The organism is Bradyrhizobium sp. S3.7.6, from assembly GCF_054061875.1.
In genome coordinates this window covers 4,552,725-4,776,724 of the sequence record NZ_JBSSEQ010000001.1, presented here as the reverse complement: position 1 = coordinate 4,776,724, position 224,000 = coordinate 4,552,725, and the positions used below count along the sequence as shown (strand labels likewise).

The 224,000-nt window shown below is 63.6% G+C and carries 209 protein-coding genes, 3 tRNA genes and 6 pseudogenes (1 of these 218 only partly in view); 85 read left to right on the top strand and 133 right to left on the bottom strand.

What is annotated here, in order from left to right:
* Nucleotides 1-945 carry the 3' portion of an MFS transporter gene (locus ACVJ5M_RS23080; protein WP_354100055.1) on the top strand. 312 nt of this gene lie to the left of the window's left edge, so only the last 945 of its 1,257 coding nucleotides appear in the window; its start codon lies beyond the left edge, outside the window; the stop codon is at nt 943-945.
* Here ACVJ5M_RS23080 and ACVJ5M_RS23075 read toward each other — a convergent pair.
* Nucleotides 926-1,090 (bottom strand): Flp family type IVb pilin, encoded by a 165-nt coding sequence (locus tag ACVJ5M_RS23075; protein ID WP_028149628.1) that lies wholly within the window; start codon nt 1,088-1,090, stop codon nt 926-928. The genes ACVJ5M_RS23080 and ACVJ5M_RS23075 overlap by 20 nt on opposite strands.
* Nucleotides 1,091-1,401: 311 nt before the next feature.
* On the opposite strand from ACVJ5M_RS23075, the gene ACVJ5M_RS23070 reads away from it, so the two are divergent.
* Entirely contained in the window at nt 1,402-4,134 is a 2,733-nt protein-coding gene (locus ACVJ5M_RS23070; protein WP_354100142.1) for a bifunctional diguanylate cyclase/phosphodiesterase, read from the top strand.
* A 12-nt stretch (nt 4,135-4,146) separates the two neighbouring features.
* Here ACVJ5M_RS23070 and ACVJ5M_RS23065 read toward each other — a convergent pair.
* Nucleotides 4,147-5,086 (bottom strand): IS630 family transposase gene (locus ACVJ5M_RS23065; RefSeq protein ID WP_425364243.1). Its coding sequence is split into 2 segments (ribosomal slippage): nt 4,147-4,749 and nt 4,751-5,086, totalling 939 coding nucleotides; the frame shifts between segments, so codons are not numbered across the junction.
* A gap of 185 nt (nt 5,087-5,271) precedes the next feature.
* Nucleotides 5,272-6,609, bottom strand: coding sequence for a S41 family peptidase (locus ACVJ5M_RS23060; protein WP_085404589.1), 1,338 nt, complete (start codon nt 6,607-6,609; stop codon nt 5,272-5,274).
* Nucleotides 6,610-6,916: 307 nt separating this feature from the next.
* Here ACVJ5M_RS23060 and ACVJ5M_RS23055 point away from each other — a divergent pair, with 307 nt between their 5' ends.
* From ACVJ5M_RS23055 to ACVJ5M_RS23020, 8 genes are all read left to right on the top strand, one after another.
* Nucleotides 6,917-8,050, top strand: coding sequence for an alpha-hydroxy acid oxidase (locus ACVJ5M_RS23055; protein WP_456679391.1), 1,134 nt, complete (start codon nt 6,917-6,919; stop codon nt 8,048-8,050).
* A gap of 13 nt (nt 8,051-8,063) precedes the next feature.
* Nucleotides 8,064-8,690, top strand: a complete 627-nt coding sequence (locus tag ACVJ5M_RS23050) for an HAD family hydrolase (RefSeq protein WP_208087075.1) — start codon at nt 8,064-8,066, stop codon at nt 8,688-8,690.
* Between the two features lie 155 nt (nt 8,691-8,845).
* Complete coding sequence (locus tag ACVJ5M_RS23045) at nt 8,846-9,040, top strand: hypothetical protein (protein ID WP_354097626.1); 195 nt, start codon at nt 8,846-8,848, stop codon at nt 9,038-9,040.
* Nucleotides 9,041-9,271: 231 nt separating this feature from the next.
* Complete coding sequence (locus tag ACVJ5M_RS23040; RefSeq protein WP_354097627.1) at nt 9,272-10,483, top strand: molybdopterin molybdotransferase MoeA; 1,212 nt, start codon at nt 9,272-9,274, stop codon at nt 10,481-10,483.
* 176 nt (nt 10,484-10,659) lie between these two features.
* Entirely contained in the window at nt 10,660-11,361 is a 702-nt protein-coding gene (lexA, locus tag ACVJ5M_RS23035; RefSeq protein WP_354100171.1) for a transcriptional repressor LexA, read from the top strand.
* A gap of 207 nt (nt 11,362-11,568) precedes the next feature.
* Nucleotides 11,569-11,787 (top strand): hypothetical protein, encoded by a 219-nt coding sequence (locus ACVJ5M_RS23030; RefSeq protein ID WP_354097628.1) that lies wholly within the window; start codon nt 11,569-11,571, stop codon nt 11,785-11,787.
* Nucleotides 11,788-11,979: 192 nt separating this feature from the next.
* Nucleotides 11,980-12,414 carry a hypothetical protein gene (locus ACVJ5M_RS23025; RefSeq protein WP_063983046.1) on the top strand — a complete coding sequence of 145 codons (435 nt, stop codon included), beginning with the start codon at nt 11,980-11,982 and terminating at the stop codon, nt 12,412-12,414.
* A gap of 223 nt (nt 12,415-12,637) precedes the next feature.
* Nucleotides 12,638-13,579 (top strand): GAF domain-containing protein, encoded by a 942-nt coding sequence (locus ACVJ5M_RS23020; RefSeq protein WP_354097629.1) that lies wholly within the window; start codon nt 12,638-12,640, stop codon nt 13,577-13,579.
* A gap of 9 nt (nt 13,580-13,588) precedes the next feature.
* On the opposite strand, the gene ACVJ5M_RS23015 is transcribed toward ACVJ5M_RS23020, so the two are convergent.
* The 4 genes from ACVJ5M_RS23015 to ACVJ5M_RS23000 all read right to left on the bottom strand — a co-directional run bounded on the left by ACVJ5M_RS23015 (nt 13,589) and on the right by ACVJ5M_RS23000 (nt 18,468).
* Nucleotides 13,589-15,883 carry a ComEC/Rec2 family competence protein gene (locus ACVJ5M_RS23015; RefSeq protein ID WP_354266282.1) on the bottom strand — a complete coding sequence of 765 codons (2,295 nt, stop codon included), beginning with the start codon at nt 15,881-15,883 and terminating at the stop codon, nt 13,589-13,591.
* 95 nt (nt 15,884-15,978) lie between these two features.
* The gene (locus tag ACVJ5M_RS23010) at nt 15,979-16,212 is read right to left on the bottom strand and encodes a DUF2171 domain-containing protein (protein WP_028149639.1); all 234 of its coding nucleotides are present in this window, start codon (nt 16,210-16,212) and stop codon (nt 15,979-15,981) included.
* Nucleotides 16,213-16,391: 179 nt separating this feature from the next.
* Nucleotides 16,392-16,778: a nuclear transport factor 2 family protein gene (locus ACVJ5M_RS23005; protein ID WP_354097655.1), complete on the bottom strand. Its 387-nt coding sequence runs from the start codon at nt 16,776-16,778 to the stop codon at nt 16,392-16,394.
* A 13-nt stretch (nt 16,779-16,791) separates the two neighbouring features.
* Entirely contained in the window at nt 16,792-18,468 is a 1,677-nt protein-coding gene (locus tag ACVJ5M_RS23000; RefSeq protein ID WP_354097656.1) for a glutamine--tRNA ligase/YqeY domain fusion protein, read from the bottom strand.
* A gap of 143 nt (nt 18,469-18,611) precedes the next feature.
* On the opposite strand from ACVJ5M_RS23000, the gene gltX reads away from it, so the two are divergent.
* From gltX to ACVJ5M_RS22955, 9 genes are all read left to right on the top strand, one after another.
* Complete coding sequence (gene gltX, locus ACVJ5M_RS22995; protein WP_354097657.1) at nt 18,612-20,039, top strand: glutamate--tRNA ligase; 1,428 nt, start codon at nt 18,612-18,614, stop codon at nt 20,037-20,039.
* A gap of 169 nt (nt 20,040-20,208) precedes the next feature.
* Entirely contained in the window at nt 20,209-21,513 is a 1,305-nt protein-coding gene (gene gltA / locus ACVJ5M_RS22990) for a citrate synthase (protein WP_071913479.1), read from the top strand.
* A 169-nt stretch (nt 21,514-21,682) separates the two neighbouring features.
* Nucleotides 21,683-22,087: a GFA family protein gene (locus ACVJ5M_RS22985; RefSeq protein WP_354097658.1), complete on the top strand. Its 405-nt coding sequence runs from the start codon at nt 21,683-21,685 to the stop codon at nt 22,085-22,087.
* A 123-nt stretch (nt 22,088-22,210) separates the two neighbouring features.
* Nucleotides 22,211-23,389 (top strand): ROK family transcriptional regulator, encoded by a 1,179-nt coding sequence (locus tag ACVJ5M_RS22980; protein ID WP_354097724.1) that lies wholly within the window; start codon nt 22,211-22,213, stop codon nt 23,387-23,389.
* A 58-nt stretch (nt 23,390-23,447) separates the two neighbouring features.
* On the top strand, nt 23,448-24,734 hold the full coding sequence (locus tag ACVJ5M_RS22975; RefSeq protein WP_014494953.1) for an ABC transporter substrate-binding protein: 1,287 nt from the start codon (nt 23,448-23,450) through the stop codon (nt 24,732-24,734).
* On the top strand, nt 24,731-25,651 hold the full coding sequence (locus ACVJ5M_RS22970; protein WP_071913477.1) for a carbohydrate ABC transporter permease: 921 nt from the start codon (nt 24,731-24,733) through the stop codon (nt 25,649-25,651). The genes ACVJ5M_RS22975 and ACVJ5M_RS22970 overlap by 4 nt, the downstream gene beginning before the upstream one ends.
* A complete protein-coding gene (locus tag ACVJ5M_RS22965) occupies nt 25,644-26,501 on the top strand; it encodes a carbohydrate ABC transporter permease (protein ID WP_354097660.1) in 858 nt (285 codons plus the stop codon). Before ACVJ5M_RS22970 ends, ACVJ5M_RS22965 begins: the two co-directional genes overlap by 8 nt.
* Before the next feature lie 10 nt (nt 26,502-26,511).
* Nucleotides 26,512-27,621, top strand: a complete 1,110-nt coding sequence (locus ACVJ5M_RS22960) for an ABC transporter ATP-binding protein (RefSeq protein WP_354097661.1) — start codon at nt 26,512-26,514, stop codon at nt 27,619-27,621.
* Nucleotides 27,618-28,385: an SDR family NAD(P)-dependent oxidoreductase gene (locus tag ACVJ5M_RS22955; protein ID WP_354097662.1), complete on the top strand. Its 768-nt coding sequence runs from the start codon at nt 27,618-27,620 to the stop codon at nt 28,383-28,385. The genes ACVJ5M_RS22960 and ACVJ5M_RS22955 overlap by 4 nt, the downstream gene beginning before the upstream one ends.
* A 101-nt stretch (nt 28,386-28,486) precedes the next feature.
* Here the strand turns inward: ACVJ5M_RS22955 and lpxB are convergent, their stop codons facing one another.
* From lpxB to lpxA, 3 genes are read right to left on the bottom strand one after another with little or no spacing between them, the layout of a single operon-like run.
* The gene (gene lpxB, locus ACVJ5M_RS22950) at nt 28,487-29,665 is read right to left on the bottom strand and encodes a lipid-A-disaccharide synthase (protein WP_354097663.1); all 1,179 of its coding nucleotides are present in this window, start codon (nt 29,663-29,665) and stop codon (nt 28,487-28,489) included.
* Nucleotides 29,662-30,519 (bottom strand): LpxI family protein, encoded by an 858-nt coding sequence (locus tag ACVJ5M_RS22945; RefSeq protein WP_085404739.1) that lies wholly within the window; start codon nt 30,517-30,519, stop codon nt 29,662-29,664. Before ACVJ5M_RS22945 ends, lpxB begins: the two co-directional genes overlap by 4 nt.
* 19 nt (nt 30,520-30,538) lie before the next feature.
* Nucleotides 30,539-31,333: an acyl-ACP--UDP-N-acetylglucosamine O-acyltransferase gene (lpxA, locus tag ACVJ5M_RS22940; RefSeq protein ID WP_354097664.1), complete on the bottom strand. Its 795-nt coding sequence runs from the start codon at nt 31,331-31,333 to the stop codon at nt 30,539-30,541.
* Between the two features lie 277 nt (nt 31,334-31,610).
* Here lpxA and ACVJ5M_RS22935 point away from each other — a divergent pair.
* Nucleotides 31,611-31,933, top strand: a pseudogene (locus ACVJ5M_RS22935) (KTSC domain-containing protein).
* A gap of 24 nt (nt 31,934-31,957) precedes the next feature.
* Here ACVJ5M_RS22935 and fabZ read toward each other — a convergent pair.
* From fabZ to ACVJ5M_RS22860, 15 genes and pseudogenes are all read right to left on the bottom strand, one after another.
* A complete protein-coding gene (gene fabZ / locus ACVJ5M_RS22930; RefSeq protein ID WP_028151691.1) occupies nt 31,958-32,419 on the bottom strand; it encodes a 3-hydroxyacyl-ACP dehydratase FabZ in 462 nt (153 codons plus the stop codon).
* A complete protein-coding gene (gene lpxD, locus ACVJ5M_RS22925; protein ID WP_085404573.1) occupies nt 32,416-33,483 on the bottom strand; it encodes a UDP-3-O-(3-hydroxymyristoyl)glucosamine N-acyltransferase in 1,068 nt (355 codons plus the stop codon). The genes fabZ and lpxD overlap by 4 nt, the downstream gene beginning before the upstream one ends.
* 128 nt (nt 33,484-33,611) lie before the next feature.
* Nucleotides 33,612-36,152, bottom strand: a complete 2,541-nt coding sequence (bamA, locus tag ACVJ5M_RS22920) for an outer membrane protein assembly factor BamA (protein WP_135213814.1) — start codon at nt 36,150-36,152, stop codon at nt 33,612-33,614.
* 174 nt (nt 36,153-36,326) lie between these two features.
* Entirely contained in the window at nt 36,327-37,478 is a 1,152-nt protein-coding gene (rseP, locus tag ACVJ5M_RS22915) for an RIP metalloprotease RseP (RefSeq protein WP_028151694.1), read from the bottom strand.
* Nucleotides 37,479-37,522: 44 nt separating this feature from the next.
* Nucleotides 37,523-38,747: pseudogene (dxr, locus tag ACVJ5M_RS22910) on the bottom strand (1-deoxy-D-xylulose-5-phosphate reductoisomerase).
* Between the two features lie 4 nt (nt 38,748-38,751).
* Nucleotides 38,752-39,594 carry a phosphatidate cytidylyltransferase gene (locus ACVJ5M_RS22905; protein WP_135213815.1) on the bottom strand — a complete coding sequence of 281 codons (843 nt, stop codon included), beginning with the start codon at nt 39,592-39,594 and terminating at the stop codon, nt 38,752-38,754.
* Nucleotides 39,591-40,349 carry an isoprenyl transferase gene (locus tag ACVJ5M_RS22900; protein WP_014494938.1) on the bottom strand — a complete coding sequence of 253 codons (759 nt, stop codon included), beginning with the start codon at nt 40,347-40,349 and terminating at the stop codon, nt 39,591-39,593. Before ACVJ5M_RS22900 ends, ACVJ5M_RS22905 begins: the two co-directional genes overlap by 4 nt.
* Nucleotides 40,350-40,441: 92 nt before the next feature.
* The gene (frr, locus tag ACVJ5M_RS22895; protein ID WP_014494937.1) at nt 40,442-41,005 is read right to left on the bottom strand and encodes a ribosome recycling factor; all 564 of its coding nucleotides are present in this window, start codon (nt 41,003-41,005) and stop codon (nt 40,442-40,444) included.
* A 63-nt stretch (nt 41,006-41,068) separates the two neighbouring features.
* Nucleotides 41,069-41,785, bottom strand: a complete 717-nt coding sequence (gene pyrH / locus ACVJ5M_RS22890; RefSeq protein WP_028151698.1) for a UMP kinase — start codon at nt 41,783-41,785, stop codon at nt 41,069-41,071.
* A gap of 60 nt (nt 41,786-41,845) precedes the next feature.
* Nucleotides 41,846-42,769, bottom strand: coding sequence for a translation elongation factor Ts (gene tsf / locus ACVJ5M_RS22885; protein WP_028169462.1), 924 nt, complete (start codon nt 42,767-42,769; stop codon nt 41,846-41,848).
* Between the two features lie 134 nt (nt 42,770-42,903).
* Complete coding sequence (locus ACVJ5M_RS22880) at nt 42,904-43,899, bottom strand: 30S ribosomal protein S2 (RefSeq protein WP_028151700.1); 996 nt, start codon at nt 43,897-43,899, stop codon at nt 42,904-42,906.
* A 219-nt stretch (nt 43,900-44,118) separates the two neighbouring features.
* Nucleotides 44,119-46,572, bottom strand: a complete 2,454-nt coding sequence (locus tag ACVJ5M_RS22875; protein WP_283016658.1) for a caspase family protein — start codon at nt 46,570-46,572, stop codon at nt 44,119-44,121.
* 174 nt (nt 46,573-46,746) lie between these two features.
* Nucleotides 46,747-47,517, bottom strand: coding sequence for a carbonic anhydrase (locus ACVJ5M_RS22870; RefSeq protein ID WP_283016659.1), 771 nt, complete (start codon nt 47,515-47,517; stop codon nt 46,747-46,749).
* A 325-nt stretch (nt 47,518-47,842) separates the two neighbouring features.
* Nucleotides 47,843-51,346: a DNA polymerase III subunit alpha gene (dnaE, locus tag ACVJ5M_RS22865; protein ID WP_354097668.1), complete on the bottom strand. Its 3,504-nt coding sequence runs from the start codon at nt 51,344-51,346 to the stop codon at nt 47,843-47,845.
* Nucleotides 51,347-51,818: 472 nt separating this feature from the next.
* Nucleotides 51,819-52,538, bottom strand: a complete 720-nt coding sequence (locus tag ACVJ5M_RS22860) for an outer membrane protein (protein ID WP_071913456.1) — start codon at nt 52,536-52,538, stop codon at nt 51,819-51,821.
* Between the two features lie 254 nt (nt 52,539-52,792).
* Here ACVJ5M_RS22860 and ACVJ5M_RS22855 point away from each other — a divergent pair, with 254 nt between their 5' ends.
* Both ACVJ5M_RS22855 and ACVJ5M_RS22850 read left to right on the top strand, forming a co-directional pair.
* Nucleotides 52,793-53,113, top strand: coding sequence for a DUF3551 domain-containing protein (locus ACVJ5M_RS22855; protein ID WP_063986338.1), 321 nt, complete (start codon nt 52,793-52,795; stop codon nt 53,111-53,113).
* 1 nt (nt 53,114) lies between these two features.
* Nucleotides 53,115-53,369, top strand: a complete 255-nt coding sequence (locus ACVJ5M_RS22850; RefSeq protein WP_354097669.1) for a DUF3551 domain-containing protein — start codon at nt 53,115-53,117, stop codon at nt 53,367-53,369.
* Between the two features lie 89 nt (nt 53,370-53,458).
* Here ACVJ5M_RS22850 and ACVJ5M_RS22845 read toward each other — a convergent pair whose 3' ends face one another.
* The 4 genes from ACVJ5M_RS22845 to ACVJ5M_RS22830 all read right to left on the bottom strand — a co-directional run bounded on the left by ACVJ5M_RS22845 (nt 53,459) and on the right by ACVJ5M_RS22830 (nt 57,579).
* Nucleotides 53,459-54,109, bottom strand: coding sequence for a hypothetical protein (locus tag ACVJ5M_RS22845; RefSeq protein WP_354100168.1), 651 nt, complete (start codon nt 54,107-54,109; stop codon nt 53,459-53,461).
* A gap of 29 nt (nt 54,110-54,138) precedes the next feature.
* A complete protein-coding gene (locus ACVJ5M_RS22840; protein WP_071913450.1) occupies nt 54,139-54,699 on the bottom strand; it encodes a papain-like cysteine protease family protein in 561 nt (186 codons plus the stop codon).
* A 113-nt stretch (nt 54,700-54,812) separates the two neighbouring features.
* On the bottom strand, nt 54,813-55,652 hold the full coding sequence (locus ACVJ5M_RS22835; protein ID WP_354100167.1) for a phosphatase PAP2 family protein: 840 nt from the start codon (nt 55,650-55,652) through the stop codon (nt 54,813-54,815).
* Nucleotides 55,653-55,701: 49 nt separating this feature from the next.
* Nucleotides 55,702-57,579: an adenylate/guanylate cyclase domain-containing protein gene (locus ACVJ5M_RS22830; protein ID WP_084795119.1), complete on the bottom strand. Its 1,878-nt coding sequence runs from the start codon at nt 57,577-57,579 to the stop codon at nt 55,702-55,704.
* 665 nt (nt 57,580-58,244) lie between these two features.
* Here ACVJ5M_RS22830 and ACVJ5M_RS22825 point away from each other — a divergent pair.
* Nucleotides 58,245-59,552 carry an MFS transporter gene (locus tag ACVJ5M_RS22825; protein WP_354100166.1) on the top strand — a complete coding sequence of 436 codons (1,308 nt, stop codon included), beginning with the start codon at nt 58,245-58,247 and terminating at the stop codon, nt 59,550-59,552.
* 7 nt (nt 59,553-59,559) lie between these two features.
* Here ACVJ5M_RS22825 and ACVJ5M_RS22820 read toward each other — a convergent pair whose 3' ends face one another.
* Together ACVJ5M_RS22820 and ACVJ5M_RS22815 are read right to left on the bottom strand one after the other, a co-directional pair.
* The gene (locus ACVJ5M_RS22820; protein ID WP_354097674.1) at nt 59,560-60,198 is read right to left on the bottom strand and encodes an HD domain-containing protein; all 639 of its coding nucleotides are present in this window, start codon (nt 60,196-60,198) and stop codon (nt 59,560-59,562) included.
* 50 nt (nt 60,199-60,248) lie between these two features.
* Nucleotides 60,249-60,710 (bottom strand): carboxymuconolactone decarboxylase family protein, encoded by a 462-nt coding sequence (locus ACVJ5M_RS22815; protein ID WP_354100165.1) that lies wholly within the window; start codon nt 60,708-60,710, stop codon nt 60,249-60,251.
* A 109-nt stretch (nt 60,711-60,819) separates the two neighbouring features.
* Here ACVJ5M_RS22815 and pdxR point away from each other — a divergent pair, with 109 nt between their 5' ends.
* Both pdxR and ACVJ5M_RS22805 read left to right on the top strand, forming a co-directional pair.
* Nucleotides 60,820-62,229 carry a MocR-like pyridoxine biosynthesis transcription factor PdxR gene (pdxR, locus tag ACVJ5M_RS22810; RefSeq protein ID WP_354097676.1) on the top strand — a complete coding sequence of 470 codons (1,410 nt, stop codon included), beginning with the start codon at nt 60,820-60,822 and terminating at the stop codon, nt 62,227-62,229.
* A 138-nt stretch (nt 62,230-62,367) separates the two neighbouring features.
* Nucleotides 62,368-63,639 (top strand): hypothetical protein, encoded by a 1,272-nt coding sequence (locus tag ACVJ5M_RS22805; RefSeq protein WP_354097677.1) that lies wholly within the window; start codon nt 62,368-62,370, stop codon nt 63,637-63,639.
* Nucleotides 63,640-63,690: 51 nt separating this feature from the next.
* On the opposite strand, the gene ACVJ5M_RS22800 is transcribed toward ACVJ5M_RS22805, so the two are convergent.
* Nucleotides 63,691-65,307: a winged helix-turn-helix domain-containing tetratricopeptide repeat protein gene (locus ACVJ5M_RS22800; protein WP_354100164.1), complete on the bottom strand. Its 1,617-nt coding sequence runs from the start codon at nt 65,305-65,307 to the stop codon at nt 63,691-63,693.
* A gap of 287 nt (nt 65,308-65,594) precedes the next feature.
* Here ACVJ5M_RS22800 and ACVJ5M_RS22795 point away from each other — a divergent pair, with 287 nt between their 5' ends.
* On the top strand, nt 65,595-66,596 hold the full coding sequence (locus ACVJ5M_RS22795) for a Bug family tripartite tricarboxylate transporter substrate binding protein (protein WP_354097679.1): 1,002 nt from the start codon (nt 65,595-65,597) through the stop codon (nt 66,594-66,596).
* A 329-nt stretch (nt 66,597-66,925) separates the two neighbouring features.
* Here ACVJ5M_RS22795 and ACVJ5M_RS22790 read toward each other — a convergent pair whose 3' ends face one another.
* The 4 genes from ACVJ5M_RS22790 to ACVJ5M_RS22775 all read right to left on the bottom strand — a co-directional run bounded on the left by ACVJ5M_RS22790 (nt 66,926) and on the right by ACVJ5M_RS22775 (nt 69,836).
* Nucleotides 66,926-67,519 carry a DUF6647 family protein gene (locus ACVJ5M_RS22790; protein WP_166096961.1) on the bottom strand — a complete coding sequence of 198 codons (594 nt, stop codon included), beginning with the start codon at nt 67,517-67,519 and terminating at the stop codon, nt 66,926-66,928.
* Nucleotides 67,520-67,859: 340 nt separating this feature from the next.
* Nucleotides 67,860-68,375 (bottom strand): hypothetical protein, encoded by a 516-nt coding sequence (locus tag ACVJ5M_RS22785; protein ID WP_354097681.1) that lies wholly within the window; start codon nt 68,373-68,375, stop codon nt 67,860-67,862.
* A 61-nt stretch (nt 68,376-68,436) separates the two neighbouring features.
* Nucleotides 68,437-69,096, bottom strand: a complete 660-nt coding sequence (locus tag ACVJ5M_RS22780; RefSeq protein ID WP_354097682.1) for a YybH family protein — start codon at nt 69,094-69,096, stop codon at nt 68,437-68,439.
* Nucleotides 69,093-69,836, bottom strand: coding sequence for a hypothetical protein (locus ACVJ5M_RS22775; RefSeq protein ID WP_354097683.1), 744 nt, complete (start codon nt 69,834-69,836; stop codon nt 69,093-69,095). The genes ACVJ5M_RS22780 and ACVJ5M_RS22775 overlap by 4 nt, the downstream gene beginning before the upstream one ends.
* A gap of 869 nt (nt 69,837-70,705) precedes the next feature.
* Here ACVJ5M_RS22775 and ACVJ5M_RS22770 point away from each other — a divergent pair.
* Entirely contained in the window at nt 70,706-72,139 is a 1,434-nt protein-coding gene (locus ACVJ5M_RS22770; RefSeq protein ID WP_354097684.1) for a DUF1254 domain-containing protein, read from the top strand.
* A 206-nt stretch (nt 72,140-72,345) separates the two neighbouring features.
* Complete coding sequence (locus ACVJ5M_RS22765; protein ID WP_354097685.1) at nt 72,346-72,645, top strand: hypothetical protein; 300 nt, start codon at nt 72,346-72,348, stop codon at nt 72,643-72,645.
* 83 nt (nt 72,646-72,728) lie between these two features.
* Here ACVJ5M_RS22765 and ACVJ5M_RS22760 read toward each other — a convergent pair whose 3' ends face one another.
* Entirely contained in the window at nt 72,729-73,508 is a 780-nt protein-coding gene (locus ACVJ5M_RS22760) for a helix-turn-helix transcriptional regulator (protein WP_354097686.1), read from the bottom strand.
* A 109-nt stretch (nt 73,509-73,617) separates the two neighbouring features.
* On the opposite strand from ACVJ5M_RS22760, the gene ACVJ5M_RS22755 reads away from it, so the two are divergent.
* Nucleotides 73,618-74,697, top strand: a complete 1,080-nt coding sequence (locus tag ACVJ5M_RS22755) for a zinc-binding alcohol dehydrogenase family protein (protein ID WP_354097687.1) — start codon at nt 73,618-73,620, stop codon at nt 74,695-74,697.
* 130 nt (nt 74,698-74,827) lie between these two features.
* Here the strand turns inward: ACVJ5M_RS22755 and ACVJ5M_RS22750 are convergent, their stop codons facing one another.
* The 12 genes from ACVJ5M_RS22750 to ACVJ5M_RS22695 form a co-directional block, all read right to left on the bottom strand.
* Complete coding sequence (locus ACVJ5M_RS22750; protein WP_028153958.1) at nt 74,828-75,532, bottom strand: ABC transporter ATP-binding protein; 705 nt, start codon at nt 75,530-75,532, stop codon at nt 74,828-74,830.
* A gap of 7 nt (nt 75,533-75,539) precedes the next feature.
* Nucleotides 75,540-76,820, bottom strand: coding sequence for a lipoprotein-releasing ABC transporter permease subunit (locus tag ACVJ5M_RS22745; protein WP_014494909.1), 1,281 nt, complete (start codon nt 76,818-76,820; stop codon nt 75,540-75,542).
* A 73-nt stretch (nt 76,821-76,893) separates the two neighbouring features.
* Nucleotides 76,894-78,213 (bottom strand): proline--tRNA ligase, encoded by a 1,320-nt coding sequence (gene proS / locus ACVJ5M_RS22740; RefSeq protein WP_354097688.1) that lies wholly within the window; start codon nt 78,211-78,213, stop codon nt 76,894-76,896.
* A gap of 151 nt (nt 78,214-78,364) precedes the next feature.
* Nucleotides 78,365-79,927 carry a copper resistance CopC/CopD family protein gene (locus ACVJ5M_RS22735; RefSeq protein WP_354097689.1) on the bottom strand — a complete coding sequence of 521 codons (1,563 nt, stop codon included), beginning with the start codon at nt 79,925-79,927 and terminating at the stop codon, nt 78,365-78,367.
* Nucleotides 79,927-80,445, bottom strand: a complete 519-nt coding sequence (locus ACVJ5M_RS22730) for a YcnI family copper-binding membrane protein (protein WP_354097690.1) — start codon at nt 80,443-80,445, stop codon at nt 79,927-79,929. The genes ACVJ5M_RS22735 and ACVJ5M_RS22730 overlap by 1 nt, the downstream gene beginning before the upstream one ends.
* A 20-nt stretch (nt 80,446-80,465) precedes the next feature.
* Nucleotides 80,466-80,648, bottom strand: a complete 183-nt coding sequence (locus ACVJ5M_RS22725; protein ID WP_354097691.1) for a hypothetical protein — start codon at nt 80,646-80,648, stop codon at nt 80,466-80,468.
* Nucleotides 80,645-80,899 carry a hypothetical protein gene (locus tag ACVJ5M_RS22720; protein WP_354097692.1) on the bottom strand — a complete coding sequence of 85 codons (255 nt, stop codon included), beginning with the start codon at nt 80,897-80,899 and terminating at the stop codon, nt 80,645-80,647. Before ACVJ5M_RS22720 ends, ACVJ5M_RS22725 begins: the two co-directional genes overlap by 4 nt.
* Complete coding sequence (locus ACVJ5M_RS22715) at nt 80,899-81,420, bottom strand: copper chaperone PCu(A)C (RefSeq protein WP_063983006.1); 522 nt, start codon at nt 81,418-81,420, stop codon at nt 80,899-80,901. Before ACVJ5M_RS22715 ends, ACVJ5M_RS22720 begins: the two co-directional genes overlap by 1 nt.
* 28 nt (nt 81,421-81,448) lie before the next feature.
* Nucleotides 81,449-81,946: a TlpA family protein disulfide reductase gene (locus tag ACVJ5M_RS22710; protein WP_354097693.1), complete on the bottom strand. Its 498-nt coding sequence runs from the start codon at nt 81,944-81,946 to the stop codon at nt 81,449-81,451.
* The gene (locus tag ACVJ5M_RS22705; RefSeq protein ID WP_354097694.1) at nt 81,943-83,154 is read right to left on the bottom strand and encodes a sialidase family protein; all 1,212 of its coding nucleotides are present in this window, start codon (nt 83,152-83,154) and stop codon (nt 81,943-81,945) included. Before ACVJ5M_RS22705 ends, ACVJ5M_RS22710 begins: the two co-directional genes overlap by 4 nt.
* Nucleotides 83,155-83,180: 26 nt before the next feature.
* The gene (locus tag ACVJ5M_RS22700; protein ID WP_354100163.1) at nt 83,181-85,586 is read right to left on the bottom strand and encodes a TonB-dependent receptor family protein; all 2,406 of its coding nucleotides are present in this window, start codon (nt 85,584-85,586) and stop codon (nt 83,181-83,183) included.
* Nucleotides 85,587-85,670: 84 nt separating this feature from the next.
* Entirely contained in the window at nt 85,671-86,045 is a 375-nt protein-coding gene (locus ACVJ5M_RS22695) for a DUF2946 domain-containing protein (RefSeq protein WP_175618088.1), read from the bottom strand.
* A gap of 498 nt (nt 86,046-86,543) precedes the next feature.
* On the opposite strand from ACVJ5M_RS22695, the gene ACVJ5M_RS22690 reads away from it, so the two are divergent.
* From ACVJ5M_RS22690 to ACVJ5M_RS22675, 4 genes are all read left to right on the top strand, one after another.
* Nucleotides 86,544-86,948 (top strand): globin, encoded by a 405-nt coding sequence (locus ACVJ5M_RS22690; RefSeq protein ID WP_354100162.1) that lies wholly within the window; start codon nt 86,544-86,546, stop codon nt 86,946-86,948.
* A gap of 139 nt (nt 86,949-87,087) precedes the next feature.
* A complete protein-coding gene (locus ACVJ5M_RS22685) occupies nt 87,088-88,110 on the top strand; it encodes a sugar ABC transporter substrate-binding protein (protein WP_063983001.1) in 1,023 nt (340 codons plus the stop codon).
* A 6-nt stretch (nt 88,111-88,116) separates the two neighbouring features.
* On the top strand, nt 88,117-89,619 hold the full coding sequence (locus tag ACVJ5M_RS22680; protein ID WP_354097696.1) for a sugar ABC transporter ATP-binding protein: 1,503 nt from the start codon (nt 88,117-88,119) through the stop codon (nt 89,617-89,619).
* A gap of 12 nt (nt 89,620-89,631) precedes the next feature.
* Nucleotides 89,632-90,660, top strand: a complete 1,029-nt coding sequence (locus tag ACVJ5M_RS22675) for an ABC transporter permease (protein ID WP_354097697.1) — start codon at nt 89,632-89,634, stop codon at nt 90,658-90,660.
* 323 nt (nt 90,661-90,983) lie between these two features.
* On the opposite strand, the gene ACVJ5M_RS22670 is transcribed toward ACVJ5M_RS22675, so the two are convergent.
* The 3 genes from ACVJ5M_RS22670 to ACVJ5M_RS22660 are packed head-to-tail and all read right to left on the bottom strand — an operon-like array spanning nt 90,984 to nt 93,041.
* Nucleotides 90,984-91,688, bottom strand: a complete 705-nt coding sequence (locus ACVJ5M_RS22670) for an L-2-amino-thiazoline-4-carboxylic acid hydrolase (RefSeq protein ID WP_354097698.1) — start codon at nt 91,686-91,688, stop codon at nt 90,984-90,986.
* A 41-nt stretch (nt 91,689-91,729) separates the two neighbouring features.
* Complete coding sequence (locus ACVJ5M_RS22665) at nt 91,730-92,116, bottom strand: RidA family protein (protein WP_354097699.1); 387 nt, start codon at nt 92,114-92,116, stop codon at nt 91,730-91,732.
* A gap of 1 nt (nt 92,117) precedes the next feature.
* Complete coding sequence (locus tag ACVJ5M_RS22660) at nt 92,118-93,041, bottom strand: VOC family protein (protein WP_456679390.1); 924 nt, start codon at nt 93,039-93,041, stop codon at nt 92,118-92,120.
* 74 nt (nt 93,042-93,115) lie between these two features.
* Here ACVJ5M_RS22660 and ACVJ5M_RS22655 point away from each other — a divergent pair, with 74 nt between their 5' ends.
* Nucleotides 93,116-93,742: a LysR family transcriptional regulator gene (locus ACVJ5M_RS22655; protein ID WP_166096981.1), complete on the top strand. Its 627-nt coding sequence runs from the start codon at nt 93,116-93,118 to the stop codon at nt 93,740-93,742.
* 108 nt (nt 93,743-93,850) lie between these two features.
* Here the strand turns inward: ACVJ5M_RS22655 and ACVJ5M_RS22650 are convergent, their stop codons facing one another.
* The gene (locus ACVJ5M_RS22650; protein ID WP_354096081.1) at nt 93,851-94,126 is read right to left on the bottom strand and encodes a hypothetical protein; all 276 of its coding nucleotides are present in this window, start codon (nt 94,124-94,126) and stop codon (nt 93,851-93,853) included.
* A 258-nt stretch (nt 94,127-94,384) separates the two neighbouring features.
* On the opposite strand from ACVJ5M_RS22650, the gene ACVJ5M_RS22645 reads away from it, so the two are divergent.
* Nucleotides 94,385-94,891 (top strand): methyltransferase family protein, encoded by a 507-nt coding sequence (locus tag ACVJ5M_RS22645; RefSeq protein WP_456679389.1) that lies wholly within the window; start codon nt 94,385-94,387, stop codon nt 94,889-94,891.
* A 1,058-nt stretch (nt 94,892-95,949) separates the two neighbouring features.
* Here ACVJ5M_RS22645 and ACVJ5M_RS22640 read toward each other — a convergent pair.
* The 6 genes from ACVJ5M_RS22640 to ACVJ5M_RS22615 form a co-directional block, all read right to left on the bottom strand.
* On the bottom strand, nt 95,950-96,168 hold the full coding sequence (locus tag ACVJ5M_RS22640) for a hypothetical protein (RefSeq protein WP_063982993.1): 219 nt from the start codon (nt 96,166-96,168) through the stop codon (nt 95,950-95,952).
* Between the two features lie 207 nt (nt 96,169-96,375).
* Entirely contained in the window at nt 96,376-97,428 is a 1,053-nt protein-coding gene (locus ACVJ5M_RS22635) for an ABC transporter ATP-binding protein (RefSeq protein ID WP_354097701.1), read from the bottom strand.
* Nucleotides 97,421-98,401 carry an ABC transporter ATP-binding protein gene (locus ACVJ5M_RS22630; protein WP_354097702.1) on the bottom strand — a complete coding sequence of 327 codons (981 nt, stop codon included), beginning with the start codon at nt 98,399-98,401 and terminating at the stop codon, nt 97,421-97,423. Before ACVJ5M_RS22630 ends, ACVJ5M_RS22635 begins: the two co-directional genes overlap by 8 nt.
* Nucleotides 98,398-99,219: an ABC transporter permease gene (locus ACVJ5M_RS22625; protein ID WP_354097703.1), complete on the bottom strand. Its 822-nt coding sequence runs from the start codon at nt 99,217-99,219 to the stop codon at nt 98,398-98,400. The genes ACVJ5M_RS22630 and ACVJ5M_RS22625 overlap by 4 nt, the downstream gene beginning before the upstream one ends.
* On the bottom strand, nt 99,216-100,139 hold the full coding sequence (locus ACVJ5M_RS22620; RefSeq protein WP_063982990.1) for an ABC transporter permease: 924 nt from the start codon (nt 100,137-100,139) through the stop codon (nt 99,216-99,218). Before ACVJ5M_RS22620 ends, ACVJ5M_RS22625 begins: the two co-directional genes overlap by 4 nt.
* A 60-nt stretch (nt 100,140-100,199) precedes the next feature.
* Nucleotides 100,200-101,789 carry an ABC transporter substrate-binding protein gene (locus ACVJ5M_RS22615; RefSeq protein WP_354100160.1) on the bottom strand — a complete coding sequence of 530 codons (1,590 nt, stop codon included), beginning with the start codon at nt 101,787-101,789 and terminating at the stop codon, nt 100,200-100,202.
* 252 nt (nt 101,790-102,041) lie between these two features.
* Here ACVJ5M_RS22615 and ACVJ5M_RS22610 point away from each other — a divergent pair, with 252 nt between their 5' ends.
* Nucleotides 102,042-102,917, top strand: a complete 876-nt coding sequence (locus tag ACVJ5M_RS22610; protein ID WP_354100159.1) for a hypothetical protein — start codon at nt 102,042-102,044, stop codon at nt 102,915-102,917.
* A 13-nt stretch (nt 102,918-102,930) separates the two neighbouring features.
* Here ACVJ5M_RS22610 and mtnK read toward each other — a convergent pair whose 3' ends face one another.
* From mtnK to ACVJ5M_RS22480, 26 genes are all read right to left on the bottom strand, one after another.
* Nucleotides 102,931-104,217 (bottom strand): S-methyl-5-thioribose kinase, encoded by a 1,287-nt coding sequence (gene mtnK / locus ACVJ5M_RS22605; RefSeq protein ID WP_354097706.1) that lies wholly within the window; start codon nt 104,215-104,217, stop codon nt 102,931-102,933.
* Between the two features lie 89 nt (nt 104,218-104,306).
* On the bottom strand, nt 104,307-104,654 hold the full coding sequence (locus ACVJ5M_RS22600; protein WP_014494873.1) for a hypothetical protein: 348 nt from the start codon (nt 104,652-104,654) through the stop codon (nt 104,307-104,309).
* Between the two features lie 36 nt (nt 104,655-104,690).
* Complete coding sequence (locus ACVJ5M_RS22595) at nt 104,691-104,966, bottom strand: DUF1467 family protein (protein WP_038943027.1); 276 nt, start codon at nt 104,964-104,966, stop codon at nt 104,691-104,693.
* Nucleotides 104,967-104,977: 11 nt separating this feature from the next.
* Complete coding sequence (gene mce / locus ACVJ5M_RS22590; protein ID WP_028149063.1) at nt 104,978-105,382, bottom strand: methylmalonyl-CoA epimerase; 405 nt, start codon at nt 105,380-105,382, stop codon at nt 104,978-104,980.
* A 41-nt stretch (nt 105,383-105,423) separates the two neighbouring features.
* Nucleotides 105,424-107,094, bottom strand: a complete 1,671-nt coding sequence (locus ACVJ5M_RS22585) for a ribonuclease J (RefSeq protein ID WP_135216789.1) — start codon at nt 107,092-107,094, stop codon at nt 105,424-105,426.
* The gene (locus ACVJ5M_RS22580; RefSeq protein WP_354097707.1) at nt 107,094-107,900 is read right to left on the bottom strand and encodes a biotin--[acetyl-CoA-carboxylase] ligase; all 807 of its coding nucleotides are present in this window, start codon (nt 107,898-107,900) and stop codon (nt 107,094-107,096) included. The genes ACVJ5M_RS22585 and ACVJ5M_RS22580 overlap by 1 nt, the downstream gene beginning before the upstream one ends.
* A 1-nt stretch (nt 107,901) precedes the next feature.
* Nucleotides 107,902-109,338 (bottom strand): NADH-quinone oxidoreductase subunit NuoN, encoded by a 1,437-nt coding sequence (gene nuoN, locus ACVJ5M_RS22575; protein WP_085400356.1) that lies wholly within the window; start codon nt 109,336-109,338, stop codon nt 107,902-107,904.
* A gap of 22 nt (nt 109,339-109,360) precedes the next feature.
* Nucleotides 109,361-110,869 (bottom strand): NADH-quinone oxidoreductase subunit M, encoded by a 1,509-nt coding sequence (locus ACVJ5M_RS22570; protein WP_135216787.1) that lies wholly within the window; start codon nt 110,867-110,869, stop codon nt 109,361-109,363.
* Nucleotides 110,870-112,948 (bottom strand): NADH-quinone oxidoreductase subunit L, encoded by a 2,079-nt coding sequence (gene nuoL, locus ACVJ5M_RS22565; RefSeq protein WP_354097709.1) that lies wholly within the window; start codon nt 112,946-112,948, stop codon nt 110,870-110,872.
* Nucleotides 112,949-112,956: 8 nt separating this feature from the next.
* Nucleotides 112,957-113,265, bottom strand: a complete 309-nt coding sequence (gene nuoK / locus ACVJ5M_RS22560; RefSeq protein ID WP_008547737.1) for an NADH-quinone oxidoreductase subunit NuoK — start codon at nt 113,263-113,265, stop codon at nt 112,957-112,959.
* On the bottom strand, nt 113,262-113,900 hold the full coding sequence (locus tag ACVJ5M_RS22555; protein WP_028149057.1) for an NADH-quinone oxidoreductase subunit J: 639 nt from the start codon (nt 113,898-113,900) through the stop codon (nt 113,262-113,264). Before ACVJ5M_RS22555 ends, nuoK begins: the two co-directional genes overlap by 4 nt.
* A 9-nt stretch (nt 113,901-113,909) precedes the next feature.
* The gene (nuoI, locus tag ACVJ5M_RS22550; protein WP_027529879.1) at nt 113,910-114,398 is read right to left on the bottom strand and encodes an NADH-quinone oxidoreductase subunit NuoI; all 489 of its coding nucleotides are present in this window, start codon (nt 114,396-114,398) and stop codon (nt 113,910-113,912) included.
* Nucleotides 114,399-114,412: 14 nt separating this feature from the next.
* Nucleotides 114,413-115,480 carry an NADH-quinone oxidoreductase subunit NuoH gene (gene nuoH, locus ACVJ5M_RS22545; protein WP_063982981.1) on the bottom strand — a complete coding sequence of 356 codons (1,068 nt, stop codon included), beginning with the start codon at nt 115,478-115,480 and terminating at the stop codon, nt 114,413-114,415.
* A gap of 4 nt (nt 115,481-115,484) precedes the next feature.
* Nucleotides 115,485-117,560: an NADH-quinone oxidoreductase subunit NuoG gene (nuoG, locus tag ACVJ5M_RS22540; RefSeq protein ID WP_354100158.1), complete on the bottom strand. Its 2,076-nt coding sequence runs from the start codon at nt 117,558-117,560 to the stop codon at nt 115,485-115,487.
* 5 nt (nt 117,561-117,565) lie between these two features.
* Nucleotides 117,566-118,891: an NADH-quinone oxidoreductase subunit NuoF gene (gene nuoF / locus ACVJ5M_RS22535; RefSeq protein ID WP_014494861.1), complete on the bottom strand. Its 1,326-nt coding sequence runs from the start codon at nt 118,889-118,891 to the stop codon at nt 117,566-117,568.
* A gap of 15 nt (nt 118,892-118,906) precedes the next feature.
* Nucleotides 118,907-119,107, bottom strand: a complete 201-nt coding sequence (locus ACVJ5M_RS22530) for a hypothetical protein (RefSeq protein WP_028149053.1) — start codon at nt 119,105-119,107, stop codon at nt 118,907-118,909.
* Nucleotides 119,107-119,718, bottom strand: coding sequence for an NADH-quinone oxidoreductase subunit NuoE (nuoE, locus tag ACVJ5M_RS22525; protein ID WP_354097711.1), 612 nt, complete (start codon nt 119,716-119,718; stop codon nt 119,107-119,109). Before nuoE ends, ACVJ5M_RS22530 begins: the two co-directional genes overlap by 1 nt.
* A 10-nt stretch (nt 119,719-119,728) precedes the next feature.
* Nucleotides 119,729-120,691, bottom strand: a complete 963-nt coding sequence (locus ACVJ5M_RS22520; protein ID WP_028149051.1) for an FkbM family methyltransferase — start codon at nt 120,689-120,691, stop codon at nt 119,729-119,731.
* On the bottom strand, nt 120,691-121,887 hold the full coding sequence (locus tag ACVJ5M_RS22515; RefSeq protein ID WP_354097712.1) for an NADH-quinone oxidoreductase subunit D: 1,197 nt from the start codon (nt 121,885-121,887) through the stop codon (nt 120,691-120,693). Before ACVJ5M_RS22515 ends, ACVJ5M_RS22520 begins: the two co-directional genes overlap by 1 nt.
* Nucleotides 121,888-121,889: 2 nt before the next feature.
* On the bottom strand, nt 121,890-122,504 hold the full coding sequence (locus ACVJ5M_RS22510; protein WP_354097713.1) for an NADH-quinone oxidoreductase subunit C: 615 nt from the start codon (nt 122,502-122,504) through the stop codon (nt 121,890-121,892).
* Nucleotides 122,505-122,515: 11 nt separating this feature from the next.
* On the bottom strand, nt 122,516-123,103 hold the full coding sequence (locus ACVJ5M_RS22505; RefSeq protein ID WP_354097714.1) for a NuoB/complex I 20 kDa subunit family protein: 588 nt from the start codon (nt 123,101-123,103) through the stop codon (nt 122,516-122,518).
* Entirely contained in the window at nt 123,094-123,459 is a 366-nt protein-coding gene (locus ACVJ5M_RS22500; protein ID WP_007603535.1) for an NADH-quinone oxidoreductase subunit A, read from the bottom strand. Before ACVJ5M_RS22500 ends, ACVJ5M_RS22505 begins: the two co-directional genes overlap by 10 nt.
* A gap of 248 nt (nt 123,460-123,707) precedes the next feature.
* Nucleotides 123,708-123,938 carry a hypothetical protein gene (locus tag ACVJ5M_RS22495; RefSeq protein ID WP_208087133.1) on the bottom strand — a complete coding sequence of 77 codons (231 nt, stop codon included), beginning with the start codon at nt 123,936-123,938 and terminating at the stop codon, nt 123,708-123,710.
* Entirely contained in the window at nt 123,938-125,074 is a 1,137-nt protein-coding gene (locus tag ACVJ5M_RS22490) for a PepSY-associated TM helix domain-containing protein (protein WP_135216781.1), read from the bottom strand. The genes ACVJ5M_RS22495 and ACVJ5M_RS22490 overlap by 1 nt, the downstream gene beginning before the upstream one ends.
* A gap of 22 nt (nt 125,075-125,096) precedes the next feature.
* On the bottom strand, nt 125,097-127,349 hold the full coding sequence (locus tag ACVJ5M_RS22485) for a TonB-dependent siderophore receptor (protein WP_208089450.1): 2,253 nt from the start codon (nt 127,347-127,349) through the stop codon (nt 125,097-125,099).
* A 175-nt stretch (nt 127,350-127,524) separates the two neighbouring features.
* On the bottom strand, nt 127,525-128,040 hold the full coding sequence (locus tag ACVJ5M_RS22480; RefSeq protein WP_038943030.1) for a MarR family winged helix-turn-helix transcriptional regulator: 516 nt from the start codon (nt 128,038-128,040) through the stop codon (nt 127,525-127,527).
* Between the two features lie 183 nt (nt 128,041-128,223).
* Between ACVJ5M_RS22480 and ACVJ5M_RS22475 the strand changes: the two genes are divergently transcribed.
* The 6 genes from ACVJ5M_RS22475 to pepT all read left to right on the top strand — a co-directional run bounded on the left by ACVJ5M_RS22475 (nt 128,224) and on the right by pepT (nt 133,297).
* Nucleotides 128,224-129,414, top strand: coding sequence for an aromatic ring-hydroxylating dioxygenase subunit alpha (locus tag ACVJ5M_RS22475; protein ID WP_354100157.1), 1,191 nt, complete (start codon nt 128,224-128,226; stop codon nt 129,412-129,414).
* A gap of 120 nt (nt 129,415-129,534) precedes the next feature.
* Entirely contained in the window at nt 129,535-130,830 is a 1,296-nt protein-coding gene (locus tag ACVJ5M_RS22470; RefSeq protein ID WP_354100156.1) for a spinster family MFS transporter, read from the top strand.
* A gap of 142 nt (nt 130,831-130,972) precedes the next feature.
* Nucleotides 130,973-131,176 (top strand): hypothetical protein, encoded by a 204-nt coding sequence (locus tag ACVJ5M_RS22465; RefSeq protein ID WP_166097000.1) that lies wholly within the window; start codon nt 130,973-130,975, stop codon nt 131,174-131,176.
* A 159-nt stretch (nt 131,177-131,335) separates the two neighbouring features.
* Nucleotides 131,336-131,412: transfer RNA gene (locus ACVJ5M_RS22460), tRNA-Asp, on the top strand.
* A gap of 185 nt (nt 131,413-131,597) precedes the next feature.
* Nucleotides 131,598-131,927, top strand: a complete 330-nt coding sequence (locus ACVJ5M_RS22455) for an HU family DNA-binding protein (protein WP_063982968.1) — start codon at nt 131,598-131,600, stop codon at nt 131,925-131,927.
* Nucleotides 131,928-132,046: 119 nt separating this feature from the next.
* Nucleotides 132,047-133,297 carry a peptidase T gene (gene pepT / locus ACVJ5M_RS22450; protein ID WP_014494845.1) on the top strand — a complete coding sequence of 417 codons (1,251 nt, stop codon included), beginning with the start codon at nt 132,047-132,049 and terminating at the stop codon, nt 133,295-133,297.
* 175 nt (nt 133,298-133,472) lie between these two features.
* Here pepT and ACVJ5M_RS22445 read toward each other — a convergent pair whose 3' ends face one another.
* Nucleotides 133,473-134,189, bottom strand: coding sequence for a cation transporter (locus ACVJ5M_RS22445; protein WP_354097716.1), 717 nt, complete (start codon nt 134,187-134,189; stop codon nt 133,473-133,475).
* A 186-nt stretch (nt 134,190-134,375) separates the two neighbouring features.
* Between ACVJ5M_RS22445 and ACVJ5M_RS22440 the strand changes: the two genes are divergently transcribed.
* From ACVJ5M_RS22440 to ACVJ5M_RS22420, 5 genes are read left to right on the top strand one after another with little or no spacing between them, the layout of a single operon-like run.
* Nucleotides 134,376-134,738, top strand: a complete 363-nt coding sequence (locus ACVJ5M_RS22440) for a hypothetical protein (protein ID WP_208087138.1) — start codon at nt 134,376-134,378, stop codon at nt 134,736-134,738.
* A 55-nt stretch (nt 134,739-134,793) separates the two neighbouring features.
* Nucleotides 134,794-136,068 (top strand): divalent metal ion exporter subunit IhpA, encoded by a 1,275-nt coding sequence (gene ihpA / locus ACVJ5M_RS22435; RefSeq protein ID WP_354097717.1) that lies wholly within the window; start codon nt 134,794-134,796, stop codon nt 136,066-136,068.
* Nucleotides 136,065-137,039, top strand: a complete 975-nt coding sequence (gene ihpB / locus ACVJ5M_RS22430) for a divalent metal ion exporter adaptor subunit IhpB (RefSeq protein WP_354097718.1) — start codon at nt 136,065-136,067, stop codon at nt 137,037-137,039. Before ihpA ends, ihpB begins: the two co-directional genes overlap by 4 nt.
* Nucleotides 137,032-140,244, top strand: coding sequence for an efflux RND transporter permease subunit (locus tag ACVJ5M_RS22425; protein WP_354097719.1), 3,213 nt, complete (start codon nt 137,032-137,034; stop codon nt 140,242-140,244). Before ihpB ends, ACVJ5M_RS22425 begins: the two co-directional genes overlap by 8 nt.
* Nucleotides 140,245-140,246: 2 nt before the next feature.
* Entirely contained in the window at nt 140,247-141,221 is a 975-nt protein-coding gene (locus ACVJ5M_RS22420; protein ID WP_354100155.1) for a cation diffusion facilitator family transporter, read from the top strand.
* Between the two features lie 123 nt (nt 141,222-141,344).
* Here ACVJ5M_RS22420 and ACVJ5M_RS22415 read toward each other — a convergent pair whose 3' ends face one another.
* Together ACVJ5M_RS22415 and ACVJ5M_RS22410 are read right to left on the bottom strand one after the other, a co-directional pair.
* Nucleotides 141,345-142,205 carry a class I SAM-dependent methyltransferase gene (locus ACVJ5M_RS22415; RefSeq protein ID WP_354097721.1) on the bottom strand — a complete coding sequence of 287 codons (861 nt, stop codon included), beginning with the start codon at nt 142,203-142,205 and terminating at the stop codon, nt 141,345-141,347.
* 179 nt (nt 142,206-142,384) lie between these two features.
* A complete protein-coding gene (locus ACVJ5M_RS22410) occupies nt 142,385-142,576 on the bottom strand; it encodes a hypothetical protein (protein WP_014494837.1) in 192 nt (63 codons plus the stop codon).
* Between the two features lie 433 nt (nt 142,577-143,009).
* On the opposite strand from ACVJ5M_RS22410, the gene ACVJ5M_RS22405 reads away from it, so the two are divergent.
* Nucleotides 143,010-143,086 (top strand) — tRNA-Val (locus ACVJ5M_RS22405).
* Nucleotides 143,087-143,178: 92 nt separating this feature from the next.
* Here the strand turns inward: ACVJ5M_RS22405 and ACVJ5M_RS22400 are convergent.
* From ACVJ5M_RS22400 to ACVJ5M_RS22375, 6 genes are all read right to left on the bottom strand, one after another.
* The gene (locus ACVJ5M_RS22400; RefSeq protein WP_354097722.1) at nt 143,179-143,583 is read right to left on the bottom strand and encodes a GFA family protein; all 405 of its coding nucleotides are present in this window, start codon (nt 143,581-143,583) and stop codon (nt 143,179-143,181) included.
* Nucleotides 143,584-143,653: 70 nt separating this feature from the next.
* Nucleotides 143,654-146,077 (bottom strand): endopeptidase La, encoded by a 2,424-nt coding sequence (gene lon / locus ACVJ5M_RS22395; RefSeq protein ID WP_028149034.1) that lies wholly within the window; start codon nt 146,075-146,077, stop codon nt 143,654-143,656.
* Between the two features lie 324 nt (nt 146,078-146,401).
* The gene (gene clpX / locus ACVJ5M_RS22390; protein WP_014494834.1) at nt 146,402-147,673 is read right to left on the bottom strand and encodes an ATP-dependent Clp protease ATP-binding subunit ClpX; all 1,272 of its coding nucleotides are present in this window, start codon (nt 147,671-147,673) and stop codon (nt 146,402-146,404) included.
* Nucleotides 147,674-148,134: 461 nt separating this feature from the next.
* On the bottom strand, nt 148,135-148,767 hold the full coding sequence (locus ACVJ5M_RS22385; RefSeq protein ID WP_063982958.1) for an ATP-dependent Clp protease proteolytic subunit: 633 nt from the start codon (nt 148,765-148,767) through the stop codon (nt 148,135-148,137).
* Between the two features lie 400 nt (nt 148,768-149,167).
* Complete coding sequence (gene tig / locus ACVJ5M_RS22380; RefSeq protein WP_085400716.1) at nt 149,168-150,529, bottom strand: trigger factor; 1,362 nt, start codon at nt 150,527-150,529, stop codon at nt 149,168-149,170.
* A gap of 174 nt (nt 150,530-150,703) precedes the next feature.
* Nucleotides 150,704-150,788: transfer RNA gene (locus tag ACVJ5M_RS22375), tRNA-Leu, on the bottom strand.
* A 154-nt stretch (nt 150,789-150,942) separates the two neighbouring features.
* Here ACVJ5M_RS22375 and ACVJ5M_RS22370 point away from each other — a divergent pair.
* Nucleotides 150,943-152,271: a multicopper oxidase family protein gene (locus ACVJ5M_RS22370; protein ID WP_354097723.1), complete on the top strand. Its 1,329-nt coding sequence runs from the start codon at nt 150,943-150,945 to the stop codon at nt 152,269-152,271.
* Nucleotides 152,272-152,275: 4 nt separating this feature from the next.
* Here ACVJ5M_RS22370 and ACVJ5M_RS22365 read toward each other — a convergent pair whose 3' ends face one another.
* The gene (locus ACVJ5M_RS22365) at nt 152,276-152,713 is read right to left on the bottom strand and encodes a GNAT family N-acetyltransferase (RefSeq protein WP_085400719.1); all 438 of its coding nucleotides are present in this window, start codon (nt 152,711-152,713) and stop codon (nt 152,276-152,278) included.
* Nucleotides 152,714-152,806: 93 nt separating this feature from the next.
* Between ACVJ5M_RS22365 and ACVJ5M_RS22360 the strand changes: the two genes are divergently transcribed.
* A protein-coding gene (locus ACVJ5M_RS22360; protein WP_425364243.1) for an IS630 family transposase occupies nt 152,807-153,746 on the top strand; the annotation gives its coding sequence in 2 pieces (ribosomal slippage) (nt 152,807-153,142 and nt 153,144-153,746; 939 coding nt in all).
* A gap of 12 nt (nt 153,747-153,758) precedes the next feature.
* Here the strand turns inward: ACVJ5M_RS22360 and ACVJ5M_RS22355 are convergent.
* Entirely contained in the window at nt 153,759-155,258 is a 1,500-nt protein-coding gene (locus ACVJ5M_RS22355; RefSeq protein WP_354098914.1) for an NAD(P)H-hydrate dehydratase, read from the bottom strand.
* A 383-nt stretch (nt 155,259-155,641) separates the two neighbouring features.
* Between ACVJ5M_RS22355 and ACVJ5M_RS22350 the strand changes: the two genes are divergently transcribed.
* Both ACVJ5M_RS22350 and glnA read left to right on the top strand, forming a co-directional pair.
* Entirely contained in the window at nt 155,642-155,980 is a 339-nt protein-coding gene (locus ACVJ5M_RS22350) for a P-II family nitrogen regulator (RefSeq protein ID WP_007603495.1), read from the top strand.
* A 152-nt stretch (nt 155,981-156,132) separates the two neighbouring features.
* Nucleotides 156,133-157,542 carry a type I glutamate--ammonia ligase gene (glnA, locus tag ACVJ5M_RS22345; protein ID WP_063982953.1) on the top strand — a complete coding sequence of 470 codons (1,410 nt, stop codon included), beginning with the start codon at nt 156,133-156,135 and terminating at the stop codon, nt 157,540-157,542.
* Between the two features lie 114 nt (nt 157,543-157,656).
* Here the strand turns inward: glnA and ACVJ5M_RS22340 are convergent, their stop codons facing one another.
* The 4 genes from ACVJ5M_RS22340 to ACVJ5M_RS22325 all read right to left on the bottom strand — a co-directional run bounded on the left by ACVJ5M_RS22340 (nt 157,657) and on the right by ACVJ5M_RS22325 (nt 161,471).
* Nucleotides 157,657-158,793 (bottom strand): asparaginase, encoded by a 1,137-nt coding sequence (locus ACVJ5M_RS22340; RefSeq protein ID WP_354100464.1) that lies wholly within the window; start codon nt 158,791-158,793, stop codon nt 157,657-157,659.
* Between the two features lie 81 nt (nt 158,794-158,874).
* The gene (locus tag ACVJ5M_RS22335) at nt 158,875-159,636 is read right to left on the bottom strand and encodes a slipin family protein (RefSeq protein ID WP_063982951.1); all 762 of its coding nucleotides are present in this window, start codon (nt 159,634-159,636) and stop codon (nt 158,875-158,877) included.
* Nucleotides 159,633-161,036 carry an NfeD family protein gene (locus ACVJ5M_RS22330; RefSeq protein ID WP_354098912.1) on the bottom strand — a complete coding sequence of 468 codons (1,404 nt, stop codon included), beginning with the start codon at nt 161,034-161,036 and terminating at the stop codon, nt 159,633-159,635. The genes ACVJ5M_RS22335 and ACVJ5M_RS22330 overlap by 4 nt, the downstream gene beginning before the upstream one ends.
* A gap of 177 nt (nt 161,037-161,213) precedes the next feature.
* A complete protein-coding gene (locus ACVJ5M_RS22325) occupies nt 161,214-161,471 on the bottom strand; it encodes a tautomerase family protein (protein WP_354098911.1) in 258 nt (85 codons plus the stop codon).
* A gap of 151 nt (nt 161,472-161,622) precedes the next feature.
* Between ACVJ5M_RS22325 and ACVJ5M_RS22320 the strand changes: the two genes are divergently transcribed.
* Nucleotides 161,623-162,600 carry a GlxA family transcriptional regulator gene (locus tag ACVJ5M_RS22320; protein ID WP_354098910.1) on the top strand — a complete coding sequence of 326 codons (978 nt, stop codon included), beginning with the start codon at nt 161,623-161,625 and terminating at the stop codon, nt 162,598-162,600.
* Nucleotides 162,601-162,650: 50 nt separating this feature from the next.
* Here the strand turns inward: ACVJ5M_RS22320 and ACVJ5M_RS22315 are convergent, their stop codons facing one another.
* Complete coding sequence (locus tag ACVJ5M_RS22315) at nt 162,651-163,424, bottom strand: gamma-glutamyl-gamma-aminobutyrate hydrolase family protein (protein ID WP_063982948.1); 774 nt, start codon at nt 163,422-163,424, stop codon at nt 162,651-162,653.
* A 90-nt stretch (nt 163,425-163,514) separates the two neighbouring features.
* Complete coding sequence (locus ACVJ5M_RS22310; RefSeq protein WP_354098909.1) at nt 163,515-164,231, bottom strand: hypothetical protein; 717 nt, start codon at nt 164,229-164,231, stop codon at nt 163,515-163,517.
* 137 nt (nt 164,232-164,368) lie between these two features.
* Here ACVJ5M_RS22310 and ACVJ5M_RS22305 point away from each other — a divergent pair, with 137 nt between their 5' ends.
* Nucleotides 164,369-165,502, top strand: coding sequence for an AI-2E family transporter (locus ACVJ5M_RS22305; RefSeq protein ID WP_354098908.1), 1,134 nt, complete (start codon nt 164,369-164,371; stop codon nt 165,500-165,502).
* A 66-nt stretch (nt 165,503-165,568) separates the two neighbouring features.
* Here ACVJ5M_RS22305 and ACVJ5M_RS22300 read toward each other — a convergent pair whose 3' ends face one another.
* The 6 genes and pseudogenes from ACVJ5M_RS22300 to ACVJ5M_RS22275 all read right to left on the bottom strand — a co-directional run bounded on the left by ACVJ5M_RS22300 (nt 165,569) and on the right by ACVJ5M_RS22275 (nt 169,256).
* Complete coding sequence (locus ACVJ5M_RS22300; protein ID WP_028155908.1) at nt 165,569-165,865, bottom strand: antibiotic biosynthesis monooxygenase family protein; 297 nt, start codon at nt 165,863-165,865, stop codon at nt 165,569-165,571.
* Nucleotides 165,866-165,964: 99 nt separating this feature from the next.
* Nucleotides 165,965-166,201: a hypothetical protein gene (locus ACVJ5M_RS22295; RefSeq protein ID WP_014494818.1), complete on the bottom strand. Its 237-nt coding sequence runs from the start codon at nt 166,199-166,201 to the stop codon at nt 165,965-165,967.
* Nucleotides 166,202-166,271: 70 nt separating this feature from the next.
* Nucleotides 166,272-167,493: pseudogene (locus tag ACVJ5M_RS22290) on the bottom strand (diguanylate cyclase).
* A 230-nt stretch (nt 167,494-167,723) separates the two neighbouring features.
* Nucleotides 167,724-168,203, bottom strand: coding sequence for a 30S ribosomal protein S9 (gene rpsI, locus ACVJ5M_RS22285; RefSeq protein WP_007611021.1), 480 nt, complete (start codon nt 168,201-168,203; stop codon nt 167,724-167,726).
* A 1-nt stretch (nt 168,204) separates the two neighbouring features.
* A complete protein-coding gene (gene rplM / locus ACVJ5M_RS22280) occupies nt 168,205-168,669 on the bottom strand; it encodes a 50S ribosomal protein L13 (protein WP_008137961.1) in 465 nt (154 codons plus the stop codon).
* A gap of 158 nt (nt 168,670-168,827) precedes the next feature.
* On the bottom strand, nt 168,828-169,256 hold the full coding sequence (locus ACVJ5M_RS22275) for a PaaI family thioesterase (RefSeq protein WP_039147848.1): 429 nt from the start codon (nt 169,254-169,256) through the stop codon (nt 168,828-168,830).
* 86 nt (nt 169,257-169,342) lie between these two features.
* Here ACVJ5M_RS22275 and ACVJ5M_RS22270 point away from each other — a divergent pair, with 86 nt between their 5' ends.
* The 4 genes from ACVJ5M_RS22270 to ACVJ5M_RS22255 all read left to right on the top strand — a co-directional run bounded on the left by ACVJ5M_RS22270 (nt 169,343) and on the right by ACVJ5M_RS22255 (nt 172,843).
* Nucleotides 169,343-170,167, top strand: coding sequence for an enoyl-CoA hydratase (locus ACVJ5M_RS22270; RefSeq protein WP_247301999.1), 825 nt, complete (start codon nt 169,343-169,345; stop codon nt 170,165-170,167).
* Between the two features lie 123 nt (nt 170,168-170,290).
* Entirely contained in the window at nt 170,291-170,875 is a 585-nt protein-coding gene (locus ACVJ5M_RS22265) for a CoA-binding protein (protein ID WP_028149016.1), read from the top strand.
* A gap of 139 nt (nt 170,876-171,014) precedes the next feature.
* Complete coding sequence (locus ACVJ5M_RS22260; protein WP_028155903.1) at nt 171,015-172,295, top strand: O-acetylhomoserine aminocarboxypropyltransferase; 1,281 nt, start codon at nt 171,015-171,017, stop codon at nt 172,293-172,295.
* 203 nt (nt 172,296-172,498) lie between these two features.
* On the top strand, nt 172,499-172,843 hold the full coding sequence (locus ACVJ5M_RS22255; protein ID WP_063982941.1) for a hypothetical protein: 345 nt from the start codon (nt 172,499-172,501) through the stop codon (nt 172,841-172,843).
* A gap of 5 nt (nt 172,844-172,848) precedes the next feature.
* On the opposite strand, the gene ACVJ5M_RS22250 is transcribed toward ACVJ5M_RS22255, so the two are convergent.
* A complete protein-coding gene (locus ACVJ5M_RS22250; protein ID WP_354098906.1) occupies nt 172,849-173,925 on the bottom strand; it encodes a COX15/CtaA family protein in 1,077 nt (358 codons plus the stop codon).
* Nucleotides 173,926-174,035: 110 nt separating this feature from the next.
* Here ACVJ5M_RS22250 and ACVJ5M_RS22245 point away from each other — a divergent pair, with 110 nt between their 5' ends.
* The gene (locus ACVJ5M_RS22245) at nt 174,036-174,257 is read left to right on the top strand and encodes a DUF2842 domain-containing protein (protein WP_208087159.1); all 222 of its coding nucleotides are present in this window, start codon (nt 174,036-174,038) and stop codon (nt 174,255-174,257) included.
* On the opposite strand, the gene ACVJ5M_RS22240 is transcribed toward ACVJ5M_RS22245, so the two are convergent.
* Nucleotides 174,247-175,290: a polysaccharide deacetylase family protein gene (locus ACVJ5M_RS22240; protein ID WP_354100462.1), complete on the bottom strand. Its 1,044-nt coding sequence runs from the start codon at nt 175,288-175,290 to the stop codon at nt 174,247-174,249. The two genes, ACVJ5M_RS22245 and ACVJ5M_RS22240, sit on opposite strands and share 11 nt — an antisense overlap.
* Nucleotides 175,291-175,402: 112 nt before the next feature.
* On the opposite strand from ACVJ5M_RS22240, the gene ACVJ5M_RS22235 reads away from it, so the two are divergent.
* Complete coding sequence (locus tag ACVJ5M_RS22235) at nt 175,403-176,584, top strand: GNAT family N-acetyltransferase (protein WP_354098904.1); 1,182 nt, start codon at nt 175,403-175,405, stop codon at nt 176,582-176,584.
* A gap of 183 nt (nt 176,585-176,767) precedes the next feature.
* Here ACVJ5M_RS22235 and ACVJ5M_RS22230 read toward each other — a convergent pair whose 3' ends face one another.
* On the bottom strand, nt 176,768-179,050 hold the full coding sequence (locus tag ACVJ5M_RS22230) for a GumC family protein (RefSeq protein WP_354098903.1): 2,283 nt from the start codon (nt 179,048-179,050) through the stop codon (nt 176,768-176,770).
* A 201-nt stretch (nt 179,051-179,251) separates the two neighbouring features.
* Between ACVJ5M_RS22230 and ACVJ5M_RS22225 the strand changes: the two genes are divergently transcribed.
* From ACVJ5M_RS22225 to ACVJ5M_RS22215, 3 genes are all read left to right on the top strand, one after another.
* The gene (locus ACVJ5M_RS22225; protein ID WP_354098902.1) at nt 179,252-180,385 is read left to right on the top strand and encodes a glycosyltransferase family 4 protein; all 1,134 of its coding nucleotides are present in this window, start codon (nt 179,252-179,254) and stop codon (nt 180,383-180,385) included.
* 121 nt (nt 180,386-180,506) lie between these two features.
* Nucleotides 180,507-182,057: an undecaprenyl-phosphate glucose phosphotransferase gene (locus ACVJ5M_RS22220; RefSeq protein ID WP_354098901.1), complete on the top strand. Its 1,551-nt coding sequence runs from the start codon at nt 180,507-180,509 to the stop codon at nt 182,055-182,057.
* A gap of 164 nt (nt 182,058-182,221) precedes the next feature.
* The gene (locus ACVJ5M_RS22215) at nt 182,222-183,478 is read left to right on the top strand and encodes an O-antigen ligase family protein (protein WP_354077596.1); all 1,257 of its coding nucleotides are present in this window, start codon (nt 182,222-182,224) and stop codon (nt 183,476-183,478) included.
* Here the strand turns inward: ACVJ5M_RS22215 and ACVJ5M_RS22210 are convergent.
* Nucleotides 183,447-183,923, bottom strand: coding sequence for a MarR family transcriptional regulator (locus tag ACVJ5M_RS22210; RefSeq protein WP_354077793.1), 477 nt, complete (start codon nt 183,921-183,923; stop codon nt 183,447-183,449). The two genes, ACVJ5M_RS22215 and ACVJ5M_RS22210, sit on opposite strands and share 32 nt — an antisense overlap.
* Before the next feature lie 147 nt (nt 183,924-184,070).
* On the opposite strand from ACVJ5M_RS22210, the gene ACVJ5M_RS22205 reads away from it, so the two are divergent.
* Nucleotides 184,071-185,267: an FAD-dependent monooxygenase gene (locus ACVJ5M_RS22205; protein WP_354100461.1), complete on the top strand. Its 1,197-nt coding sequence runs from the start codon at nt 184,071-184,073 to the stop codon at nt 185,265-185,267.
* 141 nt (nt 185,268-185,408) lie between these two features.
* On the opposite strand, the gene ACVJ5M_RS22200 is transcribed toward ACVJ5M_RS22205, so the two are convergent.
* From ACVJ5M_RS22200 to ACVJ5M_RS22185, 4 genes are read right to left on the bottom strand one after another with little or no spacing between them, the layout of a single operon-like run.
* The gene (locus tag ACVJ5M_RS22200) at nt 185,409-186,584 is read right to left on the bottom strand and encodes a saccharopine dehydrogenase family protein (RefSeq protein ID WP_354098900.1); all 1,176 of its coding nucleotides are present in this window, start codon (nt 186,582-186,584) and stop codon (nt 185,409-185,411) included.
* Between the two features lie 5 nt (nt 186,585-186,589).
* Complete coding sequence (locus ACVJ5M_RS22195) at nt 186,590-187,768, bottom strand: saccharopine dehydrogenase family protein (RefSeq protein WP_354098899.1); 1,179 nt, start codon at nt 187,766-187,768, stop codon at nt 186,590-186,592.
* Between the two features lie 9 nt (nt 187,769-187,777).
* Nucleotides 187,778-188,560 carry a DUF169 domain-containing protein gene (locus tag ACVJ5M_RS22190; RefSeq protein WP_166342045.1) on the bottom strand — a complete coding sequence of 261 codons (783 nt, stop codon included), beginning with the start codon at nt 188,558-188,560 and terminating at the stop codon, nt 187,778-187,780.
* A gap of 60 nt (nt 188,561-188,620) precedes the next feature.
* On the bottom strand, nt 188,621-189,337 hold the full coding sequence (locus ACVJ5M_RS22185) for a YdcF family protein (RefSeq protein ID WP_354098898.1): 717 nt from the start codon (nt 189,335-189,337) through the stop codon (nt 188,621-188,623).
* Between the two features lie 232 nt (nt 189,338-189,569).
* Between ACVJ5M_RS22185 and ACVJ5M_RS22180 the strand changes: the two genes are divergently transcribed.
* The 3 genes from ACVJ5M_RS22180 (at nt 189,570) to ACVJ5M_RS22170 (ending at nt 191,485) form a co-directional block, all read left to right on the top strand.
* Nucleotides 189,570-190,511 carry an acetamidase/formamidase family protein gene (locus tag ACVJ5M_RS22180; protein WP_354100460.1) on the top strand — a complete coding sequence of 314 codons (942 nt, stop codon included), beginning with the start codon at nt 189,570-189,572 and terminating at the stop codon, nt 190,509-190,511.
* Nucleotides 190,512-190,711: 200 nt separating this feature from the next.
* On the top strand, nt 190,712-190,909 hold the full coding sequence (locus tag ACVJ5M_RS22175) for a hypothetical protein (protein ID WP_007603456.1): 198 nt from the start codon (nt 190,712-190,714) through the stop codon (nt 190,907-190,909).
* Between the two features lie 72 nt (nt 190,910-190,981).
* A complete protein-coding gene (locus ACVJ5M_RS22170) occupies nt 190,982-191,485 on the top strand; it encodes a GcrA family cell cycle regulator (RefSeq protein WP_063982926.1) in 504 nt (167 codons plus the stop codon).
* Between the two features lie 268 nt (nt 191,486-191,753).
* Here the strand turns inward: ACVJ5M_RS22170 and ACVJ5M_RS22165 are convergent.
* Nucleotides 191,754-193,284 (bottom strand): annotated as a pseudogene (locus tag ACVJ5M_RS22165) (porin).
* A gap of 407 nt (nt 193,285-193,691) precedes the next feature.
* Here ACVJ5M_RS22165 and ACVJ5M_RS22160 point away from each other — a divergent pair.
* A complete protein-coding gene (locus tag ACVJ5M_RS22160; protein ID WP_028152624.1) occupies nt 193,692-194,198 on the top strand; it encodes a MarR family winged helix-turn-helix transcriptional regulator in 507 nt (168 codons plus the stop codon).
* A 116-nt stretch (nt 194,199-194,314) separates the two neighbouring features.
* Here ACVJ5M_RS22160 and ACVJ5M_RS22155 read toward each other — a convergent pair whose 3' ends face one another.
* The 3 genes from ACVJ5M_RS22155 to ACVJ5M_RS22145 all read right to left on the bottom strand — a co-directional run bounded on the left by ACVJ5M_RS22155 (nt 194,315) and on the right by ACVJ5M_RS22145 (nt 197,767).
* Nucleotides 194,315-195,433: an alpha/beta hydrolase family protein gene (locus tag ACVJ5M_RS22155; protein WP_028152625.1), complete on the bottom strand. Its 1,119-nt coding sequence runs from the start codon at nt 195,431-195,433 to the stop codon at nt 194,315-194,317.
* Between the two features lie 309 nt (nt 195,434-195,742).
* On the bottom strand, nt 195,743-196,714 hold the full coding sequence (locus ACVJ5M_RS22150; protein WP_071913278.1) for an SDR family NAD(P)-dependent oxidoreductase: 972 nt from the start codon (nt 196,712-196,714) through the stop codon (nt 195,743-195,745).
* Nucleotides 196,715-196,858: 144 nt separating this feature from the next.
* Nucleotides 196,859-197,767: a dihydrodipicolinate synthase family protein gene (locus ACVJ5M_RS22145; RefSeq protein ID WP_208070759.1), complete on the bottom strand. Its 909-nt coding sequence runs from the start codon at nt 197,765-197,767 to the stop codon at nt 196,859-196,861.
* A 342-nt stretch (nt 197,768-198,109) separates the two neighbouring features.
* Here ACVJ5M_RS22145 and ACVJ5M_RS22140 point away from each other — a divergent pair, with 342 nt between their 5' ends.
* A complete protein-coding gene (locus ACVJ5M_RS22140; RefSeq protein ID WP_028152628.1) occupies nt 198,110-198,349 on the top strand; it encodes a hypothetical protein in 240 nt (79 codons plus the stop codon).
* A 122-nt stretch (nt 198,350-198,471) separates the two neighbouring features.
* Here the strand turns inward: ACVJ5M_RS22140 and ACVJ5M_RS22135 are convergent, their stop codons facing one another.
* Nucleotides 198,472-199,446 carry an alpha/beta fold hydrolase gene (locus ACVJ5M_RS22135; protein ID WP_075019329.1) on the bottom strand — a complete coding sequence of 325 codons (975 nt, stop codon included), beginning with the start codon at nt 199,444-199,446 and terminating at the stop codon, nt 198,472-198,474.
* A gap of 164 nt (nt 199,447-199,610) precedes the next feature.
* On the opposite strand from ACVJ5M_RS22135, the gene ACVJ5M_RS22130 reads away from it, so the two are divergent.
* The 4 genes from ACVJ5M_RS22130 (at nt 199,611) to ACVJ5M_RS22115 (ending at nt 203,627) form a co-directional block, all read left to right on the top strand.
* Nucleotides 199,611-200,195: a TetR/AcrR family transcriptional regulator gene (locus ACVJ5M_RS22130; protein ID WP_223154007.1), complete on the top strand. Its 585-nt coding sequence runs from the start codon at nt 199,611-199,613 to the stop codon at nt 200,193-200,195.
* Nucleotides 200,196-200,350: 155 nt separating this feature from the next.
* Entirely contained in the window at nt 200,351-200,563 is a 213-nt protein-coding gene (locus ACVJ5M_RS22125) for a hypothetical protein (RefSeq protein ID WP_063986328.1), read from the top strand.
* A 1,570-nt stretch (nt 200,564-202,133) separates the two neighbouring features.
* A complete protein-coding gene (locus tag ACVJ5M_RS22120; protein ID WP_038953071.1) occupies nt 202,134-203,375 on the top strand; it encodes a tyrosine-type recombinase/integrase in 1,242 nt (413 codons plus the stop codon).
* 66 nt (nt 203,376-203,441) lie between these two features.
* Nucleotides 203,442-203,627, top strand: coding sequence for a hypothetical protein (locus ACVJ5M_RS22115; protein WP_028152632.1), 186 nt, complete (start codon nt 203,442-203,444; stop codon nt 203,625-203,627).
* A 98-nt stretch (nt 203,628-203,725) separates the two neighbouring features.
* Here ACVJ5M_RS22115 and ACVJ5M_RS22110 read toward each other — a convergent pair whose 3' ends face one another.
* The gene (locus ACVJ5M_RS22110) at nt 203,726-203,887 is read right to left on the bottom strand and encodes a hypothetical protein (protein WP_157790218.1); all 162 of its coding nucleotides are present in this window, start codon (nt 203,885-203,887) and stop codon (nt 203,726-203,728) included.
* A gap of 375 nt (nt 203,888-204,262) precedes the next feature.
* Complete coding sequence (locus ACVJ5M_RS22105) at nt 204,263-204,511, bottom strand: hypothetical protein (RefSeq protein ID WP_456679388.1); 249 nt, start codon at nt 204,509-204,511, stop codon at nt 204,263-204,265.
* A 1,352-nt stretch (nt 204,512-205,863) separates the two neighbouring features.
* Here ACVJ5M_RS22105 and ACVJ5M_RS22100 point away from each other — a divergent pair.
* The 3 genes from ACVJ5M_RS22100 to ACVJ5M_RS22090 all read left to right on the top strand — a co-directional run bounded on the left by ACVJ5M_RS22100 (nt 205,864) and on the right by ACVJ5M_RS22090 (nt 207,279).
* Nucleotides 205,864-206,055, top strand: coding sequence for a hypothetical protein (locus tag ACVJ5M_RS22100; RefSeq protein WP_354098895.1), 192 nt, complete (start codon nt 205,864-205,866; stop codon nt 206,053-206,055).
* Between the two features lie 650 nt (nt 206,056-206,705).
* Nucleotides 206,706-207,038, top strand: coding sequence for a hypothetical protein (locus tag ACVJ5M_RS22095; protein ID WP_354077578.1), 333 nt, complete (start codon nt 206,706-206,708; stop codon nt 207,036-207,038).
* 4 nt (nt 207,039-207,042) lie between these two features.
* On the top strand, nt 207,043-207,279 hold the full coding sequence (locus ACVJ5M_RS22090; RefSeq protein ID WP_354077576.1) for a hypothetical protein: 237 nt from the start codon (nt 207,043-207,045) through the stop codon (nt 207,277-207,279).
* Here the strand turns inward: ACVJ5M_RS22090 and ACVJ5M_RS22085 are convergent.
* Nucleotides 207,269-207,508, bottom strand: coding sequence for a hypothetical protein (locus ACVJ5M_RS22085; protein ID WP_354098894.1), 240 nt, complete (start codon nt 207,506-207,508; stop codon nt 207,269-207,271). The genes ACVJ5M_RS22090 and ACVJ5M_RS22085 overlap by 11 nt on opposite strands.
* A 125-nt stretch (nt 207,509-207,633) precedes the next feature.
* On the opposite strand from ACVJ5M_RS22085, the gene ACVJ5M_RS22080 reads away from it, so the two are divergent.
* The 5 genes and pseudogenes from ACVJ5M_RS22080 (at nt 207,634) to ACVJ5M_RS22060 (ending at nt 212,737) form a co-directional block, all read left to right on the top strand.
* Complete coding sequence (locus ACVJ5M_RS22080) at nt 207,634-207,996, top strand: hypothetical protein (protein WP_354077572.1); 363 nt, start codon at nt 207,634-207,636, stop codon at nt 207,994-207,996.
* Nucleotides 207,997-208,123: 127 nt separating this feature from the next.
* Nucleotides 208,124-210,484, top strand: a complete 2,361-nt coding sequence (locus ACVJ5M_RS22075) for a DUF4238 domain-containing protein (protein ID WP_354100738.1) — start codon at nt 208,124-208,126, stop codon at nt 210,482-210,484.
* A 32-nt stretch (nt 210,485-210,516) separates the two neighbouring features.
* A pseudogene (locus ACVJ5M_RS22070) lies at nt 210,517-210,669 on the top strand (transposase); the annotation flags it as partial.
* On the top strand, nt 210,636-211,703 hold the full coding sequence (locus ACVJ5M_RS22065; protein ID WP_231142186.1) for an IS3 family transposase: 1,068 nt from the start codon (nt 210,636-210,638) through the stop codon (nt 211,701-211,703). The pseudogene ACVJ5M_RS22070 and the gene ACVJ5M_RS22065, both read left to right, overlap by 34 nt.
* An 857-nt stretch (nt 211,704-212,560) precedes the next feature.
* Nucleotides 212,561-212,737 carry a hypothetical protein gene (locus ACVJ5M_RS22060; RefSeq protein WP_187387677.1) on the top strand — a complete coding sequence of 59 codons (177 nt, stop codon included), beginning with the start codon at nt 212,561-212,563 and terminating at the stop codon, nt 212,735-212,737.
* A 696-nt stretch (nt 212,738-213,433) separates the two neighbouring features.
* Here the strand turns inward: ACVJ5M_RS22060 and ACVJ5M_RS22055 are convergent.
* The 4 genes from ACVJ5M_RS22055 to ACVJ5M_RS22040 all read right to left on the bottom strand — a co-directional run bounded on the left by ACVJ5M_RS22055 (nt 213,434) and on the right by ACVJ5M_RS22040 (nt 217,133).
* Nucleotides 213,434-213,928 (bottom strand): DUF4142 domain-containing protein, encoded by a 495-nt coding sequence (locus ACVJ5M_RS22055; RefSeq protein ID WP_063983357.1) that lies wholly within the window; start codon nt 213,926-213,928, stop codon nt 213,434-213,436.
* A gap of 1,853 nt (nt 213,929-215,781) precedes the next feature.
* Nucleotides 215,782-216,018, bottom strand: a complete 237-nt coding sequence (locus ACVJ5M_RS22050; protein WP_085398194.1) for a hypothetical protein — start codon at nt 216,016-216,018, stop codon at nt 215,782-215,784.
* Between the two features lie 139 nt (nt 216,019-216,157).
* The gene (locus ACVJ5M_RS22045; RefSeq protein WP_231141875.1) at nt 216,158-216,433 is read right to left on the bottom strand and encodes a hypothetical protein; all 276 of its coding nucleotides are present in this window, start codon (nt 216,431-216,433) and stop codon (nt 216,158-216,160) included.
* 136 nt (nt 216,434-216,569) lie between these two features.
* The gene (locus ACVJ5M_RS22040; RefSeq protein ID WP_063983360.1) at nt 216,570-217,133 is read right to left on the bottom strand and encodes a hemerythrin domain-containing protein; all 564 of its coding nucleotides are present in this window, start codon (nt 217,131-217,133) and stop codon (nt 216,570-216,572) included.
* Nucleotides 217,134-217,315: 182 nt separating this feature from the next.
* Between ACVJ5M_RS22040 and ACVJ5M_RS22035 the strand changes: the two genes are divergently transcribed.
* Nucleotides 217,316-218,551 (top strand): IS256 family transposase, encoded by a 1,236-nt coding sequence (locus tag ACVJ5M_RS22035; protein ID WP_456679629.1) that lies wholly within the window; start codon nt 217,316-217,318, stop codon nt 218,549-218,551.
* An 860-nt stretch (nt 218,552-219,411) separates the two neighbouring features.
* Here ACVJ5M_RS22035 and ACVJ5M_RS22030 read toward each other — a convergent pair.
* On the bottom strand, nt 219,412-219,846 hold the full coding sequence (locus ACVJ5M_RS22030) for a hypothetical protein (protein ID WP_187387703.1): 435 nt from the start codon (nt 219,844-219,846) through the stop codon (nt 219,412-219,414).
* A gap of 323 nt (nt 219,847-220,169) precedes the next feature.
* Here ACVJ5M_RS22030 and ACVJ5M_RS22025 point away from each other — a divergent pair.
* The 3 genes and pseudogenes from ACVJ5M_RS22025 (at nt 220,170) to ACVJ5M_RS22015 (ending at nt 221,694) form a co-directional block, all read left to right on the top strand.
* Nucleotides 220,170-220,519 (top strand): annotated as a pseudogene (locus ACVJ5M_RS22025) (PRC-barrel domain-containing protein).
* 444 nt (nt 220,520-220,963) lie between these two features.
* Entirely contained in the window at nt 220,964-221,428 is a 465-nt protein-coding gene (locus ACVJ5M_RS22020) for a hypothetical protein (protein ID WP_354100723.1), read from the top strand.
* Entirely contained in the window at nt 221,425-221,694 is a 270-nt protein-coding gene (locus ACVJ5M_RS22015) for a hypothetical protein (RefSeq protein ID WP_085398671.1), read from the top strand. Before ACVJ5M_RS22020 ends, ACVJ5M_RS22015 begins: the two co-directional genes overlap by 4 nt.
* A gap of 9 nt (nt 221,695-221,703) precedes the next feature.
* Here ACVJ5M_RS22015 and ACVJ5M_RS22010 read toward each other — a convergent pair whose 3' ends face one another.
* The 4 genes from ACVJ5M_RS22010 to ACVJ5M_RS21995 all read right to left on the bottom strand — a co-directional run bounded on the left by ACVJ5M_RS22010 (nt 221,704) and on the right by ACVJ5M_RS21995 (nt 223,400).
* Nucleotides 221,704-221,934, bottom strand: coding sequence for a DUF6894 family protein (locus ACVJ5M_RS22010; protein ID WP_456679387.1), 231 nt, complete (start codon nt 221,932-221,934; stop codon nt 221,704-221,706).
* A gap of 48 nt (nt 221,935-221,982) precedes the next feature.
* Complete coding sequence (locus ACVJ5M_RS22005; RefSeq protein WP_231141863.1) at nt 221,983-222,183, bottom strand: hypothetical protein; 201 nt, start codon at nt 222,181-222,183, stop codon at nt 221,983-221,985.
* 353 nt (nt 222,184-222,536) lie between these two features.
* Nucleotides 222,537-222,785: a hypothetical protein gene (locus ACVJ5M_RS22000; protein WP_014494430.1), complete on the bottom strand. Its 249-nt coding sequence runs from the start codon at nt 222,783-222,785 to the stop codon at nt 222,537-222,539.
* Between the two features lie 372 nt (nt 222,786-223,157).
* Nucleotides 223,158-223,400: a DUF6894 family protein gene (locus ACVJ5M_RS21995; protein ID WP_014494428.1), complete on the bottom strand. Its 243-nt coding sequence runs from the start codon at nt 223,398-223,400 to the stop codon at nt 223,158-223,160.
* Nucleotides 223,401-224,000 lie beyond the last annotated feature (600 nt).

Here is a 224,000-nt window from a genome sequence, read left to right as displayed (position 1 = left end):
CTTGTCGAGGTCTATCTCGCCTACGGGCTGGGCGTCGGCCTCGGCCTCGGCTGCGCCTATGTTCCCGCGATCGGCGCGGTGCAACGCTGGTTCGTCAAGCGCCGCGGCTTCGCCTCCGGGCTCGCGGTGAGTGGCATCGGGCTCGGTACGCTGGCGATGCCGCCGCTGGCCTCATTGTTGATCGCATCGGTGGGCTGGCGCGGCGCCTATCTGGTGCTGGGCGCGATCGCGCTGGTGCTGGGCGGCGGAGCGTCGCTGCTGATCGAGAACGATCCGAAGCATCGCGGCCTCGGACCCGACGGCGATCCGCCTCGCGAGGCCGCGGGCGCAAGCAATGCCGGCGGCGCTTCGGTGCGAGAGGCGGTCCGGTCGACGCGATTTGTCGCCCTCTACGTATCGTGTCTGGTCTGCTCGTTCGGCGCCTTCGTCCCGTTCGTCCATCTGGTGCCTTACGCGCGCGACCACGGGGTCGCGGCGTCCTCAGCGGTGCTGCTGCTCGGCGTGATCGGGGCCGGCAGCACCGCAGGCCGCTTCTTTCTCGGCGCGCTCGCCGACCGGATGGGCCGCGACCGCTCGCTCATCATGGTCCTGGTCGGAATGGCGTTCGCGATGGCGATCTGGGCCATCGCCGCCGATGTCTGGACCCTCGCCGCTTTTGCCTTCGTCTACGGCGTGTTCTACGGCGGCTGGGTCGCGGTACTGCCCGCTGTGATCATGGATTATTTTGGCGGACGCAACGTCAGCGGAATCATCGGTATTCTCTACACCAGCGTGGCGTTCGGCACGCTGGTTGGCCCGAGTGCGGCCGGCTTCGCCTATGACGTCAACCACAGCTATACGTTGCCGATCTTGATCAGCGCCGCCGCGAACGTCGTCGCGGCGCTGATCGTGGCGGCGATATTAGCGCGCAGCGGAGCCCACGCGATCAGCGCAGCGAAGAGCTGATCGACCCGAATTTGGCGTTAAGCTTGGAGCCCATGCCGTTCACGACGGAAATGATGGCCAGCGCGATGCCGGCGGCAATCAGGCCGTATTCGATCGCGGTCGCACCACGCTCGTCGGCGAGGAAGTTCTTCAAGGTGTTTGTCATCGTCGTGTCCTCTCTGTGTCGTCGGCAGGCATGTTCGCAAGTCACGTGCCAATGCCGACTCGAGGATCGCCAACATCTTAGATGGTTAAGCCTTGGTTGACCGTGGCACGACCGGCAGGAATTGACCGGCATCGCGAGAGAGTCCGGCAATTCCTGCACGTCTTGCGTCGCGCGCATCGATTGCTTTTGTACGCGGCCGTTCATGTCGCATTAACTGCGCTTCCTAACTTCGCCTCCATATCGTTTCCGTAAACCAACGGATGTTCTCGGGATCAAGAAGCGATCCTGACGTGTGCGCGGCAACGATCGACATGATGACGAAATACGGCAGTCGCCTCTTTGACCAGGTCTTCGTGCGCAGCGGACCGATCCGCTGGCTGGTGGTGGGCGGCACGTTGCTGATCGCGGCCATCGCCATTGGCTCGGTCCTGATGGCGCAGAATTTCCGAGAGCGCGCGCTGCGCAACAGCGGCCGCGAGCTGGAAAACACCGTCCTTCTGCTCGCTCATCATTTCGATCAGCAGTTGCAGGATTTCGCGGTCATCCAGAAGGATTTCGTCGACCACGTCCGCGCAACCGGCATCGCAAGCGCCGAGGACTATCGCAAACGCCTCTCCGGCCAGGACGTCCACCGGATGCTGCGCTCGAAGATCGAGGCGCTGCCCTACATGGGCGGCGTCAACATCAGCGATGCCGAAGGCAATCTCATCAACTCGTCGACGGCGTGGCCGGCCCCCAAAGTGAACGTCGCCGATCGCGCCTATTTTCGCACTTTCAAATACGATCCTTATTCGCCGAACGTGCTGATCGAGCCGGTGCACAGCCGCGTCTCCGGCGCCTGGACCATCCTGATCGTGCGCAAGATCGTGGGACCGAACGGCGAGTTCATGGGCGTGGTCGGACGCGGCATCGAACCGGCCAATTTCGAGAAGTTCTTCGCCTCCGTCGTGCTCGGCGAAGGCGCCACGATCTCGATGCTGCATCGCGACGGCACGCTGCTCGCTCGCTATCCCCATTCCAGCGAGCAGATGGGCAGGAATTTCAAGACCGGCCCGTTCGAGCAGCAGAGGATCTTCGGGCTCGATCACTTCGCCGGCCGCATCATGAGCCCCGTCGACGGCGAAGACCGTCTGATCTCCTCGCGTGCCCTGCCCCACTTCCCGATCCTGATGATGGCAACCACGACGCGCGCGGCGGCGCTAACGGACTGGCGCGAGCAGATCGGCATCCTGATCTCGGTTGCGGGCGCCTCCGCGCTCGCCATCGCGGGCGTGCTGATCGCGATTGTGCGCAAGCTGCTGGAGCAGCACCGCGCCTCTCGCGAGCGGCTGACGCTGGAGAAGCAGCGCCTCGACCGCGCCGTCAACAACATGACGCAGGGCCTGCTGCTGTTCGATGCCGAGCGGCGGCTGGTGATCTGCAACCAGCGCTACATCGAGATGTACGGCCTGTCAGCCGAGGTGGTGAAGCCCGGCTCCAGCTTCCACGACATCATCGCCCACCGCAAGGCGACCGGCTCGTTCACTGGCGACATCGGCGACTATGTCGTCCGTGTGCTGCGCGACATCCATGTGCGCAACTCCATGGTGGTCGACACCTCCGACGGGCGCTCGATCCACATCCTTAACGAGCCGCTCGCGGACGGCGGCTGGGTGGCGACCCACGAAGACGTCACTGAGCGCCGGCGGACCGAGGAGCGCATCACCCACCTCGCCCATTACGACGCGCTGACCGACCTGCCCAACCGCACCATGTTCCACGAGCACCTACGCGCGGAGCTCGCCGCCATCGCCGGTGGCGAAGAGATCGCGGTGCATTACATCGACATCGACGAGTTCAAGGGCGTCAACGACGCGCTCGGCCATCTCGTCGGCGACGAGCTGTTGAAATCGATCGCGACGAGCCTCAGCCGCTGCGCGGGTCTGCAGGACTTCGTGGCGCGGCTAGGCGGCGACGAATTCGCCATCGTACAGAGCGCGGTGACGTCGCTGGAGCAGGTCAACGAACTCGTCGCGCGGGTCTTCCAGGCCATCCGCGCGCCGTTCGACTGCATGGGCCATCATCTCACCACGGACGCCAGTATCGGCATCGCGCTGGCGCCACGACACGGCACCGCGCTGGACCAGATCCTGAAGAACGCGGACATGGCGATGTATGCCGCCAAGGCCGCCGGACGCCGCACCTATCGCTTCTTCGAGCCGGAGATGGACGCCAAGGTCCGCGAGCGGCGGCAGCTCGAGATCGATCTGCGCCACGCCATCGCCCAAGGTGGGCTCGAAGGAGGGCTCGAGGTCTACTACCAGCCCTGCCTCGCCCTGAAGGACGACCGCATCACCGGCTGCGAGGCGCTGGTGCGCTGGCGCCATCCCGAGCGCGGCATGGTCTCGCCCGCCGAGTTCATCCCGATCGCCGAAGACACCGGCCTGATCAACGAGATCGGCGAATGGGTGCTGGCCACGGCCTGCCGCGATGCCGCCAACTGGCCCGACGACATCCGCCTCGCCGTCAACGTCTCGCCGGTGCAGTTCAAGAGCGGCACGCTGGCGCTGAAGATCATGGCGGCCCTTGCCGCCTCCAATTTGCCGGCGAGCCGGCTCGAGCTCGAGATCACCGAGGCCGTGCTGATCCGCGACGACGACACCGCGCTTGCGATCCTGCATCAGCTCCGCACCATCGGCGTGCGCATCGCGCTCGACGATTTCGGCACCGGCTACTCCTCGCTGAGCTATCTGCACCGCTTCCCGTTCGACAAGATCAAGATCGACCGCTGCTTCGTCAGCGACATCGCCGGTCCCGACGGCTCCGCGAGCATCGTGCAGGCCGTCGTCAACCTGGCTGCCGCCCGCCGCATGACCACCACAGCCGAGGGCGTCGAGACCGAGGAGCAGCAGCGCCTGCTCCGTGCGCTCGGCTGCTCCGAGATGCAGGGCTATCTGTTCAGTGCCGCAAAACCGGCCGACAAGGTGCTGGAGCTGTTCGCGCTGCACCGCAGCCGCCTCGCCCAGCGCGGCGGCGAGGAAAGCCGGCACCGCGAGGCCAGCTAAAGCGTGATGGCATTAAGTTCGATAGCCTGAATTTTTCAGGTAATTGGCGCATTCCTCGGGGGTGAAGGCATCGAGTGCGTGGCCGATTGCGGCGCAGACCGCGTCGACGGTTCGCGCGGCAGCTTTGCGGAGCAGATGCTTGAGCTTGGCAAAGACCTGCTCGATCGGGTTCAGGTCGGGTGAGTATTTGGGCAGGAAGAAGAGTTTGGCGCCGACCGAACGGATGAGTTGGCGAACTGCTTTGCTCCTGTGGCTACCGAGGTTATCCAAGACGACGATATCGCCGGGTCGAAGGACAGGCAGAAGAACCTTCTCGACATAGGTGCGGAAGCTCACGCCATCGATCGGCCCCTCGATGAACCATGGTGCATCGATCCGGTCATGGCGCAGCGCCGCCAGGAAGGTCATGGTCTTCCAGCGGCCGTGGGGAACCGTGGCAGGAAGTCTGTGCCCGCGCGGCGCCCATCCCCGCAAAGGCGCCATATCGGTTCTGGTCCATGTCTCGTCGATGAAGACGAGCCGCTCAGCTTCGACGCGTCCTTGATATTTTGTCCACTGGGCTCGCCGCCGCGCGACCGCGGGTCGATCGCGTTCGCCAGCCGCCACGCTTTTTTTTGAAGCTGAGCTTCTCGGCATGCACGAAGTCCCACACCGAGTGATAGTCGACCTTCAGGCCGCGTCCAGCAAGCTCGGCAACGAGCCCCCGTATAGTGAAATCGCCGTCCTTGATCCGTTGCGACAGCCAAACCGCGTGGTCTCCCGAAACCGCCTTCGGCTTATGACCGCCCATCTGACCAGGCTCAACGCTGCCGGTCTCCTCTACCCGTTGCATCCAACCGATTGCTGTGCTGATCGCGACCCCAAACTGCTTGGCTGCCTGATTGCGGGACATCCCGCCCTCGATCGCGGACACGACACGCTTGCGAAGATCCAGAGAATAAGGCTTGCCCATCCATGCTGGCCTCCAACCCAGCCAGCATGGTGAATCAGAAACACACCGATTTGGGAATCCCAAATCGATTCAACCTAACCCCATCCTGCTTTAGGGCGGTCTTCCCAACAATTGGAAGCGTCACCGCACGAATTCGCCCGGGAGCGGTCATCCGCTCCCGGGCGATATCTGGACGTCGTAAGGTTTTAGTTCGGTACCGCCGCCTTCGGCGCGGGCTTGGCGGCGACCGCATTCGCGGTCACGCCGTGCAGGAAGTCGTAGGCCGCATGCAGGGCCTTGTCGTCCTTCTCTTCCGGCGGGACGTAGGACTGCGATCCGGTCTGCTCAGTGCCGTCGGCGGCCTGCAGATGGCCGCGCATCTGCGACTCCGCCATCGTATCCATCCGGCCCTTCAGCTCGGGTGGCACGTCCTGCAGGATCTCGATGTCGGGCGCGATGCCCTGGGCCTGGATCGAGCGGCCCGACGGCGTGTAATAGCGCGCCGTGGTCAGCGCCAGCGCGCCATTGCCGGCGCCGAGCGGAATGATGGTCTGCACCGAGCCCTTGCCGAACGAGCGCGTGCCGATGATCGTGGCACGCTTGTGGTCATGCAGCGCGCCGGCGACGATCTCCGAGGCCGAAGCCGAGCCGCCATTGACCAGAATCACCAGCGGCTTGCCCTTGGTGAGGTCGCCGCCATGGGCGGTGAAGCGCTGGGTCTCTTCGGGATTGCGGCCGCGGGTCGAGACGACCTCGCCGCGCTGAAGGAAGGCGCTCGACACCGAGACGGCCTGGTCGAGCAAGCCGCCCGGATTGTTGCGCAGGTCCATCACGTAGCCGACCAGCTTCTCCGGCGGAACGTCCTTGGAGATCGACGCGATCGCCTTCTTCAGGCCGTCAGTGGTCTGCTCGTTGAACGAGGTGACGCGGATATAGCCGATGTCGCCGTTCTCGACGTGGAAGCGCACCGGACGCACATGGATGATCTCGCGCTTGATCGCGACGTCGAGCGGAGCGTCGGCGCCCTTGCGCACGATGGTGAGCTTGGTCTGGGTATCGACCGGCCCCTTCATCTTGTTGACGGCCTGCTCGAGCGTCATGCCCTGCACGGCATCGCCGTCGATCTTGCTGATGAGGTCGCCGGACATGATCCCGGCCTTGGACGCCGGCGTGTCGTCGATCGGCGAGACGACCTTGACCAGGCCGTCCTCCATCGTGACCTCGATGCCGAGCCCGCCGAACTCGCCGGAGGTGGTCTCCTGCATCTCGGTCCAGGCCTTGTCGTTCATGTAGCGTGAATGTGGGTCGAGCGAGGTCACCATGCCGGTGATCGCACCCTCAATCAGCTTGGAATTGTCGGGCTTCTCGACATAGCTCGCCTTCACCCGCTCGAACACTTCGCCGAACAGATTGAGCCGGGAATAGGCATCATCCGCGCTCGCTGCCGCCCGTGCCGCCCATACTCCACCGTGCGGGCTGGCGACCAGAAGGGTTAGACACGCTCCCGTGAGTGCGCCCAGGGGGAACAGCAGGTTTTTCCGCATGGATAGACTGGCCTTCTTGCTTGGAGCTTTGCTTTGGGCTTGTGAGGCGCCATGCAAATGGCGATCCAGCCCGCTGTTCACAATACCATTCTGGTTTCTTCAAGGCCGGGACGCCACGCTGGCGGGTACATCGTAAAAATCTCTTCGCCCGGGCCTAAACTTTTGGCAACGTTCCGAAACCGTTTCGCGCAACGCGGGAATCGGCCGGCCGGCCCACGCCTCTCAGCTATGCGATTTTAGGATGGTTTTGGAGGGCCGGACACGATAGGCGATGACAATAACGCTTCAAATTCTCGGGAGGACAACAATGAATGACGCGCCCCGCATCCGGCCGGAAAGGAACGTCGAACTCGGCGCCAGCGCCGAGCCATTCCAAAACCTGCACGAATTCATCCGCAAGGCGCGCGCCAACCTCAACCAGAACGCCTGGGACTATATCGTCGGCGCCGCCGAGACCGAGACCACGATGCGCCGCAACCGCATGGCGCTGGACGAGATCGCCTTCCGGCCGCGCGTGCTGCGCGACGTCCGCGAGGTCGACGGCTCGGTCGAGCTGTTCGGGCGCCGGATGCGGCTGCCGGTGGTGCTGGCCCCTGTCGGCGCACTGGAGATCTTCGATCCGGATGGCGCGGCGAGCGTCGCCCGCGCCTGCGGCACCTTCGGCGCGGCGCACATGCTGAGCTCGGTGTCCGAGCCCGGCCTGGAGAAGACCGCCGAGGCCGCCCCTGATGCGCTGCGGCTCTATCAACTCTATGTGCGCGGCGACGACGATTTCGTCGCCGATGTCGTCAGCCGGAGCGAGAAGAACGCCTACGCCGCCTTCTGCCTGACCGTTGATACCGCCCATTACAGCCGTCGCGAACGTGACATTGCCAAGCGCTATGTTCGCGAGAGCCGCCTGCGCGCCACCGGCGGCGATTACCAGAAGGGCCTGGAGTGGCGGACCGTGAAGATGATCAAGGACAAGTTCAAGATCCCGCTCATCCTGAAGGGCATCGCCACCGCCGAGGACGCCCGGATCGCGGTCGACCACGGCGTCAAGTGGATCTACGTCTCCAACCATGGCGGCCGCCAGCTCGATCACGGCCGCGGCGCCATGCATGTGCTGCCCGAGATCGTCGACGCCGTGAAGGGACGCGCCAAGATCATGGTCGACGGCGGCTTCTGCCGCGGCACCGACATCGTCAAGGCGATCGCGGCGGGCGCGGACATGGTCGGCATCGGCCGGCTGCAATGCTGGGCATTGGCCGCAGCCGGCGAGGCCGGCGTGAGGCGAATGCTGGAGTTGCTCGAGGACGAGGTGCTGCGCTGCCTAGGCCTCTTGGGCGCCACCTCGTTCGCCGAGGTCGACAAGTCCTGCCTGCACCAGGCGACCGCAACGAATGCGCCGAGCGTGTTCAGCGCGTTCCCGCTGTTCGACCATGACCCCTATCGATATTGAGTGAAAGGATGCAATGAGCTCGCTCTCTCCCGGCAGCGCGGACGCGCTCCTGTTCGATCTCGGCCGCGTCGTGCTCGACATCGATTTCTCCAAGGCGATCGCCTGCTGGGCGGGACATGCCGGCTGCAAGCCGGAAGCCATCGTCGCGCGCTATGTACGGGACAGCGAAGCCTATCGGCTGCACGAGGTCGGCAAGATCAGCGACGAGGCCTATTTTGACTCGCTGCGCGTCTCGCTCGGGATCGGCATCTCGGACGCGCAGTTCCTGGAGGGCTGGAACGCGATCTTCGCCGGCGAGATGCCCGATATCGCCGAGCTGCTGCCGCGTGCGGCCAAGCAGTTGCCGCTCTACGCCTTCTCCAACACCAACCGGCCGCATGTGGACCACTTCTCGAAGGAATATGCCGCCCTGCTCGGCCATTTCCGCGAGCTGTATCTGTCGTCCAGCATCGGCCTGCGCAAACCCGATGTGGAGGCCTTCGACCATGTCGTGGCGGCGATCGGCGTGCCCGCGAACCGTATCGTGTTCTTCGACGATCTTGCCGAGAACATCGAAGGAGCGCGGTCGCGCGGCCTGACCACGGTCCACGTGACCTCGCCCCGCGACGTCGGGAACGCCCTCAAGGCGCTCGGAATCTGATCTCTGGCCGGCAAGCCGACGGGCCGCGAATGGAACTATTTTGCCTGGGGGCGAGGAACCAAAACCCTTTGTGCATTTTTATACGGAGTTCCCGGAACGATTGCCCCTCTCAGGACTCATGAGTCCGTTGGGAATTCTACATCGGGCTTATCGTCGTGTTGGGCAAAACCTACCTCACCAAGCAGGCCTCTCTGCTGATGAAATTCGCCAGGACCACATCGGATTCTGAGCTTTCCGCCAAGCTGATCAGCAAGGCCGCCGACCTGAAATCCCAGGCCGACCCGCTGCCTGACAGGGATCAGGGCCCCGCAGCGCCGGACGTCAGTCCGTACAAGCAGCCGGGGGGCTGACCGATGCTGGCCGTGGCTCTCGTCTTTCTCGTCCTCGCCATGGCCATCCTCGTACCGGTCTGTCTCGCCTTCTGGATCATGCCGCGGCGGACTTGATGCTCACCCTTCATCGCAGAGCGGATGACGCAGGATAAATCATCCTGCGCGGCCACTGTTTTGCCTCTGCGCCTGCACTCGGCTAGAACTCTCGCCGCCGATTTGCCCGAACGGGCCCAGCAGGAGTTTTCACCCGTGGCCCTGATGCCGGTTTCCGACGCGCTCGCTGCGGTGCTGGCGGGCGCAGAGCCGCTGCCTGAAGAGATGATCGCGCTCGACGCAGCCTTCCACCGCGTGCTCGCGCGCGACGTCGCCGCGCGGCGCACGCAGCCGCCGCAGGCGATGTCGGCAATGGACGGCTATGCGGTGCGCGCGGTCGATGCGGCGAAGATCGAATCCCAGCTCACCCTGATCGGCGAGGTCGCGGCGGGCCGCCCGTTTGCGGGATCGATCGGCGCCGGCGAGGCCGTGCGTATCTTCACCGGCGGTGTCGTTCCCGATGGCGCTGATGCGGTCGTGATCCAGGAGGACACGATCGCGGACGGCAAGCGCATCACCATCAAGGAAGCCGCCGTAACGGGGCGGCACATCCGCCCCGCCGGCGTCGACTTCTCGGAAGGCGACGTGCTGCTGCGCAAGGGAGCCCGGCTCACCGAGCGCGACCTCGCGCTCGCCGCCGGCATGAATTACCCGCAATTGCCAGTCCGGCGACGCCCGAAGGTCGCGATCCTCGCGACCGGCGACGAGCTGGTGATGCCGGGTACGACGCCGGGCCACGGCCAGATCGTCTATTCCAACGGCTACGCCCTGCACGCGCTCGCCCGCAGCGAGGGCGCCGATACCATCGACCTCGGCGTTGCCGCCGATACGCTGGAGGCCACCACGGCCGGCATCGGCCGCGCGCGGGAGAGCGGCGCCGACATCCTGATCACGACCGGCGGCGCGTCGGTCGGGGACCACGATCTGGTCCAGCAGGCGCTGAGGGACGAAGGTATCTCGATGGCGTTCTGGAAGATCGCGATGCGGCCGGGCAAGCCGATGATGAACGGGCGGCTCGGCGCGATGCGCGTGATCGGCCTGCCCGGCAATCCCGTGTCATCCTACGTTTGCGGCTTCCTGTTCATGGTGCCGTTGATTCGCGCGCTTTCGGGCCGTTCGATGATTCATCACCGCCGCGAACGCGCGGTGCTCGGCCGCGATGTCGGCGCCAACGACCAGCGCGAGGATTACCTGCGCGCACGCCTCGAGCTGCGCGATGACGGCACGCTCGTCGCCCTTCCGGTCAATCACCAGGATTCCTCGCTGCTTGCGAATCTCGCTGCGGCACAGGCACTTCTCGTGCGCGCGCCATTCGCGTCGAAGGCCGAAGCCGGCACGCCTTGCGAGGTCTTGCGGCTGCCCGTCTGAGCGCTTCGTTCGCGTGCGTTCCGCGAACTTTGTCGCGTTCACGGTAAATTAAGCAGTTGCGGAACATGTATCGAACATATAGTGTCCGTTCATGATTTGTTTCGGGAATGTAGCGGCTTACTGCTGAATTCAGCGTCTCGGAATCGAACGACATCAACCGGGGGATTTTGGTCGAGATGTTAACGCGCAAACAATACGAGCTCCTGCGGTTCATCAGCGAACGGCTGAAGGAAAGCGGCGTGCCGCCCTCCTTCGATGAGATGAAGGACGCGCTCGACCTGCGCTCGAAATCGGGCATCCATCGCCTGATCACTGCGCTCGAGGAGCGCGGCTTCATCCGGCGCCTGCCCAACCGGGCCCGCGCCATCGAGGTGATCAAGCTGCCCGAGCTTCAGGCCGCTGCCGGCAGCCGCCGCGGCTTCACGCCGAGCGTCATCGAAGGCAATCTCGGCAAGATCCGCACGACTTCGAGCCCGCCGGCGGACGAGGGCGAGCGCCCCGTCGCGGTCCCCGTGATGGGCCGCATCGCGGCCGGTACGCCGATCGAGGCCTTGCAGACCCGCAGCCACACCATCAGCGTACCGCCTGACATGCTCGGCTCGGGCGAACATTACGCGCTCGAAGTGCGCGGCGATTCCATGGTCGAGGCCGGCATTCTCGACGGCGACATGGCGCTGATCCAGCGCAACGAGAGCGCCGATACCGGCGATATCGTGGTGGCGCTGATCGACGACGAGGAGGCGACGCTCAAGCGCTTCCGCCGCCGCGGCGCCTCGATCGCGCTCGAGCCCGCCAATGCGGCCTATGAGGTCCGCATTCTGCCGCCCAACCGGGTGAAGATCCAGGGCAAGCTGATCGGGCTGTACCGGAAGTATTGATACCGGACGTGCCGGTATCGGTTATTTGGCGCCCCGCGCGCTTTGGATCGGCATCGCCGATCCGAGATTGGAGCGGACGATTGTCCGCTTCCGCTGGATAGTCTTTCTGGTTTCGCGCAGATTATCCGGCCCCTCCTCCAGCGGTAAATCCTCGGCACGCCGCACGAAGCAGCTCTGCTTCGCGGCCTTCAGGTTCGAGGAGAAGTCATGCGCCGGATCGTTCTGAGCACAATTGCTGTGGCGCCGCTGATCGCAGCATCAGCGTCGCAAGCCTTGGACGTACAAACCTTAGCCGCGCAATCGCGGCCCCATGTCCGCAAGGACACCGCCGTTAGCGAGCAAGTCCGCAAGGCCCTCGACGCCGTCGACCAACCGTCGCGGCCGGGCTGGCAGTATTCCGGCTGGTCGGCGCCTGCGGGGCGCTGACACGCGCCTGCAGAATGCAAAGGGGCGGGCTTTGTTCCTGGTGGATTCGGGAAAGTTAATGTGATTGCGGCCTGCGGCGGCGAGCCGTAGATTTGCCTACAACCCGGCAGAACGTTTGGTATTTCCACTCTGATAGAGGCCTGCGCCTCGATTAAGAGACGTGGGTCGCTATCCCTGCATGAGGAGCACCCGATGTGTGACTACAGCCTGCATGCCGTCGCGTCGCGTCCCGCCGAAGTCGGCGAGACGATCGTCACGACAACCTTCCGCGGCACCTCGACGCGCGGCTTTGCCTCCGCGGCCGATCCGACCGTCGCGGTCTGCCTGCTCCCGGGGACGGAGCTCGCCTTCGCCGACAACGTCCGCTACGACAATCGCTGGATCTGGACGCGCACCGTCAATTCGCGCGTCGGCAAGTTCGGCAAGATCGATCCGCACATTCCCGATCGCCATCATGATGCGATCGAATTCCCCGACGGCAAATCCGTGCTGGTGACGCAGCTGGTCGAAGGCCAGCGTGCGACCGTGCTGCAGCTACCGGTGACCCAGCCGCTCGGCGAGCGCGAGCACAAGCCGCAGACCATCACCGACAGCCGGACAACCATCACCCGCCTGCCGATCGGCTGATGCAGCCATTCCCGGCCGACAGGTCGGGCCAGGATTGAAATCGCCATCGCCGGCCGAGGCCGGCGAGATGGTGTCGTTTGTGTCCCGCGAAACTCCATCGGGCGGACCAAGCCGTGGCGTCTCCCACCGCACGAAGTTTGCGCTGTCCTGCCTGAATTTTGAACGTCCGTTCCGCAGCCAAATGGCCGATGCTTGGTGCGGCTTGAGACGGCGGGCACGTTCGATGAAGACCTTCATTCGCGTCGTTGAACTCTGGGTGCCTGACCGCACGCGCATGCGGCTGGAATTCGGCGGCGGCCTCTACGGCGAAGGGTTGTCCGCGTTTAGGGACGTGAGCGAGGATCTGCACTTCGGATATGACGAGGGACTTCCCGGCAAGGCCTGGGCCGGCGGCCACCCCGTGATCCTCACTAGATTCACCGATTCCTATTTCAAGCGGACCGATCAGGCCATCGCCGCCGGGCTGACCTGCGGCGTGGCGGTGCCGGTGTTTTCAGGCGAATTCCTGCAAGCCGTCATGGTGCTGTTCTGCGGCGACGACGAGGCCCATGTCGGCGCGATCGAACTCTGGCACAACGATGCCGAAACCTCCCACGAGATGGGGCTCGTCGACGGCTATTACGGCACCGCCGACATGTTCGAATTCAACTCCCGCCACACCAGATTTCCGCGCGGCTTCGGCCTTCCCGGCCGCATCTGGAAAGCCGGCCTGCCGCTGATCATCAAGGACCTGCACGATGCCAGGAGTTTTCTGCGCTGGGAGGACGCCGCCAAGGTCGGAATCAATCTCGGCGTCGGCGTTCCCTACCGGACCGGCACCGATCAGACCTGGGTGCTGACATTTCTCTCCGCGCAGGCGACCCCGATTGCGCGACGCTTCGAGATCTGGGTCCCGGACGAGGCCCGTTCGGCGCTGGTCTTCCGCGCCGGCGATTGCAGCGCGCAGACCGACCTCGCCGCGCTCTATGCGACGAAATCCATCGCCAAAGGCGAAGGCAGCATCGGCGGGGCCTGGGCCACCGGCATGCCCGCACTCAACGACGATCTCGCGCGTGACGTCTCGGTCGCGGCCTTGCAGGCCAGCGCCTCTGGGCTGAGCCAGATGGTCGTCCTTCCGGTGATCGGCAACGCCAGGCTCGACGCCGTGCTGGCCTGGTATCTGTAACCCGTCCGCTCAATCCTCGGCCTGCAGGTCGGCTTCCGATGGCGTCGCGTCGCGGTTGCGGGGAGCCGCCGCCTGCGGCGCAAGGCTCGCGCTGAAATCCGCCTCGCCGGCCGCCGCCGGCGACCACGGACGGTCTGTCCCCCTCGTCTTCGCCGCCTGAACCGCAAAACCGTCGCCGCTTCGCGTCAGCGCCAGCGCGCCTTGCCTTGCGAGACGCTGACGGCCGACAACCATCGCCGCGCAATCCGGCGGCGCCGGCCGCGCCGTCACCACCAGCGCGGCACGGCTGCAATCGTCAGCCAGTGAATCGATGCGCAAGGCCAGCGCGACCAGGCGCCCGTCGGCGAGCGGCGTCACGCAGCCGGCTTCGTCGCACGACACGCCGGCGGCCAGTGAGGCACTGCCGGCGTCGCGCGGATCGGCGTCGGCGGCGAGCCATTCCTTCAGAAGAAAACTGTCCTTGCTCGACCTGATGAGATGCAGGTGCCCATCCCTGCCCCGCACCGCGACGCTCTGGCCGTCACCGGCGATCAGGATATCGGGCTGGCGCGCGCACAGTCCCCAGAGGATCGCGGCCAACAACACCACCGCGCCGGCCCAGCGCAACGGCGTGCGCAACAAGCCCATCACGATGATTCCCAAGCTTGCCGCGATCAGCGGTGCTATGCCGAAAGCCGAGATGCGGCCGACCGCGCCCGGCAAAGCGGCCACCCAGCGCGACACCGCAACCATCCAGTCGATGCCGATCCCCATCAGCCACCAGAACGGACCATCGAGTCCGAACGGCGCTGCAATCAAGCCCAACAGGCCCGCGGGCATCACCAGGGCCGAGACCACCGGCATCGCCCCGAGGTTGGCGAGCACGCCGAACGGCGTCACGCGGTGAAAATGGAAGGCGGCATAGGGCGTGGTCGCGAGCCCCGCAATCAGCGAGGCCAGGAACAGCATCGCGATTTCGCGCCCGCCCCACATTGCAATCCGCGCGGTCGCGGAATGATCGGGCGACGCAAACAGGTTCGGCATGCCGATCTGCACCAGCGCCACCAGTCCGAGCGTCGCGGCGAAGGACATTTGAAAACTCGGATGCACAAGTGCTTCCGGTGCGACCGCGAGCACGATCAGCGCGGCCACCGCCAGCGTGCGGAAGGTGATGGCACGGCGATCGACCATGACCGCGATCAGCACCACCGCCGTCATGAAGAACGAGCGTTGCGTCGCGACCTCCGCGCCCGACAGCAGCAGATAGAACGCGGCTGCGACCAGCGCCGCGGCCGCCGACCATTTCTTGATGGCAAAGCCGGCCGCCATTCCAGGGATCAACGCCAGCAGCGCGCGCACCGCGAAGAAGACCACGCCGGCGACGACCGCCATGTGATAGCCGGAGATCGAGAGCACATGTCCGAGCCCCGAGATGAACATGGCGTCGTTGACGGGCGTGGTAATCGCATCGCGCCGGCCCGTGAGCAGCGCGGTCGCAATCGCCCGGTTGTCGCCCTCGAGCGTGGCTCGGATGCGCGCGTCTATCGCATCGCGCAGACCCTGCATGAAGGCGGCATAACGCAGCCGCAAGCCACCGGCATCCGGCGGCACCGATGCCGCAATCGTACCCATCACGAAGCCGGAGGCGCCGATGCCCTGGAAGAACATGTCGCGCGAAAAGTCATAGCTGCCGGGGCGCACCGGCGACAACGGCGGCAACAGCCGCGCCTTCAACTGCACGAAGCTGCCGACCTCGGGCGCAGTCCCCTTGCGCACGGAGAGGCGCACGCGCTCGAGCTTGACGTCGCTGCGCTGCGCCTCCATCGCGGTGACACGCAGCACGAAGCGGTCGGTGCGCTCACGGATGTCGCGGGTCTCGACGAAGCCCGACAGCGAGACGGAATAGAGCGGCTTTGCCAGCACCGTGTGCGCGATCCGCGCCGTCTTCCAGGTCGCCATGGCAAAACCGGCCGCCACCGCCGCGATCATGATCGCCGGAGCAAACAACCGGCTCCGACGCAACAGCAACGCGCCAAGCATGAGCACGATGGCCGTCGCAGCAACGACCCACAGCACCGGTTCATGATCGACGGCAAAATAGAGTGCGATACCGCCGCCGAACGCGACCGGCACCCACGGCAACAATCGCCCGGCGCCGGCCTCGGCGCGCGCCCATTCGCTCAGGGTCCCGGCCAGCGACGTCCAGACATCGAACCCAGCCGGCGCGAGGCCGCCCGCGGATGCAGCTCGGCCGACGGGCCAAGTCCCCGCAATCCAAGTCCCCGCGATCCCCTGGGACCGAACTGGCCGGCCCGGCTCCGCCATTCCCTGCACCCTACGATACGCGACAGGCCTGGAGGCTACCGGAACGTGCGGCTGCGCGAATAGCGGTACGAATCAGGAACGGAGCGAAGGTCCCCCTACTTTTCCTCTTCCATCGTCACGGCGACGTCCGCCTTGGCTGAGAGCCGAACCTTGTTGCCCTCGACACCGGCGACGAGGCCCTTGTCGATGAAGTGATGGTGGCCCTTGTGGCTGCCCTCGCCGCTGTCCTTCTTGGTCAGCTTGATGCGATGGCCCTCGACCTTGTCGACCGTGCCGATGTGGACACCATCGGCGCCGATGACTTCCATATGCTCTGCGATGTTCTGCATGGTGGGTTCCTTGTTGGACCCACCCCAACGCGCGGGGGCAGCGTTCGTTGCTATCGCCATTCCGGGGCGCGCCACTTGGCGCGAGCCCGGAATCCATAACCACAGGCCGGGGTTATGGATTCCGGACCTGGCCCTTCGGGCCATCCCGGAATGACGACAGAGGCGGAGTAGCGCGACGGCTAGATCAACGGCGCGCGCGCCGAGGCGTGATGATTGACGATCTTCCAGTCGCCGTCCTCGCGGATGATGACCCAGCTCATCTTGACGACGAGATCGTCCCGCTCGCCGGCGAGGTCGAACGTGATGGTCGCGCCCATATTGATGAGATCAGGACCGGCCTGTCCCGCATTCACGTCGGAAAAGGCCGCGCTCGGCTGGCGCCAGCGCGGCAGGCCGTTGAAGTAGTCGGCGACGCCGTCCCTGCCCCGATAGAGTCTTGGATTCGAGCCGAAGAAGAACGCGTTCTTCGCGTAGAGCGACGACAGCGCGGCCGCATCGAGTGTCGCGAAGCCGGCGCACCATTTCGCGATGATGGCGGAAACGATCGCGTCGGCTTCACTGCTCATAGGCCCAATCCCCTCAGCCCTTGGCGACTTCCTTCGCGAACGTATCGCGCAGGCCAATGGTGCGCGAAAACACCGGCTTGCCCGGCCTCGAGTCCTTGTCGCGCACGAAATAGCCCTGACGCTCGAACTGCATCGGCTCGGTCGAATTGCTCTCCGCAACCGATGCCTCGATCCGCGCATTGGAGAGAATCTCCAGCGACTGCGGATTGAGATCGGCCGCGAAGTTCGAGGCGTCCGGGCTCGGGTTGGAGAACAACTGGTTGTAGATGCGGATCTCCGCCGGCACCGAATTCGCCGCCGGCAGCCAGTGCATGGTCGCCTTGACCTTGCGGCCGTCGGGCGCGTTGCCGCCCTTGGTCGCGGGATCGTAGGTGCAGCGCAGCTCCACCACTTCGCCCGCGTCGTTCTTGATCACGCCGGTGCACTTGACGAAATAGGCGTAGCGCAGCCGCACCTCGTTGCCCGGCGACAGGCGGAAGAACTTCTTGGGCGGATTCTCCATGAAGTCGTCCTGCTCGATATAGAGCTCGCGGCCGAACGTGATCTTGCGCGTGCCGGCCGAGGGATCGTCGGGATGGTTGATCGCCTCGAGCTCTTCAGTCTGCCCTTCCGGATAGTTCTCGATGACCACCTTGAGCGGTCGCAGCACGCCCATGCGCCGCTGCGACGTGCGGTTCAGCTCCTCGCGGATGCAGAACTCCAGCATGCCGACATCGACGACGCTGTTGGCCTTGGCAACGCCGATGCGCTTGACGAATTCGCGCAAGGCCGCCGGCGGCACGCCGCGGCGGCGCATCCCCGCTACAGTCGGCATGCGCGGATCGTCCCATCCGGCGACATGGCCGTCGCGGACGAGCTGGGTCAGCACGCGCTTGGACAGCAGCGTGTAGGTCAAATTGAGCCGCGCCATTTCGTACTGGTGCGGCTTGGACGGCACCGGCAGCTTTTCGATGAACCAGTCGTAGAGCGGCCGATGGTCCTCGAACTCCAGCGTGCAGATCGAGTGCGTGATGCCCTCGATCGCGTCCGACTGGCCGTGCGCATAATCGTAGCTCGGATAAATCGACCACTTTGTGCCGGTGCGCGGATGTTGCGCATGCAGGATGCGGTACAGCACGGGGTCGCGCAGGTTGATGTTGCCCGCGGACATGTCGATCTTGGCCCGCAGCACGCGCGCGCCGTTCGGGAATTCACCGGCCTTCATGCGGCGGAACAGGTCGAGATTCTCGTCCACGCTGCGGTCGCGGAACGGCGAGTTCTTGCCGGGCTCGGTCAGCGTGCCGCGCGCTAGGCGAATCTCCTCCTGGGTCTGGTCGTCGACATAGGCGAGCCCGTCGCGGATCAGCTTCTCCGCCCATTCGTACAGACGGTCGAAATAATCCGAGGCGAAGAACAGGTTCTTGCCCCAATCGAAGCCGAGCCAGTGCACGTCGGCCTGGATGGAATCGATGTATTCCTGCTCTTCCTTGACCGGGTTGGTGTCGTCGAAGCGCAGATGGCAGCGGCCCGGAAACTCCTGGGCGATGCCGAAATTGAGCGCGATCGACTTGGCGTGGCCGATATGCAGGTAGCCGTTCGGCTCCGGCGGGAACCGGGTCACGATCTCCTGGTATTTGCCCTGATCGAGGTCGGCCTGGATGATGTCACGAATGAAATCGCGCCCAACCTCGTTCGCCACCGGTTCTGTCATTACGAAAATCCTGTAGGGAAATCAGCGGCCCTTCTGCCAAATTCGCTTGGCTGAGCCAAGAGCTTAGCGGTCCACTGCCGGGCTTTAGTTATGCTCCGGTCCTGTTATATACCACCGCCTCCAATGCATAGGCCCTGCCAAGAATGACCGATTCCGTCGTCACCCGCTTTGCTCCCTCGCCGACCGGCTTCCTCCATATCGGGGGCGCCCGCACGGCGCTGTTCAACTGGCTCTATGCGAAGAAGCACGGCGGCAAGATGCTGCTCCGGATCGAGGACACCGACCGGGAGCGCTCCACAGAGGCTGCGATCGGCGCCATCCTCGACGGCCTCAAATGGCTGGAGCTCGGCTGGGATGGCGACGTCATCTACCAGTTCAGCCGCGCCGCGCGTCACCGCGAGGTCGCCGAGCAGCTGCTCGCCGACGGCAAGGCCTATCGCTGCTACGCGACCGCAGAGGAGCTCACCGCCATGCGCGAGAAGGCGCGCAGCGAGGGCCGCACCCGCCTCTATGACGGCCTATGGCGCGACCGTGACCCGGCAACAGCGCCTTCCGACGTCAAGCCCACCATCCGCCTGCGCGCGCCGCAGACCGGCGAGACCGTGATCGAGGACCAGGTCCAGGGCCGTGTGGTCTGGCAGAACGAGAACCTCGACGACCTCGTCCTGCTGCGCGGCGATGGCAATCCGACCTACATGCTCGCAGTGGTCGTGGATGACCACGACATGGGCGTCACCCATGTCATCCGCGGCGACGACCATTTGATCAACGCCGCCCGCCAGAAGCAGATCTACGACGCCATGGGCTGGGCGCTGCCGAGCATGTCTCACATCCCCCTGATCCATGGCCCGGACGGCTCGAAACTGTCGAAGCGCCACGGCGCGCTCGGCGTCGATGCTTACCGCGCCATGGGGTACCTCCCGGCCGCGCTCCGCAATTATCTCGTCCGGCTCGGCTGGAGCCATGGCGACCAGGAGATCTTTTCGACCGAGGAGATGATCGCCGCGTTCGACCTCGCCAGCGTCGGCCGCGCCGCCGCCCGCTTCGATTTCGCCAAGCTCGAAAACCTCAACGGCCACTACATCCGCCACGCCGACGATCAATCACTCGTGAAGATGTTCGAGGATGTGCTCGACCACGTCGTGCCCAGCCGCAACGAGCTTAAGGCCAAGTTAAACGACGCGACGCGGGCGCAGCTTCTCAAGGCCATGCCGGCCCTGAAGGAGCGCGCCAAGACGCTGATCGAGTTGATCGACAGCGCCTGTTTCATCTTCGCCGACCGGCCGCTGGAGCTCGATCCCAAGGCGGCAGCGCTGCTGACGCCCGAGAACCGCAAGCTAATCGGCCAGCTTCATTCCGCGCTGGAGAAAGTCGAGACGTGGAGTGCGGCGAATGCGGAGGCCGCGCTGCGCGCCTTTGCCGAGGAAAATAGTCTCAAGCTCGGCGCCGTCGCCCAGCCGCTGCGGGCGGCGCTGACGGGACGGTCGACATCGCCTGGTATATTTGAGGTTTTGGACGTGCTGGGACGCCAGGAAAGCCTGGGCCGGCTTAAGGACCAGGCCAAGGACTAGGCCAAGGACCAGGCTACGACGTAAGTCGACCATGCGTGCGGCGATCTTGCAGCGCACACAGCAATAATATACCCATCTCACCCGTACCTTCTGGAATATCCGGCCTGCCCCACCAAGTCATTGGGGCCTTCCGGGTCCGGCCCGTTTCACCACACATCGGGGACCTCTGATGGACGCAAAAGCAAGCAATAAGACCGCCACGCTGACGGTCGGAAACAAGAACTACGATCTCCCGATCCACAGCGGCAGCGTCGGGCCTGATGTCGTCGATATCGGCAAGCTCTACGCCCAGTCCGGGCTGTTCACCTACGATCCCGGCTTCACCTCGACCGCAAGCTGCGAGTCCAAGATCACCTATATCGACGGTGACGCGGGCGTGCTGGAATACCGCGGCTATCCGATCGAGCAGCTCGCCGAGAACGGCGACTTCCTCGAGACCTGCTATCTCCTGCTCTACGGGAACCTGCCGACCGCCGCGCAGAAGAAGGATTTCGACGACCGCGTGATCCATCACACGATGGTGCACGAGCAGATGGCCCGCTTCTTCCAGGGCTTCCGCCGCGACGCCCATCCGATGGCGGTGATGGTGGCCTCCGTCGGCGCGCTCGCCGCGTTCTACCACGACTCCACCGACATCAACGATCCGAAGCAGCGCATGATCGCGTCGATGCGCATGATCGCCAAGATCCCGACGCTGGCGGCCATGGCCTACAAATACACGATCGGCCAGCCCTTCGTGTATCCGAAGAACTCGCTGAAGTTCGCCGAGAACTTCCTGCACATGTGCTTCGCCGTGCCGTGCGAGGAGTACAAGATCAATCCGGTGCTCGCTGACGCGCTGGACAAGATCTTCATCCTGCACGCCGACCACGAGCAGAACGCCTCGACCTCGACGGTGCGCATCGCCGGCTCCTCCGGCGCCAACCCGTTCGCCTGCATCGCCGCCGGCATCGCCTGCCTCTGGGGCCCGGCGCATGGCGGCGCCAACGAAGCCGCGCTCGCGATGCTCGCCGAGATCGGCTCGGTCGACAAGATTCCGGAATTCATCGCCAAGGTGAAGGACAAGAACAGCGAAGTCCGCCTGATGGGCTTCGGACACCGCGTCTACAAGAACTACGATCCGCGCGCCAAGATCATGCAGAAGATGTGTCATGCCGTTCTCAAGGAGACTGGCCATGGCGACGATCCGATGCTGAAGGTGGCGCTCGAGCTCGAGAAGATCGCGCTCAGCGACCAGTACTTCATCGACCGCAAGCTCTACCCGAACGTCGACTTCTATTCGGGCATCACGCTGAAGGCGATGGGCTTCCCGGTCTCGATGTTCACCGTGCTGTTCGCGGTCGCCCGCACTGTCGGCTGGATCAGCCAGTGGAGCGAGATGATCGAGGACCCGCAGCAGAAGATCGGCCGTCCGCGCCAGCTCTACACCGGCGTCACCCGCCGCGACTACGTCGCGATCAAGGATCGCAAGTAAGATCCGCCATTGCGGCTTTTGGAAACGGCGCCATCCTGCGATGGCGCCGTTTTTGTTTTGGAGGACGCCGTAGGGTGGGCAAAGCGCAGCGTGCCCACCACCTCTCCGAGACCGAGCCAGAAACGGTGGGCACGCTGCGCTTTGCCCACCCTACGATATGGAGAACCTGATGCTGAGCGGAAGCTGCCTCTGCGGAGGCGTTGCCTACGAGGTCGATGCGACCCCGGGCACCATCATGCACTGCCATTGCCAGACCTGCCGGAAGACGCACGGATCGGCCTTCTCCACCGTCACCAACGTCCCGCGCGACCGCTTCCGCTGGACCAAGGGCGAAGATTTGCTGCGCGGCTTCGAATCCTCGCCCGGCAAAACCCGCTATTTCTGCTCGCAATGCGGATCGCACATCGTCGCCTCGCGCGAGGGCAGGAACACGGTTCTGCTGCGGATGGGCTGCCTCGACACACCGATCGCAGAACGGCCCGAGGTGCACATCTGGCGATCGGACGCCGCCAACTGGTACGACCCGAAGGCTGAATTACCGGAGTGGGCCGAAGGCACCGCACCGAAAGCCTGACCGGTTCTTCGCCTCATCTTGCTGCCACGCACAACAACAAGTCGACTCATCGCGTCCGCAATCGCTTGACAGTCGAAACGCTCCGCGCGCAAATTCTTACACTAAGTAAGAATGACGACAGGGATGGAAATGCCGGAGCAGCCGAGAAGTCGGCGGCAGACGCGCGCTGCCATTTTGACTCACTTGCTCCAGTCCGGCGGCTCGTTCCGGCCGCCGCTGGCCAAGGCCGTGCGGCTGTCCGAGGCGAGCCTGTCGCGCATCCTGTTTGACCTGAAAGCCGAAGGCCTGATCGAGGAAGTCCGGCGCCCTGCCCCTTATGTCGGCGGTCCGACAGGCCTCGTGTCGCTCGATGGTTCCGTGGCGCTTGCGGCCCTCGAGCTGACCGGCCAGTGGCTCAGCGTGGGCGTTGGCGGCATGTCGGGCGAAATGCACTACACCGAGCGTGTTCCGTTGCTGAAGAAGCCGACCGTCGAGACCGTCGGCCGGGTGTTCCGCGAAGCCCTCACCTTGCTGCGCGACTGGACGCGCCGCCGCCGCATCAGTCTTGCGCAGATCGGCATCACCATTCCCGGCCTCGGCCGCCTGAGCGCCGCGGGCAATCCGATCATTCCGTGCGACGTCGAACGCATCGGCGACATGCTCGGCGGAATGTTTGCCGGCGTGCCGGTCGAGTTCACCAATTCGGTCGTCGCACACGCCACGTTTCACCGCTGCCGTACGCAGGACTATCCCTTCAGTGGCGCACATCTCTTCGTCTTCGTCGGCCAGGGCGTTGCCGGCGCCTGGATGGACGATCCGCTGGAGGCCGATGCCCCGCAGCCGGTTGAGCTCGGCCATATGGTTTTCAATGCCGACGGGCCGCGCTGCCGCTGCGGTCATCATGGCTGCGTCGAGGCCTATACGTCGCTTCCGGCCCTCGCCGAGCTCCTCGGCGTAACCGAGGCCGAATTGCTCCAGCTCGGCGGCGAATGGGTGAGCACGATCCCGCGCTCGTCGAGAATGCGCCAGGAGTTGCGCCAGCGCCTGTTCCGGCTGGGCCTTTCGATCGGCAACACGCTGAACGTGAAGCCGTGCAACGGCGTCGCGATCAGCGGCTGGCCGTCGCTTCTCTCGGAAGAGGATCGGAAAGCGGTGGTCGATGGGATCGACGCCTGCCTCCTCGGCGGGCGGAAACTCGCGCAGGTGTCGCTCGCCTTCGTGCCGCCCTCGAACGGCAACGATCCGCAAGCAGCTCTCGCCTTCGCCGCCTTTTGTCTCGCCAGCCGCGGCGGGATGCCCGCGGCTTCCACGGAGGCCGCCTGACATGCCCTGAGCCGCGTGGCTCAACGCGCCAAGAAAGTTCACACCGGGAGGAACTGCCATGCCGATCACGACAACAAGACGCCGTCTGCTCGCTGGATCTGCGGCCGCACTCGCATTACCGGCATTCGCCCGCGCGCAAGGCGCGGCCAAGCCGCGCCTCACCGCGATCTCGCAATGGTCCGCAGGCAGCGATGGCGCGGCGATCACCGCACTCGGCAAGAAATTCGAGGAGAAAGGCGGCGTCTGGCAGCACTCGCCCGTCCCCGGCTTCACCACCGAGATGATGAACAAGCTGCGCGCTCAGATTATCGCCGGCGATCCGCCGGCCTGCTCGCAGCTGAAGGGCCCCGAGATTGCGGCCTGGTCGAAGATCGCCCCGACCGTCGATCTCGACGCCCTCGTCGCGGCCGCCGGCTACGAAAAGGTTGTCGCTCCGGACCTCGCAAAATTGCACAAGCCGGGCGGCAAGTGGATTGCGCTGCCGTTGCAGATCTACAGCACCAACATGCTGTTTCTCTCCAAGCGCGCGATGGACAAGGCCAAGGCCGACAAGGTCCCGGTCACCTGGGCCGACTTCAACGATCTCGCCGACAAGATGAAGGCTGGAGGCATCACCTACCCCATCGCCAACGGCGGCACCCGCCCCGATGACGGGCAGAAATTCGAGGCCTCGTTGGCCGGCATCAGTCCCACGGCATACCGTGCGGCCATCATGAATCTCGACAAGAAGGCCCTGGAGGGCCCCGAGATCAAGGCTGCCTTCGTCCAGGTCCGCAAGATCGCCAACTGGATGGACCCCAACGTCGGCGCCCAACCCTACGCCACCAATTTGAAGCGCTTCGTCGACGGCGACATGGGCATGATGATCATGGGCGGGTGGGCGCAGGGCGTGTTGCGCAACGCCGGTTTCAAGTTCGACGACTTCATGATCACGCCGGGCCCGAGCGACAATGGCAAGCCGGTCTTCCTGTTGAATGCCGACGCCTTCATTTTCTGGCAGCGCAAGGAGCCCGACCTCCAGGCCGGTCAGACGTTGATGGCCCAGCTCGTCATGGATCCGGCGATCCAGACCATGTACTCGCAGATCACGGGATCGATCCCGGTGCGCACCGATGTCGACCTCTCCGGTGAGGGCTGGTCGGACGGTCAACGGCGGACCGCAGCCGCGCTCAAGGACGCTGTCGCCAACAACCAGGCCGTCCTGAGTCTTGCGCACAACATGGCGCAGGAGAACGGCCTGACGGCCGCGATGATCGACGTGCTCACCGAGTATGTGAAGAACAAGACGATCACGCCGGAGCAGGCGGTCACCCGCCTCGCCGAGGCCGTCGAGGGTTCGCGTTGACCGACACCGTCTCCACAGCAACGCGGCCGGCGACGTCTGATGTCGTGCGCCGGCTGCCCGAATACCTAATGATCTGGGTGCCACTGCTGTTGTCGGCTGCGCATCTCATTTCGTTTTCGCTGTGGACGATCTGGATTTCGTTCACGCCCTCCACGCTTGTTCCTGTTACGGGCTGGGTGGGTTTGCGCAACTACAACGCGGTCCTGGCATCGCGGAACTGGCAGATCGCCTTCGACAATCTGCTGCTGTTTGGCAGTGCTTTCGTGCTGCTGAGCTTGATCACCGGCCTTATGCTGGCGATCCTGCTCGATCAGCGCATTCGCGGCGAGAATGTGCTGCGATCCATCTTCCTGTATCCGCTTGCGGTGTCGTTCGTCGTCACCGGCACGGTCTGGAGCTGGCTACTCAATCCCGGCATCGGGATCCAGAAGCTCGTCCATGACCTCGGCTGGACCTCCTTCCGGTTCGACTGGCTGATCGACCGCGACATGGCGATCTGGACGATCGTGATTGCTGCGATCTGGCAATCCTCCGGCTTCGCCATGGCGCTCTTCCTCGCCGGCCTTCGGTCCGTCGATTCCGACATCATCAAGGCCGCCCAGATCGACGGCGCCGGACCGGTCCGAACCTATTGGCGGGTCATTCTGCCGACGCTCTGGCCGATCACCATCACCGTCGTCGTCGTCCAGTTGCAATTCGCGATTTCAGCCTTCGACCTCGTCCGTGCGCTCACCAATGGCGGGCCGGGGATCGCGACCCAGCTGCCGGCCCTTGTCGTCTACGACCTCATGTTCCAGCGCAGCCAGCTCGGCCGGGGTGCCGCGGCGGCGGTGCTCATGCTGCTCATTCTACTCGCGGTGCTGCTACCCTATGCGGCGTGGCGTTATGTCCAGCGAAGGCAGGCCACTCATGCGTGACCGCAGCTTCGCACCCAGCCGAATTCTGATCTATCTCGTCGTGATATTGTTCGCTGCGGCCTATCTCGCGCCACTCGTTGTTGTCGTCCTGAACTCTCTCCGCACCAACGAGGAGATCGCGCAGGGTTCGATGATCGGCTGGCCGCAACATTTGGCCTGGAGCAACTACGCCAAGGCCTGGAGCGGTTTCTGCGTCGCCGAGACCTGCGCCGGCATCCGGCCGTACATGCTGAACTCCGCGCTCGTCACCATCCCGGCGACGATTTTCTCGACCCTGCTCGGCGCTGTCGCCGGTTACGCCGTGTCGCTCTGGCGCTTTCGTGGCGATAACTGGATCTACGGCATCGTGACCCTCGGCCTCTTCCTTCCCCAGCAGATGCGCCTGCTTCCCTGGACCATCGTGCTGCGGGACACCGGTCTCATCAACACGCTGACGGGCCTCGTGCTGATTCACACGATCCAGGGGCTCTCCTTCACCACACTGTTCTGCCGAAACTACTATGTCGCCATTCCACACGAGTTGATCAGGGCCGCACGCATCGATGGCGCCGGGTTCTTTCGTATTTTCTGGCGCATCATCCTGCCGCTCTCGGCTCCTATTCTGATCGTCACCGTGATCTGGCAATTCACGCATATCTGGAACGAGTTCCTCTATGGCGTGACATTCACCACCGGCCAGCAGCAGCCCGTCACGGCCGCGCTCATCGCGCTCTCTGCCGCAATTGCGGACATTCCGCAGCATGGCGTGCAGAGCGCCGCGGTGATCATCGCGGCGCTGCCCACTTTGCTGATCTATCTCCTCGGCGGACGGTACTTCGTGCGCGGCCTGACCGCCGGCGCAGTGAAATGATGGGGTCGTCATGGCAGCACTGAGCATTCGCACCCTGTCCAAGCGCTACGCCAATCTGGAGGTGCTGAAGGGGATCAACCTCGACATCGAGAGCGGCGAGTTCACCGTGCTGGTCGGGCCATCCGGCTGTGGCAAGTCCACCCTGCTCAACATCGTCGCCGGGCTCGATCGTCCGAGTGACGGAACGATCGAGATCGGCGGACGCGTCGTCAACGACGTCCCGCCCAAGGATCGTGACATCGCCATGGTGTTCCAGTCCTACGCGCTCTATCCGTCGATGACGGTGCGCCAGAACATCACCTTCGGCATGGAATGCCGTCACGTTCCGAAGGCGGAGCAGGAGAAGGCGCTGGCGAATGTGGCGCGCCTCCTTCAGATCGAGCCCCTGCTCGGCCGCAAGCCGTCGCAGCTGTCCGGCGGCCAGCGCCAGCGCGTGGCGATGGGCCGGGCGCTGGTGCGCGATCCCCTGCTCTTCCTGTTCGACGAGCCGCTCTCCAACCTCGATGCGAAGTTGCGCGTCGAGATGCGGATGGAGATCAAGCGGCTGCACCAGCGCATCGGCGCCACCATCGTCTATGTCACCCACGATCAGATCGAGGCGATGACGATGGCAACGCGAATCGCCGTGATGCATCGGGGCGTGGTGCAGCAGTTCGCCGATCCGGACACCGTGTACCGCTATCCGGCCAATCTGTTCGTCGCCCGCTTCATGGGTTCGCCGCCGATGAACACCATGCCGGGGCGGCTCGAGGCCGATAGCGGCGGACCTGTGGCCGTAATCGGCGCGGGGCGACCCGACGAGGTTCGTCTGCGCCTGCATGGACACGACGCGGCAACATCTTATCTCGGCCGCGAGGTGGTCGTCGGGATCAGGCCGGAATGCATCGCCGAGGCCAGCCGCGTCTTTTCCGGCGAGGCGCCCGTCCTCGTCGACGCGCCGGTCGAGATGATCGAGCCGACCGGCGCCGAGACAATCGTGCTGCTGCGTCTCGGCGGCGAGACTGCACTGGCGCGCATCACCCCGGATATCCGTCCGGCGCCCGGCGCGACCGCCACCTTTGCGCTCGACACGCGGCGCATTTGCCTGTTCGATCCCGAAACGGAGCGGCTGATCGCATGACCCGGACCATCTATCCCAGCCTTGCCGGCCGCGTGGTGTTGATCACCGGTGGCGCCAGCGGCATCGGTGCCGTCTTCGTACGCGCCTTCGCGACCCTGGGCGCCCGTGTCGCCTTCCTCGACATTGATGCGAGCGCCGGCGAAGCGCTGGTGCGGGACGTCGCGGCCACATCCGGCTCCACGCCTCTGTTTGTGCCCTGCGACCTCCTCGACATCGGCGCCTTGCGCGCTGCGATGGCGCGGGTGCACGGATCGCTCGGCGATGCCGCAGTCCTCGTCAACAATGCCGCCAACGACCAGCGTCAGGTGCTGGCCGAGGTGACGCCGGCCGAATTCGACTGGACGATCGGCGTCAATCTCAAGCACGTCTTCTTTGCGGCCCAGGCGGTGGTGCCGCAGATGCAGGCGCGCGGCGGCGGCTCGATCATCAACATGTCGTCGGTGGCGTGGATCCGCGGCGCGCCGGCGCTGCCGGTCTATGCCGCGGCGAAGGCGGCGATCGTCGGCTTCACCAACTCGCTGGCCAGGTCAGTCGGCCCCGACCGCATTCGCGTCAACGCGATCGCGCCCGGCATGGTGATCACCGAGCGCCAGCGCCGGCTCTGGTTTCCGGATGAGCAGAAGATCTCCGAGCTGCGCACCCGCCAGGCCGTTCCCGATGCGGTGACGCCGGAGGACATCGCCAGCATGGCGCTGTTTCTCGCATCGGACGAGAGCCAGCGTATCACCAGCCAGTGTTTTCGCGTCGATGGCGGCCTCGCCTAGGACCGTAGGGTGGGCAAAGCGCAGCGTGCCCACCACCTCTCCGCAACCGAGAAAGAAATGGTGGGCGCGCTTTCGCTTTGCCCACCCTGTGAAGCCGTCTGTTACCGCCTGCCCTTGCGCATCGTCGCGAGCACGATGTCGGCAGCGAGTACGCTCGGCGATTTGTTGCCGGTGGACATGATGGTGTCGAGCCGTGCGAAGGCCTCAACCTGTCGTTTGCGCAGCGGCGTGTCCGTGAGCAGCTCCGACAGTGCCGGCGCCAGCTTCTCCGATACGCAGTCCTCCTGCAAGAACTCCGGAATGACATCCTCGCCGATCACGAGATTGGCGAGGATCACCGAGGAGACGCGGATCGCGCGGCGCAGGATGAAGGCTTCGATCGCGCCGACGCGATAGGCCGTCACCATCGGAATGCCGGACAGCGCAAGTTCCAGCGTCACAGTGCCGGATTTGGCCAGTGCCGCGCGCGCGGTTCGGAACGCGGCGCGCCTCTCGGTTTCGCCGACCACGATTTGCGGCTTGACCGGCCAGCTCGCGGTGCCTTCGCGGATGGTGGCTTCGAGATGCGGCATGGTTGGCAGCTTCAGTTCGAAGGCGCGGCCTTCGGCCTGGAGCCGTCCGAGCGTCGCGCCAAACACGTCAAGATGGTGCCTGATCTCGCTGCGGCGGCTGCCGGGCAGCACCAGAAGAACCGGCGGCTCGGCATCGCGGCGCCGCTGCTCCTCCGCGTTTGGCCGCAGCAACGGCAATTGCTCGATCAGGGGATGGCCGACATAGCTGCATGGCGGTCCGCTCAGCTTGCGGTATTCCTCCGGCTCGAACGGCAACAGGCCAAGCACATGATCGACGTAGCCGAGCATGGTCCGCGCCCGTCCCGGCCGCCAGGCCCAGAGCTGCGGCGAGACATAGTCGACGACTGGGATCGCGGAATTCTTCGCACGCACGCGGCGGGCAACGCGATGGGTGAAATCGGGGCTGTCGATGATGACGAGCGCGTCGGGCGCAGCCTCCAGCACGGCATCCACGGTCTGGCGGATCAGCCGCAATATCTTCGGCAATTGCTGCACCACTGCGGCAAAGCCGACGATCGAGAGCTCCTCGATCGGAAACAGCGTCTCGAGCCCCTCGCGCGCCATGGTCCGGCCGCCGACACCCACGAACTGCACGCCGTCGCCGAGCCGCTGGCGCAACACTTTCATCAAGGCGCTGCCGAGCCGGTCGCCGGATTCCTCCGTCGCGATCAGGAAGATCTTCCGCTTGGGATCGCGGCTCTGCATCATGCCGTCAGGCCGATGACGAAGAGATATTTGGCGTCGGCGAGCGAGATCATCGCCTGCGGCTCGGCGGCGATGGTGTTGCCGGCGACGACGGCGATGCCGGCCAGTCCAGCGCGGGCGACGCCCTCGAGGGTACGCGGGCCGATCGTCGGCAGGTCGAAGCGCAAATCCTGCCCGCTCTTCGGCACCTTCACCAGCACCCCGCGTCCTGTCGCAGCGCGGATGCGACCTTCCTCGCGCAGGCGTGCCACGCGCGAGAGCAGCGCGTCGGTGCCCTCGATATCCTCGATCGCCACTACATGGCCGTCGATCACGACCGCGGCCTGGCCGATGTCGAACGGGCCGAGCGCGGTCAGCACCGCGCGGCCGCGCTCGATGTCGGCCTTGCTGTTGTCGTTCGGCCAGGCGCGGCTGATGCAGCCCTCGGGCATCAGCAGATCCGGCGCAACATCCTTGATGCCGACCATGCGAAAGCCGCCCTGCTCGAGAATGCGCCCGACCCCGGACAATAGATGATCGTCGCCGCCGCGGAAGGCACGGATGACGTTGCCGAGCAGGCGCAGTGTCGTGACGTCGAACCTTATTTCGGACAGCGCGGGCCGCACCAATGTGCCGATGAAGATCAGATCGCGGCAGCCCTCCTCGCGGAACAGCCGCATGGCGCGGCCGAGCTGGCCGACCGAGATCCAGCGATGGCGGAATTGCTCCACCCGCGTCGGATCGCAGGCACCGCGCAGCGGGAACAGCACCGGCGTGATGCCGCGCGCGGCAAGCGAATCGGCGACTGCGAACGGCATGGCGCCGCCGCCGGCGACGACGCCGACCGGCGACGAAATCTCCGAAGCCGCCGATGTCATGCCCGCGGCCATCCCGAAATCACTTCTCGATGGCGGGAAGACAGATCGGGCGATGCTTGCGCTTGCCGATGAAGTCGAGGATCTCGGCAATCGCGGGGTCTTCGCCCGCGAGCGGCTGGGCCGCCGCGAGCCGCTCGGCGAACGTGCCGGGGCCGTGGAAGAGTTTTTGGTAGAACGATTGCACGGTCGCGCGCCGCTGCTTGGTGAACTGCCGCCGCTTCATCCCGATGAGATTGAGGCCTTCCAGCGCCGCATACTGGCCGTTGGCGAGGCCGAACGGAATGATGTCGTCGCGCACGCCCGAGAGGCCGCCGACCATCACCTGCGGGCCGATGCGCGTGAGTTGATGCACCGCCGACAGGCCGCCGATATAGACGAAATCGCCGATCTCGCAGTGGCCGCCGAGCGTCGCCGAGGTCGCGAAGATCACGCTGTTGCCGACCATGCAGTCATGGCCGACATGGCTGTTGTTCATGAAGTAGCCGCCGTTGCCGACGCGCGTCAGCCCGCCGCCCTTGATGGTGCCGACATTCATCGTCGCGCCTTCGCGGATGGTGCAGCCGGAACCGACCTCCAGCCTGGTCGGCTCGCCCTTGTAGCTGAGATCCTGGGGCGCGCCGCCCAGCACCGCGAAGGGCGAGATCACGCAGCCGTCGCCGACCGAGGTGTGGCCGATGACCGTGACCTGTCCGATCAGCTTGCAGTTAGCGCCGATCACGGCATTCGGACCGATGATGCAGAAGGGTCCGATCTCGGTACCCTCGCCGATCACGGCGCCGTCCTCGACCCGTGCGGTGGGATCAATCTTACTCATCAAGCAATCTGACTCATCAAGAAGGTCTGATTATGTGTTGAAGTCGCTCGGTTTTCCGGTGGTTAGCGCGACTATGCCCGATCTGTCCAGTGACGTATCATCTCGGCCTGTTTCAGGCACCGGATGAGCCGGCCGTCTTAAAGCCCGATGAGATTGGGATGAATCGTCGTCGCGCTTCAGGCTATTGTTTGAGCATGATCCTTTCGGAAAACCGCTGCAGACTTTTCCGGATCATGCTCTAGCCCTTCAACGCCTTCATGTGGAGCTTGAAGTCATCGTGGTCAGGGCCCTGGCAGTTCTGCTTGCACAGCTCGTAGCTGCCCCGATCGTCTCCGAGACGGTCGAGACCGGCGAACGCCGCTTCGTCGATCTCGGGACGTTCGAGTGCCGCGACATCACCCGCAGCACAGTGCTTCAGCGGGTCTGCTACGACCGCGCGCGGCGGGACCTCATCGTCGCGATCGACGGCCAATATGACCGCTATTGCGGGGTTGCGGCCGAGACGGTCGACAGCCTGCTCGGCGCGCCGTCCATGGGCCAGTTCTTCAACCGGAATATCGGACGCGAGACGCCGGCGGCCGTTACGGCTGCGGCGCATAATCCATTTCCGCTGGCCTGAGCCGCTCAGTCCGTCAGCATGGCCCCGACGTCGGCTTCAGCAACGATCTGTCCGTTGACCTTGGCGTCGCCGTGAAACCACCACATCGCCTTGCGGCGGCCGATCGAACGCATGTGATATTCGATGGTGTCGCCGGGCAGCACCGGCTTGCGGAACTTGCACTTGTCGATGGTGAGGAAATACACCGCGCGCGGCTTCTCGGTGCCCTCGACCGAGGTGATGCCGATCACGCCCGCGGTCTGCGCCATCGCTTCGATCATCATCACGCCGGGATAGACCGGGCGCTCCGGGAAATGCCCCTGGAAGGCCGGCTCGTTGAAGGTGACGTTCTTGATGCCGATGCCGCTGTAATCGGCGCGGATATTGATCACACGGTCGATCAGCAGCATCGGGAAACGGTGCGGCAGAGTCCGGAGGATCGCGTTGATATCCACCAGCTCGAATTTGATCGGTGATTCCTCCGTCATTCCCGTCCCTCGTTCTTCGGATCGGCCCTGCTGTCGCGTACCAGGCGCTCCACCGCGATAATTTCCTTGAACCACTGCTTGGTCGGCTTGGCGAAAAAGCCGCCCCAGCGCCCGTTCGGCGGGATGTCGTCCTTGACGCCGCTCATCGCGGTGACCTGGGCCCCATCGCCGATCTTGAGGTGATTGTTGATGCCAACCTTTGCTCCCAGCGCCACGTTGTCGCCAATCGTCAGGCTGCCTGCGAGCCCGATCTGGGCCGCCAGCAGGCAGTTCCGACCGATGGTCACATTGTGGCCGATCTGGACCTGGTTGTCGATTTTGGTGCCCTCCCCGATCACGGTGTCGCGCAGGGAGCCGCGATCGATGGTGGTGCCGGCGCCGACTTCCACATTGTTCTGGATCAGCACGCGGCCGGTCTGGGGCACCTTGAGATGGCCCTCGGGGCCGAAGAAGATGAAGCCATAGCCGTCCTGGCCGATCGAGCAGCCGGGATGGATCAGCACGTTGTTGCCGATCAGCGCGCACTGGATGGCCGTGCGGGCGCCGACATTGCAGTCCCGGCCGATCTTGACGCCGGGACCGATGACCACGCCGGCCCCGATCACGGTGCCACTGCCGATCTCGACGTCAGGGCCGATGACGGTCAGGGGATCGACGATGACGTCGTCCTCCAGCCGGGCCGAGGGATCGATGATGGCCGACGGGGCGATGCCGTCATTACCGACCCAGGACTGCGGGCGCAGCGCATCGCCGTGCCATTCCCGGGCGAGCCCGACAAAGGCGCGGAACGGCTGCGCCACCCGCAGCACGGCCACATGCGCGGGCACCTGGGCCTCGAAGCGCGGACTCACCAAGCAGGCCCCGGCCTTGGTCGCCTTGAGCTCGTCGGCATATTTGAGGTTGTCGAAGAACGCCAGATGCATCGGGCCGGCTTCGTCGAGCGAAGCAAGACCGGTAATGACGTGACCGCCCCTGGCAGGGTCGACGAGCTGCGCCTTGGTCAGCGCGGCAATGTCAGCCAGCGCCGAGGCCGGCGGCTTTTTGAAGAAGGTCGGCTGCGCCATTCCACCCCATCGCGGTCCGGCTTCGGCATGAAGCGGTCAGGCCGCATCATGCCTTATCTCACGGATTGAGCACGATCTTTTTGGAAACCGGCCCCAACAAGGGGCCGGCTCATGCCCTGCTGATCGAATTAGAACGAGGTGCCGCCGCCGAACCTGAACTGCTGCACGCGATCGAACTGGCCCTTGGTGAGCGGCACGGCGTAGTCGAAGCGCAGCGGACCGAACGGCGACTGCCAGATCAGGCCAATACCAACCGACGAACGGACGACATTGCCGTTGTCATACACCAGGCCGGTACAGGTTCCCGCCGAGGGCGGGTTGACGGTCGACGGCGTACAGTTCGAGTTCCTGGTCGTGGTCATTTCGTTGGTCAGCGACCACGTCGTCGGGCCCTGATAGTCGAAGAGGCCGCCGGCGTCGGCGTAGACCGCGCCCTTCAGACCCACTTCCTTCGGCAGGAACCAGAACGGCATCTGCAATTCGAACGAAGCGCCCCAATATTTGGTACCGCCAAGCGCGTCTTGCGTGCCAAAGGGATTCAAATCGCGCGGACCGATGCCGTTCGGAGCAAAGCCGCGGACCAAGTTCGGGCCCATCTGGAACTGATCCAGCATGCGGATATCGTTGTTGCCGATCTTGTTCAGCATGCCGCCCTGAAGGTGAACGAGGCCGACGATGTCGGACACCAGCGGAGCGTAGTACTTCGCGTCGACGACGGACTTCAGGTAGGTGACGTCGCCGCCCACGCCGGCGAAATCCTGACGGAAGTCGACGAGCAGACCGTCGGTGGGGTTCTTGTTGTTGTCCAGCGTGTTGTAGGTCAGCGTGTAGCCGAGCGCCGAGGTCAGGGTCTTGCCGCCGGCAAGCTCCTTGCGGACCGGCAGCGAGGCTTCGCCGTCGGAGTAGCAGCCGAGACCGCCGGTCGAGGTCAGATCGATCGGCGGCGTTTGCGATGCGGCAAAGGCCGGGCTCGGGTTGAAGGCCGACGAACCGAGGACGTTGTTACAGTTCGCCAGGTAGGACGGCAGCGTGATTTCCTGCTGGTAGATCGAGTAGCGCAGCTGGAGCGACAGATCTTCACGCAGGCTGAAGCCGAGGCGCGGGCTGAAGCCCAGCGTCTTCGTACCGTAGGAGATGTAGCTGTTGGAGAGCTGCTGACGCTGATAGAGGTCGAGACCGAGCGCGACGCGGTAGTCGAGCAGATACGGCTCGACGAACGACAGCGAATAGCCGCGCGCATACTGGCCGTAGGTCACCGACGCCTTGGCGAACAGGCCGCGGCCGAGCAAATTGCGCTCGGAGATCGAGACTTCGGCGAGCGCGCCGTCGGTCGTGGAGTAGCCGCCCGAGACCGAGAAGTCGCCGGTCGATTTCTCTTCGAGATCGACGATCAGGACCACGCGGTCGCTGGAGGAGCCCGGCTCCGTCGTGATCTTCACGCTCTTGAAGTAGTCGAGGTTCTTCAGGCGGCGCTCGGCACGGTCGACCAGCGCGCGGTTGTAGGCATCGCCCTCGGAGATGTCGAACTCGCGGCGGATCACGTAGTCGCGCGTGCGGGTGTTGCCGCGGACGTTGATGCGCTCGATATAGGTGCGCGGGCCCTCGTCGATGTTGAACACGACGGCGACGGTGTGCGCCTCGAAATTGCGGTCGCCGCCGGGACGGACCACGGCGAAGGCATAGCCGCGACGCGACGCCTCGATCTGCATTTCCTCGACCGACTTCTCGACCGATTCGACGTTGTAGAGCGCGCCGACATTGACGCGCGAATAGTTGCGCATCGTGGTCGGATCGAAGTTCGGAATGGAGGAGCGGAAGTCGACGGTGCCGACGCGGTACTGCGAGCCTTCCTCGATCTTGAAGGTGACGTTGAAGCCCTTCTTCTCCGGATCGTATTCGGTGAGCGCGGCGACCACCTGGACGTCGGCGAAACCGTTCTTGAGATAGAAACGGCGAATCAGGTCACGGTCGGCCTCGACGCGATCGGGATCGTAGAGGTCGTTGCTGGCGAGGAAGCTCAGCAGGTTCGATTCGTGCGTCTTGATGACGTCGCGCAGGCGGTAGGACGAGAACGCGTTATTGCCGACGAACTCGATCGACTTGACGCCGGTCTTGGCGCCCTCCTCGACCGTGAAGATCAGGTCGACGCGGTTGTTCGGCTGCTCGATGATCTCGGGCGTGACGCGGACGTCATAGCGACCCGAGCGGCGGTAGATTTCGGCGATTCGCAGGGTGTCGGACTGCACCATGGCGCGGGAGAAGGTGCCGCGCGCCTTGGACTGGACTTCAGCGGTGAGCTGCTCGTCCTTGACCTTCTTATTACCTTCGAACGCGATGCGGCCGATCACCGGGTTTTCCACCACGGAGACGATGATCTGGCCACCGGAACCGCGATTGATTCGCACGTCCTGGAACAGGCCGGTCTCGATCAGGGCCTTCAGGCCGTCATCGATGGCGCCCTGATCCAGGCGGCCACCCGGGCCCGGCTTGAAATAGGAGCGGATCGTCTCCACCTCGACACGGCGATTTCCTTCGACGGAAATCGACTGGACGGTCTGAGCAAGCGCAGACGAAGACACAAAACCAGCCCCAACCGGGGCAAGCACCGGCGCGCCGAACAAGATCAGGGATGCGAGCAAGCCCCCCCGGAGTCGCAGTCCAAACTTCATTGCGCAACGCGCCCTTATCAGTACCAGACCCAACCCCAACGCCGGTCCGGGAGATTCCCCAAGTTCGAAGCCGCTTGTAGCCAATTTCCCCGATGTCGCAAACGGCCGCTGACACCGTAATTTCAATTTCATTCCAAGACGTTGCTCATGAGCAACGCCACAAAAAAGCCCGTATCAGGAAGCTGCCATCCGCAAGATGTCGTTATAGGTGGCAAACACCATCAGCATCAGCACCAAACCGAGCCCGATTCGGAACCCCATCTCCTGAGTCCGCTCGGACAGGGGTCGGCCCCGGACCACCTCCGCCGCGTAGAACATCAGGTGACCGCCATCGAGCAGCGGGATCGGGAACAGGTTCAACAGCCCGATCGACACCGACAGCACCGCGCACAGATTGATCACGAACTGGAACCCGGCGCTGGCCGCCTGCCCCGACATCTTGGCGATGCCGAGCACGCCGCTGACCTCGTTGGGATTGCCTTGTCCGACAAACAGCGAGCCAAGGAACTTGAAGGTGCTGGTGATGATGAACCAGACCTGCTCGACACCGATCTTGAGCGCTTCGCCGACGCCGACCGGCGTGGTCGAGGCCTCGCCGGCCTGGGACTTGTGCTCGACGCCGAGCACGCCGAGGCGGTGGCTGTTGCCAAAGGGATCCTTGCGCTCGAGCAGCGCCGGCGTCGCGGTCAGGGAGACGATGGCGCCGTCCCGCTTGACCTGGAAGGCAAGTGCCGAACCGGCATTCATCGCAACGATTCGCTGCATGTCGGCAAAGCTCTCGATCGGCTTGCCGTCGATCTGCACGACGACGTCGCCGATCTTGAAACCGGCCGTGGCCGCAGCGCCGTCGGCGACCACGCCGTCGACGCGGGCGATCGTGCTCGGCTTTCCGTAATAGAGCGCCATGGCGGCGAAGATCAGCGCGCCCAGGATGAAATTGGCGATCGGTCCGGCCGCGACGATGGCGGCGCGCGGGCCGACCTTCTTGTGATGGAAGCTACCGGCGCGCTCCTCGGCCGTCATGGCCGCAAGTGTCTCGGCCGACGGGGTCGAAGCCTCGCTCTCGTCGCCGAAAAACTTGACGTAGCCGCCGAGCGGGATCGCCGAGATCTTCCAGCGGGTGCCATGGCGGTCGTTGAAGCCGACGAGCTCCGGTCCGAAACCGAGCGAGAAGGTCAGCACCCGAACGCCTGCCCAGCGCGCGACCAGGAAATGGCCGAGCTCATGGAAGAACACGACGATCGTCAGGACGAACAGGAAGGGAACCGCGTAGCCGAGGAGCCCATGGCTCAACGTATTGAAACTATGGACGAAAAAGTCGATCATCGAATTCCCTCATCCAGCGCCGCAAGGCCCTGGCCCCGTGCCATCTAGGATGCCTTTAAGGCAATTTGAGGCAATAGGGCGGCAGCTCTATTTCGCGCAACATGGTCAACAGAGATTGCATCGTCAGCGGACGTCAGGGGAGCCTGGTTCCCGCCGCGAATCCAGTCGTCCAACGTCGCCTCGACCAGCCGCGCGATCGCGCCGAACCGGATCTTGCCGGCGATGAACGCGGCGACCGCAACCTCGTTGGCGGCGTTGTAGACGGTGGTCGCCCCCTTTCCCGGTCCGGAGCGAATCGAAGGCCAGCCGAAGCCCAGGGAAGCGCTCGAAGTCCGGCGCCTCGAAGGTCAGCTGGCCGATCTTGGCCAGATCGAGCTTGGCCGCCGGCCCCTTGATGCGATCGGGCCAGCCGAGGCAGTGCGCGATCGGCGTGCGCATGTCGGGAGAACCGAGCTGGGCCACCACCGAACGGTCGGAGAACTCGACCATGCCGTGGATGATCGACTGCGGATGCACGAGGACGTCGATCTCGTCGGGCGAGAGCGCGAACAGATAGGACGCCTCGATCACCTCGAGGCCCTTGTTCATCATCGAGGCGGAATCGATCGTGATCTTCTGGCCCATGCTCCAGTTCGGATGCTTCAGGGCCTGCTCGAGGGTCGCCTGCTCGATGTCGGCGGGCTTCCAGGTCCGGAACGGCCCACCCGAGGCGGTGATGATGACGCGGACGAGTTCGTCGCGGTTGCCTGAGCCGAGCGCCTGGAACAGCGCATTGTGCTCGGAATCGGCCGGCAGGATGCAGGCGCCCGCTTTCGCCGCGCGCTGCATGAAGAAGTCGCCGGCGCAGACGAGACATTCCTTGTTGGCGAGCGCGACATGCGCGCCGCGATCGACCGCGGCCAGGGCCGGCTTCAGTCCGGCGGCGCCGCTTACGGCGGCCATCACCCAATCGGCCGGACGCGCGCCGGCTTCGATCACAGCGCTTTCGCCCGCGCCGCATTCCGTGCTCGTTCCCGCGAGCGCAGCCTTGAGCTCGGCGAACTTGGACGTGTCGGCGATCGCGACGTAGCGCGCGGAAAACTCCTTGGCGAGCTTGGCCAGCGCTTCGACATTGCCGTTCGCCGTCAAGGCTTCGACGCGATAGCGCTCGGGAGAGGCGCGCAGCAGATCCATCGTGCTGTCGCCGATCGAGCCGGTGGCGCCGAGAACCGTGACACTGCGGACGGTCGACGCCGCAGCCTTGTTGTTACGCAATGGGACCGCGCTCATATCCTCACCAAACCATAAGACCGCTTCCGGCGCTATGCACACCATGGCGGAGAAAGCCGATAATCCATGCCATCAGGATGGCGGCAACAAAACCGTCCAGACGGTCCAGTAGCCCGCCATGGCCGGGAATCAAGTGACTGGAATCCTTGACGCCGAAGCGCCGCTTCACCGCGGATTCGAACAGATCGCCCGCCTGCGATACCACCGACAGGATGGCGCTGACGAGCAGCAGTGGAACCGCCTTTCCGATCCCGCACGCCGCAAAGCCGGCCGCAACCAAAAGGCTCGCCGCAAAGCCGCCGAGCGCCCCGGACCAGGTCTTCTTCGGGCTCACGCGCGGCCATAGTTTCGGTCCGCCAATGCTGCGTCCGGCGAAATAGCCGCCGATATCGGTCGCCCACACCACGAGCAGCACGAACATCAGCGCGGCGAACCCGTTGACGAGATCCTGCCGCACCAGGATCGAGGCCAGCAGCGCCGCCGATGCGTAGGCGAAGCCGGTGGCCGCCCAGATGAACTTGGCCCGCGCGATCAGCGTCACGATTGCGCCGCCGATGAGGCCGGTGATGATCGCGGTCTTGAGCGCGCCGAAGGCGACGCAGGCCCCCATCATGGCAATGACGATCGTCCCTGCCCCGGTCAGTGCAGCAGACCCCGCGCCCACCACCATCAGCCATTCCGCGAACAGCCCGATCGACACCAGGGTGACGAGAAGCGCCCACAGCCAGCCGCCGGCATAAGCGAGTGCAATAGCGAGCGGCGCCAGCACCAGCGCTGCGAGGACTCGCATCACGAGATTGCTCGGGGCAGGCTTCTCGCCCGCTGATGCGGCGTCGGGTTCGCTCACGAGGCGTTTTTCGCGACCAGACCGCCGAAACGGCGCTCGCGTCTGGCGAATTCGGCGATCGCGCCTTCCAGCGCCGCCTTGTCGAAATCGGGCCAGTGGATCGGCACGAAGACCAGCTCGCTGTAGGCGGCCTGCCACATCAGGAAGTTGGACAGCCGCTGCTCGCCGCTGGTGCGGATGATGAGATCGGGATCGGGGATGTCGGGCGCATCGAGATGAGCCCCGATCGTCTCGGCGTCGATCGTTTCAGGGGCGCGCTTGCCGTCTGCGACTTCTCGCGCGAGCTTCTGCGCGGCTTTCGCGATTTCCTGCCGCGAACCGTAATTGAAGGCGACGACCAGCGTCAGGCGCGTGTTGTCGCGCGTCAGCTCCTCGGCCTCGTTGAGGAGTGCACAAATGTCGCTGTCGAGTCCGTCGCGCTCGCCGATGATGCGGACCTTGACGCCGTCGCGGTGCAGGCTCGCGAGATCGTTGCGGATGAAGCGACGCAGGAGACCAAACAGATCGCCGATCTCGCTCGCCGGGCGCGACCAGTTCTCCGAAGAGAAGGAGAAGATGGTGAGATAGCGGATGCCGAGCTCGTGCGAGGCACGCACCACCCGGCGCAGCGCCTCGACACCGCGGCGATGCCCTTCGGCCCGCGGCAGGCCGCGCGCGGCGGCCCAACGCCCGTTGCCATCCATGATGATGGCGACATGCGCAGGCGCGTCGGACCGGTCTGGTCCTTCGGTTGCTGGCGCGGCGGCGTTGGACATGAAGGCGGCCCTAAAGCATGATCCGGACAAGTGCGAAGCGGTTTTCCGAAAGATCATGCGCGAACAATAACCTAAAGCGCGATGATCGCGCTTTAGACGGTGAGGATTTCTTTTTCCTTGGCAGCCAGCAACTGGTCGATCTCGGAGATGGTGCCGTCGGTCGCCTTCTGCACCTCGTCGGCGTGACGCTTCTGATCGTCTTCCGACATCTCGTGATTCTTCTCGAGCTTCTTGAGGACGTCGAGGCCGTCGCGGCGGACGTGACGCGCGGCGACCTTGGCCGCTTCCGCGTATTTGTGCGCGACCTTGACGAGCTCCTTGCGACGCTCCTCGTTGAGCTCGGGGATGCGAAGGCGCAGCACCTGGCCTTCGGTCGCGGGCGACAGGCCGAGATTGGAATCGACTATCGCCTTCTCGACCGGCTTGACCATCGACTTGTCCCAGACCTGCACCGAGATCAGCCGCGGCTCCGGCACGCTGACGGTGGCAAGCTGGTTGAGCGGCATGTGGCTGCCGTAAGCCTCGACCTGCACCGGGTCGAGCATCGAGGCCGACGCGCGCCCCGTGCGCAGGCCGCCAAGCTCGTGCTTGAGGGCCTGGACGGCGCCCTGCATGCGACGCTTCACTTCGTTGAGGTCGAAATTACCCGTGGCCATCACGTTTCTCCTTCAAAATCCCGGCGACCCACTCCGCGCCCCTCAGGCGCGACCGACGAGGCGTCAGCCGGCGACGACGGTTCCGTGGCCGCCGCCACGCAGCACAGCGCCGATCGAACCCGGCTCCGCGATCGAGAATACGATGATAGGCAGCAACGTCTCGCGGGCAAGCGCGAAGGCGGTCGCATCCATCACCTTGTAGCCGCCCTCGATCGCCTGCGAATGCGTCAGCCGGTCGAATCGCGTGGCGGTCGGATCCTTTTTGGGGTCGGCCGAGTAGACGCCGTCGACATTGGTTGCCTTCAGCACAGCCTCGGCTCCGATCTCGGCGGCCCGCAGCACCGCGGTCGTATCGGTGGTGAAGAACGGATTGCCGGTTCCGCCCCCGAGCAGCACGATCCGGCCCTCGGCGAGGTATTTGTGCGCCGCGGTGCGGGTGAACAGCTCGGAGATCTCGGGCATGACGAAGGCCGACAGCGTACGTGCCGGTGTGCCCTTGCGCTCGATCGTCGCCTCCAGCGCGAGGCAGTTCATCATGGTGGCGAGCATGCCCATGGTGTCGCCGGTGGTGCGCGACACCCCTTGCGAGGACACTTCGACGCCGCGCACGATGTTGCCGCCGCCGATCACCACCGCAACCTCGGTGCCGAGCTGGCGGGCGGCGATCAGATCGTCCGCAACCCGGTCGAGGGTCGGCTGATCGATGCCAAAACCCTGCTGCCCCGCGAGATACTCGCCGGACAGCTTGATCACGACGCGACGATAGACCGGATCAGTCATGAGCACTTTCCCCGCCCGGGCGCCGCTTCCGGCGGCAAGCCGGAAGGAACGTACCGGCGCTTACTTCTTGCCGCTGGCCGCTGCGACCTCGGCCGCGAAGTCGCTTTCCTGCTTCTCGATTCCCTCACCGAGAGCATAGCGCACAAAGCCCGCGATCTTCACCGCGCCGCCGACCTTGCCTTCGGCTTCCTTCACCGCCTGCGCCACCGACTTGCCGGTGTCGTGGATGAAGGCCTGCTCGAGCAGGCAGACTTCCTTGTAATAGGTCTTGAGGCCGGACTCGACGATCTTCTCGATCACGTTCTCGGGCTTGCCCTGCTGGCGATATTTGTCGGCGAGCACGTCCTTCTCACGCTTCACGACCGCCGGATCGAGGCCGGACGGCTCGAGCGCGAGCGGGTTGGTGGCCGCGACATGCATCGCGATCTGGCGACCGAGGGCCGCGAGCTCGTCGGCCTTGCCGGGCGATTCGAGCGCGACGATCACGCCCATCTTGCCGGCGCCTTCGACGACGGCGCCGTGGACGTAGCTCGACACGACGCCCTGCGTCACTTCGAGCGAAGCTGCGCGACGCAGCGTCATGTTCTCGCCGATGGTGGCGATCGCGTCGTTGATCGCGGCTTCGATCGTGACGTCACCGACCTTGGCGGCCTTGATCTTCTCGACATCGGCGCCGACGTCGAATGCGACCTGCGCGACCATCTTGACGAGGCCCTGGAACTGACCGTTGCGCGCGACGAAGTCGGTCTCGGAGTTGACCTCGACCACGACGCCCTTGGTGCCCTTGGTGAGCGCGCCGATCAGGCCTTCCGCGGCGACGCGGCCGGACTTCTTGGCGGCCTTCGACAGGCCCTTCTTGCGCAGCCAGTCCTGCGCCGCTTCCATGTTGCCGTCGTTTTCGGTGAGCGCGGCCTTGCAGTCCATCATGCCTGCGCCGGTGGACTCGCGCAGATCCTTGACCATCGCAGCTGTGATCGTTGCCATCGTTGAAAATCCTTCTTGCCTGCCGGTTTGCCGCGGCGTGGCATCAAACAGCCCCGCCGCGGTCCATCTCAGGAATTCGCGTCAACTGAAATGGTGGCCGGACTTATATCCGGCCAACCCATCGCTCTTTTTGACTATTCCGCTTCCGCGGTCAGCGCCTTGGCCTTGGCCACCCAGGCATCCGCACGGCTCGGCAGACCGACTTCTTCGCCGATCTTGTGCGCGGTGTCGTGATCGAGCTCGGCGAGCTGCCAGAAGTGGAAGATGCCGAGGTCGTTGAACTTCTTCTCGATCGCGCCCGACACGCCCGGGAGCTTCTTGAGGTCGTCGGCGGTGCCGCGCGGACCGGCAAGGCCCTGGAAGCCGCTCGAGGAAGCGGCCGGCAGCTCTTCGGCGACCGGACGAGCCGAGGCACCGATGTCGATGCCCGAATCGCCCTGGGCGCGCGAGATGCCGTCGATCGCCGCACGTGCGATCAGGTCGCAATACAGCGCGATCGCGCGGCCGGCATCGTCATTGCCCGGGACCACATAGGTGATGCCCTTGGGATCCGAATTGGTGTCGACGATCGCGGCGACCGGGATGTTGAGCCGCTGGGCTTCCTGGATCGCGATGTCTTCCTTGTTGGTGTCGATCACGAAGATCAGGTCGGGCAGACCGCCCATGTCCTTGATGCCGCCGAGCGAGCGATCGAGCTTGTCGCGCTCGCGCTGAAGCGTCAGGCGCTCCTTCTTGGTGTAGGAGCTGGCGTCGCCGCCGGACAGCACGTCATCGAGATGACGCAGGCGCTTGATCGAGGCCGAGATCGTCTTCCAGTTGGTCAGCGTGCCGCCGAGCCAGCGCGAATTGACGAAATACTGCGCGCAGCGCTTGGCAGCGTCCGCGACGCCGTCCTGCGCCTGGCGCTTGGTGCCGACGAACAGGATGCGGCCGCCCTTGGCGACGGTGTCGCTGACCGCCTGCAAGGCGGTGTGCAGCAACGGCACGGTCTGCGCGAGGTCGACGATGTGGATGTTGTTGCGGGCGCCGAAAATGAACGGTGCCATTTTCGGATTCCAGCGGTGAGACTGGTGACCAAAGTGCACGCCAGCTTCGAGGAGCTGACGCATGGTGAAATCGGGAAGCGCCATAGTTTCAATTCTCCGGTTGGTTCCTCCGGAAACGTGTGAGCAAAACGGAGCGTTCTCGCCCCGGTTGCCACCGGACGGCCTTGTGAGCCATGTTTCCGTGTGAGATGGGGCGCTATATAGCGCCATTTCGGCCAGAAGCAAGGAAATAAGGGCCTTTCGGGGGCTGTTTTCGCCTCCCGAAGGCTCTCTTCCGTAAAGACCACGCCAGCCCGCAAAGACCTAGCACTTGGGCTGGTTCGGCGGGCACTTTTTCGCCGCCGGCGCCGCTGGGTGCGGCGGAGGTGCCGCTGGACGCGGCGGGGGCGCGACGGCCATCCGCGGCGGCGGCGGTGGTGCCGGCCGGGCCATTGGCGGAGGCGCCGGCCGTGCAACGGCCACAGGCGGAGCCGCTCGGGCCGGCGGAGGCGATGCGACATGCGGCGGCGGTGCCGGGCGAGCGGCGGGCGGTGGCGGCGTCGGCCTCGCCACGGCCTGCGGCCGCGATGCTGGAGTTGACGGCGACGGCCGGGCGGCCTGCGCTGGAGGGGTCGCGGGCAAGTTCTGCGGTTTGACCGGCTCGCGCGCGGCCGAGGGCGGCGGCGTGACCGGCTTGCCCGCGGCGCCCGAGGGCGTGCCGGGCGGCGTGCCCGCAGTAGGTGGCGGCGCGCCAGCCGGCTCACGGGTTGCAGACTTGCCGCCAACGGGCGCGCCGGCAGGCGGGGTCTGAGCAACCGGCGGCTTCGGCGGTTGGCCGGGCGCAGCCGGATTCGCGGTGGGCGCAACGGTCGTCGGAGTGCCGGCCGTTGGCGCACCAGGATGGGGCGGCAGCGTTGTGCCGGGCGCAGCCGTGGTCGGCGCCCCCGGATGCGTCGGCGGGAGCCCGCCGGGTGCATTTGCCGTCGGCGCCAAGGGCCTGCCGCCCTGCGGCGTCCCTGCCCCAGCCGGCGGCCCGCCTTGGGCGCCCGGAACCGGCAGCGTATTGGCCTGCGGCAGCCTGGTCGGCGGTGCGGCAGGGGGCGTGCCGGTCGGCGCGACATTGGCCGGCGTCCCGGGAGGCATCCCCGGCCTCGCCGTCGGCTGGACCGTCGCGCTCGGCGGCATCGGCGCCTTGCCCTGCTGGATCAGCGCGGCGCGCTGCGTAGCGGCTTGCGGCAACATTGGCGCTACCGGGTTGGCGCGGTCGGCAATCGCTGGCCTCAGATTGCCGGGCCCGGTCCCTCCTCCCGCTCCTGCGGGCGGGGCGGGCGGCCGGTTGATCACGGTGTTGATGACCGTGGTGTTATGGATGTTGTTGAAGACAATGTTGTTCGGCGGCGGCGCGACATAGATCGGCGGCCTGACGAACACCGGGATCGGCACGAATAGCGGCTGCGGCAGCACGAACAGGCCGACCACGGGCAGCGGCGGCTCGAGCACGATGAAATCCGGCGGCGGCGGCGGCAGATAATAGACCGGCGGCGGCGGTGGCGGCGCGAAGCCGAACACGGGGTCGCCGAACAGCAGCACGGGACGGTCGACATAGACGATCTCCTCGGGCGGCGGCGGCGGCACGTCATAGTCCATCATCGCGAAAGTCGGCGGCGGCTCGAGCGGCGCGGTCAGGATTGCAAGCCTGCGCCGTGCATCGCCGGCATGCGGACCGCGCGAATAACGACGCAGATACGACCAGTAGGCGTCCGGCGTATCGGCGCGATAGGTCCGCCGCCAGGTGATCGCCTCGCGGCGCGCCGCGACGATCGCCATCACGCGCTTCGACATCGGATCACCGGGATAGGCCGCGAGAAATTCTTCATAGGCCGGCAACGTGTCGCGCTCGAGCGCGGCCGCATAGGCGTCCTGCACGCCGAGATCGCGGATCGGCTTGTTGCGGATCGCGGCAACCTGGTCGGGCGCGGCCTCCGGCGGCGGCGCATCGGGCCCGCGCTCGAAGAACGAGAAGGGTGCCGATATCTTCGCCTCGTTCCACGGCACCTGCGCGCCCTTGCTGGCCTCGTTGACGCGCAGACGGACGCGGTCGAACACCTCGGCCAGCGGCAGACCGCCGGTACGGATCATCTCCGCCAGCGATTGCGCATAAATGCCGTACGGGCCGGGCTCTTCCGGCGCGACCGTGCCGGGCGCGGCGTTGAAGGCGATCAGCATGTTCGGATCCGGCTCGACCAGCGCCAGTCCGCTCGCGATCTGCTGGCCGCCCTCGATGAAGGGCTGTGCGCGCGCCGCGTCGAGCACGACGATGTTGGCCTTGAGCGGAATGGAGGCGAGCTGGCGGGCGTAGTCGCTGATCCGCAGGCCTTCGGTCGGAATGTCGGTGTCGCGGACGATGTTGGAATCGACCGGGATGAAATAGTTCTCGCCCGCAAGCTGGACGCCATAGCCGGCAAGATAGATCATCGCGACGGTGCCGGGACCCGAGGCCTGCGCCTTCTGGATGAAATCGCGAAGACTCTTGCGCAGCGTGTCGCCGTCGAGATCGCGCGCGCCGACCACGTCGAAGCCCGCCGCTTGCAGCGTCTGCGCGATCAGGCCGGCATCGTTCGCGGTCGTCGCCAGCGGCGACTTGGCGTAGGCGCCGTTGCCGACCACGAGCGCGATGCGCTTTTCCTGCTGCTGCGCGCGCGCCGGATCAGGCGCGGCCGCAGCGAACGCCAGGATCGGCAAGAGAAAACAGATGAAGGCCTTGTAGGTCCCACGCATGGCTTGCTTGCCCGCTATCGTTGTTGAGCTGCCACCGTACATGAGACGCGCGGCCGGCTGAATGGCTCTTGAACGAAAAGCGCGGATTGAGGCGGCGGCATGGCGCCCCGCCCCATCAAGTCCCTGCGTCAGGCCCGCGTAAGCCTCGCGACCGCGCTGTGGCGCGAACCTCGCTCAGCCCTGCGCGATCAGATCGACTGTTCCCGTGGTGAGCCGGTAGATGCCACCGACGACCTTCAGCTTGCCCTGCTCCACGGCCGCATTGAGGATCGGCGCGGCCGACTTCAGCTTCGCGACGTTGTCGATCACGTTCTGCCGGATCGCCTTGTTGAGCACGTCCCCGCCCTGCTGCATCGCAGCCTTTGCGGCGGGCGCGATCGCATCGACCAGCGAGGGAATGTGTCCCGGCGGCGACGTGTTGTCCTTGATTGCCTTCAGCGTCGCATCGACCGCGCCGCAGGCATCATGGCCAAGCACCAGGATCAGCGGTGCGTTGAGCACGGCCACCGCATATTCCATGCTGGCAATGGTTTCGGTGCCGGCAAAATTTCCGGCGACGCGGCAGACGAAGAGATCGCCGCGGCCGCTGTCGAAGGCATATTCCGGCGCGATGCGTGAATCGGCGCAGCTCAGAACCGCCGCGAACGGATTCTGTCCACCGGCCAGCGCCTCGCGCTCGTGCTTGAAATCGTGGCGCCGCGCCACACCGTCGACATAGCGCGCATTGCCCTCCATCAACCGCTTCAGCGATGCGTCGGGCGACAACACGTTCTGCGGCTTGGGTGGCTGCTTGGCCTCCTTTGCCAAGGCGCCGCTCGGGAAAGCTCCGCCGGCGAAGGCCATGCCGAATGCAGCGGCGCCAAACAGCATCGCGGATCGCCGCGACGGCGCGATGTCTCGATGCAGAGATTCATGATGCAGAGATTCAGAGCACTTGTCGCACATGTGACGTTTCCCCAGGTACAGTGGGCGAATGGAAGCGCCGCGATGATAGGTGCATCGATGTGAAGAAATCACCAATGATAAATGATGCAACTGATGATTGCTGCAACGCGAACCGTGCTGCAAAGCCGAAGCGATCGCTCGCCTCACGCGCAACGACCGCACAGAGCTGCGTCCATCTGCATATATTCGAGATCGGCTGCTAAAGCATGATCCGGAAAAGGGCAGCAATTCTCACTCACCACAAACGCGGTACGCGTTTGTGGTGAGATCATACGCCAACGCCGATCCCAAGCGCGAAGACGATTCTTCCAGATCTCATCGCGCTTTACAGCTGCTGCACGTCCACCACGCCCGCGACCGCCTTGATCGCGCCGGCGATCTGCGGCGAGACCTTGAAGCGGCCCGGCAGCTTCATCTCGACCTCGGTCTCGAGGTCGAGCATCATCACCAGGGAGACCTCGCCGTCGCCGTTCGAGCGCGGCGCGATGCCGGGACTGCCGACTTTTGGCGCGGCGCCGTTCGAGGCCGCCATGTCGGGTCCGGCCAGTCGCTTGGCGATCGACTCCAGCGGCTTGGTGTCGCGCACGAAGATGCGCAGGCCCTTCTGCGTCTTGGCGGCCGCGTCATCGAGCGGCTCGGCATGCAGCACGCGGGCGCGGACGTCCTCGCCCTGCAATTCCGCGCCCAACTGGAGCAGCACGGCGGCGCCCGGCTCGAGCACATCGCGGTATTGCGCGAGGCCTTCGGAGAACAGCACCGCCTCGAAATGGCCCGTGGGATCAGACAGCCCCATGATGCCCATCTTGTTGCCAGTCTTGGTGCGCCGCTCCATGCGCGACACCACGGTGGCCGCGACCTTGCCGGCGGTGGCGCCGGTCTTCACCGCACGCGAGAACTCGGCCCAGCTCTGCACCCGCAGGCGCTTCAGGACCATCGCGTAATCGTCGAGCGGATGGCCCGACAGGAAGAATCCGATCGCGTCATATTCGCGGCGCAACCGCTCGGCCGGCAGCCAGGGCTCGATCTGCGGCAGCATGATGGTCGGTGCGTCCGCCGACATGCCGAACATGTCGTTCTGGCCGATGGTCTCGGCCTGATGCGCACGCTGGCAGGCGGCCAGGATCGAGTCCGCGCCGGCAAAGACCCGCGCCCTGTTCGGCTCCAGCGTGTCGAAGGCGCCGGCGGCAGCGAGGCTTTCAATGATGCGCTTGTTGATCGCGCGCGGATTGACCCGCGCGGCGAAGTCGGCGAGCGAGGTGAACAGCCCGCGCCTGGTCCGCTCCTCGATGATCTGCTCGATCGCCTGGATGCCGACGCCCTTGAGCGCGGCAAGCGCGTAGTAGATCGTCTTGTCACCGACCTCGAAGGTCGGGCCTGAGCGGTTGATGTTCGGCGGCTCGACCTTGATGCCGAGGCGCTGCGCCTCGGAACGGAATTCGGAGAGCTTGTCGGTGTTGTTGAGATCGAGCGTCATCGACGCTGCGATGAACTCCACCGGGTAATGCGCCTTCATATAGGCGGTGTGGTAGGACACCAGCGCGTAGGCCGCCGCGTGGCTCTTGTTGAAGCCGTAGTCGGCGAACTTTGCGAGCAGCTCGAAGATGGTCTCGGCCTGCCCCTTCGGCACGCCGTTCTTGACCGCACCGGCGACGAAGATGTCGCGCTGCTTGTCCATCTCGGCGCGGATCTTCTTGCCCATGGCGCGGCGCAGCAGGTCGGCGTCACCGAGCGAATAGCCCGACATCACCTGCGCGATCTGCATCACCTGTTCCTGGTAGATGATGACGCCGAAGGTCTCCTTCAGGATCGGCTCCAGCACCGGATGCAGATATTCCGGCTCCTCGTCGCCGTGCTTGCGCGAGCAATAGGTCGGGATGTTCGCCATCGGGCCCGGGCGATAGAGCGCGACCAGCGCGATGATATCCTCGAAACGGTCGGGGCGCATGTCGACCAGCGCGCGCCGCATGCCCTGGCTTTCAACCTGGAACACGCCGACCACCTCGCCCCGCGCCAGCATCTGGTAGCTTTCGGCATCGTCGATCGGCAGCGTCGCGAGATCGATGTCGATGTTGCGCGGCTTCAGGAGCTTCACCGCGACGTCGAGCACGGTCAGCGTCTTCAGGCCGAGGAAGTCGAACTTCACGAGCCCGGCCGGCTCGACCCATTTCATGTTGAACTGGGTTACCGGCATGTCCGACTTGGGATCGCGGTACATCGGCACGAGTTCGCTCAAGGGGCGATCGCCGATCACGATGCCGGCCGCGTGCGTCGAGGCGTGGCGGGTCAGGCCTTCGAGGCGCTGCGCGATGTCGAAGGCACGCGCCACCACCGGGTCTTCATCGCGGAACGCCTGAAGCTTCGGCTCGCTCTCGATCGCGGCGGCCAACGTCACCGGCGCGGCCGGATTCTGCGGCACCAGCTTGGTCAGCTTGTCGACCTGGCCATAGGGCATTTGCAGCACCCGGCCGACGTCGCGCAGCACGCCGCGCGCCTGCAATGTACCAAAGGTGATGATCTGCGCGACCTGGTCGCGACCGTAGCGCTCCTGGACGTATCTGATCACCTCGCCGCGGCGGTCCTGGCAGAAATCGATGTCGAAGTCCGGCATCGAGACGCGTTCCGGATTGAGGAAGCGCTCGAACAGCAGGCCGAACTTGATCGGGTCGAGGTCGGTGATGGTCAGCGCCCAGGCGACCAGAGAGCCGGCGCCCGAACCGCGCCCCGGTCCGACCGGAATTCCCTGGCCCTTCGCCCATTTGATGAAGTCCGACACGATCAGGAAGTAGCCCGCGTACTTCATGCGCATGATGACGTCGAGCTCGAACGCCAGGCGCTTGCTGTAGTCCTCTTCCGTGGTGCCCTGCGACAGGCCGTGCACGCGCAGGCGGTTGGCGAGCCCCTCCTCCGCCTGCCGCTTCAGCTCGGCCGCCTCGACCGACGCGGCGTCGGAGCTTGCGGCGGCGCCGACGGTGAAGAACGGCAGGATCGGCTTGCGCGTCATCGGGCGGAACGAGCAGCGCTCGGCGATCTCCACCGTCGAGGCCAGCGCCTCCGGAATGTCGGCGAACAGCACCGCCATCTCGGCGCGGGTCTTGAAGCGGTGATCGGGTGTGAGCTGAACGCGATCGGTCTCGGCGATCAGCCGCCCGCCGGCAATGCAGAGCAGCGCATCGTGCGCCTCGTAATCGTCGTTCGAAGCGAAATACGGCTCGTTGGTCGCAACCAGCGGCAGGCCTTTTGCGTAGGCGATGTCGATCAGCCCGCTTTCGACGCGGCGCTCCTTGTCGATGTTGTGGCGCTGCAATTCGACATAGAGGCGATCGCCGAACAGGCCGGCGAGACGCTCGCAGCGCGTCGCCGCAATTTCGGCCTGCCCGCTGGCAAGCGCGAGCGAGATCGGCCCGTCAGGGCCGCCCGTGAGTGCGATCAAGCCTTCGGTCTCACCGTCGAACCAATCGAACTTGATGAACGGCGCGTGGCTGTCAGGCGATTCGAGGAACGCGCGCGAGTTCAGCCGCATCAGGCTGCGATAGCCGCGCTCCTGGGCCGCCAGCAGCACCACACGCGACGGCAGCAGCGCGTTGCGCGCGTTGGGATCCTGGTCGCCGAAATCGATCGCGAGCTCGCAGCCGACGATCGGCTGGATGCCGGAGCCCGCCATCTTGTCGGAGAACTCCAGCGCGCCGAACATGTTGTCGGTGTCAGTCAGCGCCAGTGCGGGCTGGTGGTCTTTCTTCGCAAGCTCGGCGAGCTTGGCGATCTTGATCGAGCCCTTGAGCAGCGAATAGGCCGTGTGAACGTGAAGGTGGACAAATCCGGCGCTCGGCATGGTCGCGTGACGGCCTCTTGCAGTGAGATGGAGCGGTCGCCGGCTCCAGGGGGATCATGAGGACATCTTCCGCCCACCCAGCCGACTCGCCTCACAATGGTGGGGCGTCACCGCTTCAGAGTCCACGCCGGAGCCACGAAACGGCCGCGTCGTCCCGCTTTTCCCCAAGGGCATGACCAAGGGGTCTGGCCAGCTGCGGCCTAGAGCTGCGGAATCACCTGCGCCCAAATTGCGATCATCCCGACGAACAGCGAGATCGAGGCGAGTGCGGCGGCTTCTTCCACGAAAATCCTGAACATGGCTTGCTCCATCACCAGAACGTATGAAGAACATTGTTCTCATTTCGTTCTCGAGAGTCAAGCCACCAAAGCTCTCTCGAAAAGTGATGGTTAACTCGCTGAATTCACGCAACAAAAAAGCCCCGGCGCAAGGCCGGGGCTTTTCGACGATCGCTCGAAATGAGCGACCAGTCTCAGTAGCGACCGATCATCGGGCCGCCGAACTTGTAGTTCAGGCGGACGAGACCCATGTCGACGTCCTGACGGATGCGCTCCGAGCCGGCGAAGCCAGCGAAGGTCACGTCCTTGTCGGACAGGAAGATGTGGTTGTACTCGACGCCAACCGACCAGTTCGGCGCGAAGCCGTACTCGAGGCCGGCACCGACCGTGCCACCCCAGCGGCTGTCGCTGGACGAGGAGAGCAGCGCGCCCGCCGTGCTGGAGATCTCGTACTTGTTGCTGACCACAGCCGCACCGCCCTTGACGTAGACCAGGACGTTGTTCCAGGCGTAGCCAACCTGACCGGTGATCAGGCCGAACGCATCGATCTTGGTGCGGTTGCGGGAGGCGAACAGCGCGCTGTTGTTGTCGCCCGAGAAATCGGCCCAGTTGCCCTGGCCTTCCACGCCGAACACCCACTGGCCGGACTGCCAGCGATAGCCGATCTGGCCACCGACCGTGCCGCCCGTCGCATCGTGCGAACCTTCGCGGCCCACGCCAACGAAATCCCAGGTCGCGTGCGACGAACCGCCGCCGCCGTTGATGCCGATGTAGAAGCCGCTCCAGTCATAGACGGTCGCGATCATCGCGGGCGCCTTGGTGTAAGGCCGCGCAGCGAGGTCAGCAGCCAGCGCCGGCGCAGTCGCGCTCAGCGCGACAAGGCTCACAGCAGCAAGCAACAGATTCTTGTTCATTTGATTCCCGTTCCAGTTTCGTCGTTAGGCCCCCGGGCCGTAGGGCCGTCATATCAGCGCTCGACGGAATTGCTGTAACCCCGACGCAACAGTCGGGGCCAAAGGGCTGTGCTGCGTTAATGAATGTTTAGCAGCGCGCGCGGGAAACCCTTTGAAACAAGGGTTTTCATGAGTTCCAATGTCGACTACACGACGTATGTTGCATCTGTGCCTGGACACCTGATGCACGCACGATTGTGTGATTGGAGATTGAGATGCGCAGACAGATTGCCCTCCCCATTGTCGCCACATTTTCGCTCGCAATCGCCACATTCGCGCTCACGCTGAGTGCAAGCACGCCCGCACGCGCATTCGGCACGCATCACGCGTTCTGCCTGACCGGCCAGGAATGGCCGGGGCTGAGCAATTGCACGTTCGACAGTTACGCACAGTGTCAGGCAAGCTCGTCGGGCCGCGCGCTGACCTGCATCGCGAATCCGTATTTCACGGGCCAGAGCGACGATCCCTACGCCTATCAGAATCGTCCGCGCGCGCAGACACCGGGCTATTCACCCGGCTACTACCCACCGCGCTGAGATGCGCCGCGCCCGCTTCGCGCTCGTCGCCACCGGCCTGCTCGTCTCGGGCGTGCCGGCGCACGCGCAGACCTACGATCCCAGCTATCCCGTCTGCATGCAGATCTACGGCCCGGTCGGCTATTTCGACTGCCGCTACACTTCGCTCGACCAGTGCAGATTTCTCGCCGTCGGCCGCTCCGCGATCTGCGCCGTGAACCCGTACTTTCCGCAGAAGAGGTCAAAGGCTCCCCGACGGCTGAAGCAGGCGGACTAGGCGTGCTCCCATGCCGGGACTCGCCAACTTTGGCGCCCTTGCGAGCTTAACGCACTTGCGAGCTTTTCCATCGCGCCGACATTGCCCGCTTACCCCCTCGTCGCGGATTCAGAAGTTACTTTCCGAGCGAGGTCTTGCACGACATCCAAGAACGCGGCCGACGCCATCGGCCGATACGGCTCCAAGGCCTGGTCCGAGGGCGGTAACGTCAGCAGCAGGTCCGCATCGCCATGACAATCTCGATAATCTTGCAGCCAGAGCGCTGTCACGTGGACCGCGGGCACGGTGAGCAGGAAAGCCTCGAAGCGTCCTTCCCGAACTTCAGGAAGCTTCTCGGCGCGACGGATCGCCTCCGACGTCGCCGCCACAAACGGCCCTTCGTTCAGGTCACCCAGTTCATACGTCGTCTCATACGTCGTCGCTGCCGACTTCACGATTGTCGCAGCAGCGATCGGCTCCTGTTCCTCTCCTCCACCATCATCAGCGGCGGTGCGCCGCTTCGCTTCAATCACAAGAAATCTCCAATTGCCTAGCTTCGCAGCCGCTCTGAGTTTGTCTGCGCGACGGATCTTGCCAAAAGCCAGATAGGCAATGCGATGCGGCAGGGAAATGAAGACCGCGTCGCGCTTGGCAGTGGAAAGCCTTGATCGCGGGAATTTCGGGTTGCCCACCCGGCTGGCCACCGCTCGCTTCACAGCTACGACCGCAGCCGCCGGAGGATCGCTGGGATGAATTGCCATCTTTTCTCTCCTTTCACGGTGGCGAGGTTCTAGACCGGGGCCTTGGTGAAGTAAGTGTCCGTCCAGACACCTTTGGCGTCCTGATAGTTTGAGCAAAATCGATCAAACTGGATCTCCGGTGTTAGGCCGAAAAGGGGATCCTCGATGACCAGGCTGTCGGTATCCTCCAGATATCCGACGATCGCGACGAAGTGCGCCGGTCCCTCCTCATCTTCGTCTCCCGACCAGACCGTGCGAACACAAATGGGTCGCCCTGCACTGATCTCCTGCTGCACCTCCATTCGTGTCGCTCGTTGGTCGAGGGCCAACACGGCGAGGCAGCGGACTCGGTTGAGCGGTGATCCGAGAGAATGCGTCACATCGAATTCCAGGCCCGGCGTGCCGCAAGGGAAATCACAGCAATCATGCCGGTTCAATTCAAGGTCGGCGATGCGGCACTGCGTGAAAGTACTGGTCTCGTCGTAATAGCGCGAGATGCTGGAAGCGACGGCTGCCCAGCACCAATTGATGTGACACTGATGTTGCATCGTGAAATCTGGCGCCAACTGAATCCGTGTCCTTTCGATGACGGAAATTTCTTCCACACCCATTGCAATACCTCGTGGTTGAGATCGATTGGTCCAACTTCAATTCCTTGTGGCCGTGCGGAGCGCATCCTTGCAAAATCCAAGGATGCGATCTCGGCTGCGGCATTAGGCACTGTTCAATGCTCTTGTTTTGCCGCCTCGGTCACCGCATGGAAGGTGCTGCATTGCTGGAGGTACGGAAACACGGCTTCAGCAATGGCCTTCCCGGCAGCCGTGTCACTCGGGTAGTGGACGCCAGCGATCTCGCGATTCTTCCCGATCCGCGCGGCCAGCGCCCTCAGTGCACTCTTGGCACCGGGGATAATCTCTCCCAGCGCCAGTGCCATCAGGTGACTCTCCAGCGAATGTCCGCTCGGATAGGAGGCGTGCCAGGGCGACGCGACCAATGGGAAAAGCGCCGGACACACCTGTTGCGGCCGCCCGCGATTGAACCTGAGCTTGTAGTAGACGGCGACCATCAGCCCAACATGATCGGCCATCTCCAGAATCTTGATCGTATTTGGATGCGCAGACGGCGAAAGCATGAGGACCTGCGCAAAATAGCCGACAAGCCTCACGTCCTGATCGACGATCTCATCTGCCAACCTCTTGCGACGATCCATCGACGCCCCAAGCAGTTCATCGATCTCGCCGAAAATCACATCGTGATCCGTTGGCGGGCCGGCGACAGTGATGGTTTGCCAATCGGTCTTGGCAAATTCGAGCAATGCGATCTGGGCAAAAAAGTCAGGGCGCCAGGCAGACAGCGGGAATGTCGCCCCGTAATTCAAGCTACCGGGCAGGACTCCGACGAAACTCTCGAAGATCGGGAAAGGACGCGGGGGAATTCCACCACCAACGTAACCGCCGCTGACTGCGCCGTTTCCGCCACCACCGCCGCCGCCGCCGCCTCCGCCGCCGCCGCCACCGCCGCCACCACCGCCACCACCACCGCCTCCTCCTGCAACACCAGGCATTGTGCTCTCCATCGAGGGGCTAATAATTTGAACCGGGCTCCTGGCCCCATCAATCCGGCAACCCAGCTGCTCCTAATCGCTCGACATACAAAGACCCCTGGGGCTCCTTGAACGGACAACGGCGCGCATAGTCCGATACCCTGAAGCCGGGCAGGATGTTCTTATGGTGCTGCGAAACCTGCCGCGCTTCCTCCAGGCGACCAACCGCGACGAGGCTTGCGGCGAGGACGCGCGCGGCGTTTCCAAAACGCGGGCTGAGGGTCAAAGACTTCTTCGACCAGCGAATGGCATCGTCAAACGTTCCGTTCAGATAATGATTTTGGCCGAGCAGGCAGAAATTGAAAAAGGCCTGTTGGCCAAGTGGTGAAAGCCGGATGGCGCGCTCCGCACGGGCGATTCCGGTTGAAGCATCGCCGATGAACCCGGGGGTCCCGCTCCCGAACACCCATGCCCACGAATTGCTGGGGGATATGGCAAGAGCCCGCTCACACAGGTCCAATCCGCTGTCGTAGTCACGAAAGAACATGCTCTTGCCGTGCCCCTGTATCGCGAGCGCGAGAGCATTTTGCGGGTCTCTTTCGATGGCACAATTGGACAGTCGGATCACGTCGGCCGAATCCGCATCGAAATCCGACGACCACCCCTCCGCGATCTTGAAATTGTGCCACTTCGCAGCGAACGCGTACGGCGCCGCGTATTCGGGGTCTTCCTCGCTGGCTTTCTCGAGCAGCCCTTTGGCGCGCGAGAAGCTCGCGAAATCGAATTTGTAGAGCAGCTCAAGCGCCCGCAGGAGATAGTCATACGCATTGAGGCTCTTCGGCGGCTTTCGCAGCGCCCGCTTGATCTCTGCGCGACGCACATAGGCGGCGATCTTCTCAACGACACCAATGGCGATCTCGTCCTGGACTTCGAAAACGTCCGCAAGGTCCGTGTCGTATTTCTCGGCCCACACCACGGAGCCAGTCGCAACATCGACCAACTCGACCGAAAACCGGAATCGCTTGCCCGATCGACGAACGTGACCGCTGACGTAATAGCGAACGCCAAGCTTCTCGCCGATTTCGACGGGATCGATCTCGCGCTGACGAAACGGCATCGTCGACCCGCGAGACACCACCAGGAGCTCCTGAATATTACTCAGGCTGACAATGATGTCTTCGACGAAGCCTTCGGCAAAATAGCTGTCGTCGACCTCCGAAGAGCTGTTCGCAAACGGAAGAACGGCGATCGAGGGCAGTTTGGTTCGTCTCGAGGATTTGGTGGAAGCGCCGATCACCGTGCGGCGGTCCACTCCCGGCGAGAGCAGGAGAAAGGCATGAACCGGCCGCGACAGGTTCTTGAGATGAAGCTCACCCAGGTCGTCAAACTTGAATTCGCTCAGATCGGCGACTACTCGCAAAAGGGCCGACGACACCACAACGCCGCCCGCGGGAGCGACAGATTGCAAGCGTGCTGCGATATTGACGCCATGGCCGTAGACATCGTTCAGATCAAAGATGACAGGCTCCCAATGGACGCCGATGCGAAAGGCTATGCGGCGCTCGGGAGGTTGCAAGGTTTCAAGCCCGGTGACTTCACGCTGCAACTCGGAGGCACAGCGAAGGGCATCGAGCGGGCTCTCGAACACCGCGACGAAGCCGTCGCCGGTGTTCTTCACAATCTCGCCTCGTCGACCGATCAAAGCAGGATCGATGACGCTCACGCGAAGAGCCCGATAGCGACTATGCGTCTCGACCTCAGCAGCTTCCATAAGTCTGGTATAGCTGACGACGTCCGCCACGAGGACGGCGCGGAAAGGTCTTTCGAATTCGAGGATCTTACCTACTTGGGAATTAAAGTCCTGTTCGGCAGCACCAACCAACCTCGCACCACTGTCGTTGGCGGTGTTCGGCGACGACGGGGGGTCGCTCGTAGGCTCCGACTTCATTGATCCCTCAGCGGCGAATAAAGCCTCTTGCCGAGCAGAGTCTCGTCGTTGAACCAGTCTGCAACACGCTAAACGCAATTCGGTTGAGGCGCTACCAAAATCACCCGAATGGCTCGGAGCGGCAGCGCCACAACAAGTGGCGGCGGAGAGTAAAAGGGCTTCTTCGGATTACCTCATCTTGGCGATCAGCGGCTCGCGCTGGAATAAGGCGCCCGATCAACGCACTCTACCTTTCGAATTCCTTTTGAATTCCTTATGAATTCCTTCTGAATTTCGACAGCATTCGCGAATTCCCACTTGCACCGGGCCCCGAAGTGGAAGCCCTCGCGCCGGGCGCGATGGCAAAAGGTCGCGCCGACCGCCTCAACCGCCAATACGCTTTGCTGCAGCTATGCAACTGTTTTGCCCTCAAGCGAGTCGACCCCGTCTGTAGAGTGGATAGCGAAAGTCGCGGGAAGGCCGAAGCGCACCGATGAAGCCACAGGCTGGTGCGCGACGCGTCCGGATGGCGCCACACTTAAATCGGGACGCTGATATGCGGTATGCCTTGCATCGCGCCTCCGATGTTGACGCGGGCGGGCGCGGGTTTAAGTACGACGACAAATCTTGCAGGGGTGGCGACGTTCGCTGGGCTGATTCCCGTTGCCGCCACCAATGCAGGACACATGACGACCTCGCCTCACGCGACCTCGCCCCGCGCCTCAGCGCCCCCTCACCTCGCCATCGTCCTGTTCTCGCTCGCGATGGGTGGTTTTGCGATCGGAACCACCGAATTCGCATCGATGAGCTTGCTGCCGTTCTTCGCCGCCGACCTCGGGATCGACGAGCCGACCGCGGGGCACGCGATCAGTGCCTACGCGCTCGGCGTAGTGCTGGGCGCGCCGCTGATCGCCGTGCTTGGCGCGCGGTTCGCCCGGCGCACCCAGTTGCTGGCCCTGATGGCCGTGTTCGCGCTCGGCAACGCGCTCACCGCGCTCGCGCCGGGCTTCGGCTGGATGATCGCGGCTCGATTTCTGTCGGGATTGCCGCATGGCGCCTATTTCGGCATCGCCGCGCTGGTCGCGGCCTCGCTCGTTCCGCAGCACCGCCGCTCGCAGGCGATCGGCCAGGTGATGCTCGGCCTGACCTCTGCCACGATCATCGGCGTGCCCTTGGCCAATCTGATCGGCCAGGCGGTCGGCTGGCGCGCGAGCTTCGGCCTCGTGTCGGTGCTGGCGTTGATCACGGTCCTGCTGTGCGCCCTTTTCGCGCCGCGCGACCAGGCCGGTCAATCGGATCCACGGCGAGAGCTTGCGGCGCTCAGAAGCGGCCGCGTCTGGATCACGCTGGCGATCGGCGCCATCGGCTTCGGCGGCATGTTCGCTGTCTACACTTATCTGGCGACGACCCTGATCGAGGTCACCAAGGTCGGCCCCGCGGTCATTCCGTTCTTTCTGGCCGTGTTCGGCATCGGCGCCACGCTCGGCAATCTGTTCGTGCCGCGCTTTGCCGACCGCGCCTTGATGCCGACGGCGGGCGTCATCCTGCTGTTCGCCGCGGTCGCGCTGCTGCTGTTTCCGCTTGCCGCCGGCAATCCCTGGCTGCTCGCGGTGGACGTCTTCGCCATCGGCGCGAGCGTCTCGCTCGGCGCCGTCCTGCAGACGCGGCTCATGGACGTCGCGGGAGACGCACAAGCGCTCGCTGCTGCGCTCAATCATTCGGCGTTCAACACCGCCAATGCGCTCGGCCCGTTCCTGGGCGGCCTTGCCATTCGCGAGGGGCTGGGCTGGACCTCCACCGGTCCCGTCGGAGCCGCGCTCGCGCTTCTTGGCTTCCTGATCTGGATCGTCGCCGCGCGCGAGGCCGGAGCCGCGCCGGTCGAGGACGCCTCGAGCGACGCTGCCTTGCTGAAGGACGCTCCCGCGCGGCCGGCGCCACCGCTGGCGCCGGATGACCGAAGCCGTTCGGATGCCGTCAGGGATCCGGTGGCTTAGCGGCAGCTCAGCTTTGCCAGGGCGTGTTGCGGATGCGCGTACACACGTTCGGCTTGTGGAAGCTGGGATCGTGATCCTGGATATAGTCGAAATTGACGGTCCCGAATGTCGTCTGCGGCTTCTTCAGCGCTGAGCAGGTCTGCACCTTCAGAAACTCGTTCTTGAAATCGCCGCGCGGGAACGCAGCGATCACCTGATCGCGCTGCTCCGGCGTGTACTCGTCATATCCAACGGCCCCGACGTCCACCACAACTCCTGCCCTCGTGAGGGCGATTTCCGGTCTCATATATTCCGGAATGCCGGGTGTGGTATGCAGCGCAATCGCCTCCCAGACCAGATCGGCCTGCGGCTCGGCGATGCCGCGTGCCCGGAGAAAGTCCCGCGCGGCGTCGGCACCGTCGACCTCAAATCGCTTTGTTTCGGTGTGGTAGTGATCGACCAGGCCGAGGTCGTGAAACAGCGCCGCGACATAAAGCAACTCGGAATCGAATTTCAGCTTCTGACGCAGCCCCTTTATCGCGCCGAACACGTAGACTCGAACCGAATGGTTGAACAGCATCTCGTCTTCGTAGCTGCGCACCAGCTCGGCGGCCTCGCGCGCCAGCTTGCTGTCGGGAATTTTCACGCCGGAAATCACGCTCGTCATTTTCTAACTCCTGCCTTGCATCTGTTACGGCCGATGCCGTTCGCGGTCCGTCAGGCTGCCTTCTCGACGGCAGCCTGCGGCGTCTTACGGAAGCTGATCGCCATGCGATTATACGTGTTCATCAGACCGATCGCGATGGTGAGGTCGACGAGCTCGCGCTCCTCGAAGACCCCGCGCGCGGCTTCATAGGCCTGATCCGGCACGCCGGTATCCGCGACGCGGGTCACCGTTTCGGCCCATCCGAGTGCGGCGCGCTCGCGCGCGTCGAACAGATGGCCGGCTTCCTCCCACGCCTGCGGCAGCGCGAGCTTTTCGATCTTCACCCCGCTCTTGAGCAGATCGCGCATGTGCAGGTCGAGGCAATAGGCGCAGTTGTTGATCTGGGATACGCGCAGATAGACGAGGTTGATCAACCCCGCCGGGAGATTGCTCTGCATGATGTAGCCGTACACGCCGCCCAGCGCTTTCACACCCGCCGGCGCGATACGATCGTAGTCGAGACGCCCTGTCATTTTCCTGCTCCTTGATGACCGATGCCCGGCCCTTGTCTCCGCCTTAAATGCCCCTGCCCTGGTCCATAGAAAAGGACCAAGAACGCATGAAAATCGTGTACCATGAGGCATGACCAAACCGCTGCGGCTGGAACTGGATCGCTCTGCGAAGACGCCGCTGGCCGAGCAGATCCATGGGGGCATCAGGGCCGCCATCGAGAACGGCGTGCTCGCACCCGGAGCGCGCCTGCCCTCCTGGCAGGACTTGGCAGCCCAGCTTGGCGTCGCGCGGGGCACCGTGCGCGCGGCATATGAAAAGCTGTCCTCTGCCCAACTGATCGTCGCGTCACGCGCGACCGGCACGCATGTCGCGGATCGGCCGTCCTTTCCCGTTCGCAAGGACAAAGCCCCGGCGCCCGGCTCGTTCATGGAGATGTACCAGGAGCTCACGGCGGGGCCGGCAATCTTCCAGATGGGCGTGCCCGCGCAAGAGACCTTTCCTGCCAAATTGCTGGCGCGCATGCGCGCGCAGGCGGTTCGCGCCGAAATGAGCGCGCCGGCGATCTATCCGGATCCGCGCGGCGAGCTCGACTTGCGACGCGAGATCGCAGCCTACCTCGCGCTGGCGCGCGGGATCGCATGCACGCCGTCGCAGATCATCATCACCAGCGGTTTCAGCGGCGGACTCGGATTGGCGCTCCGTGTCCTCGGCCTCGAGTCAAAGACGAAGGTCTGGATGGAGAATCCGGGCTTTCCCTTCACGCGGCACGGTCTCGCGCTTGCAAGACTGTCGACCGCGCCGATCCCGGTCGACGCCGACGGCATCGATGTCGATTACGGCCTGAAACATGCTCCTGACGCCGCGCTCGTTGTGGTGACGCCCGGACAGCAGGCGCCACTCGGATCCACATTGTCGCTGGCAAGGCGTTCGCGCCTGCTCGACTGGGCCACCCGACGCAAGGCGTGGGTGATCGAGGATGACTATCTCAGCGAGCTTCAGCTCAAGGGCCGGGCGACGCCGGCACTTGCCTCGCTCGATCGCGCGGGCCGCGTCATCCATATCGGGTCTTTCAGCAAGACCGCGACCCCTGCCCTGCGGCTCGGCTTTGTCGTCGCGCCGGCCGCTCTGGCGTCGCGATTTGCCGAAGCCGCGGCGTGCCTCGCGCCGGCGCCCGGGCCCGCAGTGCAGCTCGCCACCGCCGATTTCATGCGCGATGGCCATTATCTGCGGCATCTCCGGCGCACGAAGCGGGTCTACGCCGCGCAAGGCGATGCATTGCTGAAACAGCTTCGGACACGCACCGCCAACGTTGCGCTTGCCGGATTGGCAGCGGTCCTGCGGCTGCCGGATGGAGCGCCCGATCTCGCCATCGCCAGGGAAGCGGCATCGTTCGGACTGGCGCCTACCCCGCTGTCGCTCTGGTATGCGTCCACGGCTTCGGCGCGCCCCGGTCTGTTGCTGGGTATCGCCACATCGCCGCAAAAGCGGATCGAGGCGTCCTGCGACCGGCTCTTCGAAATCATCGATCGTCTGACGTGACGAACGCTGTATTTCGAGAAAGCACGATGTGCTGCCCGGCGCAATAAACGCGCGCCGGCGTGCCACCGAAAGTTGTAGGCGCGCCGATCATCATGTAACGTCGGCGCCTATCTTCACCGCGCGTGGCCCAGTCGTTACATGCTTGCCCGTATTTTGTTTCTCGCGGCCGTGCTGCTTCCATGCGCGCTGCATGCCCAAGAGACGCCTGCCGAAAATCCCGGATTTGCGCGCAGGCTGACGATCTATCTTGCCAAGGGGGCACTGGACGCGTGCGGGCCCGGCTGCGACCGCTGGATCGCCATCGAGGGCGAGATCGATGGAGACGCTAGCCAGCGCATTCGCCGCTTCCTGGCCGGCGTCAAGGACACGCAGCGTCCGATCTACCTGCACTCGCCCGGCGGGAACGTGGAGCAGTCCTACGTCATTGGCCGGCTGCTGCGCGGTCGCAAGGCGATCGCGCGGGTCGGCCGGACGATCGCGACGGCGTGCGCCGCCGGCACACAGGTGGACGCCGCATGCCTGAAGACGAAGGCCGCCGGCGGCGAGGTCGAGGCGGAGCTCACGACCTACCATGCGATGTGCAACTCGGCCTGCGGTTACCTGTTTCTCGGCGCGACATCACGCGAGGTCGCTCCCGACGCCGCCCTGGCGGTCCATAACTCCAGGCTGGTCCTCGTCTTTCACGGGCATCCTGCTCCGCAGGCGGTCGTGGAATACAGGCAACGCCGGATCGCGAACGCCGACCGCGACCGCGCTGCGTTCATCGCGGCGATGGGGATCAGCCGCGGGCTCGACGATCTCATCCGGACCGTGAAGTTCGAAAATCTGCATATGCTGACGCGAGCCGAGCTCTATCGTTTCGGAATCGACACGCGACCGTTTGCCGAAGGGATGTGGAGGCTGGAGAAGGCAACGCGGCCGTTCATCAGCAAGATCGCGGTGATGAAGAAGGAGAGCGGCTCCTCGTTCCGGACGATGGAATGGCGCATGTTTTGCGAAACCAGGAATCGCGTGCCGCTGCTGTTCGCGGGCGAGATCGACGAGGCGAGCGTCGGCAAAAGCACGATCATGATGACGGCGGACGCCGACAAGGACCAGGAGGCCGGAGGGTTTCCGGTGCGGGCCGCGAAGTACGAGATGTGGAGCGGCAGCATCGACCCTGACATGGTCAAGGCGATCATGGCGTCCCGCTCCCTCCATATCCGGCGGACCACGCCCATGCTGGACGAAAAGGTGGACGTCGCGAAATTCGACATCGACCTGACGGGCCTGGCGTCGATACGAACTCAGCTTGCGGCGGCGTGCACGTCGGTCGCGGCCAAGCCGAAAGGTCCCTGGCCGGCAAGCCCTTGGCCAGCAACTCCGCTGCCGAACGTCTCCGCGCCGCCCTCGGCCATGCCGTCGCCGTAAGCGCAGGAGCGCCCGATCCTTGTTGGGCGCGCACCGGCAACCTCCTGCCGTTCATCCCTCCGGCACCCCGGCCATGCGCATGCCCTCATACACACGCTCGCGCCCGGCGAGATAAGCCGGATGGTCGCTCGTCACGCGGGCCCGGTAGCGGCGGAGAGTGAAGGTCGGATTGAGCACAAGGCCGGCCTGTGCGGCGGCCCGCGCCTCGTCCGGTGAGCCGAGCAGCGACAGCGCAGCGGCGAGATAGTAATGCGGGAGGGGATGATTTCGGTTGGCCTCGATGCTCCGGCGCAGCCAGGCAACCGCTTCCACGTCGGCGCCGAGAAACAATTTGGCGAGACCGACAAACATGAACCACCGGTAGGCGTAGGAATCGCGAGGAGAGAGGCGAAGCGCCTCGCGGATATGGGCCTCGGTCTCGCTACTGCGACCGAGAAAAAACTTGGCGAGACCGATGAAGGCATGAGCGTCGGCCAAATTGAGATCCAGTGCCAACGCCCGCTCGCATTCAGCGATGGCTCGGGCCGGGTTGCTAAATGATTGGACCAGACCCAGGATGCTACGGGCCCGAGCATGGTTTGGCGCAAGGGACAGAGCCTTGGTTGAGGCTGCCTCGGCCGCCGCCAAGTGCGCTTTCCAGTCGTCGGTGACAAGATTGGCCCCAAGCGCCGCTTCAACCCGCGCCGAGCCGACCAGCGCCTCGATATTGTCGGGATCGAGTGCCAGGGCGCGGTCGAAAAAGGCCTGCGCTTGCGTCATGTATTGCGGGGTCGTCCCATTGTTCTCGTAAGCCCAGCCCTGGAAATACAGGTCCATTGCATCGGGATGGGTTGAACGTTCCGCTCGCCGCGCTTCAACCTGAATGAGCTGGGCATTTAGCGTGCTTGCGAGCCGCGATACGATCTCGTCCTGCATGTCGAACAGGTCGGCGACGGGTTTCTCGAACCTCTCGGCCCATAGGTGATTGCCGGTTTCGGCATCGATCAGCTGAACATTCACCCGAAGCCGATTGCCGCCTCGTTGCACGGAACCTTCGAGCACATAGCGGACGTTCAACTCGCGTCCGACTTGCTTTACATCGACGGCTTTGCCCTTGAAGGTGAAAGCGGTGTTACGCGCGATCACGAATGAGCCACTGATGCGCGAAAGGTCCGTGGTCAGGCTGTCGGTCACGCCATCAACGAAATAGTCCTGCTCGGGATCACCTCCGAAGTTCGCGAATGGCAGCACGACGATGGAAAGGCGCGGCGCAGGAATCGACATCGCAACGGTCGCGGCGTAGGACCGATCTGGACCGGCGATACCCTGAAATCCCCGTTCACCGGAATCGGCTGTGAGCGCCGCGTCTGCGGGCCTCTGCACTTCCTGCACCGTTCCAACGAAACGGAAGCCTTTGCGTTGCAGAGTTTTGATGAGACGCTGCTTTTCGCCGGAATCGCCAATCACACTCCGAGCGACGTTCAGCCGCGTCGTCAGTGCCGCATCGGACACGACACGGCCGTTCCAGATGGTCTTGATGAGGTCGTCCTTGCTTACGACCCGTTCCCTGTTGCGGATCAGGTAATCGAGCAGGTCGAACACCTGCGGCGCAACCGAGACCACGTGCGCCCCGCGGTAAAGCTCGCGAAGGTCGGTGTCGAATGCGTACTCGTCGAAGAGATACCGCAAGCTGGCAATTCCCTGGGTGGCTTTCCCCCGTCGGTCTCTCGCGCCGGTTGCAGCGCAAGAGTAAGCCGGCGGTGAAGAGAATGTAAGCAGAATGTCAAGAGCGCCCGCCCATGGCCTGCTACCATCCTCGGGACGGCACAATTTGCTCAGGAAGCAATCCATGAGCACGACCAACGGCTTGCCGTACCGCGCAGCAGTGCCCCGAGCAGCGGCTCAGGATTCAACGTAGGGCCGTCCGCTTGAAGGACTGGCAGTAACGCCACGACGCGCGTCCTCGGAATACAAACATGATGGAGACCGTGATGGCATTGAAGATCACGCGCCGCGCCTTCATCGCAACCGGCGCAGCCACCATCGCTTTGTCGTATCATGATAGCGGGTGGACGCAGACCTGGCCCTCCCGGCCGATCAAGATTGTTTGCGCCTATCCCGCCGGCGGACTTGCGGACACCCTCGCGCGCGTCTACGGCGAATACCTCTCCCAGAAGCTCGGCCAGCCGGTGATAGTTGAGAATAAGGCGGGTGCCAGCGGTTCGATCGCTGCAGCAGCCGTGAAGCAATCGCCACCGGACGGTTACACGTTACTCCTCGCCATCACCGCAACTCTGGTGCAAAGCCGCGTGCTATTTAAGACTTTGCCATACGACGCCGACAGGGACTTCGCGCTCATTTCCAGCATGTCGGCAGGATATCTGCCATTGGTCGCCTATAAGGCGACCAATGCCACCAATTTAAAGGAGTTCGTCGAATACGCCCGCAGGAACGTGACCAACGTCGGGACCTTCGGCGCAGGCTCCTACCCTCATATCGTCGTTGCAGAGCTCAACAAGCAGTACGGGCTGCAGATGAAAGCCGTGCACTACCGCGGCGAAGCGCCGATGTGGCAGGACCTCGCGGCCGGCGTGCTCCAGGCGGCGATGGGGAGCTACGCCAATGCCGTCAACGCGCTGGAATCCGGAGTTGGGAGGGCAATCGCCGTGCAGACGAGGACGCGGAGCAGAAAGCTTCCCGACGTTCCCACATTTTTCGAGCAGGGTGCCGAATCCGAGCTCTTTGCTATGACCGGTTACGTCTTTCTCGCCGGTCCCATCGGCATGCCGCAGGACATCGTGGAGCGCCTTTCCGGCCTGATGGTGGAGGCAGGCAAGACCGACAAGATACAGAAGCTGCTCGACGCGTACGGCATCGATGAGTCCGCTCAAGGACATATCGCGTTCAGAAAGCTGTACGACAGCGAAACGCCTCCCTTGGTGGCTGCCGTGAAGGCATTGGGGCTGACGCCTGAATAGAGTGCGGATGCCGGCGCCCGTCCGCCTTGCAGATCGCCGTGGGGCCACGAGCGGATCTGTGCGCCATCGGCTGAATGGATGAACCCGTCACCTCAGCAGAACTCAGGGAACAAGCACCGCTGGCATTAGTCCCGTTGGCAGCGGTACAAACTGATTCTGCTGCCCCGGAGCCATCGCCAGGATCGCCAATGCAATTGCGAGGACGGCCAAGAGTCTGGCCATCAATCAAATCCGCTGAAGATCTTGCTGGTACGTACGAGATGATCTTGGCTCTGCGCTCCTTTTGGAAAGGCAATCGTTCGACAGCGACTGGGATCGACCGGTCACAATCAATACATGCATGCCGAAGTTATCAGCACCGTGAACATGTCGACGTCGAACTCGTTCTCCAGGCTAAGTCCGAACCGCTCCAGCCATTTATCCTGAGCCAGGTAGGCCAACTTCTCTCGCGCCTGTGGGCAGACAAATTTGAGCCCTCCAACATTCTGAAGGTGATGGACCATTTCGTGTACCAGGACCGATTGGTCGGTCGGCGAAGTGCCGCCCCAATCATCAGGAAGCAGGATCGTTCTCGTCTCGTTGTCGTAAAGTGCAACGACCTCGCGCTGAGCTAGTTGCCCATCGCTTTCCATGAAGCCTTGCGAAGAAGTACGGTCCCTTGCACGCAACCTCGCAAGCTCCATCTTCGACGCAAATTCAACGACGGGACGCTGTTTGATGGCAGGCAGGTCGAAATTCGATGAGAGCCAAGTCACAATGTCATCCAACAGGGCTTCCGCAAGTTGAGCTGCATCAGAATGCAACGAAACCGAACGCGACTCGGCGGACGCGCTGCGCTCCAAAGCATATTCGCAATCCGCTTTAGAGGATGTGGCTAACGTCAGGGAGGCTATCGCCGCGACCAAGAGGAATTGCTTGAACATGACCCTCTCCTCAGAGGCTGTCCGAAAAAGACACTCTTCAAAAAATCAGTCGGCAATTGTGAATGGCTGGAACATAGCATTCGCCTGGCCACGTCGTTGTGAACCCATTCACACCCAAAGAACTCACAACGCCGCCGGTCACCGAACATGCGGGCGAGCGGCGTGCCTCGTACTTCACCGGGACACCGGCCGCCCGTTCAGCAGACGACGGAACCACGTCGCTAGGGCGTGGTAGCGGACGTGAGCGCCGGGGCAAACCGTTTGGAAGACGTTGCTGCCTTGGCATCCCGAACTGCAGCAATCGAGGCCGTCCGCCGTTGCTGGAATTCAGCGGACGAGCCTAGTTCGTCTTGACGAACTTGTACGTCCCCTTCTTGTGGCCAATGACCTGACTGATGCCATCGAAGTTGCTCTTGAGAGGGTCGATGGTGACGACGAGCGCGGCCTGGAGACCTTCGAATTTGCCGGTCCCACCCGTTATGTTGCAATTGTTGGGGGATGCGGGCAACCAATCGCATTGCTCGAACAACTGGTCGCCGTCCTTGTCGACGTAAGTACAGAACCCGTGAAGCTCGGCGGTCTTCGCCGAAGGATCCGTCAGGCGGCTGAGCTGACAACGTCCACCCATGTTGTTGAGTACAGGATTTCCCGCCTCGTTTGAGGCTGCCATGGCCTGGTTCATGAGAACAAACTCTCTACCGCCGCCGATCGGCATCGGCTTGAGAGCAGGAATCGGCGTCGCGGTGAATATGACCGAGACGGGGCCCTCCGGCGGCATGCTCTGAGCCTGGACACTCGTCGTTGCCAGAACTGATGCGACTGAAAGCAATGCGAGGTTTGCGCGCAAAATGGCCATCGCTGACTCCCTTTGAGGTGGTGCAGAGAACGATTGCGGGCGGAGAAGGCTATGCCTTGAGTTACTTTGCGGCCTGCTGCGGCTGGGGCGGCGGCGGTTTGGGGACCGACGTGAGCATGCGAATCTTCCATTGCCCGTCCTCACGAACATCGAGAGCGGTCCAAACAACGGTGAAGTCTATGGGAGCGCCTGTCTCGCTGTTGCCGGTAACGCGAGACTCGCCGGTGACCAGAGCCATGCTTTCTGACAATGACTGAACCTCGGTCATCTTGACCTCGAGGCGACTAACTCCCGCCTTGAAAGCGTTCTCATAGTACCTGGTATTGTCCACGACGCCGTCTTCAGTCACTCGCATATAGTTCTTGGTATAGAGCGAAGTAATCCCGGCGGGATCCTTGTTGCTGAAGTACCGCTCGTATGCTGAACCTATCTTTCCAATTTCCTCCTTGAGATTTTGATCTGACGCAGTCGCAGGAATTGCCGATAGTAACAGCGAGATACATACAGCTCCAAATCCGCGCATAATGTCACTCCCTACTGTTGACGCCGCTCCAGACGAGACTTGAGACCAGGCTTGCCTCCATCCCCCTTGAACTCCCGATGCCGCTGCATTTGAGCCCGCAGCCTCGTTGTTCTCCACGGACAGGAAGTCTCTCTTGATCTGACGCAAGGATTTTTCTCCGCTGTCAGCGCCGCTCGAAACTTGGTTGTTCGTCTTCATGGTGGCAGCAGAGCGGCCGCGATTCCGCCGCTAAGGTCAGGCGCCCGCACGAAGAGAAAACGGGAGGTCGCCGGTATTTCAGCGTCATCTCGGCCGTCCTGGCCGATCAGGATCAATCCGGCTCCGCCATTTGCCACGTTGAGAACCACGGGCTCTCCGCTCCACGTCTTGATCGGCTGCATTCCCACGATGAGGAATTCACCCATGGGCTGATCGAGATACTGAAGACGCAATTGCGGACCGACCTCCGCTGCCGCAAGTTCAAAGCCGAGTTGTCGGGCCCGTGCGTAAATGACGGCCAGAGGCACGCTATCGGTCTTGAAGCCGAGCTGGACCGCGGATACCGCCACAAGCTCCACGTCCATCTTGTTGGAACTGACCGTAAAGGCCGGTCGAGCGAGAACTTCCGCGGCCAGCCCGCCGATGTTGCAGCCGACCGCATCCAATGCATCGCGCAACGCAACGGAGTTGCCAAAAGTGCCGACCGCAATCGTCTTCCATGTCGGAACGTCGCGGACGGACGCGATGAGTTTTTGCGGCAAATCAACTGCACGAACCTTGCCGAGTTTCAGTTGATTCTGTAGCACGTCGCGCGCCGAGCATTGTCCCCACGCCCTGGGCGCGAACTGAAACAAGGAAGCGGCACAGAGCAACGCAACCATCAAGCAATGGCTGCCCCATCTCGCGTTCGGATGGTGATGTGGTGCGGCGCGATCCGCTTGGCTTGTCAGAATGCACATGTCGAATATCGACTTGTTGCAAAATTCAACTGAAAAGAACCCGCCTCCGAGTCAATGGGAAGAACGGAGGCCAATGAAAAACATCGCCCGACCGAACTCAAAAGGGGGGCCGGAGGCGGGGAGCTATTGGCTCAACTATTACAATTTCAAATGAACGGGCGGCGGTCCGTAAGCCCGATCGCCCGTCGCATCAAACCGAAAGCGGAATGACGTGTTCAAACGTAGCACCACGAGTCCCTCGGTACAATCAGCAACTCCGCCCACCAGCGTGCATTGCGATCACTCGATCGCGCTTCGCCGCGAACACCACTCCGAGGCCGCAGACGTTTGTCATGGGTCACAAGCCGCGACTGTTCGCCGCAAGCTCATCGACGACAATCGCCCGATCGCGCCGTCGCGCGTCCGTCGGCCGCGCCACGTGACGACCCCTGTGCCTATCACAATCGGCCGCGCGCAGACGCCGGAGCATTCATCGAGCTATTCTCGGCAGATGGGCTCACATCATCAGCGTCCGACCTCAAGACGATGAATCATCGGATGAAGGGCTGCTCCATTTCGAGCACACGAGGTTGCAATCCAATGACGATCCGGCGCTGAAGCTCGTCATCTAAACGCCGGTCTCGGACGTCGGTTCACGATCGCCTGGCGTCAGCTTTTGAGGGCCAAGCGGAGCGCAGCGATCCGTCAGAGCAACGCCGCTCGTGACCCGTCGGCGGACTCCCTTGATCTAGATCAACCAGAACGCGGCGCTTCGCCGCTTAGCTGGCTCATCCTCCTTTGCCTGAGTTGGAGGGAAATAGGAAAACACCCGCAGTGGCGGCACTGCATCGCCCCACTCGGCCAATGCAGCGAATTTCAGGAGAACCCTTATGCAAAAGCATCTGTTGTCGCTTGCTGCGATCCTGTCGGGTTTGAGTCTCATCGTGTCGACATCGACCCCGAGCGCCGCTCAATCGATTTCTGCGGAAGAGGCACAAGCGATCGCTGCGGAGGCCTATGTTTACTTCTATCCGCTCGTGACGATGGACCTGACGCGCAAGCAGCTCATCAATTCCGATCCCAAAACTGCGGCAATAGGCGGTCCTCCGAACACGTTCGACAATATCCAGGCCTACCCGACCGCAGACATGAAGGCGGTGGTGCGGCCCAATTTCGACACGCTGTATTCGAGCGCCTGGCTCGACCTGACCCGCGAACCCATGGTCGTTTCGGTTCCTGATACCGGTGGCCGCTACTACCTGCTGCCGATGCTCGACATGTGGACGGATGTGTTCGCGTCGCCGGGATGGCGTACGACAGGCACCAAGGCAGCGAATTTCCTGGTCGTGCCGCCGGGCTGGAACGGAAACGTGCCGGCGGGCTTCGCACGTATCGACGCGCCGACGCCTTATGTCTGGATCATCGGCCGCACCAAGACCGATGGTCCTGCCGACTATGCTCCGGTTCACGAGGTGCAGAAGGGGTACAAGATCACACCGCTATCTGGGTGGGGTAAGCCCCCGGTCGCCGTGACACAGACCATCGATCCCAACGTTGACGTCAAGACGCCGCCGAAGCTGCAAGTCGACACGATGGCAGGCGATAAGTTTTTTGCCTATGCGACGGAGCTATCCAAGGTCCACCCGCCGCACATCACAGATGAGCCGATCATCGCGCGCATGGCGCGGATAGGGCTCGAACCGGGCAAGACGTTCGATATGACCAAAGCCGATGCGACGATACGGAAAGCTATCGAGGATGCGCCGGCTCAGGCGCAAAAACTGATGGCATGGAAAGTCCCTACACTGGCGCGCGTCGCAAATCACTGGTCCATGAACACGGACACGATGGGCGTCTACGGTAACTACTACTTGAAGCGCGCGATCGTCGCGCAGCTCGGGCTCGGCGCTAATCTGCCGGAGGACGCGATCTACCCGAACAGTGTTGGCGATGAAAACGGCAAGCCGCTCGACGGCGCAAACAAATACATCGTCCGCTTTGCCAAGGACGCGGTGCCGCCGGTCGAGGCATTCTGGTCAATCACCCTGTATGACGATGAAGGCTTCCAGGTTGCCAATCCACTCAATCGCTTTGCGGTGAGCAGCTGGATGCCGTTCAAACGCGAGGCCGACGGATCGCTCACGCTCTACGTCCAGAATGACAATCCGGGCGGCGATCGCGAAGCCAACTGGCTGCCCGCGCCCAAAAGCCCGTTCAACCTCACCATGCGTCTTTATGCGCCAAAGTCGGAGGCATTGACCGGCGTGTGGAATCCACCCGCCATCAAGCGGGTCGATAGTGAAACCGTTGGCCGGCAGCAATGACAATGCCAAGGGAGCCCGGCCGGGCAAGGCACGCGCGGCGCATTTAAAGCGCCCGAGAAAGGGCAGAGTTGATTACGCTCGCGAAGCCTGAACCAGGATCACGCCGCCGAAGACGAACCTTCATCGAGATCGAACGGGAGGTTCGCTCCTCAAACGTCGCTCGATAATTGCCTCTTGGACAGTTTACACAGCTAAGGAGGTAGCCCATGCCGATCGTTCAATTTACTCGCTTCAAAACCGAGAAGGTCGAGGAAACGGTCCAGATCATCCGGCAGGCGAAGAAAATCTTTGAAAAACACGGTGCCGAGTTTCTTCGGCTCTCCCGTTTCCACACCGGTCCCTGGGCAGGAGAGTTGCTGGTTACGACGCGCTACTCCAATTGGGAAGTCTACGGCAAGGTGCAGGAGGCCGTATCAAAGGACGCGGAGTTCGCGCAGCTGCAGGCTGATGGAATGAAGATTGCCGAACTACAGGGCCGCAACATCGCCGTCAGCATCGATCTCTAGTCGGGGCGCCGCCCCGCAAACCACAATAAGCGCGGAGGCCGCCGGACATATGCCGGTGGCCTTCCCGATCTGGTGACGGCGTTCTACGCCCCGACTGGCGTATAGATCACGAGCTTCAGCGCGGGATCGTCGTTGGCCTGAAAACTCGTGTGCTCGAAATGGAGCACGCCCAGAGTTGGATGAGACATCGTCTTGAGGCCCGAGGCCGTGCTGCGGATCTCGTGGGCTTCCCACCATTTGACGAATTCCGGGCTGCCCTGCCGCAGCCGTGTCAGCAACTCCGCAAAGGCGGGATCGCCGGCCCAGACGTCGTGGGTGGCGCGAAACATTGCGACCATGCGCTTGGCGACCTCCGCCCAGTCCGCGCCGTAAGCCTTGCGCGTCTGCTTGTTGGTCATCATCAGGAGCATCGTGTTGCGATCCTCCTCCGGCAACCGGCCGAACGCAAAAACCTGCTCGGCGGCTTCGTTCCAGGCCAGCACGTCCCAGCGCCGCCCGGTGATATAGGCCGGATGCGGCAGGCTCTCGATCAGCCGCAGGATCGGCGGCGGCACGATCTCGCGCGTGAACGCCCGCTTGTCGCCGTCGCGTGCCAGCGCCTTGAGATGCGCATGCTCGGCCTTGCTCAGCCGCAGCGCACGGGCGAGCGCATCGACGGTGGTGACCGACGGGCTGACGGTGCGCCCCTGCTCGAGACGGATGTACCAGTCGACACCGATGCCGGCGAGCTGGGCGACCTCCTCGCGGCGCAGGCCCGCGGTGCGCCGGCGGCTGCCCGCGGGAAGACCGACCGTCTTCGGCGTCAGCTTTTCGCGGCGGGACCGCAGGAAGTCGCCGAATTCGATGCGGCGCGGGTCGGCCATGATGTTGCGCTCCGATGGAGGGCCTTCGTGATACTAGGATAATACCAGGCCTTCCCGGCCCTTCCAAGGCGGCGCATAAGCCCTTTCACCCGACTTTGAGGTGAACATCATGAAAGCTGCCGTACTCAAATCCTTCGGATCGCCGCTGGTGATCGAGAATGTGCCGGAGCCGGTGCTCGGCACCGGCGAGGTCATCGTCGACGTCGTCGCCACGCGCGTCCTGTCCTACATGAACGAGGTTTTCAGCGGCGAGCGCAACTACGCGCTCGACCTGCCGATCATCCCGGGTCCCGGCGGCATCGGCCGGGTGCGCGCGATCGGCCCGGACGCGACCAAGCTCGCCGTTGGCGACTGGGTGTTCTGCGACCCGACGGTGCGTTCGCGCGATGACATCGTGGCGCCCGATATCGCCCTGCAAGGGCTCACGGCCGCCGGCCCCGGCGGTATGCGCCTGCAGCGGCATTTTCGCCACGGCTCCTATGCCGAGCGGATGCGCGTGCCGACCGAGAATGTGAAGCGGCTTGGCGCGATCATGTCCGCGGAAGCCACGCAATGGTGCGCGCTGGGCACGCTGCTGGTGCCCTATGGCGGCTTCCTCGCCGCCAACCTTCAACCCGGCGAGACCGTGCTGGTAAGCGGCGCCACCGGCAATTTCGGCAGCGCGGCCGTCTCGGTCGCGCTCGCGATGGGCGGGGCCTGCGTGGTCGCGCCAGGTCGCAACGACAGGATTTTGGCCGACCTCGTCCGCCGCTTCGGCGATCGGGTGAAGCCGGTGAAGCTCACCGGCAACGAGAGCGACGACTGCGAAAGCATGAAGCGCGCCGCACCGGGGCCGATCGACTGCGTGTTCGACATCATGCCGCCCTCGGTCAGCACGACCGTCGTACGCGCGGCGATCATGACGGTGCGCGCTTACGGCCGCGTCGTGCTGATGGGCGGCGTCGGCATGGCGGGCGGCGCAGGCCTCGATCTGCCCTACCCCTGGATCATGCGCAACTGCATCAGCATCCACGGCGTCTGGATGTATCCGCCGGATGCGGCGAGCCGCCTGATCGCGCTGGTGCGCGCGGGATTGTTACGGCTCGACGAATACGCGACGACGGATTTCGACCTCGACCACGCCAACGAGGCGGTGGAACACGCCGCGGCGAATGGCGGACCGTTCAAATTGACGGTGATCAGGCCGTAGCCGCCCCGCCACTGCGGCGATGCGCCGCCGCAGCCGATAGGCCCGACATGCCAAATGGCTGGAAGGCGTCACCCCGATCGTAGCCGGCCAAGGCCGGCTACTGTGCATGGGGTTGTTTTCGCAGTTTTTATTATTCGAGCTCGACGACCTGGCCGTTCGACAGCGACACGCGCCGGTCCATGCGGCCGGCGAGCTCCATATTGTGGGTCGCGATCAGCATGGAGACCTTGGTTGCCTTGACCAGCTGCATCAACGCCTGGAAGACGTGATCGGCCGTGTGCGGATCGAGGTTGCCGGTCGGCTCGTCCGCGAACAGCACACGCGGCGCGTTGGCGACCGCGCGCGCGATCGCGACGCGCTGTTGCTCGCCGCCCGACAATTCCGCGGGCCGATGGGTGATGCGGTCGCCGAGGCCGAGATAGCCAAGGATCTCCTTGGCGCGCTTGACGCTCTCCGATTTCTTCAGACCACGGATCATCTGCGGCATCATCACGTTCTCGAGCGCCGAGAACTCCGGCAGCAGCCGGTGCGACTGGTAGACGAAGCCGATATCGGTGCGGCGGAGCTGGGTACGCTCGATGTCGGGCAGCTGCGAGGTCGGCGCGCCGTTGACGTAGACCTCGCCGGAATCGGGCGCTTCAAGCAGCCCCGCGATGTGCAGCAACGTGGATTTGCCCGAGCCCGACGGTGCGACCAGCGCCACCGATTGCCCGGCCCACAGTGCGAGCTTGGCGTTGTCGAGGATCGTCAGCGGCACCTCGCCCTGCAAGTACTGCCGCTTTATCTCGTGGAGATAAATGACCGGTACATCTTCCGCCCCCTGCTGGCTCTCCATCAGCCCCTCACTCGTACCGCAGCGCTTCGACGGGATCGAGGCGCGCGGCGCGCCACGACGGGTACAGCGTCGCAAGGAACGACAGCGTCAGCGCCATGATGACGACCGCCGTGGTCTCGCCGACGTCGATCTCGGCGGGCAGCTTCGACAGGAAGTAGAGCTCCGGCGAGAACAGCTCGGTGCTGGTCAGCCAGGACAGGAATTGCCTGATGGACTCGATGTTGAGGCAGATCACGAGGCCGACGAAGAAGCCGACCAGCGTGCCGACCACGCCGATCGAGGCGCCCGTGATCAGGAAGACGCGCATGATCGAGCCTTGCGAGGCGCCCATCGTGCGCAGGATCGCGATGTCGCTGCCCTTGTCCTTCACCAGCATGATCAAGCCGGAGACGATGTTGAGTGCGGCGACCAGCACGATCATGGTCAGGATCAGGAACATCACGTTGCGCTCGACCTGGAGCGCGTTGAAGAAGGTCGAGTTGCGCTGCCGCCAGTCGACCAGGAAGACCGGCCGGCCCGCGGCCTCCGTCACCGCCTTGCGGAAGGCGTCGATCTTGTCGGGGTTGGTGGTGAACACCTCGATCGAGGTGACGTCGTTGCTGCGGTTGAAATAGGCCTGAGCTTCGGCCAGTGGCATGAACACGAAGCCGAGATCGTATTCGGACATGCCGATCTCGAACACCGCCACGATCTTGTAGGGTTTTATGCGCGGCGTCGTGCCCATCGGGGTGACCGCGCCCTTCGGCGCCACCAGCGTCACGCTGTCACCGGCATGCAATGACAGCTGGTCGGCGAGGCGGCGGCCGATCGCGACCCCCTGCCCGTCGTCAAAGCCCTCGAGCGAGCCCTGCTTGATGTTCTTGGCGATCGAGGTGAGGTTGTTGAGGTCGTCGGAGCGGATGCCGCGCACCAGGACGCCCGAGGCGTTCCACGGCGAGGACGCCAGCGCCTGGCCGTCGACCACGGGCGCTGCGAGCCGGATGCCCTGGACCTGGCTGAGGCGGTCGGCGACGTCCTTCCAGTCGGTCAGCGGCGATTCCAGCGGCTGCACCAGGATGTGGCCGTTGAGGCCCAAAATCTTGTCGAGCAGCTCTTTGCGGAAGCCGTTCATGACAGCCATGACGATGATCAGCGTCGCCACGCCGAGCATGATGCCGAGGAAGGAGAACCCGGCGATGACCGAGATGAATCCCTCCTTGCGGCGCGCCCGCAGATAGCGCGCCGACAGCATCCACTCGAATGGCGCAAAAGGCGCGGTTTGCTTGGTCTCGGTCATGGTCTCATCCATCGCTCGATAATCCCATGATTCGGGGTCAATTGTGGCCGGATTGGCGGCCGCGATATCGCGCGATGAACAATATTCAGCCGACCAGCCGGGCGATCGCGTCCGCAGGCGACATCGTCTCGCGGGAGCCGTCACTGCGCTTCTTGATCTCGACCTTGCCCTCGGCGAGGCCCTTCGGCCCGATCATGATCTGCCAGGGGATGCCGATCAGGTCGGCGGCGGCGAATTTGGCGCCGGCGCGCTGGTCGGTGTCGTCGTAGAGCACGTCGACGCCCTTGGCGGTGAGCTCGGCGTAGAGCTTCTCGCAGGCCGCATCGACCGCGGCATCGCCCTGCTTGAGGTTGAGAATCGACACGCGGAACGGGGCCACCGCCTCCGGCCATTTGATGCCGGCATCGTCATGGCAGGCCTCGATGATGGCACCTAACAGGCGCGAGACGCCGACGCCGTAGGAGCCGCCATGGATCGGCACATCGACACCGTCGGGGCCCGCAACCAGCGCCTTCATCGCGTCGGAATACTTCGTGCCGAAATAGAAGATCTGCCCGACCTCGATGCCGCGGGTGTTCACCCGCTTGTCCGCAGGCACTTCCTGCTCGAAGCGCGCGGCGTCGTGCACGTCTTCCGTCGCCGCATAGACCGAGGTCCATTGCTTGATGATCGGCGTCAGATCGCTGTCGTAGTCGACGTCCTCGCCCGGCACCGGCAGGTCCAGCACGTCGCGATTGATGAAAACGCCGGATTCACCGGTCTCCGCGAGCACGATGAATTCGTGGCTGAGATCGCCGCCGATCGGGCCGGTCTCGGCGCGCATCGGGATCGCCTTCAGCCCCATTCGCGCGAAGGTGCGCAGATAGGCGACGAACATCTTGTTGTAGGCGACGCGCGCTGCGGCCTCGTTGAGGTCGAAGGAATAGGCGTCCTTCATCAGGAACTCGCGGCCGCGCATCACGCCGAAACGCGGACGCTGCTCGTCGCGGAATTTCCATTGGATATGATAGAGGTTGAGCGGCAGGTTCTTGTAGGACTTGACGTAGGCGCGGAAGATCTCGGTGATCATTTCCTCGTTGGTCGGCCCATACAGCAGCTCGCGCTTGTGGCGATCGGCGATGCGCAGCATTTCCGGGCCGTAGGCGTCGTAACGGCCGCTCTCGCGCCAGAGGTCCGCGAGCTGGAGCGTCGGCATCAAGAGTTCCAGCGCACCGGAGCGGTCCTGCTCCTCGCGCACGATCTGCTCGATCTTCTTCAGCACGCGGAAGCCGAGCGGCAGCCAGGCATAGATGCCGGCCGCCTCCTGCCTGATCATGCCGGCGCGCAGCATCAGCCGATGCGAGACGATCTCGGCCTCTTTCGGATTTTCCTTCAGGATGGGCAGAAAGAATCGCGACAACCGCATGGCAATACTCTGGGAATCAGTGATCGCCTGCAGTGAAAGCGGATTGGGAGCGAAAACACAAGACCGGGAATGAGGAAAAGCCGCTAAGGCGGCGGAATTCCTGTCATTTTTCCGTTGCCTTCAGGTTCAGCATGAACCGCACCGGCGCGCTTTAAGGCAGCCCCAGATCGAGCTCGTCCTCCAGCGTGACCTTCTCGAAATCGGTCACCAGCGCGTCGATCCGCACATGCCAGCGGCCGGCGAAGGGGAGCTCGACCTTGCGCACATGCCAGTAGCCGTCCGGCCCGAGCGAGGCGCCCCGCTCCATCGGCTCGATGCCGCGCTCCGGCAGGCTCAGGGTCAGCGTCACCTCCTTCGCGATCAGCGGCGTGGCCTCGCCGGTCATGAGCTGGAGCACGAAATCGTCGAGCCCGGCCTTGCCCGGCGAGACCAGCACCTGGAACATCGCCTTGTCGCTGTGGATGTGGATCGCCAAAGGCGTCTCGGGAATGATCGTCCGCGGCGGCGGGGTGAAGCGCCAGCCGGCGACGACGGCAAGGATGGCGAGTGCGATCGCGCCTTCCAGCAGGATCGAGCGCTTGAGCGCGGGCGTCCCATTCTCGTCGCGGGCCAGGGCCGGTGTCAGCCTGAACCGATTGAGCGCGGCGAGCGCCAGCAATCCCGTGACCAATGCAAGCTTGATCGAGAGGATGAGTCCGTAGCGGGTCTCGACCAGCGCGACCGGCTTTTCGAGCTGAACGATCGCGAGTGCGAGGCCGGTCAAGGCCAGCACGCCGACCGCCAGCGCAGCGATGCGGGAAAAGCGGTTCACGACGGGGAGCGTCGCAGTCGTCGGCTTCGACACCAGCGCGACCAGCGGCGCGAGAGCACCGATCCAGATGGTGACGCCGAGGCCGTGGAGAAAGATCGCCGGCCGGGTCAACGCCTCCGGCGGGGCCGTTGCAGCGTGCCCGGTCATGGCAAGCGACAGGCCGACGCCAACGAGCGCGATGATCGCAAGAGCGCGCGCATACCATGCTCTGCGCAGCGCCATCAACGCCAGCAGCATCGCAACAATCGCAACCAGCAGCGCGGGGCCGGCGCTGGTCGCGAACGCGACCTTCCACGGGGCGGCCGTCGCGAGAGCCGCTGGCGGCAGCCCGAGGAGATCGAGGCCCAACGCGCCAACGGACGCTGTGGCGCTCGGAATGCCGATGGTCAGCGCTACGCGCGGAACGGTCATGCCCGTCGTCGACCACGCAACCCAGCGCGCAAAGAACACGCCTCCGACACCGACGAACAGCCCGAGATAAAGACCAACCCGCGCAAGCCAGATCAGCACGTTCAACCCGCGATCGGCATTGGCGGGAGGTTGCGTCCCTGTCGGCATGCCGATCGAGAAGATCACCGATCCCGCGACGGGATGGCCGTCCTGCGAGATCACGCGATAGCTGACGACCGCAGTGCCTTGCGGCAGGTCGGGCGGCATCGCGACCGAGATCGTTTCGCCCGACGCGCTGACGCGCGCATCGTCCCGCGCCCTGCCTGCGCCGTCGATCAATTGGATTGCGCCCGGCGTCACCGCCTCGTTGAAGCGCAGCTCCACCGCCTTCGGCGCGCTCGCAAGCATGCTGCCGCTCGCCGGCTCGACCGCGACGAGCGCCGCATGTGCGGACGCGCCGGTCGTGAAGCCGACAACGCAGAGCAGCGTCGCGAGCGCGGCGAGCAGGCGCATCAGGGCTTTGGCAGGAGCTTCACGCCCGGTGCCGGCGATTTGCCCTCGTGCGAATGCCCTTCCCCGTCCGCCTGGATCTCGATCCAGCGGCTGACGCCGGTCTCGCACTCCTGGACGACGGGGAAATACAGCGTCGTGTTCGGCTTCAGGCTGTTGGTCAGGAAGCTGCTGATGACGAACTCGTCGTAATTGTGATCCGGCAGCTTGCCGCCGGACCAGGGCACCTCCCTGACGCCGGAGGCAAGCTTGTTGCCGTGATAGTCGTATTCATTGGCGTACTTGCCTTCGACGACGTCGACGCTCCAGCCCGCCTTTGGCATCGGCTTCACCGCGATCACGCCCTCCGGAATCTGCACCCTGATCTTCACCGTGGGCGAACCCGCGCAGCCGTGCGGCACGGTGAAGACGGCCTTGTAGTAGGAACCAACCGTCGCCTGCTTGGTCTCAAGCGTGATATGCGCCGATGCAGGCGACGCGGCCAGCGCGGCGATCAGGAACAGGCAGGATTTCTTCGACATGTTTGGCCCCTTCGACAACGTCATTTGATCAGGATCGGTGATTCCACGCTGACATGATCGGCCTCGGAGATCGAAATTCCGAGACCCAGCATCCAGCGTCCGGGCGTCAATTGCGCGACCTTCACGCGCCAGCTGTCCTCGCCGTCGCGCGAAGCCTCGACCGGCGCGAGCTTCCGGCCGGACTGCGTGTCCACGAGCGTCACCGACACGGCTCTCGCGTAAGCGGCGTCTCGTCCGTGGTTTCGAGCTGGATGGCGATCTCGACCGGGCCGGCGCGGCCCGGCGACACCGTGACATTGGCCATGGCCTTCTCGGTGTGCAGGTGCGTGAAAAAGCTGTCGTCGTCCGTCGCCGCCGCAAGCGGTGTGGCGGCAACCGACAGCAACGCAGCCATCGCGAGCGCAAGGCCTGTGAGGGATCGACGCGAGGTCATCGGAAACTTGATCTGTTTCATCACATCTTCATTCCCGAATGATCCGGCATTTTCTTCATCATGTGCCCGCCGTCGCCTGGCGCCTGCGCACCGACGCCCTGGACGTCGAGGGAGACGGCGACCTTGCCGGCCTTCTCGAACTCCAGCGTCACCGGTACCTTGTCACCCTGCTTGAACGGACCCTTCAGCTCCTGGAGCATCAGATGATTGCCACCGGGCGCGAGCTTCACCGTCTTGCCGGCATCGATCACGAGCCCCTTGTCGAGCGGACGCATCTTCATCACACCGTTGTCCATCGCCATCTCATGAACCTCGGTCTTCCCCGCGATGTCGGCGGAAACGCTGACCAGCCTGTCCGCCGTTGTCCCCTTGTTCTCGATGGTGAGATAGCCGCCGGCGACCTTGGCGCCGCCCGGCGTCGCCCGGCTCCAGGCCTGCGAGATGACGAGATCGCCGGCCTTGACGTCCTCGGCCGCCGCTGGTGCTGCGCAGAGCGCGAGAGCGAACGCTGCGAGCAGCACATCTTTCAACATGGTCTTCATATCGGTATTCCCGTTTGCAGATTGAATTTCAGTGTGTGGCGAGCTGTTGGCCCGACCATTTTTCGAGATCGGCCATCTCGGCCGAGCCTTCGATCGTCGTGATTGTCCCGTCCCGGGAGATGAGCATGGTCCGGGGAATGTCGCCCTGCCAGGCGGGGTCGATCTCGAACCTCAAACGCTCGACAAAACCGTCGTTGAAGATGAAGTTCTCGGTCGACGACAGCCCCGCCTTGTCAAGCATCGACTGCGTTGCCGTCGGCAAGTTCGGCACGAGATCGGCGCTGATCGTGACCACGTCGATCCCGGGATGGTCCTTCGCAAACCGCCCGAGCAACGGCAGCTCGACCTTGCAGGGCCCGCAGGTCACGCCCCAGAAATGCACGAGCGTCGGGCGGCCCGCATGTCCCCTAAGGACGCCTTGCCAGGTGCCGCGCTCGAACGGTTTCAGGGCCGGCGCTGCTCCCAGCGTAGCCGTTGACGCGATCAGGAGACCCAGACCCAGAATGCCTGCAAATCGACGTCTCATGGCTGGTCCTCGATTGCTGTGAGCCGATAGCCGTCCGCTTTCGTCATCCATGACAAATAGACCTGTTGGCCATTGGAAACGAGCAAGGGATGATCGGATGTGTCGGTCGTGCTCGATATCGTCTTCGGCGGCGACCAGCTCTCGCCATCGTCGCGGGAAATCATCATCTGGACCGAGGTCTTCTCGCCGTCGAACTCCTTCCAGACCATCACCGTTCCCACAGCACTTGCGAGCACGTAAGGACGCGTCGGATTGCGGCCCGGCTGCCCCAGCGCCATGGGCGCAGAGAAGGTGCGGCCTTCGTCGCGCGAGTGGGCGTAGAACAGTCCCTTGCGCGCCTTGCCGTTCGTGTACCAGGCGACGTGATAGGTCCCGTTCGGCGCAACGGTGAGGCTCGGTCCGTGATGCGGGCAGGCGTTGATCTGCCAGTCGTCATTGCTGACCCGATGGATTTCCCCCGGCGTCGAGACGTCGGCGAAGGTCATGACCGCGTGATCGCGCACGCCGCCCTCGAAGATATTTCTGAAGATCACGGCCGGACGCCCGGGCGCCGCGAATGTCAGTCCCAACCGGCAGCATTCGCAGGTGTTGTCACGCGCAAGCTTCGCCTCCGCGTAGGTGGCGCCGCCATCGCGCGACGAGGCGAAGAACAGCCCCGCTCCCTCGTACTTCCGTCCCACCTCCTTCGCGGGAACGCGATTGCGCTTGTCCAGCCATGCCGCAAAGACCGTTCCGTCCTGATCGAGCGCCAGCGCCTCAAAACGCTGGCTCTCGTTGTTGGCGGTGATGGGCTTCAGCTCCGCGAAGCTCTTTCCGCCATCGGCCGAACGTGTGTAGAGCACCTGGCCGTTGAAAGCCTCATCCCTGAAGATCGAGAATGCGAGCGCGATGCCGCCCTTGCGATCGACCACGATCTTCGGCCGCGCATCCGGCCCCCAGTCGAGGTTCAGCCGCTTGGTCGTGACTTGGACGGGAGCCGAAAAACTGCGGCCCGCATCCTGCGAACTCGCAACCGAGACCTGCCCGCCTGCCATCCAGACCAGCCACAACGCTCCGTCCGGACCGAATGCGGGCGTCACCTTGGTTGCGCAGCGCAACGTGGGCTCCTCACACGCCGCTTCGGAGGCATGCGGACCGTGCATCTGCGCGAGCGCCGCACCTTGCAGGAATGCAAGAGCGACTATCCCAAGCAAGCCACGTCGGACCATGGCCCTACTCCCTTCGAGAGCCCGGATCATCTGAACGCCACCTTCATACCCGCAACGAACAGGCGCGGCGAGCCCGCGTAGATCGATCCCGTCGTGTTTGCGAGCACGCTCGCAGGATTTTGAAGGCCCGCCGCCGTCACCGTATTGGCGATGTTGTTTGCCGACGCGACGTAGGTGCGGTCGAAAACATTCCTGACTTCGAGGAACAGGTTCAGGGATCTGAAAGCGTCGGACACGAGATCGGTCTTGTAGTGGACGTTCAAATTGACCAGCTCATAACCCGGCGCTTTCAGCAGATTTGCATTGTCCATGTAGAAGGAGTCCTTCCACTGGACTTCCACGAAGCCACCGAGACCTGCCAGTGGCCCGGCAAACTCGTCGTAGCCGACCCGGGCTGTCAGCTCGTTGGGCGAGATGCCGGGGATCTTGTTGCCGGCCCGGTTGAAGCTGAAGACCGCACCATTGGTGATGTTCTCGACATACTCCGTGTAGACCTCGTCGAGGTAGGTGTAGGCCGCCATGAACCGCCAGCCCGGATAGAACTTCCAATCGGCCGCAAGCTCGATGCCGCGATGCTCCGAGCGCGGCGCATTGAACGTGTAGCTCGTGTTAGGTGAATTGACAGGTGTTGCCTGCGATACAAGTTCGTCGCGAAAGAACTCGTAGAAGCCCGTCGCGCTGACTTTGAGCGTGTTGTTCGGTGTCCAGTCGAAACCGAGGTCGTAGCCCAGATTTTTCTGAGCCTGGAGCTGGGTATTGTTGCCCGACAGCCCACTCGGCAGGACAAACAGGTTCGAAACCTGCGGAGTGCCGTACCCCGTAGCAACCCGCCCCCTGAGCACCCACTCGTTGTTCACCGTATAGAGCAACGCTAGTTCAGGCGCAGTGTTCTGGAATTGCCTGTCCGCGGTCGTCAGCGTCGTCGTGGTAATGCCAGTGGGGCCAGCGTACGCATACGCAGTGTTGATCCCCTTGAGAACGGTAGTTTCCCAGCCGATGCCTGCGACAGCCGTCAAGGATGTCGTCAGCTTGAGCTCTTCCCGCGCGCGAACGCCGTAATTGGTCGTCTGGCTATAAAGATTGCTCGACAGACTGCCGAGTGTGGCATTGCCCCCCGGCATGACGTTCCGCGTGTCGCTCGAGGCCGTCAGGGTGTTGTAGAAGGCACCGAAGAACGTGGTCGATTCCAGCCCGAGAATCTCGCCCCGCTTGGTGACGTCGCTCATGAAATTGTACGAGGGAAAATCTCCGATCGCGCTGGTCGTGCCGGTCGGCTGATTGATGTTCCTGTCGTCGAACACGAACTGGTTGCGCCAGGTCGTGGTGTTGTCGAAATCGTGCTCCCAGCGGCCGCCGACGATGGTGCGGCGGTCGTTGCGGCCAAGCCCGGCCTGCACGGCCGTCTCCTTGTCGGTTCCAGCGGTTGCATTGAAGCCGTTGTTGAACAGTGTGACCGTGCCGCATCCGGCGGCGGCCGAGACGCCGGTCGCACAGCCCTGCTGGAAAGGGTTTTGATAGTACTGGTTCAGCGACTGCCGGATCGGCAGCCTAGTGCTGAGGTCGTTGTTGATGATCTTGACCGTGAAACGATCGTCCGGCGTCGCCTTGAGCGTGCCGAGGAAGTTGACGGTCTGCGTATTGAACCAGCTATTGCCGATATAGCCGTCGCCTCGCGTGTCGCTTGCGAACAGCGAGCCCTCGAAGTTCCCGACCTTTTTGCCGGCCGCGAGATAATTGTTGAGATAGCCGTAGCTGCCACCGTCAACACCATATTCGACGCCGTCGATCGTGCCGCCCGGGCGTGTCCGGAAATTGAGCGCGCCGCCGGTCGCGTAATTGCCGTAGAGCGCCGACGAGGGGCCGCGGATCACGTCGATGGCGGCATAGGCCCGCGGATCGATCAGGTCACTGCGCGACAGGCCGTCCGGCTGCGTCACCGGGAAGCCGTCGTCGAAGATCACGAGATTGCGGATGCCAAAGCCGTTCCGGGCGTTGGAGCCACGGATCGAGATGCCGATATCGCGGGGTCCGTTGCCCTGCTTCACCGATATGCCGGGGCTCTCGCGCAGCACGTCGGCCACGGTAACCGCCGGCCGGTTGTCGAACTGGCTGCGATAGATGGTCGTCTCGGTCTGGCCGGTTGGCGCCTGATTGAGACCGGCTCGCGCAGCGCTGGCCGTCACGGCCCCGTTTGGGGTCGATGCGCTGACGCCCGCACTCGGCGTAACGGGCCTCGCCGCGCGGCCGGCCGAAGCGGCTCGCGGCCGCGAAGGCCGGGTGACTGGCTTGGCACGGGCAGTCTGCGGCGCCTCAACGGTCACCGCCGGCAGCTCCGTGTTCGTGCTTTGGGCAAAGACCCCGCTCGACGACGCAAGCAGCGCGGCCTGGACCGCGACGACGCTTACGCCACGGCGGGCATGACAACGTAACATGGGGCATTCCTGACGCCGGCTTTCTCTCCGGCCATTCGACAGCATCGATCGCCAGCGGACGGACCGCGGCAATCACGAGGGTCGTCAGGAAAATTGAGGTGGTGCGCGCGCCTGGGCGCTTGTGCCCTTATGGATCGCGACGGCGGATACATCCGCCGCATGCCACACCACGCGCGCGGCGTGGCGGAAGGGAATGGCGAGCGCAACGTGCGGCGGCGAATCGAGCGATGCGCCTGCCTGAGCCAGGCAGCACAGCGCGCACGCGGCACCATGTGCGGTCGGCGCGCCGGTCTGGTCGTCCAGACCGCCCTGCTCGCTGGCGCTGTGGCAGATGACGCCGGCAGACAACGGATCGGCCACGGCCTGGCCGGCCGCCAGACAGGCGGCAATCGGCGCCAGCACCTGCATCGCCAAAGCGAGCAGGACCAGGGGTAGGAATTTTTGCAGCCGTGCGCGCATCCGCCGAGCCATTCGTTCGCCTACGAACTAAACACCTCGCCGAGACCTGAGTCGAGGTCAGTTCCGCCGGCTTCTTGGCCCAGCGCAAATTTCTCGAAAACTGTGATCCCGCCGCCCCATGGGCTAGGACGTCCGGCATTTGAGGCAGTCCGGCAACCCGCCCCGTCCACAGATTTCTTATATTTGTCATATGCTTACGGGCTAAACAGCCCGATCATTTCGTCAGCTGCTCTAATTTTGAACAATCGTTGCCGAAAATGATGACAAGTGAGAAAAGTTGATCTAGCATCCCTCTTGCTCAGGCTGGCCGCGAGGTCGAAGTCTGGTGGTCCAAGTCTCGGGAGGAGCCCCTGGCGCGCAAAACGCAGCGTCGCCCCGTCAATCAAGAGCAAATCTTAGAATCGGGGATAATAGGGTCGACACAATTTTCGAGCGGGGCTAGGGCCCCGCTCTTTTTTTGCCCGCAAGGCTTCTTTTGCCCGCATGGCTTCGATGCCGATGAGCGCTCCCTCTAATCCAATCGAAAACAGCTTCGAACTCGCAGCCTCGCGCTGCGCGGATCTCACGCCGCGCGTCTACCAGCGGCTGTTCGAACAGCACCCCGAAACGCAGACCATGTTCCGCTCGCAGGGCAGCGAGCTGGTGATGGGATCAATGCTTGCGCTGACGATCGAGGCGATCCTCGACTTCGCCGGTGAGCGTCGGGGCCATTTCAGGCTGATCGCCTGCGAGGTCGCCTCGCACGATGGCTACGGCACCCCGCGCGAGCTGTTCATCGCGTTCTTCGCCGTCATCAGGGATGCGCTGCACGACCTCCTCGGCGACGAATGGTCGCCGGAAATCGCACAGGCCTGGGACCAGCTGCTCGTCGAGATCGACGCCTTCGCCACTATTCCGGCCTGACGCTTTGCGCTGCACCAACACGAGCTGCGGCGATCTCGCGATCGATTGCAGATTGAGTGGCAGGAACTCTTGTGAGAGACTTTCGGACATCGGTCGCGCAATCAATGACGCGCCGACGAAAATTTTATGGGAGCGAGCGATGTCCGGGACGAAAGATTTCTCGACGACGAGGCGCGATCTTCTTCAGGCGGCGGCGACCGCTGGCGCCGCGACTGCCCTTCTCGGCAGCATGGGCATAAACCCCGCCCTTGCAGCCGAGGTCGGACGATCCGAGAAGCCGCTGAAGGCGGCCTTCTCCAATGCGGGCCTCCAGGCCACCTGGTGCGCCCAGGGCAAGCAGGCGGCGGAATTCTGGGGCAAGCTGTTCAATGTCGAGGTGACCTGGTTCGATGGCCAGCTCGATGCGGTCAAGCAGCGCGCTGCGATCGACAACATGGCCTCGCAAAAGTGGGACTTCGTCGCGATCCAGGCCTTCGGTATCGGCACCCTCACCCAGCCCGTGCAGAAGATGATCGATGCCGGCACGCCGGTGATCGACATGGACACGCTGATTGCCCCGCTCGACCAGATCAACGTCCACTCTTTCCTTGCCCCCGACAACGAGTTCATGGGCGCCTCCGTGACGCAGGCGCTGTGCAACGCCATGGGCGGCAAAGGCAAGATCATCATGACGCAGGGCGCGCTCGGCCATACCGGCGCGCAAGGCCGGGCGAAAGGCTTCAACACCGTCGTCAAGCAGTTCCCGAACATCGAGGTGCTCGACACCCAGCCTGCCGACTGGGACGTGTCGAAAACCGCGCGCCTCTGGGAAACCTATCTGACCAAATATCCGCAGATCGACGCGGCGTTCTTCCACAATGACGACATGGCGCTCGCCGCCGCCAACATCATGAAGGCGCGCAATCGCACCAACATCCTGATCGGCGGCGTCGATGCGATGCCACCGGCGATCCAGGCGGTAAGCGAAGGCCGCATGTTCGCGACCGTGCGCAATCCGTCCTGCCGCATCCATGGCGGCGCGATCATCGCGGGCGTTTCCGCGGTCGTCGGCGGCGAGAAGAGCGGACAGGGCATTCCCAAGCACGTCATCACCGACGGCCCGGTCGTGACCAAGGCCAACGCCGCCGGCATGCAATGGATGGAAGATCACTTCCTGATCTGAGCCTCCATGCCTGAGGTTCGTTCGCCCATCCTGGAACTGCAAGGCATCACGAAGAGCTTCGGCGGCGTCGAGGCGCTTCGTGGTGTTGACTTCGCGCTCTCACCCGGCGAGATCCACGGTCTCGTCGGCGAGAACGGCGCCGGCAAAAGCACGCTGATGAAGATCATCGCCGGCGTGCACAGCGAATTCTCCGGCCGCTTCCTGATCGACGGGAAGGAGACGCATTTCCGCTCCGCCCGCGATGCACACGCGGCCGGCATCGCCATGGTGCATCAGGAGCTGAGCGTCGCGCCCGACCTCACCGTCGCCGAGAACGTGTTCCTGGGCAACCAGCCGACCAACCGGTTCGGCCTCGTGCAATGGCGGCGCATGGCGCGCGAGGCCGGCGAGCAGCTCGCCCGCTTCGGCATCGACGTCGATCCGATGTCCAGGCTCGGCGACCTCCCGATCGGGCTGCAGCAGCTGATCGAGATCGCCCGCGTGCTGTTCTCCGGCGCCCGCATCGTCATCCTGGACGAACCGACCTCCGCCCTCTCCCCGCCCGAGGTCGAGCGGCTGTTCGCGACGCTGCGGCGGCTGCGCGAGGAAGGCACTGCAATCGTCTTCATCTCGCATTTCATCGAGGACATCCTGCTCGTGTCCGACACGGTGACCGTGTTCCGCAACGGGCGGAAGGTCGCCGAGACCGCGGCGGCTGCGACCAGCAAGGGCGCGCTGATCGAGGCCATGATCGGCCGCGGCGGCGAAGCGCTAGAGCACAGCTACACCGATGACCTCATGCTGCCACGGCCGAGCGACAGCTCCGTGGTCCTGAAGGTCGACCAATTGTCGCTGGCCCGCAGCCTGAAGGACATCTCCTTCGAGGCGCGCGCCGGCGAGGTGCTCGGCATCTACGGTTTCATGGGCTGCGGCCAGCAGGAGCTATCGCGCATCCTGTTCGGCAAGCTGAAGCCGGACGGCGGCACGCTCGCCGTCGAGGGCAAGCCAAAAACCTTCGCCAGCACGGCGGCGGCGCGGCGCGCCGGCGTGGCGCTGGTGCCGGAGAGCCGGCGCGCCATGCTGTTTCATCAGGAGCCGGTCTACAAGAACATCTCGATCAGCATTCTCGACCGAATCTCGTCGCTGCTGCTCAAGCCGGCGCAGGAGCGCGATATCGCTAGGCGTCAGGTCGAGCAGCTGCAGATCAGGCCGCCCGTGGTCGGTCTCGACCTAGGCATGCTCTCCGGCGGCAACCAGCAGAAGGTCGCGCTGGCAAAATGGCTGACCTATCCGCCGAAGCTGCTGGTGCTGTGCGAGCCGACCCGGGGCATGGATGTCGGCGCCAAGAACGACGTCATCAACATCGTCCGCGATCTCCGCGCCAAGGGGCTTGCGGTCATCGTGCTCTCGACCGAGCCGGAAACGGTGCTGTCGCTGGCCGACCGCATCCTCGTGCTCAAGCGCGGCGCATTGGTGCGGGAATTCAAGAACGAGCCGGTCAGCAAGGACCGCCTGCTGGAAGCGGCGTGACGGAGAAGCACCATGGCGAGCAGTGAGACGGCTTTGGCGGCAGGTCAGCGGCCGCGCGGCGTTGCGCCCTTCCTGCGCTCGCAGATGCGCAACATCGCGCCGTTCCTCACCCTGATCTTCCTCTCCGCCTTCTTCGCCGTTGCCAGCCCCTCCTTCGCGACGCTGGACAATCTCGGCAACATCCTGACGCAGGTGTCGGTGACCGGCATCATTGCGGTCGGCCTCACCTTCGTGATCCTCTGCGCGGAGATCGACCTCTCGATCGCCAGCATCGCCAACGTCACCGGCATCGCGGTCGCCTACTTCACGCTTCAGGAATCCTACGTCAACATCGCCAACATCCCCCTGCCCGGCGCGGTCGCGATCATCCTGTCGATCCTGCTCTGCGCGCTGCTCGGCCTCGTCAACGCGCTCGGCCTGACCGTGATCGGCATCCCCTCCTTCATCATGACGCTGGCCATGATGCAGATCGCGGCCGGCGTCTCGGCGCTGCTGGTGCGCGGCCAGATCGCCTACAAAGTGCCCGGCCTGATCACCACGCTCGGGTCGGGCTCGATCGGCGGCATCCCCTGGATCGTCATCGTCGCGGCGATCATGCTGCTCGGCGGCCATCTGGTGCTGACCTACACGCGCTTCGGCCGCTACGTCTACATGGTCGGCGGCAATCGCGAGGCGGCCGAATATTCCGGCCTCAACGTCAAGCTCATCCTCGGCGCCGTCATGGTGATCTCGGCGGTGTGCTCGGGCATCGGCGGCATGCTCGGCGTCGCCCATTTCGGCAGCGCGCAGCAGAACGAGTTCGACACCTATCTGCTCGACTCCATCGCCGCCGTCGTCGTCGGCGGCACCAGCCTGTTCGGCGGCCGCGGCGGCATCGGCAACACCATCGTCGGGCTCTTCGTTCTCGGCGTCCTGAATAACGGCCTCGACCACGTCAACATCGACAGTTTTTTGAAGATCCTGATCCGCGGCCTGATCCTGCTGGCGGCGCTGGTCATCAACGTCTACGCGCAGCGGCTAAGGGAGAAGACGGCGGAGTAGGCAGCCCTCAAAACAAAAACGCGAAAACAACCCCATGCACAGTAGAAACTGTAAGGAATTTCAGCCGCTTACCGAACGCGCAATTGCGTGAGCGCGATTGCGCCGACATTTGACACGTCGGGCAACACAGGAGCAGGATGTCATCATGGCGCGAATGTCGATGGGCTCAGGACCGTGCCCGACCTCCGTCATTGCGAGCGCAGCGAAGCAATCCAGACTGCCGCTGCGGAGAGATTCTGGATTGCTTTGCTGCGCTCGCAATGACGATGTGGCAACGGCGGACAATACAACACCACCTCGATCGCAGAGCATGAGAAGGCGGGTTAGCTCTCAGCCTTCTCATCCGATGGTAGCCGCGCGAAGCGGAAATTGCAGTGGCTCGCGCCGCCCGCCAATGTTTGTGTGCGCTGCAGGCGGATGCCGCGCGCTGCGTAGGCGACGAAATCGAGGCCGCAGATATTCGGCAGGATGTCCTTGTCCCCGTGGCGCGCTGCGAGCTTGCAGAAGCCGCAGGCCTTGTAGTTGATGCCGAATTCGAAGCTGTCTTGCGGACCAGGCTCGACGAAATCGTAGACGAAGTCTTCCGGAAACTCTTCCTGATGAGCTTTTGTAACGCTCCTTGCCGCCTGCTCGCGCAGCAAGGCCTGGTTCTCAGGCGACATGAATTGTCGCCCCGAGGCGAGACGCTTCGCTTCTGATACGGTCAGCAATTGCGCCTTGTAGGTGTCTCGCTCGATCTCGCCAATCACAGGCACCGGCACGCCGTGTCGTCGCAGCACCCGGCTGATGGCCATGAACCCCATCAGGCGCATGAAGAAATCGCTCATGCGGCTTGCCGCGCCGCCGACATAGGGCATTTGGGTGAGGACAATCTCGAATTCCTCCATCACCTCCCGCCTGATCCCGTCGATGTCGGTGAGATGCGTGCGCTCGCGCAGCATCGCTTCGGCAAGGTCGAGTCGATCGCGCATGGCGACCTCCATTGCGCTCCGATGCGTCTGGTCGAAGGGATGGATGTTCTCAGCCATTGGACACCTGAGGGCTCATTGCAGGGTTGGCGAAGCTGGCTTCATTCCGCGGCAATCGCCTCGATCTCGAGTAGCCATTTGCTGTCAACGGTCTCGACGACCACGACCGTCAGCGCGGGCCGATGTTCGCCGAGCACCTTGCTGCGAATGGTGCGGTTGGTCACGACTTGAGTCCGGTCAGTCAGGAACGTGGTGACCTTGACCAGATGCTCGACGCCAAGCCCCGCGGCGGCGAGCACCTCGATCACGTTGCGCCAGGCCTGCTCGCATTGCGCCTCGAAACCTTCTGGCACGGTGCCGTCGGTTTTCTCGGGCACCTGGCCGCTGATGAACAACAGGCGGCGATGCTGCGTCAATTCAAGTCCCATGCTGTAACCGCCGGCGGGAGGATGGACCGTTGCGGGATTGTGGTTGACGATGTGAGCCATGTCAGTTTGCCTCCTGTTCGACGAATTCGAGCGCCAGACCATGCGCGGTGGCGGGTGGCACCAACAGCACGGCACCGGTCATCGCGAAGCCGACGCCGTTGTGTTTCAGTGTTCGCCCTGTCGCATCCAGATCAGCGACCGCCAGACGCGCCGCGCAAAAGCGCGGCGAAGCGCTGTTCGCGAGGCCCGGTAACCGGCGCGCCAGCTCGGACGGGCCAAGCAAGGTGATATGATTGCCGCGCTCACCAATCGTCAGCCGCCCCGGCGCAAGCTCGGCCGTGCCTTCCGTGAGGCGCTCGAGGAAATCGCGATGCGCCGCCGGCTCCGCCGCCGACATCACCACCTCGACCACGCGGAGGGCGCCGTTGGGATGACGCTGATACTGCGCCTTCCAGAACAGTTCCGGCGGGTGACGCTGCTGGCAGGTGAAGAACGCGATCCCGGGCATGGCGGGATCGGTGGCAAAGGCCAGCGAAAACGCGACGCGCGCCGTGCCTCCGCCCGGGAGCACCGCGTCGCGGCCGAAATCGAACGGCGCATAATCGCCGATGCGGTCGGCCCTGAAACGCACGGCATCGGCATGGGCGTCGGTGCTGTGCAAGACCAGCATCGACATTCCCTCGGCGGTCGCAAGAAAATCGCGGTTGTGGGCCGCGAAGCTGAAATGGCCCGGCGTGGCTGGCGGCACCAACGCATTGTCGGTGACGGCCAGCAACTCCAGAAAATTGTCGGCGAACTGCGCCAGGCGGTTGCTGGTTCCGAACGGATGCACACCGGTCGGCGTGAGGTTGAAGCCGAGCCGCTGCCAATCCAGCGCGGCCTGTTCCAGATCGCGGACGCAAATGACGAGATGATCTAAACGACGGGGCACGGGGGGTCTCCGGATTGCGGGCCGACCGTATCCGGCGATGACGGCGCCGATCAAAGCATTGTTGCTGCGGTTCAGCGCAAGAAAATCTATTGCAAGGCCAAGGCCCATCGGTGTCAAACTGCGGTGCGATGACCTACGCCCTTCCCCCGCTCAACGCGCTCCGCGCTTTTGAGGCCGCCGCCCGGCATCTCAGCTTCAAGCTGGCCGCGCACGAGCTGCACGTGACACCTGCCGCCGTGGGACAGCAGGTGAAGGCGCTGGAGGCACGCCTCGGCGTGCAGCTGTTCGAGCGGCTGCATAAGCAGCTCATTCTCACCGCGGCCGGTCAGGCCTATCTGCCCGGGGTCTCCGAAGGTTTTCGCCACATTGCGGAGGCGACCTCGCAATTGAAGCCGGCGGGCGCGGTGCTGCTGCAGTTGGGGGTCCATGGCAGCTTCGACCTGCGCCGGCTCGAATTGGCGGAGTTTCGCAGCGCGCATGCGGAGATCGGTTTGCGGGTGCTGCAGCCGGCCGGCCTGCACGAATTGATCGAGGGCAAGGTCGACCTCTTGATCGCCCGCGGTCTCGGCCACCATCCGGGCTATCGCTGCGACCGGGTCAATGAGGGATCAGGCCTCGGTGATTGGCTGATCGCGCCTGAAGGCACCGCGGATTGCCCCGAAATCGTCGGTTTTCGCGCGTGGCTGCGCGCCCTGCCGGCCGAAAATCCTCTCGCAAACCGCCGCCCTCGTCTGGTCGGCATCAGCGGAAGTTAAGGCGGCCGTGAGGCATGGCTTGAGCCCTCGCCGCTAGGACGTTTGAGACGTCAGGCAAAACACCGGCACAAGTCCATCATGGCGCTGGTCCCGTAAAGACCACCGAGCTCACGGCAGCGGTTCGACCTTCGCCGCCATATCGGGAACGCGCGTGATCTTGTACATGGCGTTGCTGCATTTGAGAACCCAAACGTCGCGATCAGGTCGAGACGCCTTCGTGTTCTTCTTTGCGCCGAGTGGCTTTTCGCAAGTGAAGCCTTGCGTGCGTATCTGGGCCGCAAGCATTCCCTGAACGGTTTCGGCCGGAATCTGCTGCGCCCGCACTTGCGGAGCAAATAGAATAAAAACGAAGGCAAGTAGTAATGATCCAGATGCTCTGTGCATGATTTCAACCCTTGAAGCAGCCGCCCCGCAAGTTCGAACGTCGCACTATAGCAGAAACACCGGTGTTGTCCGCGCCGGGCCTTCCGCGCCGTAGCGCGCTAGCTGCACTCATTGTCAGGACAACGAGCGCGGGTTGGTGGCAATTTGCCCGAAAGCAGACCTATTGCGCTCAGTTCAAGCTTTGTCGTTCATGACCCAAGGCGGACCTGACGCGCTCCCGGTGCGGTGTGTTAAAATAGCAGGGAACGGATCGTGTCTATGCCAAGAACTGCTGCCGTCATCGGCACCGCCATCTTCTTCCTGTTCGCACCCTGCGTGGTGGCTGGGGTGGTCCCATGGTGGATTTCACGCTGGGAGTTCAGGTTGCCGTTTCTCGGCGTCGAGCTCACGCGCTTCGTCGGCGCCGCGCTAATTGTTGCCGGCTTAGCCGGGCTCGTGGATTCATTCGCGCGTTTCGCACTGCAGGGGCTCGGCACGCCGGCGCCGATCGCCCCGACCCAACATCTCGTCGTTACCGGCCTCTATCGCTATGTGCGCAATCCAATCTACGTGGCGGTCGCCGCCGTCATTTTCGGCCAGGCGCTCCTGTTCGGCGATTGGGGGCTGTTCGCCTACGGCGCAGTCGTCTGGCTCGCCTTCCACCTTTTTGTCGTGGGCTACGAAGAGCCGACGCTAAAAAGGTCATTCGGCGCGGAATACGAAGCGTTCTGCATCAATGTGCCGCGTTGGATCCCGCGCCTAACTGCGTGGCGAGGCGGTCGGTAGCTGCCGTAGCGCATGACCTCGGCGCTGATTTTTGATGAGCTTCTCGAAGGCTCCTCAACAAAGCTTGTCTGCAATTGGGCCCATCAGCGAAGTGGCGGCACGCCTCATTGAGGTCCGATCAATAGGGCATAGCGGACTGAATTTGCTCAGGTTGAGTTTTTCGTGGTTTGACCCAGAGCGGTCATCAGCCGCCGTATTCGGGCGAAGTTGATATAGATCAACCTTGATGATGTGCATAGTCGATACCGCAAAATGTTGCTTGCAGTCTCTTCGGTAGGAATGAGCCGCAAAGGATAGTCAGTCGTTCAATCATTGACACATAAGGAGACGCGCAAATGAGGAAGCTTGCTTCGGTAGGACTGATCGCCGCGGCCATGTTCGCTAATCCGGCCATGGCCGCGTGGTACGACCAAAACGGCGCAGCCGTCCATCCGTCCCGCGTCGTTCACTGCATCCGGGCTCCAGACGTTGGCAGTTTTGCCGGAGGGCCGTTTAATAAGCCTCCCTGCGAACCGGCAAGCTGGCGTAGGTCGGCGTGGCGCGACAAAAGCGGTGCAGTCGTCCCTACCTCCAACGTCGTTCACTGTGTCCGGGCTCCAGACGTCGGCAGTTATGCCGGAGGTCCGTTTAATAAGCCTCCCTGCGAACCGGCAACCTGGCGCTAAGGCGAGCGGCAAGATGCCGCCAACGTTCCCTGCGAAGCGAACGTTCAATGTCGGGACGGTTCGTTGACGCTGCGCGCTGGTGCCAAAATCACCGAGCGTAGACAAGTAGACAAAGAGAGCAACTGGCTGCCTGCGAGTGGCCAGTTCTCGCTTTACATCCGCGTCTACTGGGCGGGAGCAACATCCTCGATGGTCAGCGGAGACCGCCGTTTGTCAAGCGAATACAATCGAGCAGTTAACTACGGCGTCCGCGACGCGGTTCCGAGATGCGAACGGACGATATATCGAACGTCGGTTGTTGGCCCTTAACGGACCTATGGACGCTGTCGTGGATTTGTCTGCTGCTGACCCAGCTGAGACATCGGCGCGGGGCTTCTGTCCCGCGTTTTGTGTCTAGGACCACGGCGGCTCTTCGCTCTTCCCGACCGCCTCGTGGTGGGTCGTGACACCCGCCGAACGCAAGCCGGTCAGCAATACGGTTCTCACAGAGGCCGGATCGAATCCAATATCCTTGGCGTTTGGTGGATGGGCCTCGCTGCCCTTCAACCGGAGCGCCAAGTGCAATTGCTCGCAAAGGTGCTGAACGACGAGATTGACCTGATCGTCAGTCATGATCTGCCTTTCCTGCTACATTTTGCTACCCAACCATGTAGCACACATGAAAATAGGGCGGTACGCGATTGGACCGCGCCAAGGATCAACCCCAGGCGATGGCCCATGGGCGGATCCTAAAAATCGTCCGCCTGTCAGGACAGACCGGACGTGACTAGCGGGCCGCTAGAGCGACGCTTTTGACCGCGACGGACGCGCCTTCCATCCCTAGGGATGCCCGCCTCCGGTCGAGGCCAATGCCGCCTGCCCCGCCATCTCGTCAGCCCGCCAGCACCTCACCTCATGTCCATCGGCGCGCGTTTCCAGCACCGGACCGGGCTCGTGGCGGCACACGGCCTCCGCGTACCGGCAACGCGGGCTGAAGGCGCATCCGTTCGGCGGATTGAGCGGGTTGGGAAGGTCGCCCCCTGTCGTCGCCAACGGCGCATGACGCAGCGGATCGGGGATGGCCGCGATCAGGGCTTGCGTATAGGGGTGCGCCGGCCGCTCGAAGATTTCGCGCCAGTGGCCGTTCTCGACGATGCGGCCGAGATACATGACGGCGACGCGGTCGCTCATGTGCTCGACGACGCCGAGGTCGTGGCTGATCATGATGTAGGAAAGACCGAGCGTGTCCTTCAATTCCAGCAGCAAATTGATGATCTGGGCGCGGATCGAGACGTCGAGCGCCGACACGGGCTCATCGCAGATGACGATCCTGGGATTGAGGATCAGGGCGCGCGCAATCCCGATGCGCTGGCGCTGGCCGCCGGAGAATTCATGCGGATAGCGGTCGGCCTGTTCCGGCCGCAGGCCGACGTGCCGCAGCATCGCCGCAACACGGTCCTCGATCTCACTTTTTGCGGTCACGCCATGCACACGCAGGGGATCTTCCAGCGTGCGGCGGACGGTCTGGCGCGGATTGAGCGAGGCGTAGGGATCCTGAAAGACGATCTGCACGGTGCGGGCCAGCGACTTTCGGTCGCCGGATTGCCTGTTCGTCACCACCTGCCCGTCCAGCACGATGCGGCCGCGCGTCGGCGTCAACAGACCCAGGATCGACAATGCGACGGTCGACTTGCCCGAGCCGGATTCGCCGACAAGGCCGAGGCATTCGCCTCGTCTCAGCCTGAGATCAACGCCGTCGACGGCACGGAGCACCCGCCGGCTGCGGCCCAGCAGGCCGCCCCCCATCGGAAAATGAACCGCGAGATCCTCGACACTGAGAATGAGATCGTCGTCCGGCCTCGCTTCCCCCTGCATGGCTTGCGGCTCATGCATGGTGGTAACACCGGACGAAACCGCCGGCCTCCAGCAACTCCGTCTGCGGCGCAACCGTGCGGCAAATCTCGGTGGCCTGCGTACAGCGCGGATTGAACCGGCAGCCATCCGGGAAATTCGTGATGGCTGGAACCACGCCCGCGATCTCCTTGAGCCTGGTGCGGCCAAGCGCGGCCCGACTGCCCAGCCGCGGCAGCGAGGCGACCAGGCCCTGCGTATAGGGATGCGAAGGCGCCCTAAAGATATCGGCGGAGCCGCGCTCCTCGACGATGCGGCCGGCATACATGACGGCGACACGGCGGCAGACATTAGCGACGAGGCCGAGATCGTGGCTGATCATCAGGATCGCCGTTCCCCTCTCGGCGCACAGATTGCGCATCAGCTCGATGATTTCCGCCTGCACGGTCACGTCGAGCGCGGTGGTCGGCTCGTCGGCGATCAGGAGGTCCGGACCGCACGCAAGCGCAATGGCGATCATGACGCGCTGACGCATGCCGCCGGACAGCTGGTGCGGGTAGTCGTTGACGCGCCGCTCCGGTGCGGGGACGCGGACGCTCGCCAGCGCCTCGACCGCGAGCTGGTTGGCTTCCCGCCAGCTCTTGCCCTTGTGCAGCACGAACATCTCGGCGATCTGCCGGCCCACCGGCGAGACCGGGTTCAGCGCCGTCATCGGCTCCTGGAAGATCATGGCGATGCGATTGCCGCGCAGCTCCCGCTGCCTGGCCGCGGAAAGGTGCTGGATCTCCCGTCCCTCAAACCGGATGACGCCGCCGCCGATCGACAACGGTTGCCGCAACAGGCAGATCAAGGCGAGCGCCGTGATGCTCTTGCCGCAGCCGGATTCGCCGACCAGGCCGAATGTCTCGCCGCGATCGATGCGGAATGAAATGCCCTCGGCCGCCGCGACGCGCCTCGCTCCGTCGTCGAGATCGATGCGCAAATCCTCGACTTCGATCAGCGGCGCGCCGGTCATGTCCGCCGGCTCCGCGACTGGGGATCGAGAATGTCGCGCAGGCCGTCGCCGAGCAGGTTCAGGCCGAGCACCGTCAGGAAGATGGCAAGGCCCGGAAAGACCGAGAGCCACGGCGCCGTCGTGATCTGCTCGCGCGCATCCGACAACATGCTGCCCCAGCTCGGAAACGGCGGGCGGACGCCGAGGCCGAGGAACGACAAGGCGGCTTCGGACAGCACCGCGCTGCCCATGCCGAGCGTGCCGATGACGACGATCGGTCCGAGCATGTTCGGCAAGAGTTGCGTGACCATGATCCGCAGATCGCCGTAGCCGAGCACGGTCGCCGCCTGCACATAGCCCTGGCTCCTCAGCGACAGCGCCGAGGCCCGTGCGATCCGGCAGGTAAAAGACCAGTTGGTCAGGCCGAGCGCGATCAGCAGGCTCGTGAGGCCGGGGCCAAGCACCGCCATGATGGCGAGCGCGAAGATCAGCGAGGGGATCGCGAGCATCAGATTGGTCAGGCCGTTGACGAAATCGTCCCACCAGCCGCCCCAATAGCCCGCGCTCAAGCCGAGCGCGACGCCGATGACGCTGTTGATGAGCTGCGAGACGATGCCGACGGTCAGCGAGACGCGGGCGCCGTAGACGACACGGGAATAGATGTCGCGGCCCTGGTCGTCGGTGCCGAACCACCAGGTCCAGCTCGGAGGCTCCTCCGCGTTCATGAGGTTGGCGTCCAGGACGGGATCGGTGTGCGCCAGCCAGGGCGCGAGCAGGCCGACCAGGATCGCGAGCGCGAACACCGCGCCACCGATGATGAGATTGGCGCGGAGCTTCATGCGTATCTGATCCTGGGATCGATCACGCCGTAGAGCACATCGATCAGCAGATTGATCGCGAGAAAGGCCAGCACCACCACGAGAATGGAGCCCTGAACGGCGGGAATGTCGCGCTGGAGCACACTGTCGACGAGCAGCGAACCGATGCCCGGCCAGGAGAACAGTTTCTCGACCACGACCGCCTGCCCCATCAACCCGCCGAACTGAAGGCCGACGGTGGTGAGAATGATGACGAGCGCGTTGCGCATCACGTGCCACTTCACCACACGCGTCTCGCTCATGCCCTTCGAGCGCGCGGTGCGGACGAAATCGGCGGTCATGATCTCGAGGACCGCGGCGCGCGTCGTGCGGGCAAATAGCGCCATCGGCGAGACGCCAAGCGTCACGGCCGGCAGAAGCAGATATTTCAGCCCTCCATCGCCATAGCCGAAGCTCGGCAGCCAGCCGAGCTTCAACGCAAACAGATACATCAGCACCAATCCGAGCCAGAATTTGGCAATGGAAAGGCCCGACACCGCCAGCACCATGGCGAGCGTATCGACGATGCCCCCGGGTTTCAGCGCTGCGATGAAACCAAGGGGAACACCGATCAGAATCGCAAACGTCATGGCCGTGAAGATGAGCTGCAGCGTCGGCCAGGCCCGTTTGGCGATCATGGTCGTGACAGGCTCGCGGGTCCGGAACGAGGTGCCGAAGTCACCGGTCGCGAGCTTGGCGATGTAGGCGCCGAAACGCCAATAGAGGGGATCGTCGAGGCCGAGCTGCTTCTTCATGCGCAGCTCGACCTGGGGATCGCTGTCGTCGCTCATGGACGAGACGATACTGCCGGGAACGACGCTGAACAGCACGAACACCAGCAGCACGACGGCGAGCACGGTCGGAATGGTTTGCAGGAGACGGCGGAGCAGGAACGAGAGCATCCAGGCTTTTCCTCTCTCCCCCCACCGCTCGTCGCGATGGAGGGAGCGCGAGAGCGCGTGTTACTTCGCGGGCGAGGTCTCGTCGACCCAGAGGACTTCGACGTTCTGGTGGGTCAGCTCCGTCGCATTGAGCTGAACGCCCTTGAGCCACGGCTGCACCGCCATGACCGCCTTGTTGTAGTTGAAGAACCAGACCGGCGCTTCCTCATAGAGCAGCGCATTGGCCTTTTGCAGCAGCTCGGTGCGCTTTGCGGGATCGTCGGCCTGCCCTGCCGCATCGATCAGCTTGTCGAAGTCGGCATTCTTGTAGTTCATGTAGTTGCAGGCCGGCTGCGGCGTCGAGGAGTGGAAGCATTTGAGCGCGGCCTGGGGATCCGGGCCGGTCGCCTGGGAATAGATGAAGGCCTGGTAGTCGCCGCTGCGCACCACCTCGGCCAGCACCGCGGTCTCGACCTGCTTGACCTTCGCCTTGATGCCGACCTTGTCCAGCATCGGGATGACGGCCGAGACGATCGGCAGGCCCCAGCTTTCATTCTGGCTGGTGGTCCATTCGAATTCGAAGCCCTGGGGATAGCCGGCCTCCGCGAGCAGCTGCTTGGCCTTGGCGGGATCGTAGGGGTACGGCTTCATCGCCTTGTCGTAGGCTGGAGATGTCAACGGCAGCCAGCCGGTGGCGCGATAGGCTTTGCCCTTGACCAGCTTGTTGATGATGAGGTCGGTATCGATCGCGTAATTGATCGCCTGCCGGACGCGCTTGTCCGTGAACGGCTTGAACGAGGGATTCATGCCCATATAGCGCGTGAAGACCTCGGCGACTTCGACGATGGTGCCCTTGAGGTCGGCGTCGGACTGATAGGCGACATATTGCGCGGGCCCGAGCACCGAGGTGTCGATCTCCTTGTTGCGGAAGGCAACGTCGCGCGCCGCGGCCTCACCCATGATCGACACGATGACCTTGTCGGCGTAGGGCTTGCCGGGCTTGTAGAACCGGTCCCACCGCTCCAGAACGATGCGCGAACCCGGCACGTGCTCGACGAATTTGAATGGCCCAAGACCGATCGGCTTCTGGATGAAGCTCTCCTTGGCGGCCTCGTCGGCGGGATAGATCGAGGTCAGCGCGGTGAAGAAATAGAAGCCCGGATCGACTTTCTCGGTCAGCTTCATCTCGAGGGTGAAGTCGTCGATCTTCTTCAGGCCGGAGATCTCCTTGGCCTGGCCCTTCTCGACCGCGGCCGCGCCCTCGATCACCCGGACAAAGCGCGCGCCGGGATAGGCCTTGGTGCCGTCCATGATGCGGTTGTAGGACCAGATGACGTCGTCGGCGGTCATCTTGCGGCCGTTGTGGAAATAGGCGTCGTCGCGCAGCTTGAAGGTGTGAACGAGACCGCCGCCCGAGACCACGTCCTCCTTGGCGAGCTCCAGAACCGGCTTGCCCTCCGCGGAATTCCAGATGTAGAGCGACCGGTGCAGCGCCTTGGCGTAGATCTCGTCCTGGGCGCGCTGTGTGGTGTGAATGTCGAGGCTCGTGAAACTCGAACCGTAAGGCGCCGTCATGCGGATGGTTCCGCCCTTGCGCGGCGCCTGGGCCTCCGCCGAGGTGGCGAGCGCCAGCCCCAAACCAGCGACGATCGCGATCATCCTGAACATCATGTGTCCCCCAACAACGCAGGTATTCCGATTAGGGATTTGATCATTCGTAGCCCGTCGAACGCAAGCTTCGTTTTGATGGCGACGGGTTCCGGAACGCGGCGCTCGCGAGACCCTCGGAGGCCAGGTTGCGTCCCAAGCGGTGCAAGCCGCCGATTGCGGTGCATCATGAGCGACCAAGAGCAGTGAACATTTTTCGTGATCAACGCGACCAAGCTCAGGATCATTATCTGAGCCCCAGGGATCACGGAAAAAATGAATCGCCGAACGCTAGGTATCTTGCTCGCGGGCGGACTGCTCGCCGCCACGGCCGTGCTGGCAAGCCCGGTCGCGGCCAGCCTCGGCCGGTACAGCGAGGCGGACAGCATCCGGTTCAGCTGGAGTCGCACCATCGGCGTGAACGACTATCTTGACGAAACGTGGTGGGCGGTCCGGGGCCATGACACTCCGGACAATTTCGTCGAACGACTGCTGAGCATCCCCGTCAGAGCGGTCGCACGGGGCGCAGGTGCGGGTTTCGAAGCCAGGGTTTCCCAGGGCACCGGTCTGCCACTGCCCGAGAGCTGGAGCATCGCTACGGCGAAGAATTCGCCGTTCATCGCGTCAGTCTACGCCGAGACCCCGCGCGATCTCACGGCGGTGCTCGGCTTCTATCGTGCCGAGCTCGGCAAGCGTGGCTGGATCGAGACGGTGGTCGAACCAGACCGGGCCGTGATCACCTTCACGACGGCCCGTGGACCGGTCCTGCTCCGGCTTTCCCGTCAGGACGACAGGACAATCGCCGAACTTTCGCTGCGCAAGCCGGGTATCGCGAATGCCGGCCTCCTGCCGAGACCGAGGCAGGCAAAGCTGATGCTCGGCAACAAGTCGGACGAGGCGGCGGTCATCACCGTCGCCGACCAGACCATCAAGCTGGCGGCGCACGCCGGCGAGAAACTGGCGCACTCCGACTCCGCCGCAGCCGAAATACCTGACGGCCAAAAGATCGATCTGCCGCCCGGCAAGTACAAGGTCACCCTCAAGGTCGAGGGCGGCACGACGCAGAGCCGGGAGTTCGAGGTCACGGCCAACGAGACCTGGGGTCTGCTGGCCGGCACGGACGGCGTCCTGCTGCCGATGCGGCTTTATTGATGCGCATCGGCCCCTAGCCGTCGGCAAACTCCGGCATCCAGTCCCGCAGCTTTCGTGCGGCGCCGGTGACGTCGGCGATCGTCCCAAATGCCCCCGTCTCCACCATCATGGCCCGCGCCAGCCGCACGGCGCGGGCTTCGCTGATCGCGCGCTTCTTCGGGTCCTCGATCAGCTCGAAGTCGATGTTGTGGGCGAGGCCGAAGATACGGCGTAGGGTTTTGGCGGCGGCGAAGCCGACGGTGTCGGCGAACAGCCGCTGCATGTAAGCCTGCCGCTCGGCTTCCAGGCATGCGGCGCCCTTCTCGCCGGCGAAGAGCGTGACCGGATAGGCGTCGCCGGTGGCGCCAGCGCGCCAGAGATCGAGGAACTTGCGGGCGAACTCGTTCCAGACCTTCTCGACCGTCTCCAGCACCCAGCTTTCGAACGCCTGCCGCTCGCCCGGCGTACGCTCGTGACCGGCCGAGGCAAAATAGGCCATCAGGAGGTTCGCGAGCACGGCGCCGACGTCGAATCCCATCGGGCCGTAGAACGCGAATTCGGGGTCGATCACGCGCGTCTGGCTCTCCGTCACCATGATCGAGCCGGTGTGGAGATCGCCGTGGAGCAGCGCCTCCGGGCTTGCCATGAACTTCAGCTTCAGGCGGGAGATCGCGACGTGCAGGTCCATGTCGTCGCGCAACTCTGTGGCCAGGCCGTCGAGATAAGGCGCGGTCCAGCGGTTCTGCTCGGCAATGCGGTAGGGATCGGTGAAGATCAGGTCCTCGGTGATCTTGCAGAGCGCGTGGTTGCCGGCGAAGGCCGCGATGCCCTGCTTCTTCTCGGCCGCCGACAGGGCGAGGTCGGAGGTGAAGAACAGGGTGCGCGCCATGAAGGTGGTGATGTCGTCCACGAAACCGGGATATTGCGTTGCGGCGATCATCCCCTTGCGCATGATGATGTGGGGCTCGAGCAGCTCCATCACCGTCAGCGCCAGTGTCTCGTTGTGGTGCAGCAGGGCCGGCACGAGGCCGGGCGCGAGTTCGGCCTGCTTCGACAAGGCGAGATACTCGTAATGGGCCCGCGACAGCGGCAGCGGCCAGCTCTCGCCGACGAGGCGGACGTAGGGCAGCGCCTGCTTCACCGCGACGCCGCCGCGCGCGCCCTTGACGATGAAGACGAGATTGAGATTGCCGTCGCCGACCTCGGTGATGCCCCAGGCGGCCGGCTCGCCGCCGAGGAGTGCCTTCAGGTCGGCTATGCCCGCGAGATAGTCCCGCAAGGCCGCCTCATGCAGAATCCGGTAGTCCCCCGCGTCGGCCATGACGATCCCACCCCATGATATTTGAGCACGATCTTATCGGAAAACCGCTTCGCACTTTTCCGGATCATGCTCTTGGCATGGCCGGATCGTTACTCCCGCTCCAGGAAGCTCGAGCCGATCTCGGCCTTTCTTTTGATGGGATCGTAATCACAATAGACGCTGTCCGCCACCAGCGTGTAGCTGGCGCTGACGGTGTATTTGTCCAGCTTGACCGAGTTCAGGCCGATCACCGAGGTGCTCTTGCCCCCGTTCCACTTGAACGGCGTCGAGCTCTTGGCCTGCTCGCAGGCCATCACGGCTTCGTTGAAGACAGAGCCCTCGACGAACGCCTTCAGCGTTCGGACCTGCACGGCCATCTTCCACTCGAAATAGCCGATGGCGCCAAGGCCGGCGACGATCAACACCAGAAGCGCGATGACGATCCGCTGAAAAGTCATTCGTTTCCCCCAAAACAATATTGCCGGCAAAAACGTCTAGAACGGCATTCCCATCAATTTTGACAAGCGTTCGATCGAAAGATAGCCGGCATGATAGGCGGCTATGCCGATCCCGTAGATGATCGCCGAGATGATCGTGGTCCAGATCAGCTTGCCTCTCATCCGCGTCAGGACCGGTGCGCCGGGGTCGGTGCCGGGCGCGCCGACGCCGTCCTCGTGCTGGCTGCGCACGCCGAACGGCAGCGTCAGAAACAGCGCGATCCACCAGATGACGAAGTAGATCGCAAGCGCGGTCGATATCTGGATGGCCATGATCCGACGCCCTACGCCTGCTCGATTTCGACCAGCGCCCCGGAAAAGTCCTTCGGGTGCAGGAACAGCACCGGCTTGCCGTGGGCGCCGATCTTCGGCACGCCGTCGCCGAGCACCCGCGCGCCCTCCTTCACCAGCGTGTCACGCGAGGCGATGATGTCGACGACCTCGTAGCAGATGTGATGGATGCCGCCGTCGGCATTGCGCTCGAGGAACTTCGCGATCGGCGAGGCCTCGCCGAGCGGCTCGATGAACTCGATCTTGGTATTGGGCAGCGTCGCGAACACGGTGGTGACGCCATGCTCGGGCAGCGCGACCGCCTCCGAGATCTGCGCCCCGAACGCCGCGCCATAGATCTTGGCGGACTTGACGGCGTCCTTGGTCGCGATCGCGACATGGTTGAGGCGACCCAGCATGTTTCTTCTCCCTCAGCGCATGATCCGAAGACCATGCTCAACTACACCGTCAGGACGTGTACCAGACAGGGGGGCTTTTTGCCCCAATGTTCGTTGATGACGGCCCGGACAGCGCGTCGCACCGACTCAGCCAGGGCATCCGCATCGCGGCGGCGGGCCTTCGGCAGGCCCTCGATGGTGGAGACCACGGCATCGAAGACGAGGTCGTCGAAGGGCTCGCCGTCCCGGTTCTTCTCGGGAATGCCGACGAGATCGACCTCGGGATCGTCGGCAAGCTCGCCCTGCTCCGTCATCGCGACCGCGACGAAGGCGCAGCCGGAGAAAGCCATGCGGCGACGCTCGACCACGGCGCGGGACTTGGAGTCCTCCAAGATCGTGCCGTCCTTGTAGATCCGGCCGGAGGGCACTTCGCCGATGATGCCGGGATCACCCGGGCCGAGCTTGATCAGGTCGCCGTTGCGAACGACCAGGACGCGCGGCACGCCGGCGGCGCGCGCGAGCTTGGCATGCTCGTTCAGGTGCAGCGCCTCGCCATGGACGGGGATCAGGAGCTGCGGCTTGGTCCAGGCGATCATGTCGCGCAATTCGTCGCGGCGGGGATGGCCGGAGACGTGGACCAGATGGTCGCGGTCGGTGAGGACCTCGACGCCCTGCAGCACCAGATTGTTGATGATCGAGCCGACGGCCTTCTCGTTGCCCGGGATGGTGCGGGAGGAGAAGATCACGCTGTCGCCGCGGTTGAGCGTGATCTCGGGATGATCGTCATTGGCGATGCGCGCCAGCGCCGCGCGCGGCTCGCCCTGGCTGCCGGTGCACAGCGCCAGCACCTTGTCCTGCGGAAGATGGCCGTAGACCTCGGGCGAGCGGAAGTTCTGCACGCCGTCGAGATAACCGGTCTCGCGCGCGACCTGCACCACGCGCTCCATGGCGCGGCCGACCACGACGACCTCGCGATCGGCAGCCCTGGCCGCGGCAGCGACGGCCTTGATGCGCGCGACGTTGGAGGCGAAGGTCGTCACCGCGACGCGGCCCTTGGCGGCCTTGACCAGATCGATGATGGTTCGCGCGACCTCGGCTTCCGAGGGCGAGCGGCCGTCACGCACGGCGTTGGTGGAATCGCCGATCAGGGCGAGCACGCCCTCCTCGCCCAGTTCGCGCAGCCGCTTCTCGTCGGTCGGGCTCCCGAGCGTCGGGGTCGGGTCGATCTTCCAGTCGCCGGTGTGCAGCACCGTGCCGACGTCAGTGTGGATCGCCAGCGCGTGCGCTTCCGGGATCGAATGCGCGACGGGAATGAACTCGACGTTGAACGGGCCGATATCGACGCGGCCGCCCGACGGCACCACCGTCACCGGGATTTTCGGCGCGTTGCGCTCGGCGGCGCATTTGGCCTCGAACAGCGCCGCGCTGAACTGCGTGGCATAGATCGGGCATTTCAGCTTCGGCCAGAGGTCGATGATGGCGCCGAAATGGTCCTCATGGGCATGGGTGAGCACGAGACCCATCAGGTTCTTGCGTTCCTTCTCCAGGAAGCTGATGTCGGGCATGATCAGGTCGATGCCCGGCAGATGCTCCTCGTCGCCAAAGGAGACGCCGAGATCGACCGCCAGCCAAGCGCGCTGCTGACGGTTGCCGAGGCCGTAGATCGACAAATTCATGCCGATCTCGCCGACGCCGCCGAGCGGCGCAAATACCAGTTCGTCAGGCTTCGCCATCACGCAGCTCCCACGGAGGCGGCCGAACCGAAGAACACCTCGCCGGCCGCCACCGGGAGGCGTCGGCCGTCAACGGTGCGGACGATCAGGCAGCCGGTGTCGTCGATGGTGTCGAAAATGCCTTCCAGCGTCATCGTTCCCGTGTTGATCGCGACCCGTTCGCCGAGGCCGCAGGCGCGTTCCAGCCAGAGTTTGCGGATCTCCGCAAAGCCGCGGCCATTGTCCCAGATGCCGAGGAACTCGACCCAGGCGTCCGACAGCGCCGAGAACAGCTCTTCCGCGCTGATCTGGACGCCGAGTGCGGCCAAAGACACGGCCGGCGTCGGCGTGCCCTCCGGCGCCGCCGCGACGTTGGTGCCGATGCCGACGACGACGGCGAGGCGATCGCCGATGGCCTCGGCTTCGAGCCCAATGCCGACCAGCTTCTTGCCGCCCGCGAGGACGTCATTCGGCCATTTCAGGGCGTATCTGGGCCTGTCAGGACCAAGCCGGAGCGCGGCCTCGAGGCTGACCTTCTCCAGGGCAGCCTCTTCCGCAAGCCCCGCCGCAAACCCGATGGTGGCGGCAACCGCAGGCGCAATATCCAGCAACTCGAGGACGCTCGCGGCGAGATTGCCCTTTGGCGCGATCCAGGCGCGCTGGCGGCGGCCACGACCGGCGGTCTGGTCGGAGGTGACGAACCACATCGGACCGCGTTCGCCGGCCCGCGCGTGCTCGATGGCGTCGGTGTTGGTCGAGCCGGTCCGTTCGAAAGCTGCGAGCTTGTAGCCCGCCGAGAGTGCGCGAGGACCGAGCGCGAACCCCATCCTAAAACAGCGACTTTGCCGCGGCGGAGGCGACGCTCACCACCGGGCCCGCGAACAGCGCGAAGAGGATGTTGAACAGGCCAAAGACAGCCAGCACAGTCTTCACCTCGACGCGCACCGGATCGACCTGACCGGCCGGCTCGTCGAAGTACATCGTCTTGACGATGGTCAGGTAGTAGTAGGCGCCCACGACGCTGGTCAACACGCCGATGACGGCGAGCGTGAACAGGTTCGCCTTGATGGCGGCGACGAAGACGTACCATTTGGCGAAGAAGCCGGCGAGCGGCGGGATTCCGGCGAGCGAAAACAGCAGCATCGCGAACATGAAGGCGAGCAGCGGATTGGTCCGCGACAGACCGGCGAAATCGCTGATCTTCTCGACGGCCTGGCCGTTGCGCTTCATCGCCAGAATGACCGAGAACGAGCCGAGCGTCATCGCCACATAGATCACGATGTACATCAAGACGCCCTGCGCGCCCTCGACCGTGCCGGAGGCGAGGCCGACCAGGGCAAAGCCCATGTGGCCGATCGAGGAATAGGCCATCAGGCGCTTGATGTTGGACTGGCCGATCGCGGCGAAAGAGCCGAGCGCCATCGAGGCGATCGCCACGAACACCAGGATCTGCTGCCACTGCGAGACGATGCCGGGGAACGCGGTCAGCGTGACGCGCGTGAAAACGGCGAGCGCGGCCACCTTCGGCGCCGAGGCGAAGAAGGCGGTGACCGGCGTCGGCGCGCCCTCGTAGACGTCAGGCGTCCACATGTGGAACGGCACGGCCGAGACCTTGAAGCAGAGGCCGGCGAGCAGGAAGACCAGGCCGAACACCAGGCCGATATTCGAGACCGTCGCGGCCGCCGCGATGCCGGTGAAGCTGACCGTGCCGGTGAAGCCGTAGACCAGCGAGGAACCGTAGAGCAGCATGCCCGAGGACAGCGCGCCGAGCACGAAGTACTTCAGGCCGGCTTCGGTCGACTTGGCGTTGTCGCGGTTCGAGGCCGCCACGACGTAGAGCGCGAGCGACATCAGCTCGAGGCCGAGATAGAGCGAGATCAAGTCGCCGGCCGAGATCAGCACCATCATGCCGAGCGTCGAGAGCAGCACCAGGATCGCGTATTCGAAGATCCGGCGCGACGGGTCCGACAGGAACTCGGTCGACAGCACCAGCGTCACCGCCGAGCCGATCAGGGCCAGGATCTTCATGAAGCGGGCAAAATCGTCGACGATGAAGCTGCCGCCGAAGGTGACGTGCTTGCCCGCAGGCTGTGCGTAGACGAGCACGCCGACCACGACCAGCAGCAGGACCGAAAGCGTCGTGACGGTCCTGGTGGTCTCCTGCCCGCGATAGGCCCCCAGCATCAAGAGTGCCATGGCGCCGACCGCGAGCACAATCTCGGGCAGCACCGGCGCCAGTTGATAACCTGCAGTCTCAAAGCTCATGGCGATATCCTGACCTGCCCGATCACTGGAGCAGTGCGGCGGCCTTCACGGCCGTCACAGCGGTGTTGTAATTATTGACGAGTTGCTGGACCGAGACGGCCGACATGTCGAGCACCGGCTTCGGATAGACGCCGAACAGGATCGTCAGCGCGATCAGCGGGAACAGCGTCACGCACTCGCGGAAAGTGAGATCCTTCATGCTCGCCAGCGACGGCTTGACCAGCGCCCCGAACACGACCTTGCGGTACAGCCACAGCGCGTAGCAGGCCGACAGGATCACGCCGAAGGTCGCGAAGAACGCGGTCGGGATCGAGACCTTGAAGGTGCCGAGCAGCGTCATGAACTCGCCGACGAAGCCGGAGGTGCCGGGCAGACCGACATTGGCCATGGTGAAGATCATGAAGGTCAGCGCGTAGAGCGGCATCCGGTTGACGAGGCCGCCATAGGCCGCGATCTCGCGGGTGTGCATGCGGTCGTAGACGATGCCGACGCAGAGGAACAGCGCGCCGGAGACGATGCCGTGCGAGATCATCTGGAACACGCCGCCGGCGACGCCCTGCATGGTGCCGGCGAAGATGCCCATGGTGACGAAGCCCATATGCGCCACTGACGAGTACGCGATCAGCTTCTTCATGTCCTCCTGCATCAGCGCCACCAGCGAGGTGTAGATGATCGCAATCGCGGAGAGCGTGAAGATCAGCGGCGCGAAGTCGTGCGAGGCCAGGGGGAACATCGGCAGCGAGAAGCGCAGGAAGCCATAGCCGCCCATCTTCAGCAGGATCGCGGCCAGAACCACCGAGCCCGCGGTCGGCGCCTCGACGTGGGCGTCGGGGAGCCAGGTGTGCACCGGCCACATCGGCATCTTCACCGCGAACGACGCGAAGAAGGCGAGCCACGCCCAGGTCTGCAGGGATCGCGGCACGGCGGTGTGCATCAGGGTCGGGATGTCGGTGGTGCCGCCGTTCCAGTACAGCGCCATGATGGCGAGCAGCATCAGCACCGAGCCGAGCAGCGTGTAGAGGAAGAACTTGAACGACGCGTAGACCCGGCGCGGACCGCCCCAGACGCCGATGATCAGGAACATCGGGATCAGGCCGCCCTCGAAGAACAGGTAGAACAGCACGAGATCGAGCGCCGAGAAGGTGCCGATCATCAGCGTTTCCAGGATCAGGAACGCCATCATGTATTCGCGGACGCGGTTGGTGATCGCCTTCCAGCTCGCGATGATGCAGAACGGCATGATGGCGGTGGTCAGGATCACCAGCGGCAGCGAGATGCCGTCGACGCCCATGTGGTAGGTGATGCCGGTGGCGAGCCAGTTCGCCTTCTCGACGAACTGGAAGTCGGCGCTCGACGGATCGAAGCGCATCACCAGGATCACCGACACCGCGAAGGTGATCAGCGTGGTCCACAGCGCGATCCAGCGCGCATTGCGCCGGGCCGCCTCGTCATCGCCTCGGCTGAGATAGACGATCAGCGCGCCAACCAGCGGCAGGAACGTCGTGACCGAAAGGATTGGCCAGGTTGTCATTTACTGGCCTCCAAAGCCGAACATGAACCAGGTGATCAGGCCGGCGGCGCCGATCAGCATGGCGAACGCGTAGTGATAGAGATAGCCGGTCTGGATCTTCACCACGTTGCGGGTGACGTCCAGCACGCGGGCCGAGATACCGTCGGGGCCGAGGCCGTCGATGATGAAGCCATCACCCTTCTTCCAGAGCTGATAGCCGATCCACTTCGCCGGGCGGACGAAGATGAGATCGTAGAGCTCGTCGAAGTACCATTTGTTGAGCAGGAACTGGTACAGCATCGGCTGCGTGTTCGCGAGCTCGACCGGCAGATACGGCCGGCGGATATAGAACAGGTACGACACCAGGAAGCCCAGCACCATCATCACCGTCGGCAGGATGGCGATGGTCTCGGGGATGTGGTGCATCTCCTCGATGATGTGCGGGTTCATCTTCACGGACTCGCGGAAGAACTCCTCGACGCCGTGACCGGCGAACAGCTCCTTGAACGGGAAGCCCGCGACGATCGAGCCGACCGCGAGAACGCCGATCGGGATCAGTATCCAGAGCGGAGCCTCATGCGCGGCCTCGTAGTGATGCTCGTCATGGGGCTCGCCGTGGAAGGTCTTGAAGATCAGGCGCCAGGAGTAGAACGAGGTCAGGCCGGCGGCGACGACCGTCATCAGGAAGCCGTACATCGCGAACGGATTATGCGAGGCGTAGGCGGACTCGATGATGGCGTCCTTGGAGAAATAGCCCGCCGTGAGCGGGAAGCCCGTGAGCGCCAGCGTGCCGATCACCATCACCGCATAGGTGTAGGGGATCTTGCGCCAGAGGCCGCCCATGTTGCGGATGTCCTGCTCGTGGTGCATCGCGTAGATCACCGAGCCGGAACCCAAGAACAGCAGCGCCTTGAAGAAGGCGTGCGTGAACAGGTGGAACATGCCGACCGAATAGGCCCCTGCTCCCATCGCCACGAACATGTAGCCGAGCTGCGAACAGGTCGAGTACGCGACGATGCGCTTGATGTCGTTCTGGACGAGGCCGATGGTCGCGGCGAAAAACGCCGTGGTGGCGCCGAAGAACATCACGACGGCCTGCGCGTTCGGGGCGAGCTCGAACAGCGGCGACAGGCGCGCCACCATGAACACGCCGGCGGTGACCATGGTCGCGGCGTGGATCAGCGCGGAGACCGGGGTCGGGCCTTCCATCGCGTCCGGCAACCAGGTGTGCAGCAGGAACTGCGCCGACTTGCCCATCGCGCCCATGAACAGCAGGAGGCAGGTCAGGGTCAGCGCGTCGGCGTGCCAGCCGAGGAAGTCGATGGTCTTGCCGGTCAGGCTCGGAGCTGCATGGAAGATGGTCTCGAAATCGGTCGAGCTCGTCAGCATGAAGATCGCGAAAATGCCGAGCGCGAAGCCGAAATCGCCGACGCGGTTGACCACGAAGGCCTTGATCGCCGCCGCGTTCGCCGACGGCTTCTGGTACCAGAAGCCGATCAGGAGATAGCTGGCGAGACCCACGCCTTCCCAGCCGAAGAACAGCTGCACGAGGTTGTCGGCCGTCACCAGCATCAGCATGGCGAAGGTGAACAGCGAGAGATAGCCGAAGAAGCGCGGCCGATACGGATCCTCGTCCATGTAGCCGATGGAATAGAGGTGCACGAGCGAGGACACGGTCGTCACCACCACCAGCATCACGGCGGTGAGCGTGTCGACCCGCAGCGTCCAGTAGACCTGGAGGTCGCCAGACATGATCCAGGGCAACAGCGGAATGCGCATGTCGTGGTGCATGAAGCCGACATCGACCAGCGTCATCCAGGACAGCGCCGCCGAGACGAACAGCAGCGCGGTCGTGATCAGCTCGGCGCCCCGCGAGCCCGCGGCCGGCGGCTCGACCGGGCCATGGCCGTGGTCATCGTGAGCGTGATCGTCGTGACCATGGTCGTCATGGGCCGCCGACGCATGCGCGTCGCCGTGGCCATGATCGCCGTGATGCTCGACCTCATCGCCCGAGGGGTTGCGGGCATGCGCGCCGAACAGCGCGATCAGGCCAGCAAGGATGGCGCCCAGCAGAGGCAGAAAGACAATCGCCTGAACCATGACTGAGCTCAGCCCTTCATCAGATTGACGTCCTCAACCGCGATCGAGCCGCGGTTGCGGAAATAGACCACCAGGATGGCGAGACCGATCGCGGCTTCCGCAGCCGCAACCGTCAGCACCAGCAATGCGAAGACCTGGCCGACGATGTCGCCGAGGAAGGTCGAGAATGCCACGAGGTTGATGTTGACCGAGAGCAGGATCAGCTCGATCGACATCAGGATGACGATGATGTTCTTGCGGTTCAGGAAGATGCCGAGGATCCCGAGCGTGAACAGGATCGCGCCGACCGCCAGATAATGTCCGAGCCCGATCGTCATTTCACCCACTCCGCCGCGTCGCTGTCCTGGAGCCCCTGCCCCGACGCCACCTTGCGCATCGCCATCGCCATCTCGGGCGTGCGTGCATTTTGAACGTTGATGTCCTGTCGCTTCACGTTCGCCTTGTGGCGCAGCGTCAGCACGATGGCGCCGATCATGGCGACCAGCAGCACCATGCCCGCGAGCTGGAAGTAGTGGATGTACTTCGTATAGAGCACGAGCCCGAGCGCCTCGGTGTTGCTGACATTGGTCGGGATCGCCGCCGTGATCGTCTTGGAGACGCCGGGGTTGATGACCCAGAAGCCGACGGTGAGCAGCAGTTCGAACAGGAAGATGCCGCCGATCACGAGGCCCACCGGCAGGTACTCGATGAAGCCCTCGCGCAGCTCGAGGAAGTCGACGTCGAGCATCATGATCACGAACAGGAACAGCACCGCGACGGCGCCGACGTAGACGACGATCAGGATCATCGCGAGGAATTCGGCGCCCATCAGCACGAACAGGCCGGAGGCGTTGACGAAGGCCAGGATCAGGTACAGCACGGAGTGCACGGGATTGCGCGAGACAATCACCATCACCGCCGAGGCGACGCAAACGCCGGCGAAGAGATAGAAGAACAGCGCGGGAAGGATCATGCTCTCATCTCACCGGTACGGCGCGTCGAGCTCGATCGCTTTCGCGATCTCGCGTTCCCAGCGGTCGCCATTGGCGAGCAGCTTGGCCTTGTCATAGAACAGTTCCTCGCGGGTCTCGGTCGCGAATTCGAAGTTCGGACCTTCGACGATGGCGTCGACCGGACAGGCCTCCTGGCAGAGGCCGCAATAGATGCACTTCACCATGTCGATGTCGTAGCGCACGGTGCGGCGGGTGCCGTCGTTGCGACGCGGGCCGGCCTCGATGGTGATGGCCTGCGCTGGGCAAATGGCTTCGCACAGCTTGCAGGCGATGCAGCGCTCTTCGCCGTTCGGATAGCGGCGCAGCGCATGCTCGCCGCGGAAGCGCGGCGAGATCGGGCCCTTCTCGAAGGGATAGTTCAGCGTCGGCTTCGGCTGGAAGAAATAGCGCATGGCGAGGAAGAACGCCGAGACGAATTCCGACAGCAGGAGCGAGCGTGCAGTGGCGTTGATGTTGATACCCATGACGGCCCTCACTTCGGCGCGATGCCGGCGAAATGCAGCACACCGGCCACCACGACCACCATCGCCAGCGACAGCGGCAGGAACACCTTCCAGCCGAGGCGCATCAATTGGTCGTAGCGGTAGCGCGGCACGATCGCCTTTGCCATCGCGAACAGGAAGAACATGAAGAACACTTTGAGCGAGAACCAGATGATCCCCGGCACCCAGTTGAAGGGCGGCAGATCCACCGGCGGCAGCCAGCCTCCGAGGAACAGGATCGTCGCCAGCGCGCACATCGTGACGATCGCGACATACTCGCCGAGCATGAACAGCAGATACGGCGTCGAGCCGTATTCGACCATGAAGCCGGCGACGAGCTCTGATTCAGCTTCCACGAGGTCGAACGGCGGACGGTTGGTTTCCGCCAACGCCGAGACGTAGAAGATCACGAACATCGGGAACAGCGGCCACACATACCAGTTCAGGATGGTGAGCTGCGGCAACCCGATCAGGCTGGCAAGGCCACGGGCATGCTGGGCCTCGACCACGGCCGACAGGTTCAGCGTGCCGGCGCAGAGCAGCACCGTGATGATGACGAAGCCGATCGAGACCTCGTAGGACACCATCTGCGCCGCCGAGCGCAGCGCGGCCAGGAACGGGTATTTCGAGTTCGACGACCACCCGGCCATGATGATGCCGTAGATCGACAGCGACGAGATCGCGAAGATGAAGAGCACGCCGACATTGATGTCGGAGATCACCCAGCCGAGATTGGTCGGGATCACCGCCCAGGCGGCGAGCGCGAGCACGCATGAGACCAAGGGAGCAAGGAGAAACACGCCCTTGTTGGCGCCGGACGGGATGATCGGCTCCTTCAGCACGAACTTCAGCAGGTCGGCGAAGGACTGCAGCAGGCCCCAGGGGCCGACCACGTTCGGGCCACGGCGGATCTGCACCGCCGCCCAGATCTTGCGGTCGGCAAGCAGGATGTAGGCGATCGCGACCAGCAGGACGACGAGCACCAGGACGCTCTCCGCGACCATGATGATCAGCGGCCAGAGGAAGCCGGTCCAGAATGCGCTTTCGAAGAATTCCATCGGCTCACTCCGCTGCGGTCAGCATCTGCCCGGAGGCAAGCCGCGAGCATTCCGCCATCACGGCGGACGCACGCGCGATTGGGTTGGTCAAATAGAAGTCCTCGATCGCCGGCTTGAACGGCGCCTTCTCCGGCGAGCCGCCCTTCCCCGCCAGCTTCTTGATCTGGTCGGCGGCGCCGGCCTCGATCTGGTCGAGACGGATCAGATGCGGCACGGCCTTGAAGATCGCTTGGCGCAGCGCCGACAGCGAGTCGTAGCCGAGCTTCTTGCCGAGCGCCTCCGACAGCGCGCGCACGATCGCCCAGTCCTCGCGGGCTTCGCCCGGCGGGAACGTGGCACGGCCGGTCATCTGCACGCGGCCTTCGGTGTTGACGTAGATCGCGGACTTCTCGGTGTAGGCAGCCGACGGCAGGATGACGTCGGCGCGATGCGCGCCGCGGTCACCATGGGTGCCGATATAGACGACGAAGGTGCCGTCCGACGGCTTGATCTCGTCGGCGCCGAGCAGGAACAGCAGGTCCAGCGTGCCGAAGGTCGTCATCTGCGCCGCGTTCAGCCCGCCCGCACCGGCGACAAAGCCGATATCGAGCGCACCGACGCGCGAGGCGGTCTCGTGCAGCACGGCAAAGCCGTTCCAGCCGTCCTTCACCGCGCCGACATCGAGCGCAAGCTTGGCGGCGGCGGCGAGAATGGCAGCGCCGTCGTGACGCGAGGCTGCGCCCGCGCCGACCAGGATGATCGGGTTCTTGGCGTTCTTCAGCACGTCCATGAAGGAATGCTTGCCGGCCGCGAGCTCGCCGAGCGTCTCGGTGCCCGCACCCAGATGATCATAGTCGTAGGTCAGGTCGACCTTGGCGCCGATCACGCCGACCTTGAAGCCGCCGGCACGCCAGCGCTTGCGGATGCGGGCGTTGAACACGGCCGCTTCCTTGCGCGGATTGGCGCCGATGATGAGCAGCGCATCGGCCTGCTCGACGCCGACCAGCGTCGGATTGAAGATGTAGGAGCCGCGGCCGAGCGCGGGATCGAAGGCGTCGCCGCCCTGCACCGTCAGATTGCCCGAGCCGTACTTGGCGAGCAGGTCCTTCAGCGCGAACATCTCTTCGACGCCGGCGAGGTCGCCGGCGATCGCGCCGATGCGCTTGCCGTCGGTGCGCGCCGCCTTCGCGGCGATCGCGGCAAAGGCTTCCGGCCAGCTCGCCGCCCGCAGCTTGCCGGCTTCGCGGATATAGGGCCGGTCGAGACGCTGGGTGCGCAGGCCGTCTACGACGTGGCGGGTTTTGTCGGAGATCCACTCCTCGTTCACGGCCTCGTTGATGCGCGGCAGCACGCGCATCACCTCACGGCCACGGGTGTCGACGCGGATCGCCGAGCCGATGCCGTCCATGACATCGATCGACTGGGTCTTGCCGAGCTCCCACGGGCGTGCCGCAAAAGCATAGGGCTTCGAGGTCAGCGCGCCGACCGGGCAGATGTCGACGAGATTGCCCTGCAATTCGGACGTCAGCGCGTGCTCGAGATAGGTCGTGATCTCCATGTCCTCGCCGCGGCCGGTGGCGCCCATCTCGGGCGCGCCGGCGACTTCCGCCGAGAAGCGGACACAGCGCGTGCACTGGATGCAGCGGTTCATCGAGGTCTTGACCAGCGCGCCGAGGTACTTGTCCTCGACGGCGCGCTTGTTCTCGGCGAAGCGGCTGGTGTCGACACCATAGCCCATCGCCTGGTCCTGAAGGTCGCACTCGCCGCCCTGGTCGCAGATCGGGCAGTCCAGCGGATGGTTGATGAGAAGGAATTCCATCACGCCTTCGCGCGCCTTCTTCACCATCGGCGAACGCGTGGAGATTTCCGGCGGCTCGCCCTTGGGGCCCGGACGGCAATCGCGCACGCCCCAGGCGCAGCTTGCGACCGGCTTCGGGCCGCCCTTCACTTCGACGAGGCACATCCGGCAATTGCCGGCGATCGACAGCCGCTCGTGATAGCAGAAGCGCGGAATCTCGGCGCCCGCGGCTTCGCACGCCTGGAGCAGCGTGTACTCGGCGGGGACATCGATCTCTTTTCCGTCGATGATGAGCTTGGTCATTCTCTCTACTCCGCCGCGACCATGTTCACGGGATCGCGGACGCCGATATCGTCGATGTCAGCCTTGTGCGAATACTGGTCGATGCGCGCTTCGATCTCGTGACGGAAATGCGCGATCAGGCCCTGGATCGGCCAGGCGGCTGCGTCGCCGAGCGCGCAGATGGTGTGGCCTTCGACCTGCTTGGTGACTTCCAGCAGCATGTCGATCTCGCGCTTGTGGGCGCGACCGTCGGCCATGCGGGTCAAGACGCGCCACATCCAGCCGGTGCCCTCGCGGCACGGCGTGCACTGGCCGCAGCTCTCATGCTTGTAGAAATAGGAGATGCGGGCGATGGAGCGGATCAAATCGGTCGACTTGTCCATCACGATCACGGCCGCGGTGCCGAGGCCCGAGCGCAGCTTGCTCAGGGAATCGAAATCCATCGGCGTGTCGATGATCTGCTCGGCCGGCACCATGCGCACCGAGGAGCCACCGGGGATCACGGCCTTGAGGTTGTCCCAGCCGCCGCGGATGCCGCCGCAATGCTTCTCGATCAGCTCACGGAACGGAATGCCCATGGCCTCTTCGACGTTGCAGGGCCGCTCGACATGGCCGGAGATGCAGAACAGCTTGGTGCCGACATTGTTCGGACGGCCGATGCCGGCGAACCAGGCCGCGCCGCGCCGCAGGATGTCGGGCGCAACCGCGATCGACTCGACGTTGTTGACGGTGGTCGGGCAGCCGAACAGGCCGACATTGGCCGGGAACGGCGGCTTCAGGCGCGGCTGGCCCTTCTTGCCTTCGAGGCTTTCGAGCAGCGCGGTCTCCTCGCCGCAGATATAGGCGCCGGCGCCGTGCGCGACGTAGATGTCGAACGGCCAGCCGTTGACATTGTCCTTGCCGACGAGCTTCGCCTCATAGGCCTGGTCGATCGCGGCCTGGAGATGCTCGCGCTCGCGGATGAACTCGCCGCGGACATAGATGTAGCAGGCATGCGCGTTCATCGCGCAGCTCGCGATCAGGCAGCCCTCGATCAGGAGATGCGGATCGTGCCGCATGATCTCGCGATCCTTGCAGGTGCCGGGCTCGGATTCGTCGGCGTTGACGACGAGATAGCTCGGCCGGCCGTCGGTCGATTCCTTCGGCATGAACGACCATTTCAGGCCGGTCGGGAAGCCGGCGCCACCGCGCCCGCGCAGGCCCGACGCCTTCATCTCGTTGATGATCCAGTCACGGCCCTTGTCGATGATATTCTTCGTACCATCCCAGGCGCCGCGGCGCCGCGCGCCCTCGAGCCCCCAGTCGTGGAGGCCGTAGAGGTTCTTGAAGATGCGGTCCTTGTCCTCGAGCATTTCAGTGCTTTCCGATCAACGATTGGACTGCTTGTAGGCAAGTCCGGCGGCGCAGACGGCGAAGGTCAGCGCCCAGAGTAGGCTGCTCTCCTGCGTCGCGTTCATCACGAAGCGCTGCAGCAGGAACATGAAGGCGGCCGCGACCGCGGCATGCATGGCGACGAAGCCCCATTTGTTCACGGCCTCGTTCCCTCCAATTGCGGGGAGATCGCGCATCAGGTGATCTCCTTCAGCGTGGTCGGCCCGCCCGTCGGCGCCGAGAACTGGCGGCCGTTCTGCGGACCGGGCTTCGGCGGATTGCCCGAGGCGAAGCCGTCGAGCACCTTGCCAAAGGTTTCCTTGGTCAAATCCTCATAGGTGTCCTTGCCGATCAGCACCATCGGCGCATTCACGCAGGCACCGAGACATTCCACCTCTTCCCAGCTGAAATTGCCGTCCTTGGAGAGATGAAACGGCTCGTGGTGGATGCGGTGCTCGCAGACGTGGATGAGATCCTCGGCGCCGCGCAGGCGGCACGGAGTGGTGCCGCAGACCTGGACGTGGGCCTTCTTGCCGACGGGAGCGAGCTGGAACATCGTGTAGAAGGTCGCGACTTCGAGCACGCGGATATAGGGCATGTCGAGCAGATCGGCGACGGCGCGGATGGCGGCTTCCGACACCCAGCCGTCGTGCTGTTCCTGGACGCGCCAGAGGATAGCGATGACAGCGGAGGCTTGCCGGCCGGCCGGATATTTCGCGATCTGCTGCTTGGCGAACGCGAGGTTCTCATCCGTGAACGCAAAGCTCGCGGGCTGGAATTCCTTCGGTGCTAATCGTCGAACGGACATCTCTTATCTCTCACTGCATACGGCGCGCGGTTTTCGCATTCAGGGCATCGATCCTGTCCTGCCAGAATGCGCTTGCGGTGCCGAAAACGTTGTAGCCGACATGGGTCGAGACCTTGATGCGGTCGAGGATCGACAGCTCGGTCACGGTCTCCATCCGGTTGCTGCGCGGATCGAACACGATCAGCTTCAGCGGCGTCTGTTCGAGGATAAAGCGCGACACCGCGTGGCTGCGATCGCTGCCGTGCTCCTCGCACATGATGACGCTGTCGGTCTCAAGCAGCCGTGCGCCGCCCTTGATCGCCTCGATCTCGACGCCCTCGACGTCGAGCTTGATCAGGTACTTGCCGTGGGCCGCCACCTTGCCGTCGTCGATGAGATTGTCGAGCGCGAGAACCGGCACGTCCTCGCCGCCCGCCGACGGTGCGCCGGCGATGCTGAAGGCCTCATGCTTGGTGCCTGACAGCCGTGCGGTACCGCGCGCCGCGCCGATGGCGCATTTCAGCGTCTCGAAGCGGTTGCCGTTGACGCGAGCGTTGTTGGCAAGCTTCGGATAGTTCTGCCCCGACGGCTCGATCGCGATCGCCTTGTGCGATCCGAACGGCTTGCTCGACACCAGCACCGACCAGTAGCCGTAATTGGCGCCGCAATCGAGCAGCGTGTAGTCGACGTCGATGGAGTCGGCGAACAGGACCTCCAGCTCGTCCTCGTAATTGTAGGAGCGGTTGAGCAGCTTGCTCCAATAGCCGTCGCCGTAGGGGAATTCGAACACGGCGTCGGGATTGAGCCTGATCGCGATGTTGCGCTCGGGCAGCGTCTTCCGCAGCAGGTTCGCGCAGGCGATGTAGCCCATGTGCGAGAAATGCGAGGAGATCTTCGATCCCGTCACCAGCGCCAAGGCAGCCGTCCGCTCCCACAGGTTGGCCCCTTCAAGGGCCCCCGAGGCACGGTCAAACTGGATTGGCGCCTGCGCCATCACCGATCGACCTCTCCGAACACGATGTCGAGCGAGCCGAGGATCGCCGAGACGTCGGCGAGCAGATGGCCGCGGCAGATGTGGTCCATCGCCTGCAGATGCGCAAAGCCCGGCGCGCGGATCTTGCACTTATACGGCTTGTTGGTGCCGTCCGAGATCAGATAGACGCCGAACTCGCCCTTCGGCGCCTCGACCGCGGCGTAGACTTCGCCGGCCGGCACGTGGACGCCTTCGGTGTAGAGCTTGAAGTGATGGATCAGCGCTTCCATCGAGCGCTTCATCTCGCTGCGGCGCGGCGGCGCGACCTTGTTGTCTTCGACGACGACAGGCCCCTTCCCGTCGGCTGCGTTCAGCTTCTGGATGCACTGCTTCATGATGCGCACGGACTGGCGCATCTCTTCCATGCGGATCAGGTAGCGATCGTAGCAGTCGCCGTTCTTGCCGATCGGGATGTCGAAATCCATCTCGGCGTAGCACTCATAGGGCTGCGACTTGCGCAGGTCCCAGGCCGCCCCCGAGCCGCGCACCATGACGCCCGAAAAACCCCACTCCCAGGCTTCCTTCAGCGGCACCACGCCGATGTCGACGTTGCGCTGCTTGAAGATGCGGTTGGCGGTGAGCAGGCGATCGAGGTCGTCCACGACCTTCAGGAACGGATCGCACCAGGCCTCGATGTCGTCGACCAGCTTCTGCGGCAGGTCCTGATGCACGCCGCCGACGCGGAAGAAGGCTGCGTGCATACGGCTGCCCGAGGCGCGCTCGTAGAACACCATCAGCTTCTCGCGCTCTTCAAAGCCCCACAGCGGCGGGGTCAGCGCGCCGACGTCCATAGCCTGCGTGGTGACGTTGAGCAGATGCGAGAGGATGCGGCCGATCTCGCAATAAAGCACGCGGATCAGCTGGCCGCGGCGCGGCACCTCGATGCCGAGCAGCTTCTCAGCCGCCATGCAGAAGGCGTGCTCCTGGTTCATCGGCGCGACGTAGTCGAGCCGGTCGAAATACGGGATCGCCTGCAGATAGGTCTTCTGCTCGATCAGCTTCTCGGTGCCGCGGTGAAGCAGGCCGATATGGGGGTCGACACGGGCGACGATTTCGCCGTCAAGCTCCAGGACCAGACGCAGCACGCCGTGCGCAGCCGGATGCTGGGGCCCGAAGTTGATGGTGAAATTGCGAAGCTGTTCGGGTTGCTCGTTCATGATCAGACCTTCGGCCCTGCTTTTTCATCGCCCGGAAGAACCGGATAGTCGGGGCCTTCCCACGGAGACAAAAAGTCGAACTTGCGGAATTCCTGGTTGAGCCGGACGGGCTCGTACACCACCCGCTTCTCCTGGTCGTCGTAGCGAACCTCGACGAAACCGGTGGTCGGGAAATCCTTGCGCAGCGGATGGCCCTCGAAACCGTAATCGGTCAGCAGGCGGCGCATGTCGGGGTGTCCGACGAAGAACACGCCATAGAGGTCGTAGGCCTCGCGCTCGAACCAGTCCGCGCCCGGGAATACGTCGATCAACGACGGCACCTGCGTGGTCTCGTCGGCCTGGGCCTTGAGCCGGATCCGCGCGTTCAGGGTCGGAGACAGGAAGTGATAGATCACGTCGAAGCGCTTTTCGCGCGACGGATAGTCTGCGGCCGTGATGTCGGTGAAGTTGATGAACCGGCATTTCGGATCGTCGCGGAGGTACTTGACCACCTCGACGATCTTGCTGACCTCGACATCCACCGTGAGCTGGTTGAAGGCAACCGAATGACCGATGGCGGCGCCCGGAAGCGCGCTAACGATCGTCTGCCCCAGGGCGTCGAGCTTGGCGTCGTCCATGACGTAAAACCTTAGCGTTCGATGGTGCCAGTGCGGCGGATCTTCTTCTGCAGCAGCAGCACGCCGTAGAGCAGCGCTTCCGCCGTGGGCGGGCAGCCCGGCACGTAGATGTCGATCGGCACGATCCGGTCGCAGCCGCGCACGACCGAATAGGAATAGTGGTAGTAGCCGCCGCCATTGGCGCAGGAGCCCATCGAGATGACGTAGCGTGGCTCGGGCATCTGGTCGTAGACCTTGCGCAGCGCAGGCGCCATCTTGTTGGTCAGCGTGCCGGCGACGATCATCACGTCGGACTGGCGCGGCGAGGCGCGCGGGGCGAAGCCGAAGCGCTCGACGTCGTAGCGCGGCATCGAGACCTGCATCATCTCGACCGCGCAGCAGGCGAGACCGAAGGTCATCCACATCAGCGAGCCGGTACGGGCCCAGGTGATGAGGTCGTCGGTCGCGGCCACGAAGAAGCCCTTGTCGGACAGCTCGGAGTTGACCTCGACGAAAAACGGATCGTTGGCGCCAACCGGCCTGCCGGTCGACGGATCAAGGATGCCCTTGGGGGCCGGCGCGACGACCGGACCCGAGGCCGTTGCAGGGTTCAATCCCATTCCAGTGCTCCTTTCTTCCATTCATAGGCGAACCCGACCGTGAGCACGCCGAGGAACACCACCATGGACCAGAAGCCGGTCGCACCAAGCTTGCCGAACGCCACCGCCCAGGGAAACAGGAACGCCACCTCGAGGTCGAAGATGATGAAGAGGATGGCGACCAGATAGAAGCGGACGTCGAACTTCATGCGGGCGTCGTCGAAGGCGTTGAAGCCGCACTCATATGCCGACAGCTTTTCTGGGTCCGGCTGCTGGAACGCCACGATGAAGGGCGCGATCAGCAGCACGAGGCCGATGAGGCCCGCTACCCCTATAAAGACGACGAGTGGAAGATAGTTCTGCAGAATGCCGCTCATTGACGAGCCCTTTTTCCCGCAGCCTCGGGACAGCCACGGATTCGTCCAGTTTGGAATTGTTCTGAGCCTTAGCGCAGTGCACCAATGGGCGCAAGACACGCTCTTTTTAGGCCCTTTACCGCCCCCAGAACGATAGAAATCCCGGAATCGCCCCGCGGCTGGTATGGAGCAGATCGCCAATCCCAGCAAGGGCGGCCACAGTTTTGCAGGGCAGCCGTTCGAGGATTGCGGCACACGGGCCGAGGCAGCTATTTGCCGCGTGTCGTCCGCGATAGTTGCCCGGTTTTCCGGGTGCGGCAGCGCACCCAGACCCAGGCAATGACCAGCACCGGGGCTCCCACCGTCACCCAGGCGACATACTGGCCGACCGTTCCCCAGAGCAGCGCAGCCAGCAGGCCGGTGATGGTCGCAGCCGCGAGCAGGATGGGTGCAGCAAAGACACGTATCCACAGGCCCGAGCGGTCAGAGGAGCCATGCATCACGACGGGACCGGGGTTCGTCTGGCGAATGCGTCGCTCCGGGCGGGCGCGCGCTTGCGCCGCCGTGCCAGCCAGAGATAGAGGCCGCTCCCGATCACAACGATCGTAAGAATGTCGAGCACGGCCCAGATCACCTTGAGCGGCATCCCGCCATAATCGCCGAAATGCAGCGGCTGCGAGATCAGGAGCGCCTGGAGATAGACCGGCAGCGCCCGGCTGTCGGCGACCTCCCCTGTTTCGCCATCGAGCAGGACCGGCTTGAGCAGCCGCGCCGTCAGCGCCGTGTCGCCGCGCATGAAGGCGGCGAAGTGGTGCGAGGAGGTGAACGGCGTTCCCGGAAACGCGATGAAGGCAACCTCCATCCCGGGCGCCGTCTGCCTCGCGCGCGCCACGACGTCGTCGAGCGAAGCCAGATGCGACGGCGGCGGCTTGCCGGCATAGGGCGCGACCATGCTGGCAAGCTCGGTGGCCTTCCACTGGTTGAGCATCAGCTCGGCCCAGGTGTTGACGACGCCGGTGAGGCCTACCACCAGTGCCCAAGCCACCGTCACGACGCCGATCAGATTGTGCCAGTCGAGCCAGCGCACGCGGCGCGAGGCGTGGCCGCGAATGGTGGCAAAGCGCAGCCGGCGGGTGAACGGCCAGTACAGCACCACGCCGGAGATGATGGCGATGGCGAACAGCAGGCCCATCCCGCCGAGGAACAGTTTTCCGGGCTGGCCGGCAAACATGTCGGTATGCAGCTTGAGCATGATCAGCATCGGCCCGATGCCGACCGGTCCGAGCAGCTTGGTCGACATCGCATCGAACGCGCGCACGGTCGTGTTGTCGGGCAGCCCGTTGACGGCGCTGTTGGTGAACGCGGTCACGATCCCGGGCTCGTCCTTGTCCCAGGCGATATATTGCAGCACCCGGCCGGGATCGGCGGCGAGCGCGGCGTCGGCGACGGCTTGCGTCGTCGCACGCGCCGCGCCCGCATGAGCTTCGGGCTGGGGGGCATAGCCCAGGAGCTCATCGATCTCGTGATGGAAGATCAGCGGCAGGCCGGTCAGGCAGAGCAGCAGCAGGAAGACGGTCGAGATCAGGCTGGTCCAGGTGTGGACCACGGACCAGAGCCTGACCGTGCGCGCCTTCACGAGGCCCTCCCCTCGCCGGTGCCTACCACTTGTAGGAGACGCTGGCGGTGACGCGCCGGCGGTCGCCGTAGAAGCATGACGAGGCCGCCGCGCAGCTTGCGACATAGATCTTGTCGGTCAGGTTGATCACGTTGATTGCCGTGCGCCAGTTCTGCCACTCGTAGTGGACCGCGAGGTCGCCGAGCACGACCGCGGGAACCTCGAGGGTGTTGGCGGCGTCCGCCCAGGAGGCGCCGACATAGCGCACGCCGCCGCCGAAGCCGAATCCCGCAAGCGGTCCGTCCTTGAATGTGTAGTCGGCCCAGCCCGAGACCAGGAGCTCAGGCGTGTTGGTCGGCGTCTTGCCGACCAGCGCCGGGTTCAGGTCCCTGCTGGTGAAGAGATGATAGGCCGTGAAGGCGCCGATGAACTTTAACTCCTTCGTCGCATTTGCGACCGCTTCGAGCTCGATGCCGCGCGAGGTCACCTCGCCGGTTTGGTTCTGCAGCGTGGTGATGATCGGATCGGTAGTGGGTACATTCTGGCGCTTCAGGTTGAACACCGAGGCAGTGAAGTAGCCATCAAATCCCTTGGGGGCGACCTTGACGCCGATTTCGGCCTGCTGGCCGGTCTCCGGCTGGAACAGCTGATTTTGCGCGTTGAGCCCGATAATCGGGTTGAAACTCGTCGCGTAGGAGATGTAGGGCGCGATGCCGTTGTCGAAATTGTAGATCAAGCCTGCGCGACCGCTGAACTGGCTGTCATTGTTGCTGGCGAGCGTCGCCCCAGTGTCACGGGCGGCCTGCGTCGTCTCGACCCAGTCGTTGCGGCCGCTCAGCACCAGCGTGAAGTTACCGAGCTTCATCTGGTCCTGGAGGTAGGTGCCGGCCTGCTTCTGCGTGATCAGGAAGTTACGGAACGGCGGGCCTGTGAGCGGGATGTTAATGCCGTAGACCGGATTGAGCACATTGATCGGAGGAACGGTGCCGAAGTTGAAGGCCTGATAGTCGTCGATCTGATAGCCCTTCAGATCGACACCGAACAGCATCGTGTGCCTGACAGGACCGGTGTTGAAGCGATATTCCAGCTGGTTGTCGAGATCGGCCTGGTTGGCGGTATCCTTCGCATACCAATTGTAGCGACCGAGAGAGGCCGCATTGATATTGTCCCAGCCGTTGCCGATGTAACCGCGATAGGTCAGGTCGATATGCGCAAATCGCGCATTCTGCCGGAACGTTAGATCGTCGGTGACATTGCGCTCGAACTGATAGCCGAGCATCTCCTGCTCGCGCGTGAACTTGTCGACGCTGGGATCGCCGGCGAAGAAGCTGGTCGGGATCTTGCCGAACGGCGCGTTGGTCACCGTGCCCTGGTAAGGCAGGAAGTTGATGCCGCGGGTGTCGGTCTTCGATGCCGACGCCAGAACCGTGAAAGTCGTATCGGCATCCGGCTTCCAGGTGAAGGACGGCGCAATGAAGTAGTTGTTGTCCGGCGTGAAGTTGACCTGCGTGTCGCCGTTCCTGATCTCGCCGACGACGCGGTAGAACAGCTTGCCGTCCTGGGGCTGCGTTGCAACGGGCCCGCCGACATCGAAGCCGACATAGGCGTTGCCGAAATTGTTGACGCCGGTCTCGATGTAGCGGATCGGCTCGGTCGGCGGCATCTTGCTGATGACGTTGACGATGCCGCTCGGGCTCGATCCACCATAGAGCACTGCCGACGGGCCGCGTAACACCTCGACTCGCTCCATATTGGACGGCGGAAGCCGCCAGCTCGCATAGGCCGTGTAGAACAGCTGCGTGCCGTCGAGAAACAGTCCGATGTCGTCGGACTTGAAGCCGCGGATCAGCCACCAATCGTTGCGCGTGTCCGCACCGAAGGTGCCAGCCCGCACGCCGGCGGTGTAGCGCAGAACCTCGTCGAGCTTGGTCGCCTTCTGGTCGCGGATCTGGTCCGCGCCGATCACCGACACCGATTGCGGCGTCTCCATGATCGGCGTGTTGGTCTTAGTGCCCGACGAGCTGCGGTTGGCGACGTAGCCGTTCACCGGACCGCGCGGCGTCTCGACGAAGCCGACATTGCGCTGCTGAAGCGGTCTGCGGCTGGCGGCGGTCTCTACCGACGGCCGCGCCACGCGGCGGGCGGCCGCAGCAGGTGCGCGGCGTCGTGCTTCCGGCGCGTTGACGGTGACCGACGGCAGGTTTTGCGCACCGCCTTGCGCCGAGGACTGCGCAAGCGATGCCTGCGGTACCACTGCGAAAGCAGACGCGGTCGCCAAGACGACCGACCGCAGCATACGAAGACTGTTCAACGCGCACCCCAACATGTCTGTTTGCTTGCGTCATGCCGTCGTTCCCCCAACGGCAGGCGCTTGCAGTGACGCTTAGGTGAGCGCGCGCGAATTCCCTAATTGAAAACCTCTTAGAAGGGTTCTTAGAAATGATCCAACATTCCCGGAGATTTCCGAGAGATCAGCGTGAAACTTTCTCGGCTTCGAGCATCTTCTCGGCTGTCGCCGTGAGACGGTCGATCTGCGCCAGCAGCGTCTCGAACTCGTCCTTGCTCAACTGTTCGAGCAATTGCCGATTGCGCTCCTGCGCGCCTTCGACGATCGCATCATGCGCAGCGAGCCCTGCCGCGGTCAGCGCGACCAGCACCTCGCGGCTGTCCTTCGGGTTCGCCGACTTCGCGATCAGCTTGCGCGAGACGAGCTCCGCGAGCGCGCGGCTGATCTGGCCCTTGTCCTGGCCGACGGCTTCGGCGAGCCGCGCCACGCTCATCGGCGGACGGCGACCGAGCGAGGCGACCAGACCGAACTCGACCGAGGACAATCCGGCGAGGCGCTTGTAGCGCAGGATCGCGCCGCGCTTGAGCAAATTGGCGAGCACCATCAGCCGTGACGACAGCATCACGGTGATCGGCGCCGGCGAGTGGCTTTCGTCCGCATCGGGCGATGCGTGCCCGTCCCTGCTCGATGTCTGGCTCATGATCCACCTCTGCCAAGAAAGCCGGGGCGTGCCAAGCGCTGGTAGCGCAACCTCCCCAACCTGATTCCAAATGCGATTAAGAGGCATTCTGGAATATCGTTGACATTGTCATCGAATTATTTTTCACTGGGTCACCGCATCAAAACGACCCGGCCACCCAAGGCCCGCGGCGGGAGGAACAGCATGACGATGACCCAGCGGGATCGCGATCTCGGCACCGCCTATGCGATGAAGCCGGCGCATACGCGCATCGAGCTCACCTCAGTCGTGCGCGGCACACCGATGGGAGAATTGCTGCGCCGCTACTGGCATCCGGTCGGGCTCGTCAGCGACGCCACCGACACGCCGAAAAAGGTCCGCGCGCTCGGCGAGGATCTGGTGCTGTTCCGCGACAAGCACGGCCGCGCCGGCCTGTTGCACGCGCGCTGCTGCCATCGCGGCACCACGCTCTACTATGGCAAGGTCGAAGAGGACGGCATCCGCTGCTGCTATCACGGCTGGAAGTTCGACACCGAAGGCCATTGCCTCGAACAGCCCTGCGAGCCCGACGGCGGCCAGTTCAAGGACAAGGTGCGCCAACCCTGGTACCCGGTCGAGGAGCGCTACGGGCTGATCTTCGCCTATATGGGCCCGGCCGAGAAACGCCCGGTGCTGCCCGCTTACGAATGCCTGGAAAACATGGACGAAGGCGAGTTCGTCGAGGCCGACGATTCCTCGATCGGCGGCGGCGGCCCCGCGATCATCCCCTGCAACTGGCTTCAGCATTTCGAGAACGTGGTCGATCCCTATCACGTGCCGGTGCTGCACGGCTCGTTCTCGGGGCCGCAATTCACCAACATGATGGCCTCGATGCCGGAGGTGAAGTTCGACAAGACGCCGCGCGGCATCGCCGTGCGCTCGATCCGCAAGCAGGACGACGGCAAGGTGTTTTACCGCGTCACCGAAGCCGCCCTCCCCACCTTGCGCGTCGTGCCGAACCCGCGCGTGGCGCAATTCGCCCGCGTCGAGTCGATCGGCTGGACGCTGCCGATCGACGACACCTCGTTCCGCATCTACGTTGCCGGCCGCGTCAAGACTTCCGGCGACATCGGCCGCATGCGCTCGAAGTTCAACGGCAAATTCTGGTGGGACATGACGGAAGCCGAGCACCAGCAATTCCCCGGCGATTACGAGGCCCAGGTCGGCCAGGGCCCGCAGACCATCTACTCCGAGGAGCATTTCGGCCAGAGCGACCGCGGCATCCTGATGATCCGGCGCATGCTGAGCGAGCAACTGGAGGCGATGGAGGCAGACCGCGATCCGATCGGCGTGTCGTTCGACGCAAGTGCTGCGCCGGTCGAATTCGAAGCGGGGAATTACATCCGCGAAGGCTGAGTTTTTGTTTGGCGCGTTTTCTTCACGCGAACCGGTATCCACTTCGCTCGAAAACGCTCTCGACCAGCCTCACGAAGGGCTGGACCGGCAACGATAACAAAGACAAATTGGGGGGATGCGATGGTCGATGTGACGTCACAGATGTCGGTGCAGACGACTGCGGCGGCAAAACCCCCGGCGCGGCGCTATTACGTGCTGGGCCTGCTCACCATCATCTATGCGCTGAACTTCCTCGACCGCACGATCTTCAACGTCCTGATCGAGCCGATCAAGAAGGAGTTTCAGCTCAGCGACACCATGATGGGCCTGCTCGCAGGCTTCGGCTTCGCGCTGTTCTATTCCCTGCTCGGCATTCCCATCGCGCGCGTCGCCGACCGGCTCAACCGGCGCAACATCGTCGCGGTGGCCCTTGCGTTCTGGAGTGCGATGACGGCGCTGTGCGGGGCAGCCTCGAGCGTGACCTCGCTGGCGCTGGCGCGCATCGGCGTCGGCATCGGCGAATCCGCGGGCTCGCCCGCCTCGCAATCGATCGTCGCCGATCTCTTCACCAAGAACGAGCGGCCGCGCGCGCTCGGCATCTACGCCATCGGCACCTATCTCGGCGTCTTCCTCGGCTATTTCATCGGCGGCTACGTCAACCAGCACTATGGCTGGCGGATGGCGTTCTATGTCGCCGGCCTGCCCGGCATCCTGCTCGCATTGATCCTGTGGCTGACGATCTCCGAGCCGAAGCGCGGCGCGATGCAGGAGAGTTTCGTGCCCGAGCCGCTCGGGCCGACGCTGCGCTTCCTGGCCTCGCAGCAGAGCTTCATCATCGTGCTGGTCGGCTTCTGCCTCACCACCTACACGAACTACGCAACGGCGGCCTGGATCCCGCCGTTCCTGGCGCGCGTGCACCATCTGTCGAGTGCCGAGATCGGCACCTATGCCGGCACCTTCAAGGGGCTCGCCGGCATGGCCGGCACCCTGCTCGGCGGCTTCGTGGTGGCGCAGATCAGCCGCCGCGACGACCGCTGGAAGCTGTGGGCGCCGGCGATCACCTCAGGGCTAGCCGGCCCGGTGTTCGCGCTGTGCATGCTGACGCAGGATTTCTCGATGATGGTCGCCATGCTGGCGCTGACCTCGTTCCTGGTCGGCTTCCATCTCGGACCGATCTTCGCGATCGCGCAGACGGTCGCGAAGCCGAGCATGCGGGCGCTCGCCTCCGCCCTGATCGCGCTGACCGCCACCTGCTTCGGCCAGGGCGTCGGCCCGCTTGCCGTCGGCATGGTCAACGACGCCCTCAAGGGCAGCTATGGCGCCGATGCCGTGCGCTATTCCCTGCTCTCGGCGGCGGTCACGACCACACTGGGCGCCCTGCTGTTCGTCTGGGCGGCCCGCACGATCCGGGGCGATATCGGCCGGGCGGCCGCCTGAGACCCGTTCCGGCCGCCAGCCCGGCGAAACCAAGCGGGCGCATTAATGAAACCATTTTGCGGAACCCGCGAAACCATCCGGAAACAGATGGTCCTTAAGACATGAGCCCATAGACGGCGGCTAAGCCCGTCGGGAGGCTTATATGAACCACTCAATTCACTCGGCTGATCGTGGCACCCACCTGAAGATCGTGGTGGTGGCGCTGGTTGCTGGTATTCTGGTCGCCGGCTTCGGGATCGCAGCCCGCACCAACGTCGATTACAGCCAGACCGCCCAATCGGCCCACGTGATCAAGGCCGGCAAGCCGGTGGCCGTGACCAGCGCAGGCACGTCGGAGATTCGCTGACACGCCCTGTTTCGGGCTGACCGAGGCCGCCGCCTGGCGGCCTTTTTCGTTTTCCAGAGCAATGCTTAGCCGATGCGTCCTGACAAAGCGCAACGTCCTTGACTTCACCAAGCCCCGCCTTTAAGTCCCCCCTCGTTCCGCGCGCTTTCAGCGAACCACGCGGGAGTAGCTCAGTTGGTTAGAGCGCCGGCCTGTCACGCCGGAGGTCGCGGGTTCGAGCCCCGTCTCTCGCGCCATTTTGGCAATCCCTTCATAGTCTTAGCCCGAACTTCTCGATGCCTTTCGCGGCATTGCCGGCGTCTGCCGGGAACTCCTGGCATAGTCAGTCCGCGCCCGAATCGTCTACGCCTTCCAGGACTTGGAGGGATCCCCACGCTTGACCGGCTTTTCCGGGGCTTCCCTGTCATTGAGGAGGCCAGACATGGCTAAGAAGGATTCGGCCAAGAAGGATTCGGCGAAGAAGGCAGCCGCTCCCGCCACCATCACGCTCAAGCACCTCGCCGCTGACGTCGCGGAGAGCCAGGACCTCTCGAAAAAGCACGCCGAGGCCGTCCTGACCGACATGGTCGATCTGATCGCCAAGCACCTCAAGAAGGGCGACCGCGTCCGCATCGTCGGGCTCGGCATCCTCCAGGTCCGCAAGCGCGCCGCCCGCACCGGCCGCAACCCCACCACCGGCGAGGCGATCCACATCAAGGCCAGCAAGAAGGTTGCCTTCCGCCCGGTCAAGGAGCTCAAGGAAGCGATCTAGCAGCTACGTTTCGTTAAGCCTGATCCGCTTCGTTCCGGCCGCATCACGGCCCGCTTTTCTGATATACCGCCTGCTTCCCCCAAGCCTTGCTTCCCCAAGACCCGGCGGTTTGACCAGAAATGTCCTCCCTCTCCTTTTCGCACACCGTGACCGAACGCTTCCTGCGCTACGTCACCATCGACACCCAGTCCGATCCGGAATCCCCGGCCTCGCCCTCGACCGAGAAACAGAAAGATCTCGGCCGCGTGCTCGCCGCCGAGTTGAAGGCCATGGGCGTCGCCGACGCGCATCTCGACGACTTCGGCTACGTCTACGGAACGATCCCGGCCAACACGACCAAGAAGGTGCCGGTGATCTGCTTCTGCTCGCACATGGACACCTCGCCCGACGTGACCGGCAAGGACGTCAAGCCGCAGCTGGTGAAGGACTATCGCGGCGGCGATATCACGCTGCCGGGCGATACCAGCCAGGTGATCCGCTTCACTGAACATCCCGCGCTGAAGAACCAGATCGGCAACGACATCATCACCACCGACGGCACCACGCTGCTCGGCGCCGACAACAAGGCCGGCGTCGCCGAGATTATGGATGCCGCGCATTTCTTCATCAACAACCCCGATGTGAAGCACGGGACCATCAAGATCCTGTTCACGCCGGACGAGGAGATCGGCCGCGGCGTCGACAACGTCGACCTGAAGAAGCTCGGCGCCGATTTCGGCTACACCATGGACGGCGAGAGCGCCGGCAGCGTCGAGGACGAGACCTTCTCGGCCGACGGCGCCACCATCACCATCAACGGCGTCAGCGCCCATCCCGGCTACGCCAAGGGCAAGATGGAGCACGCGATCAAGATCGCAGCCGCCATCGTCGAACGCCTGCCCAAGGAAGGCTGCTCGCCCGAGACGACGTCAGGCAAGCAGGGCTTTCTGCATCCGATCGGCATCGACGGCGCGCTGGAGCAGGCGACGCTCTCCTTCATCGTGCGCGACTTCACCGAGGAAGGGCTGAAGGAGAAGGAAGTCCTGCTCGAGAACATCGTCAAGGACGTGATGAAGGACTATCCGCGCTCGACCTACAAGTTCGAGGTCAGGGAGCAGTACCGCAACATGAAGCAGGTGATCGACCGTCACCCGCAGATCCTCGAATACGCGATCGAGGCGATCCGCCGTGCCGGCCTGCGCCCGATGCGCACCGCGATCCGCGGCGGCACCGACGGCTCGCGCCTGTCCTTCATGGGCCTGCCCTGCCCCAACATCTTCGCCGGCGAGCACGCGTTTCATTCGCGGCTCGAATGGGTCAGCCGGCAGGACATGGAAAAGGCGGTGCAGACGATCGTGCATCTCGCGATGATCTGGGAGGAGAAGGCGTAGGAACACCGCACCTCCCGGCAGCAGGGCAAAATAATTCCGAGCCCTGCGGAACGATCCAGTGCGGGGCGCGTTAGCGTCTCAAGTCCCAAGGATGAGAATGTGAGCACATAAGGCCTCAGCCGGTCAGCCCCGGGCTGGGGCCTTTCCGCGTTTGGATCGCGCACAAAGGCCACCCTCAGGCAGTCACGGCAGCTTGCCCACCGCGATACTCTGCCCATGCTTGCCGCAAGATTTGCAGCGACGAGGTCAGGAAGATTCCAGCCATTACCGCGGCGACAGCCAGATCGGGCCATGCCGTCGCGGTTCCAAATACACCGATGGCAGCGACCATCACGATGACGTTGCCGATCGCGTCATTGCGCGAGCAGAGCCAAACCGAGCGCACGTTGGCGTCGCCGTCCTTGTAGCGCGCGAGCAAGAGAACCGAAGTCAGGTTCGCTGCCAGCGCGGCCAGGCTCATCGCTCCCATCAGCTCCGCACGCGGGAGCCCCAGGACCAGGGTCTGATAGAGCGTTGACCCGAACACCCAGGCGGCCATGGCACTGAGCGACAACCCCTTGAACAACGCGGCGGTGGCACGCGTCTTGATGCTCGCGCCGATCACCGAAAGGCTCAGGCCGTAGGTGACCGTGTCGGCGAGGAAGTCGAGAGCGTCGGCCTTGAGAGCCTGGGAGCCGGCCAAATGGCCCGCCGCCATTTCACTCACGAACATCGTCGCGTTGATGGCGATGACGGTCCACAGCACGCGCTTGTATCGCGGATCGAGCCCGTCGAAGACAGGAACGCCCGCCGAGCAGCAGTCGGCGCAGCCTGACGCGGCGACTTCCTCCACACGGGGTTTGGCGGCTTCCCCACAGCACGCATCGTGCGAGCAACAAGACTCTTCCGGCATTCCAGGCTCCCTCGCGGCGTTCCTATCTACCATGCGACGGTAGCGATGGCGATGAACGGACGTCGCTGCTTGCAATCGCATGGATACATGCGGGTGCGACGTTCAGTTCCGCACACGTAACATTATTGCGGGTCGACACTGTTCCAGTCGCCATGCTACGAACCCGGACGTAACCAGAGTGACTTCGTGACTGCGATCCGCCGCCCGATCAGATTGTTTCGCCTGCGCAACTGGCGCGGGCTGTTGGCTGCGTGTCTCGCAATCAGCTACCTGCTGTCGGGCGTGTTGCATACGTGCCAATGCCTGGACGTGACCAATCCGTTCGGCCAGCTGGAAATCGCTGCGTCGCCGGGACCCGATTCCGGAGATACGGATAGCAAGACGCTAGCAGCCCATCACTGTCATGGCTGTTTCTCGGTGGTCTTCGCGCAACTGCTGCTGCCTGACGCAATGTCGGAGTTGGTGGCCGCGTCAGATCCGCCTCGTCTGACTGTGCTTGCAGGCGTCGTGCCCGACACCGACTCTCCGCCCCCCAAACATCTGACCTGAACTGATCAGCCGGGCGCCCGTGCGCCTACGATGCTATTGTTCACAGGTCACCTTCATGTCTTGCAGACGGACTGCCGCGCGCCTGGCGTGCGCGATGGCGATTTTCGTCAGCCCCTGGCTGACGCAGCACGCCCACGCCCAGACCCTGTCCATGCGCGCCGCGCTCACGCGCGCCTTGGCAGCGAGCCCGCGGCTCACCGCGGCAGAGCGCGACGTCGGCATCGCCACGGGGCAGCGCATCCAGGCCGGCGCGCTGCTCAATCCGGAGCTGTCCTATGAGCAGGACAATTCGTTCGGGTCGGGCATCTATCGCGGCACGAGATCGGCCGAGACGACGCTCCAGATCAGCCAGGCCTTCGAGCTGTTCGGCAAGCGTGATGCGCGGATCGCCGCAGGCGCCGCCGGCATCGAGGTGGCCGCGATCCAGCGCAAGGCGGTCAGGCTGGAGGTGCTGTCGGAGACTGCGATCGCCTTCCTCAGCGTGCTCGGCGCGCAGCGGCGCATCCAGATCCTCGACGAGCAGATCGCCGCGATCGACCGGCTGACGCCGCTGCTGCGCCGCCGCGTCGAGGCCGGCGCCTCCTCGCCGGCCGAGACCGGCCGCGCCGAGGTGGCGTCCGCCCTGGTGAAGGCCGACCGCGAACGCTTCAAGGCAACGCTGGCGAGCGCCAGGCGCGAGCTTGCGGTGCTGATGGGGGATCCCGCGGCAAAGTTCGGCGAGGTCTCCGGCCGGCTCGATACCACGGGAAAGACGCCGACGTTCCAGTCGGTCGTGGCCGCCATCGATGCCAATCCGCAGCTGGTGCGCTGGACCGCGGTCTATGCCCAGCGCAACGCCGAGCTGTTGATGGCGCGCTTAAGGCCCTATCCCGACGTGCGGATCGCGGCGGGATGGCGCCATTTCAACGAGACCAATGACGACGCGGTGCGCCTCACCGTCTCGGTGCCGATCCCCGTGTTCGACCAGAACCAGGGCAATATCCTCTCGGCGCAGGAAAGCCTCGCCAAGACCAGGGCCGAGCGCGAGGCCAACCGCAACACGCTGATCGTGGTCGCCGGCCGCGCCTACGACTCGCTCCAGGGCTCGCTGCGCGAGCTCGCGGTGCTGCGCGAGAGCGCGATTCCGAAAGCCACGGAAGCCTCGGAGGCGATCGCGCAGGGCTACGGCCAGGGCCGCTTCTCGCTGCTCGAAGTGCTCGACGCTCAGGCGAGCGTCACCCAGGCGCGGCTGCGCGAGCAGGAGGCGCTGCAGAACTTCCATGCCGGCGTTGCGACCATCGAAGGCCTCGTCGGCAATCCCTTTGCGCTGGCCCGGGAGAGCGCGCGATGAAGACATCCTCCACCATCCTGATCGCCATCGTTGCCGCCGCACTCGGCGCTTACGGCTATTCCCTGCTCGCGCCCAAGGTCGCGCCGACGGAGCATGCCGAGCATTCCGAACAGAAGAAGCCGAACGACCATGTCGAGCAGGACGAACACGGCGCCGACCGCATCCGCATCTCCGACGTCAAGCTGGCAGCTGCCGGTGTCACGCTGGCGGAGGCCGGGAGTGCGACGCTGACCGATACGCTGTCCTTCAACGGCATCTTGCGCGCCAACCAGGAAGCCGTTGTGCAGGTGACACCGCGCTTTCCGGGGGTCGCCAAATCGATCCAGAAGCGCATCGGCGACAGGGTCGGCAAGGACGATCTGCTCGCCGCGATCGAGAGCAACCAGAGCCTCACCGTCTACGAGCTCAAGGCGCCGATCGCCGGCACCATCATCGAGCGGCAGATCTCGCTCGGCGAATACGTCTCCGAGCAGAAGCCGGCCTTCGTGGTCGCCGACCTCTCGACGATCTGGGTCGACCTGTCGATCTACCGGCAGGACCTCCGGCGCGTTCGCCTCAATGACGAGGTGCTGATCGATCCCGACGACGGCCGCGGCGAGATCAAGGGCACGATCGCCTACATGGCGCCGATCGGCAGTAGCGAGACCCAGACCGCGCTCGCCCGCGTGGTGCTGCCAAATCCGGACGGGCGCTTGCGTCCCGGCCTGTTCGTCACGGCGCGGCTTGTGCTCGCAAAACGTCACGTCGCCGTGGCGGTACGCACAGGGGCGATCCAGATGCTGGAGAATAAGACGGTCGTGTTCGTCCGCGAAGACGACGACAAGATCGAGGCCCGCCCCGTGGAAACAGGCGATTCCGATGCGAAGTTCGTGGAGATCCGTGCAGGCCTCTCGGCCGGCGAACGCTACGTCGCCGAGAACAGCTTCGTGGTGAAGGCGGAGATGGGCAAGGGAGAGGCCGACCATGATTGACGCCCTCCTCGCCCTCGCCATCCGCCAGCGCTGGATGGTCATCCTCATCACACTCGCGGTCGGCGCCTTCGGCGCCTGGAACTTCACGCGTCTGCCGATCGATGCCGTGCCTGATGTCACGAACGTCCAGGTCCAGATCAACACCCGTGCGCCCGGCCTATCGCCGCTCGAATCCGAGCAGCGGATCACCTTTCCGATCGAGACCGCGATGGGTGGCCTGCCCAAGCTCGAATATACCCGGTCGATCTCGCGCTACGGTCTCAGCCAGGTCACCGTCGTGTTCCAGGACGGCACCGATATCTATTTCGCACGCCAGCTCGTTAACGAGCGCATCCAGCAGGCACGCGACCAGTTGCCGGCCGGCGTCGAAGTTGCGATGGGGCCGATCTCGACCGGTCTCGGCGAGATCTACGTCTACTCGGTGGAAGCCAAGCCGGGCGCGAAATCTCCGACCGGCCTCGAATTCACGCCGACGGAATTGCGTACCATCCAGGACTGGATCATCAAGCCGCAATTGCGCACCATCCCCGGCGTGATCGAGGTCAACTCGATCGGCGGCTACGAGCGGCAATTCCACGTGCTGCCGATCCCCGCCCGTCTGATGGCCTACAAGCTCGGTTTCCGCGACATCATGACGGCGCTGACCGCCAACAACGCCAATGTCGGCGCTGGCTATATCGAGCGCAACGGCGAGCAATATCTCGTCCGAGCGCCCGGCCAGGTCGCCAATATCGACGACATCAAGGACATCGTGATCGGCTCGCGTGGCGGGGTGCCGGTACGTATCCGTGACGTCGCCGACGTGCAGGAAGGGCACGAGCTCCGCATGGGCGCGGCGTCAGCCAACGGCAAGGAGACCGTGCTCGGCACCACCATGCTGCTGATCGGCGAGAACAGCCGCACCGTAGCCCAGCGCGTGGCGGCTCGACTCAACGAGATCGCAAAATCGCTGCCTGAGGGCGTGATCGCGCACGCGGTTTACGACCGCACGCATCTGGTGGAAGCCACCATCGAGACCGTCGAGAAGAACCTCGTCGAGGGCGCGGCGCTGGTGATTGCAGTGCTGTTCCTGATCCTCGGCAACATCCGCGCCGCCCTGATCACCACCTGTGTCATTCCCCTCTCGATGCTGTTTACGATATCAGGCATGGTCGAAAGCAAGGTCAGCGCCAATTTGATGAGCCTGGGCGCGATCGATTTCGGCATCATCGTCGACGGCGCAGTCATCATCGTCGAAAACTGTTTGCGGCTGCTCGCCGTCGAGCAGAGCCGGCGCGGACGGCTGCTGTCGCTGGAGGAACGGCTGGAGACGATTCACGCGGGCGCGCGCGAGGTCATCAAGCCGAGCCTGTTCGGCACGTTGATCATCGCGGTCGTCTATCTCCCGGTCCTCACCCTGACGGGCACCGAGGGCAAGATGTTCACGCCGATGGCGCTGACCGTGCTGATGGCGCTCGCGGGCGCGGCGCTGCTGTCGGTCACGTTCGTCCCGGCTGCGGTGGCGATCTTCGTCACCGGCAAGGTCTCGGAGAAGGAGAACATCTTCATGCGGGCGGCAAAACGGTTCTATTTGCCGCTGCTCGAGCGTGCCATCCGCTACCGTGGCAGCGTCGCGTTTGGTGCCGTCCTGATCGTCGCCGGCAGCATCTTCGCCGCGACGCGCATGGGCGGCGAGTTCATCCCGAGCCTGGACGAAGGCGACATTACCATCGAGACCATCCGAATTCCCGGCACCAGCCTGACCCAGAGCGCCGACATGCAGATTCGGCTGGAGAAAGCGGTCAAGCAGGTTCCAGAGGTGGCGACGGTCTTCTCCAAGATGGGCACCGCCGAAATCGCCAACGATCCGATGCCGCCGAATGTCGCCGACACCTTCGTGACGCTGAAGCCGCGTGAGGAATGGCCCGATCCCGCCAAGCCGAAGAACGAGGTGATCGAGGACATCGAGCGCACCGCCAACACCCTGCCCGGCACTGCCTATGCGATGACCCAACCGATCCAGATGCGCTTCAACGAGCTGATCGCCGGTATCCGCAGCGATGTTGGCGTCAAGATCTTCGGCGACGATCTCGACGTGCTGGCCGGCATCGCCCAGCAGGTCAACGGCGTGGTCCGCGGCATCGAGGGTGCCGCCGACGTAAAGACCGAGCAGGTCGCAGGCCTGCCGATCCTCACCGTCAAGCTCGACCGCCAAGCGTTGTCGCGTTACGGACTCAGTCTCAGCGAGGTGCAGAACCTGGTCGAGATCGCGATCGGCGGCAAGCCGGTCGGAAAGCTGTTCGAGGGCGATCGCCGCTTCGACATCGTGGTGCGGCTGCCGGAAAACCTGCGGGCCAACCCCGATACGATCAAATCGCTGCCGATCCCGCTGCCGCCGGGCGACGATGTCCCCGCCGTCACCAAGTCCGCCTGGCCGGGTGCATCGGGTTCGACGCCCCGCTACGTGCCCCTGTCCTCGGTTGCGACGATCGAGATCGCGCCCGGCCCCAACCAGATCAGCCGCGAGAACGGCAAGCGCCGCGTGGTGGTGATGGCCAACGTTCGCGGGCGCGACCTGCGCTCCTTCGTCGCCGAGGCCCAAGAGGCCGTGGCCGAGAAGGTCAAGCTGCCGCCCGGCTACTGGATCGGCTGGGGCGGACAGTTCGAGCAGCTGGTGTCGGCGACCAAGCGGCTGACGATCGTGGTGCCGGTTGCGCTGCTGCTGGTATTCCTGCTGCTGTTCATGGGCATGGGATCGGCGGCGGATGCGGCGCTGGTGTTCTCCGGCGTGCCGCTGGCGCTGACCGGCGGGGTCGCCGCGCTGTTGCTGCGCGGTATTCCCTTATCGATCAGCGCCGGCGTCGGCTTCATCGCATTGTCGGGCGTGGCTGTTCTCAACGGCCTCGTCATCATCGCCTTCATCGAGCGGCTGCGCAGTGAGGGGCGGCCCGTTGCCGACGCGGTGCGCGAGGGTGCGCTGACGCGGCTGCGCCCGGTGCTGATGACCGCGCTGGTCGCCTCCCTCGGCTTCGTGCCGATGGCGCTCGCCACCGGCGCCGGCGCCGAGGTGCAGCGTCCGCTGGCGACCGTGGTGATCGGCGGCATCATCTCCTCGACCGTGCTGACGCTGCTGGTGCTGCCGGCGCTCTATGCGCTGTTCCGGCGTGACGGGGCTGCCGAAACGCCTACAATGGCGCCTGATTTGGCGGCGTCCGGGGAGCGCTAGATTTGGGCAGCCACGACCATCACGGACATCACCACCATGATCATGCCGGCCACGGGCATGATCACGGGCATAACCACGGTTCTGGCCACGCGCATGTCCATGCGCCCGCCAATTTTGGCACGGCATTCGCGATCGGCATTTCGCTCAACACCGCGCTGGTCGTAGCCGAGGCGATCTACGGCTATATCGGCAACTCCACCGCCCTGCTCGCCGATGCCGGCCACAACCTCAGCGACGTGCTCGGCCTGGTCGTGGCCTGGTGCGCATCGATCGCGGCACGGCGCGCGCCGAGCGGCCGCTTCACCTATGGCTTTCGCGCCTCCACCATCCTGGCGGCGCTTGCGAACGCGGTGTTCCTGCTGGTCGCGACCGGCGCGATCGGCTGGGAAGCGATCTTGCGGCTGCGCGAGCCGGAGCCGGTCGCGGGCGTCACCGTGATGGTGGTCGCCGGCATCGGCATCCTCATCAACGGTTTTACCGCCATGCTGTTCGCGCGCGGACGCAAGGACGACATCAACATCGAAGGCGCCTATCTGCACATGGCGGCCGACGCCGCGGTCTCGCTCGGCGTCGTGGTCTCGGCGGCGCTGATCATCTGGACCGGCTGGCTCTGGCTCGATCCCGTCACCAGCCTCGTCATCTGCGCCACCATCCTCTGGAGCACCACCAGCCTGCTGCGCGGCTCCATCGACATGTCGATGGCGGCCGCGCCGAAGGGCACCGACATCGCCGCGATCAAGATCTTTCTGCTGGAGCGGCCCGGCGTCTCGGGAATCCACGATCTCCACGTCTGGCCGATCTCGACCACCGAGACGGCGCTGACCTGCCATCTCGTCATGCCCACGGGAGCCGGCGATGCATTCCTGATGGAGACGGCGCAGCAGCTCAAGGCGTCATTCCGCATCGGCCACACCACGCTCCAGATCGAGATGCATCCCGACAATGGCTGCGCGCTCGCGCCGGATGATGTGGTGTAGGACTCACAGGCCCATCCACGCCGTCACTGCGAGGAGCGAAGCGACGAAGCAATCCAGACTGTCTCCGCGGAGGCAGTCTGGATTGCTTCGCTACGCTCGCAATGACGGTGGATAGAGCGTCGCCTACGCCGCCTTCGCCGTGACGATCCAGATCGCGCCCGGCAACGCTACGCTTTGTCCCTTCATGAACGGCGCGAGCATCTCGCGGATCGAGGCTTTTGCAGCGGCATATGTCTCCGGCGGATGGCCTTGCAGCGCGCGGCTGGCGGGGCCGATCTGGAGCGAGCCCTCGACCGCGGCATCAAGCCCACCGCCGATTGCGACATCCATAGCGAGATTATGCGGCTCCATCGCCACGTCCACGAATCCCGCGCCCTTGAGGATGCGCGTCACGCGCTCCTCTGAGGCGAAGGCGAACGGGCCCGGTTCTTCCGGCCCGACCGGCGGCATCTTCGGGACATGTTTGTAGACCGCCATCAGCGGCGCCATCATCCACGGATTTTCCTTCGGCTCGCGCCAGCAGGCAAAGGCGAGCCGTCCGGTCGGCTTCAGCGCGCGGCGGAGGTTGGTGAAAGACGCGATCGGGTCGGCGAAGAACATCACGCCGAAGCGCGACGCCAACAGGTCAAAGCTCGCTGGCTCGAACGGATGGACTGTCGCATCCGCCAGCACGAAATCGAGCGGCAGGCCTTTTGGCGCAAACGCACGCGCCTGCGACAGCATCGGATCGGAGACGTCGAGGCCGAGCGCGAAGCCATCAGGCGCGACCGCCCTCGCGAACGCGAACGTCGTCGCACCGGAGCCGCAGCCGACGTCGAGAACGCGTTCACCCGGCTTCGGCTTGGCGCGGTCGATCAGCACGTCGGCGATGGGGCCGAGCAAGCTTTCCTGGGCCGCGTGCCGATCGGCCCAGCGCTGCCCGCTCGGACCGTTCCAATAGGCGATCTGGTCGGCATTCTCTGCGTGTCCGCTTGGCTGTTCCATGGATCCCCTCCGGCAGCTTGGTCGAAAGACCCCGATGCCGAAAAGCAAGGACGCCGTCAACTGAGGCGACCTGCTCGGTCCACCTGTCAGCGAGACGTTCTTGCGTTCACGCCGCACGGCACGGCGTCAGAGGTTGACGGACGCTGAGGTCTTCAACTGCCGACCTGCGCTACGCCGGATCATTCGGCCGCGAGCGAAACTCCGGTTCGCTTGGCGAGGACGCGGCGAAAGTCGGCTGCCAGCTCGTCGTAATAGTTGGCAAGCTCCTCGTAGAAGGCCCGACCGGCCTCATCAGGAGCTTCTTGAGCCGCTTTCATGCAGTGGGCGGCTTTCGACTCGTACCTTTCCAGCTTGATGCGAAGATCACTCATCACGGCGATACTCCACGCTGCCACAGGGAGCCGTAACGTTGGTTCGGATGGCGATCAAAAAGATGACCGAAAAAGGGCAATTTTGGACCCTTGGAGGGCGGCTCGTGGGCGTCCGATGCCAGGCGCAAGGAGCCAGGACAGCCGCCAGCGGCCAAATCGGCGCGCCGTCAGCCGGAACTACCAAATTGGAATGATCGAGCCGCGGCGGCTCATGCGTCGCACTTCGCGCAAACACGCCCGGCAAAAATGTCGGTAGATGAGGTCCAGCAGAGCACACATTGGCCACCCCTCCATCGTGAATTGCGGTGGACATTGGCCGACTCGCACACGGACGCCTGTGACAATCATCACAAAGGCGGTCTTGCTCGAGCCCTGTTTGCGATGCGTTCGGGCCTTGCTCGAACACCCGCGGGAGGGCTAAAGAGGCGCCTTGGGGCGGTTAGCTCAGCTGGTTAGAGCATCTCGTTTACACCGAGAGGGTCCGCGGTTCGAATCCGTGACCGCCCACCAGCCTGCGCTCGCGCAGCGACGCAGGCTGCCACGCCGAATCCCAACGGGCGAAGTCGGGCTTTTTGCGGCGAGCTTCGGCTTGGCAAGCCAGCCTAATCCCCCGGCCTCCCCGGCAGCAGCGGCACCGCGTCGATCCACACCGCCGCCGACTGGCACCAGATCTGCCTGACGGGCCGCAATTTATCGCGCTGGCGGATTGAGCCCCAGCGGATGCCCCAATCGTCGGCCTGATCACCCTCGCCGCTGGTGAACAGCGGGGAACCGCAGTCGGCGCAGAAGTGCTGGAAACGCATCCGGCCGTTGTCGCCGCGCTTGCCGTAGACTTTTGGCGTGCCGCTGGTCAGCCTGACGTCGGCCTTGGTGCAGATCGCGGTCACCCGGAACGGCGATCCCGTCAGGGCCTGGCAGTCCCGGCAATGGCAGACCGACACCGTCTCGGGGTCGATCTCGGCCTCAAAGGTGATCTGCCCGCAATGGCACTGCCCGTCGATCTGCATCGCCCTGATCCCCTGCCCCCAAAACAAAAACGGCGCCCGAAGGCGCCGTTTTATCATCTTTCGCTGAACCTTAGTGAGCGGTCAGTCCGCCGGCGGCCTCGTCCCCGTCCGGCTTCACCGTCACCTTGGTATCTTCTTCCCAGACGATCGGCACCGGCTTCTTCACCAGCGCCTTGGCGACGACGTCGTCCAGACGCGACACCGGGATGATCTCCATGCCGCCCTTGATCGCATCGGAAATCTCCGTGAGATCCTTGGCGTTATCCTCGGGGATCAGCACCGTCTTGATGCCGCCGCGGGCAGCGGCCAGCAGCTTCTCCTTCAAGCCGCCGATCGGCAACACACGGCCGCGCAGCGTGATCTCGCCGGTCATCGCGACATCGTGGCGGACCGGAATGCCGGTCATGACCGAGATGATCGCGGTGGCCATCGCCACGCCCGCCGACGGACCGTCCTTCGGCGTCGCGCCTTCCGGCACGTGCACGTGGATGTCGCGCCGGTCGAACAGCGGCGGCTCGATGCCGTAGACGATCGCACGCGAGCGCACGTAGGACGCCGCCGCCGAGATCGATTCCTTCATCACGTCGCGCAGATTGCCCGTGACCGTCATCTTGCCCTTGCCGGGCATCATGACGCCTTCGATCGTCAACAGCTCGCCGCCGACATCGGTCCAGGCCAGGCCCGTGACGATACCGACCTGCGGCTCGCTCTCGATCTCGCCGAAGCGGTACTTCGGCACGCCGAGCAACTCTTCCAGAGTCTTCTCGGTGACCTTGACCGACTTCTTCTTGGAGATCATCAGCTCCTTCACCGCCTTGCGGGCGAGTGTGGAGAGCTCACGCTCCAGATTACGCACGCCCGCTTCGCGGGTGTAGCGGCGGATCAACAGCAGCAGCGCGTCGTCGTCGATCGAGAACTCCTTGGAGTCCAAGCCGTGCTTGGACACCGCGTTCGGGATCAGATGCTTGCGCGCGATCTCGACCTTCTCGTTCTCGGTGTAGCCCGCGATCCGGATGATCTCCATGCGGTCCATCAGCGGTCCCGGAATATTGAGCGTATTCGCGGTCGTGATGAACATCACGTTGGACAGATCGTAGTCGACCTCGAGGTAGTGGTCGTTGAAGGTCCCGTTCTGCTCGGGGTCGAGGACCTCGAGCAGCGCCGAAGACGGATCGCCGCGGAAATCGGCGCCCATCTTGTCGATCTCGTCCAGCAGGAACAGCGGATTGGACGACTTCGCCTTCCGCATCGACTGGATGATCTTGCCGGGCATCGAACCGATATAGGTGCGGCGGTGACCGCGGATCTCGGCCTCGTCGCGCACGCCGCCGAGCGAGACGCGCACGAATTCGCGCCCCGTCGCCTTCGCGATCGACTTGCCGAGCGAGGTCTTACCGACGCCGGGAGGTCCGACGAGGCAGAGGATCGGTCCGGTCAGCTTGTTGGCGCGTGACTGCACCGCGAGATACTCGACGATACGGTCCTTGACCTTCTCCAGCCCGTAGTGATCGGCATCCAGAACCGCCTGCGCCGATTCCAGATCCTTCTTCACCTTGGACTTCTTGTTCCACGGGATCGACAGCAGCCAATCCAGATAGTTGCGCACGACGGTCGCTTCCGCGGACATCGGCGACATCTGGCGCAGCTTCTTCAATTCATGCTGCGCCTTCTCGCGCGCTTCCTTGGAGAGCTTGGTCTTGGAGATCTTCTCTTCGAGATCGGCGAGTTCGTCGCGACCGTCGTCGTCGCCGAGCTCCTTCTGGATCGCCTTCATCTGCTCGTTGAGATAATACTCGCGCTGGGTCTTCTCCATCTGGCGCTTGACGCGCGAGCGGATGCGCTTCTCGACCTGCAGCACCGAGATCTCGCTCTCCATCAGGCCCAGCACCTTCTCGAGGCGCGTGGTGACCGACAGCGTCTCCAGGATTTGCTGGCGATCCGCAATCTTGACGGCGAGATGCGAGGCAACGGTGTCGGCGAGCTTGGCGAAATCGGTGATCGCCTGCACGACGCCGACGACCTCGGCCGAGATCTTCTTGTTGAGCTTCACATAGCTCTCGAAATCGGACACGACCGAGCGCGACAGTGCCTCCGCCTCGACCGATTTCGCATCGGTGTCGGCGAGCGCAATCGCGGTCGCTTCGTAGTACTCGCTGCGATCGGTGTACTTCTGCACGCGCGCACGCTCGAGCCCTTCGACCAGCACCTTCACGGTGCCGTCGGGAAGCTTCAAGAGCTGAAGCACGCTGGCGAGCGTACCGGTCTCGTAAATGGCATCGGGCGCCGGGTCATCGTCGGACGCGTTCTTCTGCGTCGCGAGCATGATCAGCGCGTCGTTCTTCATCACCTCTTCGAGCGCGCGGATCGACTTCTCGCGACCGACGAAGAGCGGAACGATCATGTGCGGGAAGACGACGATGTCGCGCAGCGGCAGCACGGGATAGGCGTGCGTTTCGCCATGGACGATGGTTGGCCGGGGTTTTGGATTAGTCATGGCCTTTTCCTTTTGCTTTGCCCCCTTGCACGCAGCCCGCCATGCTCATGCGCAACCGCCACAAGGTGCCGAGGTGATCCAGAAAACCGGCCTACCATTCGAAGGTTGGACCGGGCTTGCCGGATCGGAACTGAGGCGAATCTTGAAGAGAATTCTCGCTCGCCGCCGACATTAGGTGGCTATCGACCGGGGGGGTGTCAAGTCATTGAAAGACGCGCGCCATCAGGCGCTTACGCACGCGTATAAGCGACGCAACATCGGCTGCGGAGAACCATTCCGCAGCCGCTACTATCAAAGACGATTGGAGCGTTCCAGCGCCGTAAATCAGGCGCTGGCGTTCTCGACGGCGCGATCGGACCGATCGGCGTAGATGTAGAGCGGACGGGCCGTACCTTCCACGACTTCGCGCGAAATCACGACTTCTTCCACACCTTCGAGGCCCGGCAGGTCGAACATGGTCTCGAGCAGGATCGCCTCGAGGATCGAACGCAGACCACGCGCGCCGGTCTTGCGCTCGATCGCCTTGCGGGCGACCGCGCCAAGCGCCTCGTCGGCGAAGGTCAGCTCGATGTTCTCCATCTCGAACAGCCGCTGGTACTGTTTCACCAGCGCGTTCTTCGGCTCGGTGAGAATCTTCTTCAGCGAGGTCTCGTCCAGATCCTCGAGCGTCGCCACGACCGGCAGACGGCCGACGAATTCGGGGATGAGACCGTACTTCAGGAGGTCCTCAGGCTCGACGTGGCGGAAGATCTCGCCGGTACGGCGATCCTCCGGCGCGAGCACCTGGGCGGCGAAGCCGATCGAGGTCGACCGCCCGCGCGCCGAGATGATCTTCTCGAGGCCGGCGAACGCACCGCCGCAGATGAACAGGATGTTGGTGGTATCCACCTGCAGGAACTCCTGCTGCGGATGCTTGCGGCCGCCCTGCGGCGGGACCGAAGCCACCGTGCCTTCCATGATCTTCAGCAGCGCCTGCTGCACGCCCTCACCCGACACGTCGCGCGTGATCGAGGGATTGTCGGACTTGCGGCTGATCTTGTCGATTTCGTCGATGTAGACGATGCCGCGCTGGGCGCGCTCGACATTGTAGTCGGCGGCCTGGAGCAGCTTCAGGATGATGTTCTCGACGTCCTCGCCGACATAGCCGGCTTCGGTCAGCGTCGTGGCATCGGCCATCGTGAACGGCACGTCCAGGATGCGGGCGAGCGTCTGCGCGAGCAGCGTCTTGCCCGAACCGGTCGGACCGATCAGCAGGATGTTCGACTTCGCGAGCTCAACGTCGTTGTGCTTGGTCTGGTGGTTGAGGCGCTTGTAGTGATTGTGCACCGCGACCGACAGGACCTTCTTCGCATGGCTCTGGCCGATGACGTAATCGTCCAGGACCTTGCAGATTTCCTTCGGCGTCGGAATGCCGTCGCGCGACTTCACGAGCGAGGATTTGTTTTCCTCGCGGATGATGTCCATGCAGAGCTCAACGCACTCGTCGCAGATGAAGACCGTGGGACCCGCGATCAGTTTGCGGACTTCGTGCTGGCTCTTGCCGCAGAACGAGCAATACAGTGTGTTCTTGGAGTCGCTCGTGCCGACCTTACTCATTCATGTCTCCGTCCGCGGTTCGATCCCGCTCCGCTCGATCGCTCCATTCCGGCACGCATGCCGTATGAAGTTCAAATAGAGCAAATTCCGTACCAAAAAAGACCCTACGCGTTACATCCCGTGCGAATCACGGTCACTCGATTCTCCGCGATCATAGCCGATCAATCGTAGCCAACCATGCTGTCACCCGACTATCAAGAATTCGCTAATCGAGGGGGCGCTGGCTACCCGTGACAATACCGTGATTTCACGTCTTGGCACGGACGAAGTGATCGAAATCGCCCCGGAGTTGCTGGATTGCCACGAAAAACAAGCACGAAAGCGGAACTTTCTGCCTGTCGCGGGGCGCAACACTGTTTTTGCGCCGCCGCGTAGTGCCGCCGTTAACGTGAACGTCGCCCTGACGATCCCGAGAAATCCCCATAGGTATTCCAGGGATCGATGTTGCAGCCCCGTTCGCGTTACTGCGGTTTCGCCGCCGGCTCTTCGGCGCGCTTGTCGATGACCCTGTCGACCAGGCCGAACTCCTTGGCGTCGTTCGCGGTCAGGAACTTGTCGCGTTCCAGCGCGTCCTCGATCGTCTTGTAGGTCTGACCGGTGTGCTTCACGTAGATCTCGTTGAGCCGCTTCTTCAGGTTCAGGATTTCCTGCGCGTGCAGCATGATGTCGGTGGCCTGGCCCTGGAAGCCGCCGGAGGGCTGATGCACCATGATGCGCGCGTTCGGCAGCGAGAAGCGCATATCCTTTTCGCCGGCGCAGAGCAGCAGCGAGCCCATCGAGGCGGCCTGGCCCGTGCACAGCGTCGAGACCGGCGGGCGGATGAACTGCATGGTGTCGTAGATCGCGAGGCCCGACGTCACCACGCCGCCCGGCGAGTTGATGTACATCGAGATTTCTTTCTTCGGATTTTCCGCTTCAAGGAACAGGAGCTGCGCGACCACCAGCGTCGACATGCCGTCTTCGACCGGCCCGGTCAGGAAAATGATGCGCTCCTTCAACAGGCGCGAGAAGATGTCGTAGGCGCGCTCGCCACGGTTGGTCTGCTCGACCACCATGGGCACGAGGTTCATGTAGGTTTCAACCGGATCGCGCATGAGTCACCTAGGGTTTTAGGAGGCGGACATTGCCAGTCTTGGCTGCCAGTTTAGCTGGATTTGCCGGAAGGCCGATGGACGCCAGTGATGCAGGAAGTGGGTAGAGGTAGAACGCTTGGTATAAGACTTGGTACAGGGCATACCGACAGATATAGCCCAATTCGCGCCAGACAAGTGCGGAGCGAATTAAGGCTTAATCCACGGGGCACTTGAAGCTGATTCTCGCAAATAGGCCCAGCCAGCCAGTTGGCTAGCCGGGCCCCTTTGATGATCATCCTTAATGGAAGGCTGTTCTTGAGCCCCGTTCCGATGGAATTGGAACGGGGCTCTAGATTCTAAGTTTAACGCGTTTTCTTTACGCGAACCGGTATCCACTTCGCTCGAAAACGCTCTAGAGCCTTCAGGCTGCGGTCTTTTCCGCGTCCTCGTCCTTGTACAGGTCCTCGCGCGAGACCTTCTTCTCGGTCACGTTGGCGAGTTCGAGGATGAAGTCGACGACCTTGTCCTCGTAGATCGGTGCACGAAGCTGGGCCAACGCCTGGGCGTTGCTGCGGTAATAGTCCCAGACTTCCTTCTCGCGGCCCGGCATCGAGCGAGCGCGCTCGATCACGGCGCGGCCGACCTCGTCGTCGGTCACGGTGATCTTGTTCTTCTCGCCGATCTCGGACAGCACGAGGCCGAGCCGCACACGGCGGTCTGCGATCTTGCGGTACTCGTCCTTGGCCTTGTCTTCGGTGGTATCCTCGTCCGCGAAGGTCTTGCCGGCCGAATCCATCTCGGCCTTGACCGAGTTCCACATCAGATTGAACTCCTCGTCGACGAGCGACGGCGGCGCTTCGAAGCGATGCGCCTCGTCGAGGCGGTCGAGCAGCGCACGCTTGACGCGCTGGCGCGTCGCGCCGGCGAACTCGGCAGCCAGACGCTCGCGCGCGGCTTCCTTCAGCTTGTCCAGCGATTCGAGGCCCAGCGTCTTGGCGAACTCGTCATCGATCGCGACGTCCTGCGGCGCCTCGATCGAGGTCGCCGTGGTCTCGAACTCGGCCGGCTGGCCGGCGAGCTTGTCGTTCATGTAGTTCTTGGGGAACGACACTTTCAGCGTGCGCGTCTCGCCCGCGCCGATGCCGGTGAGCTGCTCCTCGAAGCCGGGGATGAAAGTATTGGAACCGATCGCGACCTGGATGCCCTCGCCGGTGCCGCCCTCGAAGACTTCGCCGTTGATGGTGCCCTTGAAGTTGATGGTGACGCGGTCGCCCGACTCGGCCTTGGCGCCCTCGGCCTTGGCCGCATAGCCGCGGTTGCTGTCGGCGATGCGCTTGATGGCTTCGTCGACATCGGTGTCGGACACGTCGGCGACAGGCTTCTCGACCTGGAAGCTCTTGAAGTCGGCGAGCGCAATCGCGGGCACCACTTCGATCGCGACCGTGTAGGTCAGATCGGTCTTGCCGTTGAGCAGCTCCTCGACCTCGGCCTGCTCGGTCGGCATGGTGATCTTCGGCTCGGTCGCAAGGCGGAAACCGCGGTCGGAGAACAGCTGCGTGTTGGTGTCGCGGATGGTCTGGTCGATGGTCTCGGCCATCACCGAGCGGCCATAGACCTTCTTCAGGTGAGCGACCGGCACCTTGCCGGGGCGGAAGCCGTTGATGCGGACCTTGTCCTTGAGATCGACGAGTTTGGCACCAGCCTTGGCGTCGAGATCAGACGCGGGAACGCTGATCTTGAACTCGTGCTTCAAACCTTCCGAGAGGGTTTCTGTGACCTGCATGGCGTCCAATCTTCTTCTCGCTCGGCCCCGGCACGCATGCGTCGGGACGCTGTCATTAATCGAACCGGCGCGAGGCAAGACGCCTCAACGCCGGTGGTTCATCGGACCACTTCCGCCGGAAACACTCCGTGAGGAAGCAGCCCTTCGGTAATCCGTGCAAACGCTGAAAGCGCTTGGTGCGGGCGGAGGGACTCGAACCCCCACAACTTTCGTCACTGGAACCTAAATCCAGCGCGTCTACCAGTTCCGCCACGCCCGCGTGAATTTGCATCAAGACCGGCCGCGATGCCGCGGGCGGCCGGGCTTATAGCATGTGCCTGACTGTTCGCAGCAAAAAAATGGCCCGATAGCGGCAGGCTTTAAGTAGGCGCGACGGCTGGACTTATCCAGCGCTTCATGGTCCGCATCGAGCCATGAAAACGCGGATCTCTGACCCGACCCGGCGCGAGGTTTTGGCCGGACTTGGAGCTGGACTTGGAGCCGGACTTGGAGCCTCCGCAGCCGGGTTGATCGCCGGCGGCGCGGCCCCCGCTGTCACCGCCCAACTCGCCCTGCAGGCAAGGCCGGCAACCCTGGCGCTCAAGCCGGGCCAGCCGGCGACACCGATCTGGGAGCTGGCCGCCGTAAGCCATATCGGGAACGTCCGTCTCAAGCGAGGCGACCGCTGCGAGGTAGTCTTCCGGAACGACCTGCCTGTCCCGCTTGCGCCAGTCTGGTACGGCCTGAATGGCCCGGCCGCGGCCGACCCGTTGCGAGGGCGTACGCCGACTGCGCCGGATGTGACTGAAACCTCAATTGTTTCAATACCAAATGCAGGAACTCTGGCAGCCGACTTCCGCCTCTTCGAAGACGGTCTGAAGCTGCCCGCGCGTCCGCTTCCGATCATCGCCGGCGAGACAAATCGCGTCGCCGTCGACCGCGACGAGGTCTTGTTGATCGAGGAATGGCGGCTGCGGCCAGATGGGACCGCGCTTCCGCCCGGCCGCGCCCCTGGGGACACGACACCGCTCTTTACCCTCAATGGCCGGACTTCATTCGAACTCTCAGCCGCAGCCGGCGAGCGGCTGCGGCTGCGCTTTATCAACGGCTCGCAACGTTCTGTTCTGGCGATCAAATTGGAAGGCCACGAGGTCCAGGTGATGGCCCTGGACGGACAGCCGGCCGAGCCATTCCCGGCGCGCAACGGCGCCCTGGTGCTCGCCCCCGGCGCACGCGCCGACGCCTTCGTGGATGCGGCCACATCGGCCCCATTCCTGTTGCATGACGGCAAGGAGGCGCGCCAGGTCGGGATCCTCACGATATCAGGCAAGCTCGAGCGGCGCGCGCCGCTGTCGCCGCCACAGCCGCTCCCCCTGAACGACCTCCCCGAGAAGCTCGACCTCAAAGGCGCCCTGCGGTTCGATATCGCGCTCGGCGCGCCCGACGCCGGCTGGGCGCGGCCTGCAAGCTTCTCCGTCTCCTCCAATCCCGTCTTCCGCGCCAGGGCCGGCCGCACCGTCGTGCTGGCCCTCAAGAACCCCGGACCGGCCACGACCGTGTTTCACCTGCACGGCCATCATTTCCGCCTGCTCGACAAGCTCGACGACGGCTGGAAGCCCTACTGGCTCGACACGCTCGCAATCGAGCCCGGCCAAACCCAGCGCGTCGCGTTCGCGGCGACCTCACCCGGACCCTGGCTGATCGAATCCGTCGTGACCGACTGGGCCGCGCCACGGCTGGTGCGCTGGTATGGGGTGGAGTGAGCGACTACCGCCGCGTCCAGAGGTAGCGAGCGTCAGGCTCCCGCTCCTCGTTCCGCGCCCCGTCGGTTTGTTCAACCAGTGCGAACCCGCGCGTCTCATAGAAGCGCCGCGCCGGCGCGTTGCGCTGGAAGGTCCAGAGCTCCAGCCGGTCGCTGGCCCGCTTGGCGACATCAAGGAGTTCTGTGCCGACGCCGCGCCCCCGTGCGACGGGCAGTACATAGAGCTGCTCAACCCAACCTTCGTGGAAGGCGATGATCCCGCTCAGGACGTCATCATCGAACCGCCCCCACACACGGCACGTCGTGAATACGCGCTCGCGGTAGAACCAGCGGTCCTCATCGGGCGTGTGCAGCCCAACGAGCCACGGCATCGCCTGGTCGAACGCAATCCGATGGACCTGCGCGGCCGCGCCCATGTCGGTGAGCGCGAGCTGCCTGAGCACTAAAGCAGGATGGGGTTAGGTTGAATCGATTTGGGATTCCCAAATCGGTGTGTTTCTGATTCACCATGCTGGCTGGGTTGGAGGCCAGCATGGATGGGCAAGCCTTATTCTCTGGATCTTCGCAAGCGTGTCGTGTCCGCGATCGAGGGCGGGATGTCCCGCAATCAGGCAGCCAAGCAGTTTGGGGTCGCGATCAGCACAGCAATCGGTTGGATGCAACGGGTAGAGGAGACCGGCAGCGTTGAGCCTGGTCAGATGGGCGGTCATAAGCCGAAGGCGGTTTCGGGAGACCACGCGGTTTGGCTGTCGCAACGGATCAAGGACGGCGATTTCACTATACGGGGGCTCGTTGCCGAGCTTGCTGGACGCGGCCTGAAGGTCGACTATCACTCGGTGTGGGACTTCGTGCATGCCGAGAAGCTCAGCTTCAAAAAAAAGCGTGGCGGCTGGCGAACGCGATCGACCCGCGGTCGCGCGGCGGCGAGCCCAGTGGACAAAATATCAAGGACGCGTCGAAGCTGAGCGGCTCGTCTTCATCGACGAGACATGGACCAGAACCGATATGGCGCCTTTGCGGGGATGGGCGCCGCGCGGGCACAGACTTCCTGCCACGGTTCCCCACGGCCGCTGGAAGACCATGACCTTCCTGGCGGCGCTGCGCCATGACCGGATCGATGCACCATGGTTCATCGAGGGGCCGATCGATGGCGTGAGCTTCCGCACCTATGTCGAGAAGGTTCTTCTGCCTGTCCTTCGACCCGGCGATATCGTCGTCTTGGATAACCTCGGTAGCCACAGGAGCAAAGCAGTTCGCCAACTCATCCGTTCGGTCGGCGCCAAACTCTTCTTCCTGCCCAAATACTCACCCGACCTGAACCCGATCGAGCAGGTCTTTGCCAAGCTCAAGCATCTGCTCCGCAAAGCTGCCGCGCGAACCGTCGACGCGGTCTGCGCCGCAATCGGCCACGCACTCGATGCCTTCACCCCCGAGGAATGCGCCAATTACCTGAAAAATTCAGGCTATCGAACTTAATGCCATCACGCTTTAGTACTCCACCCCGAGCGCATTATAGATCCGCCGGTGCACGGCCGGCAGCGTCTCGGTCAGGTCCTCCGCGATCAGGCCGGGCCCCGCCTCGCTTCCCGCCTCGCCATGCATCCAGACGCCGATGCTGGCGGCCTCGAAGGCCGGCACACCTTGGGCGAGAAGGCCCGCAACAATGCCGGCGAGCACGTCTCCGGCGCCGGCGGTGGCGAGCCAGGGCGGCGCGTTGGCGGCGATGGTGGCGCGCCCGTCGGGCGCGGCGATGGTGGTATCCGGCCCCTTCAGCAGCACGACCGCACCACAGCGCTCGGCGGCGGCGCGGACGCGCTCCAGCTTCGAGCGGCCCGGATGTTTGTTGCTGAGGTCGGAGAACAGGCGCGGAAATTCGCCCTCGTGCGGCGTCAGCACGACCGCACTGTCCTCAGAGGACTTGATCGATTCAAACAGCCGCTCGGGGTTTGCGGCAAAGCTCGTCAGCGCATCCGCGTCCAGCACCAGATGCCGCTGCGCGTGAAGCGCCGTGTGGACCAGATCGCAGGTGCGATCGCCGACGCCCGCGCCGGGTCCGATCAGGCAGGTGTTGTAGCGTTTGTCGCCGAGCAACGCGCTGAATTCGACCGCTGTGTCGCAGGCGCGAACCATCACCGCGGTGAGCGCGCTGGCATTGATCGCGAGCGCATCGCGCGGGGTCGCCAGCGTCACGAGGCCCGCTCCGGCCCGCAAAGCCCCACGGGCGGCGAGCCGCGCCGCGCCGGTCGCGGCGGCATCGCCCGAGACCGCCAGCACGTGGCCCCGTGCGTATTTATGGCCGTCGATGCGCGGCACCGGAAAGGCGGTGCCCCAGAAATCCGGATCGTTCTCGAAGGTCCGCGGCGCGATCTCGTCCAGCACCTGTGCGTCGATGCCGATGTCGGCGACGCGCACGTGGCCGCAATGCATCCGGCCGGGCAGCAGCAAATGCGCCGGCTTCTTGCGGAAGAAGGTGACGGTCTCGGTGGCGTTCACCGCCGCACCCATCACGGCTGCGCTGGTGCCGTTGATGCCGCTCGGCAGGTCGACCGCGAGCACCGGGGCGCCGTTGGCGTTGATCGCTTCGATCATCGCATGCGCCTCGCCGTCGACCGGGCGACTGAGGCCCGCGCCGAACAGCGCATCGATGATCAGCGCGGGCTTGCCGATCGCCTGCGGATTGAACGGCAGCACCGGGTGCTTCCAGCCGCGCGCCGCGGAGGCCGCGTCACCCTGGAGCTGGTCGCGCTCGCACATCAGGATCACCGAGACGTCGCGCCCTTGCGCGGCGAGCTCCGCGGCTGCGACAAAACCGTCGCCGCCATTGTTGCCGGGACCGGCCACGATCAGGATCGGCCCCTCCTCCACCAGCGCATTGGCGGCCTCCGCGACCGCCTGCCCCGCGCTGAGCATCAGCTTGAAGCCGGGCGTGCCTGCCGCAATACTGAGCTGGTCGGCACGCTGCATTTCAGCGTTGGTCAGAACTTCCATGCCACTTCCCTGGTCCAAACGCCTTTTCAACAGGCACGTTCCGTACAGGCCCACCCGGCAGAACAACGATTTGCACAGATATTGAACCGATTGCCTATTTCGTAGTCTGCGGTATTTTGAGCCAGTCGGCTCCACCTATCAGAGATGCGCGTTAAAAGGCTGATAACGCTCCAATAATCAGGGCATTTGCAACTTGGCATAGACCCTGCTTTCGAGGAAGCCGCTTCGGTTCGTCGTGCTCACTGGCAATCTATCAGGGTGTGGCCGGCCGTTGTTGCCGGGCTGGTCAGGCATCCCGGCATAGCGAAGACAAGATCGTGCGTTAAGAAAAGCGCATCCTGACGAAGACGTTGCTATTTGATCGAAAGGCCGGGAGGCGCGCAGTGAAGAAAATCGAAGCCATCATCAAGCCATTCAAGCTCGACGAGGTGAAGGAAGCGCTTCAGGAAGTCGGCCTGCAAGGCATCACCGTGACCGAGGCCAAGGGCTTTGGCCGGCAGAAGGGCCACGCCGAGCTTTACCGCGGCGCAGAATACATCGTCGATTTCCTCCCCAAGGTGAAGATCGAGATCGTGATCGGCGACGATCTGGTCGAGCGCGCCATCGACGCGATCCGCCGCGCCGCGCAGACCGGGCGCATCGGCGACGGCAAGATTTTCGTCTCCAATATCGAAGAGGCGATCCGCATCCGGACCGGCGAATCCGGGCTGGACGCTATCTGAGCCGGGTGCTATCCCGCATTTTGCGACACTCCGACAAGAAAAAGGCTGCTTCGGCGGCCTGATTTTGTTTGTGCGCTCGCGCGCGAACTCGCCAAAAGCGAGAACAATCTTGCTCATCTGGAAACCGACCCGCAGAGCCAAAAGGGGTATGCATGAAGACCGCCAAAGACGTCCTGAAATCGATCAAGGACAACGACGTCAAATACGTCGACCTGCGCTTCACCGATCCGCGCGGCAAGTGGCAGCACGTGACGTTCGACATCAGCATGATCGATGAGGACATTTTCGCCGAAGGGACGATGTTCGACGGCTCCTCGATCGCCGGCTGGAAGGCGATCAACGAGTCCGACATGTGCCTGATGCCGGATCCGGTGACCGCGACGATCGACCCGTTCTTCGCCGAGACCACCATGGTCATCACCTGCGACGTGCTCGAGCCGACCACCGGCGAGCCCTACAACCGCGACCCCCGCGGCATCGCCAAGAAGGCCGAGGCCATGGTGAAGTCGATGGGCGTGGGCGACAGCGTGTTCGTCGGCCCCGAAGCCGAGTTCTTCGTGTTCGACGACGTGCGCTTCTCCGCCAACCCCTACAACACCGGCTTCCGTCTCGACTCCTCGGAGCTGCCGACCAACTCCGACACCGAATATGAAGGCGGCAATCTCGGCCACCGCGTCCGCACCAAGGGCGGCTACTTCCCGGTGCCGCCGCAGGACTCCGTGCAGGACATGCGCTCCGAAATGCTCGGCGCCATGGCCAAGATGGGCGTCAAGGTCGAGAAGCATCACCACGAAGTCGCGTCCGCCCAGCACGAGCTCGGCATGAAGTTCGACACGCTGACGCTGATGGCCGACCACATGCAGATCTACAAGTACTGCATCCACCAGGTCGCGCACATCTACGGCAAGACCGCCACCTTCATGCCGAAGCCGGTCTATGGCGACAACGGCTCGGGCATGCACGTGCACCAGTCGATCTGGAAGGACGGCAAGCCGGTGTTCGCCGGCAACAAGTACGCCGACCTGTCGGAGACCTGCCTTCACTACATCGGCGGCATCATCAAGCACGCCAAGGCGATCAACGCCTTCACCAACCCGTCGACCAACTCCTACAAGCGCCTGGTCCCGGGCTATGAGGCCCCCGTGCTGCTCGCCTACTCCGCGCGCAACCGCTCGGCCTCCTGCCGCATCCCCTACACCGCTTCGCCGAAGGCCAAGCGTGTCGAGGTGCGCTTCCCCGATCCGCTCGCCAATCCCTATCTCGGCTTCGCCGCGATGCTGATGGCCGGCCTCGACGGCATCAAGAACAAGATCGATCCGGGTCCGGCGATGGACAAGGACCTCTACGACCTGCCGAAGGAAGAGCTGAAGCAGATCCCGACGGTGTGCGGCTCGCTCCGCGAGGCGCTCGAAAACCTCGACAAGGACCGCGGCTTCCTCAAGAACGGCGGCGTGTTCGACGACGACTTCATCGACAGCTACATCGAGCTGAAGATGACCGAGGTCGAGCGCTTCGAAATGACCCCGCACCCGGTCGAGTTCGACATGTACTATTCGGGCTAAGCGGCCCAAACTCTCTGCGACAAGCAAAAGGCGCTCCGCGAGGAGCGCCTTTTCGTTTTGGGGAGTCGCAGGGTGGATTACGCTAACCCACCCTGCAGGACACGACGCGCCCAATCACCACGTTGCAGTGAAGGCGCGCTGGAGCTCGGCCGGAACCGTCACCCCGCCCGCGATCAGCAATTGAGTGAGAACACGGGCCTTCTGCGGATTGAGGTCCTCGGACACGACGAACCCGTTCTTGTCGTCGTCAACCTCGACATTCCGGGTGACGAAGCCGGATCGGACCCGCGTCGAGCGGACGACGATGACGCCCTTCTTCGCCGCCGCTTCGAGCGCATCGAGGGCCTGCTTCGACGTGTTGCCGTCGCCGACGCCGGCCAGCACGATGCCCTTGGCGCCGTGGGAAATGGCGTCCTCGATCGGAACGGCGTCCATGTTGGCATGCGAATAGACGATCTCGACGCGCGGCAGTTGCTCGCCTGCCGGGAGCGGATAGGTCGTGCGCTTGAAGCCGGCGGCCTGGGTCATGAAACGGATGCCGCCGGCGGTGTCGACATAGCCGATCGGGCCGTCATTGGGAGAGCTGAACGTCTCGATGCTCGTTGTGTTGGTCTTGGTGATCGAGCGGGCGCTTTGGATCTTGTCGTTCAGCACGGCCATCACGCCGCGGCCGCGAGAGCGAGGATCGGCCGCCACCTGCACCGCTTCGTACAGATTGCCGGGGCCGTCCGCACTCACCGCCGTGGCCGGACGCATCGAACCGACGATCACCACCGGCTTGTCGCTGCGCACGACATTGTCGAGAAAGAACGCGGTCTCCTCGAGCGTATCCGTGCCGTGCGTGATGAGGATTCCATCGGCTTCATTCTTGTCGAAGGCGTCCTGGATGCGGCGGGCCAGGGCAAACCAGACTTTGTCGTTCATGTCCTGGGATCCGATCGACGAAATCTGCTCGGCATTCAGCTTCGCGAGCTTGTCCAGGCCCGGCACCGACTGCATCAACTGTTCGCCAGTGATCTGGCCGGACTTGTACGCGCCGGTCGCGCGCGCGTCGGCCTGGCCTGCGATGGTCCCTCCCGTCGCAAGCACGAGAATGCGCGGCAGGCTCGCCGCCGTCGCGTCCTTGCCCGGCTCTGCGGCCCGCGCCGCATCGATCCCCCACGACCAAAGTGCGAGGGCGACCAGCGGGACGGTGAGCATCAATGTCCGATTTCGGCGGCGGCTTGCTGGTCTGGCGGCATGCTTCGTCATCGAATTTTCCTCCCGTTTAAGTTGGGAGCAATATTCGACACCTCCATTTGGGCCGAAGATGGGTCATCCTGCCGCTTATGGCTACGGGTTGTCGCGCCGCGGCACAAAATGGTCGAGCAGGCCCGTCGGCAGCGGAAAGACGATGGTCGACGACCGTTCGCCCGCGATGTCGTGCAGGGCGGCGAAGTAACGTAGCTGCATTGCCTGAGGCTCCTGCGCGAGAATCCGGCCGGCCTCGACGAGCTTTTCGGCAGCCTGCTGCTCGCCCATCGCATTGATCACCTTGGCCCGCCGCAACCGCTCCGCCTCGGCCTGTTTGGCAATCGCGCGCACCATGGTTTCATTGAGATCGACGTCCTTGATCTCGATGCCGGTGACCTTGATGCCCCAGACGTCGGTCTGCTTATCGAGGATCTCCTGGATGTCCGCGTTCAACCTGTCGCGCTCGGCAAGCATCTCGTCGAGCTCGTGCTTGCCGAGCACCGAGCGCAAGGTGGTCTGGGCGAGCTGGCTGGTGGCGGCCATGTAGTCGCCAACCTTGATGATGGCCCGTTCGGGGTCGACGATGCGGAAGTACAGAACGGCGTTGACCTTGACGGAGACGTTGTCCCGCGAAATCACGTCCTGCGGCGGCACGACCTGCACCATCACCCGCAGATCCACCTTCACGAGTTGCTGCACGATCGGAATGAGGATGATGAGGCCCGGACCCTTCACGCCCGTAAAGCGGCCGAGCGTAAAGATGACGCCACGCTCGTACTCGCGCAGGATTCGAATAGCCTGGGACAGGAACATGATGACAAGCAACGCGAGCGCCGCATAGGTCAGATATTCCAGCATCATGATGTACCTCCCTCGCCTGTTGGTGCGCGCCGTATCAGCAGCGTCAGGTCGACGATGTTGGCGACTTCGACCGTCTCTCCGGGCTTGAACGTTTCGGCGCCGCGCGCCTGCCAGCGCTCACCATGGGCGAAGACATGACCTTCGTTCCCATTCCAGTCGAGAACCTCGGCGGGCAAGCCTCGCATGGCCTGCGCGCCGACCAGTGCAGGAGCCCTGCCGACGCGCCGAAGCGAACCGAGCACGACGAGCGCAAAGCCGGCGAACACTGCTGCGGTGATGCCGATCACCCACCACGACAGGTGGTAGCCCGGCGCCTCGCCCCTGAAAAGCATCAGCGCTCCCAGCACGAACGCGATGATCCCTCCGAGCCCGATTACCACGGTCGGGTTGAAGGCTTCGATGGTGAGAAGCACGAGTCCAACCAGCATCAGGGCGAGGCCGGCATAATTGATCGGCAGCAGATTGAGCGCATAGAGGCCGATCAGCAGGCAGATCGCGCCGACGACTCCGGGGGCGACGGCTCCAGGAGACATGAACTCGAAGATCAAGCCGTAGATACCGACCATCAGGAGAATGAACGCCACGTTCGGATCGGTGATCACCGCCAGGAAGCGGGATATCGGTCCGGGATCGATGGCTTCAACGACCGCATCCTTCGTCACCAGGCGTTCCGTCTTGCCGCCCGCAACCTCGACCACGCGACCATCGATCTGCCTCAGCAATTCAGCCTGATCGCGCGCGACGAGATCGATGGCATGAGCCTCTAGCGCGGCGTTCGCAGAGAGCGTGGCAGCCTCACGGACCGCCTTCTCCGCCCAGTCCACATTGCGGTTGCGCAGTTCCGCAAGGCTGCGGATGAAGGCAACCGCATCATTGGTCGCCTTTGCCGTCATCGCATCCTTGGGCTGATCCTTGGACTCGCTCTGCTGGTCACCGTCCTTCTTGTCCTTGCCGCCCTTGTCCGCCGGTCCGCTCGGAAGACCCGGCAGCGGCCCGCCGATCTGCACCGGCGTCGCGGCGCCAATATTGGTGCCCGGCGCCATCGCCGCGATGTGGGTCGCATAAAGGATATAGGTCCCCGCGCTCGCCGCGTGGGCGCCGGAGGGCGCGACGTAACCGACGACAGGGATCGGCGAGGCCAGCACATCCGCGATGATCTCGCGCATGCTGGAATTGAGGCCGCCGGGCGTGTTCAGTCTCAGAATCACGACCTCGGCACGCCGTTCGCTTGCCTTGGCCAAAGCCTCCTTGACGTAGCTGGCCGACGCAGGGCCGATGGCTCCGTCGATCGAAACGACCAATGCAAAACGGCCGTTCTCCTCCGCTGAGCTGGGAAGGAGGCAGCAGATCAAAGCCACGACGCCAATCGCCGCAACGAGGGCCGCCTTCATGGTCTGCACGGCAGGGCTCCCTTGCAGAGCATATGGTGCGCGTCTTGCGAACCTCAATGCGGCCGCGTGCGGGCCATGGTCGTGATTGTGATTGTGCGATGCAATGGAAATCGCCCCGCAGATCGATTGAGCACAGGGCGGTGGCGAACCATGCCTTGGGCTGGTCCGCCCGCGCACGCTGTGCTGCTACGGCCGTGGGACCCGCACGCCATCCGCGCCGATCGTGCCGAACATACCGGCGATGATCTCAGGCGTCGGCTGCATGCCGCCCAGCGACCAGTGCGCCGGCTCCTGCTCCTCGATCCTGACCCAGACGTTGCGGCGGAAGTCCGGATTGCCCTGCCCTTCGACCTCGACCAGGAGATCGGTGACGCGTTCGAGCAAGGTCTTCTTTTGCCTGGCATCCAGGATGCCGCGGACGGTGGAAATGGTGACGTAAGGCATGTCTCTCTCCAATGATGTCGTGTGACGACGGCACGAGACTGGACCTGACAGCGCCGGCAAGGCAGTGGCGGATAAGACAGAGATCGGGCAATTTCCGCCACGCAGCCCTGCGCCGATCGGCTAGGATCGCCGCGCCTGTCCTGGAGGTCTCATGAAGCTCGCAATTCTGGCGCTGGAAGGCTGCATGCATTCGGCGATCGCCGGGATCGCCGACATCCTGTCGCTTGCCAATCACGTGATGCAGCAGAGCGGTGCGAAAACGCGCTTCGCCTGGGAGGTGCTATCGCTCGACGGCAAGCCGGTGCGCGCCGGCGGCGGCCAGATGGTCGCCGTCGATGGCGCGGTCGGCAAACGCGGTCGCTTCGACGCGATCCTCGTCCCCGGCAACCTTGTCGATCACGTCACGGCGGAACGCCTGCAACCGCTATATGCCCGCGCCGGCGCCTGGCTTCGGCAGCAGCATGCGAGCGGCCGGCTGATCGGCGCGTTCTGCAGCGGCGTGTTCCTGCTTGCAGGCAGCGGCCTGCTCGACCACCGCCGCGCCACCATCACCTGGTGGCTGCAAGGCGAGCTGCGGCAGCGCCACCCCACCATCGACCTCGCTGCCGACGCCGTCATCACCGTCGCGGACCGCATCGTCTGCGCGGCCGGACCAATGTCGTGGGTCGACCTCCTGCTCAGGCTGATCGAGATGGTCGACGGCAAGGCGATTGCAAAGCTCTGCGCGGACTACGTCGTCATCGACACCGCGCAACGCACCCAATCGATCTTCATGCCCGTCGGCTATTTGCTGTCGCAGGACCCGCTGCTGACCAGGGCCGACCTCCTGGTTCGCCGCACCGGCAAGAGCCCGATGACGGTCAAGCGCCTCGCCGATGCGCTCGGCCTCAGCGAGCGCACGCTGAACCGGAAGTTCCAGGAGCTCACGCGCGAGCCGCCGCAAGCCTTCATCATGCGTCGCCGCGTCGAGCACGCGCGCACGCTGCTGGAGACGACGGCGCAGCCGATCAAGACCATCGCACGCACGGCCGGCTACGAGGACGAGAGCAGCTTTCGCAAGGCCTTCCGCAAGCTCACCTTGATGTCGCCGCAGGCCTATCGCGCGCGACGGATGGAGCGGACGGCGTAAGCTGCGAAACCAAGGCGCCGTTCAGTCGAGGGCTGCGAGCGAGCTTCTTGCTACGCCGCCGCGCGCTGGCGCTCGACCATTGCTTCGCCAAAGGCCTCGAACAGCTTGCGGTTGATCGGATTGCGCTGCGGGTCGTATTCGGCGTGCCATTGTACGCCGAGCGCGAAGGTCGGGGCTTCCGCGATGCGGATCGCCTCGATGGTGCCGTCCTCGGCGATGCCTTCGATCAGCACGCGCTTGCCGGGGTCGAGAATGCCCTGGCCGTGCAGCGAATTGACCCTGATCTTCTCGCAGCCGAGCAGCCGCGCGAAGGCGCCTCCGGGCGTGAGGTCGACATCGTGACGGTCGGCGAACACCACGGTCGGATCGGGATGAATCTCGCCGTTCTCGAGCCTGGGCATGCGGTGGTTCATGCGGCCGGGGATTTCGCGGATCTCCGGATGCAGCGAGCCGCCGAAGGCGACATTCATCTCCTGGAGGCCGCGGCAGATGCCGAACAGCGGAATGCCGCGGGACACGCAAGCGACCGAGAGCGCCAGCGCCACCTCGTCGCGGTGGATGTCGTAGGGCTCGTGCCGCTCGCACGGATCGACATTGAAACGGGTCGGATGGACGTTGGCGCGGGCGCCGGTGAGCACGATCCCGTCGACCACATCGAGCAGCGCGCCGATATCGGTGATGTCGGGCGCTCCCGCAAACATCATCGGCAGGCCGCCGGAAACCTCGGCCACAGCGCGCAAATTGCGCTCGCCGACCATCTGGACCTGAAATCGATTTTCGACGCGATGGGCGTTCCCGATCACGCCGACGACCGGCTTTCTCATCTCCCGTTCCGACCTCCCGCGTAAGAAGATTCTCCAAACATGCCCTTGGGATGGAACAAATTCAACAGAAGGGATCGCGGGACGGCAATGCTATTTTCGCGCAAATGCCTCCCGGGCCGCGGTTGTCCCCACGACGGGCAGGCCGGCGGCCTTCAGCGCGGTTGCCGCGGGATCGTCCGGCGTGGCCAGCCAGGGCAATTTCGCCTCGATTCCGCGCGTCACGGGCTCCCCGAGCACCCCGCCGAAATCGATCGGCCAAAACCCGTTGGGTACCACCTCGGCGGTGAGGCCGCGGACGGCGTAGCCGTCGCCCAGAACCGTATCCGCATGGTCGCCGGCGACAAGGCGCGCGGTCTTGGGGTCTTTGGGATCGCCAAAGCTCACGAGCACGGGGACCAGCTCCCCCTGCACCGGGACAATGCCGGCCTGCCGGCTGATGTCGTTGAACGAGACGCGGTTGCCGCGCGCGGCGCCATAGGCACGGAGCGCGACATAGTTGATGTCGTCGAGATCGAGCTTGCCGCCCTGCTGATGCGCCAGCAATGCCACTAGGTTCTTGCCTTTGCCGCCGTCTTGGCCGAGATCGACGAACACAGCCTCCCCGCGCATCGTGGTGCGGCCGCCGTGATTATAGTTGCGGTCGGGCACGACGGCGAGAACACCGGACCCCGTCTTGATCCCGTCAGGCGTCGTCACCTCGACCGTGAGGCGGTATTTGTGGCCGGGCCGGTTGATCCGGATCTGGTCGCCAATCACGATCACGGCCAGAAGCCCGAGCAGACCGGCCCACTTGCTGATGAAACTCAAGCGCCCCCCACCTGTTTTCTCCTCATCGATCTGCACCGTTCGCGCGACAGCGTCAAACCAGCGCGTTGACGCGGTCTTGATCGGAAGTGCGTTTGTCGAAAGAGTGCCCCGCCCGCAGCCGCCGAAAAGGACATGATGTGACCATCCTCGCAGACCAACGCCCCACGACCCGCACCGATCTGGCTTGGGCAATTTCGGTCGGCGGCATCGGTGTCGTGCTGTTCACGGCGATGCTGGTCTTCACTTGGTATTTTGCGACCACGCTGCTGCTGATCTTCACCGGCATGCTGCTCGGCGTCGGCCTCAACGCGCTGACCAACGCGCTCGGCCGCCGCGTGCACCTGCCGCATCCGGTCCGGCTCGCGATCGTCTGCGTCGTGCTTGCGGTGCTGCTCGCAGGCGTCGCCTATCTCGGCGGCGCCACCATCGCCGAGCAGGCCTCGCTGCTGAGCAAGACCATCAAGTCGCAGATCGGCAACGTGAAGACCTTCCTGGACAACCACGGGATCGACACCAGCTTCTTCGATCTCGGCAGCGCTGCGTCTGACGCTTCGGCCAATCCACCATCGGACTCGACACCCTCGCCAGCAGCACCCCCGCGCGGTTCCTTGCCCGGCGCCGGCGCGCTGGCCTCCAGCGGTGGCGCGATCGTGAGCCAGACCTTCAAGCTCCTGCTCGGCACCATCCACGGCGTGGGAAACATCTTCATCGTGCTGTTCCTGGGGCTGTCCTTCGCCGCCCAGCCCGGCGTCTACCACGACGGCCTGTTGTTCCTGGCGCCGGCGAGGCATCGCACCCGCGTCACCCTGATCATCGACGGCATCAGCGAGACGCTGGAACGCTGGCTGATCGCGCAGATCGTCGTGATGATTGCGGTTGGCGTCGTGACCTGGATCGGGCTTGCCATCATCGGCATTCCCGGCTCGTTCATCCTGGGCATTCAGGCGGGCCTGCTCGCCTTCATTCCGACCGTCGGCGCCATCATTGCCGGCGTCGTCGTGGTGCTCGCGAGCCTCGCCTCGGGCTGGATTCCGGCGCTGTCGGCCTTCCTCCTCTTTATGGGCGTGCACGCGATGGAGAGCTATGTGCTGACGCCGATCCTGCAGCGGCAGGCGCTCGACATCCCGCCGGCCACGCTGTTCGCGTTCCAGATCCTGCTCGGCGTCGTGTTCGGCATCTGGGGCCTAGCGCTGGCGCTGCCGCTGGTCGCCATCGCCAAGGTCATGATCGACCATTTCAAGACGTACGAGGCGCCGCCCCTGGCAGCATGATCCGGAAAAGTGTGCAGCGGTTTTCCGAAAAGATCATGCTCAGGCAACGAGGCGTCGTGAAGTAGCTCAGGTCGTCAGCACGGTCTCGGTGTGCTCGACCTCCGGGGGCGAAGCAAAGTACTGGCCGACGAGGCCGCGCCATTCGGTGAAATTCTCCGAGCCGCGGAAATCGACGGTGTGGTTCTCCAGCGTCGCCCACTTCACCATCAGCCGGTAGCGCTGCGGCTTCTCGATCGACTTGTGCAGCTCGAAGCCGTGAAAGCCCTTCGAACCGCCGAAGGCGGCCTTGGCCTTGGCGACGGCCGCCTCAAAGTCCTTCTCGCTGCCCGGCTTGACGTCGATTTGCGCGATCTCGGTGATCATCGGTTTCCACCCTGTTTGTTTGATGGGTGTGTCTACCGTAGACCGCAACGAAGAAAAAGGCACCGAATCGGCACCCTGACCGGTCAAAAATGCGTGCTCTCAGGCGAACAGCAGAGCGGTGCCTGCCACGATGAGCGCGCAACCGATGAACAGCGCGAGCGGCCAGTAGCTACGGCTTTGCGTGTAGCGCCCCTGCGCGCGGCGCTCGGTGATCAGCGCGCGCTCGTATTCATCCGCAGTGGAGAACACGCAGGCGAAGCCGCCGCGTGCCGAGGCCGCAGCGGCTTCGAGCGACATCAGGGCAGCCTGCGGGTTCTGTCGACGGATCGATTCCATGACCGCAATGGTAGGGATCGAATGGTAAACAGCGGATTACCGAAGGCGCCTCTTGAGGCGCCTCTTGGCTTCAGGCGGTGGCCGGACGCGCCTGCGGCGCACCGACCCGCGCCGCGCTCTGGCGGCGCCAGTTCTCCAGCGACAGCGGCAGCTCCTCCGCCGCCTCGACCCGGTTACGGCCACCGCGCTTGGCCTGGTAGAGCGCGGTGTCGGCGGAGGCCAGCAGCACCTCGAGCTCGGTGCCGGCCGGACCGCCGGCAACGCCGATGCTGACGGTGGTGTCGACCGGGCCTTCGTCGACCACGACGCCGGAGGTCTCGAACGCCTCGCGCACGCGCTCGGCAACCAGCACGCCCTCCTCCAGCGAACACGGCAGCAGGGCGGCGAACTCCTCGCCGCCGATGCGGCCCGACATGTCGGTCATGCGCAGGTTGCTGACGACGACGGTCGAGAACAGTTTCAGCATCTCGTCGCCGGCGGGATGGCCGAAGCGGTCGTTGATCGACTTGAAGTGATCGATGTCGAAGATCATCACGGTCACGGAACGGCCGGCCTTGGCCTCGCGCTCGATCACGCGCCCGCAGGCTTCCGAGAAGCCGCGGCGGTTGAGCATGCCGGTCAGGGGATCGGTGGACGCGGCGGTCCGGTGCGTGGTCACCGTGCGCTCCGACACCAGCATGAAGATCACGAACACGGTGCCGACGGCATAGAGGATGAGCTCGACCGCAAACACCGTGACCCAGATGCTGCCGGAGAAGCCGGCATCGTTCGGACGCAGGAAGCTGCCGAGCACGATCGGCAGCATCAGCACGCAGCCGTGCATCACCGGCACCACGAAGGCCGGCCAGCGCCGTTGCAGGCTCTTGCGCCGCTCAACCCAGAGCTCGCTCGCGGTCAGCGCCGCATAGACCGAGACGATGCCGGCGCCGACGATCATGCGCAGCATTGACGCGGCGGGATCAAGCAGCGTCACGGCGGCGGCCCAGGCCAGCGCGCCGACGAGGAGCCCCGGCCAGTTCGGCTTGCGGCCGTGGAAGACGCGCGCCGCATTCCCACACCATGCCGCAGGCGACGAAGCCGACCGCGTTCAGCGCAAGGTAAAGATGCGGGCCGAGCTTGTCGCCGGCCGCGGTCCATAACGCGACGGACGCTGCGCCGAGCAGATACGCGGTGCCCCACCATTTCAGCGCGGGGCTGTTCTCCTGCGTGCCGAAAAACACCATCATGGCGCCGAGCAGTGCGGCAACCATGGTGGCGACCAAATAGAGCGTGATGCTATCGAGCGACATCATGTCGGCCCCCTTCTAGACATAGCAAGTTACGCGATCGGCCCAGCCGACTTGCGCGCCCTTCCAGATGCGACGCTATGTCCCGCGAGTTCCATTTAGGTTTTCACGCGAGGCTAAGTTTTCGGGAAACACGCCATCAATTTGCATACAAACGAACAACAAAAAGGGCGCTGAAATCAGCGCCCTTTTGCATCTCATTGAAGCCGCTTTCGCGGCGAATGTGACCGAAGCGATTAACGCTTCGAGAACTGGAAGGACCGGCGGGCCTTGGCCTTGCCGTACTTCTTGCGCTCGACCACGCGGGAGTCGCGGGTGAGGAAGCCGCCCTTCTTGAGCACGGTACGCAGCTCCGGCTCGAAATAGGTGAGCGCCTTGGAGATGCCGTGACGGACGGCACCGGCCTGGCCGGACAGACCACCACCGGCGACCGTGCAGATCACGTCGTACTGGCCGGAACGCGCGGCCACCGAGAACGGCTGCTCGATCATCATGCGCAGCACGGGACGGGCGAAATAGACCTCGACCTCGCGCGAATTGACCGTGACCTTGCCGGCGCCCGGCTTGATCCAGACACGGGCGACCGCGTCCTTGCGCTTGCCGGTGGCGTAGGCGCGGTTGAACTTGTCGACCTTCTTCTCGTGCTTGGGCGCGTCGGGCGCCGCCGCCGTCTTGAGCTGCGAGAGCTGGTCGAGCGACTGGATGGATTCGGCCATGTTATGCGGCCCTCGTGTTCTTGCGGTTCAACTTGGCGATGTCGATCTTCTCGGGCGTCTGGGCCTCGTGCGGATGATCGGCGCCGCCATAGACGCGGAGGTTGCCCATCTGCACACGGCCGAGCGGACCACGCGGGATCATGCGCTCGACGGCCTTCTCGAGCACGCGCTCGGGATGCTTGCCTTCAAGGATCTGGCGCGCGGTGCGCTCCTTGACGTGGCCGACGTAACCGGTGTGCTTGTAGTAGGTCTTCTGCTCGCGCTTGCGACCGGTGAGGACCGCATGCTGCGCGTTGATGATGATGACGTTGTCGCCGCAATCAACGTGCGGGGTGTAGGTCGGGAGGTGCTTGCCGCGCAGGCGCATGGCGACGATGGTGGCGAGACGGCCGACGACCAGACCCTTGGCGTCGATCAGTACCCACTTCTTCGTCACCTCAGCCGGCTTTGCCGAAAAGGTTTTCATATCGGAGTTTCCGTGGACGGGAGATATCGGCGCGAACACCGCGCCGGACTGGGCGGTTTTCTAGAGAAGAGACGCGCAACGGTCAATGCCCCAGATCTGGAATTACAATAGCAAAATCAATATCTTAAAATTATGGTGCTATATTACCTGCGAAAAGCTCAAACATTTGGAATGGAATAGGTCGAGGTGACATGAGCGATCGGATCGGGCGACGTGCCGGACAGCAGCTTCACCTCGCCGACCGCCAGGCGCTTGCCGAGCTTGAGCAGACGCGCCTCCGCCAGCACGTCCTGGCCGGGCTGGCCCTTGCGCAGGAAGTTGATGTTGAGATTGGTGGTGACCGCGAGCCCGATCGGCCCGATCGCGGACAGCAACACCACGTACATCGCGAAATCAGCGAGTGCCATCAGCGTCGGGCCGGACACGGTTCCACCCGGCCGCAGCATCCTTTCGCTGTAGCGCTGGCGCAAAAGGCAGGTCTGGCCGTCGGCGCTCTCGATCGTGATGTCATCGCCGCTGAAGGCCTGGGGAAACTCGTCACGGAGAAACTGCTCGACCTCCGCCACGCTCATTTTCGCTAACGCCATGCTTCGCCTCACCCTCGCTTCGCATCCCCTGTTACATTAAGTTATCTGCGTCATCCAATTGCAAGAATCCAACCGGAAACGCTTCGATGTCCGCCCAGGCCGCCCGCGCCCCCTCCCCGCAACCGTCGAGCCTGCTGCGCGAGACCATAGGGCCCATCGCGGTCCTGACGCTGAACCGCCCGGCCGCCCGCAACAGTCTGTCGCAGGCGATGATCGCAAGCCTCCATGCCGAGCTCAACGAGATCCGCGACGACAAGGCGATCCGCGGCGTGGTGATCGCCGCCAACGGCCCCGCCTTCTCCGCCGGCCACGATATGAAGGAACTGACCGCGCGCCGCACTGACCCGGATCGCGGCCGCGCCTTCTTTGCCGAGATGATGACCGCCTGCAGCGCGATGATGCAGGCGGTTGTGCACTTGCCGAAGCCCGTGGTCGCTGCCGTCCAGGGCATCGCGACCGCGGCCGGCTGCCAGCTCGTGGCAAGCTGCGATCTCGCGATCGCCTCGGAAGCGGCGAGCTTCGCCACGCCGGGAGTCGATATCGGGCTGTTTTGCTCGACGCCGATGGTGGCGTTGTCGCGGAACGTGCCGCGCAAGCAGGCGATGGAAATGCTGCTGACCGGCGAGCCGATCCCGGCCACGCGCGCCCGCGAGATCGGGCTCATCAACCGCGTGGTCGCGGCCGGCACCGAGCGCGAGGCCGCAATTGCCCTCGCCGAACAGGTCGCGCTGAAGTCGGCCTACACCGTCAAGCTCGGCAAGGAGGCGTTCTATCGCCAGGCCGAGATGAGCCTTGCGGACGCCTATCGCTATGCGGCAGAGGTGATGACCGAGAACATGATGGCGCGCGACGCCGAGGAAGGCATCGGCGCCTTCATCGAGAAGCGCACGCCGACATGGCGGGATGAATAGTCAACTCCTCATCCTGAGGAGCCGCGGAACGCGGCGTCTCGAAGGATGGAGGCCCGACTGTGGCCTCATGGTTCGAGACGCGCGGGCCGCGCTCCTCACCATGAGGGTCAGAGAAAGAAAAAGATGAACCACGACGCCTATCCCGACAACTACATCCGCGGCATCCTGAACAGCGTGAAGTCGATCGCAATGGTCGGCGCATCGCCGGTCAATGTGCGGCCGAGCTATTTTGCGTTCAAATATCTGGCGCAGCGCGGCTATGACATGATCCCGGTCAATCCCGGCCATGTCGGCAAGGATCTGCTCGGAAAGCCGTTTGTCGCCTCGCTCTCCGACATCGGCCGCCCCGTCGACATGATCGACATCTTTCGCAACTCCAGCCACATCATGCCGGTGGTCGAAGAAGCGCTCACGCTCGATCCGCTGCCGAAGGTGATCTGGATGCAGCTTGGCGCGCGCGACGACGCGGCCGCAGCGAAGGCCGAGGCGGCCGGGATCAAGGTCGTGATGAATCGCTGCCCCAAGATCGAATACGGCCGCTTGTCGTCCGAGATTTCCTGGATGGGCGTCAATTCGCGCACCCTGAGCTCCAAACGGCCGCCGGCGCCGACGCAAGGCATGCGGCTATCCCTCAATCGGATGAGTGTCGGCGGCGGCGACACCGCGGCATCGGATCGCGCCGCCAAAAACAAGAGCGAACAAAGCTGACGCAATCGCGGAGGATTCCTTTCGCTCACGCGACAGCGCGTAGCACGATCGTTTCCGATGTGACGCGGCGCCTTGACGGCGGGCGCGTCGCCGATCAGCATGCCGCGCGATTTCAGATCACAAGAACAGGACGCCCTCAATGAGCGATCGCCTTCCGGGATTTTCAACCCTCGCCGTGCATGCCGGTGCACAACCCGATCCCACCACCGGTGCGCGCGCGACCCCGATTTATCAAACCACCTCTTTCGTCTTCAACGACGCCGACCACGCCGCCTCGCTGTTCGGCCTGCAGGCATTCGGCAACATCTATACCCGCATCGGCAATCCCACCAACGCGGTGCTGGAAGAGCGTGTTGCCGCACTCGAAGGCGGCACCGCCGCGCTTGCGGTCGCCTCGGGCCACGCCGCACAGGTCGTGGTGCTGCAGCAATTGCTTCAGCCCGGCGACGAATTCATCGCCGCGCGCAAGCTTTATGGCGGCTCGATCAACCAGTTCACGCATGCGTTCAAGAGCTTCGGCTGGAACGTGGTCTGGGCTGATTCCGATGACATCGCGAGCTTCGAGCGCGCGGTGACGCCGCGCACGAAGGCCATCTTCATCGAGTCCATTGCCAATCCCGGCGGCAGCATCACCGACATCGAGGCGATCTCGACGGTGGCGCGCAAGGCGGGCGTGCCGCTGATCGTCGACAACACGCTGGCCTCGCCCTACCTGATCCGTCCGATCGACCATGGCGCCGACATCGTCGTGCACTCGCTGACGAAATTCCTGGGCGGCCACGGCAATTCGCTCGGCGGCATCATCGTCGACGCCGGCACGTTCGACTGGTCCACGGGTGGCAAATATCCGATGCTGTCGGAGCCACGGCCCGAATATCACGGCATCCGCCTTCAGGAGACCTTTGGCAATTTCGCTTTCGCGATCGCCTGCCGCGTGCTGGGCCTGCGCGACCTCGGACCGGCGCTGTCGCCGTTCAACGCCTTCATGATCCTGACCGGCATCGAGACGCTGCCGCTGCGCATGCAGAAGCACTGCGACAACGCCAAGGCCGTTGCAGAATTCCTCGCCGGCCATCCGGCGGTGGCCTCGGTAAGCTATGCGGGCTTGGCAAGCGACAAGTACAATCAGCTCGCGCGGAAATACGCGCCGAAGGGCGCAGGCGCCGTGTTCACCTTCAGCCTGAAGGGCGGCTATGACGCCGGCGTCAGCCTGGTGTCGAAGCTGCAGCTGTTCTCGCACCTGGCCAATGTCGGCGACACCCGCTCGCTGGTCATCCACCCCGCCTCGACGACGCACAGCCAGCTCGACGACGCCGCCAAGGTGAAGTCCGGCGCCGGCCCCGACGTGGTGCGGCTCTCAATCGGCATCGAGGACAAGGAAGATCTGATCGCAGATCTGGAGCAGGCGCTGGGGGCTTAATTGCCATCGTCATTCCGGGATGGTCCGAAAGGACCAGACCCGGAATCTCGAGATTCTCAGGTGCACAATTGCGCACCTGAGTTCGGTCCTGCCGGACCATCCCGGAATGACGGCGGCCGTTCTGGCCGCCGTCAGTTAACAGTCATTAACCATATCTGCCGCATACATCGTCCTTGGATCGCCCCTTTGATTCGGAGCCGACGATGCTGCGCTGGATGGTACCTGCCCTTGCCGCCATGCTGACGGTCTCAGCTGCCGTTGCCGCCGATCTGCCGGCCACAGCGAGACGGCGCGCTGCCGTGCCGCCGCAGGACCCGCCACAGGTCTATGTCGAGACCGATCCGGATGCGCTGATCTCGCCGGCCTATGGCATCGGCAGCTACATCCGCAACCTGCCGGGCACGCCGCTCCTGCCCGGCTCCAGCACCTTGCCGGGCTATTATGGCCGGCCCTGGAGCTACGATTATCAGGGCCCGTACTACGGCGGACCACAGGTCGGCTATTTCTGGCGCCTGCCCTACGCCTGCGGCGTCTACGGCTATTGCTGACCTGATCAGCCGGCCTGACCGACCGGAACCGCGCGCGGCTGCGCCTGTGCAGATTGTCGCGAGGCCAGCCGCTCCACCTGCATCACTGCAAGCGTGAGCACCACGATCGCAACCGCTTGGTGCGAAAGCGCGAGATCGATCGGCACCTGGTTGAGCAGCGTGAGGATCCCGAGCACAGCCTGCAGGCTGACCGCGGCGAACAGGCAGAGCGCACCGCCGGCCGCCGCGCGTGAACGCACCGCATCGAACGCGTGCAGCGCCGCCAGCACGAACAGCGCATAGGCCGTCATGCGGTGCTCAAACTGCACCGTCAGCACGTTGTCGAACATGTTGCGCCACCACGGCGTCTCGAACCAGAGCCGGTCGCCTGCGGGAATGAACGCGCCGTCGATCTGCGGCCAGGTGTTGTAGGCGCGCCCGGCGCGCAGACCCGCGACCAGCGCGCCGAAATAGATCTGGACGAAGGTCACGATGAGCAGCAGCACGCTCGTGAATCTCAGCCGCGCGGGCGCAATGATCTGCGGCCGCTCGGCGAGCCGCCGCACCGCCCAGACGATGCCGGCGAAGATCAGGAGCGCGAGCACCAGATGCGTCGCCAGTCGATATTGCGAGACCTCGACACGTTCCGTCAGGCCCGAGGCCACCATCCACCAGCCGACGGCGCCCTGGAGTCCGCCAAGCGCGAACAGCAGCCACAACCGCCGCTTCAACTCACCCGACAGGCCGCCGCGCCACAGGAAGAACAGGAACGGCAGCAGATAGGCCACGCCGATGAAACGGCCGAGAAAGCGGTGGCTCCATTCCCACCAGAAAATCTCCTTGAATTCGGACAGGCTCATGCCCGCATTGAGCTCGCGATATTGCGGAATTTTCTTGTAGGCCTCGAAGGCCTCGGTCCACTGCGCCTCCGACAGCGGCGGCACGCTGCCCGTGACCGGCTTCCATTCGACGATCGAGAGGCCGGATTCAGTCAGCCGCGTCGCGCCGCCGACCAGCACCATCAGCGCGATGAGGGCGGCCACGGAAATCAGCCACCAGCGCACGGCGCGATGCGGATTGGTCGGAGCGAAAATCGTCGTCATTTCAGGGGCAAAACCAAGCCTTGTTGCAAAGAGACTTGAACCGGACTGCGTGCCCCTTATAGTCCCCCGCTCCCGCAGCGCAAGTTACGCGAAGGCCGCAGCATTCCGCCATGACGATCCGCACCCGCAAGTTCCTCGGCGCCATCCTGCTCCTGGTGCTGGCCACCGTCTGGGCCCTGCTCGGCATGGCGCTGGCGCAGATGCCATGGATCGCCGAGTCCGGCTGGCGGCAGGCGATCTATTACGTGGTGGTCGGCATGGGCTGGGTGCTGCCGGCGATGCCGATCGTGAGCTGGATGCAGCGGCCGGATCGGGTCAAATCTAATTCGTAACGCTGCCGGTCGGTTTCACCGGCGCGAAGGCAACACCGGACACCAGCACACGCAGCAAGCGCAGTGATTGTATCCGGCCGTCCCAGGAAATCCGCGGCAGTGCGCGCAGATTGGTGCGCCCCTCCGCGTCCACGATGCCGGTGATGGTCGAGACGGCGCTGGCAAAGCCGGCCTCCTCCGCCATGACGACATGGCTGCGCCGGAAAGACGAGCGATCGCCGAACGGAAAGGCCAGGTGCCTGATCTCGCGGTCGAAGGCCGCTTCCGCCACCGCCTTGCCCATCGTCATCTCGCGCAACGCGGCGGCGTCCTTCATGTTGGCGAGAACGGGATAGTTCACCGTCGCGCTGCCGACCGTGACCAGCGGATCCGCCGCAAGCTTTGCCAGATCCTCCCAATCCATCGATGCTTCGCGCGAGAGCGCAGCGAGGTCGATCCGGTAACGCGTGCAGAGATCGGCGATCGCAGCCGACACATCCGCCGGCGGCAACGAGCGCAGCCAGTTCTCGACGAACGAAAACAGCGCCTGCTTCTCGGCGTTGCCTGTGACGGTGAAGCGCTGCTCTTTCTCGCCCATCATCAAGTTGATGCGGCTCTCGCGCGCGATCATCCGCTCGAGCCCGAGCCACCAGGCCTCGCCGACTCCATCGGGAAACGCGGTGGGCACATAGATCGTGAACGGCACGGCGTGGCGCGCCAGCACCGAATAGGCGAAGCTGATGAGGTCCTTGTTGGCGCCGTCGAAGGTCAGCGCCACGAAGCGCCGCTTCTCCGGCAGCGTCACCGCGCGGCGGCAGACATCGTCCATGCCGAGGAAGTCATATCCCCACTGCTTCAGCGCACCAATGGCGCGATCGAGAAATTGCGGACTGATCTCGCTTTCACGCAGCGGCTGAAACGCGCCGCGCCGCCGCGGCCGCACGTGCTGAAACCGCAGGATCACGCCGGCACCACGGCTGCGCAGCACGGCCTGACCGGTGAACCAGGCCAGCTCGAGCCGCAACCGCTCCAGCCATCTGTCGTCGGATGCCAATATCCCACCTTCGCGTTCGCCTGATTGTCATTACCCTTTGTTGACATTTCTTTGCAAAGGTCGGCCACAGGCCGAAATACGCAAATTTTTCGTTTCTCGACAGGTTTCGTGAATGACCATGGCTGCGGCGATGCAAAGCCGGACGGCAGAATCGCCAGCGCGGTCGAAAGCGAGCCGTATCGCGCATGTCGATATCGTCACCGATCTGGCCGAGGCCGAGACGGTCTGGCGCGCGTTCGAGGAGAGCGGCCACCTCTTCACGCCCTACCAGCGCTTCGACCTGCTCAGCCCATGGCAGCGGCTGGTCGGCAGCCACGAAGGCGCCAGCCCCTTCATCGTCATTGCCCGCGACGCCGGGCGCCAGCCGCTCCTGCTGCTGCCGCTCGCACTGCGTCAAGGCCACGGCGTACGCACGGCCTGCTTCATGGGCGGCAAGCACACCACCTTCAACATGGGCCTGTGGAACGCCGAGTTCGCCGCCGAGGTCGCCATCGCCGATCTCGACGCGCTGCTTGCGCCGCTGCGCGAGCATGCCGACGTGCTCGCGCTGACGCAGCAGCCGCTGCGCTGGCACGACCAGCACAACCCGTTCGCGCAGCTGCCGCGGCAGAGTGCGATCAACGGCTGCCCTCTCCTGGCGATGGAGCCGGGCGGGCCGCCCACATCGCGGATCAGCAACTCCTTTCGCCGCCGCCTCAAGAGCAAGGAAAAGAAGCTCCAGGCGCTTGCCGGCTATCGTTATCACCTCGCCACCACGGATGCGGACGTCACCCGCCTGCTCGACTGGTTCTTCCGGGTCAAGCCGGCGCGGATGGCCGAACAGAAACTGCCCAACGTCTTTGCCGAGCCCGGCGTCGAAGCGTTCATCCGCAGCGCGTGCCTGTCTGCGCGCGGCGAAGGCCGCGTCATCGACATCCACGCGCTCGAGTGCGACGACGAGGTGATCGCGATCTTCGCCGGCGTCGCCGACGGCCAGCGCTTCTCGATGATGTTCAACACCTACACGATGTCCGAGCACGCCCGCTCCAGCCCCGGGCTGATCCTGATGCGCTACATCATCGACCGCTACGCCGAACGCGGCTACCGCTCGCTCGATCTCGGCATCGGCTCGGACGATTACAAACGCATGTTCTGCAAGGACGACGACGACATTTTCGACAGCTTCGTGCCCCTGACCGCGCGGGGAAAACTCGCGGCGATGGCGATGTCCTCGCTGAGCCACGGCAAACGGCTGGTGAAGCAGAACCAGGTGTTGTTCGATCTGGCGCGGCGGCTGCGGCAGACGTTCGGGTAGGAATTCTCCACTTGCGAGCTGCCCTTCCCTTCTCCCCTTGCGGGAGAAGGTGGCGCGAAGCGCCGGATGAGGGGTATCTATCCGCAGACTCAAAAGCAGTGGGACTCGCGGAGAGATACCCCTCACCCGTCGCTCCGCTACGCGGCGAGCCACCCTCTCCCGCAAGGGGAGAGGGAAGAGAGATCACGCCGCCACGACGCGCGGCGTCTCCGCCGCGTCCGATGGCTGCACCGGCCGGCTCAGCATCGTCACCTCGCTGAAGCCGACCGCCTTCAGCTGCTCGCACATCAGCGTGCGGGCATCCGGCGCCATCGACGCGTCGGGCACCACGACGGCGCGGGCATGCGCCGTCAGCAGTTCGGCCGGGAGGTCCGAGGCGCTGCCGGCGTCCACCAGCACGTGGTCGTAGGCGCGGAGCAGTGCATCGATCGCGAGCGTCACCCGCGGCGATTGCAGCAGGCTGCGGTCGAAGCCGGGACGGCCGGCCATGACCAGATGCAGCCGCGAGAGCTTGTCCCGGGTGATGATTTGCGCGAACGACGCCTCGCCCTGCATCAGCTCGGCAAGGCCGGGAGCCGAAGCATCCACGGACACCGCGGCGATGGTCGGCGAGGATGCGGCGAGATCGACCACAACGACGCGCGCATCGCGCGCCAGGTGCCGGGCCAGCGTCAGCGTCGACAGCGTGATGGCTTCGCCGGCCGCGGTGCCGAGCACCGTGACCTTCTTCGCCGCCGGTCCCGCAGCGCGCAGGCTGTCGGCAAGATGCTCGATCTCGGCGAATTCAGTGACGTCGGCATCGGCCGCCATCTCGGGCTGAAGCGGCGTAAGGTCTTCCACAACCGGATCGAGCATTGGTTCGGCCACCGACGGGACGACCGGCTGGACCACCGGCTCTTGGCGCACCGGCGCCTGCGTCTGCGCCGGCGTGAACACCGCCACCGCGCGTGGCGCGGTCTGGCGCAGCAGCTCGCCGGTGACGACGACGCCGGACGAGAGCAGCAGCGTCGCGATCGTCGCAATCAGCACGATCGGCAGCTTCTTCGGATAGGCCGGCGTATTCGAGACGATGGCGCGCGAGATGATGCGGCCTTCCGCCGGCGCGGTATCGATGCTTTCGCGGGTGCTGGCCTCGCGATACTTCCCAAGATACGTCTCGAGCAGGTCGCGCTGCGCCTTGGCTTCGCGCTCGAGCGCGCGGAGCTGGACGTCCTGACCGTTGGTCGAGGTCGCCTGCTTCTTGAGCTGATCGAGGCTCGCCGTCAGGCCGTCGACCCGGCCACTGGCGATCCGCGCATCGCTTTCGAGCGAGCGCGAGACCTTGGCCGCTTCGTCGCGAATTTGGTTGTCGAGGTCGCCAAGCTGCGCCTTCAGCTCCTTGATCCGCGGGTGATTGCCGAGCAGCGTCGATGACTGTTCGGCGAGCTGCGCCCGCAGCGTCACCCGCTGCTCCGACAATCGCCGCATCAGCTCGGAGTTCACCACCTCGGACGCCTCGATCGGCTTGCCGCTCTGGAGCATCTCTTTGATCAGCCGCGCCCTGGATTCGGCATCCGCCTTCATCGAGCGTGCGTTGTTGAGCTGGGTATTGACCTCGCCCATCTGCTGGTTCGAGAGCGTGGTGTTGTTGGTGCCGACGAACAGCGACGACTTGGAACGGAAGTCCTCGACCTTGGCTTCGGCATCGGAGACTTTCTTGCGCAGATTTTCGATTTCGCCCGAAAGCCACTGGCTGGCGCTGCGGGCCTGGTCCTGGCGCGCATTCTGCTGGAGCACGAGATAGCCGTCGGCGATCGAATTGGCGACGCGCGCGGCAAGGTCAGGATCGGCGGACTGGAATTCGACCACGATCACGCGCGACTTGTCGACGGCGTAGGCCTGGAGCCGCTCGTAATAGGCATCCAGCACCCGCTCTTCCGGCGTCATCGAGAACGGATCGCGGCCGATGCCGATCAGCGCTGCGAGCGACTTCAGCGGCGAAATGCCCTGCAGCACCGGATCGAATTCGGGGCGTTCCGCGAGCTTGTTCTTTCTGATGATCTCGCGCGCGAGATCGCGCGACAGCACGAGTTGCACCTGGCTGGTCACCGCCTCGGGATCGAGCGACTGCCGCTCTTCGGTGCTGCGGTCGCTGCTCGGCCGCAGGAACACGTTCTCGCGACCGTCGATCAGGATGCGGGATTCCGACTTGTAACGCGGGGTGACGAGATTGACGGCGGCGATCGACGCGACGAGCGCGAGCACCGTCGGCACGATGATCCAGCCGCGCTTGCGGGCGAGCACCGCGCCGAGCGCATGGAGATCGATGTCGCCGGATTCGGCTTGTGCCTGCTTCGCAGCAACCGGCGCAGGCTTTGCCTCAATCTCGGGCGCGGCTTCGCTCGATTTGGCTTCGGCTTTGGGCTTCGAAATAGCCCGCTCGACCACCGCCTTGTCCTTGCCGGCACGCCAGAACGCTAAACGCATCGAACACTCCCGCAGGGCAACGCTGCGACTCTACCTCAACCGGGGCGATTACACTCCATTAAGGTTGCTGCTGGGTTAATCGCGCACGGCCGCGACCGGCGCGCACGGCGCCGACACCGTTTGTTAACCACGAGGGCTCTTAATCCATCTCGATATTTCGAGAATTGTTCGAGCATTCGCCGTCGAGCGCTGGTTCTGATCATGCCCCCCTCTCCCGACCGGCCGCTCCGCATCCTGCACGCCGTGCGCGCTCCCGTGGGTGGCATCTTCCGCCACATCCTCGATCTCGCCAACGGTCAGGTCGATCGCGGTCATCACGTCGGGATTCTTGCCGATAGCCTCACCGGCGGTGAGCGCGCGGACAAGGCGCTGGCCGAGCTCGCGCCGCGGCTGAAGCTCGGCGTGCACCGGCTGGCGATCCGCCGCGAACCGTCGCCTGACGATTTTCTGGTGTGGCTGCGGATGCGGCGCCTGATCGCCGCGCTCAAGCCCGACGTCACGCACGGCCACGGAGCCAAGGCCGGCGCCTTCGTCCGCATGCGGCGGCGATCCAACGACACCATCCGCATCTACACCCCGCATGGCGGCTCGCTGCACTATCCCCTCAACACCTTCAAGGGCGAGTTTTACGCGCGGCTCGAACGCACGCTGATGGACGCGACGGACCTGTTCCTGTTCGAGAGCGCGTTTGCGCGCGACACCTATCAGCGCATCGTCGGCACGCCCAAGGGCGTGGTGCATTGCGTCTTTAATGGCGTGACGCCGGAAGAATTCGAGCCAGTTAGCATCGCCGACGATGCCACCGATCTCGCTTATGTCGGCGAGTTCAGGCACATCAAGGGCGCGGATTTGCTGGTCGATGCGGTGGCGCGCCTGCACGAGGGCGGCAAGAAGGTCACGCTCACGCTCGGCGGCGACGGCGAGGAGACGGCGGCGCTGAAGGCGCAGGTCGACAAGCTCGGTCTCTCCAGCGCCATCCGCTTCATCGGTCACGTCAAGGCGCGCTACGGCTTCTCCAAGGGGCGGCTGCTGGTCGTGCCCTCGCGCGGCGATTCAATGCCGTACGTCGTTATCGAGGCTGGAGCTGCCGGCATTCCCATGATCGCGGCCCGCGTCGGCGGCATCCCCGAGATTTTTGGGCATGACAGCCCGGCGCTGTTTGCGCCGAGCAACGCCGAGGCCATGGCCGAAGCGATCGCGGCCGCCCTCGACGATCCGCAGGCGACTGAACAGCGCGCATCCGCCCTGCGCGAGCGCATCTCCGCGCGTTTCTCCCAGCAGGCGATGGTTGACGGCGTGCTCGCGGGTTATCGCGACGCATTTGCCAATCATTAACCATCCTTAAGACCGCTTTAGAGAATCTTCCGATTTGTCCGATAATCGACGTGCCAGGGGATGCTCGCCCGGGGCGCAACGCTGCGACCCGCGGGTTTTTTTGGAATGGACGTGGACACCCGTGGAACCGCTCAACGCACGCTCGATGCTCGACGCCGCGACCAGCGCCGCGGCGAAGCCGGTTGACCAACCCTTTGTGGAGCGCCGTCGCCGGCTCTCGCCCGCCGCGCTCGACGTCGTCAACCAGAAGGTCGCCCGCGCCTATTCGCCGATCGTGATCACCGGCTTCGTCCGCTTGGCCGATTTCGCCCTGCTGAACCTCGTCGGCATCGCGCTCTATGTCGGCTATGTCATGCCGCTCGCCGGCTCCTTCAGCTGGGTTTATCCCGCGCAGATCATCGCCGTCGCGGTCGCCGCCGTGGTCTGCTTCCAGGCCGCCGACATCTATCAGGTGCAGCTGTTCCGCGGTCAGCTCCGGCAGATGACGCGAATGATCTCCTCCTGGTCGTTCGTCTTCCTGCTGTTCATCGGCGTATCCTTCTTCGCCAAGTTCGGCAGCGAAATGTCGCGGCTGTGGCTTGCCGCCTTCTACTTCCTCGGGCTCGCCGCGCTCATCTCCCAACGTCTGGTGCTGCGCTCGCTGGTGCGCGCCTGGGCACGCCAGGGCCGGCTCGACCGCCGCACCATTGTCGTTGGCTCCGACAGCAACGGCGAGCAACTGGTCGAGGCGCTGAATGCCCAGGAGGATTCCGACATCCACGTACTCGGCGTGTTCGACGACCGCAACGACAGTCGCGCGCTCGACACCTGCGCCGGCGCGCGCAAGCTCGGCAAGGTCGACGACATCGTCGAATTCGCCCGCCGCACCCGGGTCGATCTCGTGCTGTTCGCGCTGCCGATCTCGGCGGAGACGCGCATCCTGGAGATGTTGAAGAAGCTCTGGGTGCTGCCTGTCGACATCCGGCTCTCCGCGCACACCAACAAGCTGCGTTTCCGTCCCCGCTCCTATTCCTACCTCGGCGAGGTGCCGACGCTCGACGTGTTCGAGGCGCCGATCACCGACTGGGACCTGGTGATGAAGTGGCTGTTCGACCGCATCGTCGGTGGCCTCGCGCTGCTCGCAGCCCTGCCGGTGATGGGACTGGTGGCGCTGGCGGTGAAGCTCGACAGCCCCGGCCCGGCGCTGTTCCGCCAGAAGCGCTTCGGCTTCAACAACGAGCGCATCGACGTCTACAAATTCCGCTCGATGTACCACCATCAGGCCGACCCGACCGCCTCCAAGGTCGTGACCAAGAACGATCCGCGCGTCACCTGCGTCGGCCGCTTCATCCGCAAGACCAGCCTCGACGAGCTGCCGCAGCTCTTCAACGTGGTGTTCTCGGGCAATCTGTCCCTGGTCGGCCCGCGTCCGCATGCGGTGCAGGGCAAGCTCCAGAGCCGTCTGTTCGACGAAGCCGTCGACGGCTATTTCGCTCGTCACCGCGTCAAGCCCGGCATCACCGGCTGGGCCCAGATCAACGGCTGGCGCGGCGAGATCGACAATGAAGAGAAGATCCAGAAGCGCGTCGAATTCGACCTCTACTACATCGAGAACTGGTCGGTGCTGTTCGACCTCGTCATTCTCCTGAAGACGCCGGTCTCGCTGCTGACCAAGAACGAGAACGCGTATTGAGTTTTGTCGTACCCGAGCCTCACTGTCATCGCCCGGCTTGACCGGGCGATCCAGTAATCGCCGGCAGTAGCAGCTGCCACGAACGGCTCAGAGTACTGGATGCCCCGCTTTCGCGGGGCATGACGTCGGAAGTTGTGTGCGTGTACGAGTAGCGTGAGCGTGTGATGGCGTATGCGGCAACAGCCGGGGAGATGAATGCAGCGGTTCGCGCTGCGCCCGGCGTACTGGCCATCCAGCGCGCGCTGGTGTGGCTGGCCGGCGCCTCCGGCGCCATCGTCTTCATCGAGCCAAGCCCCTACGAGATCGTGACGCTGCTGGCCGCCGTCACCTTCTTCGCGACCGGCCTGCGCCTGCGGCTCGTGCTGATGCCGCTGATCCTGATGATGGTCCTGCTCAATGTCGGCTACACGATCAGCGCGGTCCCGCTGTACGAACAGTCCGAGGTGGCGAGCTGGATTGCGACCTCCTGGTACATGGCGGTCACTGTCGTGTTCTTCGCGATGGTCACCTCGGAAGACACCGCGGCCCGGCTCGACATGCTCCGCCGCGGCCTCGTGGTCGGCGCGATGGTCGCCTCGCTGTCGGCGGTCGCCGGCTACTTCCATCTGGTTCCCGGCGGAGACGATCTCCTCACACTCTACGGGCGCGCGCGCGGCACGTTCAAGGATCCGAACGTGCTCGGCGCCTTCCTGATCCTGCCGGCGCTGTTCGCGCTCCAGAGCGTGGTCTCCGACAAGTTTGCCAAGGCGTTCCGCAACGTCATCGCCTTCGGCATCATGTCGCTGGCGATCCTGCTCGCGTTCTCCCGCGCCGCCTGGGGCGGACTGGTGCTGACCTCCGCCTTCATGCTGGCGCTGATGGTGCTGACCAGCCGCACCAACGCGCAGCGCTCGCGCATCGTCGTCATGGCGATCGTTGCCGCGGTGCTGGGCCTCGCGCTGATCGCGGTGCTGCTGTCATTCGATTCCACCGCCGAGATGTTCAAGCAGCGCGCAAGCTTCGACCAGAGCTATGACGAAGGCCGCTTCGGCCGGTTCGGCCGGCACATCCTCGGCGCGGAGATGGCGCTCGACCTGCCGTTCGGCATCGGCCCCCTGCAATTCCACCGCTACTTCCCCGAGGACACCCACAACTCCTACCTCAACGCCTTCATGTCCGGCGGCTGGCTCTCCGGCGTGTGCTATCCCGCGCTAGTCTTCACCACCGTAATCATGGGTATCAGGCACATCTTCGTCCGTGTGCCCTGGCAGCGCGCTTATCTCGCCATCTTCTCCGCCTTCGTCGGCACCGTCGGCGAGAGCTTCGTGATCGACACCGACCACTGGCGGCACTTCTGGATGATGCTGGGCGCGATGTGGGGCATGATCGCGGCTGCGCAGGCTTACAAGATCAAGTCTCGCGACGAAGTTTCTTCAGCTTGAGATCGGGCCGCTTTTCCGGCGGCGTGTCGAGAAGTCCCTTCAGCGCCTCGGTTGCCGCGAGCACGCCCTTGTAGCCCTCCGTCGCGAAGCGCAGCAGCAGGCGCAGCTCTTCGTCGGAATAGGCGCCGAACACCTTCTCCATCGCCTGCTGCATCGGCACATAGAGCTGGCCGATCTTCATCGCCTGCTCCGGCACGACGGAAATGAAGACCTTGCGGCGGTCTTGCTCGTCCCGCTCGCGGCGTACCAGCCCGGCCTTCTCGAGTCGGTCCACCACGCCGGTGATGGCGCCCGTCGTCAGCCCCGTGACCTCGGCGAGCCGGCCCGCGGTGACGCGGCCCTCCAGATAGAGGATGTCCATGCATTCGAGGTCGGAGTTGGCAATTCCGGCAACGTTCGCAACCGTTTGGCCATAGAGCACGCCCTGCGCGGACGACCGGCGCATCGCCTCCTCGAACTCCTGCAGCAGCGCCGCGCGCGCCTTCGTCCTTGACAAGGCCGACCTCATATCTTAGTCGATATATATCTTAGTCAGTAAGAGATTTAGCAACCGTAATTTCTCCTAGCACCACGGAAACGTCGGGAGCAAGCCATGTCCAACCGTCCCCGCAAGGCCCTGATCATTGGCGCCGGCATCGCCGGGCCCGTCACCGCGATCCTGCTGCGCCGCGCCGGCATCGAATCCGCGATCTACGAGGCCTGGCCTTATTCGAAAGGCATCGGCGGCGGCCTCCAGATCGCACCGAACGGCATGCATGTGCTGGACGAGATCGGGCTCGCGAACGAGCTGATCAGCCGCGGCTCGATCGCCGAATCCTTCGACTTCTATTCGCAGAGCGGCGAACGGCTCGGCTCGATCAACCGTGATATGGCGCGGCGCTTCGGTCAGCCGGCAGTGAACGTCTGCCGCGCCACGCTGAACGAAATCCTGATCGACAAGGCCTGGTGCGCCTGCGTCTCGCTCTATTTCGAGAAGCGCCTGATCAAGATCGAGGACCGCGGCGACCAGCCGATCATCGCCTACTTCTCCGACGGCACCACGGCAGAAGGCGACTTCCTGATCGGCGCCGACGGCGTGCACTCGGTCGTGCGCCGCCAGGTCGTGCCGGACGGTCCGCAACCGTTCGACACCGGGCTGATCGGGTTCGGCGGCTTCGTGCCGCACACCGTCCTCGATGGCAGGCCGATCGGCCGGCACGTCGAGACAACGTTCGGCAAGAGCGGCTTCTTCGGTTACGGCTATTGCAGCCCGGATCCGAACGACGGCGTGATGTGGTGGAGCACACAGCCCGCGCACGGCATGGACGCGGCGATGTTCCGCGCGCTCGACCACGCGACGCTGAAACAGCATCTGCGCGGCTTCCATCACGGCTGGCACGATCCGATCCCCGACATCATCGACGCGGCCGAGAACATCGTGGTCACCGACACGCTCGACGTCGCGACCTTGCCGACCTGGTCGCGCAAGCGCTCGCTGCTGATCGGCGATGCCGCGCATGCGACCAGCCCCCACGCGGGCCAGGGCGCTTCGCTCGCACTCGAGGATGCGATGCGGCTCGCGCGGCTGATGCAGGAGGGCCAGGAGCTCGGCGCCACCTTCCAGGCCTTCGAGGCCGAGCGGCGCCCGCGCACCGAAAAGATCGTCGCGATGGCGCGCCGCAACGGCAACAGCAAGCGCGAGTTCAGCGCCACCGGTGCATGGGTCCGCAATCAGATGATGAAATGGCTGTTGCCGCTGGGATCGAAGAGCATGGAGTTCATGTACGCGTATGATGCGCGGGCGGCGTAGCGGCAATCTCACTGTCATCGCCCGCGAAGGCGGGCGATCCAGTACGCCGCCGCCTCTCGATTCAACAACACTGTCTCTGGAATACTGGGTCGCCCGGTCAAGCCGGGCGACGACACCGTCATTTAAGCACGCAAAAGCCGCCTACCCCTCCACCTCGAACCTCAGCCCTGCATTCTCCCGCAGCCGCCTGATCAGCTTGTGCTGCATCGCTGCGCCCGGCGTCCAGAGACCAGCCGGGACATCAGGCGTGTCGCGCAACAGGCAGATCGCGCATTCGGAAACCATCTTCGCCGTTGAGGCATAGCCGGGATCGAGATCGCCCTTCACCGCCGCGCGAACCTGACGGCCGTCGGGCGCGATCGCGACATAGAGCAGGTCGTAATGACCGTTGTCGCACTCTTCCTTCGATGGCCCCTCGCCGGGCTTGAGCGCTTTGGGGCCGGTCTTTTCGCTATTGGCGGCCATGACGAGCTTCGCGTCGGCCTGCCCTTCGTCCCCCGTCCCCGTCAGCACCATCTCGTCGTAGACGAAATCCCGGCCATACGGGAATCCCATCAGCATGTTGGAGCGATGGACGTTGCGCGTGTTCAGCGTCGCCATAGCAAACGGGGCGGACCAGGATTGCAGGTCTTCCTCGAAAACGGGCTTGTTGCCGCGCGGCTGTTTCGGCCCCTCGAAGCCGGGCGTGAATGCGAAGGGGTCCTTGAGGATCGACACCAGGCTGAGATCCTGCGCGACTGCTTCGAAGGTAACCCTCGCGCTCGCCGAGGTGCCGCCGGAGAACTTCCAGCTGAGGTCGCGGACGCGCCCCTTGACGCGCGGCGCCGGCGCTCCGAACACGCGACGGGCTTCCTCCTGCACGAAGAACGCACCGAGCTCGAACGGGATGGAATCGAAGCCGCAGGAGAACATGATGCGCGCGCCGCTCGCCTTCGCCGCCGCGTCATGCCTGTCGATCATCTGCTTCAGCCAGATCGGCTCGCCGCAGAGATCCATGTAGTCGGTGCCCGACGCGACGCAGGCGGCGAGCAGATCGGAACCATAAAGCTGGTAGGGACCGACCGTTGTGACCACCAGCTTCGCCTGATCGACCATCGCGCGCAACGACGCAGGATCGGCTGCGTCCGCCGCGATCAGCGGCGTGTCAGCGGATGCGCTGATCGCATCGCGAACGGAGGCGAGCTTGTCCCTGCTGCGCCCGGCCATCGCCCATGTCGGCGCGCCGTCACCGGCATAGCTTGCAGCGAGATATTCGGCGACGAGCTGGCCGGTGTATCCCGTTGCGCCGTAGACGACGATGTCGAACTTCGCGGACACGGACCTTACGCTTCCACTCCGAACGTCAGCCCAGCATTGTCCCGCAGCCGCTTGATCAGCTTGTGCTGCATCGCCGCGCCCGGTGTCCAGAATCCGGCCGGGACGTCTGTCACATCGCGCAACAGGCACATCGCGCATTCGGAGATCATCTTCGAGGTCGAGCCGTAGCCGGGATCGCGGTCGCCGGTGACACCTGCGCGGACCATGCGGCCGTCGGGCGCGATCGCGACATAGAGCAGGTCGAAGCGGCCGTTCTCCCGCTCTTCCTTCGACGGCCCCTCGCCCGGCTTCGGCGCGTTCGGACCGGTCTTCTCGGCGTTGGCGGCCACCACGCGCTGCGCGTTGGCTTCGCCCTTCTCGCCGGGACCCGTCAGAACCATCTCGTCGTAGACGAAGTCCTGGCCGTAGGGAAAGCCCATCAGCATGTTGGAGCGGTGGACATTGCGCGTGTTGATCAGTGCCATCATGAACGGCGCGGCCCAGGATTGCAGGTCCTCCTCGAGCAGCGACCTGTTGCCCTTCGGTTGCTTCGGGCCGGTGAAGCCCGGCGTCAACGCGAACGGATCGTTCAGGATCGCGATCAGGCTGATGTCCTTGGCGACCGCATCGAAGGTCGCCTTGGCGCTCGCCGCGGTGCCGCCCGAGAGCGTGCCGCGCATGTCGCGCACGCGGCCTTTCACACGCGAGGCCGGAGCGCCGAACACGCGTTTGGCCTCTTCCTGCACGACAAACGCGCCGAGCTCGAACGGCACGGAATCGAAGCCGCAGGAAAACACGATACGCGCACCGCTCTCTTTCGCTGCCGCCTCGTACTTGTCGATCATCTGTCGCATCCAGATCGGTTCGCCGCAGAGATCGAAATAATCGGTGCCGGTGGCGACGCAGGCCGCGAGCAATTCCTCGCCATAGAGCTGATACGGGCCGACGGTGGTGATCACCGACATCGTCTGCTCCGCCATCGCCTTCAGCGAGGCCGCGTCCGCCGCATCCGCGACAATCAGCGGCGTATTCCCGGGCGCGCCGATCGCGTCGCGTACCGACTTGAGCTTGCCGAGGCTACGGCCTGCCATCGCCCATTTGAGCGCGTGGTCGCCCTTGTAATGCTGAGTCAGATATTCGGCGACGAGCTGGCCGGTGAAGCCGGTCGCACCGTAGACGACGATGTCGAATTTCGCTGAGCTCATGGTCGACCTTTATTTCTTCGCGTAACTCACGCCCATGCCGGCGCGGACGTCGCTTTGAATCCCATAGGGCGGAATCGGATAGCGCAGGCCGTTCTTGGCCAGCGCCTTCATGCCTTCGATCGCCTTGGCAAGATGCGAGGGCTTCAAGGCCATCAGCATCTCCTCGTCCGGCACGCCGCCATAGCGCCGTTCGGCATAGCATGGCAAGGACAGGCTGGGCTCGCCGGTTTTCAGCGCCCGCCCCCAGGAATCGGCGCAGGCGGTCTCACCGACCACCCCCCATTCGAACTTCTTGTAGCCGGTATATTGCAGCCCGTTGATCAGAATGATCATCTGCCCCGGCGTTGCATAGACCAGGCAGATGTCGGGCGGATCGAGCCGCCCGCTCGCGAGCGGACTGACCGCAAGCGCCTGATACTGCCCGAACGGAACCACGTCCAGCGCCTCCTGGCGCTTGCGCGCGTCCTCGGCGGTGCCGTGCCAGACCCCGACATAGTTTTCGCCGGCGAGCCATTTTTCGTCCTGCGGCGCAAGCCCGATCACTGCGCGACACTGCGCACCGACAAGATCGTCGGCGGTGATGCCGACCGTCCAGCCCAGACGTGCAGCCATGCTGACGATCTGGTCGGTGGTGTGGACCGCGTTCGGCCGCCGGATTTTCGGGATCGCCTCCATGTCGGCGGCGCTCGCGAACAGCTTCATGCCGATCACCGTCGTCTTCAGCCGCAGCAGGCTGTTGAGGTCGGCGACGAGGCCGGCAAGATCGATCCTGTCTGCGCTCTGCTGCTGCATGGCGTCCTCCCGACCGACGATCGCGCGCCGGTACTCTGTTCTTGTTCTGCGGCTCCCGTTTTAGTCCTTGCCCGGTCCCGGAAGCAACTCGCCGGTCCGCCCCATGATGCGATACGCCAAAAGGCCGATCCATTCGCGCACGGCGACGTCGGTCTTGCCGAGACCATCGGCCCCATTGCGGGTGAAGGCGAAGAGCGCGTCGCGCTCGCCCATCCGCCAATCCACCGGATAGGCTTCGACATCGAACCCGGCCTTGCGGAAAATGCCCATCGCGCGCGGCATGTGGAAAGCCGACGTGACCAGAAGCCAGCGTTCGCCCGGCTTCGGCGTCACCAGCTGCTTCGTGAAGATGGCGTTCTCCCAGGTGTTGCGGGACTCGCGCTCGAGGATCAGGCGCTCCTTCGGTATGCCCAGGCTTTCCAGGATCGGCGCGGTGTAGTCGGCCTCCCTCGCCTCCGTCGCGACCAGGTTCGCCGAGCCGCCGGTGAAGACGATGCGCGCGTTCGGATAGCGCCGCGCGAGGTCGGCCGGCGCCAGCATGCGATCGGCCGCGTGCGCAACCACGGGCGTGCGATGCGCCGCCGACAGATCGGTGTCGATCGAGCCGCCGAGCACGATGATGCCGTCGGGGGCGCCTCGCGACGGGTCCCACGCCGGGAAACGCGACTCCAGCGGATAGAGCAGAAGATTGCCGATCGGCGAGAACGCGACCAGCGCCAGCAGCACCAGCGTGGTCACGGCAAGCTTGCGGCCGACTGCAGCAAACCGCGTCGCCATCAGCAGCAGCGACAGGATTCCGAGCTCGATCAGGAGATTGATCGGCAGCAGAGCGGTGCCGAGGGTCTTGGAAAGAACGAAATACAGGGGAGCCTCGCTGGAATGATCGTGCCGGGCTTGACCGGCCCGTCCATCTTCAGAAATCTTCTTGAAAGAGGATCGATCGCCCGGTCAAGCCCGGGCATAACAGGTTCTCATGACGAGTTCTGATGAAACCGATTGGACGCGGCCAATGACCCATCACCACCTGCATTCAAGCCCCGAGACCTGCCATTGGGGCTTCTTCGAAGCCGCGCTCAAACCCGTCCTCACCGTCAAAAGCGGCGATGAGGTGACGGTCGACACCATCAGCGGCGGGCCCGACATGCTGCCCGACCGCACCAAATTTCACATTCCGCCGGAGATGCTCGAGGTTCACGCCAAAAACGAGCGCATGCTGCCCGGCCACATCCTCACCGGCCCGATCGCAGTCGAGGGCGCCGAGCCCGGTGATGTGCTCGCAGTCGAGATCCTCGACGTCCAGCTCCGGCAGGATTGGGGCTGGAACATGATCAAGCCGCTGTCCGGCACCCTGCCCGACGATTTCCACGAAACGCGCATCCTGAACATCCCGCTCGACCGGTCGCGGATGGTCGGCCGCATGCCCTGGGGCCTCGATCTGCCGCTCAAGCCGTTCTTCGGCGTGATGGGCGTCTCGCCGCCGCCGGCCTGGGGCCGCATCTCCTCGCTCGTGCCGCGCGCGATGGGCGGCAGTCTCGACAACAAGGAGCTCGGGGCCGGTGCGACGCTCTTTTTGCCGGTGTTCGTCCCGGGCGCGATGTTCTCCTGCGGCGACGGCCATGGTGTGCAGGGCGACGGCGAGGTCTGCGTCACCGCGATCGAGACCGCGCTCCAGGGCCGCTTCCGCCTGACGCTGCGCAAGGATCTCAGGTTCGACTATCCGCGCGCCGAAACGGCGACGCATTACATGACCATGGCCATGGACCCCGACCTCGACCAGTGTGCGGTGCGCGCGCTGCGCGACATGATCGTGCTGCTCGGCGAGACGCGAAACCTGTCGCGCGAGGACGCCTACACGCTGTGCAGCCTGGCCGCCGACCTGCGGGTGACGCAGACCGTCAACGGCTGCAAGGGCATCCATTGCATGATCGAAAAGGCGATCGTGCACGGCTAGCCACACCCGCCTGCCCGGACCCGTCTCCACTCCGCCTCCGCTCGGCATCCCGCGCGGCGCGCGGAGCTGCGCCTGATTTCCCGAGCGATTCCAATGAGCTGAAACACCGGTCTTGCCCGGATTTGACTCCCACCCCTGAACCTAAATAGAGTCTTAATCGTTACTTTTATGTACCCGAGTAAGAGGCTAGCGTTCGGGCCATGGCCACCGAAAAAGCCGAGACTGACCGCATTCCCGTAACCTTGGCGCTCTCGACCATCACCTATCTGGAAAAACTGGTGAGACAGGGCACCCACGGCACCAGCGTTCCCGGCGTCGCACGCACTCTGATCGAGGAAGGCATCCGTCTCGCCATCAAGGACGGCCTTTTGTCGATTCGCGACAACGGCAGAACGTGAGGGCGCGCCGGACGTGAGGCGGACGGATCTCGAGAGGCGGATGGCCGACATCTGCAACCTGGGACCGTTACAATGCCTGTTCTCTCACCAACTTCTTCACCGACTGCTTCTTCACCGACTTGGACCAACGAACGAATTGAGCTTCTGAAGCAGCACTTCGAGGCCGGCCTCACCTGCAGCGAGATCGCCGCCGACATCGGCGTCAGCCGCAACGCGGTGATCGGCAAGCTGTCCCGGCTCAATCTCACGCGCGGCAGGACGAGCGACGAGCGCAAGCTCGAGCGGAGCCTCGCGCCGCGGCGCGGGACGAGAGCCGTACCGCGGCTGCAATATGAGATGCTCGCCACGATCTACGGCGACACCGATACACCTGTGGTCGCGGGTCCGATCGACGATGCCAACCGCTGCTCGCTGCTGGAGCTCGCCGAGAATCGCTGCCGCTGGCCGATCTCGACGCCGGGCGCAGACGACTTCTGCTTCTGCGGCAATACCGCGCCCGACGGCCAGTCCTACTGCGTCGGCCACAGCCGCCTCGCCTACCGGCCGAACTCGCGCGCCCGTGTGATGCGCGGCTGAAGGAAAATCCCAAAACGAAAAACCTCCGGCGGGGCATCACCGGAGGTTTCTGGAGGCTTAGCATGAAGCTAAGAGCCGTGACTTTCGTAATCGGCTGAAAACAAGATAGCTGATCAACTCAGGTAAGTAAATAAGTTTGAGGGCGATCGATTCGCATAGCTCGTCTTCGTCGTTTGCAACGTGTTGCCGGATTTTCCGAAGGCCGCTTTCATGAAAAAGCCCCGGCGGTTTCCCGCCGGGGCTCTATCAGATCGGAACGGTCTTCAGCTTACCAGTTGCGCTGGGCGCGCAGCAGCAGGCTGTAGGTGTCCTGGTCCTTCAGCTCGTAGGTTGCCGCAGGCTTGGCAACCGACGCCAGCGCCGGGGTGGTGATCACGCCCGAGTACTTCTGGTCGAGGTGGCTGTAGACGAAGTCAGCCGAGAAGGTCAGGTTCTTGACCGGCGTCCAGCGGGTGATGACGCCGATCTGGCCGATGTTGAAGTCCGGGTTGCAGGTGCCGGTCAGCGAGGCGAACGCAGCGCTGCCGCAGATCAGGCCCTTCGCCGTGCCGCTGTAGTTGACCGCAGCCCACGCGCCGTAGAGCGCCGTATTCCAGTACGGGTTCCAGTTGTGGGTGTAGGCACCACGGAAACCGTAGGTCTTGGTCAGCTCGAGCTGGCCGTTGGGACCGAACACCGCGTCAGACACGCCGGCAAAGCCGATGCTCTGATACGCGCTGCCCGAACCGCCGAACATCGAGTAGCTGGTCGCCGCCAGCGACTGGAAAGTTGTAGCGGCTCGCGCCGTCGGTATAGACGCCCGAGATGTTGATCACGTCGCCAGCACCGGTCGGGATGTTCTTGATCTGCAGAGCTAGCTGAACGGCCCAGCCCCACTTGTCTTCCGGATGACCGGTGACTTCGGACGCGCCGTAGTAGGCGACGTGGTTGTCGTGCGCAGCCACCGACGCCTGGAACAGGCCCCAGGCCTGGTCGACACGAACCATGCCGACGATGTCGGGCGACCTAGTGCCGCCGATATCGTTCGAGCCGTAAGCACCGCCGAGGACGCCGCTGGTGGACATGCCGGCGGTGTTCCAGATGTTGGTCGTGAAGAACTGGGTCTGGTCCTGCGCCGAAACGGTCGCGGTCACGCCCTGGCCGAAATCGGCCGTGTAGGTGAACTGGGCGACGCCGTTCACGGAGCCGCTGCCACCGACGAGCTGGTCGAAGTTGTTGCCGGGATAGTTGGTCCAGGGCGCGTCGAACTGCGACACGGACTTACCCATGGTGAAGCCGGCGAACTGGATGAACGCATAGTAGACGCCGAGCGTACCACCCGAGATCGTGCCCGAGTTTGCGTTGTTCGGCGCAGACACGCCCGTGCTTCCGAGTTGCGAGTAAACGGTCGCGCCTGTTGCCGAGCCGCTTCCCGTATAGTTATCGGTCGTCCAGGTGAACACCGCGTCAAAGTAAGTGCGAACCACCCCGTACTCAGTCGCGGTACGGGTATCGATGTTGAGGTCCTCGCGAGCGCGCGCCAAATAGTAGTTCGACAGGCGGTTGTTCGCGCCGGAAACACCGTTGTAGGCGGCGCTGTAGTTGCCGCCGGCATTGAGCGCGACTTCAGCACGCAGATAGCCGCCGAGCTTGATGCAGGTGTCGGTGCCCGGGATGTAGTAGAAGCCCGCGCCGTAGAGCGAGCAGATCTTGACGTACTCGACCGCCTTGGCCTTGACCGGAAGATCGGCCGCTTGTGCTCCGCCGACGGCGATCAGACCCGCCGCAGTGCCGAGCAAAAGGCTCTTCACCACTTTCATATAAAACCTCCAAGTTGCTCATTTTACGGAGACCGGACCGTGAGGCCCCCCAGATCCCCGTCTTTTCAAATCCGCTCGGCCGCTTCGCGCTTTTGGACACACCCGCATCGACGCGAGGGACGTGAGCGAACCACCTGCAACGGGACGATTGAGTACCCCCCACCGTCACGGGCCAATATGCCTGCGCCGTTCCGCTAATCAAAATAGTTTATTTAGTCAGCTTTGTTGTTTCACTAAACCTGTGCCCCGCGCGCAACACCGCGAGTGAGGGAATATGCTGAGCTGATCATCTTTGTAGTTTTAGTGACAAAATTACCCTGCTCTGCACTTGCGTCAGGGCAGACTTGCGTGGACTATGGCCGTGCAAGACACCGGCCGGAAAAGAATCAGATCACGGGAGTGACGCTGTGTCAGCGACCAGGAAGGAAGGGGCGCGCCTCCGCTCCATCGGCAATCTCGATATCATCAGGCGTTTCACCTGGGAAATTTCGTCGATCAACATGTATCTGGAGGAGTTGCGTCAGTTCTGGGCGAGAACGCTGGGCATCAGCGGTCCGCAATGGCTGATCCTGATGGCGATCTCCGACCTCGACAAGGACGACGGCGTGCCCGTCAACGTGGTCTCCAAGCTGCTCCACGTCGATCCGTCCTTCGTCACCACCCAGTCCAAGCTGCTGGAGAAGAAGGGCCTGCTGCGGCGGCGGCCCTCGCCGACCGACGCCCGCGTGGTGCGGCTGTCGCTGGTCGAGAAGACGCAGAAGCACATCGCAAGCCTCAACGAGCAGTACAAAACGATCCGCGAATTCGTCTTCCAGGAATTCGACGAGAACGAACTGACCGAATTCACCGGCAAGCTGGCGACGCTGAAGACCCGGCTCGAAAAGGCCTGCGTCAGGATATCCCTCGACTACTAAAACATGATCCGGAAAAGTGCGAAGCGGTTTTCCGAAAAGATCATGCCCAAGCAACAACCTAAATCGCGATGACGATTCATCCCAATCTCATCGCGCTTTAAGACAGCAGGCGGCGTTCAGATCCGCCGCCCCGTGGCGCCCAGTTGCGATTCCAGCCAGTCGAAGATGTATTCGTTGGCAAGGCTGGGATTGTCCGCATGGGCCTGCGCCGCGCCGGTCTCCTGCGCGGTGAACACCTTCAGCACGATGTCGGAGCTGCCGAGTCGCGACTTCTGCACGATCTGGCGCGCCCGGTCGGCCTTGAGCCAGCCGTCCTCGCCGAGCGTGATCAGCACCGGACAGTCGACGCTCGAGGCCATCAACGGCGCCGACGGCACCGGGACGATGCTGAGGTCGCTCATCGCAAAGCGGCTGGCGAAGAAGGATCGTTCGTGCAGGTCCCACAGACCGCCGTCGCAGACGGCCGCGGCGAGCCTCGGCTCCTGCAACACCGCGCGCGCGACGAAGGAAGAGCCCCACCCGTCGGCCACGATGGCGACGCGATCGAAATCGACGTCGCCGCGTGTCTCCAGATAATCCATGACGCTGGCAATCGAGCTCTCGAGGTCGCGGCGCTGCAGGAGCGTGTCGGTATAGTCGTCACGCTGGTCGCCGAGCAGGTCCAGCGCGAGCATCGACAGTCCGCGTTCGCGCGCATGCGGCGCGAGCTTGAACAGGAATTCTTCCTTGCGGTGTCCGGGCTCGCCGATGCAGATCACGGTCGGAGCCCGCTTGCCGGCCGGGGACGCAGGCAGGAAATAGCCTTGCAAAACGTGTCCGTCATCGGCCCAGGGAATCGTGACGACCTCGCCAGCCGGACCGCGCGCGGTGAGGAAGCGGCGCGCGCATTCCTGCATGGCGAGCACCGCGACCCAGCGGCGCTCGTCGGCCTGGTCCAGCGGCATCGCGGCCGCGCCGTAGTAGTTCATCGCCCGCAGCCAGTTGCGCTGCGCGGTCGCCATGTGGCCTTCCGCGAACGCCGCCTCGGCACGCTGCCGGTTGGCTTGCGCCAGCCGCTTCCATTCGCGGTGCCAGGACTGCTCACCGCCCTGCTTGAGCTGCCGCGCGATCATCAGGCATTCTGCGATGGTGGCGCCACCCTCCTGCGCCGCGGTGAGGAGCCGCGTGAATTCAGCGGAAATATCCTCTCTCTCCGGGCAGAGGATCCAGTCGTCGGAGAGGCATGCGGGTATCATCGGAGCTACGCTTTATGATGGCGTTACCCCTGATCGACTAAACTATTTTGGTTCACCAACCAAGCTGCCGTGCGCCGAATGAGACCCGTTTCACATCACCATCGCTTGAACATTGCTTGAACGACGGAGCATGTCGCATGCGTGACATTCCAAATCGTCATAAGGCGTCGGAAAGTGGCAAGAGGTGGCACGTAAAGTTACCTGCGTAACATGTAAATTACCTGTGTAATAATAGGTCCGCACCTCTTGCCATGATGGTCGTCATACCTACATACGCGGACGTTCGTTGACAGTCTCAGCCAAACCGAATCAACCGAGCCGCCAGCCAACTTCCTGCGTAAAGCTTTCATAGAAGGCGCGGTCGTAGGCCTGCTCCGGCGTTGCGCGCACGCGTTCGTCAAGGCGCTTTGCGTCTTCGCCCACAAGAATGCGCCACCGGTCCGCCTTGACCCCGTTGAGGATGATCTTCGCGGCCTGCGCAGCAGTCGTCGGCGCGTCCTCGAGGAAGCTGCGGGCGCGTTCGGCGAACGCAGCCTGGATGTCCTCGTCCGACATCTTGTCAGCATCCGGCACGCCAGCCGCGACCATGCGCTTGCGGGTCAGCGCGACCTCGTCGGCATTGAGCCGCTCCGACCCGTCGGCGCTCTGCACCTTGCGCGAATTGGAGACGATCGAGGTGCCGATATGGCCGGGCATCACCACCGAGCATTTGACATGCGGCGCGTGCAGACGGAGGTCGTTGATCAGCGCTTCGGTAAATCCTTTCACCGCGAACTTCGCCGAGCTGTAGGCGGTGTGCGCCTGCCCCATGCCAATCGAGGCCCAGAAGCCGTTGACGCTCGCCGTGTTGACGATGTGGGCCTCGTCCGCCGCCACCAGCATCGGCAGGAAGGTGCGCACGCCGAGATAGACGCCGCCCCAGCAGATGTTGAAGGTACGCTCCCACTGCTCGCGCGTGTTGGTGAACAGGCTGCCGCCGCCACCGATGCCGGCATTGTTGAACAGGAGATGGATCCGGTCGGTCTTCTGCTGCTCGGCGAGCTCATCGCGAAACCGCTTGAGATGGTCCTCGATCGAGACGTCGGCGACGTGGGTCGTGACCCGCAGGCCCTGCGGCAGCTTCTCGACCTCGCAAAGCCGTTTGGTCTCGGCCATCGCGGCTTCGGAGACGTCGCACATCGCGACATTGCAGCCCTCCGCGACGAGCTGCCGTGCGAGCTCGCGTCCCATCCCCGTGCCGCCGCCGGTGATGACGGCGATCTTTCCTGCAAAATCCTTCATGGGACTTCGGTCCCTCCCCTTGTCGGTATGTTTCTTCACAGCTGGCGCCGCGCATCGCGGCGCGCGCAAAATGTAGCAGCGCCGCATCCGCAGGTAAAAGCGGATCGGCGCTGCCATTCGACATCGATAATTTCGGCCGGCGGACTATTCGGCCGCTTCGACACGCACCCCGTTCAACGCGCCGAGTGCCTCCAGCGCCTTGCGGGTGGCGGCCTGCTGCGCCGGCGAGGCCTCCGGCATCGGTGCGCGCGGATAGGTCCTGGGCAAGCCCTGGAGCGTCTGTGCGTAACGCGTGCAGGCCGGCAGATTGTCGGCGATAACGGCGTTCCACAGCGTCAACAGCTTCTTGTGCAGATCGAGCGCGCGCGGATGGTCGCCCGCCTTCACCGCATCCCACAGCGCGACGGAGGCATGCGGCGCCGCGGTCAGGATCGCGGCGATCGAGCCATGGGCGCCGAGCGTGTAGGACGGATACATGAGGGCATCGACCGCGCTGTAGATCAGCTTGTCCGGCGCCATCATCATGAGATCCGCGAACAGCTTGAGATCGCCCGCGCTCTGCTTGACGCCGACCACCAGCGGCACCTCGGTCATGATCCGCACCAGCAGTGCCGGCGACAGATAGGACCACGGCACCACGTTGTAGATGATGATGGGCATGCCGGTCTCGTCAGCCATGGCGCGGAAGTGCGCGACCATCGCCTCGTCATCGGGCTTGAACAGATAATGCACCGGCGTGACCTGGAGCGCTGCGACATTCATGTCGCGCACGAGCTTGCCGCGGCGGATCGCATCGCGCGTGGAGTCCACGATGATGCCGGCGATCACGGGAATGCGTCCCTTCACCGCCTCGACCGTCGCGGCCATCAGGTCGCGATATTCCTCGTGATCCAGCGTGTGGCCCTCGCCGGTCGAGCCGCCGGCCGCGACGCCATGCGCGCCGGCGCCGATCATCCAGTCGACCTGGGCCGCCACGAGCCCAAGGTCGATCTCGCCGTCCTTCCGGAACGGCGTCGTCATCGGCGGGATCACGCCGGTCGGTCGTGCCTTCATGGTCTGCCCTCGCGTTTCCTTTGGTCCTGTGGCGGTCCCGCTCTCTTGACGAGTATCCGTCCGCTTTCGAGCCTATCGGCTGCGCAGGCCTTGTGAAGGGGCGGTTCACGCGGCGCTGCCCCCACAATCGCTCATTCCTGCGATCCTTCCTCGCCCTTTTCCTTGGGGATTCCCCGTATTTGCCCGGCTTCGGTTTAGGGGCAATTTTTTTACAATCCGAATCACCAAATGGAGGTGGACGCTGGGTCGAGTCGGCCAGGTCAGCGTGTTGTTTGTGTCACAGGCTCTGGCACTCCGCTTGCATCCTCTTCGTGGTCTGAAACTACCGATGAGGTGACAGGAATGTTCGTGACCGTGGTTGCCGTGCTCTGCCGGCTGAGCGCAGCCAGCTCAGGCAGTTGCATCGAGGAAATCGTGACCGACAGCAACATGACGCCCGAGATGTCGATGATGCAGTGCGCGATCGGCGCACAGGCCCCGCTTGCCAAATGGATGGGCGAGCATCCGATCTATCACGCCAATTGGCGCCTCGAGCGCTACAAATGCGTGCCGGGTCACTACGAGATCAAGGGCCACGCCTAAGGCCCCGCAAGACTACGGATGAGGAAACGCCCCGGAGGTAGCCTGGTCTCTCCGCGCGGGCACCGCTAGCGCCAGACCCCATTGCGGCGGCGCGCCCCTGTGACGACGATCACGCCTTCCCTTTAAGCCACTGCACGCAGAATGATCGCACGCGCCTGTCGCCCTTCCGGCGTCGGCATCAGCGCGAAATTGTGCGGCTGGTCACGGAGCAGATGCAGCTCGACCGGCACGCCCGCCGCCCTCGCGCGCTCCGCGAGATCGACGCTATCGGGATAGAGCAGATCGCGCGTGCCCGAGAAGATTGTCATCGGCGCGAGCGAACGGAAGGCGCCGTTGAGCGGGCTGACGAAGGGATGGCCGACATCGAGCTCGCCGGCATAGAGCCGCCCCGCCTCAATGATCCCCGGAATGTCCTGGATCGGATCGCGGCCTGCGATCTCGACCTGCTCCGGACGGCTGACCGATGCATCGGCCGCCGGCGAGATCAGCATCAGCCGGCCCGGCTGCCGATGCCCGCGGTCGCGCAGCCACTGGCAGGCAGCGAGCGCCAGTCCCGCGCCGGCGGAATTGCCGACCACCGTGACCTTTGCGGGCCCGACATCCTCCAGCAGCATCCGCAACAGTTCGGCCGTCGCCGGCACGAGATCCTTGGCGGTGGCATGCGGCGCAAGCGGATAGATCGGCACGACGCAGACGACGCGCGCCTTGCGCGTCATCTGGCCGACGAAGCGCCAATGCGCCGGCACGATCTCGTTGATGAAGCCACCGCCGTGCAGGAACATGACGTGGTTGCAGCCCTCATGGCCCGATGATGGCGCCGTGTAATAGACCGGCCATCCGCCCATCTTGGTCAACGTCACCTCGACGCCGCGGCCCAAACCCGTCGGCTCGTAGGAGGCCGGCTGCAATGCGAGTTTCTGCACATGCGCCTGCACGGCCTCGGCCGAGGCAAGGTGCTTCTTGAACGGAAGCTGCCGCAACAGCGCGTTGAAGCAACGACTCTGCAGGCTCGGCGCGGGATCGCCGGATGGCCGCATCCTCAACAGCCGGCCGCCCGGACAGAACTGGAAGGCCGATGCGATCTTTGCAACGCTCATGTCAGGTCTCCTCCAGACCGGGCTCTCTGTATGGGCGACGAAAAGGCTTGTGTCGACCGCCGCCACATGCGGATATAATGCGAGCATTCGCTCGCTTTTCCTACTCGCATTCGGATCGCAGGCCCATGGCGCGCAAACCGCCGACAAAACCCCGGAAAAATGCCTTGCAAGCGCGATCGCGCGCCACCGTCGACGCGCTGGTCGAGGCAACCGCTCGCATTCTGGTCCGCGAAGGCTTTGAGAAAGCCAGCACCAACCGGATCGCCGAAATCGCCGGCGTCAGCGTCGGCTCGCTCTATCAGTATTTTCCCAGCAAGGAGGCGCTCGTCGCCGCCGTGATCGACCGTCACAACGAGGAGATCATGGGCATCGTCCGTGCCGCCCTCACCGAGGTCGCCGACCTGCCGATCGACAAAGCCGTGCGCCGCCTCGTCACCGTCGCGATCGAAGCCCACCGTATCGATCCCAAACTACATCGGGTGCTTGCCGAGCAGATCCCGCGCACCGGCCAGCTCAAGGACGTCGAAGCCTTCAACCGCGAGGTCCACACCCTCGTGCGCGCCTATCTCGAAAGCCGCCGCAAGGAGATGCGCAAGATCGACCCGGGACTGGCGACCTTCATCTGCGTCAGTGCGATCGAGGCGGTCGCGCACAACACGGTGCTGAACCAGGCCGAGATGCTCTCGGAGAAGATGGTGCGGACGCTGGTGGACGAGACAACGCGGATGGTGGTGGGATATTTGAGGTAGTTTGCGAAAACGTCGCCTCATGCCCGCTCTACGCGGGAGAGCGGGCATCCTGCTAAGCAGCTGATTTATCTGCGGGCTGCATTGAGCCGAGCCCATGGCCATGAGTTTTCCATTTTTGATGGCGATCAATTCAGCTTTCCTATTGAGGACAAAACATGCCCAAGAAAAATTGCCTGATAGTCCATGCCGCCGGAAGACAGCTCGACCTACTGCGCGGAGAGGCTTCCCGCATTGCGAAGGCGAACAAGGTCGACTGGTGGATCGATCGTGCCGACGTCGGCACACTTTTTTGCTTTGAAGACGCAAATGCTACAGATGCCTTCGCTCGCACCTGCGACAACTTCGGAGTCCGATGCCAAGACGGCTAGCTCAAAAACCCCGCCGACTTTGTGAGCCGGCGGGAGTTGAGTGAATACCTACGAAAACCGGCCCATCGCCAAACGCGCGTCGGACGGTGGGGCCGTTCCGGGTGGATGGCGAGACCTTGAGGAGGTCCAGATTCGCCACAGACCGATTTTTCAATCTCTCCCTTGGAGAGTCGTTCCTCAGACGCCGCGATGCCAATATTTTTGTGATCTGGCGCAAAAGGAAGGCCCCAGCCAATGGGGAAGACCGGGGCCTTCACAGGCCTTGCGATGGATCACACGCAAGACCGATCGCAGGATAGCTACAGGAGCGCTCGTTCCTCCTGCGGAACCAATCTCGACCCAAGTTGGCTGCAACTCCAGATGAGTCGCGAGAGCCAGCATTCCAGCAGCCAAATCGGGGCTAGAGTGTGTCCGAAGTTGAACTAGACGCGGGCGAAACCAACGTGCTGAAGCCGCGATCCAACTCGAGTGTTTCGCAAATCATCGTTTCTTCGTAGGCCGAACCCGCGGCGAACGACTAGGGCGCGTGGGTGAAGATATCCACTCGTCGATTTCGTCTGGCTCTACTCGCCACGAAGGCGAGACGCCATCGGCTGTCCGGGCTGTGACACGGTATCGGCGCTTACGGAGCTTGGCTGCCAAATTCTTCGCGCCATCTTCGTCTCGACATTCAATAGAAAAATTACCGTAACAAACAACCCAGCGCTTTCGACTTACTTTTCGTTTGGATCGCGCTGAACGCTCCATCTAAGGGACCCCGTGAGTCCCCAAGCCCGTCCCAGTATCAAGACTCCATTCTTACCAAACCGTTTAAACCTGTCCGCGACCTCGCCAAGGGCAGCGGACTACCTACCCATCCTAGCAACCCCCGACGCAAGACATGAGGTCTGGTGAACTTCATCAGCAAGATGTCATTCAATCACCTCGTCTGCGCGGCTCAGAACGGACGTTGGAAGCACCAGGCCGAGCGCCTTCGCAACCGGGAGGTTGACTACCGTGAAACTCGCGCGGCGCGGACGCTACTTGCTTGCCGCCAGGACAGGTTACACATCATAGCGCGGGGAGAAGACAACTCCGCTCCGGACGTCGCGCCTCCCAAGTCCCTGCGACGCAATGCATTGAAGCAGCTGTCGTGAATATTCCCCCGTCCCACAGGCTGGCATGGTGACATCATGCTCCTGTTTTGCCCGACGCGTCAAACCACTTCGGAAAAACATAGTTCGCCAATGGGTTCGCTACTGTGCATGGGGTTGTTTTCGACATTTTAATTTTCCGCCCCCAGAAGCAGCCGCCCGCAACCGGTCGTCGCGCATGCATCACGCAGCGGGAGCAGGCTCCACGCCGACGGTCAATCCACCGATGAGTTGGAAAAAATGGTCGGAGCGAGAGGATTTGAACCTCCGACCCCTAGTCTCCCAGTTATAAACGACCTGATTTATAGCCATTCCTGACGTTGGATGGCGCGCAACAAATGGCTGTAAATCAAACGTAATCCAACCAATGACCACTTGCCTTTTCCGAGCCAATAGCCAGACTGCTGGCTACATACTGGCTATAAATTTGGTGGGGCATGGCAACGATCAGGATTTCGACCGATAGCGTAGCGGCGCTCATGAAGTCTGCGGTTCCCAACAAGACGACCTACTATTTCGACGACGATCTTGCGGGCTTCGGTCTCTACCGCACCACCACGGGCACCGGCACCTACTTCGCCGAATTCCGCCCCGTAGCCGGCGGCAGCAAGAAGCGATTGAAGTTGGGCCGGGTCGGCACCCTGAAGGCCAATGAGGCCCGCGAGGCGGCCCGCAAGGCGATCGCGAACGCCGCATTGGGGAAAGACCTTGCCCAAAATCGGAGCGACGAGCGGGCCAGCCTAACGGTTGAGGAATTGGTCTCGAAATACATCGAGGAATACGTCGCCGAGCACAAAAAAGCGTCCACCGCGGGCCTTTACCGCATGCTCCTAAAGAAGCACGTCAAGCCTCGGATGGGCTCGACTAAGGCAGTGGTGCTGACCCGAGTTGATGTACAACGCGCGCACTCTCTAATGACGCGCGAAGCCCGCATATCCGCTAACCGGGCAATCAAGCTGGTGTCTGCGGCGTACGGTTGGGGATCGCGGCATGGCCACGTGCCGGAAGGTACGAACCCTGCCTCCGGCGCGAAGCTGAACGAAGAGGAAGGCCGCGAGCGCTATTTAACGACCGCCGAGCTACTGGCGATTGGCAACGCCATGATAGAGGCGGAGACCGTTGGCCTGCCTGTTGAGGCCGGTGACGCCAAGCACGCGCCTGTCGGGCAGCTTGTGAAAATGTCGCCCTACGCCACCGCCGCAATCCGGATTCTTATGCTGACCGGCGCGCGCTTGCGGGAGATCCTGCACTTGCGCTGGGACGAAGCTGATCTGGATCGCGGTGTGTTGCGGTTGCCCGACTCGAAGACTGGCAGAAAGACGATCTATCTACCGGCTGCGGCAATCGACATCATCAAGGGCCTGACCAAGCTGGGTGCTTTCGTCATCGCTGGAGAATCGGCCGGTACCAAGAATGAGAAACCGCGCGCGGACCTGAAGCGCCCATGGGCAGCCATTTGCAAGCGGGCTGGCGTGACCGGTGTCAGGATCCACGATCTGCGGCACAGTTTTGCCAGCGTCGGGATCGGTGACCAGATGGGCCTCCCGGTGATCGGCACCCTGCTCGGTCACGCCGATCCGAGTACGACAAACCGATACGCTCACCTGGCCGACGAGGCAGCCCGCCGCGCGGTTGAGGCCATCGGCGGTAAGATCGCCGCTGCGCTGAGTGGAAAATAGCCCGAGGAACCTAAACCAGCCCGCAAGATTTGATTCCTGCCGGGCTGGAACTGCACGGAGAACCCCATGCGAAAAATCCGCCGCCGCTTCGAACAAATTCAATCTGCTGAAGAACGTCTGGTTGAGCAAGCCGCGGAACTGCGGGAGCGGGCTAAGGCGATGCCTCCGGGGGTCGAGAAAGATGCCCTTCTCCGGCGCGCCCGTCAGGCTGAGACTGGCACTCACGTCAGCGAAAGGTCGCTGGGGTTGTAGTTGTCGACGGCGCTGGAGCCCGGCCGAACGGAAAAACGAGGCCAGGGAGGCGGTGCTTCCGGCTAGCGTTAGACGAGCTACGGTGGTGCGGAGCGACGTTACTCGTCGATCTCGCGGAGCTTGCGTTCTAGACGGTCCATCTCGGCGCGCAGGCGTTCGGCTTGCTCTAAATCCCAGCCAACTCGCCGCAATTTTTGGCGACACTCCAGAATCTTCATCGCGAGTTCTACGCGCTCGTTCTGGTGGGGCACGGTGGGCATTTCCGATGGTCCTTTCTATTAGGATCATCGAAGGCCCGATTAGTTCAACGGGGCTACTCTCGCTCAACAGGCCAATCGGCCATGCTGCGGTTTCTTATCTGCGCAAGTAGAAACGAGTAGCGAGCTGTGGAATTAGGGGTGGATGGCGGAGCCGTTCGGCAACAGTTTTACTGTCGTTGAGGTAGCCTCGGACGACGCAAAAACTGAGATAGGGATTGCGTTGGCTAAGCCGAGCCAGGCGCCGACCCTGGTACTCGCCGCCGTTCCAGAAGGCTGGACTGCAGCTGTTTTAGATGTCCCGATCACCGCAGAGCAGCAGGGAATGTTTGAAGAGCTTAACCTTCAGCCTGGTGATGTCCAGAGGTTGCAGGGCGCCTACGTAGGCGTACGCCGCTCGCTTTCAGCGCTGTTCGCTGCCCTCAGAAGCTCTTCGATATAGGCGGCGATGTCGCCAATCGCAGCCCGCAAGTCGGCCTCCGGAATGCCCTGCCCCTTGGCAGCCTCGATGAGACGTCGCGAGAGTTCCGGCACATCCTGCGACGCGCCCGCAGTATGGTCCTGTTCGACAGCATGTATGCTGTTCTCTACCCAGAAATCGATAAACTCGCGGGCCCCGTCTGACATGTGACGTCCCCTGCTGGGACACGCTTAGCGCGCCCTTCTCAAAAGGGACAATCGAAATCACGGTTCCCGTGTGAGTAAATGAAAGGCTCCTGGGAAAGCGGTAGCCCGCCTCAACCTGCGCTGCGGCATGCTGCGCGCTCGGCTCGCGCTCGCGCGATTATAGCGCGACCGGCTCTCCCACCTACAGACAGGCCCGCCGCAGGCGAAAGTCGTAGGAACGAGCCCTCATCGCATTGCATTGATTTGTCGCCCTACTCGAACATGGAGATGTGAATGCGAAAAATTGCACTAGCAGCATTGGCTGCCGGCGCGATCTCCGTCGCCGCTGTCGCTCCCGCCGAAGCCCACTGGCGTGGCGGTTGGCACGGCGGTGGCTGGGGTCCAGGACTTGGCTTTGGTCTCGCCGCTGGAGCACTCGCCTTTGGCGCCGCAGCTGCGGCCTCTCCCTACTACTATGGTCCCGCTTACGGCCCGCGGTATGGTTACTATGGCCCGGGTTATTACCGACCCCGCGTTTATTACAGGCCATACGCTCGGGGCGGATACTATGGTCCTCGGTACTATGGCGGATGGGGACGTCCAATTTACGCCGGCTGGTAACTCAAAAACAGAAGCATGCGCCCCACCCTTGCGGGGTGAGGCGCTACGGCGGCATGCCTCCGCACGGAACCTTTCTTAAAGTCCGATTTTAAGGAGTTTCAGGGAGGTATCCCAGGAGGAGTATCGCAGATGCCCGAGTCACATCGGCGGTGGAGTGAAGAAGATATCTCCGAGCTCAAGAGCCTGGCGGGGAAGATGCCAGTTGGCCAGATTGCCGCTAAACTGGGCCGGAGCGAAGGTGCTGTCATGGTGGAAGCTTCGAAGTTGAAGCTCTCGCTTCGCGTTCATCGAACGCAACACCCGCAAACCGCCTCGGCTTAGCTTTTCAGCTCAGCCGCCGGTTAATGCGCGTTGCAGCGGGAACGCCCCACCCTCGCGGGTGAGGCGCTACGGCGGCGCGGTCAACGGCCCTACTGGCGCGCGCCAAGCAGAATCACCTCATCATCCGAAGTTCGCTTCGCCCACGCAGCGCGTGCGTGTTCTCGCCGGAGCGAACCGTCCCGATCGTGGCTCGCGGCCCACGTGTTTAGGCTGTCTGTGGATGCCCCCTTGAGAAGGACGTGAAGACCGCCCTTGTGAACAACGGGGTCGCAGCCCTTAGCTCTTAGCCCGGAATAAAGGTCTTCGCAAAGAAAGGTCTGGATGGGTCGATTTTGATGGTGGCGCCGCCGCTAAGATTAGTCATTGGTATTATTTCCCTACCCCCGTCCCGCGAGCATTCAGAGGACATGATTTCGTGGCATCATGATTCCATGAAGAAAACAACCAATGATCGCACGCTTCCACAGAAGCGGCCTGCTGTGACCGGGGCCCCGGTTATGGTCCGTATCCAGCCCGACATGGCCAAGGAATTAGACGACTGGCGCCGTCGCCAAGAGGATCTGCCCGGCCGGCCAGAGGCCATCCGCCGGCTGGTGGAGATCGGACTGAAGGCCAAGAAATAGATGCCAGCGCGTGCCAGTCATCTGCCGACCAGCTCGGAGCGAGATGCATTGCAAAAACTACGCGCGGGTCGCGAGCTGACACTGAGAGCCCTTGAGCCCACCGGTCAGCGCACCATCGCAAACATGCTGTCGAAGAGCTGGATTGAACGTGGGAGCACGGCAGGAGCGTACCGGATCACGCCAGCAGGCCTCGCTGCCCTGCGCGTCAAGATACCCTAGCGCCGAGAGCTGATTCGCATTTCGCCGTCAAAGGCAGAGGAACCATCCTGCGGGCCAGAGATTTCTCTCTTGCTTCAGGTTTCCCCGGCCTGAGGCGCCTTAACAGCGGCCTCCGCGTTGCCCCCGCGGGGGCCGTTCTGCATGCGAGGTACCATGGACGAGAGCTTGAGGGTGATGCTTGCGATCGGCGCGACAATGGCCGTCGCCGCTGGGGCGTTCTTTGCCATCCGTTTTATCGTGGGGTTTTACGGCTAGACGTTGCACGTTAGGGCGTTACCCGTATTTTTCCCAAGGTTGATCTCGCAACGTGGCACTTTCGCATCCCACCCGGCTCCCTATAGTTATCGCGTCAGCGGCGGCCGATTCCGGGACCGATCATCAAAATGAACTGTTCAATTACCAGAACCAATAGCGTCAAGTTGTCGAAGCCCATGCCCTTCGTTAACCGCGTTCCGCTGATTGCCGCAGCTATGTTTGTAGCGCTTACGGGCTCCGCGCACTCGAAAGCTAGTGTCTTCGATAAGAAGGACGTGAAGGGATGGATTGTTCTCGGGCAAGCGTGGGACACTGAAGCCGACTGCTTCGCTACAAAGAGCTTCGGTGATGGCACCGTAGTCAGCTTGTCTATGAATCCGGGTGATCCGAACGGAAAAATCACGTTCAAGGCCAACAGGTCTACAAAAGACGCCGAAATCCCGATGGACGAAATCAAGAAGGCCCTCGGGGCGTGTAAGTGGCGGTACGAAAGTTTGTATAACGAGTAACAAAATGGGCAGGCACAAGCCGCTTTCCGCCGACGAACCAATCACAATCGACCTGCTTGAACGGTGCCTCGACCGGTTGGCCTATGAAATGCGCCGCGCGCCACAAGGCGGTGAAGTCTATCTGCCGCACTTCGAGCGCCTTGAATCAGACCTAGCCGCCGCTAAAGCGAAGGAGGATATGTTGGAACGAGCGCGCGTTAGGGCTGCGCGCTATATGTGGGAGCACTCCATTAAGAAGTAGCCACTACGAACCCGACTCTCACGCGGGGTTTCGCCGCGTTTTCAGCGGCTACAGCTAAGGCCCGAGACAACTCAAGCGCCTGATCCGCCGTCGCCTGGAAATGACTGCCGACAACACTCGCGATGGCAACGGTGATTTCGTCGTCGATTTGCTCAACGCAGATCGCCGCAGACTCGTCGATTTCGATCCGCGCAATTTGGCCCGCCCAATTATCCCGCTCATTCGCCATCACGGCAATCCATGCTTCCGGCGAAAGTCTATCGGAGATACCGTCTCAGGTCACGGTCGACCAAAATCCTAGTTGCCCAACCCCGTACTGACGCCGTAAAGTTGCGGTGGGTCTGGGGGATTTCAATGAAGATATTTTTCTCAACGCTCGCGCTGCTTGCGGTGTGCGCCAATTCAGCCAATGCAGCCGACTGCAAATCTATCGCCGATCCACAGGCGCGCTTGGCGTGCTTTGACCGGCCTGTGGCGCAGAAGCCCCATAGCGTTAAAAACGTTGTCGCGGCCCCTGAATTCACCGCAGCAAAAGGCGTCATAGAGCGCAAACTAAAAGACCCCATGTCCGCACAGTGGGCCGATCTCTTCAAGGTAAAGACCAAAGAGGGTGAGTTCGTTTGCGGGGCAGTGAATTCCAAAAACAGCTATGGGGCTATGTCGGTTCGCGAGGTTTCATTTTTGACGTGCGATTCAACACGGCGACCATCATGCTGAGTGGCGCGTCAGACCCCGATTATTCCGGTGAGGATGCGGCGCGCTATTGCCTCTATTGCCTTCCCGATCCTCGCTCAGAGCAGAGCGTTGCTCCTTACTGCGCGAGCCTGATCAAGTCTTATGTTCGATGATTCCCAGCGCAGCTAAAACACGAAACAATCACTATGTCCCGCAATGGCACCAAGAAGGGTTCTTCGAGGAGAGGCGAAACGTTCTCGCTTACCTCGATTTGACACCAGACGAAACGGTGCTGGCAGACGGCCGCACAATTACCTTCAATGCTTTTGAACATCGGCCGACTTCGCTCGCCTTCATGCAGCGCGATCTTTACTCGACGTTCTTCGGAACGTCAGTCAATGACGAGATTGAGCGAAAGATGTTTGGCGACATTGATCGCAAGGGCTCTCAGGCAATTCGAGCTTTCCAAGGCAATGAAATAAGCGAGTGGCATCGTCACTTTCAAACTCTCTTCGAATACATAGACATCCAGAAGGTGCGCACCCCTAAGGGGCTCGATTGGCTACGCCGGCATTACCCGAAGCCGTCTCAAAACGAACTTATGCTAGAGATGCAAGGGATCCGCGCGCTTCATTGCACAATCTGGACCGAAGGCGTTCGAGAGATTGTGTCTGCTGAAGATAGCGATGTAAAATTCATCCTCAGCGACCACCCTGTGACGGTATACAACTATGCTTGTCCGCCGGACGCGCTGCTGTGCACCTATCCCGACGACCCCAGTATTGCTTTGAAGGCTTCCCAGACCATTTTCCCCCTATCGAGAAACTATTGCTTGATACTGACCAATCTCGAATACGCGCAGAACGCCTCAACTGACCCGCTTGAAAAGCGGACGTTCGCCAAGAATTTCAGGAATTCGATGGTGCGCACAGACGCATTTATTCGCGCGCGCAAACTTCGCTCCTTCGAAGTGCTGAGAGTGAATCGCGTTATCAAAGCTAGAGCGAAACGCTACGTCGCGGCTGGACGAAAAGAGTGGCTGTTCCCGGAAAGCCAAAGCGCAGAGCCGTGGGAGGCGATCGCACAAACATTGCTGCCGCCCAAAGACGAGCTTTGGCACTTCGGCGGAGAGATGTTTGCAAAATTTTCCGACGGCCGGGTCTATTACCAAGACCAATTCGGTCGAACCGAAAAACAGCGTGACTTTCTGTTCAAGGACTTATCAGCTCCACAAAGCTCAAAGCATCCTTGCGGCTGCGGCTCTGGCAAGCCCTTTGGCGCGTGCTGCGAAAAGAAGCCACCATTCTTGCGCCCCTCTTGGAAAGAACTCAGCATACGCGAACGAAACATCCGGCTCTACATTGTCATCACCAAGATTCTCGATTTGGAAAATGCCAAGGATTGGACCCAAGTGCGCCGCGGTATCACGGACGACAAGATCCGAGACGTCTATTTTTTGTATCAAGCCCTCTGGCCGTTAGAAACGGACCTTGTCGGCCTTTTACCTAAGCCAGACGGCGAACCACGATCTATTTTCACCGGCCTCATTCATCCGACGACGATCGCGCCGATGGCTTTGACCGGCGCATTGTATTTCGGAACTGTCTTAATGCAGCACCCGTTCCAACATGCTGGGACGGTAAAACCAAAGTTTAGCCCGGTCGACAATCCAAGCGCCTACCGCCAGGAGTTTCTCAAAGACATTTTGATCTTCGTCACGCTCTTCCCACTAATCGATCTCGGCTACATCAACCTTTTTCCAGACCCTTGCATCTTCGACGCTCACTTGCGGCGTCAGATGATGGATATGGCCGAAATGCGAAATGCGCAAAATCCGCTCTACGATCGTAACGAGCAGGAGCGGCTCGAGAAGCTGGCGGAGGAAGACACCAAACGGATGATCCTGTCATTTCCCGATCAGGTTTTGCGCCGGCAACTGCTGCGCTTTAAGCCTGACATGAAGGAGCCACTTCTTGAAAGCGTGATCGATCATATCCAGCGCTCAAAAGAAAGCGACCCGCTGGCGATACTGCAAGCCGCTGATGCTACAAGTCAGGGGCAAACCGCGGGCTTGCTCAATCTAATGAAAATGACGCCGAATTTTGAGATAACGATTTATCTCGCCCAACTGACGGGGTCGAGCATTTTTACCGACAGCGCGTATCGATGGCGCGAGATCAGAGGCGCTATTGCCAGCAAGGAAGCGCGCCTCGCTAAGCTTTCATCCAACTTCAAAAGCACCACGTTCCAGATGCCAACAACGGTAGTCGATGCCGTAAATTTGATAGATGAAGGAGCTACCGCGACCTATCCGGCCCTGATGGCTGATATCTTCAAATATCTACTCAGAGCGAACAATAGCGGCATGCCAAAGCCCAACGTGGAAGATCGCCTCGCTGCGCGGTTTTCGCGATTGCATTCGACCGCACAAACATCGCTTGGGAAAAAAATGAAATGGCCGATCGCTTCGCAGATCACCAGCGCGTTTCCGTCAGGCGGTGACCTGCCCCTGCCGATTTCCTCCAGTTGAAGTTAGAGTCCGGCCTTCTGAAGGACGGACAGATGAAGCGAGCCAGGTTTACGGAAGAGCAGATTATTGGCGTGCTGCGTGAGCATGAGGCGGGTGCGAAGGCTGCCGATTTGGCGCGGAAGCATGGCGTCTCTGAAGCGACGCTGTACAATTGGAAGGCGAAGTTCGGCGGTCTGGACGTCTCCGATGCCAAGCGGTTGCGGCAACTCGAGGACGAGAACGCCAAGCTGAAGAAGCTGCTGGCCGAGCAGATGCTGGATGCTGCAGCGCTACGCGAGCTTTTGTCAAAAAAATGGTAGGGCCCGTCGCCAAGCGCGAAGCCGTCGCGCACCTGCAGGCCGTCATGGGTCTGGCGGAGCGGCGGGCCTGCGGCATCGTCGGCGCTGACCGCAAGATGGTTCGGTACCGATCGTGCCGACCGCCGGACACCGAACTACGCGGCCACTTGCGCGAGCTTGCTAATGCCCGTCGGCGGTTCGGCTACCGCCGGCTGTTCGTGCTGCTTCGCCAGCAGGGCGAGCCGTCCGGGCGGAACCGGATCTACCGTCTGTATCGAGAGGAAGGCCTCAGCGTGCGCAAGCGCCGGGCCCGCCGCCGCGCCGTGGGCACCCGAGCGCCGATACTGGTCGAGGCTCGGCCGAACGCCCGGTGGTCGCTGGATTTTGTCCACGACCAGTTCGCCAGCGGCCGTCGCTTCCGGGTCCTGAATATCGTCGATGACGTGACCCGGGAATGTCTGGCGGCCATCCCCGACACCTCGATCCAGGGGCGGCGGGTGGCACGCGAACTGACGGCGCTGATCAATCAGCGCGGCAAGCCGGGCATGATCGTCTCCGACAACGGCACCGAGTTCACCTGCAATGCCATGCTGGCCTGGTCGGAGGAGAACAAGATCGACTGGCACTTCATTGCGCCGGGCAAGCCGATGCAGAACGGCTTCTGTGAAAGCTTCAACGGCCGGATGCGGGACGAGCTTCTCAACGAAACCTTGTTCTTCGGCCTCGATCACGCCCGCGCCAAGATTGCGGATTGGGTCGGCGACTACAACGGCCAACGCCCGCATTCCTCGCTCGGCTATCTGACCCCTGCGGCCTATGCCGCCTACCTCACCGCAACGTGCGATCGGCTGCGCAACCCCGACCAGCTCCGCCGATCGCACGTTGCTCACACCGCGCCAAACGGCGTAACATCCGCCGAGACTCTAACCGCTACTGGGTGAAACTTCAGGGGCAGGTCAGCGGCATACAACATAACAACGTTAATCGTCTTCTGCTGATGTCTAGCTCCGAGCACCATCTCTCTAGCGTTCCGATGGCTTTCCTAATTTCCCGACAGGATTGACCAACTTTGCGCGTCGCCCTCCTCGCCCTCACCGCTTGTCGCGGCCTCACCGGCCTTCCCGCTCTATCCTCAGGCCAGGTGTGCACCGCGCGTTGCGTCACACCATCCCGCGTGACGGTCGTACCTTCCGTGTGCTAGACCGCGCCATCAACACTGAAGGAGCGCGTCTTGGCTAAGAAGAAATAGAAAGCTGTTCGTCGCGAGTGGACCGCTGCAGATATCAAGGACCTGAAGGCGCACTCCAAGGCGCGGACGCCTGTGGTCAAAATAGCCAAGATGACCAAGCGAACCGAGGGCGCGCTCCGCCAGAAGGCTCTCGTATTGGGTTTCGGCCTGGGCCATCAGCGGTAGTTTACTCTACTGTTCAAGCTTAATTTCAGGCTTCGATTGCGCCGCTCGCCTTTGCAGTTACGCTGTCATGGCCGGATGAGTTGCCCTGTCCGGCTTCAGCCTAGCGAAGTCGGCGCGCCATCATACTGGGTGCGTCGGATTCGTTTTTCCCAAAGGAGATCAGCCGGTGTGGCCCTACGGAATCGCGGCGCTATGCGTTGCGCTCGTGATCGTCGGAGCTTTCGCACTCATTTTTCTCAGCTTCGATTTTCCGGACGAGCCTAAGGCCTGAGTTTAGCAGTGAGGCGCGTTGAAATGATCGTTGGGCAATGAATTTCCTCACGCGGGTTTGCACGCCACGCCTCATGTGTTAGACCGCGCTCCTATCAATGAAGGAGCGGCGAGTTGGCCAAGAAAAAGAAGACTGTTCGTCGCGAGTGGACGAAAGACGACCTGAAGACGCTGAAGTTACTTGCGAGGCAAAAGACTGGTGTCACGAAGATCGCAAAGAAGTTGAAGCGAACGCCGGGCGCGACGGCGGCTAAGGCATTTGTTCTTGGCGTGTCGCTCAGCACGCAATAGGCGGGCACCTACTAGTCATCCGACAGCGCTCGCTTGCGCGGAACCTTGATCTGACGGGATGCCGCGCGATGCGACGCGCTTTTCTGAGCGCCGTTGATCGCGCGCGGCATTCGTTAAGCATTTCCCGGTTATGCGGATGCCATGTTGCGGGCGTTGGGGCAGTTGCTGTTGCGAGGTGCGGTAAGCGTTGCGGGCGCCGCTCTGACGGCCCTCTGCATCGCTGGTGTTCTGTCGTTGGTGGCGACGCACTTTCCGACCAAAAAACAAGCAGTCGTCGAAACCATCGCGCTCAAGATCGGTTGCCTACCCAGCCGATGCGGTACGAGGGTGAACACTGAGCATTAGCGGGAACAGCGATGCTTTCTGGGATGGAGTATCCACACTGGTTTATGCTCGCCGGAGCTGTCCTCGTGCTGGCGGGATTAATCGGATGGGCATTCCAAAGAAACCGACAAGCTTCCAAAGATATCGTGCGAGAACCCGCCGCACCTGAAATCGACCAACCGGCCGTCGAACCGGAGGCGAGTCCCAAACCGCGTTGAGAATCAAGCCCGTCAATCGGCCTAGAAGGTTTAAGCCCGGCCGCCGGCTTACGCGAGCGATCCGCCAGGCACCAGTAAACCGACGGGATAATCTTCCGCCCGGCGCTTTGCATATCTTTGCCGCGATCCTGCCGCCCCAATTCCCGGCGTCGGATCAATTACCGCTCTTCAACGATTTTGCGGTGTCCAGGTGCTTTTGCAACGTATCTATCTGGCCGGAAGCATATTCTCCAGCAGCATCCTTACTTTTTGATGCCTTCTTGTACTCGGCGATATCCGTCTGGTGGTCTGCGACCATGTGGGTAGCGAACATCTTATCGAAACCCGCGCCGGTCATTTTTGACATCTTGTCATGGTCAGCTTTTTGCTTCGCATTCGGTCCGCCTGGTGAGTTCATTCCCAGTGCTTGGGCAGCATTTAATGCCTTCTGATTGGCGGCAGCGTGGTCTGTAGAGAGCATTCTGCCAAACGATTTGACGGCGTCGCTTTGACCGTTTTGCTGCGCCAGCTCTCCCATGCTCACTTCAGCGAAATTGCCCTCGATTGCCTTCTTAAGGAAGGTTTCGCTTTGCTTGTCTTTCGCAGATGCGCTGGCAATTGAGATTGCCATCAAGGTTGCTGTCCCGAGTGACATAAGCATTCTGATCATCGGCAACTCCTGTGGGTTGTCTGTCGATGAACACGTCAATTGCGGAAGAGGTTCCAATTGAGGATATGGCGCGTTGGATCTGGCGGACGCCTCTTGGGTTCGGACGCAGGACCTACCGCAGGATATTAGTAGGCCGAAGTCGGCACGATCCCCGACAGGAACCGAATAGTGCGGGCGCTATTAGCTCGCTATGAGCGATCGGGTCCTGTATGAAAGCAGCAATGGCGACGTCTGGTCTTTGGCGCGACATCCAGCTTCGAGCACGCCAGTCGTGAAGCATCAGCCGAATGCCGGCTCAGGAGGACGGACCTCGTACATTGAAATCGGCCGATTCCTGCGCGACAGCGTAAACGGTCCGGAGCACCAGGCGCTGCTCAACCTGATCGGGACTTTGATACCAGACTAAGGAGGACGCAATGATGCGGTATCCTTGGACTTTAACGGCAACGCTTTTCGCAGTCGGCGTCATCGCTTGGGCTGTGCTGGCTGAGCGCCCTCCAGAGAACCCGCTCCGGATCGAGGCTTCCCTGACCATAGCCGCCGACCCCGACCTTCGATTGGTCTCAGAGCGCAGCCCTTACATGCGGACAGAGCGATGATAACGAACAGCGCCCAGCCGCCAGCGTGAACCGGCGGGCCTTTGTGATGGACTCGCGATCGGCTTACCAAGGAAGATAGAGCGCGACGAACAGCGCCAGGCCGATCAGACCGCACGCCCACGCGACCGGGCCAATTGGTGTCTGCGTATCCACGATACCCCCAAAAAACTGCGAACTCGACTCTGAAGGGCGGCCCGCGCCTCGATCTCGTCCACGGAGCGCCTACAATCCTCGGCGACCTTCAGTAGTCCGATCCGCTCGATATCCATCGTGGCAAGCGCGGCCTCAGCTAGACAGATCTGCTCTATCCGCCGGAGCTCTTTCAGGTCTCGTTTCATCGGCCATGCCCCCCATTGGCAGATGCTGATCCCTTTGTGGTGCAAAACTGTGGCAATAAAACTTATGCGAGTAAGCGTGCATATAGTTCCAAGATTTGCCGCAAGGTCCACGATGCCACTCGCAGAAGTGCCTTTTGTCACAGCCGGGTCGGCAGCCCGAACGGCCCACACCCGCGACGCAGTAGCTCGCACGCGTTCCGTGGGCGAAAACTTGCTGTACTTAGAAGCGGTCCGCTGGGTCGGACCGCCGAGTAGCCCGTTCGATGCGTCTTAACCGTGCCTTAAGGCGCTCGATCTTGAGCCGAGCCCTGCGCATGGACGTGCGCCGAGTTTCGGTAAGGCCTGAGAGACGATGTATTGAGCTGCGCCAGCACTATTCGGTTGGCATTTGTCATTCGAAGCTCGGTCGAAGAAAACCCGCCGACCTTGCGAGCCGGCGGGAGTTTTGACTGAGATATTGGCAATCGGCGGGCACCGATTACAGGATTAAGTTAGCGGAGTCGCCGGCCGAGCGCGAACCGCGGAATCGTCTTCAGCGCTTCAGCCGACGGCGGTGCGTCATCAGCCGCTGCCGGTCGCGCCTCCTATGGGCTCGGCGACGGCGGCTTCATTGGTCCACGCTGGGCCAGGATGCGCCTGATCTCGGCGTCAATCGCCTGATCCTCCGGCGAAAGTGGAGCATACCTCGCTGCGAGCTGTTCGGCACTCGGCAGCTACGTCTGTCGGCAGCGGCGCTCGTTGAGGCCCATCAGACGGCAGCCGAGCATCCGGTCGAAGCTGATGCGGTGGCGCTGGCAGTACTCGGCAAGGTCTTTTGGCGGGTCCGGCCAACCCTCGGCGGCGCCCCTGTGTGCTAATAGCTGGCGGCTTTCCCACACTCATGAGCGGCAGTAGCCCGCGCTCTCGACGAGCCACTTCACGCCCTGCCGCCTGCCGGATATACACGGGTGAACTCTCCTTGGCGCTTGATGCGGTCGTAACGAAACGCGCAGCCATGCGCGCGGGCAAAGACTCCTGCCTCTGCAATCGCGAGGGCACGCGTACCGCCGAACGCGCGCTCAATGTATCGGCCGCGAACTATCAGCCGCTCGTCCATCGCGAGAACATCCAAAACACTCGCCAGCCGGAGCAAGTAGTCTTCGCGCGTCTCCATGAAGGCCGGCCATCGTGAGGTTTGTCTTGCCGCGATCCTGCCGAAAGCCAACCAGCGTGAACGAGCATGCTGTCAGCTAGCCAACACTAAGATTCTTTGCCTCGGTCTTCCCTTTCCGGTGTCCTGACGGCGCGGCCCGTCAGTTATGGGAAGCAACCAGCTGCGCACACCGAGGACACACGCCGTCGGCCGCATCCGTGAGTTGGCGCACAATCTCCTCCATGAGATCTTCACGCTCCCAGCACGTGCCATCACTCTTGGTGATGCTTCTGGCGCGGTAATAAGCATGTGTTTCGGCGTCGCTGTCTCCGACGCGGATCATGACCTCGGGATGGAAAGGACAGAGGGCTATAGCACGCGTTGTCAGCAATGCATAGCGCATGGTCGATTCGAGATTGTCGGTGTGGAGCGGCATCATAGCCTCCTGCTTCGGGCCGCAAGCGTATGTGAGCGCGCAAGCAAAGGCGCAGCTCAATTCTGACTCTGCCTTACGCTTGACCTCAGCGTCCTCAGCGTCGCGCGGCACAATGCATGGCGCGACGCCATAGCGATTACTTACGCTCGGCGTCAGCCTCCTGCTCAAGCCGCACAATATGTGCGCGCAGCGTGTCAAACCGCTCCTCGGCAACGTCGCTGAATAGCGGGTCATTGTGACTCGTTGCGGCTGAAGCGATCTCAGTCCAATCTTGAGGCTTGAGAACCTTAAGTGCCACGGGAAAAAAATCGCGTTCTTCCATCCTCATGTGACGGCGCTCGTGCGCGATAAAATCCCGAACGATAAGATCCACATCTTCGCGCAGAATCTCACGTTCCGCGAGAACGCCGTCGACCGCCTGAGCGACGCGGCGCAAAAGTTGGGCCCCTTTCTGGTGTTCGCGAGCTAGATCGCCGACCTTCGCAGCAGCAGCCGGATCTCGTGCCCTCAGCTTGGCAAATACCAAGTCTTCCTGGGGATGATGATAAACTTCTGGGTAGACTTCGAAGTAACTGATAACCGCGTGAATGACCTCGTAGTCAGCACGGTCCCCGCGGTCGAATACCTCGAGTTCCCGCTCGAGGATGGCCAGCAGCTTCTCAATGTTGAGATGCTCTTGGGATAAGCGCTCTATGATCATGGCAGAGCTCCATAAACCAGTCTCCAGTATAGTCTTTGGTCCGGTGTCAGCAGGTGCCGTCGCAGGGTTGGTAGGAATTAGGGTTGGCGTAGTCTCCGGGGTGATCAACCTCGAATCGTCCGGCGTTGAAGCGTCGGACTGGAGACTACGCCATGACCAAGTTTACTACGAAGCCTGATTCCATGCAGCCTGCGACCGAAATGGCTGTTGATCTTTTCGACAACTGGTTCGATCCGATCGAGACCGAGGTGCGGGCTCGGGCGCGTCAGTTCATCGAAGAGCTGATCCGCGGCGAACTCGATACCGCGCTGGCACGGCCGCGTTACGAACGAAGCAAGATGGCCGGCAATGAAGCAGGAGCCTGCGTCAAGGCCCACCGTCATGGCAGCCGGACGCGCTCGCTGACGGGCACGTTCGGGCCGATCGAGATCGCGGTGCCGCGGGCCCGGCTGACCACGCCGGAGGGCGGGACGGCGGAATGGAAGAGCCAGGCGCTGCGGGCCTATCAACGACGCACGCTTGCCGCCGACGCGCTGATCGCCAGCAGCTATCTCGCCGGCACCAATACCAGGCGGGTGCGTCGCGCGCTGGCGGCCTTGTTCGGCGGGACGGTCGGCAAGGACACGGTGAGCCGGACCTGGCGCAAGGTAAAGGGCGACTGGGACGCCTGGAACAGCCGCTCGCTGGCCGCGGAGCCGATCGTGCGCCTGATCCTCGACGGCACCGTCGTTCGGGTGCGCCTCGACCGCAAGGCGACCTCGATTTCACTGCTCGTTGTGCTGGGCGTGCGAGCGGACGGCCAGAAGGTTCTGCTCGCGATCAAGAGCATGGGCGGCGAAAGCGCCGAGGCCTGGCGCACGGTGCTGGACGATCTCATCAAGCGCGGGCTGCGGCGTCCCGAATTCCTCATCGTCGACGGCGCACCAGGGCTCGACAAGGCCATTGCAGTCGTCTGGGACGGCGTGCCGGTGCAACGCTGCACGGTTCACAAACACAGAAACCTGCTGGCCCATGCCCCCGAGCGCCTGCACGACGAGATCACCGCAGAGTACAACGACATGATCTATGCGACGACGCCTGAGGAGATCACCGTTCGCCGCAAGGCCTTCATCCGCAAATGGCGGCTCAAGCATCGTGCCGTTGCCGACAGCCTGGAGGAAGCGGGAGACCGCTTGTTCACCTTCGCGCGCCTGCCGCCGAGCCAATGGCGCAGCCTACGCACGACCAATGCGATCGAGCGATTGCACGAGGAGTTCAAGCGCCGGATCAAAACCCAAACCGTACTGCCGTCGGCCGACACCGCCGCGATGATGTTCTGGGCGCTGCTCGCCTCGGGACAGATCAGCATGCGCAAGGTCGATGGTTGGAACACGCTCGCCACAAAACCCACCGATCAGCCAATTGACCTTGCCGCCTGAAACGATAACTTCATGTTACCCGGGAATACGCCATACCGAATTCCAACCGCATTCCGGACGGCACCTGTCAGCATTTGCCACAGATCAATCCGAGACAACTTAAATCGGCCGCCGGCTTTCCCGACGGCAGTCTCAGCCGTGCCTAAAGCTCGATCACGACATTGGACGGGAGCGCTTCTTTCGCTCTGTGGCTGCTCAGCTGAAAGTAGGGCTCGCCAACTCAGCCAGCCCCGGCGGCCTTCGCTCTTCGCGTGCCGTGCGCGCGGTTAGTCCTCGTGACCGCACAAAGAGACTGTCGGTTTCGTTGAGAGGGCGATGCGTGCGGACGGCAATCGCGCTGCCATTCGCTAAAACGGAGATGCCGGCATGTCCTGTCTCAATGAGCAGCATTAAAGAAACTATATGATCTCCGGCTCATCCGAAAGTCAGCACAACTGACCGGGTATCGCGACTCCTGAGACGACCAACCAGCGCGTCGCAAGGTCCGCTAATGGGATGGACCGGCTGCTTCCTCCGCGGGATCAGTCTGGAAAGACTACCCTGCAGCATCCGGAGAAACATCCCATGGACACCACCACACAGCCGCTGGCCTCGATCGGCATCCATCGGGAAGGAAGTCTTCCACGTCGTCGGCTTTGGCACGGACGGCAAGATCGCGCCAGCGTCGACCAGTCGGCACGCCCTTGTGCGGTCGGTGACCGCATAAGGCTGTCATGGGTTGCAGCCAACGTGCGCCGATCGACTTCAACCTCGGACCGGAAGCGGAAGCAATCGGCACCGGCCCGGTCCAGTGGTGCAGAGGACCACTTCATATCAGGCGTTTAGCCAGTGTTCCCTCTTGAAGCCATTGACCCCCGCGCTTACTCGCAGTCCTGGTCGGCCGCCGTTACCTTTTTCTGGGACGGCGCGGGCTCGGCCGCACCGGCCGTCGCCTTCTTTGATTGTTCCGTGGGCGCGGGGCGGGTCTGCTCGACGGTGCCTGCCGTTCGATCCGGTGACTGGGCAGAGGGTGCGGGGTGGGTCGCCTTTGATTGTTCGGCAGCGGTCGGCTGGCTCTGCATCTGGCGCTGAGCATCTTCCGACGACGTTGCGGTATTCTCCGAGGCTTTGCTCATCGAAGATGTCGGCGGTTGCTGCTTAGAATCAGTTGCTGTGGAACCAGTGGTTTGTCCCGTATAGCCCGGGACATTTCCTGATCCTGCATCGCGGCTCACCGTGGTGCAGGGACCGGCATAAACGGAGTTGGCGCTGAAGGCGAGCAACGCACCCAAGATCATAAATCTGTTAGCGATCATAGCCCTTCTCCTTTGAACTCTCTGGACGATTGAACAAAGGATGGCGCCTTCCGTTCCGGACGCGCAAGAGCAGCGCCAACATTGACGAGTGGCTGAGTTCACCGGGGCCAAAATCGCCACCTAAAATAGGGCCGCTCAGTTGGCGGCCTCATTATCCTCGTCTTTGCCCACTTCGCCTTCCGATACAGGTTTTCGCCATGGGATCGGAGCTGGAGGTTGTTTGAATCGATGTCGACGACGATAGATTGATGATTGGCGTGCGACACTATTCTCCGAAGCTAGGAACACCCCTGGAGTGGCCGAGTTAGGCCGACAAAACCTACATTCAAGGGACCGAGGTTTATGGAGCAGATCGAAAGAACATCGGTGAGATTGATCACCTCATCATCGACAAGGTCACAGGTCGCGTGGCTTATGCCGTCTTGAGCTTGGGTGGATTTGTTGGATTGGGCCATAGCCATTACCCCATTCCGTGGGGCGCTCTAAAATACGATACGTCGCGCTTGGTGGTTTTCGAACCAACATCACCGAGCAACAGCTGAGGGACGCGCCTGAGTTCAGTGATGACTCATGGCAGGATCGAGACTGGGAAGCGCGCACCCACCGGTACTATGGGACGCCGACGTACTGGGAGGGTCGGGGTGGCTTTTATGACGCCCGGCAGTGCATCTGAAACTTCCCAGTCGTGTGTTGCCAGACTGAAGAACTGAACGACCAGCCCTTGGGTCGGCACGGCTGTCAGCGGCGCGTTTATGGGAAATAGAAAAGCACGTTGTTGGGCGGACGACATTCCCGCATCTCCCTATCGCGCGCGAACATGGCGTCGCCTATGTTGACGTGCTGTTGCTCTCCGATCGGCTGGAGGGGTGCAGACCCGAGGTGCGATCCCGCCGTCCTCGCCGGCCTGGGCGCATGCGACGTTTACTGCTTGGGCTGAGGAGCGCGAGCGGCGCGCACTGGCGTGATCACCGGAGCGCTACGCGGCGCACGATAACAAGGTGCAGCTCTGGCCGCACGAAGCGCTTAAGCGTTGACCAACAGATAGAGCCCTGAGACCAGAGCAGGCCTCAAAATCCAGCGACTGGTCCCGCGCCTGACTTGCCCCTATTCTTGTGGAATGACCGCCCTCACCCGTCGCCGCGGTAACAATCCGCACGAGGAATCTTGGCAGATCTACTTCACCGACGTCCGCACCGGGACCATCGGCGCGCGCGCCGGCGTACCGATCCACGCCGATCAATGGGGTTGGTCCATCGGCTTCTATCGTGGCATGGAGCCAGGCACATGGCGGAGTGGCATAGCCGCCACCTTCGAAGCCGCGCGCGAGGCTTTCGAGGCCGCGTCGTCCGAGCTGCGGCTCACCATCCCAGACACCGCCTTCGCCGAATGGCGCCAAGATCGCGACTGGCGGGCCGAGGTTGCGGCCAAGCGGGCGCGGGGCGAGAAGCTCGACAGCGAGATCCGGAGCACACTGATGCGCTGCGTCTGCGGCACCACGTTCGACAGCTGGAAAACGGCGGAGAGCTACCCTCACCGCGCACACATCACCGCCGCGCGGGCGGCCAATGGGACACGACGATGAAGCACACCGCAGAACGACCCTATGCAGACCCGGATGCGGCCGCGCGCAAGCTCGTCGAGCTCGCGGCCAGCGTCGCGGCCGTGCAGGACGGCCGCATCTACATCGAGCGGATCAACGGGCAGTTCATGATCGAGCTGAAGGGCAGCGGGAGCGAGTTCGGCGCCGGGCTCAGATACGCCATCGAGCGCGGCTGGTTATCGAAGCATGAAAGCGGCACCTACGTGAAGCTGATGCCGCCCGGGGAAGATCTGCTGACTCGCAAATAGGAACCGTCCTTACTGCTTCGTCCTACTTCTGTCGAAAATGAATGCGGCTTGAAACACCCGCTCAACTTCTATCCTCACTTCCACGGAAACGTCCTGCCGTATGGTGGCAAAGTCCTTTGCCAAGTTCGCAAGCGACCTAGCGGCTTCGACCTCGGCCTCTTGCTGAGTGTCGAATTCCAGACCTTCCTCGTCCGGGTACAAACCAGTGTCGTCCCGGATGTCGAAGTAGTACCGGGTCATAAGCCGCCCTCATTCGAGGGAGAGCATAGAAGAAATGTTCGCGTGTTCCTATTCTGGCGGCTGCAGTCCGGGTGATCTCAACCACTCGCTCAAGTGCGAGCCGGTCTCGGCCTGTCTGGCCTTGCGGAGGAGAGCTTCTCGCTCGAAGCCGGCAGGGAGCTTCTTGGCTAGCTCTCTTAAGCGTACGGCTTCTTGGGCAAGACGTTCTTCGAGGGACACAGTTTGTTTAAAACGACGGCGTCGCTGCATGACACACCTCGATCTTACGGGTCCTAACCGTTGGGTTTGAGTTCTTGCAGCCTAACGCGCGGGCAGTTCCGTGGTCTGTGCCCTAGTGAACACAAGTTCCACGCGATAACGCGGGAACCTCGGATCACAATTGAATGTTACTTATCGCGGGCAGCCGGAGGGGAACGCCATGGAAATGGACCTTGCCGAGCGCTTCTTTTTGGGTCTCGCATTCATAGGTGCAAGCTGCCTCTGTGTCGTTTTCTCCGTCTGGATGCTTACTTGAAGTTCTGGCCCGCCAGCGTGAACCGGCCGCCGGACTTGCTTTTCCGCACCCAACGACCAGCAGTAGCCCGCGCTCTCGACGAGCCACCTCACGCCCTGCCGCCTGCCGGATAAGCACGGGTGAACTCTCCTTGGCGCTTGATGCGGTTGTAGCGAAAAGTGCAGCCGTGCGCCCGGGCAAAGACCTCCGCCTCTGCAATCGCGATGGCACGCGTGCCGCCAAACGCACGCTCGATGTAACGGTCCCGAATTATCAATTTCTGGTTCGACCCGACGTCATCCAAAACCGTCGCTAGCTTAAGCAGGAAGTCTTCGCGCGTCTCCATAGGGACAAACATGCAACGGCGAACGCCTGAATGCCAGCAAGGAGCTATGAAAGGCGAAACCTCGCCGCACAAATAGCCCGTCCTCAGTCTTTGGGCGGGAATGGATGGACGACGGCTTTTGCGTCCGTCGCCTGTGCGATCAGGACTGCAATTCCGTCCAGCGTTTGTCAGTCGTTGATTCCGAGCGACAGGCGCCGATACCGGGCGATCTTGTCGTCGTACTGAACGCACTTCTCACACATGGCTTCCGCTTGGCATAGAGGGCGGGAGCATGAAGCACTCTCAGTCACCAATGGGCGCCTCGGACGGGGCGGTGATCTCCGGACCATAAACCAGAACTCGGGTTCCCGACAGAAGGAACACAGCCCGCCAACGGAGGCGGCCTCAATGCCTGCGCCGTTCGACCGCGAATGTGAATTTGAGCTGGAGCACCGGACCGCTCTCGTCCCGGACTTCAATCGACAGCTTTTGGCTATCGCCCCCTAAGGCGCGGACGGCATCTCTGGCCATATCGGCAAGCGAGCGCGCCGCCTCTTCCTGCACCTTCTCTATGGTTGAGAACTCTAGACCTTCCTCATCCGGGAAAATCTCGTCACCCTCTCTGATGTCAAAATAATACCGTCTCATCAGACCAGAACGACGCCAACCTCAAATTGTTTCTTTCGTAAAACAGGCCACGCCCAAATCAAACTAGGCGACTGATGCCGAAAGCAGGCCGGCCACCTACCTCAGCTCGTTCCTCGCGAGAGAAGCCAGTCTGTCCAGTTGGCCAGCCAAACCCACATAAGTTCGGGCGATGTTTTTCAGGACGTCGGCGCGATCTTTGGAAATGCCGCTCGCGCCAGAAAGTCTCTTGTAGAGGTCAGCATGTTCTCGGCACTCAGCAATGTTGATCACTGGCTCTGCCTTCTGTTGGCCGTGCGGGTCACAGCAGCGCCTTCCCCGCTGGCTTGCCTTCTACCATGTTAGCGCCCGTTAAAATCAGTCTTATGACACTGGTTAAATACGGAAGCGCCCCCTTCAGTTTGGAAAAGGAACCACAAGGGCGGCTGATATTTGACTGGCTCGCCGGCAGAGCTGGCGGAGCGGCCTCGGCCTACCCCCTAGGCCCCTGCAGCCGGGGCCGTCTCTCGCTCTTGTTGTATCGGAGTAGCGTATGCGTTCCTCGCCCTCGATCGTGCCGGCCGACCGCCTCGACCGCGATATCTATCTGGTGCTTGAAGACTC

What these genes read in the sequence shown, in the direction of transcription:
- ACVJ5M_RS23075 (WP_028149628.1), bottom strand. Translation starts at nt 1,090, where the DNA reads ATGACAAACACCTTGAAGAACTTCCTCGCCGACGAGCGTGGTGCGACC.
- ACVJ5M_RS23070 (WP_354100142.1), top strand. Translation starts at nt 1,402, where the DNA reads ATGATGACGAAATACGGCAGTCGCCTCTTTGACCAGGTCTTCGTGCGC.
- ACVJ5M_RS23060 (WP_085404589.1), bottom strand. Translation starts at nt 6,609, where the DNA reads ATGCGGAAAAACCTGCTGTTCCCCCTGGGCGCACTCACGGGAGCGTGT.
- ACVJ5M_RS23055 (WP_456679391.1), top strand. Translation starts at nt 6,917, where the DNA reads ATGAATGACGCGCCCCGCATCCGGCCGGAAAGGAACGTCGAACTCGGC.
- ACVJ5M_RS23050 (WP_208087075.1), top strand. Translation starts at nt 8,064, where the DNA reads ATGAGCTCGCTCTCTCCCGGCAGCGCGGACGCGCTCCTGTTCGATCTC.
- lexA (WP_354100171.1), top strand. Translation starts at nt 10,660, where the DNA reads ATGTTAACGCGCAAACAATACGAGCTCCTGCGGTTCATCAGCGAACGG.
- ACVJ5M_RS23030 (WP_354097628.1), top strand. Translation starts at nt 11,569, where the DNA reads ATGCGCCGGATCGTTCTGAGCACAATTGCTGTGGCGCCGCTGATCGCA.
- ACVJ5M_RS23025 (WP_063983046.1), top strand. Translation starts at nt 11,980, where the DNA reads ATGTGTGACTACAGCCTGCATGCCGTCGCGTCGCGTCCCGCCGAAGTC.
- ACVJ5M_RS23020 (WP_354097629.1), top strand. Translation starts at nt 12,638, where the DNA reads ATGAAGACCTTCATTCGCGTCGTTGAACTCTGGGTGCCTGACCGCACG.
- ACVJ5M_RS23015 (WP_354266282.1), bottom strand. Translation starts at nt 15,883, where the DNA reads ATGGCGGAGCCGGGCCGGCCAGTTCGGTCCCAGGGGATCGCGGGGACT.
- ACVJ5M_RS23010 (WP_028149639.1), bottom strand. Translation starts at nt 16,212, where the DNA reads ATGCAGAACATCGCAGAGCATATGGAAGTCATCGGCGCCGATGGTGTC.
- ACVJ5M_RS23005 (WP_354097655.1), bottom strand. Translation starts at nt 16,778, where the DNA reads ATGAGCAGTGAAGCCGACGCGATCGTTTCCGCCATCATCGCGAAATGG.
- ACVJ5M_RS23000 (WP_354097656.1), bottom strand. Translation starts at nt 18,468, where the DNA reads ATGACAGAACCGGTGGCGAACGAGGTTGGGCGCGATTTCATTCGTGAC.
- gltX (WP_354097657.1), top strand. Translation starts at nt 18,612, where the DNA reads ATGACCGATTCCGTCGTCACCCGCTTTGCTCCCTCGCCGACCGGCTTC.
- gltA (WP_071913479.1), top strand. Translation starts at nt 20,209, where the DNA reads ATGGACGCAAAAGCAAGCAATAAGACCGCCACGCTGACGGTCGGAAAC.
- ACVJ5M_RS22985 (WP_354097658.1), top strand. Translation starts at nt 21,683, where the DNA reads ATGCTGAGCGGAAGCTGCCTCTGCGGAGGCGTTGCCTACGAGGTCGAT.
- ACVJ5M_RS22980 (WP_354097724.1), top strand. Translation starts at nt 22,211, where the DNA reads ATGGAAATGCCGGAGCAGCCGAGAAGTCGGCGGCAGACGCGCGCTGCC.
- ACVJ5M_RS22975 (WP_014494953.1), top strand. Translation starts at nt 23,448, where the DNA reads ATGCCGATCACGACAACAAGACGCCGTCTGCTCGCTGGATCTGCGGCC.
- ACVJ5M_RS22965 (WP_354097660.1), top strand. Translation starts at nt 25,644, where the DNA reads ATGCGTGACCGCAGCTTCGCACCCAGCCGAATTCTGATCTATCTCGTC.
- ACVJ5M_RS22960 (WP_354097661.1), top strand. Translation starts at nt 26,512, where the DNA reads ATGGCAGCACTGAGCATTCGCACCCTGTCCAAGCGCTACGCCAATCTG.
- ACVJ5M_RS22955 (WP_354097662.1), top strand. Translation starts at nt 27,618, where the DNA reads ATGACCCGGACCATCTATCCCAGCCTTGCCGGCCGCGTGGTGTTGATC.
- lpxB (WP_354097663.1), bottom strand. Translation starts at nt 29,665, where the DNA reads ATGATGCAGAGCCGCGATCCCAAGCGGAAGATCTTCCTGATCGCGACG.
- ACVJ5M_RS22945 (WP_085404739.1), bottom strand. Translation starts at nt 30,519, where the DNA reads ATGACATCGGCGGCTTCGGAGATTTCGTCGCCGGTCGGCGTCGTCGCC.
- lpxA (WP_354097664.1), bottom strand. Translation starts at nt 31,333, where the DNA reads ATGAGTAAGATTGATCCCACCGCACGGGTCGAGGACGGCGCCGTGATC.
- fabZ (WP_028151691.1), bottom strand. Translation starts at nt 32,419, where the DNA reads ATGACGGAGGAATCACCGATCAAATTCGAGCTGGTGGATATCAACGCG.
- lpxD (WP_085404573.1), bottom strand. Translation starts at nt 33,483, where the DNA reads ATGGCGCAGCCGACCTTCTTCAAAAAGCCGCCGGCCTCGGCGCTGGCT.
- bamA (WP_135213814.1), bottom strand. Translation starts at nt 36,152, where the DNA reads ATGAAGTTTGGACTGCGACTCCGGGGGGGCTTGCTCGCATCCCTGATC.
- rseP (WP_028151694.1), bottom strand. Translation starts at nt 37,478, where the DNA reads ATGATCGACTTTTTCGTCCATAGTTTCAATACGTTGAGCCATGGGCTC.
- ACVJ5M_RS22900 (WP_014494938.1), bottom strand. Translation starts at nt 40,349, where the DNA reads ATGTCCAACGCCGCCGCGCCAGCAACCGAAGGACCAGACCGGTCCGAC.
- frr (WP_014494937.1), bottom strand. Translation starts at nt 41,005, where the DNA reads ATGGCCACGGGTAATTTCGACCTCAACGAAGTGAAGCGTCGCATGCAG.
- pyrH (WP_028151698.1), bottom strand. Translation starts at nt 41,785, where the DNA reads ATGACTGATCCGGTCTATCGTCGCGTCGTGATCAAGCTGTCCGGCGAG.
- tsf (WP_028169462.1), bottom strand. Translation starts at nt 42,769, where the DNA reads ATGGCAACGATCACAGCTGCGATGGTCAAGGATCTGCGCGAGTCCACC.
- ACVJ5M_RS22880 (WP_028151700.1), bottom strand. Translation starts at nt 43,899, where the DNA reads ATGGCGCTTCCCGATTTCACCATGCGTCAGCTCCTCGAAGCTGGCGTG.
- ACVJ5M_RS22875 (WP_283016658.1), bottom strand. Translation starts at nt 46,572, where the DNA reads ATGCGTGGGACCTACAAGGCCTTCATCTGTTTTCTCTTGCCGATCCTG.
- ACVJ5M_RS22870 (WP_283016659.1), bottom strand. Translation starts at nt 47,517, where the DNA reads ATGTGCGACAAGTGCTCTGAATCTCTGCATCATGAATCTCTGCATCGA.
- dnaE (WP_354097668.1), bottom strand. Translation starts at nt 51,346, where the DNA reads ATGCCGAGCGCCGGATTTGTCCACCTTCACGTTCACACGGCCTATTCG.
- ACVJ5M_RS22860 (WP_071913456.1), bottom strand. Translation starts at nt 52,538, where the DNA reads ATGAACAAGAATCTGTTGCTTGCTGCTGTGAGCCTTGTCGCGCTGAGC.
- ACVJ5M_RS22855 (WP_063986338.1), top strand. Translation starts at nt 52,793, where the DNA reads ATGCGCAGACAGATTGCCCTCCCCATTGTCGCCACATTTTCGCTCGCA.
- ACVJ5M_RS22850 (WP_354097669.1), top strand. Translation starts at nt 53,115, where the DNA reads ATGCGCCGCGCCCGCTTCGCGCTCGTCGCCACCGGCCTGCTCGTCTCG.
- ACVJ5M_RS22845 (WP_354100168.1), bottom strand. Translation starts at nt 54,109, where the DNA reads ATGGCAATTCATCCCAGCGATCCTCCGGCGGCTGCGGTCGTAGCTGTG.
- ACVJ5M_RS22840 (WP_071913450.1), bottom strand. Translation starts at nt 54,699, where the DNA reads ATGGGTGTGGAAGAAATTTCCGTCATCGAAAGGACACGGATTCAGTTG.
- ACVJ5M_RS22835 (WP_354100167.1), bottom strand. Translation starts at nt 55,652, where the DNA reads ATGCCTGGTGTTGCAGGAGGAGGCGGTGGTGGTGGCGGTGGTGGCGGC.
- ACVJ5M_RS22830 (WP_084795119.1), bottom strand. Translation starts at nt 57,579, where the DNA reads ATGAAGTCGGAGCCTACGAGCGACCCCCCGTCGTCGCCGAACACCGCC.
- ACVJ5M_RS22825 (WP_354100166.1), top strand. Translation starts at nt 58,245, where the DNA reads ATGACGACCTCGCCTCACGCGACCTCGCCCCGCGCCTCAGCGCCCCCT.
- ACVJ5M_RS22820 (WP_354097674.1), bottom strand. Translation starts at nt 60,198, where the DNA reads ATGACGAGCGTGATTTCCGGCGTGAAAATTCCCGACAGCAAGCTGGCG.
- ACVJ5M_RS22815 (WP_354100165.1), bottom strand. Translation starts at nt 60,710, where the DNA reads ATGACAGGGCGTCTCGACTACGATCGTATCGCGCCGGCGGGTGTGAAA.
- pdxR (WP_354097676.1), top strand. Translation starts at nt 60,820, where the DNA reads ATGACCAAACCGCTGCGGCTGGAACTGGATCGCTCTGCGAAGACGCCG.
- ACVJ5M_RS22805 (WP_354097677.1), top strand. Translation starts at nt 62,368, where the DNA reads ATGCTTGCCCGTATTTTGTTTCTCGCGGCCGTGCTGCTTCCATGCGCG.
- ACVJ5M_RS22795 (WP_354097679.1), top strand. Translation starts at nt 65,595, where the DNA reads ATGATGGAGACCGTGATGGCATTGAAGATCACGCGCCGCGCCTTCATC.
- ACVJ5M_RS22790 (WP_166096961.1), bottom strand. Translation starts at nt 67,519, where the DNA reads ATGTTCAAGCAATTCCTCTTGGTCGCGGCGATAGCCTCCCTGACGTTA.
- ACVJ5M_RS22785 (WP_354097681.1), bottom strand. Translation starts at nt 68,375, where the DNA reads ATGGCCATTTTGCGCGCAAACCTCGCATTGCTTTCAGTCGCATCAGTT.
- ACVJ5M_RS22780 (WP_354097682.1), bottom strand. Translation starts at nt 69,096, where the DNA reads ATGAAGACGAACAACCAAGTTTCGAGCGGCGCTGACAGCGGAGAAAAA.
- ACVJ5M_RS22775 (WP_354097683.1), bottom strand. Translation starts at nt 69,836, where the DNA reads ATGTGCATTCTGACAAGCCAAGCGGATCGCGCCGCACCACATCACCAT.
- ACVJ5M_RS22770 (WP_354097684.1), top strand. Translation starts at nt 70,706, where the DNA reads ATGCAAAAGCATCTGTTGTCGCTTGCTGCGATCCTGTCGGGTTTGAGT.
- ACVJ5M_RS22765 (WP_354097685.1), top strand. Translation starts at nt 72,346, where the DNA reads ATGCCGATCGTTCAATTTACTCGCTTCAAAACCGAGAAGGTCGAGGAA.
- ACVJ5M_RS22760 (WP_354097686.1), bottom strand. Translation starts at nt 73,508, where the DNA reads ATGGCCGACCCGCGCCGCATCGAATTCGGCGACTTCCTGCGGTCCCGC.
- ACVJ5M_RS22755 (WP_354097687.1), top strand. Translation starts at nt 73,618, where the DNA reads ATGAAAGCTGCCGTACTCAAATCCTTCGGATCGCCGCTGGTGATCGAG.
- ACVJ5M_RS22750 (WP_028153958.1), bottom strand. Translation starts at nt 75,532, where the DNA reads ATGGAGAGCCAGCAGGGGGCGGAAGATGTACCGGTCATTTATCTCCAC.
- ACVJ5M_RS22745 (WP_014494909.1), bottom strand. Translation starts at nt 76,820, where the DNA reads ATGGATGAGACCATGACCGAGACCAAGCAAACCGCGCCTTTTGCGCCA.
- proS (WP_354097688.1), bottom strand. Translation starts at nt 78,213, where the DNA reads ATGCGGTTGTCGCGATTCTTTCTGCCCATCCTGAAGGAAAATCCGAAA.
- ACVJ5M_RS22735 (WP_354097689.1), bottom strand. Translation starts at nt 79,927, where the DNA reads ATGCGCCTGCTCGCCGCGCTCGCGACGCTGCTCTGCGTTGTCGGCTTC.
- ACVJ5M_RS22730 (WP_354097690.1), bottom strand. Translation starts at nt 80,445, where the DNA reads ATGTCGAAGAAATCCTGCCTGTTCCTGATCGCCGCGCTGGCCGCGTCG.
- ACVJ5M_RS22720 (WP_354097692.1), bottom strand. Translation starts at nt 80,899, where the DNA reads ATGAAACAGATCAAGTTTCCGATGACCTCGCGTCGATCCCTCACAGGC.
- ACVJ5M_RS22715 (WP_063983006.1), bottom strand. Translation starts at nt 81,420, where the DNA reads ATGAAGACCATGTTGAAAGATGTGCTGCTCGCAGCGTTCGCTCTCGCG.
- ACVJ5M_RS22710 (WP_354097693.1), bottom strand. Translation starts at nt 81,946, where the DNA reads ATGAGACGTCGATTTGCAGGCATTCTGGGTCTGGGTCTCCTGATCGCG.
- ACVJ5M_RS22705 (WP_354097694.1), bottom strand. Translation starts at nt 83,154, where the DNA reads ATGGTCCGACGTGGCTTGCTTGGGATAGTCGCTCTTGCATTCCTGCAA.
- ACVJ5M_RS22700 (WP_354100163.1), bottom strand. Translation starts at nt 85,586, where the DNA reads ATGTTACGTTGTCATGCCCGCCGTGGCGTAAGCGTCGTCGCGGTCCAG.
- ACVJ5M_RS22695 (WP_175618088.1), bottom strand. Translation starts at nt 86,045, where the DNA reads ATGCGCGCACGGCTGCAAAAATTCCTACCCCTGGTCCTGCTCGCTTTG.
- ACVJ5M_RS22690 (WP_354100162.1), top strand. Translation starts at nt 86,544, where the DNA reads ATGAGCGCTCCCTCTAATCCAATCGAAAACAGCTTCGAACTCGCAGCC.
- ACVJ5M_RS22685 (WP_063983001.1), top strand. Translation starts at nt 87,088, where the DNA reads ATGTCCGGGACGAAAGATTTCTCGACGACGAGGCGCGATCTTCTTCAG.
- ACVJ5M_RS22680 (WP_354097696.1), top strand. Translation starts at nt 88,117, where the DNA reads ATGCCTGAGGTTCGTTCGCCCATCCTGGAACTGCAAGGCATCACGAAG.
- ACVJ5M_RS22675 (WP_354097697.1), top strand. Translation starts at nt 89,632, where the DNA reads ATGGCGAGCAGTGAGACGGCTTTGGCGGCAGGTCAGCGGCCGCGCGGC.
- ACVJ5M_RS22670 (WP_354097698.1), bottom strand. Translation starts at nt 91,688, where the DNA reads ATGGCTGAGAACATCCATCCCTTCGACCAGACGCATCGGAGCGCAATG.
- ACVJ5M_RS22665 (WP_354097699.1), bottom strand. Translation starts at nt 92,116, where the DNA reads ATGGCTCACATCGTCAACCACAATCCCGCAACGGTCCATCCTCCCGCC.
- ACVJ5M_RS22655 (WP_166096981.1), top strand. Translation starts at nt 93,116, where the DNA reads ATGACCTACGCCCTTCCCCCGCTCAACGCGCTCCGCGCTTTTGAGGCC.
- ACVJ5M_RS22650 (WP_354096081.1), bottom strand. Translation starts at nt 94,126, where the DNA reads ATGCACAGAGCATCTGGATCATTACTACTTGCCTTCGTTTTTATTCTA.
- ACVJ5M_RS22645 (WP_456679389.1), top strand. Translation starts at nt 94,385, where the DNA reads ATGCCAAGAACTGCTGCCGTCATCGGCACCGCCATCTTCTTCCTGTTC.
- ACVJ5M_RS22640 (WP_063982993.1), bottom strand. Translation starts at nt 96,168, where the DNA reads ATGACTGACGATCAGGTCAATCTCGTCGTTCAGCACCTTTGCGAGCAA.
- ACVJ5M_RS22635 (WP_354097701.1), bottom strand. Translation starts at nt 97,428, where the DNA reads ATGCATGAGCCGCAAGCCATGCAGGGGGAAGCGAGGCCGGACGACGAT.
- ACVJ5M_RS22630 (WP_354097702.1), bottom strand. Translation starts at nt 98,401, where the DNA reads ATGACCGGCGCGCCGCTGATCGAAGTCGAGGATTTGCGCATCGATCTC.
- ACVJ5M_RS22625 (WP_354097703.1), bottom strand. Translation starts at nt 99,219, where the DNA reads ATGAAGCTCCGCGCCAATCTCATCATCGGTGGCGCGGTGTTCGCGCTC.
- ACVJ5M_RS22620 (WP_063982990.1), bottom strand. Translation starts at nt 100,139, where the DNA reads ATGCTCTCGTTCCTGCTCCGCCGTCTCCTGCAAACCATTCCGACCGTG.
- ACVJ5M_RS22615 (WP_354100160.1), bottom strand. Translation starts at nt 101,789, where the DNA reads ATGATGTTCAGGATGATCGCGATCGTCGCTGGTTTGGGGCTGGCGCTC.
- ACVJ5M_RS22610 (WP_354100159.1), top strand. Translation starts at nt 102,042, where the DNA reads ATGAATCGCCGAACGCTAGGTATCTTGCTCGCGGGCGGACTGCTCGCC.
- mtnK (WP_354097706.1), bottom strand. Translation starts at nt 104,217, where the DNA reads ATGGCCGACGCGGGGGACTACCGGATTCTGCATGAGGCGGCCTTGCGG.
- ACVJ5M_RS22600 (WP_014494873.1), bottom strand. Translation starts at nt 104,654, where the DNA reads ATGACTTTTCAGCGGATCGTCATCGCGCTTCTGGTGTTGATCGTCGCC.
- ACVJ5M_RS22595 (WP_038943027.1), bottom strand. Translation starts at nt 104,966, where the DNA reads ATGGCCATCCAGATATCGACCGCGCTTGCGATCTACTTCGTCATCTGG.
- mce (WP_028149063.1), bottom strand. Translation starts at nt 105,382, where the DNA reads ATGCTGGGTCGCCTCAACCATGTCGCGATCGCGACCAAGGACGCCGTC.
- ACVJ5M_RS22585 (WP_135216789.1), bottom strand. Translation starts at nt 107,094, where the DNA reads ATGGCGAAGCCTGACGAACTGGTATTTGCGCCGCTCGGCGGCGTCGGC.
- ACVJ5M_RS22580 (WP_354097707.1), bottom strand. Translation starts at nt 107,900, where the DNA reads ATGGGGTTCGCGCTCGGTCCTCGCGCACTCTCGGCGGGCTACAAGCTC.
- nuoN (WP_085400356.1), bottom strand. Translation starts at nt 109,338, where the DNA reads ATGAGCTTTGAGACTGCAGGTTATCAACTGGCGCCGGTGCTGCCCGAG.
- ACVJ5M_RS22570 (WP_135216787.1), bottom strand. Translation starts at nt 110,869, where the DNA reads ATGACAACCTGGCCAATCCTTTCGGTCACGACGTTCCTGCCGCTGGTT.
- nuoL (WP_354097709.1), bottom strand. Translation starts at nt 112,948, where the DNA reads ATGGTTCAGGCGATTGTCTTTCTGCCTCTGCTGGGCGCCATCCTTGCT.
- nuoK (WP_008547737.1), bottom strand. Translation starts at nt 113,265, where the DNA reads ATGACGATCGGGCTCGGACATTATCTGGCGGTCGGCGCGATCCTGTTC.
- ACVJ5M_RS22555 (WP_028149057.1), bottom strand. Translation starts at nt 113,900, where the DNA reads ATGATCCTTCCCGCGCTGTTCTTCTATCTCTTCGCCGGCGTTTGCGTC.
- nuoH (WP_063982981.1), bottom strand. Translation starts at nt 115,480, where the DNA reads ATGGAATTCTTCGAAAGCGCATTCTGGACCGGCTTCCTCTGGCCGCTG.
- nuoG (WP_354100158.1), bottom strand. Translation starts at nt 117,560, where the DNA reads ATGACCAAGCTCATCATCGACGGAAAAGAGATCGATGTCCCCGCCGAG.
- nuoF (WP_014494861.1), bottom strand. Translation starts at nt 118,891, where the DNA reads ATGCTCGAGGACAAGGACCGCATCTTCAAGAACCTCTACGGCCTCCAC.
- ACVJ5M_RS22530 (WP_028149053.1), bottom strand. Translation starts at nt 119,107, where the DNA reads ATGCGCGATCTCCCCGCAATTGGAGGGAACGAGGCCGTGAACAAATGG.
- nuoE (WP_354097711.1), bottom strand. Translation starts at nt 119,718, where the DNA reads ATGTCCGTTCGACGATTAGCACCGAAGGAATTCCAGCCCGCGAGCTTT.
- ACVJ5M_RS22520 (WP_028149051.1), bottom strand. Translation starts at nt 120,691, where the DNA reads ATGGCGCAGGCGCCAATCCAGTTTGACCGTGCCTCGGGGGCCCTTGAA.
- ACVJ5M_RS22515 (WP_354097712.1), bottom strand. Translation starts at nt 121,887, where the DNA reads ATGAACGAGCAACCCGAACAGCTTCGCAATTTCACCATCAACTTCGGG.
- ACVJ5M_RS22510 (WP_354097713.1), bottom strand. Translation starts at nt 122,504, where the DNA reads ATGGACGACGCCAAGCTCGACGCCCTGGGGCAGACGATCGTTAGCGCG.
- ACVJ5M_RS22505 (WP_354097714.1), bottom strand. Translation starts at nt 123,103, where the DNA reads ATGGGATTGAACCCTGCAACGGCCTCGGGTCCGGTCGTCGCGCCGGCC.
- ACVJ5M_RS22500 (WP_007603535.1), bottom strand. Translation starts at nt 123,459, where the DNA reads ATGAGCGGCATTCTGCAGAACTATCTTCCACTCGTCGTCTTTATAGGG.
- ACVJ5M_RS22495 (WP_208087133.1), bottom strand. Translation starts at nt 123,938, where the DNA reads ATGCATGGCTCCTCTGACCGCTCGGGCCTGTGGATACGTGTCTTTGCT.
- ACVJ5M_RS22485 (WP_208089450.1), bottom strand. Translation starts at nt 127,349, where the DNA reads ATGCTGCGGTCGGTCGTCTTGGCGACCGCGTCTGCTTTCGCAGTGGTA.
- ACVJ5M_RS22480 (WP_038943030.1), bottom strand. Translation starts at nt 128,040, where the DNA reads ATGAGCCAGACATCGAGCAGGGACGGGCACGCATCGCCCGATGCGGAC.
- ACVJ5M_RS22475 (WP_354100157.1), top strand. Translation starts at nt 128,224, where the DNA reads ATGACGATGACCCAGCGGGATCGCGATCTCGGCACCGCCTATGCGATG.
- ACVJ5M_RS22470 (WP_354100156.1), top strand. Translation starts at nt 129,535, where the DNA reads ATGGTCGATGTGACGTCACAGATGTCGGTGCAGACGACTGCGGCGGCA.
- ACVJ5M_RS22465 (WP_166097000.1), top strand. Translation starts at nt 130,973, where the DNA reads ATGAACCACTCAATTCACTCGGCTGATCGTGGCACCCACCTGAAGATC.
- ACVJ5M_RS22455 (WP_063982968.1), top strand. Translation starts at nt 131,598, where the DNA reads ATGGCTAAGAAGGATTCGGCCAAGAAGGATTCGGCGAAGAAGGCAGCC.
- pepT (WP_014494845.1), top strand. Translation starts at nt 132,047, where the DNA reads ATGTCCTCCCTCTCCTTTTCGCACACCGTGACCGAACGCTTCCTGCGC.
- ACVJ5M_RS22445 (WP_354097716.1), bottom strand. Translation starts at nt 134,189, where the DNA reads ATGCCGGAAGAGTCTTGTTGCTCGCACGATGCGTGCTGTGGGGAAGCC.
- ihpA (WP_354097717.1), top strand. Translation starts at nt 134,794, where the DNA reads ATGTCTTGCAGACGGACTGCCGCGCGCCTGGCGTGCGCGATGGCGATT.
- ihpB (WP_354097718.1), top strand. Translation starts at nt 136,065, where the DNA reads ATGAAGACATCCTCCACCATCCTGATCGCCATCGTTGCCGCCGCACTC.
- ACVJ5M_RS22425 (WP_354097719.1), top strand. Translation starts at nt 137,032, where the DNA reads ATGATTGACGCCCTCCTCGCCCTCGCCATCCGCCAGCGCTGGATGGTC.
- ACVJ5M_RS22415 (WP_354097721.1), bottom strand. Translation starts at nt 142,205, where the DNA reads ATGGAACAGCCAAGCGGACACGCAGAGAATGCCGACCAGATCGCCTAT.
- ACVJ5M_RS22410 (WP_014494837.1), bottom strand. Translation starts at nt 142,576, where the DNA reads ATGAGTGATCTTCGCATCAAGCTGGAAAGGTACGAGTCGAAAGCCGCC.
- ACVJ5M_RS22400 (WP_354097722.1), bottom strand. Translation starts at nt 143,583, where the DNA reads ATGCAGATCGACGGGCAGTGCCATTGCGGGCAGATCACCTTTGAGGCC.
- lon (WP_028149034.1), bottom strand. Translation starts at nt 146,077, where the DNA reads ATGACTAATCCAAAACCCCGGCCAACCATCGTCCATGGCGAAACGCAC.
- clpX (WP_014494834.1), bottom strand. Translation starts at nt 147,673, where the DNA reads ATGAGTAAGGTCGGCACGAGCGACTCCAAGAACACACTGTATTGCTCG.
- ACVJ5M_RS22385 (WP_063982958.1), bottom strand. Translation starts at nt 148,767, where the DNA reads ATGCGCGATCCGGTTGAAACCTACATGAACCTCGTGCCCATGGTGGTC.
- tig (WP_085400716.1), bottom strand. Translation starts at nt 150,529, where the DNA reads ATGCAGGTCACAGAAACCCTCTCGGAAGGTTTGAAGCACGAGTTCAAG.
- ACVJ5M_RS22370 (WP_354097723.1), top strand. Translation starts at nt 150,943, where the DNA reads ATGAAAACGCGGATCTCTGACCCGACCCGGCGCGAGGTTTTGGCCGGA.
- ACVJ5M_RS22355 (WP_354098914.1), bottom strand. Translation starts at nt 155,258, where the DNA reads ATGGAAGTTCTGACCAACGCTGAAATGCAGCGTGCCGACCAGCTCAGT.
- glnA (WP_063982953.1), top strand. Translation starts at nt 156,133, where the DNA reads ATGAAGACCGCCAAAGACGTCCTGAAATCGATCAAGGACAACGACGTC.
- ACVJ5M_RS22340 (WP_354100464.1), bottom strand. Translation starts at nt 158,793, where the DNA reads ATGACGAAGCATGCCGCCAGACCAGCAAGCCGCCGCCGAAATCGGACA.
- ACVJ5M_RS22335 (WP_063982951.1), bottom strand. Translation starts at nt 159,636, where the DNA reads ATGATGCTGGAATATCTGACCTATGCGGCGCTCGCGTTGCTTGTCATC.
- ACVJ5M_RS22325 (WP_354098911.1), bottom strand. Translation starts at nt 161,471, where the DNA reads ATGCCTTACGTCACCATTTCCACCGTCCGCGGCATCCTGGATGCCAGG.
- ACVJ5M_RS22320 (WP_354098910.1), top strand. Translation starts at nt 161,623, where the DNA reads ATGAAGCTCGCAATTCTGGCGCTGGAAGGCTGCATGCATTCGGCGATC.
- ACVJ5M_RS22315 (WP_063982948.1), bottom strand. Translation starts at nt 163,424, where the DNA reads ATGAGAAAGCCGGTCGTCGGCGTGATCGGGAACGCCCATCGCGTCGAA.
- ACVJ5M_RS22300 (WP_028155908.1), bottom strand. Translation starts at nt 165,865, where the DNA reads ATGATCACCGAGATCGCGCAAATCGACGTCAAGCCGGGCAGCGAGAAG.
- ACVJ5M_RS22295 (WP_014494818.1), bottom strand. Translation starts at nt 166,201, where the DNA reads ATGGAATCGATCCGTCGACAGAACCCGCAGGCTGCCCTGATGTCGCTC.
- rpsI (WP_007611021.1), bottom strand. Translation starts at nt 168,203, where the DNA reads ATGGCCGAATCCATCCAGTCGCTCGACCAGCTCTCGCAGCTCAAGACG.
- rplM (WP_008137961.1), bottom strand. Translation starts at nt 168,669, where the DNA reads ATGAAAACCTTTTCGGCAAAGCCGGCTGAGGTGACGAAGAAGTGGGTA.
- ACVJ5M_RS22275 (WP_039147848.1), bottom strand. Translation starts at nt 169,256, where the DNA reads ATGGCGTTAGCGAAAATGAGCGTGGCGGAGGTCGAGCAGTTTCTCCGT.
- ACVJ5M_RS22270 (WP_247301999.1), top strand. Translation starts at nt 169,343, where the DNA reads ATGTCCGCCCAGGCCGCCCGCGCCCCCTCCCCGCAACCGTCGAGCCTG.
- ACVJ5M_RS22265 (WP_028149016.1), top strand. Translation starts at nt 170,291, where the DNA reads ATGAACCACGACGCCTATCCCGACAACTACATCCGCGGCATCCTGAAC.
- ACVJ5M_RS22260 (WP_028155903.1), top strand. Translation starts at nt 171,015, where the DNA reads ATGAGCGATCGCCTTCCGGGATTTTCAACCCTCGCCGTGCATGCCGGT.
- ACVJ5M_RS22255 (WP_063982941.1), top strand. Translation starts at nt 172,499, where the DNA reads ATGCTGCGCTGGATGGTACCTGCCCTTGCCGCCATGCTGACGGTCTCA.
- ACVJ5M_RS22250 (WP_354098906.1), bottom strand. Translation starts at nt 173,925, where the DNA reads ATGACGACGATTTTCGCTCCGACCAATCCGCATCGCGCCGTGCGCTGG.
- ACVJ5M_RS22245 (WP_208087159.1), top strand. Translation starts at nt 174,036, where the DNA reads ATGACGATCCGCACCCGCAAGTTCCTCGGCGCCATCCTGCTCCTGGTG.
- ACVJ5M_RS22235 (WP_354098904.1), top strand. Translation starts at nt 175,403, where the DNA reads ATGACCATGGCTGCGGCGATGCAAAGCCGGACGGCAGAATCGCCAGCG.
- ACVJ5M_RS22230 (WP_354098903.1), bottom strand. Translation starts at nt 179,050, where the DNA reads ATGCGTTTAGCGTTCTGGCGTGCCGGCAAGGACAAGGCGGTGGTCGAG.
- ACVJ5M_RS22225 (WP_354098902.1), top strand. Translation starts at nt 179,252, where the DNA reads ATGCCCCCCTCTCCCGACCGGCCGCTCCGCATCCTGCACGCCGTGCGC.
- ACVJ5M_RS22215 (WP_354077596.1), top strand. Translation starts at nt 182,222, where the DNA reads ATGGCGTATGCGGCAACAGCCGGGGAGATGAATGCAGCGGTTCGCGCT.
- ACVJ5M_RS22210 (WP_354077793.1), bottom strand. Translation starts at nt 183,923, where the DNA reads ATGCGCCGGTCGTCCGCGCAGGGCGTGCTCTATGGCCAAACGGTTGCG.
- ACVJ5M_RS22205 (WP_354100461.1), top strand. Translation starts at nt 184,071, where the DNA reads ATGTCCAACCGTCCCCGCAAGGCCCTGATCATTGGCGCCGGCATCGCC.
- ACVJ5M_RS22195 (WP_354098899.1), bottom strand. Translation starts at nt 187,768, where the DNA reads ATGAGCTCAGCGAAATTCGACATCGTCGTCTACGGTGCGACCGGCTTC.
- ACVJ5M_RS22190 (WP_166342045.1), bottom strand. Translation starts at nt 188,560, where the DNA reads ATGCAGCAGCAGAGCGCAGACAGGATCGATCTTGCCGGCCTCGTCGCC.
- ACVJ5M_RS22185 (WP_354098898.1), bottom strand. Translation starts at nt 189,337, where the DNA reads ATGGCGACGCGGTTTGCTGCAGTCGGCCGCAAGCTTGCCGTGACCACG.
- ACVJ5M_RS22180 (WP_354100460.1), top strand. Translation starts at nt 189,570, where the DNA reads ATGACCCATCACCACCTGCATTCAAGCCCCGAGACCTGCCATTGGGGC.
- ACVJ5M_RS22175 (WP_007603456.1), top strand. Translation starts at nt 190,712, where the DNA reads ATGGCCACCGAAAAAGCCGAGACTGACCGCATTCCCGTAACCTTGGCG.
- ACVJ5M_RS22170 (WP_063982926.1), top strand. Translation starts at nt 190,982, where the DNA reads ATGCCTGTTCTCTCACCAACTTCTTCACCGACTGCTTCTTCACCGACT.
- ACVJ5M_RS22155 (WP_028152625.1), bottom strand. Translation starts at nt 195,433, where the DNA reads ATGATACCCGCATGCCTCTCCGACGACTGGATCCTCTGCCCGGAGAGA.
- ACVJ5M_RS22150 (WP_071913278.1), bottom strand. Translation starts at nt 196,714, where the DNA reads ATGAAGGATTTTGCAGGAAAGATCGCCGTCATCACCGGCGGCGGCACG.
- ACVJ5M_RS22145 (WP_208070759.1), bottom strand. Translation starts at nt 197,767, where the DNA reads ATGAAGGCACGACCGACCGGCGTGATCCCGCCGATGACGACGCCGTTC.
- ACVJ5M_RS22140 (WP_028152628.1), top strand. Translation starts at nt 198,110, where the DNA reads ATGTTCGTGACCGTGGTTGCCGTGCTCTGCCGGCTGAGCGCAGCCAGC.
- ACVJ5M_RS22135 (WP_075019329.1), bottom strand. Translation starts at nt 199,446, where the DNA reads ATGAGCGTTGCAAAGATCGCATCGGCCTTCCAGTTCTGTCCGGGCGGC.
- ACVJ5M_RS22125 (WP_063986328.1), top strand. Translation starts at nt 200,351, where the DNA reads ATGCCCAAGAAAAATTGCCTGATAGTCCATGCCGCCGGAAGACAGCTC.
- ACVJ5M_RS22120 (WP_038953071.1), top strand. Translation starts at nt 202,134, where the DNA reads ATGGCAACGATCAGGATTTCGACCGATAGCGTAGCGGCGCTCATGAAG.
- ACVJ5M_RS22115 (WP_028152632.1), top strand. Translation starts at nt 203,442, where the DNA reads ATGCGAAAAATCCGCCGCCGCTTCGAACAAATTCAATCTGCTGAAGAA.
- ACVJ5M_RS22110 (WP_157790218.1), bottom strand. Translation starts at nt 203,887, where the DNA reads ATGCCCACCGTGCCCCACCAGAACGAGCGCGTAGAACTCGCGATGAAG.
- ACVJ5M_RS22105 (WP_456679388.1), bottom strand. Translation starts at nt 204,511, where the DNA reads ATGTCAGACGGGGCCCGCGAGTTTATCGATTTCTGGGTAGAGAACAGC.
- ACVJ5M_RS22100 (WP_354098895.1), top strand. Translation starts at nt 205,864, where the DNA reads ATGAAGAAAACAACCAATGATCGCACGCTTCCACAGAAGCGGCCTGCT.
- ACVJ5M_RS22095 (WP_354077578.1), top strand. Translation starts at nt 206,706, where the DNA reads ATGCCCTTCGTTAACCGCGTTCCGCTGATTGCCGCAGCTATGTTTGTA.
- ACVJ5M_RS22090 (WP_354077576.1), top strand. Translation starts at nt 207,043, where the DNA reads ATGGGCAGGCACAAGCCGCTTTCCGCCGACGAACCAATCACAATCGAC.
- ACVJ5M_RS22085 (WP_354098894.1), bottom strand. Translation starts at nt 207,508, where the DNA reads ATGGCGAATGAGCGGGATAATTGGGCGGGCCAAATTGCGCGGATCGAA.
- ACVJ5M_RS22080 (WP_354077572.1), top strand. Translation starts at nt 207,634, where the DNA reads ATGAAGATATTTTTCTCAACGCTCGCGCTGCTTGCGGTGTGCGCCAAT.
- ACVJ5M_RS22075 (WP_354100738.1), top strand. Translation starts at nt 208,124, where the DNA reads ATGATTCCCAGCGCAGCTAAAACACGAAACAATCACTATGTCCCGCAA.
- ACVJ5M_RS22055 (WP_063983357.1), bottom strand. Translation starts at nt 213,928, where the DNA reads ATGATCAGAATGCTTATGTCACTCGGGACAGCAACCTTGATGGCAATC.
- ACVJ5M_RS22050 (WP_085398194.1), bottom strand. Translation starts at nt 216,018, where the DNA reads ATGGAGACGCGCGAAGACTACTTGCTCCGGCTGGCGAGTGTTTTGGAT.
- ACVJ5M_RS22045 (WP_231141875.1), bottom strand. Translation starts at nt 216,433, where the DNA reads ATGCCGCTCCACACCGACAATCTCGAATCGACCATGCGCTATGCATTG.
- ACVJ5M_RS22040 (WP_063983360.1), bottom strand. Translation starts at nt 217,133, where the DNA reads ATGATCATAGAGCGCTTATCCCAAGAGCATCTCAACATTGAGAAGCTG.
- ACVJ5M_RS22035 (WP_456679629.1), top strand. Translation starts at nt 217,316, where the DNA reads ATGCAGCCTGCGACCGAAATGGCTGTTGATCTTTTCGACAACTGGTTC.
- ACVJ5M_RS22030 (WP_187387703.1), bottom strand. Translation starts at nt 219,846, where the DNA reads ATGATCGCTAACAGATTTATGATCTTGGGTGCGTTGCTCGCCTTCAGC.
- ACVJ5M_RS22020 (WP_354100723.1), top strand. Translation starts at nt 220,964, where the DNA reads ATGACCGCCCTCACCCGTCGCCGCGGTAACAATCCGCACGAGGAATCT.
- ACVJ5M_RS22015 (WP_085398671.1), top strand. Translation starts at nt 221,425, where the DNA reads ATGAAGCACACCGCAGAACGACCCTATGCAGACCCGGATGCGGCCGCG.
- ACVJ5M_RS22010 (WP_456679387.1), bottom strand. Translation starts at nt 221,934, where the DNA reads ATGACCCGGTACTACTTCGACATCCGGGACGACACTGGTTTGTACCCG.
- ACVJ5M_RS22005 (WP_231141863.1), bottom strand. Translation starts at nt 222,183, where the DNA reads ATGCAGCGACGCCGTCGTTTTAAACAAACTGTGTCCCTCGAAGAACGT.
- ACVJ5M_RS22000 (WP_014494430.1), bottom strand. Translation starts at nt 222,785, where the DNA reads ATGTTTGTCCCTATGGAGACGCGCGAAGACTTCCTGCTTAAGCTAGCG.
- ACVJ5M_RS21995 (WP_014494428.1), bottom strand. Translation starts at nt 223,400, where the DNA reads ATGAGACGGTATTATTTTGACATCAGAGAGGGTGACGAGATTTTCCCG.